Below are 223,763 nucleotides of genomic sequence, written 5' to 3'. Positions count from 1 at the left end.
TCCTGGCGCTCATCCTCGATCCGGTTGCCGCCACCGACTTCAAGGGCATCGGCGCCGTGGCATTCGCGTCGGTCTGGGCGATTTCCTCGAAATACATCCTGGCCGTCGGCAGGAAACATCTGTTCAATCCGGCCGCGCTGGGCGTTGCTTTGACCGCGCTCTTGCTCGATCGACCGGCCACATGGTGGGTCGGAGGCAATGCCTGGCTGCTTCCCTTTGTGCTCGTGGGCGGCGTTCTCCTGGTGCGCAAGCTACGCCGGCTCGATCTCGTGGCCGCATTCTTTGGGGTGGCGCTGGTCACGATACTGGCCACGACCGGCCCGTCCCAGTATGGCAGCGCTCTTCGGGAGACTTTCAGCTCGTCGCCGCTGCTGTTCTTCGCCTTCGTGATGCTGACGGAACCACTGACGGCTCCGACAACACGCTGGCCGCGTATCGCGTTTGCCGCCATCGTCGGCTTTCTGTTCGCACCCAACATCCATATCGGCTCGTTTTATTTCACGCCCGAGCTCGCACTTCTGGCGGGCAATCTCTTCGCCTACGCCGTGGGCCCGAAGGGCCGGTTCGTGCTGACTTTGGAACGCATCGAGCAAACGGCCGTCGATAGCTACGACTTCATCTTCAGGTCGCAGCGAAAGCTCGCCTTCCGGGCGGGCCAGTACCTTGAGTGGACGCTTGGCCTCGACAGGTCCGACAACCGCGGCAACCGGCGCTATTTCACGGTGGCTTCATCCCCTACCGAGCAATCGGTACGGCTGGGCGTCAAATTCTATCCGCGGTCAAGCGCCTTCAAGCAGGCGCTGGGCACCATGAAGCTGGGCGGCACGATCCACGCCTCGCAGTTGGCCGGCGATTTCACGCTGCCGTCCGATCCCGGCATCAAGATCGCATTCCTCGCCGGCGGCATCGGCATCACGCCATTCCGCTCGATGCTGCGCTATCTCATCGATCGCAAGGAAGCGCGACCCATCGTCGTTCTCTATGGGACGGAGAGCCAGGAGGACATCGCCTATCGGGAAGTGCTCGGCGAGGCGAGGCGCGAGCTGGGCATAAGGACGTTCCACGCCGTGGCCAAGGGCGCGCTGCGCGGCCAGTATCCCGGTTATATCGACGCCCGCCTGGTGCGCCTCACCATGCCCGACTATCTCGAACGCACCTTCTACATCTCCGGCCCGCAGGCCATGGTCAAGGCTCTGCGGCAGAAGCTCCTGGCCATGGGCGTTCGCCGCTCCAGAATCAAGGTCGACTACTTCCCGGGATTTGCCTGACCGCCGCTCAACCATGCCGAGGCAGGTAAATGGTCACCGCCAGACCAGCGTTGGCATTAGCCATTTCGAGGCGGCCTCCATAGGCTTCGACGATATCCGAAACGATCGCCAGGCCGAGGCCGCTGCCGCCGCCCTTGCTGTCGAGCTGAACGCCACGCAACAAGGCGGCATGCCGGGCGGCCTCGGGGATACCCGGCCCATCATCGACCACGGTGATTATGACCTCGCCCGCTCTTGCGGACGCGCTCACATGAACCAGGGATTTCGCGAAACGCGTCGCGTTTTCCACCAGATTGCCGAGAATCTCCGACAGGTCGCCTTCGTCGACCGGCGCCACGAAATCCTCAGCGGCATCGACCACGAATGAGAGCTGCTTGCCCCTTGGCGTGCGTTTGACGACGGCAATCACGCCGGCCGCCACCTCCCGGACAAGGCACGCGGCCTTGCCGGAAACACCAGGCGCCAGACGGGCGCGTGCCAGCTCCCGCTCGACGTGGCGGCGAATTGCGCCCGCGCTCTTCTCGATTTCGTCGGCAAGCCCGGTCTCGCCCTTTTTGCGTAAAGTCCGGATATCGGCGGACAGGACCTGCAGGGGTGTCTTGAGGCCATGCGCGAGATCGGTGGCGCGCGAGCGGGCGCGAGCGAGAGCTTTCTCCTGGGCGTCGAGCAGGCGGTTGATTTCATCGGCCAATGGCTGGACTTCGCTCGGCGCGGCCACGTCAAGCCGCGCCGTCCGCTGCGCAATCACCTTTTTGACGGCAACCCTCAGGCTTTCCAGCGGCGCCAAACCAACGGTGATCTGGATGAAGAACGCTCCCATCAGCGCGAAGGCGAGCATCGTGAGCGCTGGCGCGAGATCGCGGACATACTCGCCCACCGACACTTCGACGTTGCGATGGTCTTCCGCCACGATGGCGCGAAAGGCCCGCCCGTCGGCATCGGTGATCGTGCGCACGACGGCGACGGTGAGCTCTCCGCCGGGCCCCTTGAGCTCTTCCTTTCTCAGCTCGCCATTGGCCACCTTTTCCGGCAAGGTCAGCGTCGCATCCCACAGGGAGCGCGATCGCACGAGGCTATGCGTGGCCAGATCTTCCACCTGCCAGTAGTGGCCGGACAACGGGCTGGCAAAACGCTGGTCGGCCAGCGCCGCTTCGACCGACAGCCGGCCGTCGGCTGCGAAACTCGTCGCGCCGATCAGTTCATTGAGGTCGACGGTCAGCTCACTGACGACCCGCCGCTCGACGTTCAGTTCAAACAGATAACGCAGGCCAACGCCGGCGATGGCCAGAGCAATGATAATCGATACGGCCGCCGCCGACCAAAGTCTGAAACGGATCGAATTGCCCATCAGCCAGGCCCGTCAGGCACGAGATATCCGAACCCGCGTCGCGTCTCGATGATGTCATTACCGAGTTTGCGCCGCAGACGCGCGACGATGACCTCGATCGTGTTCGGATCGCGTTCATTGCCTGAACTATACAGATGTTCCGCAAGTTCGGTTGGCGGGACCACGCGGCCGGCATGATGCATCAGAAACGCCAGCAAGCGGTATTCCAGCGGCGAAAGTGCCACTGGAGCGCCGCGGAGCGAAATGCGCATCTGGCGCGTGTCGAGCAGCAAGGGGCCCGATTGCAGGACAGGCGCCGCCTGCCCGCTTGAACGGCGCAGAATGGCGCGCAGCCGCGCCAGCAGTTCCTCCATTTCAAAGGGCTTCGGAAGGTAGTCGTCGGCGCCGGCGTTGATGCCTTCGACACGCTCGGTCCACAGGCCCCTCGCCGTCAGGATCAGAACTGGAAAGCGGCGGCCATTGGCGCGCCAGCGCTTCAGCACCGTGAGACCGTCGAGTTTCGGCAATCCCAGATCGAGGATCGCTGCATCATAGCTCTCGACATCGCCTGCAAACCAGGCCGCTTCGCCATCACCCACAATATCGACGGCCATGCCCGACGCCTTCAAGACCGCCGCGATGTCGGTCGCAATGCGTGGTTCGTCTTCGGCCACCAGGATTTTCATCTGTCGTCGCCTTCACCGCCCACAACGGCGCCGGCCCTGGCGTCGACGTCGACGATCCTGCGGCGACCGTCGGCAGCGACCACCTGAACCCGATAGACCCACTTGCCTCCTGAGCGAATGAGATCGACGGCGACAATCTCACCGGGAGCCTTGGCTCGGACGATGCTCAGAATACCGGCAAGGCCCTCGATCTCGCCGCGTTCATATAGATCGCGTGCCCGATCGTGGTCGTCGTCGTCGTCTTGCGCCCGAACGGCAAATGGCGCGGCCAGGACAAGTCCGGCCACGCTCAGAGCTGCCAAGCGCATCAGTGCGATTTTCATGGAAGCGAGCTGTCGCATGCGGAAGCTGTCAAACCGCTGTCAATCATCGTCAGCCGGCGGCAAGGACCGGGTCTCTATCAAAGGGCATCGCGCTCGATCGTGGGCGCGCAGAGAAGGATCCGAAACCATGCGCAATGTCCCTGTTTTGCTTGTCGCCCTTGCAGGCCTCACCGCTTTTGTCATACCCGCCGCCGCTGAATCCAATCACGGGTCATGTGCACCCTCCTCCACAGCTTTCGGCCCAATCGACCTTGAGGCGATCCCCATGATGAACACCATCGGTCCCAAGGCGGTCAAAGGCGTCGGCGACGACGAGTGTGACGGCGGCAAATCCGTATCCGGCGCCCGCGGCGGTCAGGAAGACGAAGAATTCGGCGACAGCGACGATTGACAGGCGATCGAGCGTCCAACGGCTGCCGCCCTCACTGTTTCTGGAGAAGAATTTCCGATGCCTGCAATTCAGCATGTCCATCCCATTCTGGTGCACTTCCCTATTGTGCTCATCTACACACTTGTGATCATCGATCTCGCCGCGCTTGCCGGAAGCAATGCCGTAACGATGCGTTCGGGCGTAGGGACGATTTCCACCTTTGTTGCCGTCACCGCGGGATTGTTCGCCGTCGTCACCTGGTTCTTCGGCGGCATGGCCCTTGACTACGCCGAGGCCGCCGGTTTCAGCAGCGAGGTCGCCGAGATCCATGAGAGCTTGGGCACGATCAGCGCCTTCACCTTTCTGGGCTGGGGCCTCATCCGACTCGTGCTGTGGGTGCGAAATCGCGAACTGGGGACGTTGACCCTCGCCATACCCGCTATTGAAATAGCCGGCGCGGCCCTTGTCACGGCAACAGGCTATTACGGCGGGCAGCTTGTCTACGACCTTGGCGTGAACGTCGCCAAGGCCGCGGTCGGAGGCTGACAATGGACCAACCGGCCTGGCGGGGTGGTGACCGTCATAGCGCACGGGCGGCGGCCCGTGCCCAGGCATGCAAGCCCCTTGCCGCCAGCCGGTCGAGCAGGCCTCGGCTCGGTTCCAAATCGCACGCCCTCTGCTCATGGAATGGTCTTTTGCATCGGTGCGGGCAGTCGCGCCCGGCTGGTTGGTCTGCAAGCCGCTTCCTCCCTCTCATCCAGAGGCGTGGGCCGATTTGCCTGTCGTTTGCCTCTCATGTTTGCCCGCCGTTCGTCTGCGTTTGCCTCGGCTGCCGTGCTCGAAAAGCCAGGTCTTGGTGACCTCCGACACGATGACGTACAGCGCCGTGATCGCGAGCAGCCCGGCCAGCACCGGTCCCGGCAGCGGGACGAACCCGAACCAATCGGCGAAGGGAGCGAACGGGATTGCGATGGCAATGGCGCCAATGCCCAGGGTGAGAACCGCAAGCAAACGGCTGGGACGGCTGCGCCATAGCCTCTTGTGCGTGCGCACGACGAGCACGATGGCGAGTTCCGTCAGCAGGGATTCAATGAACCAGGCAGTCTGAAACGTGGTCGCCGCGGCGCGTACGACAAGAAGAAGGAATGCGAAGGTCGCGAAGTCGAAAAACGAGCTCACCAGTCCGAAACTCACCATGAAGCGTCGGACGAAACGGATGTCCCAGCGCCGCGGCCTGCGTAACTGATCGGCATCGACGTTGTCGCTCGCGATGGCCAGGGCAGGAATGTCCGAAAGGAAGTTGTTCAGCAGGATCTGCTTGGCCAGCAGCGGCAGGAACGGCAGGTAGAGCGAAGCGGCGGCCATGCTGATCATGTTGCCGAAGTTGGCGCTGGTCGTGATCGAGATGTATTTCATCGTATTGGCGAAGGTCTTTCGGCCATCATCGACGCCCTGCACCAGCACGCCCAGATCGCGCTTGAGCAGGATGATGTCCGCGGCCTCCCGGGCCACATCGACAGCCGTATCGACCGAAATGCCTATGTCGGCTTCATGAAGCGCCGGCGCGTCATTGATGCCATCCCCAAGATAGCCGACGACGTGGCCGCTCCGGCGCAGCGCCTCGACAATGCGTTCTTTCTGGTTCGGATCGATCTCGACGAACAGATCGGTTCTGCGGACACTGGCCAGAAGCCCGTTCTTCGTCAGTCTCGACAGGTCGTCACCGGTCATGATCCTGTCGGCCCGCAGGCCCACGGCCTCGGCCAGATGCGCGGCGACATAGCGGTTGTCGCCTGAAATGACCTTTACTCCGATGCCGCGATAGGCAAGTGCCGAAAGCGTTTCCCGCACGCCCTCCTTTGGCGGGTCGAGAAAGAGCAGGAATCCCGCGAACGCCATTGCGGTTTCGTGGTCGCGGCTGAAGCTTGCATTGTTCTGAAATCGCCGGATCGCCACGCCGAGGACGCGATACCCTTGCGCGCTCCAATGCCTGAATTTCTCCTCGATGGCCTGGCGTTCCGCCGGGCCCAGGGATTTCGGGCCGTGCGGACCCTGCACGAAGGCGCACGCATCGAGAACGTTCTGTACGGCCCCCTTGGTGATAAGGATCTGTTCGCGCGCCCCCTGCTGCACGGCGACCGACAGCCGCTTGCGGACAAAATCGTATGGGATCTCGTCGATCTTGGTGAACCCGGACAGATCCTCCTGTCCGGGTTGCGTATTCGCTATTGCTTCGTCCAAGGGATTCTTCAGCCCGGTCTGCAAAGTGGCGTTCAGCAGCGCCCAAAGCAGAACATCCTTCGAGGCATTGCCCTCGACGTCGAACGATCCATCGAGGTGGATGACGCCCTCTGTCAGCGTTCCCGTCTTGTCGGTGCAGAGCAGGTCCATGCTGCCCAGGTTCTCGATCGCATCGAGACGACGCACGATGACACCGCCGGTGGCCATTGTCCGCGCGCCTTTGGCCAAGGTGACGCTGATGATCGCGGGCAGCAGTTCGGGCGTCAGGCCAACCGCCAGGGCAAGCGAAAACAGCAGCGATTCGATCAACGGCCGGTCGAGCATCACATTGGCGAAGAACACCAGGATGACGATCGCAAGCATGATCTCGGTCATCAGATACCCGAACATCCTGATGCCGTGAGCGAACTCGGTCTCCGGAATCTTTCGCTCCAAGGCTTCGGCGATCGATGCGAACTCGGTCTTCGTTCCCGTGGCGACCGCAAGCACCTTTGCCGTTCCGCTGCGAACAGAAGTGCCGGTGAAGACCGCATTGGTCCGCTCCGCGATACCGGCGTCCGGCGCGGAGCGGCCGGCCGACTTCACGACGGGAAAGGTCTCGCCTGTCAGAACGGACTCGCTGACATTGAAATCCCGCGATTCCAGGATCACGCCGTCGACTGGGATGAGATTGCCGGCTGACAGACGGACGACGTCGCCGGGAACGATGTCCTCGACGTCGATCGTGCGTTCGAAACCGTCCCTCAGGACGATTGCCCTGCGGGAGAAACGCTGCTGCAGCGCCTCCATAGCGCGAGAGGCGCCATATTCCTGGGTAAAGCTGAGGACGCAACTGGCAAGCACGATCGCGCCGATGATCGCTGCTTCATGGCCCTCGCCGACAAACACCGAAACGGCGGCGGCAAAGATGAGGATCAGGACCAGCGGACTGCGAAACTGGCGGGCGAAGACAGCCAATGCGGATCCGCCGGACCGCGGCACCAGCGCGTTTCGGCCGAATTTGGCGAGGCGGATCGCAGCGTCGACGCTCAAAAGACCGGAGGTCGAGGTCTCCAGTTGCCCGATCAACTGATCCGTTCCAAGGGACCAGTAGGCGTGCTCGGCGACAACCAAGGAATGCCCGATCGAGTTCGGCTCGCTTGCCGGCCGTTCGGGTTGATCGACTCTGCCGGTCGCCATCCCCGAGCCCTCAGCTAGACGGGAAGCGATTGACGCTGGCCTGACAGCCGAAAAGCTGGGGCGGTGCCGCCGCAATCTGCATGGCCGATGCCCGATCCGCGTCCACAGCCACTATGACGACCATCGTATTGCAGGACATGCGATCTCCTCGCGCAACAGCGAAACACCCTTGCAATTGCGCCCTTCCGGCGCGCGGTGCCTTGATGTCTATCAAACTCGTCTGTCAGCGCGCGCGGACGCATGTGGGCTAGACGTCGTCGTTGGCAGCCGCCAGGAACCTTCAGGGCGTTCGGTGGCGACCGGCTCTCTTCTTCGCGCCTGTTTGATGCGGATCAAGGATGCCCGCTCAGGCCGGTGCTTTGATGCCAGCCTCGATCGGCCGAGCATGAATTGGCGATGCGGGCGCGACGATCCGCGTCAAACGCGGAAATCGCGAAGCAATGGACCGGTTCAGCGAAGACGCCGTCGGGCGGGTCCGCTGGCCTCCGGCTCTGGCGCCTGTTGGGTACCCTAAGGCGGAAGAGCGGAGGCAGCGGCACTTGCTGATCAATCAATCTGTCTCATGGAGAGAACCATGGCTGAAGCCCCTACCAAACTGCCCGTGAAGTCCGAGAAGAATGCTCCCGCTCCTGCCCGGTCGGACAATTGGATGGGACCGTTCGAGAGCCTGCGTCGTGAAATCGACCGGCTCTTCGATGATTTCCATCCGTTCGACTTCCGCCTGCCCTCCACCCGTTCGCTGTTCGGCCGGGATTTGCCGGCGGTGAACAGCGCATGGTCGGTGGCGCCGGCGATGGATCTGGTGGAAAAGGCCAATGCGTACGAGATCACGGCCGAACTGCCGGGCATCGATGAGAAGAACATCGAGATCAAGCTCGCCAACCGGGTGCTGACGATCAAGGGCGAAAAGAACGAAGAGAAGGAGGAAAAGGAGAAGGACTACTACCTCTCGGAACGCCGCTACGGCTCCTTCCAGCGATCGTTCCAGTTGCCTGAGGGGGTCGACGCCGACAAGATCGACGCCAGCTTCGCCAAGGGCGTGCTGACGGTCAAGCTGCCCAAGACGGCAGAAGCCCGGAAGGCCGAGAAGAAGATCACCGTGAAGGCCGCATAACGGCTCGAACGATCACTTTCTCAGTGCGCCAGGCAGCGCACTGAGAAAGAACCTCTCCGCCTGCAGGCGTCGTTCGCTTACACCGATTGATCGTCGGCCCTGGAAGGAGCAGCCCGCTTCTGGTTGGTCTCTGCCTGGCGCTCTGCGATCTTGAGCTTCTCCTTTTCGCGCGCAAGCAGGCCTCGGATCATCATCCGCTTTTCCGGGTCGGTTTCCCGGGCAAGCAGATCTTCGAAATGAGCGATGTTGGCCAGAGCAATGAACCGATCCACGACAGTCCTCAATTGCCGACAAGACGCATTGCCATCAAGCTTATATCCAATAGCTTCGATATCCTACCCTGACTTGTTCACATTCGCTGCAACCGCCTTCCAAACTGCTGCGACCGGTTGAGTTCGGGCGCCGGCGAGGTCCGAAGCCTCTCCTTGACGATCCGCCAGTGGCCCAAGCATGAGCCGGATGGTCAAGGGCGCGCGCGAATTGATCAAACGCAATGCGCGCAGGTCTAAATGGCGGAGAAAGGGACAGGTCGAAGGGTCCCAACGATGGCGCACTCTGTCTCACACACTTCCATAGCGCATGCAGCCGAGCAGGCTCAGCAATGGGCGAACGAACTCGCCAAGGATCTGGATTGGAACGAACAGAGCGCTTTCCGGTTGTTGAGATCGGTGTTGCACACTTTGCGCGACTGGCTCTCGCCGGAGGAAATGGCCGATCTGTCAGCCCAGTTGCCGACTTTGGTCAGGGGCATTTACTTTGAAGGGTGGAGCCCTGCGAAACCGGCAAGCGAGCGAACGAAGCGCGACTTCGTCATCAGCGTCAGGAACAGCTTCGGCTACGAGGCGGAGGTCGACATCGACAAGGCGATCGCGGCGGTGTTCAAGCTCCTCGACCGCCATATCTCTCATGGCGAGATCGTCCAGGTCCGCAATTCGATGAAGAAGTCGCTTCGTCATTTATGGCCGGAGGAATGACCGATGTTTCGCGATCGCCAGGAGGCCGGACAGAAACTCGCTGCCGAGCTTGCCACGCTCGATCTGCGGGATCCGGTTGTTCTGGCCTTGCCGCGCGGCGGGGTTCCCGTCGCCGCTGAGGTGGCCAAGGTTCTCAAGGCGCCGCTGGACCTGGTCCTCGTCCGCAAGGTCGGGGCGCCGGGCAATGCGGAACTGGCCGTTGCCGCCATCGTGGATGGAGACCCGCCGGATGTCGTTCTCAACCGGGAGATCGTGGAAGCCTACGCTCTCGACGATGACGAGCTTCGTTTCCTGATCGCCAAGGAGCGTCCGGAGCTGGAGCGGCGGCGCGCGGCGTATCGCGGAAAGCGCGCCTCCCTGTCGGTTGACGGAAAGACGGCGATCATCGTCGATGACGGGGCGGCTACCGGAACCACGATGAAGGTTGCCATTCGCGCTCTGAAGCGACGCTCGCCTCGTCAAATCGTCGTCGCAATTCCAGTGGCGCCCGCGGACACCGCAGCCGAACTTGCGCGGGAGGCCGATTTGCTCATCTGTCTCAGCCAGCCGACCCGCTTCCCCGCGCTCAGCTATTACTACGTCAACTTCCCACAGCTCTCCGACAGTGAGGTCCTCGACATCATGGCTCTCGTTGCTCAGGCACGCCGTAACGCCAACGACAGAAGGCGGCCCGCGGCGCATGCCGCAAACAAATCATGACAACAAGCCGGCACCTAGGAGTCCACCGATGCAGATCCGCACACTTTCCACTCTGGAGTGCACGAAAATTCTGACGGCCAATCGCGTCGGTCACCTGGCCTGCACGAAAGACGGGCAACCCTATATCGTCCCGCTCTATTATGCCCACGCGGACAATCATCTTTATGCCTTTTCCATGCCCGGCAAGAAGATCGACTGGATGCGCTCCAATCCGCTGGTGTCGGTTCAGGTCGACGAACACGGCACGGATCGAGGTTGGAGAAGCGTGATCGCCTATGGCCGCTATGAGGAGCTTCCGGATCGGATCGGGCACAAGCTTCAGCGGGATCACGCGTGGTCCGTCTTGAGCAGACACTCCGATTGGTGGGAGCCAGGTGCGCTCAAGCCGGCCGCGTCCCCGGAATTGGAGCGTCTCCCCCCTGTGTTCTTCAGGATCTTCATCGCGGAAGTTTCAGGCCGCGAGGCGATAGAGAGTTGATCCTTGCCATGGCGACCCAAAGAGGAAGTCACGCGATGCCGACCGCTGATCGAAGCGGACGGCAGCATGCGCAGCCTTGAGGCACCTCATGATGGACTCGCTCATAGCCCGCCTTGCAGTGGCCCTGGCGATAGGATTGCTGGTCGGGTTGGAGCGAGGCTGGCGAGAGCGCGATGCCCCTGATCGTAGCCGCACGGCCGGCATCCGGACTTTCGGCATATCGGGCCTCCTCGGCGGTGTTTTTGCGGCTTTGGCCCAGGCGCTCACCGAAAATTCCGTATTGGTCGCCGGGTTCCTCGCCTTTGCTGGCATCTTCGCATGGTACAAGGCACGCGAAGCCTCACACGATGAGGATTTCAGCGTCACGACCGTCGTCGCGGGCCTTGCCGTCTTCGCCCTTGGGGCGCTCTGCGTGGCTGGCGATTTCCGGGTTGCGGCCGCAGGCGGCGCAGCCCTGGCGGCACTTCTTGCAAGCCGCGAGGTCTTGCATGGACTCTTGCAGCGCCTGACCTGGCTGGAGCTTCGCTCGGCATTGATACTCGCGGTGATGACCGCGGTCGTGCTGCCCCTGCTGCCGGACCGCACGCTGGATCCCTGGGGAGGCTTCAACCCGCGCGAGATTTGGCTCCTGACGGTGCTGATGGCCTCGATCTCGTTCGCCGGTTACGTCGCGGTGCGCATTCTCGGAAACGCTCGCGGGCTGATTGTGAGCGCGCTTGCCGGCGCTGTCGTCTCATCCACCGCCGTCACTTTGTCGCTGGCTCGCACCGCCAACACGGCGAGCAGTCCCTTGCCTTTTGCGGGCGCGGCTTCGCTGGCGGCAATGGTTTCGATCTTGCGTGTCTGCGTCGTGGTTCTGGCTCTGGCGCCGAGCGTGGCAGCATTCATCGCCGCGCCCGCGCTCGCTGCCGCACTGGCATTCGGCGCCTGCGGAACAATCGCATTGGTCATCCATGGCCAGAAGCCGGAGAACCCCGCCCCGACGCGCAATCCATTCGAATTGGCGCCTCTGCTGATCTTTGCGTTGCTGTTCGCATCGGCCTCGACGGCCAGTGCCGCGTTGGCTTCGCAGTTCGAAGAACGGGGCCTGCTGGCGAGCTCCGCGATCGCGGGCGCGTTCGATGTCGATGCTTCAGTGCTCAGCGCTCTGCGCCTGGTCAAGCATTCGATCTCGATCGAAACGGTAGGACACGCGGTGCTGACGGCGCTGATGGCCAACGCGGTCGGACGCCTTTCCCTGGCGGTATTTGCGGGTCCGGTGAGATTCTGGTTGCCCCTGGCCGGCATGACGTTAGCCGCCGCCGCTGCCGGCTACAGCGCCTTGCAGCTCCTGTAGATTACTGCGGCCGTCTCGACACGCCTGTCGGCGCAATGCCCAAATTTGACCGGCGTCAAGGCCGCCAGTTCTGTTTGCTGCGAAATCCTCCCACTGTTCGCAACGGGAGCGCATCATGTCCACGACAGAGGTCAATATCCCAATCCGGGAGGCCACGACCACCGCATCGACGAAGCTACGATTGGGATCGCTGACAGCGCTCGTGATCGGCTCGATGGTGGGCTCGGGCGTGTTCAGTCTGCCCCAGAACATGGCAGCCGGCGCCGGTCCTCTGGCGATCCTGATCGGTTGGACGATCACGGCGATCGGCATGCTCGCGCTGGTGTTCGTCTACCAGTCGTTGGCGGTGCGCCGACCCGATCTCGATGCGGGACCCTATGCTTATGCCAAGGCAGGGTTTGGGCCTTTCATAGGGTTCAACAGTGCCTGGGGCTATTGGATCAGCGCTTGGGTCGGCAACGTGTCCTACGCCGTGATCGTCTTCAGCGCGCTGTCCTATTTCTTCCCTGCCTTTGGTGACGGGAATACATGGCAGGCGGTGCTCGGCGCCTCGATCCTCTTGTGGCTCATCCACTTGCTGATCCTCGCGGGCATTCGCCAGGCCGCGGTCGTCAACACCATCGTGACCGTAGCCAAGATTGCTCCCGTTGTCCTTTTCGTCGGGATTGTCGCCGTCGCCTTCAAGCTCAACGTCTGGTCGCTCGACTTCACCGGGCTCGGCAATGCCTCTCTCGGTACCATCGCCGCTCAGGTGAAGAGCACCATGCTGGTGACGCTGTGGGTCTTCATCGGCATCGAAGGGGCCAGCGTGTTCTCCGCCCGGGCGGAGCGCCGCAAGGACATCGCGACCGCGACGGTGCTCGGTTTCTTCACCTGCCTCGCGCTCTATGCGCTGGTCTCGCTGCTTTCGCTCGGTATCCTGAGCCAACCCGAGCTTGCCGCCTTGAAGAACCCATCGATGGCGGGCGTGCTGGAGGCCGTCGTCGGACCCTGGGGCGCCGTGCTCATCAATCTTGCACTCGTCGTTTCGGTCGTCGGCGCCTTCTTGAGCTGGACCTTGCTCGCCGCCGAGATACCGCATGTCGCCGGCAAGGACGGGACGATGCCGAAATTCTTCGGCCGGGAAAGCGAACGCGGCGTGCCCTCGACGTCGCTGCTGATCACCAACCTGCTCGTTCAGGCCTTCCTGGTGATCACGCTCTTTGCGCAGAGCACCTATCAGGCGCTCTTCTACATCGCTTCGGCGGCCATCCTCGTGCCTTACATTTTCTCCGGAGCCTTCGCCGCCAAGCTGGCCCTGACTGGGGAAAGCTATGAGAGCGGCGAACAGCGCGCCGGGCCTCTCATCGCGGGGTTGCTGGCGACGGCTTACGGCCTGTGGCTCGTCTATGCGGCGGGACCGGCTTATCTGTTCATGTGCGCGATCCTCTATGCGCCGGGTATCATCTTCTATGTCTGGGCCCGTCGAGAAGGGAATCAGCGCGTCTTCCATCCCGTGGAAACCGTCATCGCGGTCGCACTCGTCGCAGTCGCAATCCTTGCCGTCTACGAAATGTGGACCGGCGCCGTCAGCCCGCTTTGAGAGTTCGTTCCCATGACAAATCTAGGGGTCCATTCGGAAGTCGGCCGCCTGCGCGAGGTGATGGTTCACAGGCCGGATCTCAGCCTGCGCAGGCTGACGCCGGAGAATTGCAAGGCGCTGCTGTTCGACGACGTGCTGTGGGTGAAACGAGCACGCCAGGAGCATGACGTTTTCGTCGATGCCTTGCGCGAACGCGGCGTGGTGGTCCATTCGTTCGGCGAGCTCCTGGCGCAGACCATGGGCATCGGCAAGGCGCGCGACTGGCTTCTCGATCGCCGCGTGCATGCGGGCGTCGTCGGCCTGGACATGGTCGACGAGATGCGGGGATGGCTGAACGAGATGCCTTCGGACCTGCTGGCAAGCTGTCTCGTCGGCGGCATTGCCCGCGCCGAACTTCCGTTCGAGCCCAAGGGACTGACCGGACGGACGCTCGCGCCGCAGGACTTCGTGCTGCCGCCGCTGCCGAACCAGCTCTTCACCCGCGACAGTTCCTGCTGGATCTATCGCGCTGTTTCCGTCAATGCCATGTATTGGCCCGCCAGGCGGCCCGAGGCGGCTAACGTCGAGGCTGTCTACCGCTTCCACCCGCGGTTTCGCGACAGCGGCATTCCATTCGTGTCTCCCGGAGCCGGAACAGGCATCAGCCTGGAAGGCGGGGACGTCATGCCCGTCGGCGGAGGCGTCGTCCTCGTCGGCATGGGCGAACGCACCACGCCGCAGGCGGTGGGCGACCTTGCCCGCAGCCTGTTCGCCGCCGGAGAGGCCACGCGCGTGATCGCGGCGCTGATGCCCCGCGACCGCTCCTTCATGCATCTCGACACCGTCTTCACCTTCTGCGACCGGGACCTTGCCACCATGTATCCGCCCGTGGTCGAGCGGCTGCGCTGCTTCTCGATCCGGCCCGGAGACGGCGATGCGGCGGTCGATGTCAGGGAAGAAAACGCCCCTTTCACGACGGTCGTGGCGGAGGCGCTTGGACTGAAATCACTCCGGATCATCACCACCGGCGGCGACCGTTACGAGGCTGAACGCGAGCAGTGGGACGACGGCAACAACGTCGTCGCGGTCGAGCCGGGTATCGTCATCGGCTACGATCGCAACGTCTATACGAACACGCTTCTGCGCCGCGCGGGGGTTGAGGTGATCACCGTCGAGGGCGCCGAGCTCAGCCGCGGCCGCGGCGGCGGCCATTGCATGACCTGCCCCATCGCCCGCGACCCGATCTGAAAGGACAGCAAATGTCGATCAACCTGCATGGCCGCTCGGTGCTCTCGCTGGACGACCTCTCGCCCGAGGAGATCCGCTTCCTCCTGAAGCTGGCCGCCGATCTCAAGGCCGCCAAGCAAGCCGGGCATGAGATACCGCGCCTTGTTCGCAAGAACATCGCGCTCATCTTCGAAAAAGACTCCACGCGCACGCGGACGGGGTTCGAGGTGGCCGCCTACGATCAGGGCGCCCACGTTACCTATTTCGGTCCCACCGGCAGCCATATCGGACACAAGGAGTCCATGAAGGACACCGCGCGCGTGCTCGGCCGGATGTATGACGCGATCGAATATCGCGGCTTTGCGCAGCATCAGGCCGAGTTGCTTGCCGCGCATGCCGGGGTGCCTGTCTACAACGGTCTGACGAACGAGGCGCATCCGACGCAGATCCTTGCCGATTTCATGACGATGCGCGAATTCACGCACAAGCATCTTTCCGACATGACCGTCGCCTTCGTTGGCGAGGGACGGGACAATGTCGCTCAGTCCCTGGCCGTGGGCGCCGCCAAGGTCGGCATCGACATGCGTATCGCTTCACCGAAGGAGCTCTGGCCGGACGAGGAATTCTGCGCCCATGTGAGGACTTTGGCGGAGCGCAACGGCGGCCGGTTCAGATTGGACGAAGACGTGAAGGCTTGTGTCGAAGCTGCCGACTTCATCTACACGGATGTGTGGGTTTCCATGGGGGAAGACAAGTCTGCCTGGCCGGAGCGCATTCGTCTCCTGACGCCCTACCGGGTAACGAGCGAAGTGATGTCGGCAAGCGGCAATCCGCACGTGAAATTCATGCATTGCCTGCCTGCGTTCCATGACACCGAGACTGAAGTCGGCGCCTACGTCGCGCGCGAATATGGGATCGACTGCATGGAAGTTTCCGACGAGGTATTCGAGTCGAGCGCGTCGATCGTCTTCGACCAGGCGGAAAACCGCATGCATACGATCAAGGCGCTGCTCGTCGCCACGATCGGCAACTGAGATGCTGATCGTCGCCGCGCTCGGCGGGAACGCGCTTTTGCGGCGCGGCGAGCCGATGACCGCCGAGAACCAGCGCAGCAATGTCAAGCGTGCCGCATCCGTGCTGGCGGCGCTGATCAGCGAAGGACACTCGGTCGTAATCACGCATGGCAACGGCCCCCAGGTGGGCCTGCTGGCGCTGCAGGCCGCCGCCGACCCGGAGCGTGAGGCGTTCCCATTGGATGTCCTCGGCGCCGAGAGCGCCGGCATGATCGGCTATGTCATCGAACAGGAGCTTGGCAACCTCCTCAAGGACAGGCTGTTCGCGACATTGCTGACGCAAGTGAAGGTGGACCCCCGCGATCCGGCCTTCGCCCATCCGACGAAACCGATAGGCCCCGTCTATGACGAAGCGACCGCGCGACGGTTTGCCGCGAACCGCGGCTGGAAAATTGCGCCCGATGGCGACAAGTGGCGCCGCGTCGTGCCCTCGCCGCGGCCACTCGAGATTCTGGAAGCATCGGTGATCTCGTTCCTTGTCGAGCGCGGCGTCATCGTCATTTGCACGGGCGGCGGCGGCGTCCCGGTCATAGCCAGGGACGACGGCAGCCTTTGCGGCGTAGAGGCCGTCATCGACAAGGACCTGGCGAGTTCGCTTCTCGCGCGTCAATTGAAGGCCGACATGCTGCTCATGCTGACCGACGTCGACGCGGTCTATCTCGATTACGGCACGCCCGCTGCCCGCGCGCTTCGTCGGGTCGTCGCGGCAGAGATATCCGCGCGGGAGTTTCCGGCCGGCTCGATGGGTCCCAAGGTCAGCGCCGCGATCGGGTTCGTCGAAGCTACCGGCAAGCCTGCCGCGATCGGCAAGCTCGACGACGCCCTGGCAATCGTCAAGGGCGAGCGCGGCACGACTATCACAACGGGACCCTGACCGCCCTCGCCTGAAGTCGTTCAAAGATGTGACGCGCTTTTGAGGGCCAATCTCGATGGACAGCGCCGTCGCCGGTTCGCTACGCTGAGCATGACCGATGTCGACCTGCCGAGGGGGTCATGGAACAGTTCGAGCAAACCACCCCCGTCCGCCTGAGGACCATCCCAGCGGAGATTTGGGCGCTGGGCTTCGTCTCGCTGCTGATGGACGTCTCGTCGGAGATGATCCACGCCTTGCTGCCGATCTATCTCGTCACCGTCATGGGCGCATCGATGGTGACCGTCGGCACCATCGAAGGCATTGCCGAAGCGACGGCCGCCATCACCAAGGTTTTTTCGGGCGCGCTGTCGGATTGGCTGGGAAAACGCAAGCTGCTGGCGGTGATCGGTTACGGCCTCGCCGCCCTCACCAAGCCGGTATTCCCGCTGGCTTCTTCGGTCGGCTGGCTTGTGGCGGCTCGCTTTGTCGACCGTGTCGGCAAGGGCATTCGCGGCGCCCCGCGCGATGCCCTGATTGCCGACATCGCCCCGGCTCATGCGCGCGGCGCCAGTTTCGGGCTTCGCCAAGCGCTCGACACGGTGGGCGCGTTTGTCGGACCGCTCCTGGCGATTGCCCTGATGTGGCTGACCGCCAATCAGTTTCGGACCGTGTTCTGGGTCGCGGTGGTTCCTGGCCTTCTGGCGGTCGTGCTGCTGGTCGCAGCCGTGCATGAGCCAGCTCGGCCCGCCGGCCTGCGTGAGGTGCGTGCTCCCTTGAGCATGTCCGAGCTCAGGCGCCTGGGGTCGCCCTTCTGGCTGGTTGTCTGCGTCGCCACCGTGTTCACATTGGCCAGGTTCAGCGAAGCGTTTCTCATACTGCGCGCGCAGGGGATGGGTTTGCCGATCGTGCTCGTCCCGCTGGTGCTCGTCGTCATGAACGTGGTCTACTCGCTTGCAGCCTATCCGGCCGGCGTGCTCTCCGATCGCGTCAATCGACTGACGATGCTCATTCTCGGCTTCCTGATCCTCATTGCCGCGGACATCGTGCTGGCGTTTCCCGGAAATCTGGCCGGCGTGGCGCTCGGCGTGGGCCTCTGGGGCCTGCATCTGGGGTTCACACAAGGACTTCTGGCAACGCTCGTCGCCGATACGGCCCCGCCGGAACTGAGAGGCACCGCCTTCGGGATGTTCAACCTGTCGAGCGGCCTCGCGCTGCTGGCCGCCAGCCTGCTGGCGGGCGCGCTCTGGGATCTTTTCGGACCGCTGATGACCTTCCTGGCGGGCGCCGGCTTCACGGCGCTGGCGCTCCTTGGCCTTGGCCTGGTCCGTTGGCTGATGCCGACCCTCGGGCGCAATGGGAAAGCGGAAGAAGGCGCGGTGTCCGGCTCCTGACGCTGATACTGAGCAACCGTGTCGCTGTCCGGGCTATCGGATCACGGTATCACGCCCGCTCCCTCCAAGAACACGCGGACTGCTTTGCGAACCTGCTGCGCCTGTCCGACCAAGAGATGTCCACCGGTGTCGTAGACGACCAGCTTTGCGCCGGGGATCCTACCCGCCGCGAATTCGGCTGCCGGCAGCGTGTTGAACAGGTCGTCGCGCGCGGAGATGATCATTGTCGGTGCAGTGATTTCTTCCAACGGTAGTTCATGCAGCTCGGGGGCGCTGTCGATATTGATTCCGGAAAAACGCAGCGACAACGGTTCGACGCTTCTGACGAAGCTCATGACGCGGTCCCTCTCGGCCTGGGGCGCGGCCGTTACCAGCGCCGGTCGAACGCCGAGAAACCGAATGAGTACCGACGGTGCGATAGTCTCGGCGGCCCACCAGGCGAAATCGCCGCCGGCGTTGACAGCCCAGAACGCGAACCTGTTGCCGCGGCCCACGTCGATCGAGACCGGACTGGTGGGCGAATAAAGGGCTGGGACGATCAGAATGAGAGCAGCGACCTTGTCAGGGTGCCGGAGTGTCAGCTCGACCGCTGAACGGGCGCCGGCCGAAACGCCGACAACAACCGCTTTGGGGACGTTCAGTCTGGAGAGCAACGCCGCGTGCGCATCGCCCTGCGCGGCTGGAGAGGGGTCTCGCGGAACGGGCGTGCGCAGATAGCCGAAGCGCGACGGCGCGATGACCCGAAAGCCCCCACCCGCTAGATCGGCAGCAAGGGCGAGGCCTTGGTCAAAGCCGCCGCCGGCGCCGTGGATCGACAGCAGCGGGCTGCCCGCGCCGCTGTCGGCGTATTCGATCGGCCCGATGTCGAGGTTGGCGACCAGGCTGCCTTGGCTGACGGCGTCGCGTAGACGACCAAGCTCGTTCCTGTAAAGGAAGAAAGCCACACTGGTCGTGGTCGCCATGGCGATCAGCGTGACCAGCAAGAAACCGCCAATTCGACTCATTGCGAAAGCTCCTCCAAGGGATGAGCGAAGATTGACCCGCATCACCTGGAAGCAAATGGATATCTCAATCCCTTGAGTGATCGCAACGCGTTGACCTGCGGGTGCTAAGCCACGGCGGCAACGCCAACGACATAGTTCTTGCCATAGGCCTTGGCGCATTTCGGGCATGTCGTATAGAAGAAATAGACGTCGCCCGGTTCCGATTTTCGGTTGCGTACGATCTGCCGCATCTCCTCGTGCCACTGCCTTGCCTGACTGTAGGGGCCTTCGAACACTTTCGTCAGAAAGTCGCCGCTCAGCGTCGTCATCTCTTCGCCGGCAACCGATTTCGTGACCGAGAACAGATGCTCGCCGCTCCAGAGCGAAATATCCCGGCTGAGCACGATGAACCGATCCGTGTCCGAGGCTTCCGCTTCGTCGATATGCTTGTTAACGCGGGCGAACACGTCACCCATGTTCAGCGGGATATGCATGACGGAGCGGGTGGTCGCTCTCAGAAAACGCTTGTCCTTGAAGTGCAGTTCCTGAGCGTCCCAGCCTTCGGGATTGAATTTGGGGCAGCAGCCGGTGGTGTTGACGCTGGCATCGTATCGGGGCGTTTCATTCGTCTGCATGATCGTTCCCTTGATCGGATCGGCACCATCCAGCAGGTGACGCGCCCGTCGTCATTGATCCTCGTCAACAAGGAACGCATTTGATGCGCATCAAGGCCGATCAAAGGGATGACTGTTAGCTGGAACGAGCCGGCAGACTTGGGAGATGGTCATGGCTCACAAACAGGTATTGTTCCGCTCGGCGGCGCGCGAAAAGATCCTCCGCGGCGCCACCCAGCTTGCCGACGCCGTGCGTGTGACGCTCGGTCCACGCTCGAAGTCGGTTCTGATCGAGAAGAAATGGGGCGCGCCTATCGTCTGCAACGACGGGGTCACGATCGCCAAGGAATTCGACCTGAAGGACCCGGAAGAAAATCTCGGCGCGCGGATGCTGAGACAGGCGGCCGAAAAGACGGGCGACATGGTGGGTGACGGAACGAGCACCGCGACCATCCTTGCCCATGCCATGTTCGCCGACGGCGTGCGCAATGTCGTCGCGGGCGCGAGCGCTATCGACATCAAGCGCGGTCTCGATCGTGCGACGAAGCGCGTCATCGAAACGCTCAAACAGATATCGCGGCCGGTCTCGACCCGGCGCGAGAAGGAACAGGTGGCGACGATCTCCGCCCACAACGATCCGCTGATCGGCGAACTGGTCGGCGAGGCCATGGAGAAGGTCGGTGGCGAAGGCGTCATCACGGTCGAGGAATCGAAGACCACCGAAACGGTCCTCGATGTGGTCGAAGGCATGCAGTTCGACCGCGGCTTCCTGTCCCCCTACTTCGTGACCGACACCGAAAAGATGGAGGCGGTGCTGGAAGACGCGCTCGTGCTCATCGTCGAAAAGAAGATCTCTTCGCTCAACGACCTGATCAAGCTGCTCGAGGCCGTGGCGAAATCAGGATCGCCACTGCTTGTGATCGCGGAGGATGTCGAGGGTGAGGCGCTGGCCACGCTGATCGTCAATCAGATCCGCGGCACGTTCAAGAACTGCGCCGTGAAGGCGCCGGGCTTCGGCGACCGTCGCAAGGCCATGCTGCAGGACATCGCCATCCTGACGGGCGGGCAGGTCATTTCAGAGGATATCGGCCTCAAGCTCGAAAACGTGACCATGGCGCAATTGGGACGCGCGAAGCGCGTGGTCGTCGACAAGGACAACACCACCATCATCGGCGGTGGCGGTGAGCAGAAGACCATCAAGGGCCGCGTCGAGCAAATACGGCGAGAGATCAGCGATACGACCAGCGACTACGACCGGGAGAAGCTTCAGGAGCGGCTGGCCAAGCTCGCCGGCGGCGTGGCCGTCATCAAGGTCGGCGCGCCGACCGAGGCCGAGATGAAATCCAAGAAGGAGGCGCTCGACGACGCCATCAGCGCCACCAAGGCCGCTGTCGCGGAGGGCATAGTGCCTGGCGGCGGACTGGCCCTGTTGCGCTGCATCGGTACGGTCACGGAGGAGGAAGCGCGTTGCGAAGGCGACGAACGCACCGGCGTCCAGATCCTCAAGCGCGCTCTCGAAGTGCCTGTGCGCCAGATCGCCGAGAATTCGGCTGTCGACGGCGGCGTGGTCGTCGCCAGGATGATCGAGGGCAAGGGTAATTTCGGCTTCGACGCCGGCCGCAAGGAATATGTCGACCTCGTCGAAGCTGGCATCATCGATCCTACCAAGGTGGTGCGGATCGCGCTCGAGAACGCCGCCTCCGTCGCCAGCGTCCTGCTCCTGACGGAAGCGACCATGACCGAGATTCCGGAGCCGGCAAAGGAGCGCCCGCTTGAACCGGAAATGTCGATGTAGCGACAAACCGGGAAGGTCCCGATATCGTTGCGGCAGTCGATATCGCGACACCGTGGCTTGGAATGTCTTACAGAATATAGCTGAAAGCCAAGGCGGTCAGCTCACGCGCTCAGCAGTCCTCGCGAGCGATATTTGAGAAATTCAAGCGAACAAACCAGACCAAGCCGGCCGCCAGCGCCAGACAAGGCATTCGGAACGTCCGGGATGTCGACGTTGATGACCGCGGCATCCAACGTGGCGCCGAGTTGCCTCGCCACCGCCACCGCGTTCGACGCAACCTTCGGCCCCTGCGGGTCCGGATAAGTCGGCAAGAACAGGGACGCCAACAACTGCATTTGCTTGTCTCCCTCAATGTTACGCCTACTGGCGACGCCGATATCGGTGCATCTCGCGACGCTTGGCTGTTGTCCTCGTTATCGCGTGCGGCGTCCAAGGCGCGCATCCGGTCAAGCCATCGCAGGCACTGCGCTCCGCTCACTGCATCCGCGTCCGAAAATCGATAGGCGCACCGGCTTCATGAGGTCCGTAAATCAGCACGATCGAGAGTTTCGTGCCTTGATGCGCGTCAAGATCGGTTCACTCGGGGCAAGACAGGCCGAGAGCATCAAGGCCCGCTTCGAGGTGATCGCCGAGAAGCGGGTTGCCGCAGAGATAGCCGGCCGTGTGTTTGTTGTGGGCGTAGGCGGCCTGCTGGCGGACCTCTTCCCAATCGGCCGCCTCACCGTCATCCCTGCCGAGCCACATCAACGCCACGAGGTCGATCTGCTCATCGATGGAGAGCTCCGAGATCAGCGAACCAAGCTCCTCACGCACAGGATCGTCATCATGATCCTGAAGCACTGCAATCTCATTGTCGTCCGTGGGATTGGACCCCGCGTCAGGCTCGGTAACGGCAACCTTGACGTCGAATTCATGTGCCTTGGCGACTATGAAGCAGACTTTCCGGACGGCAATTGCCAGTTCAGGCGTCTCGGCGTCCTCACTTCCGATTCCGCGTTTCATCCGACATCTCCTCTTCGTCCTCAGCGCTTCCCTCTCATGAAATGCAGGTCTGGATGGCCTTCATCATCGATCGAGGCTCCCGATGTAGGCGATGATGGCCTCGATCTGGTCGGGAGTTGCCACGAACTCGGGCATGTCCGGGTGGCCGGTGGAGATTCCCTCGGCCAGGGCTTCCTGCAAGTCTTCGATCGGGTAGCGGCGATGCAATGAACGAAACGGCGGTGCATCAGGGTGGGTGCTTGCGCCAGCCGCACCGACCGCGTGACAACGCGCGCAGTTTGCTTCGACCAGCCTCTTGCCATAGGCGATCTGCGAACTGTCGCCCGCCCAGGCAGGCAATGCGAAGGCGACTGCGAACGACAAGATCTGGAGCGCTATTCGACGTTTCATATGCGCAGAATACGCCGCGAACGGACGCTGAACCTTGACCTGGCTCAAACTGCCGAAACGCACTATCGTTCAAGGACATACGCACCGGGCGCCGCGCAAATCGCCTTCAAGTCGCCTGCGGCGCCGGACCGGTCGGCTGCAACCTCACGACCGGAGTGCCACGCCAGCCATTCCACCCAGGCCGGCCACCAGGAGCCATATGTCACGGTCGCGTTATTCGCCCATTCATCCGCGTCCGGACGGATATCCGCGTGGCGGCAACTGAGCCGCCGGTAGGAACGGCCCGGGTGGCCGAGCTCGGAAACGATGCCCGCATTGTGTCCACCGCTTGTCAGAACGAAGTCGATGTCGGTGTCGAGCAGGTAAGTCAGTTTGAATACCGAACGCCACGGCGCAACGTGATCCGTCTCGGTGCCGACCGCGAACACCGGCGATCGAATGTCTTCCAGATGGATGGGTCTGCCCCCGACACGAAAATGCCCCTCGACAAGATCGTTGTCCAGATAAAGCTGCCGCAAATATTCCGACTGCATACGGAACGGCATCCGGGTTGAATCGGCGTTCCAGGCCATGAGGTCGGTCATCGGAGCGCGTTGGCCGAGCAGGTATTCGCGCACGATGCGTGACCAGATCAGGTCCTGCGAGCGAAGCATTTGGAAAGCTCCAGCCATGCGGCGCTGATCGAGGGTGCCCTCGACCCACATCATGTCCTCGAGCAGGGTAATCTGGCTCTCGTCCATGAAAAGGCCGAGTTCGCCTGGTTCTTCGAAATCAACCTGCGCCGCGAAAAGCGACAGGCTGGCAAATCGGTGATCGCCGTCGCGCGCCATTGCCGACGCGGCAATCGACAGCAGCGTCCCGCCAAGGCAGTAGCCCACCCCGTGGATCCGGCTGCTCCCAGTCGCTTTTCCGACCTCATCCAAGGCCGCCATCACGCCGAGGCGGCGGTAGTCGTCCAGGGAGAGTCCACTCTGATCGCTGCTCGGATTACGCCAGGAGATGCAGAAAACGGTATAGCCGCTCTGCACAAGGTAGCGGACCAGCGAGTTCTGCGGCGAAAGATCGAGAATGTAGTATTTCATGATCCAGGCGGGGGTTATGAGGATCGGCTCCTCCTTCACCGTGCCCGTCATTGGGGCATAGCGGATCAACTCGATCAGCTCGTTTTTGAAGATCACCTCGCCTGGCGTGATGGCGACTTCGATGCCTGGCCGAAACCGTTCCGCGCCAGCCGGCGGTCTACCGTCGATCAGACGAAGCAGGTCGTCGGCGAGGTTGTTGGCGCCGCTTACGAAATTGGCGCCATTTTCCCTAAAGGTCTTGTCGATGACTTCCGGGTTGAGCGCAGGGAAATTCGAGGGCGAGACGGTGTCCAGGATTTGCCTGCTGTAGAACTCGACGAGGCGCTCATGCCTCCTCGTGACTCCTGGAAATCCTGTCGTCGCATTGTGCCACCATTGCTGGGACAGCAGGAAAGCTTGCTGCATGGCGTTGAAGGGGAACGCCTGCCACGCCTGGTGCTGGAACCTTCTGTCTTGCGGCAAGGGCACGATCGTCGGCGCCGCGGATCCCATTCCGAGCCCGCAGCGAAAAACAAAATCACTCAGCCTCGCAACCTTTTCGGCCGCTTTTACGAAGACCTCCCCCTGCTTGCCCGGTGATGAGGACAAGTGCAGCAGCCAGTCCTGCCAGGCTTGCAAGAGGCTGATCGGCGAAATGCCTGCAGTGAAGGCCGCCAGCAAGGCATGCGAGAGCCGATCGACATCGCGATAGATGCCCCCGGCTTCATCATCCGGCAGCGGCAGCGCCGAGGCGCCGGTCGCGGTCACCGCGCCATGCCCCGACTTTCGCCGCGCGCCCCGGTTCCCCGCCTCGTCGTAAACGCTCGGGACGGAGGACCGATCAGCAGGTTTCCGCCCCTTCTTCCTTGATCGCAACATTTCAGGTCGCGATGGTTGCTGCGGCCATGTCGTCGATCGTCGTTTCCGCCTCTTTGCGAACCCGCCCGGCTGTTTCCGAAGCAAGCTTGGCGCCGATGGAGGCGAATCTGCCGGCCTCGTTCGCATAGTCGGAGGTCGCGTTCTGGACGAAATTCACGTACACGTCGAAGGCATCGACGAATTCGTCACTGCCGGTCAATTTATCGAGGAGCTTGAGGTCATCCTCGAACCGCCGCTTGAGGAAGGACGCGCTTTCGATCTGGCAGCGCAGCCCTGCGCGGATCGCATGCGCCTGCAGGACCGCGGTGGCTCGCATGAACTTCTGTGCTGTCCGAACGAAGGGCAGCACGTCCGGCGCGCGAAACTCTTCTGCATTCCAGGTCATGATGATCTTTCCTTTCGCTCTTCGCTTCAATGTCTTGTCTTCGGCTGGCGGGACCGTGACCGGCGGCCGAAGGCCTAGCTTGCCGACGGGCGTTTGCTTCTGCTGAACGAAGCCAGTCCGGAATAGATCGCGGCTCCGGCGATAAAGGCCAAGCAGAGCACGGCGCCCCAGAGAAGGATGTCTTCGGCAGACATGGATGAGCCCTTGTTGGTTCAAAGGTCGCAGACTCCATTCAAGCCGGCATTGATCGTGATCAATCGGATTCACTTGCCATGCCGCTTCGAACCGCCCCCATCGCTGCGCCAAATCCCACGACCCCGGGTCTCAGCTTTGACCATGATCAAGGCGGAGGACGGCATTGGCGGCAACAGATTTACGCGAACAAGCCTGCGAATGCTTAGCGAGGGACGGAGATGAAGGAACTGCCGCTTGCCGACGTGTATCGATTGATCGAACCTGGTCCCGTCGTTCTGCTGTCGACCAGATCCGGCGGAGGCCGCGCCAACGTCATGACCATGTCATGGCACATGATGGTTGAGGTCGCGCCGCCGCGGATCGCCTGCATCGTGTCCAGCGGCGACCTGTCGTTCTTCACGTTGCGGAAAACAAAGGAATGCGTGATTGCGATCCCCGCCGTCGAGCTGGCGGAGAAGGTCGTCAAGGTCGGCAACTGCTCTGGTCGGGATACCGACAAGTTCGCGACCACCTGGCTGACGCCGCTGCGCGCCGAGCGGGTGTCGGCGCCCCTGATCGCCGAGTGCTTCGCCAACCTCGAATGCTGCGTCGTCGATACGAGACTGGTCAACAGATACAATCTGTTCGTCCTGGAAGTCCTCAAAGCCTGGATCGATCCGGCGCAGCCGAAGCCGAAGACAATCCATCACATCGGGAACGGCGGCTTCATCGTGGATGGGGAAGTGATCCATTTCGAGTCCCGCGTGCCCTGAAGGCCATACGGCATCACTTTGATCGGCATCAAGGCGAGTTCGTCTCGGCAAATTAGCTTCGGACATCGAACCACTCGAACCGAAAGCCATATCGATGAGCTACAAATCCATTCTCCTGAACCTGGGCATCGACGGTCCGATCGAACCGCTCGCTCTGGTCGGTATCGACCTTGCCAGGCGTTTTGACGCCCGCCTGATCGGATTCTGCGCCGCCGATGCTCCGTTGCCGGTGACGATGGCGCCGGAGGGAGCGGCAATTGCGGCCGAGCTCTGGGAGCAATCGCGGGATGAAATCCGGCAACGGCTGAAGGACCTGCGCGGCAAGTTCGAGAATCTCGTCGCCGGAGCAGTCGAGACGGACTGGCGCGGCACGGTCGAAAACCCGGATGCCGCCATGGCGAGGAGTTCTCGTCTCGCCGACCTCATCGTTACGGGTGCCGCCCAGGGCGCGTCCACGGGCGATTCCTACCGCGCGGCCGATCCGGGCAGTTTGGTGTTGCGCGCCGGCAGACCCGTGCTGGTCGCGGCAAACGGCTCGGCGAGTCTGCCGACAGGCAGGGTCGTGGTGGCTTGGAAGGACACGCGTGAAGCGAGGCGTGCCGTGGCGGACGCCGTGCCGCTGATGGCCATGGCCAGTGAAGTCACGATCGTCGCGGTCGATCGCAATCCGGATGATTGGATCAGGGACGGTGTCAAGGACGTCGCGCGTTTCCTCGACGGCCACGGCATCAAGGCGCGTACCGAAATCCTGAAGTCCGACGATGAAGGCAACCGCCTCGTCGATTTCCTCGCCTCGGTCCGTGCCGAACTGGTCGTCTCGGGCGCCTATGGACACAGCCGGTTGCGGGAATGGGTGTTCGGTGGGGTTACCCGCTCGCTGCTCGACGAGGTCTGGCTCAATCGGCTGATGTCGAGCTGATGCTGCGCCAGAAATCTCGCATAAGCAGTTCACCTGGTCGCTGGGCCGGTGCAGCGCCGCCAGGACGTTGAAAGGTGGGTGCTCGCCAAGAGGCGTGACCCGTCATACTGGCGCTTGGGCTTGATCGAATCGACGTTTTTTCTGGCGGGATTGACCGAGATCAAACCCGACCTGCCCAATCAGTCACTATGGTTTGCCATTTAGCATTCGGGTACCCCACTTAATGAGAAGCGCTGCTGCGAAGCTTGTCGATGTTTGCAATGCCCAAAGAAACAAGGGGGCGGACTTTCCAACGATCTGGAGGGACGTGCTGAAGACGCATCCGTGTGTGCGCGGACTGCCGATCCAAGACAGCCACGAAGACGGCCCGATCTTGAAGGTTCCCCTGATTACCGGCCAGTTTCTCGTGTTCCTCGATTCGCATTTTTCTCTTTTGTAGATTCTGCCCCATGCAGGCGGGTCCCATGTGGCCGCATTCGGTGCCCCGCTCCACAAGGCAAGGGGCACCGATCAAAGCAGTTCGTCGGTCAGACCATCAAAACGGCGTCCTTGATCGACTCGAGCGAATGTTTGACGAAGTCTTTGCCGATCTCGCCCGCGAGTTTCGCATTCAGTGAAGGCCGATAATGTTTTCGCATTTCGCCGAGCGTCCGGGGATCGGCGATCACCAGTATATGCTCGTACGATTCCTCGAGCGCCTGATGGTTGAGATAGTCTGCGACGGATCCGGCGAAATCATCTTCTCGTAGCCGTGACTCATCTGGATTGGCGGTGGAACTGCGATGCCTGCCGCCGGATCCGGTGTGAGCCACCTCGAGGACGGGATCCTCGATTTCGACCAAATCGAGATGAGGTTCGTGGCCTTTGGTGTGGAACAGCCGCAGCCTCTCGCCATCCGTGACCGCGACAAGGGTGGCATTGTTCAGGATCATTGTGTTTCTCCGCAAACGGATCAGCCGGGATTGGGCGCTGTCCGATGAATTCATTGCTGTCGCGAGCCAGAAGATTCCAGATCCGGTCGCCTCGCCTTGACTTTGATCAAAGGGACAAAGGCATGATCCGTTCACGACGCTGTCGGCAGCGAGCAGCGTTAACTCGGGCAGAAGGCGGAATGTAATGCCTCGATCACGGTGAGCACCTCCGGCCGCGTGATCCGATAGTAGACCGTCGTGCCCTCCCGGCGCGCCTCGACCAGCCCGTCCGCCCTCAACCGCATGAGCTGCTGCGACATCGGCACCTGATCGATGCCAAGCAGGTCGCGTAACTCCGCCACCGAGCGCTCCTCGTCTCCCAGGGCGCAAAGCACGAGCAGCCGCTGCGGATGGGACAGGCTCCTGAGCAGTTCAGCCGCCTCTCCCGAGGCCGGGATCATTTCTCTTACATTCATGTTCTTGAATTTATGATTTTTGAATGTTACATGCAACCCGTGGATCGAGCTCATTTCTGCCTGACCATACATTCGAGCCCGCCCATTGGGAATTGAGCCTGGTCCACTGTGTGGCTTGCTCACACAGTGGCGTGAGGATGAACTCCATGGGGAGGAAACCCATCATGTCTCACATCGTCGTTCTCGGAGCCGGCCTCGGCGGCACCATTATGGCCTATGAAATGCGCGACAAGCTACGCCGTGAGGACAGTTTGACCGTCGTCAACCTCGGCACGTCCTATTCCTTTGTGCCTTCCAACCCTTGGGTGGCCGTCGGCTGGCGGGAGCGCGATGACGTCACCGTCGACTTGGCGGATACCTTCAAACGGCGTGGCATGGCGCTGCGTCCCGAAGGCGCGGAGAAAGTGCATCCGAAGGAGAACCGCGTCGAGCTCAATGACGGTTCCTTCCTCGATTACGACTATCTCATCATCGCCACCGGCCCGGACCTCGCCTTCGACGAAGTGCCCGGTCTCGGGCCGTCCGGCCACACCCAGTCGATCTGCCACATCGACCACGCCGTAGCGACGAAGGACAAGTTCGACGAGTTGGTCCGCAAGCCGGGGCCTGTGATCATCGGCGCCGTCCAGGGTGCCTCCTGCTACGGGCCGGCCTACGAGTTCGCCTTCATCCTCGACACCGCGCTGCGCAAGGCCAGGGTACGCGACCAGGTGCCGATGACGTTCGTGACGCCCGAGCCCTATATCGGACATCTCGGCCTCGACGGCGTCGGCGACACCAAGGGGCTGCTCGAAAGCGCCATGCGCGAGCGCCACATCAAGTGGATCACCAACGCCAAGGTGGCCTCGGTCGAGGCCGGCACGATGCATGTCGAAGAGGTCAATGACGACGGCACGGTCAAGGCCAGGCACGACCTGCCTTTCGCCTTCTCGATGATGCTGCCGGCGTTCCGCGGGGTTTCCGCACTGACGGGGGTCGAAGGCCTGGTCAATCCGCGCGGCTTCGTCACCATCGACAGATATCAGCGCAACCAGGCGCACCCGAACGTCTTCGCGATCGGCGTCTGCGTCGCCATACCGCCGGTCGGCAAGACGCCGCTGCCGGTCGGCGTCCCCAAGACCGGCTTCATGATCGAATCCATGGTCACGGCCACCGCCGAGAACATCGGCGCGCTGCTGCGTGGCGAGCAGCCCAGGGCCGTCGCCACCTGGAACGCAGTCTGCCTCGCCGACTTCGGCGACGAAGGCATCGCCTTCGTGGCGCAGCCGCAGATCCCGCCGCGCAATGTCAACTGGTCCTCGCAGGGCAAATGGGTCCACGCTGCCAAGGTCGGCTTCGAGAAATATTTCCTGCACAAGGTCCGGCAGGGCAAGAGCGAGACCTTCTATGAAGGGCTGGCGCTCGACATGCTCGGCATCAAGAAGCTCAAGGCGATCCATACCGAGCCGGCCGAATAGGCAGGCTCACATCCAAGGAGACATGAAATGACCATCGACAAGGCCGTGCTGATGTTCGCCGGGTTCGTTGTGCTGATCTCGCTGGCGCTCGGCATCTACTATTCGCCGTACTGGTTCCTGCTGACCGCTTTCGCCGGACTGAACATGATCCAGGCCTCCGTGACCGGCTTCTGCCCGGCGGCGATCGTGTTCAAGAAGCTCGGCTGCAAGTCGGGCGTCGCGTTCAAGTAGCAGCCCGTCCTTTCAGGAACCGCCGCCACAAACCAGGGGGCGCATGATGCGCCTCCTGGACCATTTCAACCGACCGGAACAAGCGCAATGCGAAGCATGAGATCGGCTGTCGCCAACATTCTTCTGATCGGCACCGCGTGCCTTGCGGTATCGAATACGAAAGCCGCGGAATTCACCGTGAAGGCCACGACCGTCACCGAAATGAAGGCCGTCTACGGGCAGGTGGAAAGCCGCACCGTGGTGCCGGCGCGCGCGCGCATTTCCGGCACCATCAGCGAGGTCCGCGTCTCGGAAGGCCAGGAGGTGCGCCAGGGCGACCTGATCGCAATCGTGGTCGACGACAAGCTCGCGCTCCAGCTTCGCGCCGCCGACGCCAAGATCGCCGCGCTCAACTCGCAGCTCGACAATGCCCGCACCGACATGCAGCGCGCCCAGGACCTGCTGGCCAAGGGCGCGGCGGCGCAGAGCCGGGTCGACGCCGCGCGGCTGCAGCTCGACGTCACCACCAACCAGCTCGCGGCGGCCGTCGCGGACAAGGCGGTCATCGAACAGAGCTCCAGGGAGGGACAGACGCTCGCGCCCGCCAACGGACGGGTGCTCACCGTTCCGGTCACGGCCGGCTCGGTGGCCATGGCCGGCGAACCGATCGCCCGCATTGCGTCAGGCCGGTACTATCTGCGTCTGTCGCTGCCGGAGCGCCACGCCGCCGAGATCGCCGAAGGCGCCACGGTCGACATCGGCGAGCGCGGCACCGGATCGAACGCCGGCTTCGTCAAGGCCCGCGAGGGGCGCATCGCCAAAGTCTATCCCGAAATCGAAAGCGGGCGGGTGATCGCCGATGTCGAGGTGGCTGATATCGGCACCTATTTCGTCAACGAGCGCACGCTGGTGTCGATCCCGGTCGGCAGCCGCGCCATGCTCGGCGTTCCACCCCAGGCGGTGCGCACGATCCATGGCGTCGACTACGTCAGCGTCGAAACGGCGAACGGGCCGCTCGACGTGGCGGTGGTGCTCGGCGAGCGGTTCGAGGATGCCGGCGAGCAGCGCATCGAGGTGCTGACCGGCCTCGCCGAAGGCGACAAGGTCGTCATGCCATGAAGCTCGGTATTGCCGGCGGGCTCACCCGTTCCTTCATCGGCTCGCCGCTGACGCCGCTCTTCCTGCTGGCCGCGCTTGCCCTCGGCCTGGTGGCGCTGGTGACGCTGCCGCGCGAGGAGGAGCCGCAGATCTCCGTGCCGATGGTCGATATCCACGTCAGGGCTGACGGGCTCAGGGCCGAGGATGCGGTCAAGCTGGTCACCGAACCACTGGAGACGATCATCAAGAGCATCGATGGCGTCGAACACGTCTATTCGCAGACCGCGGATGACGGCGCGCTGGTCACGGCCCGCTTCAAGGTGGGCACCAGCTCGGACGCCGCCGTGCTGCGCGTGCACGACAAGGTGCGCGCCAACCTCGACCGGATTCCGGTCGGCATTCCCGAGCCGCTGATCGTCGGGCGCGGTATCGACGACGTCGCCATCGTGGTGGTGACGCTGACGCCGACGCCGGAGGCCGCCGGCCGCTATTCCTCGGCCGACCTGACGCGTCTGGCGCGCGAGCTTCAGGTCGAGGTCGCCAAGCTCCCCGACATCGGCCTGACCTACATCGTCGGCGAGCAGCCGGAGGAAATCCAGATCGAGCCCGATCCGGAGAAACTCTCGCTCTATGGGATCACGCTGCAGCAACTGACGGCCAAGATCGCAGGCGCCAACCGCTCCTTTCAGCTCGGCACGGTGCGCGAGCAGGGCGAGCAGCAGGTGCTGGTCGCCGGTCAGACACTGCAGGGGTTCTCCGACATAGGCAACCTGCTGCTCACCGCCCGCGATGGCCGGCCGGTCTATGTGCGCGACGTGGCCCGCATCGTGCTGACGACGGCGCCGGCGGAAAATCGTGTCATGAGCGTGACCAAGACCGCCGACGGGCTGCAGCGCGGTCCCGCCGTCTCGCTCGCCGTCGCCAAGCGGCCCGGCACCAACGCCGTCCTCATTGCCGATGCCATCGGCAAGCGGCTGGAGCAGACGCGCGGACAGATATTCCCCAAGGACGTCGGGATGACCGTCACCCGCGACTATGGCGAGACCGCCAACGAGAAGGCGAACGAGCTTCTCTTCCATCTCGGCCTGGCGACGATCTCGATCGTCGTGCTGGTCGCCGTCGCCATCGGCTGGCGCGAGGCGCTGGTGGTGGCGGTTGTCATCCCGACGACGATCCTGCTCACGCTCTTTGCCTCCCGCATCATGGGTTACACGCTGAACCGCGTCAGCCTGTTCGCGCTGATCTTCTCGATCGGCATCCTGGTCGACGACGCCATCGTCGTCATCGAGAACATTGCCCGCCACTGGGCCATGGATGACGGGCGTTCGCGGAGCGCCGCCGCCATCGACGCTGTCGCCGAGGTCGGCAACCCGACCATCGTCGCCACGCTGACCGTCGTCGCGGCGCTGCTCCCGATGCTTTTCGTGTCGGGCATGATGGGACCGTATATGAGCCCGATTCCGGCCAATGCCTCGGCCGCGATGCTGTTCTCCTTCTTCGTCGCCGTGATGCTGACACCCTGGCTGATGATGAAGCTTGGCCGCAGGCAAGACGCGGCGGATGGACGGACAGGCCATGGCGACGGACATATAGGAGCGCTCGGCCGCGCCTATGTCGCGGCCGCCCGGCCGATCCTGAAGTCGCGCCTGCGTGCCTGGATGTTCCTGCTCGTCGTCGGTGTCGCGACGCTGTCTTCCATGGCGCTGATCTACACCAGGCATGTGACGGTGAAGCTGCTTCCGTTCGACAACAAGACCGAGCTGCAGGTGGTCGCGGACCTGCCCAAGGGCTCGTCCGTCGAGGACACGAACCGGCTGCTGCAAGCAGCGGTCGACCGCCTGGCCGGCGTGCCGGAGGTCGTCTCCTTCCAGACTTATGCCGGCTCCGCCGCGCCCTTCAACTTCAACGGACTGGTGCGCCATTATTATCTGCGCTCCAGCCCCGAGCAGGGCGACGTGACTGTCAACCTAGTACCGAAGGGTGAGCGCGGCCGCGCCAGCCACGCCATCGCGCTCGACATACGCGAGCGCCTGAAAGGCATGGCCATGCCGGCGGGCACAGTCGTCAAGGTGGTCGAGCCGCCGCCCGGACCACCGGTGCTGGGCACGCTGCTGGCCGAAATCTACGGGCCGGACGCCGAGACCCGCCGCGCTGTCGCGGCCAAGGTGCGCGAGACCTTCTCGAGCGTCCCGTTCATCGTCGACGTCGACGACAGCTTCCACAAACAACCCGGACGGCAGCGGCTGGCGATCGACCAGGACAATCTCGAATATTACAAGGTCGAGCAGTCGGACGTTTACGACACGCTGAGCTATCTCTTCGGCGGCACCACTGTCGGCTATTCGCACCGCGGCGGCGGCCGTTATCCGATCCCGATCCGCATTGCCTTGTCAAAGGCCGGTGGCGTCGTCGACCAGCGCGCGCTGGCGACGCCGGTGCCGGCCAATGCCTTGCCGGGCGCTCGCGACGTGGTCGAGCTCGGCGACGTGGTGCGCCTTGCGGGCGAGCCCGCCTCGTACCCGATCTTCCGCCACAACGGCCGCCCCGCCGAAATGGTGATGGGCGAGTTGGCCGGCGCCTTCGAGGCGCCCGTCTACGGCATGCTCGCCGTCGACGACGCGATCGCCAAGGCGGACTGGAGGGCGCTGCCGAAGCCGGCGATCGCGCTGCATGGCCAGCCGGACGACGAATCGAAGCCGACGCTTCTGTGGGACGGCGAATGGGAGGTGACCTGGGTAACCTTCCGCGACATGGGCGCCGCCTTCATGGTGGCGATCCTCGGCATCTATATCCTGGTCGTCGCGCAGTTCGGCTCCTTCCGGCTGCCGCTGGTGATCCTCACCCCGATCCCGCTGACGCTGATCGGCATCATGCTCGGCCACTGGGCTTTCGCCGCGCCCTTCACGGCCACGTCGATGATCGGCTTCATCGCACTGGCCGGCATCATCGTGCGCAACTCGATCCTGCTGGTCGATTTCATCCGCCACTCCCGCGGCACCGACCGGCCATTGGTCGACATCCTGCTCAAGGCCGGCGCGATCCGCTTCAAGCCCATCCTGCTCACCGCGCTGGCCGCGATGATCGGCGCGGCGGTGATCCTGACGGACCCGATCTTCCAAGGTCTCGCCATCTCGCTGCTGTTCGGGCTTGCCTCTTCGACGCTGCTGACGGTGCTCGTCATTCCGGCGATCTATGTGGCGCTGCGGAGTTGATGGCTCCCGGGGCGGGATTGCCGGCTTGAGCCGTCTCGTCGGCGGACGGCTCAAAGCATGTCTCCCGAAAGTGGGACCCGGTTTCGGGAAAAAGACATGCGTAAAAACAAAAACCTAAAGCGCAGAAGCGATCTGAAAGATCGCGGCGCGCTTTAGGCGGTCTTCATCGCATTGCAGATTTCTTCGACCAGCAATGCGGCCGAAACCGAGCCGGGGTCCGGATGACCCAGCGAGCGCTCGCCGAGCCGCGCGGCGCGGCCGACGGTTGCGATCATATCGCGTGTCGCTTCCGCGCCCTGGCGGGCGGCGGCGGCTATGGCGTCGGCGCTCTGGCCATTGACGGCCGCATCCGCGGCTGGAGCCCAGGCATCGAGCATCGTCTTCTGCCCGGGTTCGGCCTTGCCGCGCTGGACGATGCCGTCGCGCATCGCCGCAATGACGGTCCGCAGTTCGCCGCTCGGCATCGACCCGCGCGGACCCGCGGCCTTGCCGGCGCGCAGAAGGGCGGTCGCGTAGAGAGGTCCGGAGGAGGCGCCGACAGCGTTGAGAAAGCCCTTGGCGGCGGCATTGAATACGTCCTGCAGCGTGCCCTCGGCAGCCTGGGCTGCATCGGCCGCGGCCTTCATGCCTTGTTCCATGGCGATGCCGTGATCGGCGTCCCCTATTACCCCGTCGAGCGCGCAGAGCCTGTCGCGCTCACTCGCCATCCGTGCGGAGAAGGCGCCGAAAAGGGCCTTCAAATCCCTGGTCGTAAACTCCATCTTGCTCAGCTCCGGAACATGGCGCAGTCGCAGGGATGGTCGATCATGCGCTGCAGTTCGTCATCGAGATGCATGATGGTGATCGAGGCGCCGGCCATGTCGAGCGACGTGCAGTAGGGGCCGACCAGCGTCTTGTGGACGACCAGCCCGGCAGCCTTCAGGCGTTCCGCGATCCGGGCGTTCAGGATGTAGAGTTCCATCAGCGGCGTCGCGCCGAGCGAATTGACCAGCACCGCGACACGATCGCCGGCCGGCGCTTTCATTTCCGCCAGGATCGCGTCCATGATTTCGTCGGCGACGTCGTTGGCCGGCCGCAATGGCCCGCGCCGCACGCCGGGCTCGCCATGGATGCCCATGCCGATCTCCATCTCGCCGGCGGGCAGATCGAAGCTCGGCCGCCGCGTCTGCGGCAGGGAACAGGACGAGAGCGCCACGCCCATGGTGAAGGTGCGGTCGTTGGCGTGCCGGGCGATCCGTTCCACCTCGTCCAGCGGCATCATCATGTCCGCGGCCGCGCCCGCGGCCTTGAAGATGAACACATTGCCGGCAACGCCGCGACGCTTTTGCCGCTGGTCGCGTGGCGCGGATGCGATGTCGTCGGTGGTCAGCACCGTGCGTGCCTCGATGCCTTCCATCTCCAGAAGCTCGGCGGCCATGTCGAAGTTCATCACGTCGCCGGCATAGTTGCCATACATGAACAGGACACCGGCATCGCCGCTCGCGGCCATCGCCGCGTCGACCGCCGGCTGCGGAGGGGGCGAAGCGAAGACGTTGCCGATCGCGGCGGCGTCCGCCAGCCCCTTGCCGACATAGCCCAGGAAGGTCGGCTCGTGGCCCGAGCCGCCGCCGATGATCAGCGCCACCTTGCCACTCCGCGGACCGTGTCTGGCGACGACCGCACGCGGCGCGTTGTCCGGGCGCCAAAGATGCTCGGGATGCGCGGCCATGATGCCTATCAGCATTTCGTCGACCGCCGCGTTGCCATCGTTGATCAGCTTCTGGCTCATGCTCATGCGTTTCTCCCCTGCACTATCGTCGGCGGCGAGACTAAAGCGTTTCCCGACCGCTTGGAACGTTCTGTTTTTCTTGGCGAGAAATGCAGCCGGAAGGTCGCGAGGCGCGGCACGGTGCATCGCGGAACCTCGGAACGGCACGGCGCTGTCAACCGCCGAGGCCGTCGCGGATGGCCGAGAAATAGCGGTCGGTCCCGACCTGCCCGCCCTTCAGCGCGACTTCCAGCCCGTCGACCGCCGCGATGCTGGAATGGGCGACGCACAGCGGCGAGCCGGGCGATGCCGGCAGCGGCCTGTTCAGCCCTGCGGCTGAACCTGCGGCAGCGCGGCGTCGAGCGACCGTTCGAACGCGTCAACCAGGGCATCGACCTCAGCCTCGGTGATGATCAGCGGCGGACAGAAGGCAATCGCATCGCCCATGTTGCGCGAGATCACGCCATTCTGCTGCAGGAAGCCGTTGACCAGCGCGCCGAGCGCGGCGGGCTTGCCCCACGGCGCCTTGCTGGCCTTGTCGGCGACCAGCTCGACGGCGGCGATGAGGCCGACGCCGCGCACCTCGCCCACCAGCGGATGGGAATCCAGCTTGCGCAGCCGTGCCTGCAGGCGCGCGCCGACCTTGCGCGCATTGCCGACGAGGTCGCGCTCCTCGATCAGCTTGATGTTTTCCAGCGCGACGGCAGCAGCCACCGGATGGCCGCCGCCGGTGAAGCCGTGGCCGAAAGTGCCGATGCGGTTGCTCTCGTCGGCGATCGGCTCGAATACCTTGTCGTTGATGAGCAGCGCCGAGATCGGCAGGTAGGACGACGAGATCTGCTTCGACAGTACCATGATGTCGGGCTTGATGCCGAAAGTCTGCGAGCCGAACATCTTGCCGGTGCGGCCGAAGCCGCAGATCACCTCGTCGGCCACCAGCAGGATGCCGTATTTCGACAGCACCGCCTGGATCTTTTCCCAATAGCCGGCTGGAGGAACGATGACGCCGCCGGCGCCCATGATCGGCTCGCCGATGAAGGCGGCGATCGTCTCCGGCCCCTCGGCAAGGATCAGCGTCTCGAGATCTTCGGCCAGCCAGCTGGAGAACTGCTCCTCGCTTTCGCCAGGCTCGGCGTCGCGCCAATGGTGCGGCGTCGAGGTGTGCAGGATATTGGCGATCGGCAGGTCGAAGGAGAGATGATTGTTCGGCAGGCCGGTCAGGCTGGCGGAAGCGACGGTGACGCCGTGATAGCCGCGCTTGCGGCTGATGATCTTCTTGCGCGCCGGCTGGCCAAGCGCGTTCGACCGGTACCAGATCATCTTGATCGCCGTGTCGTTGGCCTCGGAACCGGAATTGGTGAAATAGGCCTTGCTCATCGGCACCGGCGCCATCTGCACCAGCTTCTCGGCAAGGTCGATCAGCGGCGAATGCGCCTTCGAGCCGAAGTCATGGTAGAAAGGCAGCTTGGACATCTGTCTTGTGGCCGCCTCGACCAGCCGCTTTTCCGAAAAGCCGACCGCGACGCTCCACAAGCCCGCCATCGCCTCGATGTAGCGGTTGCCGGCGATGTCCTCGACATAGACGCCGTCGCCCTTTTCGATGACCAGCGGACCCGTTTCCTGGTGCTTGCGGGCGTTGGTGTAGCCATGCATGTGGTAGCGGATATCGCGGGCTTCAGGGGAATTCGGTCTGGCGTCCATGACGGCTCCTGTCTGCGGGCATGCAAGCGAAGATAGGACCGTCTCGCTTGTCGAGAAGTCTCTGGTTCCGTCCTCGCGTCGGCTGTTTGATGCATCACCGCGCAACCGGTCCGCAAGAGCCGCCGTGTCACGATCGATAGCGCCATGCGATCCGAACCCCGACCGCGACCGATCCCAACGTCGCGGCGCGGCACATAAACGCCGACACCGATGGACACGGGCGATATGATCCTTGAACTGTGGCGCGTCGCTGGCGTAACCGAATGGACTAAGCATGGAACAGGTCGACTGCATAATTGCCGGCGCCGGCGTGATCGGTCTTGCGATCGCGCGCGACATGGCGGCCCAAGGCCTCGACACGCTGATCCTCGAAGCGGCGGACGCCATCGGCACCGAGACGAGTTCGCGCAATTCGGAAGTCATCCACGCCGGCATCTATTACCCTGAAGGCTCGCTGAAGGCCCGGCTGTGTGTCGCCGGACGCGATACGCTCTATCGCTACGCGGCGGAACGCTCGATCCCGCACCGGCGGTCAGGCAAGCTGATCGTCGCCACCGTCGCAGCGCAGGAGCCGGTGCTTGCCGCCATCCGCGCCGGCGCCATCGCTTGCGGTGCCGGCGACCTGCGTTTCCTCTCAGCAGCCGAAGCGCAGGCGCTCGAGCCGGCGCTGCATTGCACGAAGGCGCTGCTCTCGCCTTCAACCGGCATCATCGACAGCCACGCCTTGATGCTGACGTTACTCGGCGACGCCGAGGAAAGCGGCGCGAAGCTCTCGCTCAACACCCGCATCGTTTCGGGCCGTATCGAGGCCAACCGCATCGTGCTTCAGACGACAGACACGGCGAGCGGCGAAGGCTTCGGCATCGCCACATCCCGTTTCGTCAACGCAGCCGGCCTCGGAGCGGTCGCGCTGGCTGGCTCGCTCGAAGGTTTCGACCGTCGGTACCTGCCGACGCTCCGCTGCGCCAAAGGCAACTACTTCTCGGTGGCGGGCCGGGCGCCCTTCTCGCGGCTCGTCTACCCCGTGCCGGAGCCGGGCGGGCTCGGTGTCCATCTGACGCTCGACCTTGGCGGCACTGCCCGGTTCGGACCTGACGTCGAATGGACCGAAGTGCTCGACTATCGCGTCGATCCGGCGCGCGGCGAGCGCTTTTATGCCGCGATCCGCAAATACTGGCCGCACCTTCCCGACGGCAGTCTGCAGCCGGCCTACAGCGGCATCCGGCCGAAACTCTCCGGCCCGGGCGAAGCCAACAGCGACTTCGTCATCCAGGGTGCCGCGACCCACGGCGTCGCGGGCCTTGTCAATCTGTTCGGCATCGAAAGCCCCGGGCTGACCTCCAGCCTGGCGATCGCCGATCATGTGACGCGCATGCTTGCGCCGGAAACGCGCTGATGAACGACCCCGACACTGAAGAATAGTAGATTGTCTTCGCCCCTAATGGACACAGGTGTCCATTCGAGCTAAGTTCGGGCTCCGCGATGATCGACGGCCTTCGTCAATCCGCAGCGAAACGGGATGGATCATGGACCTTCGAGAGCGGGGGCAAGTTGATTGCGCCAGTTTGGCGCCGGACCCCAACGCAGCGTTTCGATCCCCTTCGCACCGACGCAATCTCCATCACGCGATGATGCGGGCTTGAGTGCATGACAAGACACTATTCAGCGCTTTCGCTCTTCAAGGAAGGGATCGCCGGCCAGACCGGCTGGGAAAAGGCCTGGCGCTCGCCCGAGCCGAAGCCGCGCTATGACGCCATCATCATCGGCGGTGGCGGCCACGGCCTCGCCACGGCGTATTATCTCGCCAAGAACCACGGCGTCACCAACGTGGCATTGCTCGAGAAGGGCTGGATCGGCGGCGGCAACACCGGCCGCAACACCACCGTGGTGCGCTCCAACTACTTCTGTCCCGAAAGCGCGGCGATCTACGGGCTCGCCCACAGCCTCTACAAGACGCTCTCGAAGGACCTGAACTACAACGTGATGTTTTCGGCGCGCGGCATCCTCACCCTCGCGCACAGCGAAGCGGGCATGGAAACCGCCGCGCGGTCGGTCAACGCCATCCGGGTCAACGGCATCGATTGCGAGCTGTTCTCGGTCGAGGACGTGCGTCGCGTCGTGCCGATCTACAATTTCGGCCCGGATGCCCGCTACCCGGTCTATGGCGGCACCTGGCAGCCGAGCGGCGGCACCGCCCGTCACGATGCCGTCGCCTGGGGCTATGCGCGCGCGGCCAGCCGTCTCGGCGTCGACATCATCCAGAATTGCGAGATCACCGACTTCATCATCGAGAACGGACGCTGCCGTGGTGTCGTCACGTCGCGCGGCGCAATCCGGGCCGAGCGCACGGGAATGGCGGTGGCCGGCCATTCGTCGGTGCTGGCGGCGAAGGCGGGATTTCGGCTGCCAATCAACTCCTACGCGCTGCAGGCCTGTGTGTCCGAGCCGGTCAAGCCGATCCTCGATACAGTGGTGATCTCGCCGGACACGGGTGTGTACGTCAGCCAGTCGGACAAGGGCGAACTGGTGATCGGCGGCGCGCTCGACCGCATCCCGTCCTATGCCCAGCGCGGCAATCTGCCGGTGCTGGAGGGCGTGATCGCCGGCATGCTCGACATGTATCCGATCTTCGGCCAGTTGAAGATGATGCGGCAATGGGCCGGCATCGTCGATGTCGTCCCGGATTCCTCGCCCATCATCGGTGAATCGCCGCTGCCCGGCCTCTTCCTCAATTGCGGCTGGGGCACGGGCGGCTTCAAGGCTATCCCCGCCGGCGGCACGCTGCTTGCCCATCTGCTCGCCACCGGCACGCACCACGACATCAGCCGGCCTTTCGATCTCGACCGCTTCGCTCGCGGCCGGCTGATCGACGAGGCGGCCGGCTCCGGCATTGCCCATTGAAGGTGTAGAAAAAGATGCAGCTCTTTCCCTGCCCGTTCTGCGGGCCGCGCGAAGAAAGCGAATTTCACTTCGGCGGCGAGGCCGGCAATTTGAGGCCCGATGGCGGCGATGTGACGGCCGAGCGCTGGGCCGGCTATCTCCACATGCGCGACAATCCGAAGGGTCCAACCCGCGAGATCTGGATGCACCTGACCTGCGGCGAGTTCTTCGCGATGAGCCGCGACAGCGTCAATCACAAGGTGTCGGGCTCTTGCGCGCTCGGCGAAGCGGAGCACGGCGCATGAGTGCGTTCCGTCTCGCCAATGGCGGCAGCGACATCGATCGCGCCCGCCCGCTGGCCTTCACCTTCGACGGCAGGCGCGTCGAGGGTTTTGCTGGCGATACGATCGCCTCTGCCTTGCTCGCGAGCGGCCAGGCCATTGTCGGCCGCAGCTTCAAATATCACCGGCCGCGCGGCATCTGGGGCTCCGGTGTGGAGGAGCCCAACGCGCTGGTCGATATCGAAGGCGCCGACGGTCGCGTGCCGAATGCGCGGGCAACGACCGTGCCTGCGAGCGACGGCATCATAGTCAAGAGCGTCAACGCTTTGCCGACGGCGCTGGCCGACCGCAACGCGGTGCTCGACCGCTTCGCCCGCTTCCTGCCCGCCGCCTTCTACTACAAGACCTTCATGTGGCCGGACTGGCACCTGTTCGAGCCGCGCATCCGCGCCATGGCCGGACTTGGTGTCGTCGACCCTGACTGGAAGCCGCGCCCGGTCGCGGACCAGGTCAACCACGATTGCGACGTCCTGGTGGTAGGGGCCGGACCGGCGGGCCTCGCCGCGGCGGCCGGCGCAGCGGCGGCCGGGCACTCGGTCGTCCTTGTCGACGACAGGACGCACCCCGGCGGGTCGCTGCGCCACCGCGCGGGCGAGGTCGACGGTGTAGAGGGTGCGGAGTGGGCCGAGGCAGTCGTGGCCAAGTTGAAGAGCGGCGGCCAGCTCGTGCTGATGGAAACGACCGCCTTCGGCCTTTACGATCACAATCTGGTGGCGCTCAACCAGCGGCACAGCGACGGCCGGCCCGATACGTTGTGGCGGGTGCGGCCGCGCCGCATCGTGCTGGCGACGGGCGCGATCGAACGGCCCGTTCCGTTCGCCAACAACGATCTTCCCGGCATATTCTCCGCCGATGCCGCGCTCGCCTATCTGCGCCGGCATGGTGTGCTCGTGGGCCGACAGGTGGTCGTCGCGACCAACAACGACAGCGCCTACGAGCCGGCCTCGGCACTGGCTGCCGCCGGCGCCTCTGTGACCGTGGTCGATTGTCGGCGTGACGGCGGCACGCAAGCGACAACCGGTGTTCGCGCCCTTTCCGGGCGTACGGTCGCAGCGGCGCGCGGGCACAATCCCATCCAGGGTGTCCTGCTCGACGACGGCACGGCGCTCGCGGCCGATTGCGTGCTCGTCTCCGGCGGCTGGACGCCCACCGTGCACCTGTTCTCGCAGGCAAAGGGCAAGCTCGCCTGGAGCGATCAACTGGCGGCTTTCATTCCGGGAGAGTCTATCGACGGGATCGGCGTAGCCGGTGCCGTGGCCGGTACCGTCCCGCTTTCCGAGACCTTGGCCAGCGGCGCGGCGGCTCTCGGTCCGTTCGGCTCCTCGTCCTTGCCCGTGCCTCGCGGCACGGGAGCGGAGGCAACGCTTGGTGTCGTCAGCCTGTGGCCGAAGCCCAAGGCCAAGGGCCGCGTCTGGATCGACTATCAGAGCGACGTCACCGCCAAGGACGTCGAGCTTGCAGCGCGGGAGAACTTCGTCTCCGTCGAGCACCTGAAGCGCTACACGACGCTCGGCATGGCGACGGACCAGGGAAAGACGTCGAACCTGAACGGCCTGGCGCTGCTGGCCGATGTCACCGGCCGCGCCATCCCCGAGGTCGGCACCACGACCTACCGGCCGCCATTCACGCCTGTCCCGTTCGCCAGCTTGGCGGGCGCACGACGGGGAAGCATGCACGCCCCAATCCGCCGCCTGCCGCTGGAAGCAGACCATCGCGCGGCAAGAGGGGTGTTCCAGGAATATGGCGGCTGGTTGAGGCCGGCCTATTACGGAAACGGCGAAGCCGGGGCCGCAATCCAGGAGGAAGCGCGGCGCGCCCGGCAGTCCGTCGCGCTCTTCGACGGCTCGACGCTCGGCAAGATCGAGGTGATCGGTCCGCGCGCGGCCGAATTCGTCGACTTCATCTATTACAACACCATGTCGACCCTGAAGCCGGGTCATTGCCGCTACGGCTTCATGCTGTCGGAAAATGGCGTGGTCTTCGACGACGGCGTGCTGGTTCGCCTGGACGAGCATCGCTTCATCGTCTCCTGCTCGTCGTCGCATGTCGCAGCCGTCTATGCCAGGCTGGAAGAGTGGCGGCAGGATCGTTTCGGCCGCGATGCGGTCTATATCCACAACGCCACCGCGCAATACGCCATCTTGACCGTGTCGGGGCCGAGCGCGCGCGGGCTGGTGGAAGCGCTCGATCTGGGTGCTGCGCTGGACGATGTCAGCCTGCCGCACATGGCCGTCGCCGCCGGCCGCTTTGCCGGCGACGAGGTGCGTATGACCCGGGTCTCCTTCACCGGCGACCGAAGTTACGAGATCTCCATTCGCGCCGATCGGGCCGAGGCGCTGTGGGCAAGGATGCAGCAGGAGGGCCGCGCGTTCGACGCCGTTCTGCTCGGGCTCGAGTCCTTGATGATCCTGCGCGCCGAGAAAGGGTACATCGCCATCGGCAAGGACACCGACGGCAACGTCATGCCGCACGACCTTGGCGTGGCCGGGCCGCGCAGCAAACGTACGGGTGAATTCGTCGGCCGGCGCTCGCTTTTCACCGAAGCGGCGAACCGCTCCGATCGCAACCAGCTCGTCGGCCTGGCGGTCCGCGACGGCGAGGCGCCGCTGGCGACCGGCGCGCATGGCGTGGAGAAAAGCGGGGGCCGCCTCAGAAGCATCGGCTTCGTCACCTCCAGCTATCAAAGTCCGACCCTGGGGCGCCCGGTCGCCCTGGCGCTCATCGAACGGGGCGCCGCGCGGCATGGCGAAACGATCGACGTTCAACATCTCGGCGTCGTGCGGCAAGCAACCATAGTCCCGCCCTGCGCCTTCGATCCGGAAGGGAGGCGCCTGCATGCGTAACCTGGCCGACAAGTGGCCGGCGGCGCCCGACTGGACCGCTGCGGTGTTGAACAAGGGCGGCGTCAGCGTGCGCACGCTGGGCGGGCTGAACCAGCTCCTGGTCAGCGGCCACCTGGCGGCCTGGTCGAAAGGCTCGGGACTTGCAGGCGAGGGCGTGGGCGCCGGTGCAGTCGCGAGCGGCGACAACTACATGGTGCGGATCGCGCGCGATCGCATTCTTGCCGTTGGAGAACGGCCGTTTTCTATCGCGGCCGGCTGGCACGAAGCTGGTTTCGCGGTTTCCATCGTGGATGCCGGGTTGCATGTGTTCGAGGTCGAGGGGCCGGGTCTGGCCGGTCTGGTCGCAAGGGGCACGACGCTCGATCCGGACCAGACAAGCCGCTCGGCTTCGGTGCTTTTTGCCGGCGTCAATGTGCTCTTCTATCGTTTCGGCAACCCCAACCGGGCGCGTCTCCACGTCGACCGCGGTTTCGCGCCCTATCTTTGGGAATGGCTCGAACAATCGGCAGCGTTGTAGCGGTTCGCTTTCAGGTTTATCTAGCCGCGGTTAAGTTAAATGTTGCCTGGCTCGCTATGCTCTCCGATTCCAGTGTTGAAGACGTCGTGCGCCGGTCCGGTCTGACCGGCAACACCAAGGTGACGCGCGAGGACTGGATGAAGCTCGCGCTGGAGACGCTGATCTCAGAGGGCGTCGAGGCCGTGCGCGTGCTTGCGCTCGGGCAGAAACTGAACGTCTCCCGCTCCAGCTTCTACTGGTATTTCAAGAGCCGCCAGGACCTGCTGGATCAGCTTCTGGACCATTGGCGCAACAACAACACCCGTTTCATCGTCGAGCAGGCGGGCCGGCCCGCCGCGTCGATAACGCAGGCCGTGCTCAACGTCTTCGAGTGCTGGCTGGATGAGGCGCTGTTCAATCCGCGGCTGGATTTCGCCGTGCGCGCCTGGTCGCGCCAGTCCGCCGAAGTGCACCGGATCGTGACCGAGGAGGACGACGCGCGCGTCGATGCCATCCGCGCGATGTTTTCAAGGCACGGCTATGAAGCCACGGAAGCATTCGTGCGGGCGCGCGTGTTGTATTTCACGCAGATCGGCTACTACTCGCTCGAGATCGTCGAGCCGGTGAGCAACCGTCTGTCGCTCACACCGGCTTACCTGCTCACGCACACGGGCGAAGCACCTCGCAAAGGAGAGGTGGAAGCCTTTGCCGAAAAGGTGCGGCGGCGCACCGCGCAGGCGGGCAGACCCGACTGATCGACGCCGCGGAGCGCCGCGCACCACCCTCGCCTCAATTCAGATTGCGTGAAACTCCTTGGCGGCTCACCCGGCAGTCGACATAAAATCACGCGACAGGCTACTATTTTGCGCGGGCGCCTAAACAACTAATCCCCGCTGACGTCACGCTCGACTGGTTCGTCTCTGGCCGGTCCGCCGGCATCGCCGGTCGCGCTGCCACTTCACCGAGGTCGACATGCCCAACATGTCCGACAGCACATAGCTTTGCGGGGCAAGGGTCCGTCGGGATCGAGATCGCGGCTGTGCTCGCCCGTGCTCCAGGCGCGGCCGGTGATCTGCGGAACGATCGCTTTGGCGGCCGGCGATTTCAGTCTTCCATCATCGTAAGCCGCGCCCGCGGCACGACGTCGCCAGCGACGCGAATGCTGGCTTCGTACGCGTCGTTTCTCCCGGTCGACCACGATTATCCGCTTGGCAAGCCGCACCGCTCCGGGACAAACTGATCAATCTGCGTGCCAGCCTCGAGGAGGATCCGAATGAACGCCAATGTCTTTTCCGGCTGCATGCCGGCGCTGATGACGCCTTGCACGAATGATCGCCTCCCCGACTTCGACCCGCTCGTGCGCAAGGGACGCGAGCTGATCGCCGCCGGCATGTCGGCGGTCGTCTATTGCGGCTCCATGGGCGATTGGCCATTGCTGAGCGACGAGCAGCGCATGGAAGGCGTCGAGCGGCTGGTGAAAGCCGGCGTGCCGGTGATCGTCGGCACCGGAGCGGTCAACACCGCCAGTGCCGTAGCCCACGCCGCCCATGCCCAGAAGGTCGGCGCACGCGGCCTGATGGTGATCCCGCGCGTCCTGTCGCGCGGACCGTCGGTGACGGCGCAGCGCCACCACTTCAAGGCGATCCTCGCCGCCGCCCCCGACCTGCCGGCTGTCATCTACAACAGCCCTTATTACGGCTTTGCCACGCGCGCCGATCTGTTCTTCGCGCTGCGCGCCGAACATCCGAACCTGGTTGGCTTCAAGGAGTTCGGCGGACCGGCGGATTTGCGCTACGCGGCGGAAAACATCACCAGCCGCGATGATGAGGTTGCGCTGATGATCGGCGTCGACACCGCCGTCTTCCACGGTTTCGTCAATTGCGGCGCCTCCGGCGCCATCACCGGCATCGGCAACGTGCTGCCGAAGGAAGTGCTGCATCTCGTGGGTCTCAGCCGGGCGGCGGCGAAGGGCGACGCCGAAGCGCGCCGGCTGGCGCTGGAGCTGGACGCCGCGCTTGGCGTGCTCTCGTCCTTCGACGAGGGTCCGGACCTGGTGCTCTATTTCAAGCACATGATGGTGCTCAAGGGTAACCCCGAATACCGGCTTCACTTCAACGAGACGGACGCCCTGACCGACAGCCAGCGCGGCTATGCCGAGGCCCAGCTCAAGCTGTTCGACGCCTGGTATGCCCAGTGGTCGAGGCAGCCTGCTATGGCAAGATACGCTGCCTGACCGGCCTGCATGGCGGCGGGGAGTCACCTGAACCATCCGCGCTCCCTCCGCCATCGCTGCATGGCACATACGCGACGCGGATGAGGATAGGGAGGCGGTGGAGGCGATCTATGCCCATCACGTCCTCCACGGCCTGGCCACCTTCGAGACGATGCCGCCACAGGCAAGCGAGCTGGAAGCCAGGCGCGAGACGGTCGTTTTGGCCGGCACAGCTGGGCGCCAGACCGATCCGTCTCCGATCACCTGTGCACGGGTAGATGCGGAAGGTCCGTTGGGTAACAGTTTTTGGTGTCGCTCGCCTTTGTCCGGCATGCCGCGCCGGACCAATGATCAGCAGGCAACTGCTGGCACCCCGCAATGATCAATGTCGCAGCCAGCGTGATCAAAGCGGGCATGCTTCGCATCAGAGACCCTCCAACTGGCGGAGCTTTCTCATCCACAATGACAGCCGAAGTCTCCACGCTTTTTGTTTTCATCTTTTCTGTTCCCATAGTCTTTGGTTAAATTTGGATTGATCTGCAGCACCGCTCAGCAGTAAAGCGATATAGGGGTATCTTATGGGGATCGCCTTCGCCTTCTTTGAGCCAGATCAAATCTGCCTCCGCGAGCCGCTGTGTAGGATTTAGCTGATGCTTCTGGGAGAAGCGCCGAGACCTGTTGGAGCTGCTACCGCTCAACGAACTCCGACTTCGCCTTTCGTTTCCCGAACGACTTTGGAGTTGGCGGATGGTTCCCAATCTCGCCGCCAGGGGCTCCGGTGGGATCTGCCTGCTTGATCCAAGGACGGCAACCAACCCTGCAAGTCGGACACGACCACGGCGAGGATGCCGACCACGACGGCGTTCCAAGTAAGAATTGGGTCGCTGCTGCCTTCTCAGCCTACCAGCAAACCCTCGAAAGCTTTCTCGAACACCTTGGCCATTTCGGCGTAACCGTCATCGGACGGATGCAGGCCGTCGCCGCAATCGAAGGCGGCGAGCAGCCTGGACGGATTGGCAGGATCGGCCAGCGCGCGCTCGAAATCGACGACGACATCGGCTTCGCCGGATGTCCTGATCCAGGCGTTCACCGCCTGTCGGTCGCGCTCCTTGAACGCCGAGTAGAAGGTCTTTAGCGGCAGGCCCTCGAACGCGCCGCCGAAAGGCGGCAGCGTGCCGAGCAGCACCTTGATGCCGTTGAGGCGGGCGCGGGCGATGATCTGCCGGTAGGCCGCGATCAGGCTTTCGACAGCGACTGCCTCTTGGCTTCCGGCAAGCATGGTTTCCGGCCAGCCGATGTCGTTGATGCCTTCCAGCACCGAAATCCATTTGACGTTCGGAAAGCTCAGCACGTCGCGGTCGAAGCGGGCGAGCGCGTTAGCGCCGCGGGCACGGCTGGCGAGCACGCGGTTGCCGCCGATCCCCTGGTTGAGGACGCCGATGCCCGACAGCCGGCCGCTTTGGGCGAACCGCTCCGCCAGCCGGTCCGGCCAGCGCGCATTGCCGTCGATGCTCGAGCCGAAGCCGTCGGTGATGGAATCGCCGAGGCAAACCAGCGAGCCACTGCCCGGCCCGCTCTCGACCAGGACGGCGCTGAGGAAATAACGGCTGGTCGAGGTCTGCTGCACCGGCAATTCGGGCGCTTCGGCGAAATCGCCGAACTCGGAGATATAAGCGGTCTGTTGCGCCTCGTAGTGATAGGTCTCGATCGGCGCGAAGTCGGGGAAATAAAGGCTGATCGCAATCTGTCCGAGATCGGGAACCTTGAGCTCGATCGGGTCGCTGAGCAGCGGCGCGCCGGGCGCCAGATCGGCCTGCCTCTCGCCGCCGAATGTCACATGCCGGATCGTCGCGGCATCGACCGCGCCCTCCTTCGCGGCAAGGGCCACGGTAGCGGCGCCGATCCGGATCGGCGAGGCGCCATATTCGTTGGACAGCCTCAATCGCAACCTCTCGCCGCCCTTGCTGACGCGCAACACCTGGCGCACCGTCTGCTGGTGGAAGCCGTAGAGCACGGCGTCTCCGGGCCAGACATTCATCGGGCTGGCGCTCCAGGTTCCGATCCAGTGTTCCATCTTCTCCATCCCTTCGATTTTCGGCGTAGCCCGCGCGAACACAGATAGCCGCGGCGCGCGACGCAGGCTACCGGTTGCGCTTTCCGCGACACATACATTTTTGACTCGCCGCACCACGCACCTGCAGTCCAGCCCTTCGCTTTCCGGAATGATGGCGCAGCCGCAACATCGGTTTTCCCGAGCGGAATCAAAAAAGTACTAACACCTGCCCCGGAACGTGGTGGCTGGCCGGACAGCGCGCGCCTAGCCTGAAATCGACATCAGATCGCCGGGGGAGGAGACGTCCGGAAGATGTCCAGGGCTGCATGCCCCGTCGGGCGGCTTCGTGGAAAAGCCGCGCCGGCAATGGATTCCAACCATTTTCAGGGAGCGAGACATGGGTTCCGAAACCAAGAGCTTTATGATGAACCGCCGCACGCTTTTGCAGGGTGCGGCAGCCACCGCCGGCGGCCTGTTGCTGGCGAGTGGCGAGCGCGCTGCGGCGCAAGGCGCGGCCTCCAAAATTGTGGCCTGGGAGACCGGCTATCTCGGGTTCTTCTTCTTCGTCGTGCTGCAGGAGGCGCTGAAGCGCAAGGTCGAAAGCCTCGGCCTGGAGTTCGTCGGCAAGGACGCCAATGGCGATGCCAACGCGCAGGTCAACGACTGGAACAGCCTTCTGTTGCAGAAGCCGCGCTACCTCATTTCCGACGCACTGGACTCGGAACTGCTCATCCCGCTGGCCAAGAAGGCGACGTCGCTTGGCGTGCCGCTCGGCATGGTCGACACCGTGCTCACCGGCGGCGAGGTGGCCGCCTCCGTCACCTTCGACAACAAGCAGTCGGGCGTCATGGCGGCCGAGAAGACCGCTGAGCTTTTGACCAAGAAACATGGCTCGCCGAAGGGCAGCGTGCTCAACAATTACGGCTCGCTGACGGCGGTCGCGCTGCGCGACCGCAAGGACGGTTTCGAGGACACGCTGAAGAGCAAATACCCCAACATCGAGATCATCTCGCGGCCGCAGAACAACCAGCATGAGCAGGCGCTCGCCGTGGTCTCGGCGACGCTGCGCGAGCGGCCGGACCTCGACGCCATCCACATGCCGACCGACATCTTCGTCGTCGATGCGCGAAAGGCGCTCGAAACGCAGAAGCGGCTGTTCCCGGTCGGCCACGAGAAGCACATCATCCTGACCAGCATCGATGCCTCGCCGAACGCGCTGGAATGGGTGAAGGCCGGCGAGATCGACGCCGATATCGCGCAGGACCCGATCGCCTATGTCGAGATCGTCGTCGACCTGCTGGAAGAATACACGCTGAAGGGCAAACCGGTCCCGACCGGACCCTACGAGAACAAGAAGTATTTCTGGGAGAAGGGCACGATCGCCGACAGCCCGTGCGGCCCGCTGCTGACCATCCCGCCCTACTTCCTCACCAAGGAGAACGCCGACGACCCGCGCCACTGGGCCAATGTCGTGACCCAGGTGTGGAAGATGCAGCAGAACGCCGGCTGAGATCGCAGCCGACGAGACGGGTGGGAACGCGCCGTCGCGTTCTCACCCCATTTCGGAATTACCGGTTATCCAGATGAATGTCGCCGAAGGCACGATCGTGCCCGATAGTCTTGCGCCGGACAACGCCGGTGCTGTCCTGACCGTCGACAACGTCTTCAAGCGCTTCGGCCCGCTTGCGGTGTTGGACGGCGTCTCGCTGACCGTCTCGAAAGGGGCGATCCATGGCCTGCTCGGCAAGAATGGCGCCGGCAAGTCGACGCTGTCCAACATCATCGCCGGCCTCTTGCACCATGACGGCGGTTCGATCCTGTTGGCCGGCGAGGACGTATCGGCCCTGCCGCTGACGGCGCGCAGGAAGCGCGGGCTCCATCTTCTCTCCCAGCATTCGGAGATCTTCGAGGACCTTTCGATCGGCGAGAACCTTCTGCTGCCGGAATTGCCGAGGCGCTTCGGCCTGACCGACTGGGCAGCGCTTCATCGCCTGGCGGCGCGCCAGCTCGAAAGCCACGGCATGCCGGTCGACCCGCGGCGGCGCGCCGGCGACCTCGGCGCCAGCGACAGGCGCAGGCTCGCCATCATCAAGGCGGTCGCGGCCGAAGCCTCGCTGATCATCCTCGACGAGCCGACGGCGGGCCTGGCCGCGGCGGAACGGCTGCATCTTCTCGAATGGGTAGAAAGCCTCACCGAAAGAGGCACATCCTTCATCTACATCTCGCACCACAATGACGAGGTGCGGCAGCTTTGTTCGGAATACACGGTCCTGCGTGACGGCAAGGTCACCGCCAGCGGCAAGGCGGCAGAGCTTTCGGCCGACGCCATGGCGCGCGTCATCACCGGCGCCGATGTCGCCGAGTTCCACCGCAGCCGCGAGAACTACTCCGCCGCCATCGCGCTCCGCGGGCTTTCCTTTCCCGGCGGCGGACCGGTCGACCTGACGATCGGCCGTGGCGAGATCGTCGGCCTCGTCGGTCTGCTCGGCGAAGGGCCGCAGGAACTGATGCGGGCGCTCGGCGGTCTGCTTCCCATCGAAGCCGGCGCCGTCATCATCGATGGGCGGGAGGCGCGTCTCGGCTTGCCGGGGCAGAGTCTCGACTCGGGCATCGCCTATCTCACCCACGACCGCATCGGCGAAGGTCTGGTCGGCTCGATGTCGGTGACCGAGAATCTCAACCTCGGCAATTGGCCGCGGTCGCTCGGCTGGCTGGTCAGCGGCGCCGGTATGAGCCGCCGCATGCGCGAGGCGCGCGGCGCCATGGATATCGTCATGGGCAGCGGCGGCCAGGAGATCGGCGAACTGTCCGGCGGCAACCAGCAGAAGGTGCTGCTCGGCCGGCTGCTGGAACGCAAGCCAAGGCTGCTTCTGCTCGACGAGCCGACCGTCGGCGTCGATGTCGCCGCCAAGGAACAGATCCACCGCCTGATCGACGATGCGACGAAGAAGGGCGTCAGCGTGCTGCTGCTCGCCCAGGACCCGGAAGAGATGCAGCGCCTCGTCGACCGCGTGGTGATCTTCTCCAGGGGTCGTATCGCGCGCACGCTGCAGGGCGCCGAGATAACCATCGACGCGATCGCCGAAGCGAGAACGGCGCGATGAAAGTTTTGAGGTAAGGCTCCGAAATGGCCAGCAAGAAATTCCTTCTCGACAATGTGGTCTGGATCCTGATCGTCGTGTTCAGCATCCTTGCCGGTTTCCTCAATCCGTTCTTCCTCTCGGAAGGCAATCTGCAGAACGTGCTGGTGCAGGCGACCACGCTGGGCGTCCTTGTGCTTGCGGTTTCCTTCACGCTTCTGATCGGCGAGATCGACCTGTCCGTGGTCGGCAATCTCGTCTTCTCGAGCATGGTCGGCGCCTATGCCATGCAGCAGTTCGGCGTCCACTGGACGCTTGCCGTCCTCATCACCATCGCCGCCGGCGTGTTTGTCGGCCTGCTCAACGGCTACTTCGTCGCTTATCTGCGCATGAACTCGCTGATCGCGACGCTGGCGATGGGGCTTTTCCTGCAAGGGGCGGTGCTCGGCGCCACGCAGGCGCGCACCATGGTCGTCACCGACGAAGGCTACAGCTACATAGGCAGCGCCACCATCGGCAACTGGCCGGTGATGCCGATCGCGCTGTTCGTCGCCTATCTCCTGGCCCATGTCGTGCTTGCCTATTCGGCCTGGGGGCGGAACCTCTACGCCACCGGCGGCAACCGCCGGGCGGCCAACGCCGCCGGCATCAACGTCAAGCGCGCAAGGCTCGGCGCCTTCACCGCCTCGGGCTTCCTCGCGGGGCTCGCCGGCTTCCTCTACACCTCCTATCTTGGCGGCGTTAGCGTCACCGTCGGCAGCACGACGCTGCTCTATGCCGTGGCGGCACCCGTCATCGGCGGCGTCTCGCTGTTCGGCGGGCGCGGCCGCGTCATCGGCATGCTCGGCGGCACGCTGCTCATCACCGTCATCCAGACCGGCCTGCAGCTCATCAATGTCTCGGCCTATTATATCCAGATGATCGGCGGAGCGATGATCCTGCTCGCGATCGCCGTCGACGCCTTCCGCATCAGAAGCGAGGAGCGCGGCGTCGTTTGAAGGCGGCGTCGGCTTTGTGGAGGAGGCTCAGGATAGTCAAAAAAGTACTAATGGTCGGACGGGAACATAGTGGCGCCGGTTTTGTCGGCTCAGTAGTCTGGCCGGTATGAGACCGATGGGAGGTGGCGCGTCGACGAGGCGATCGCGCTCAGGGTTTCGATTCGGGAGGAACAGCGATGAAACCTGATCTCGAGGTTGTGCAGATCAGGCCGGGCGAGTCGTTCACCGCCTGGTCGCACGGCTATCCGTTCCGCACCGTGCGCTGGCATTTCCATCCGGAATATGAGCTGCATCTCATCGTCGCCACCCGCGGCCGTTATTTCGTCGGCGACTTCATCGGCGAGTTCGAGCCGTTCAATCTGGTGCTGACCGGCCCCAACCTGCCGCACAACTGGGTGAGCGATGTGCCGAAGGACGCGACGGTGCCGCTGCGCTGCCGCATCATCCAATTCAACGAGGGCTTCATCGACGGCGCCATCAACACCTTCCCCGAGCTTGGTGCACTGACGCCGGTGCTGGAGGCCTCGCGCCGCGGCGTCCTGTTCAGCCGGCAGACCAGCCGGCAGCTCGCCCCGCTGATGGAAGAGATCATGAATTCGCAAGGTGTGCGCCGCATCGAGCTGTTCATGATGATGATGGGCCTGCTCAGCCGCGCGGAGGGCGCGCGGATGCTCGCCAGCGCAAGCTACCTGCCCGACCCGTCGGGCTATATGTCGGCCGGCATCAACAAGGCGCTTGCCTATCTGCGCGAGAACCTGACCCAGCCCTTCAGCGAGACGGATCTGGCCGCCATCGCCGGCCAGTCGCCCAGCGTCTTTTCACGCTCCTTCCGCCAGCATACCGGGATGACGCTGGTGCAATATGTGAAGCGGCTGCGCATCAATCTGGCCTGCCAGATGCTGATGAGCGACGAGCAGGCCTCGATCACCAATATCTGCTTCGAGGTCGGCTACAACACCCTTTCCAACTTCAACCGGCAGTTCCTCGCCGAGAAAGGCATGACGCCTTCGCATTTCCGGCGGCTGACACTGCACAATATCAACCTGGCGAAAGCGGCCTAGCCAGCCGGCACGACAGACAGCGGAAGACGGTAGCCGGGAGCAAGCCGACCCCGGCGAGGCGAAGCGTTGCCTGCGTGCGGACTGGAACGGCAAGACGGAACATGAGGACCCCATGGCTCAGAAACTGATCGACAAGGTCGCCGCGGTCACTGGAGCCGCCTCCGGCATCGGACTCGAATGCGCCCGCATGATGGTCTCGGAAGGCGCGCGCGTGGTGCTGGTCGACCGCGACGGAGAGGCGCTGCGCGCCGTCTGCGAGGAACTTGGCCCGGCGGCGATCCCGTTGCGGGTCGATCTGACGGATACCGCCGATGCAGCCCGCATGATGCCCGGGATCCTCGACCGTGCCGGCCGGCTCGATATCTTCCACGCCAATGCCGGCGCCTATATCGGCGGCGAGGTGGTGAGTGGCGACCCCGATGCCTGGGACCGCATGCTGAACCTCAACATCAACGCCGCCTTCCGCTCCATCCGGGCCGTGCTGCCGCATATGGTCGAACGCAAGACGGGCGACATCGTCATGACCAGCTCGATCGCCGGCCTGGTGCCCGTCGTGTGGGAGCCGATCTACACCGCTTCCAAGCACGCCGTGCAGGCCTTCGTGCACACAGTCCGGCGGCAGGTCGCCAGATACGGCCTGCGCGTCGGCGCCGTCGCACCCGGTCCGGTTGTCACCGCGCTCATCAAGGATTGGCCGAAGGACAAGCTCGAGCAGGAGCTTGCCGCCGGCGGGCTGATGCAGCCGATCGAAGTGGCGGAAGCCGTCATGTTCATGCTGACCCGGCCGCGCACCGTCACCATTCGCGATCTTGTCATCCTGCCGCAAAGCAATGACCTATAGAAACCGTTTGGACCGGCGAAGGATCTGAAGTCATGAGCAGCCATTTCATCGGCATCGACATCGGCACCGGCAGTGCCCGCGCGGGCATCTTTGACGAACAAGGTGTGCTGCTCGCCTCCGCCAAGGCCGACATCGCCATCTGGCACGCCGAAGGCCACATCGTCGAGCAGTCGAGCAACGACATCTGGCGCGCCGTCGCGGCCACCGTCCGCGAGGCCGTGTCGCTAGCCGGCATTTCAGCGCAATCGGTGCATGGCATCGGCTTCGATGCGACCTGCTCGCTTGTCGTTCTCGGGCCGGGCGGCGCGCCGCTGACGGTCAGCCCGTCGGGCGATCCGGAGCGCAACATCATCGTCTGGATGGATCACCGCGCCACCGATCAGGCGCGCCGGATCAACGACACCGGCGAGGACGTGCTGCGCTTTGTCGGCGGCACCATCTCGCCGGAGATGGAAACGCCGAAACTCCTGTGGCTCGCCGAGAACATGCCCGGGACCTTTTCGGCGGCATGGCAGTTCATGGACCTCGCCGATTTCCTCACCTGGCGGGCAACCGGCAGCCTGGCGCGCTCGACCTGCACCGTGACCTGCAAATGGACCTATCTCGCGCACGAGGCGCGCTGGGACGACGCCTATTTCCGCAAGGTCGGGCTGGGCGCGCTTGCGGATGAGAAATTCACGCGGATCGGCACCGAGATCGTGGCGCCCGGAAGCGCGCTCTCCAACGGCTTGACGGACGAGGCGGCGGCCGAGCTCGGCCTGTTGCCTGGAACGCCGGTCGCTGCCGGCATGATCGATGCCCATGCCGGCGGCATCGGCTCGGTCGGCGCGCGCGGCGGCGCCGGCGACGTGACGACGCGCATGGCCTATGTCTTCGGTACTTCCGCCTGCACCATGACGACGACCGAGCAGGCGGCCTTCGTGCCTGGCGTGTGGGGGCCTTACTTCTCCGCCATGGTGCCGGGCCTGTGGCTGAACGAAGGCGGCCAATCGGCGGCGGGCGCCGCCATCGATCGTCTCGTCGGCATGCACCCCGCCGCCGTCGAGCTTGCCGGCATCGCGGCGCGCAGCGGCCAGAGCCTCAGCCAATGGCTGGCGCAGGAAGCCGAACGGCACGGCGGCGCGGCCAGGGCCGATAGGCTTATCGGCAGCCTGCACGTCGTTCCCGAATTTCTCGGCAACCGCGCGCCTTTGGCCAACCCCGAAGCGCGCGGGCTGATTGCCGGGCTGGACATGGCGACCGGCGCCGACAGCCTCGTCGCGCTCTATCTCGCCGGCCTGTGCGGCCTCGGTTATGGCGCGCGCCAGATCCTGGCGGCCATGCATGGCCGCGGCATCGAGATCGATACGATCGCCATCAGCGGCGGCGCGGGACAAAGCCCGCTCGTGCGGCAGCTCATCGCCGACGCCACCGGCAAGGTGGTCTACGCGCCGACGTCCCCCGAGCCGGTGCTGCTCGGCTCGGCGATGCTCGGCGCCGTGGCCGCCGGCCGCCACCCCGACCTTCCTGCGGCCATGGCGGCGATGTCGGAGGTGGGCGAGGTCTATTCGCCGAATTCTTCGCTCGCCGCCTGGCACGACAGGCGCTTTGCCGCGTTCGAACGCCTGCAGGCCGCCGCGCTGTCGGTGCTGGCCGTGTGAGATCTCCAGCCGCCTCCCGCCGACGTTCACCGTCACTTGCACTCTTCGCCCGGAACCATCGCCGGGCGGAGGGGTTGTGTCGTCAGACTTCGAGAGACGGAAGGAAAGACGATGCGGACGTTGACGATGATGCTCGCTCTTTCGACCTTTGCCCTGGCGCAGCCGGTGTCGGCTCAACGCGCCGATCCGCAACCGCCCCAGGCTCTGCCGCCGGCTGAACAGCCTCTGCCCGACCAGGTGCAACCCGATCCGGGAAATTCCGGCCAGAGCGTTACCAATGTTGTGGTGGTGGCGATGGAGGACTTGCCCGCGGAGATCAAGGCCCAAGCCGAAGCCGTGGTCACCAGGACGACCGCCAAGGACCTGGCCAAGCTGCAGAAATCGATCGATGCCTCACCCGAGGCGGTATCGGTGCTGCATGCAAACGGGCTGAATTCCTCGCAGGTCGTTGCGGCCAACATCGACGGCGACGGCACGCTGACGCTGATCATCCAGACCACGACGTGACCGGCGTCGTCAGACGCGGCTGACCCGACCGTCACGGCCAACAAGACCAGATTCCGCGGAGGGGCCGCCATGGCCGAAACCGCCGTCCGCAATTTCACCCTCAACTTCGGACCGCAGCATCCGTCGGCGCATGGCGTGCTCAGGCTGGTGCTGGAGCTGGACGGGGAGATCGTCGACCGCGCCGATCCGCATATCGGCCTGCTGCACCGCGGCACGGAAAAGCTGATCGAATACAAGAACTATCTGCAGGCCCTGCCGTACTTCGACCGGCTCGACTATGTGGCGCCGATGAACCAGGAGCATGCCTTCTGCCTCGCCGCCGAGAAGCTGCTCGAAATATCGGTTCCCCGGCGCGGGCAGCTCATCCGCGTCCTGTTTTGCGAGATCGGCCGGCTCTTGTCGCATCTGCTCAACGTCACCACGCAGGCCATGGATATCGGCGCGCTGACGCCGCCGCTCTGGGGCTTCGTCGAGCGCGAGAAGCTGATGGTGTTCTATGAGCGTGCGTCCGGCGCGCGCATGCACGCCAATTACTTTCGGGTCGGCGGCGTGCACCAGGATCTGCCGGGGCAGTTGCTCGACGACATCTGGGATTTCTGCGATCCGTTCCTGAAGGTCTGCGACAACCTCGAGGAACTCCTCACCGACAATCGCATCTTCAAGCAGCGCAACGTCGACATCGGCGCGATCTCTCTCGACGACGCCTGGGCCTGGGGTTTTTCCGGCCCGATGGTGCGCGGCTCGGGCGCGGCCTGGGATTTGCGCAAGGCGCAGCCTTACGAGTGCTACCCCGAGATGGAATTCGACATTCCGGTCGGCAAGCACGGCGACTGCTACGACCGCTATCTCGTGCGCATGGAGGAGATGCGGCAGTCGGTGCGGATCATGAGGCAGTGCCTGGAAAAACTGCGCTCGACCGATGGCCAGGGGCCGGTCGCCGTGCCCAACCAGAAGATCACCCCGCCGCCGCGCGCCACCATGAAGCGCTCGATGGAGGCGACGATCCACCATTTCAAGCTCTATACCGAGGGCCATCGCGTGCCGCCCGGCGAGGTCTACGCCGCGGTGGAAGCCCCGAAAGGGGAATTCGGCGTCTATCTGGTCTCGGACGGCAGCAATGTTCCGTACCGCTGCAAGATACGCGCGCCGTCTTTCGCCCATCTCCAGGCGATGGACTATCTGTCGCGCGGGCACATGATCGCCGACGTCGCGGCAATCATCGGCTCGCTGGACATCGTGTTTGGCGAGATCGATCGCTGACTGATGACGTGGAGTGCCAGGCGTCGCTACGATGGAGCGGCGGGAGAGTATGCAACTCCCCCGCCGCTTCGGGTCCGGTATTGAGCCTTCCGCGCGGTTCCGCGAACCGCGGCCATTGCTCAGTACGTGAACAGGCCTCTCAGCCAGGCAAGAATGCCTGAGCCCGGCGAGATGGCCGCACGGACACGGGACGCCGCCCAGCGTGCCGGCAGGTTGGCGCCGACATGGCAATGGCAGACGACCTCGTGCAGCTGCCAGTCGCTAAGCTCGAAGAAGCGCTTCGCTTCGCCGTAACTGTCGTCCTGCAAACCTTGAGCACGAAAGATCGGGTCTTCGAAAGCGACAGTGATCGGCGATCCGGCCGCACGCATTCTTTCGCGCACTTCTGGAGTGGCATATTCGGTGCCCGCAAGCGCCATGAGGCGCCGGCCGGGGTCTTGCTCGAGAAGTTGCGCCCAGCGTTCGAGGCGCTGGCCTCGACTGGCGATGAGAACCGCTGCTTCAGCATGAACGTCGGCAACGGCATTGAGTTGGTCTACGGTTTGGTGCTTCAAGGCCGCCTCCTATGTCGGCAGATGATCACCCGCCCCACTACGGAACTAAGGCGCTGCATGGCGCCGGCAAGAGCCGAAACGGGTTATGAGAATCATTTGATCGGCATTCGTGTCCCGCGCCGCCGGATTGCGACGGATTCGCGTTGGAACCATCCGCGGGCGTGACCGTTCTGCCAGCGTCAGCCGCCCCCCGGACGCTCGATGAGCGCCAGGGAATGCGGTGATCAATCCATCATGTTCTGGTCGAGCGGATGTCCGGTTGCCGGAAACCCCATCACGCCGACGGCCCGCCAGCGCAACGAGGGAACCACTTTATGGCCATTCTCCCCAACCCCGACCCGACGCCGACGCCAGTGCCCACGCCGCCGCCGTTCCCCGACCCGAAGCCGATGCGCGAGCCGGATCCGGAGCGGCTGCCGGACGAGACCCCTGTCCCCAATCCGGATGAGAACGACGTGCCACCCAAGCATTCGGCGAAGCTCGGCGGCGCCAGTCGGCGTGAGCAGTCTTCTCCCAGCGCTCCTTCGTCGACTCGATCGTACGTTCCGCAATCCAGGTAACTCATAGAAACGCTTACTGTGCCGCGTTTGGCACTTACGCCCGCCATCGGCGTGGCCGCAATGTTCATACCCTGATGCCGCGCAGGTAGTGCAGGCCGAGCCAATTGAGCGGACCGCCTTCGATGCGCTCGAATCCGGTTGCCGCCAGCGGTTGGCGAAGACCGTGCAGGTCGAACTGGCCATGCAGGCCGTGCTTTGCCGACATGTGTCCGCGTTCACTGACGGGGCCTGCATAGTCGATCAGCAACAGCCGTCCGCCCGGAGGCAGAACGCGTGCCGCCTCGCGCAGGCAAAGGCTGCGTCTTGCTTCCGGCACCATGTGCAGCACCGTCGTGAAAGTGACTGCATCGAAGCGTCCGTCCTCGAACGGCAATTCGGCCGCATCGGCATGGTGAAAGGCGATGTCGAGGCCCGCCCGGCCGGCCTTGCGGCGAGCCGCGGCAAGCATCTTTTCGGAAACGTCGACGCCGACCACCGATCCGCCGGGCTGCACGCGGCGCCATGCGGAAATCGCCTGCGTGCCGGTGCCGCATCCGACCTCCAGCAGTTGGAAGCCCGGCGCCAGACCGGCCAGATCGAGCAGCGCCTCGCGATAGGCCCGGTCGCGCCCGCGGGTCAGGACAAGGACCAGCAGGTCGTAGAGGCGCGGAAAGCCGATGCCCTTGTTGGCGTCGGGGCTCATTACGGCTCCAGCGACGCGCGCTTGGCTTCGCATATGGTGCATGTTCATCACGTCCTTCCTTCAACAGGCAGTTCAAGAACCCGCGAATGCCGGGAAAAGCGGCCGACGACTGGCGAAGCTTCGAAACAGTCCGTATGATAATGAACACTCTGTCCGGAATTTTCGACGGACGATGCAGGCGGAACGTCCGTTAGTGGACAATTCCGCGCCCGCCGTCCTGGAAAAGGCGGGCCAGGAAAGACGCTCCGTGGACCGGCGAAGGAGAAGTGATCCATGTCGCGCCAGATCGATCGGCGAGCGGCCCGCACGCGCAAAGCCCTTCACCAGGCGCTGCTGACGCTTATGCTGCGCAAGGGTTACGAGGCTCTCTCGGTGCAGGACATCATCGATGAAGCCGACATTGGCCGCTCGACATTCTACGCCCACTATACCGGCAAGGAGGATCTGCTGCGCAGCGGCTTCCAGATGCTTCGGGAGGAGCTCAAGGAGGCGCAATCGATGGTGCGCGTGGGAGCCGAGGCCTCGCACGACGACCCGCTCGGCTTCAGCACGGCCATGTTCAAGCATGCCGCCCGGTATGCCGATCACTACAGGACGATGATCGGCGGGCGCGGCGGCGCCGTGACGGAGAATGAAATCCGCCTGATCCTGTCAGAGATGGTACGGCAGGAACTGCCCCCTACCCTCCATGGCGATATGATGCCGCGCGACTTCGTCGTGCAATTCATCGTCGGCGCTTTCCTTACGACTCTGAACTGGTGGTTCGAGCGGAAGCCGAAACTGTCGCCGGCCCAGGTCGACGCCATGTTCCGGAGCCTGGTGCTCGATGGGCTTTCACCCTTGGTAGGCGGCAAGCGACGGCCGGCGGATCACCCCGCTGCACATCGCGATGCGGATTGATCGGTCTCAACGATGGGGTCCCGTCGACTGAGCCGATCAGAGAGGGTGGGCCTCATCGACATTCGGCAATTCAAGTGCAGAGCGGAGCAAGCCGCGACCTCGTCGATAAAGGGTCGAATACGCAACCGGCGCCAATAGGTCGGCGTGAGGCTGGAAATCCGCAATGCGCTTGTTGAAACGTATTGTCCCGCAGCCGGGAACCAGGCAATCCCGATTTCCCTTCGGACATTTGCTGAAAGAGCAAAGCCGGCCAAGGTAACGGTCGCTGTCGGGTTCGAACAGGAACACGTCGAGTTGATGGCTGACGAAGCTGATGCCGACGCCTGTCTCGAATGCCTGCCGCAGCGCGGCGGCGCCTGCGCGACGCAGTTCGCCGAGCCGGTGCTGCGAATTGATCCATAGGGCCAGGTCGAGGTCGCCGCATTCATGCCAGACCTCGATGCGTGCCCGGCGGAACTCGCTGAACCTGGGAATCTCCTTCCAGAGCGGTTTCGCCACCGAGCCAATAACGGCGATCGCCTCGATTTCGGAGAACGTCATCCAGGCCCGCGTGACGACATCGGCCGCTATGCGGAACTGGCGCTGTCGTTCCAGAAGGTACCGGTTCTGGCTTTCGATCTCTGACCGCTTCATGGACTCATCCGATAAGCTTCATCAAATTGCGTTTGCGGCCAAAGCGGAGCTTGAGTTCGGCAATATGAGCGGCCTGTTCCTTTGGAGAACGCAGCCCTGCCATGCGGAGCAGCAACTTCATCACCTCCTCATAGGCGGGAGCCCCACCGACTTCAGCCAGTTCATCTATGCGCGTCGCATAGGTCTCGATCGCCTCGCCGGGATGTGTCGCCTCGCTCGCCGCGGCGAGGGTTTCACGCAAGCTTGACGACACACCATACTTGCGGACCGTCGCCCAAGCATCGTCGAACGCCCGGTCATGGATCATGATGCGGACGAGCAGGTCTGCGGGGAATCCCCATCGCGTCGGCGCTTTGCCTGCGAGTTGCGATCGTAGGAACTTCGTCGCGGCTTCGCCCGCGCCGCTGCCCCCAATCCGGCACAGTTCCTCGTACAGTTGAAGGCTGGGTGCCTTTTCGAACGCTCGTTGCAGCAGCTTTTCGGCCTCTTTGCACCGGCCGGCACGCGAAAGAAGCTCGACCGTGAGCAGCACGAGCCGCTCGTCCAAACGGTCGTCCTCAAATACCCACAGCCCCTCTTCAGCGCGGCGAAGAGCCTCGTCCGCTCGACCATGTGCGAGGCAGAACTCCGCAAGCTGTAAGTAGCGCCAGGGTGACGACAGCTCTTTCGCCCGCAAGCCTATGCGGGCATCGAGGTCGCCATCGCTTTCGGCGAACCCGTCCAGGACATGCATCAGCAAATCATAATTCGCGTCAGCATCCGTGGTGGACGAAAGACGTCCCGCCTGTGGGCCGACCTTCGGCGGCAGCTTTTCCCACGCCTCCGCCGCCAGGCGGCGATACTCGGCAAGTCCCAGCGCGCCCAACACGTCGGCATAGATTGTCGAAGCGCCGTCGAACGCGTCATATTCGCCCTTCATCTCGCGAGCGAACAGCGTCCTGGCAAATAATACAGGTTCAGGTCCCGCGGCGCGGGCAGCGCTCAAGTGAATATCCTGCGCTCGGCACAGCAGGCCGCCGCAATGACCGTCGGAGTCGTCGATTGACCCGATCGCCCTTTCGATCCGGTCGAAGGCATGCTCCGCCAAGCGCAAAGCGAGGACCGAACGCCCGGACGGCACAAGGTCGGCGACGACGTCAAGCACCTCATCCACGCCCGCGGCCCATCCAGGTACCGCGCGGTATTCGACGTAGCCTCTCGTCCTTGTCTCGTCATCTATGGCCTTGCGCAAACGCGCTTCGAGCGTCTTGTCGTCAGCGCTCATTGTCGACGCGGCCATGTCGAGCTTGCGAAACAGCGTCGGATCGCCATCGATGAACCCGACAATCATTTCGATCAGGGCGTCGATGCTTTTCGCGCGCAGGTATTCCCGGATGCGGGCGAGCGCGCCGACGTCTTCCGGCTCCGCGTCCGCAGCATTCGTCGCCAGCGCGACCGCGACCATGTGCTTGCAAAAACCCCTATCGTCGAAAGCCGGACAGGAACAGCTTCCTCCGATCTCGGAACCCCGGCCGGTGACCTCTGCGCGGTAGTCCTCCGTGCCGGCGACCTGAGCGCGCACGCGCCGCGCATCCGTGGTGAGTATATCAACCTGGCCTTGGGAGCAGTAGGCTTCGCCACGCGCAAACACCTTGTCGCCCGCAAGCTCGCGCAAGGTTGCGACGTCAAAGCGGGTCCGGCTCTCGGTCATATGTGGTTGGACCCCAACTCCATTCGATCACATGCAGAACCTTGCCCGATCGACCAAAAATGTCACTGAACCGGACGCGAAGGTGGCGGGTTGGATCGCCGCTTAACAGCATCAAGACAGCGACGAATCGATCGTAGTGGCTCTCCCGAGATCGTCAAGAACGTGGCCATTTCGCATCACGAAAACCGCGCCGGCGTCCACGCTCCGCCCGCCGCGTTCGACTCCACCGCCGCCGCCACGAACTTCACGCCGCGCGCGCCGTCGACCACGTCCGGTACCTGCGCCGCGCGCGCCGCATCGACAGCCCCGCCCACTCGGTGCGCGCGGATGATGTCGGCGGCGTCGCGGTAGAAATTGGCGAAGGCCTCGATATAGCCTTCCGGATGGGCGGCCGGCATGCGCGAGACGCGCCGCGCTTCCGTGGTCGAGCCGTGGCCGCCGCGCACCAGCGTGCGGGTTTCCTCGCCATAGGGCGAGAAGCGCAGCTCCTCCGGCCGCGTGCCCAACCATTCGAGCCCGGCCTTGTCGCCATAGATGCGCACCGAGAGGTCGTTGTAGTGGCCGGGCGAGGTCTGGCTGGCGAGGATCGTGCCGCGCGCTCCGCCTGTCCAGCGCACCAGGACATGCGCATTGTCGTCGAGCCGTCGTCCGGGCACGGCGGTGAACAGGTCCGCCGAGACCGCCTCCGCCTCGAAGCCCGAGATGAAGCTCGCCAGGTTGAAGGCGTGCACGCCGATGTCGGCGAGCACCGCCGACTGTCCGGCGCGCGCCGGATCGGTGCGCCATTCGGCCTGCTTCTGGCCTTGCGCGTCGATCGGCTGCGTCAGCCAGTCCTGGATATAGGCGCCATGCACGGAAACGATGCGGCCGAGCGCGCCGGCCGCCACCATCTCGCGCGCCTGCCGCACCATGGCATAGCCGGTGTTGTTGAGCGTGACGACGAAGCGGCGCTTCCTCGCTTTTGTCAGCGCCACCAGGGCTTCGGCCTCGGCTAGCGTGGTGGACAGCGGCTTGTCGCAGATGACGTCGATGCCGGCCTCGAGGAAGGCGGTAGCGATCGGCGCATGCAGGTGGTTGGGCGTGACGACGACCACCGCCTCGATGCCATCCGGCCGCGCCGCTTCGGCTTTCGCCATGGCATGATAGTCGGCATAGCTGCGCTCCGGCGCTATGCCGATCTCGGCGGCCGATGCCGCCGCGTTCTCCGGATCCGAGGAAAGCGCACCCGCCACGAGGGCGATCTGGTCGTCGAGCCGCATGGCGAGGCGATGCACCGCGCCGATGAAGGCGTTGCGGCCGCCGCCGACCATGCCGACCGTCAGGCGTTTGCGCGAGGTTCCGTCAGCGGTTGCATGGACCATGTTTGCGATTATCCTCCCTGAAATGGCGATCCGTTGTCGGCGACGCCTGCCGCAATTTTTCGAATGATATTTCTATTTTTCGTTTTGTAAAACTCCCGTGCCGCGATAGCGTTTCTCTTGGCCCAACCGATGGGCCGCATCCGGAGGAGGGTTCGGATGTTCCAAGCCGTCAACGGGTACCTCGTATGAGCAGCCGCAAACCGACAGACGAGCCGTCTCCGCACGGCCTGGAGACGGCAGCGGGAAAACGCAGCCGTTCGCTGGCGGCACTTGGCTACACCAAACCGCAAACCTATGAGGAACTGCGCGCCGTGCTCTCTTCCGGCACCGTGCATTTCCCGAAGCGGCTGCGCCAGGTTGCCATCTTCCTGTGGCAGCATCCGAGCGACGTGGCGCTCGGCACCATCGCGCAGGTGGCCGACCAGGCCGGCGTGCAGCCCTCGACGCTGGTGCGCTTCGCGCAGATCTTCGGCTATGCCGGGTTTTCCGATTTCCAGGGCCTGTTCAAGGACCACATGAAAGGCTCATGGCCGGAGGGTCGCAGCCACGAGCCCACGGCCGAACCCAACGCCAACCTGCATTTCCTCAACGGCATGGTCGGCGCCTCGCAAGCCTCACTCGGCCGCATCGGCAACGGCTTCGACATCGACAGCTTCGAGAAGATGGTCGAACTGCTGGCCAGCGCGGAACTGATCTATGTCATCGGCAGCAAGCGCGCCTTCCCCGTCACCACCTATCTGTCGCTGACGCTGTCGCAGCAGGGGGTGCGCAACGTGCTGGTCGACAATGTCGGCTCGACCGCGCTCGACCAGGTCGGCTGCATAACGCCGCGCGACGCGGTGCTCGCAGTCTCCTTCAGCCCCTATAATTCGATCACGCCCGACCTCGTCGCCGTCGCGCATGAGCGCAAGGCGCGCATCGTCGCCATCACCGACAGCACCTTCTCGCCGCTGGTGAGACTCTCCGACGCCTGGCTGGAGGTGGTAGAGTCGGATTTCGCCGGCTTCCGCTCGCTCGCCGCATCGCTCGCCGTCGGCATGGCTTTGGTCCACGGCGTCGTTGCGCGCCGGACAGGCTGACCGTGGCGGTTGACTATCGGGAACTTTTGTTCCATTTTAAAAAAATAGAAACTTTGTTCCGGGAGGAGGAATGGAGGTTCGGCTCGACAACAAGGTGGTGCTGGTCACCGGCGCGACGCAGGGCATTGGCCGCGCGATCGCCGAGACCGCCGCGCGCTCCGGCGCCGAAGGCCTTGTGATCACCGGCCGCGACCGCAAACGCGGCGACGCTGTCGCCGCCGAACTTTCCGCCATGGGCACCCCGACCGCCTTTGCCGCCGCCGACCTCGGCGATCCCGAGGCTCCGGCAATGCTCGCCCGGACCTGCATCGAGCGCTTCGGCCGCATCGACGCACTCGTGAATGCCGCGGGCCTTACCGACCGCGCCTCCTTCGTCGATGCCAGCCTCGAAGACTGGGCATCGCTGTTCGCCGTCAATGCGCGCGCGCCCTTCTTCCTGATGCAGGCGGTCATCGCCGACATGACGAAGCGCGGCGGGGGCGGCGCCATCGTCAACATCCTGTCGATCAACGCGCATTGCGGCTCGCCCGAGCTTGCCGTCTATTCCGCCACCAAGGGCGCGCTGGCGACGCTGACCAAGAATGCCGCCAATGCCCACCGCTTCGACCGCATCCGCGTCAACGGCATCAATGTCGGCTGGACCGACACGCCGGCCGAGCGCGTCATGCAGGCCGATACGCTTGGCCATGGGCCGGGCTGGCTCGATGCGGCCAATGCGGCCCAGCCCTTCGGCCGGCTGTTCTCGGTGGGCGACATCGCCAACCTCGCCGTCTTCCTGCTCTCCGACGCTGCCGGGCCGATGACCGGCGCGCTGATCGACCAGGAGCAATGGGTGATCGGAGCGAACCGGTGAGCGCGGTGCGCGCCGAAAGCCTCGGCCCTGCCCTGCTCAGTTGCTTGCCGTCCGAGGTCCGCAAGCCGGCTTACGATCGCGCAGCAATGAGACCGGGTATCGCGCATATCGGTGTCGGCGCCTTCCACCGCTGCCACCAGGCCGAATATACCGACGATCTCCTGGCGAACCATTTCGACCGCTGGGGACTGGTCGGCATCAACATCCGCCCGCCTCTTCTCGCCGAAACGCTCGGCCGGCAGCACGGCCTCTACACGCGGCTGATCCGCCAGAATGACGAGGTCGAAGCGCGCATCATCGGCAGCATCATCCGCGTCATCGACAGTCAGGGCAGCGCCAGGCCGGCGCTCGAAGTGCTCGCCTCGTCCGACATCGAGATGGTCACCATGACGGTGACCGAGAAAGGCTATTGCCACGTTCCGTCGAACGGCGCGCTCGACCTCGACCATCCCGACATCGTGCACGACCTCGCCAACCCACAAGCGCCGCGCAGCGTGCCCGGCATCCTGGCGAGGGCGCTGGAGCTGCGCACGGGCTCGCATGGCCGGCCGGTGACGCTGCTGTCCTGCGACAACATCCCGACCAACGGCATCATCCTCGGCAATGTCGTGCGGGCGTTCGCCGAACGGCGCGGCAATGGGCTGGTGGATTGGATCGCGAGCAATGTCACCTTCCCTTCCGCCATGGTCGACCGCATCGCGCCGGCAACGACGGAGGTTGATATCGCTGCGGTGGAAAAGCGCTTCGGCTACCGCGACAGCGCCGTCGTCGTCGGCGAGCGCTTCCGCCAATGGGTGATCGAGGACCGTTTCGCCGGCCGCGTGCCGCGCTGGGACCTCGTCGGAGCGACCTTCGTAAACGACGTCACGCCGTTCGAGCACCTCAAGATGCGGGTGCTGAACGGCGCCCAGACCACGCTCTCCTATCTCGGCGTTCTCGGCGGCTTCGAACACACATCGGACGCCATGGCCGACCCGCTGCTGGCAGGCTTCGCCCGCCGCATGCTGATGGAAGAGACGCTGCCGACGCTGATGCCGGTGCCCGGCATCTCGCCGGCCGCCTATGTCGAGCAGAGCCTGGCTCGCCTCACCAACACGGCAATCCGCCATCGCAATCACCAGATCGCCACCGATGGCTCGCAGAAGATCGTCCAGCGCCTGCTCAACCCGATCCGCGACCGCCTGGCGAAAGGCGACAACATCACGCTGCTGTCGGTCCCGGTCGCCGGCTGGATGGCCTATCTGATCAAGGCATCGGCACGCTTCGGCCGGGCCTGGCAGGTGTCCGATCCCTTCGCCGAAAAGATCGCGGAGATTGCCGACCGCGTGGGTGCCGACAGCAAGGAATTGGCCAATGCAATCCTTGCGATCAATGCCATCTTCGATCGTTCACTCGCCGCCAGCGACATGTTCCGCGCAAATGTCGTCGCCGGCCTCGATGGACTGCTCTCAGACGATCCGATGGCCTTTGTCAGACATGTCCGCGCTGACCCAATAGATGCGCGGTTGAAGCGACCAGCGCGATCTGCATAGTAAAAGAGGGAGGCATCATGAAGCTTGGACTGCTCACGGCACCATTTCCCGATACTTCGCTTAGCGAAGTCGCCGACTGGGCGCGCTCGGTCGGCTTCGAAGCGCTGGAGATTGCCTGCTGGCCGAAGGCATCGGGCGCCAGCCGACGCTATGCCGGCACCAGCCATATCGACGCCGCCGGCATCTCGGCCTCGGAAGCCAAGGACATCGCAGCCTCGCTTGCCGGCAAGGGCCTGACGATCTCCGGCCTCGGCTTCTATCCCAATCCCCTGCATCCCGATGAGAAGCATCGCGAGGCCGTTATCGACCACCTGAAGAAGGTGATCGTGCTGGCGAGCCGCATGGGCGTTTCGCTGGTCAACACCTTCTGCGGCGGCGATGCCTCGAAGACTGTCGACGCCAATTGGGAAGATGCGCAAAAGGTCTGGCCCGCGATCATCGCCCATGCGCGCGATCATGGCGTAAAACTCGCCTTCGAGAACTGCCCGATGATCTTCAGCTATGACGAATGGCCGGGCGGGCACAACATCGCCTATTCACCCTATGTCTGGCGCCGCATCCTCGAAGCCTGGAGCGGTGACGTCGGCATGAATTTCGACCCTTCGCATCTCGTCTGGCAGATGATCGACAAGGAGCGCTTCATCCGCGAGTTCGGCCCGCACATGCTGCATGTGCATGCCAAGGACCTGATGATTGATCATGATGGTTTGTACGAGCGCGGAATTCTTTCCGCCGGCATAGGCTGGCAGGTGCCGCGCATGCCGGGGCTGGGCGACATCAACTGGAGCACCATCTTTTCGGGCCTCTACCGGGCCGGATATGACGGACCGGTCATCATCGAGCATGAGGACCGCCGGTTCGAGGGGAGCGACGACAAGGTGAAGCGCGGTTTCCTGCTTGCCCGCGACGTGCTGCGCCCCTTCGTCAAATGACGAAAGGCTTGGCTCCAATCGCATCGGAGCCCTGGAACTGCAACTGACAGTCAATGTGGAGGAGTACTGAAATGAAGACATACCTGACCATGGCCCCGCTACTGGCAGGTGCCGCCTTGCTTGCCTGGGTGGGCGTCTCGTCCGCCGAAGGCAAATACACGATTGGCATTTCCAACACCGTGCAGGGCAATGGCTGGCGCGAGGAGATGATCTGCGCCATGAAGGCGCAGGCGCTCGCTTCCGGCGAGGTGGCGAAGCTCAACATCGCCCACCGCAACACCGACGCCGCCGGCCAGCTCGAGGACATCCGCAACCTGATCAGCGCCAAGGTCAACGCCATCGTCGTCAATCCGGCCGATCCGGCCGGCATCAAGGCCGGTCTGGAAGAAGCGACCAAGGCCGGCATCGTCGTCGTCGCCGTCGACCAGGCGGTAACCGAGCCGTCTGCCTACATCATCTCCAACAACCAGGAGCAGTACGCCTATCTCGGCGCCAAGTGGCTGTTCCAGCAGATGGGCGGCAAGGGCGATGTGCTCTATATGCGCGGCGCCGCCGGCGCCTCCGCCGACAGCGACCGCGACAAAGGCTTCAAGAAAGCGCTCGCCGAATTTCCCGACGTGAAGGTCGCGCAGGAAGTCTTCACCGGCTGGCAGCAGGACCAGGGCAAGCAGCAGATCCTCTCCTTCCTCGCCACGGGAGCGCCGATCAACGGCATCTGGACCTCCGGCATCGACAACGTCATCGTCGACGCGCTGGTCGAGCAGCAGGCGCCGATGGTGCCGGTTGTCGGCGCCGACAACGCCGGCTTCGTCGGCCAGTTGAACTCGGTCAAGGATCTGGTTGGCGCCGCCGTCACCAACCCCGGCTCGATCGGCGGCGCCGGCGTCACGCTGGCGCTGCAGATCCTCGACGGCAAGAAGCCGGCGCAGCAGACCGTTCTGGTCGAGCCGCAACTCTGGGAAAACGCCACCGATGAGGGCAAGGCCAAGCTGAAATCGGCCGCCGATCCGTCGCTGAGCCCCGAGTGGCCGGTCTCGATCTCGATTCCGGACTGGACCACCTACACCAAGGACCAGATCGTCGCCTGCAAGGGCCCGGGCGAGTAAGCTGGGCTTCTTCCTTCCCCCTTGTGGGGGAAGGTGGATCGGCGCGCAGCGCCGAGACGGATGAGGGGTGCTGGAAGGAATGAGGCGTTGGTGTTTTCTGGAACACCCCTCATCCGACCTCGCTTCGCGAGGCCACCTTCTCCCACAACAAGGGGAGAAGGGAAAGTCGCCGCTCCGCAGTACGCCGCGCGCAAGCGTGGCGTGCTGTTAAAACAGGCTACACATGATCGAGACCCGCACGATTTGACCACCAATCCTCTCCTCAATGCCACCGGCGTGGCGAAGAATTACGGCGCGGTCGCAGCACTCCGCAACGCCTCGCTCTCGGTGCTGCCGGGCGAGGTCCATGCGCTGATGGGCGCCAATGGCGCCGGCAAGTCGACACTGGTGAAGATCCTGACCGGCGCCATCCAGGCGGACGCCGGCCGCATCCTGATCCGCGGCGAGGCCCGCGATGTCCGCTCGCCCGCCGCCGCGCGCCGCGCCGGCCTGTTGCCGGTCTACCAGGAGCCGGCGCTGATCCCCGATCTTGATGTCCTTTCCAATTTGCGGCTGACCGGCACGCCTGTCGAGCCGTTCCGCGCCTGGGTGCGCGAGCTCGGCATCCCCAATCTCGATATACGCGAGACCGCGCGTGACATTCCGCTCGCCGTGCTGCGCGTGCTGGACCTTGCACGCGCGCTCGCCGTCGAACCCGACGTGCTGCTGCTTGACGAGATGACCGCTGCGCTGCCCGCCAACCTCGCCGAGAAAGTGCTGGAAGTCGTGCGCCGCCAGGGCGACAGCGGCCGCTCGGTCATCTTCATCTCGCACCGTTTCGTCGAAATCTCCGCGCTCTGCGACCGCGCCACGGTGCTGCGCGACGGCGCCACCGTCGGCGTCGTCGACATCGAGCCGGGCGTCGAGGAAAAGATCGTCGAGATGATGCTCGGCGCCCGCATCGAGAAGGTCAGCGTCGCCGCCGCGCGCACCGCAAGCGAGGCGCCGGCCGTGAGGGACAGCCACCCTCGGCTGTCGGTGCGCAACCTGCAGCTCGGCACCAAGCTGCACGATGTCTCCTTCGATCTCGCCAATGGCGAGGTGGCCGGCGTCGTCGCGCTCGAGGGCCAGGGCCAGGACGAGCTCTTTGCCGCGCTTGCCGGCTCCATCCGGCCGGCCGGCGGCACAATCGCCGTCGACGGCGCGCCGGTAAGACTCTCGCATCCGAGCGATGCCATCCAGGCCGGCATCGCCTATGTGCCCGGCGACCGTACCGAAGCGCTCGCCATGCAGCGCTCGGTGCGCGAGAACATCGCGCTTCCTTTCAGCGCAGCGCTCCGCAAATGGGGGCCGATCCGGGTGCGCAGAGAGCACATGGTCGTCTCCAGCGCCATCGCCCGGCTGCAGATCGACACTCGCGCGCAAGGCGAGGTGCAGCGCCTTTCCGGCGGCAACCAGCAGAAGGTGACCATCGCCCGCTGGATCGCGGCCGACGCCCGCACCATCCTCTGCTTCGACCCGACGCGCGGCATCGATGTCGGCACCAAGCAGGAGATCTACAAATTGCTGCGCGAGCTCGCAGGCCTCGGCAAGTCGGTTCTGTTCTACACATCCGAGCTGGAGGAGGTGCAGCGTGTCTGCGACCGCGTCATCGTCATCTTCGGCGGCCGTGTCGTCGACACGTTCCCGGTCGAGCTGGCCGACGAGCCGGCGCTGATGCGGGCCGCCTACGGCCTGCCGCGCGGCGCCAGGGAGGATGTCGGCATCCTCGCCGATGTCAGGCCTGCCTCCGATGCGGAGGCCGCGCCATGATGCGCTTCCTGCGCCGCCAGGGCTGGGTCGCCGGCCTGCTCGCTTTGCTGGTATTCCTGTTCGTCGTCACCAAGCTGATCCAGCCGGGTTATGGCAGCGGCGACTTCGGCTCGCTCGCGCGGGCAGTTTTGCCTTATGCCTTCGCCGTCGCCGCCCAGACCGTCGTCGTCATTGCCGGTGGCATCGACCTCTCGGTTGCCGCCATGATGGCGCTGACCAGCGTCACCGCCGCATCGATGATGAACGGCGCCAGCGAGGAATATGCGTACTTCGTGGTGCCTTTCGTGCTTGCCATGGGGTTGGCGCTCGGGGCGCTGAACGGGCTCCTCATCGTCGTCACCCGCGTTCCGGATATCGTCGTCACCTTGGCCACTTTGTTCGTGCTGCAGGGCGCTGCGCTTCTGGTGCTCGAGGCGCCCGGCGGCGCCGCCGCCGAATGGCTGAAGGCAAGCATTATCGGCACCATGCCGATACCCAACCTTCCGGATTGGGCCGATGCCTGGGTTCCGAAGGCGTTGGTGCTGCTCGTCGTCTGCCTAGGCATTGTCTGGATCCCGCTCAGGCGCTCGCGCCTCGGACTTTCCATCTACGCCATCGGCAGCGACGAGCTCGCCGCCTTCCGCAGCGGCGTGCCGGTGGCGCGCACCAGGATCGTCGCCTATGCGCTTTCCGGCCTGTTCGCGGCGCTCGGCGGGCTCTCGCTCACCATCAGCACCGGCATCGGCGCACCGATCCCCGGTCCCTATCTGCTCGCCAGCGTCGCAGCGGTGGTGCTGGGCGGCGTCGCGCTCGGTGGCGGCAAGGGCGGGCTGCTCGGGCCGATCATTGCCGTCTTCGTGCTGCGGCTGGTGCGTACCGACCTCACGCTGCTGGCCATCGATCCCAATGTCACCGCCATCGTCGAGGGGGCGATCATGGTCGCCGTCGTGATGTTCGGCGCCTTCATCACCATCCGGGGCCGCCCGGCGGGAGCAACGCCATGACAAGCAGCGCGACCATGCCTCAACCGGTCTCCTTCGGCCGCCGCCTCAAACGCTTCATGGCGGACCGGCCGCTCATTCCGCTGATCATCCTGCTCGTCATCCTGGTGGTGATCCTGCAGATCCTTCGCCCCGGCATCTTCAACGAGCGCTGGATCGCCAACACGGCCAAATTCGCCATTCCACTGGCGATCCTCGCCGGCTGCCAGACCATGACTATGCTCACCGGCGGCATCGACCTTTCCGTCGGCACGGTGGCAACGATGAGCGCCTTCATCATGGCGACCCAGATCGTCAATCAGGATCCGACGGTGGTCTTCATCCTCGCCATGCTGCCGGCGGTGCTGATCGGCCTCGTCAACGGCATCGGCGTCGGCGTCTTTCGCGTCCATCCGCTGATCATGACGCTCGGCACCAGCCTGATCGGCACCGGCTTCCTGCAGGTCTACCAGCGCACCGTCATCGCCTCCGGCGCCAGGATCCCGGATTTCCTCAACTGGCTGGGCACCGGCCTCACCTACGGCTTCCCCAACGCGCTGTTCCTGTTCGTGCCGGTGGCGGCGCTGATCGTCTTCACGCTCAACCGCACCGGCTTCGGCCGCCTGCTCTTCGCCGTCGGCGACAATGAGCGCGCGGCGCGTCTGTCCGGCGTCCGCTACTGGCAGGTGATCACCGCGCTCTATGTCATCTCCAGCCTGCTCGCCGGCATCACCGGCCTGCTCTATATCGGCCTGATCAAGGCGCCTTCGCTGTCGCTCGCCGAGCCGCTGGTGCTGCCTTCGGTGGCCGCCGCCGTCATTGGCGGCACCTCGATCTTCGGCGGCCGCGGCGGCTACACCGGCACCATCATCGGCGCTCTGATCCTCACCGTGCTGACCACGCTGCTCACCATCCTGCACATGCCCGAGGGCGGCCGCCGCATCCTCTTCGGCTTCATCGTGCTGTTCGTGACCGCGGCTTATCTGAGGATCATCGAGGATCGCTGAGAAATCGGCTACCCGGCCAGATCGACGTGATGAGCGCCGTGCGTCAGCGGAATGCGGCCGATCCGTTCCAGCGATGGTCGCTCGCCGCTGGCCGCATCGCCCTTGACGACACGGAAGACTTCCAGCCCAGCGCCGGTTTCCGGTCCGGCGTCCGCATGGCCCTGGAACACGGTGGCAAGGAAATGGTCTCCGGTCCTGTCGAAACTGCCTCCCTCCGGCAACGAGCCTTCGAAGGGATAATCGGCGATCTTGACGATACCGCCGGTCGCCGGATCGAAGCTTAGCAGCGTTACGGTGGCGTGGCGCTGGAAGCGCGCGGACGCCGGCGGGAAGGCGGTCCCGCGCATGTTGACGGTCGCCACCAGCCTTCCATCCGGGCTGATCGCGATGCCCTCGGCCGACAGATCGGTCTCGGTCCGGGCGACAAGCCGATGGCGGGCGGCGTCGGCCGGTGCCTCAGGAGCGGCAAGCTGCACGACGCTGACCGTCGATGGCGTCTCGGGGATGCGCCCCTCGAGATCGGCGGCAACGAAGTTCCGGCCCCAGTTGGAGGTCAAGTAATGGCGTCCGTCCGGTGTGAAACGGCCAACGAAGGGATCGGCGCCGACCTCCACGCTGTTGCCCCAGGGGCGCAGGTCCGGCGCGCCGTTCGCGTCACTGACCTCAAAGAAGGCGACCCGGTTCTGGCTGTTGATGTTGACTGCGATGAAGCGGCCGTTCGGATGCCAATGGACGTTGGTCGCGGTCACACCGCCGCGAGGCGTGGAAGCAGGTCCGGTGATCCCCAGATCGGCAAGGTTGAATCGGGTGACGGAGCCGAAACGACCTTCGGCATAGCCGATGATCTGAACGAAGCTCGCCTCCGGCGTGTTGGACACCACGGCGACGTGGCGTCCGTCGGGCGAGACCGACAGGGCTTCTGGGAAGGCGGCGATCTCGGCAGTATCCGCCAGCCGAGGCGCTGCGCCGTCGGAGAGGTCGATCCCGAACAGGCGCTTTCCCGGAGGCAGGTCGCGGACAGTATCGCCTTCGTCCGATCGTTCGCCCAGCCTTTCGGTGACGAAGGCGGTCTGCCCATCTGCGGTAAATTGCAGGATTTCCGGAGCGGCGGTTACGGAATTGGAGACCGGCACGGTGCCGGTGACGACCTTGCCGTCGACGATGGAAACGATCGTGAGCATATCGCGAAAACCCGCCTCGCGGGGCGCAAGCTGGCCCGTGGCATAGGTCTGGGCGACGAAGTCGCCGTCGGAGATCACGGCGATCCGGCTCGCCGAGATACGGCCGGCAAGATCAAGCGACTGCGCTGCCACGACTGGCGGCACGAAGGCGCTTAGCACGGCAGCAAGTGCGAAGCGGCGGAAAGTTGAACTGATCACAATGCTGTTCCTTTTGCTGGTTCCACTGAAACCCCTCGTCTTGTTCGAAAATATCTCTGGCGCTGATTGCCTTCCAATTGGAATATCTTCGTCTGTGATAGAGGATCTGCATAAGGAGCGACCTTGGATATCCGCACCCTGGCCTGCTTCATCGCCGTCGCCGAAGATCTGCATTTTCGCCGCGCCGCCGATCGGCTGAACCTGACCCAGCCGTCGCTCAGCCAACGCATTCGTGCCCTGGAGACAGAGATCGGTGCCGAGCTGTTCGAACGGGACCGTCGAGGAGTGACGTTGACGCCGGCCGGGGCCGCCTTCCTCGGCCCCGCCCGAAAGGCTGTCGAGCATGCCAATGCCGCCAGGACGCAGGCGCTCAGAGCCATTCGCGGCGAGGTCGGGCGCTTGCGTCTCGGCTTCACCGTCATTGCCTTTTACGGAGTTCTGCCGGAGGCGGTACGCGCGTTTCGCGCCCGCTATCCAGATGTCGAGGTGGATCTGATCGAAATGAACTCGCCGCTGCTGGAGGCGGCACTTTCGGCCGGCGAGATCGACCTCGGCGTGCTGCATCCTCCGCTGTCGACGCCGGACCTGATTGTCCATGCCCTGCCGGACGAGCCGCTCGTGCTGGCGCTTCCATCCGCGCACCAGCTTGCCGGGCAGACCGCCATCCGTGTGGCCGACCTCGACGGCGAGCCCTTTCTGCTGGCGCCCCGCGCCATCGGCCCAAGCATCTACGACCGCGTGATCGCTTTGTTCCAGGCCGAAGGCCTGAGCCCAAGGATCGTCCAAGAGGTGACGCCGATGACGACCCTGGCCGGCCTCGTCGCGGCCGGTGCCGGCCTGGGGTTCGTCACGGCGGGCATCGCGAGGGCGGCGCTGCCGGGCGTGGCTTATCGCCCGGTCATCCCGTCGCCGCCGTCCTTGCCCATGGCAGCCGCCTGGCGCGTGCCGACGCTGTCTGCCTGCGGCCAACAGTTTCTCGAAATGGTCAAGACGCTGGTTGCAGCATCCAGACATTGACGTCGCGACGATTGCATTCGTAGCGGACGCTGGCAGCGGCGCAGCCACCTCCTTCGGAGGCGGTAAGGAAAGAGGGGCCTTCAGGAAGGCACGGGCTGCGACGCTATCGCCCCCCGCCACGCATTGCTGGCGCACGACGGGAACACTATAGGTGTTCCATCGTGCGCGAAGATATTCACACGACAGGCATTCCGGTTCTCTGCGTTTCATGCGAGGCGCGGCATCGCGGCATCTGCGGCGCGCTCGGCCCCGACCAGCTCCTGGCCCTTTCCAAATCGACGATGCGGCACAAGGCCGACGCCGGCAAGGAACTGGTGAGCGATTCCAGAAGCGTCGAGCGCTTCTCCAACGTGCTCTTGGGCGTCGTGAAGCTTACCAAGACGCTTTCCGACGGCCGCCAGCAGATCGTCGGCCTGCAGTTCGCCCCGGATTTCCTCGGCAGGCCGTTCCAGGCCGAGAGCTCGCTGACCGCCGAGGCCGCGACCGAGGTCGAGCTGTGCTCGTTCCCGCGCCAGGCGCTGGAGCGATTGATGAAGGAGCAGCCGGATCTCGAGCATCGCCTGCTCGAGCAGAAGCTGCGTGAGCTCGATCAGGCGCGCGACTGGATGGTGGCGCTCGGCCGCAAGACCGCAGCCGAGAAGATCGCGAGCTTCCTTTTGATGATCGCGCGCAACATCGATCCCGGAGCCGGACCGGAGCGCCGGCGCGCCGCTTTCGAACTGCCGCTGTCGCGCGCCGAGATCGCGGATTTTCTTGGCCTTACCATTGAGACGGTAAGTCGGCAGATCACGCGCCTGCGCGGCGAGAACGTGATCCGGATCGAGAACAACCGTCACGTCATCGTCGACGACATTGGGCGACTGGCCGCACGGGCCGGAGACTGATCTCCGGCTGCTTGTCCCGGGCAAATCGGTACGGGACGCGCTACGAATTCTTGCCGGAACCGCTGCCACGAGCGCTGACAACCTCTGGCAGCACATGGTCGCGCTCGAAGGCGATGTGGCGGCGTGTCGATTCGAAAAACGCGCGCAGCATATAGCCGAAGGCTTCGGGGTTCTCGATGAGCCGGCCATGGCCGTAGGCAAGCAGCGCCTCGCTGAGGTCCATCGCCGCGCTCTCGTCCTCCAGATGCTCGAGCTTGAGCCTCGCCACGATCTCGTCCCCGCCTGTCCGCCGCGCGAAAGTGGGGAAGACGACCTCTTCCTCGAAGCGGTGGCACTCGCGCAGCAGCGGCAAGAGGTCGGCCGCCACGGCGAGGCACTGGAGCCGGTCGACGCGCGACGGCAAATCGTCGGCGATGCCTTCAAGCATGTGGCAGAGCGCCAGCATCTGCAAATGCGCCCGCTTCATGTCCGCCGGGCTGCTGAACGGCTCGTGGTTTGCACCCGTCATGATGGCTCCTCCGCCAAGGCCGGGCTCACGGGGTGGGCAAGGCAACGGTGCCTTCGACGGGCTCTTCGCGAACGGTGCGCGGCTTGCTCCGCAACGCGAATTGCGGCCGGGACAAGTCAACGAGCAGAACGTCGGGCATGGCAAGTATCCTTTTGGATATGTTTCATAACGCCGTGACGATCGTCGTGAGTTGACGTGGATCAACCCGTTCCGTAGCGACGCGTGCCAACAAGTGGGGCATGAAAAAGCTGTCTGCCCCGGCTCAAGGTCCCGATCCCGCCGCATCGCCCGGCTTCCAGGCGCTGACTGCCGCTGAGCGGTTGGCAAAACCCGGATTGCGCGACCTGCTCATCTGGCAGATTGCTCGCACCGCACTGCGGCTCGGCTTCGCCGCGACGGCGGCGATGCTCGCGGGGCGGCTCGTGATGGGCGAGTCGATAGATCCGTGGCTCGCTACAGCGGCGATTGTGCTTTTGGCGGCCTCCTGCGTCGCCGGCCTTGCCGCCGATAGGGTGCAGGCTTCCGCGGAAAACGCTGTATCGACCGGCCTGCGCGAGCTGGCGGGCGAGCGGCTGAACGAAATGCCGGCGAGGCTTCTGCAATCGCTCCCGGTCGGCAGCGTCATCGTCTCCATTCAGCGTCATCCGGAGCAGGTGGCGGCGCTTGTCGTGGGCCACCGTGCCGCCACGGCCATGATGGCGGCAGGCCCGCTGCTGGCGGCGGCAACGCTTGGCTTCGTCTCCTGGCAGGCGGCGCTGCTGGTCGCCGGCCTGACGCCGGTCATGATCCTGTTCTTCGCGCTGGTGGGCAAGGCCATCCGCCGGCGCGCCGACGCGCAGGAACACGCCTTCGGACGGCTGGCCGACCAGTTCGCCGACCGTATCCGCACGTTGCCCACGATCCTGGCGAACCACGCAACGGCAGGGGAAGCGGCGAAGCTTGCCCGGCGTCTCGAGACCTATGCCGGCAAGACGATCGGCCTGCTGCGTATCGCCTTCGTGAATGCCGGTATCATCGATTTCTTCGCCTCGCTGTCGATCGCCGTACTGGCCGTCTTCCTCGGTCTCGGACATCTGAAGCTCGCGACAATCCCGGGCTTTTCCAATCTCGAGCTCTGGCAGAGCCTGTTCATCCTGATGATCGCGCCGGAATTTTTCGCGCCGTTCAGGCGCTTTTCCGAGCAGTACCACGCCAAAGCGGAAGGGCTGGCGGCGGCCGCGGCGCTCGACCGCCTGCTCGGCGCCGAACCGGTCGCGGCGAAGACCTTGCCGGCGCTCGAGCGCCTGCACCTGACGCTGCCTGCAAAAGGCCTTGTCGCCATTGTCGGCCCAAGCGGATCGGGCAAGTCGACATTGCTGCGCCGTCTCGCCGGCCTGGAACATGGCGGAATGCAGGGCACCCAACCCCTCGCCGGCGCCGAGATCGCCTGGGTTTCGACCGACAGCTACGTGCCCGAAGGAACGCTCGGTGAGGCCATCGCCTGGAATGCCGGCGCCGTGACCCGGGACCGGCTGGAAGACGCCGCCTGCGTGATCGGGCTGCTCGACGACGCGCTCTTGCCGGGCGGCCTCGATGCCAGGCTCGACAAGGGCGGGGCCAACCTTTCGGGAGGCCAGCGGCTTCGCATCGCAGTCGCCCGCGCAACACTCGCCGGACGCGCCGCGCTGGCCGACGAGCCGACGGCGAAGCTCGACCGTGAGACGGCCGAAGCCGTGCGCAGAACGCTGCTTGCGATTTCACGGTCGCGACTGGTCGTCTTGGCCACCCATGACCGCGATTTGGCCGCCGTCGCGGATATTACGGTCGATCTCACCCAAAACGACGCCGTCGAGGTGGCGGCATGAACATCTCATTCCAATCCTCCCAATCCTCAAGCCGGACGTCGTGGCGACTGGCGACCGGCTTCGCGTTTGCGGCGCTGGCCTGCGCCATATTGCTGGGCGGTGTTTCCGCATGGCTGCTGGGCTCGGTGGCGATCGCCGGCCTCTCGGCCGCAGCCTTGACCTTCAACTTTCACATGCCGGCGGCCTTCATCAGGCTGTTCGCTATCGGCCGCACCGCCGCCCGCTACGGCGAGCGTCTGACGGGTCACCGGGCGGCGCTTGCGGACCAGGTTGCGCATCGCGTCGAGCTCTTCGCCGCGATGGCGTCGGCGCCCGCCGTGCGCCGGGCAGGATGGCAGCTCGGCGATGACGCCCGTCTTGCCGACTATCTCGACGACGTCGAGGACCTGGACTACGCCCGGCTGCGCGCCGGACTGCCGGCGCTGACGCTCGCATGCGGCCTCGCCGCCCTGATTGCCGGGTCGGCGATGCTCGCGCCGCTGTCTCTCTTGCCGATCATCCTCTTGCTGGTCGCCATCCTGTTCGCAGGGAATCGGATGGCCAAGGCTGGCGCCATGGGATGGGACCGCGCCAGGTCGCTGCGCCGCGGGGGCGCAAGCCGGCTTGGAGCGACCATGGCGTCAGCCGTTCCGCTCAAGGCTGAGTGCGCGTGGAACCGCGAGTGCGCTGCCGCCCTCGCCGCGCTCTCCAGCGCCGACGGCGAATTGCTTGCGCTCCGTCGGCTTCAGGCCCGGCTGGACATGATCGGCGCGACCTTCGGCCCGGTCGCAGGCATCAGCGTCATGGCTGCGGCCTGGCATGCAGGGCGGCAAGGCTCGGAGCTGCTGATGCCCATGCTGCTTGCCTTCTCCTGGCTGGCGCTGGGCGAAGCCGTGAACGGCGCGTCGCGCATGCTGGTCGCCGTGATGCGCCGCAACGCGGCACGGGCCGAGATCGATCGGTGGACGAGAGACGCTTCGGATGGCAGGCGTGTGTCCACGCTGCGGCCGCTCGAGCCGCGCCTGCTGCTCCACGGCGGGTTGCAGCGCCGCGCGCCCGACGGACGGGCGATTGGAACGCTGGTCGCTCTGCTCTTCGAAAGGGGGCGGCCGACGATGCTTGTCGGGGCAAGCGGTTCGGGCAAGACCAGCCTGCTCAAGCAGATCGCAGGCTGGATCGGCGAGGATGGTTTTGCCGCGGACGACCGCATCCTGTCCGCAAGCGAGCGGCGGGCGCTTTCAGCGCTCGTCCTGCACGACGCGGTCATCCTGGAAGACACCGTCCGCGCCAACCTCTTTGCCGCCGACGCTGCGGATGCCGCGCTCTGGCGCGCGCTCGAAGCTGTCGAGATGGACGGCCGCATCCGCGAGGCCGGCGGGCTTGATGCCTGGATCAGGCAGGACAGGTTCTCGCTGGGCGAGGTGCAGCGCATCAACCTCGCGCGCGCCTGGCTGTCGTCACGGCCGCTCGTGCTGCTCGACGAGCCGACGGAGCATCTCGACGACGCGCAGGGTGAGCGCATTCTTGAGCGGCTGCTCGCCCACCTCGATGACCGGATCGTCGTCGTCTCCACCCATCGCACGCCGCTTCGCGACGCCCGCATCATCGAGTTGCAGACATGAATGCCATGCCGAGGGCGCCAGTCTATCGAAGCCTAGATCGATTCAACCTCGGTTCGTCACGCGGCTGAACTGTCCTGCTCTCCAGCATTCGGATCGCCCGGCGCTGTTGCCCAGGCGAGCTCGACCAGCGTCACCGTGCGACGGCCCGCACCGTCGACCTGGCAGACGATGAGGCCTTGCTCCTCGATGTAGTCGAGCAGCCGCCGCGCACGACGCAAGGAGTGGGAACCATAGGCGCGGGCGATCGCCGCGTCGCTCGGGCAGGGCCAGCCTTCCTTTGCCGCCCTCGCGATCATCATGAACACGCCCTGCATGTCCTCGGGCAGAAGCGAAGCGCGCACCGAAACGTCCCGCCACGCATCGTCCTCGGCCATGTCCGAGCCGACGCCGGCGCGGGCGCGCGTCAGCATGCGGCGGAATTCCGAAAGGTCGGGCACGACCGAGGCGAGCCCCTCGATCCGGCAGCGGACCACGAACTCCTGGTAGAGCACGCCGATGACGCGGAACCCCGCGTCGGGTTCGGCCAGGATGGCGCGCAGGATGCGGTCCATCCGCTCGCGCCGCTCGGCGAGATCCTCGGCGCTCGGCTGCGGTTCGGCCGGTTCTGGACGGATGTCCAGCGGAGCCGCCTTGGCCGCCATCAATTGGTCGAGCAGGTCCGGCGAAGGCCGGCGCTGTGGCCGCACAGTCTCCGGCGGCGGCGCGGCCAGGATGATCGAGCGCGCATCCTCCAGCATCGCTTCCGGCAGCGGCATCAGCCGCGGCGTGCCGTTGCGTGGGCTCGTTTCGGTCGAACCGATCCGTACGCTCAGCGGACGGCGCGACAATGCCGGTCCGAGCGCCATGAAATGCCCGCGCTCAAGGTCGCGAAAAGCCTCCGCCTGCCGCCGCTCCATGCCGAGCAGGTCGGCGGCGCGCGCCATGTCGATGTCGAGGAAAGTCCGGCCCATGAGGAAGTTGGAGGCCTCGGCGGCGACGTTTTTGGCGAGCTTCGCCAGCCGCTGTGTGGCGATGATGCCGGCAAGTCCGCGCTTGCGGCCGCGGCACATCAAATTGGTCATGGCGCCAAGCGAAAGCTTGCGCGCCTCGTCGGAAACCTCGCCGGCGGCGGCCGGCGCGAAGAGTTGCGCCTCGTCCACCACCACCAGCATAGGGTACCAATGGTCGCGCGCGACTTCGAACAGGCCGCCGAGGAAGGCGGCGGCGCGCCGCATCTGGTTCTCGGCATCGAGCCCTTCGAGGTTGAGCACCGTCGAGACGCGGTGGATGCGCGCCCGCTCGCCGGCCGCCTGCAGGCCGCGCTCGGTATGGTCCTCCGCATCGATCACCAGATGGCCGTAGCGCTCGCCGAGCGAGACGAAGTCGCCTTCCGGGTCGATGATGGTCTGCTGCACCCAGGGCGCGCTCTGCTCCAGCAGCCGGCGCAGAAGATGCGACTTGCCCGAGCCCGAATTGCCCTGCACCAGCAGGCGGGTCGCCAGCAATTCCTCAAGGTCGAGGGTCGCCGGCGCGCCCGCCGTCGTCTGCCCCATCTCGATCGCAACCGTCATATCTCGACTCGACTGGTCTCCCTGCGCGAGAGGGACTTAGCAACCCGAGCGCGATGCGTCGAGCGCGCGGCGTGGCCGCCAGCCCGGTGTTCCACACCTAAGGCATGTCGCCCGAAAAGTGCGCGGCGGTTTTGGGAAAGCGACATGCGTAAATACAAAGACTTGAAGCGCGTCGCCTGAATCCGTTTCAGCGCGACGCGCTTTAAAGGAACAATGGCGGTAGCTTGTCGCCAGCCGCACTGGTCGGACCACCATTTCGCTGGCGCAATCCAACCATTGGCGTATCATCCTTTCAGGGAGGGTTCATGGCAGGAGGAGGCCAATGAACGTCGCTGCGGAGGTGCCCGTCATGGACCCGACGGTGCAAGATCTTGTTTTGTCCGCACTTTCGAAATTTCGCGCCGGCGACACCATCTCGACCCGGGCGATGCTCGACGTCATCCGCCAAGGTGACCCCACCTGCGAGGACAGCGACGACCATCTGGTCGAACTGATCGTCATGGCCGCGGTTGGTAAGACCATGGGGGTCGTGTTCGACCACCGCTCGCCGGACGAACGGTTGCCGCGCCTGGCTTAGGATGCCCTCCGGAGGCGATTGCCTGCTGGCCTTTGGCTCCCCGTCTAAAGCGCGTCGCGCTGAAATGAATTCAGGCGACGCGCTTTAAGTCTTTGTTTTGATGCATGTCGTTCTCCCAAAACCGCTGCGCACTTTTGGGCGACATGCATTAGCTCCCCAGCGGATGCGGCAGATAGCCGACGAAGCCGGCGATCTTCCAGCGACCGCCGACCTTGCGGCAGAAGTAGAGCGTCTGCCATTTGAGCCTGTCGACGCCACCGTCCGCCTTGGCCACGGAACCATCGAATTTCTTGTGCAGCACCGCGCGGTCGCCGTCGACGTCGATGTCGCGCATGTTGGTCACACGGAACAGCGCCTCGCGCAGCGGCTCGGCGAATTTCGTCGCCGCAGTTTCCTTGGCCTGCCGCAGCCATTCGTCGCGATAGACGTCCAGCCTCGGGAACTGCAGGCGCCAGGCATCGGCATTAGCAAGGAAATGCGCATGCATGCCGAAGAAGCTCTCGGCGACGAAGTCGTCCTCGACCATCGACCAGTCCTGGCCGAGGAAGGCATCGATGTCGCGCCGCACCAGCATTTCCCAAAGCGCGTGGCGGTCGGCATCGCCTTCCGGAAACGGATTCTTGTCGAAGGTCATCGGATCCCCCTCTCTCATGCATACCGCTGGCGGCTACGAGTTGCCGATCGGCTTTGACGCGCAAGATGCTCAGGCTTCTGTAATAAAGCAACATGGATTTTGAAAAAATGTTGCTTTCCGACATCGGCCCTATGAGGATCACGCCGACAGGCGTAGACGGCTATAAGAACCCCATCCAGTCGATAAAGGAGGCTCACTTGCCCAAGCAGTGCTTTGGAAAATCGCATGTCCCGCTCTCGCCCGCCGTGCGGGCCGGCGATTTCGTCTATATCTCCGGCCAGGTACCGGTGGGCAGCGACGGGCTGGTGGTCAAGGGCGGGATTGCAGAGCACGCCGAGCAGGTGCTGCAGAACGTCAAGGCTGCGCTGGCGCTTGCCGGCTGCACCATGGACGATGTGGTGAAGACCACCGTCTGGCTGGAGGATGCCCGCGACTTCGGCACCTTCAACACGGTCTACGCAAAACATTTCCCGAAGGACCCGCCGGCACGCACCACCGTCGAATCCCGCCTGATGATCGACATCAAGATCGAGATCGAAGCGGTCGCCTATAGGCCGGTCTAATCGCAACGAAACAGCAACGGAGGCGTCGATGCAGTTCGATCTGCTGATCAAGGGCGGCCGAGTGATCGACCCGGCGTCTAACCTCGATGCGCCGCGCGACGTTGCCATCGCCGATGGCCGCGTCGCCGCGATCGACGCCGCCATCGATGCCGGGACCGCCCGTGAGGTCGTCGACGCGAGGGACTGCATCGTCACCCCTGGCCTCGTCGACCTGCACAGCCATGTCTATTGGGGCGGAACTTCGCTCGGCGTCGACGCCGACAGGCTTGCGGCCAAGAGCGGCACCACCACCTTCATCGACGCCGGCAGTGCCGGCGCCGGCAATTTCCTGGGCTTTCGCCGCCATGTCATCGAGCGCTCGAAGGTCCGCATCCTGGCTTATGTCAACATCTCCTTCGCCGGCATATTCGGCTTCGCCAAGACCGTGTCCGTCGGCGAATGCAGTGACCTCAGGCTCTGCGAGCCACGCGACACCGTGGCGGCGGTGCGCGAGCACGCCGACGTCGTCGTCGGCGTCAAGGTCCGCTCGGGCCGCCACGCCAGCGGCACCAGCGGCATCGCACCGGTCGACCTCGCGCTCGAAGCCGCCGACAAGGTCGGCCTGCCGCTGATGGCGCATATCGACGAGCCGCCGCCAGGCCGCTCGGAAGTGCTGCCCAGGCTGCGCCGGGGCGACATCCTCACCCACTGCTTCCGCCCGTTTCCCAACGCGCCGGTCTTCGCTTCCGGCGCGGTGCGGCCGGACATGCGCTTGGCGCGCGAGCGCGGCGTCATCTTCGACATCGGCCACGGCATGGGCTCCTTCGACTTCGAAGTCGCCAAGGCCATGCTCGCCGAAGGCCTGGCGCCGGACGTCATCTCGAGCGACGTGCACCTCTACTGCGTCGATGGCCCCGCCTTCGACATTCTTGTCTGCATGTCGAAGCTCATGGCGCTCGGCATGCCGCTGGTCGAGGTGCTGCGCGCGGCGACTGTGCGTCCGGCCGAGGCGGTCGCCAAGGCAGAGCTCGGCGTGCTGAAAGTCGGCGGCATCGGCGATATCGCGGTACTTAGGTTGCTGCCCGGCCGCTTCACCTTCGTCGACGCGGTCGGCGCCTCACTGGTCGCGGATCGGCGACTGGTCTCCAACGGCATCGTCATCGGCGGCAAATGGTGGCCGAACGAGGCGTCCAACCACGATGAGACCGAACGCTTCGAGGCGCATGCGCAACACATGCATGTCGAGGTTGCGGCCAGGCATTTTGGGCGGGGGTGAATCTCCCCCCCTCGAGGGGGAGATGTCGCCGAAGGCGACAGAGGGGGTCGCCGCGCGTGAAGCGCCAACCCTTATCTGTTGCAGGATGGCGAGCCCAGTCGGACCGACCCCCTCTGCCCTGCCGGGCATCTACCCCTCAAGGGGGGAGATCGCAACGTCACCGCCGCGAATTGCTCGGCTCGCCGTAAACCGGCGTGGCGATCCCTTCCATGCGCGCCTTGAGCTGCAGCGCCACGAATTTCGAGTAGAAGCGCGACAGCGCGAGGTTGCCGCCGTGGAACCACAGCGCTTCCTGCGCCGTAGGCTTCCACATGTTGCGCAATTCGCCCTGCCACGGGCCGGGATCGCCCTTGACGCCGGAGCCGAGGCCCCAGCATGGCCCGACCTTGTCGGCGACCTCGCGCGAGACGATCCCCGCAACCGTCTCGTTCATCGACTGAAAGCCGGTGCAGCAGACGATCGCATCGACCGCAAGCTCGCTGCCGTCCTCGAACAGGATGCCGTTCGGCGTCAGCGATTTGATGCCGACGCCGCTCTTCACCGCGATCTCGCCGTTCAGGATCAGCTCGCAGGCGCCGACATCGATGTAAAAGCCCGAACCAGTGCGATAGGCCTTCATCAAAAGCCCGGTCTCGTCCTCGCCGAAGTCGATGGCGAAGCCGCTGTCGCCGAGCCGCTCGTAGAAATCCGCGTCGCGCTCGCGGATGACGTTATAGAGCGCCCGCTGGCCTTTCGGCACCAGCGCGAACGGCGTCGAGGCGACGATCATGTCCGCCTTGTCAGTGGTGATGCCGCGCGCCAGCGCCTTTTCGGAAAAGATCTCAAAGCCGACCTCCATCAGCGTGTCGGACTTCACCACCGTCGTCGGCGAACGCTGGACCATCGTGACCTTGGCGCCGGCCTCCCAGAGATCGACGCTGACGTCGTGGCCCGAGCTTGCCGCGCCGATCACCGCGACGCGTTTGCCGCGGAACTTCTCGCCGGTCGAATACTGGCTGGAATGCAGGAGCTCGCCCTTGAAGCTGCCGGCGCCGGGCAATTCGATCTGCCGCGGCGGCCCATAGGCGCCGGTGGCGAAGACGATGTGCTTCGGCTTCAGCGTGATGCGCTGGCCGACACGGTCGACCACCACCGTCCAGACCTTTTCAACCTCGTCATAGGCGGCGCTGATGCATCTGGTGGCGACCCAGTAGTTCAGCTCCATGACGCGGGCATACATTTCCAGCCAGTCGCCCATCTTGTCCTTGGGCGTGAAGACCGGCCAGTTCTCCGGGAACGGAATGTAAGGCAGATGGTCATACCAGACCGGATCGTGCAGCACGAGCGAGCGATAGCGGTTGCGCCAGGAATCGCCGGCGCGCGCGTTCTTCTCGATGATAAGCGCGGGAACGCCGAGCTGCCGCAGCCGGGCGCCGAGCATGATGCCTCCCTGGCCGCCGCCGATCACCAGGCAATAGGGCTGCTCGTGCACGCCGAGGTCGCGCGCCTCACGTGCCCTTTTCTCCGCCCAGGTCTCGCGCCCGGGATCGGCCTTGTGGCGGATGCCGAGCGGCCGGTCCGGACCTTTCTGCTCCTCGAAACCTTTAAGCTCGCTCATCGCGGTGAACAGCGTCCGGCAGCGGCCGTCCTTGAGCCGCAGGATGCCCTCGCCCCGCGCCACGGCCGTCTCGAATGTGAACCAGGCCTCGATCGTGCCTTCGTCCGAGCTCGCCTCGCCCGACAGGCGCCAGTGAGACGGTTTCGCCGATGACAGCATCGCCTTCAGCATCTCGCGGATCGCCGCCTGGCCCTCCATGGTCTTGATATTCCATGTGAAGGTCAGCAGATCGCGCCAGTAGCCGTCGTCCACGAAAAGGTTGGTCGCCGCCTCGATGTCGCCGGCCTCGAGCGCCCGGCCGAAGGAGCCGAGCCATGTGCCCGCCTGCTGCGATGGTGCGATGTCGAGCATTCTTCTTCGTTCCCTTTTGCAGTTCGAATTCCTCGGCGAAGCCGGCGGCGGCGCCTTCTCCTTCTCCCCTTGTGGGAGAAGGGATGGCCGCTAATCTCCCAATGGCTCCATCTCCTTCCCGGTCCGATGGATCTGGGCGTTGTACTTGATGCGGCGCACCGTCTCGCGCGCCGGGCCGTCGAGCTTGTAGGCGGACGCCACCGCCAGAAGGTCGATGGCCGCGAGGAAGGCGTAGCGCGAAGCGGTCGGCTTCAGCGTGTCGGGATATTCGGGAACCGCCATCGTCAGCCGCACGTCGCAAACGCGCGACAGCTCGGTGTCCGGCGCCGTCACGCAGATCGCATCGGCGCGGTAATGCTTGGCCAGCTCCACCGCCTCGATCACTTCTCGGGTGCGGCCGGTGGCCGAGATCGCGATCACCAGGTCGCCCGGCTTCAGCGTCGAAGCCGTCATGCGCATCAGGTACGGATCGCATTGCGCGCTGATCGTGATGCCATAGCGGAACAGGCGGTATTGCGTCTCCTGCGCCAGGGCCGACGAACTGCCGCCGAGGCCGAACACCGTCACCTGCCGCGCCTTGGCGATCAGCTCCGCCGCCTTCTGCAATTGCCCCGGATCGATCTGCCGCTCCGCCTCCTGCAGCGCGCGCCGCGCCTCGCCGAACACGGCGTTCCAGAATGGCATGCCGCTGTCGCTGTTCACGGGTTGCGGCCTGGTGCTGAGATAGAGCGCGCCGACGACGAGGCTCTGCGCCAGCTTCAGCTTGAAATCGCGCACGCCCTCGCAGCCGATGGCGCGGCAGAAACGGGTGACCGTCGGCTCGCTGACCTGCGCGCGCTGCGCAAGCGCGGCATTCGACGCGCCGACCGCATATTTGACGTCGTCGAGCACGACATCGGCGACGCGGCGTTCGGCCGGACGCAAATCCGCGTAACTGTCCTTCACCTGCGAAATAATGTCCGGGAAGCGTCTGACATGATCGTGCCTGTCGCCTTCCTCGCTCGGAATACGCAGCGCCTGGCTGTCAGCTTCGGTCATTGCTCAGCCCTTCCTGCCCGTTTCTGGGACCACCATATTTGCGATTATCCGCCCGCAGGCCACAGGCAATCAAACAAGATGAGTATGTAAGAAACTAACACGCATGGCAATTGCGGATAAAATCCTATTAAATCAAATAGTTAACTGCAATGCATTTAGGCGGGATCGCACCCGCGCTCAGTCGCCGCTGGCGGAAAAGTAGGATAGTTACAGGTCGATTTTGCCGCACTGTCAAACCAAAGGGCGACCCGCCAAAACCACTATAAAATTCCTATATCTTTCCTTCCCGCCTCGTCTCGAACCTTTATGGCGATCGGGTCCATATTTCCTTTCAAAAGAACGCTTTGATCGCCGTCACCGCCAAGGTGACGCGCCGTCGCGTGCAGTTCTGAGCCCGCCCGCACGGGCTGCGAACACAAGTCGAAAGCAAGGAATGCCTGAAATGGACCTAATTGTTCTCGGGATCGGGATTTTATTCTTCGCCCTGTCCTTAGCCTACGTCAAAGCCTGCGACGGAATCTGAGCGGAAGGACAGAACCATGATCCTCGATTTCATCCTCGGCGGTGCGGTGACTTTGTTCCTGCTCGCCTATCTCACCTATGCGCTCATCCGCCCTGAGCGCTTTTGATCGTACAGACCCACGGGAAGCCATGTCATGACAATATACGGCTGGATACAGATCCTTCTCTACTGTGGGATCCTGGTTTTGCTTGTGAAGCCCCTCGGCGGCTATATGTTCCGGGTCTTCAACGGCGACCGGACCTTGCTTTCGCCGGTGCTCGTCCCGATCGAGCGTGGCCTCTATCGCCTCGCCGGAACGAGCGACAGGGAAGAACAGCACTGGGCCGTCTACACGACGGGCATGCTGCTCTTCAATCTCGCCGGCTTCCTCGTTCTTTACGCCCTGCAGCGGCTGCAGGGCACCCTGCCCTACAATCCGGCGGGCATGACCGCGGTTGAGCCTGGCCTTGCCTTCAACACCGCCGCAAGCTTCGTCACAAACACCAACTGGCAGAATTACGGCGGCGAGAGCACGATGTCCTATCTCGTGCAGATGGCCGGCCTCACCGTGCAGAACTTCGTTTCGGCCGCCACCGGTATCGCCATTGCGGTTGCCTTGATCAGCGGCTTTGCCCGCGCTTCCGGCAAGTCGATCGGCAATTTCTGGGTCGATCTTACCCGCTGCACGCTCTACGTGCTCCTGCCGGCCTGCATCGTGCTCACGCTCGTCTATGTCTGGCTGGGCATCCCGCAGACGCTCGGGCCTTATGTCGACGCCGCCACGCTGGAAGGCGCCAAGCAGACGATCGCGCTCGGCCCGGTCGCATCGCAGATCGCTATCAAGATGCTGGGCACCAATGGCGGCGGCTTCTTCAACGCCAACGCCGCGCATCCTTTCGAGAATCCGGACGCGATCTCCAACCTCATTCAGATGCTGACGATCTTCGCGCTCGGCGCCGGTCTCACCAACGTCTTCGGCCGCATGGTCGGCAGTGAGCGCCAGGGCTGGGCGATCCTTGCCTCGATGGGCGTGCTGTTCCTCGCCGGCGTCATCGTCTGCTACTGGGCCGAGGCCGCCGGCAACCCGCTGGTCCATGCGCTCGGCATCGACGGCGGCAATATGGAAGGCAAGGAGACGCGCTTCGGCATCGCGCTCTCGGCGCTGTTCGCGGTCATCACCACCGCTGCCTCCTGCGGCGCCGTCAACGCCATGCATGACTCTTTCACCGCGCTCGGCGGCATGATCCCGATCATCAACATGCAGCTCGGCGAAGTCATCGTCGGCGGTGTCGGCGCCGGCTTCTACGGCATCCTGATGTTCGTCGTCATCGCCGTCTTCGTCGCCGGCCTGATGGTCGGCCGCACGCCGGAGTATCTCGGCAAGAAGATCGAGGCCAAGGAGGTAAAGATGGCGATGCTCGCCATTCTGTGCCTGCCGCTGGCGATGCTGATCTTCACCGCCATCGCGGTGGTCTTGCCGAGCGCCGTGGCCTCGATGGCCAATGGCGGCCCGCACGGCTTCTCCGAGGTGCTCTACGCCTACACCTCGTCGGCAGCGAACAACGGCTCGGCCTTTGCCGGACTCACCGGCAACACGCCCTGGTTCAACCTTACGGGTGCCATCGGCATGCTGATGGGCCGCTTCCTGGTCATCATCCCGGCTCTCGCCATCGCCGGCTCGCTGGCGGCGAAAAAGACCGTGCCCGCTTCGGCCGGCACCTTCCCGACGGACGGCACGCTGTTCGTCGGCCTGCTGGTCGGCGTCATCATCATCGTCGGCGGCCTCACCTTCTTCCCGTCGCTCGCCGTCGGTCCGATCGTCGAACACCTGGCGATGATCCATGGACAGACTTTCTGAGATGACCATGCCCTGGTTCATCCACATACGCCGGGACGACCGTCACCAGGCCGGTGGCGGAAGGCCCGACGACGGAAGGGACGAGAGGCCTCGTCCTTTCCCGACGCTTTCCACCTTCCTTGGCATGGCAGCCGTGCTGTTCGTGCTGTGGCTGCTGGCGACCGGTCTTCCGCGCCTGTTTCCGAAGACCGAGCACCCGGCGCCGTCCAACATCACCGATACTGGAGCCTCGAAATGAGCCAGTCCAAATCCGCGAGCATTCTGGATGCCCGCATCCTGGTGCCCGCCATCGGCGGCGCCTTCCGCAAGCTCGATCCGCGCACGCTGGTCCGTAATCCGGTGATGTTCGTCGTCGCGGTCGTCTCGCTGCTCACCACCGTGCTTTTCGTTCGCGACCTGATCGCCGGCGGCGGCAATCTCGGCTTCACCCTGCAGATCATCATCTGGCTGTGGTTCACCGTGCTGTTCGCCAACTTCGCCGAGGCCGTGGCCGAAGGCCGCGGCAAGGCGCAGGCCGACTCGCTGCGCAAGGCGCGCACCGAGACCCAGGCTAAGCTGCTCGTCAACGGCGAGGATCGTTCGAAGTTCAAGCTCGTGCCCGGCACCAGCCTGAAGGTGGGCGATGTCGTGCTGGTCGAAGCCGGCGACATTATCCCCTCGGACGGCGAGGTGATCGAAGGCGTGGCCTCCGTCAACGAAGCCGCGATCACGGGTGAATCCGCGCCCGTCATCCGCGAATCCGGCGGCGACCGGTCGGCCGTCACCGGCGGCACGCAAGTGCTGTCCGACTGGATCCGCGTGCGCATCAGCGCCGCCTCCGGCCACACCTTCCTCGATCGCATGATCTCGCTGGTCGAGGGCGCCGAGCGCCAGAAGACGCCGAACGAGATCGCGCTCAACATCCTTCTCGTCGGCATGACGCTGATCTTCGTTCTGGCCACCGCGACCATCCCGAGCTTCGCCTCCTATTCGGGCGGCTATATCCCGGTGACGATCCTCGTCGCTCTCTTCGTGACGCTGATCCCGACCACGATCGGCGCGCTGCTCTCGGCCATCGGCATCGCCGGCATGGACCGCCTGGTGCGCTTCAACGTGCTCGCCATGTCCGGCCGCGCCGTCGAGGCCGCCGGCGACGTCGACACGCTGCTCCTGGACAAGACCGGCACCATCACGCTCGGCAACCGTCAGGCGACCGAGTTCCGTCCGGTCAAGGGCGTCACCGAACAGGAGCTGGCGGATGCGGCGCAGCTTGCTTCGCTGGCGGATGAGACGCCGGAAGGCCGCTCGATCGTCGTGCTCGCCAAGGAAAAATACGGCATCCGCGCCCGCGACATGGCCACATTGCATGCGACCTTCGTGCCCTTCACCGCGCAGACCCGCATGAGCGGCGTCGACCTCGACGGCTCGTCGGTGCGCAAGGGCGCGGTCGATGCGGTGCTGGCTCATGTCAGCCAGGCGGCGGCCACGTCCCATGGCGCGCGTCCGACAAGCGACACGATCCGCGATCTGCAGGCCATCGCCGACGAGATCGGAAAGGCCGGCGGCACACCGCTTGCGGTCGAACGCGACGGTCGCCTGCTCGGCATCGTCCACCTCAAGGACATCGTCAAGGGCGGCATCCGCGAGCGTTTCGCGGAGCTTCGCAAGATGGGTATCCGCACGGTGATGATCACCGGCGACAATCCGTTGACGGCGGCGGCTATCGCGGCCGAGGCCGGCGTCGACGACTTCCTCGCCCAGGCAACGCCCGAGAACAAGCTGTCGCTGATCCGCGAGGAGCAGGCCAAGGGCAAGCTGGTCGCCATGTGCGGCGACGGCACCAACGATGCGCCGGCGCTCGCTCAGGCCGATGTCGGCGTCGCCATGAACACCGGCACGGTCGCCGCGCGCGAAGCCGGCAACATGGTCGATCTCGACAGCGACCCCACGAAGCTGATCGAGATCGTCGAGATCGGCAAGGCGCTGCTGATGACGCGCGGCTCGCTGACGACGTTCTCGATCGCCAACGACGTGGCCAAGTATTTCGCCATCATCCCGGCGATGTTCGCGGTCTTTTATGTCGCGCCCGGCCAATCCGCCGGCCCGCTGCAGGCGCTCAACGTCATGCATCTGGCGACGCCGCAAAGCGCCATCCTGTCGGCCATCATTTTCAACGCGCTGATCATCATCGCGCTGATCCCGTTGTCGCTGAAGGGCGTGAAATACCGCGCCATCGGCGCCGGCGCGCTGCTCACCCGCAACCTGCTCGTCTACGGCCTCGGCGGCATCGTCGTGCCGTTCGTCGGCATCAAGGCGATCGACATGATCGTCACGGCCCTCGGCCTCGCATAAGGATCACTCCGATGCTCAAGCAACTCAGACCCGCGATCGTCATGATCGTCTTCTTCACGGTTCTCACCGGCCTCATCTACCCGATCGGCATGACCGGTATTGCCCAGGCGCTGTTTCCCAAACAGGCCAATGGCAGCCTCATCGAAAAAGATGGCAAGGTCATTGGCTCCGAATTGATCGGCCAGGCCTTCGCCAGCGATCGTTACTTCCATGGCAGGCCGTCGGCCGCCGGCGACGGCTACAACGCGGCCGCCTCCAGCGGCTCGAATCTCGGGCCGACCAATGCGAAGCTGATCGAGCGCATCAAGGGCGACGCCGAGAAGCTGAAGGCTGAGAACCCGAACGCGCCGGTGCCGATGGACCTCGTCACGACGTCCGGCAGCGGCCTCGATCCTGACATCAGCCCCGAGGCCGCCTATTTCCAGGTTCCGCGGGTTGCCAAGTCGCGCGGCATCGATGAAGCCAAGGTGAAAGCGCTGGTTGACAGCCATGTCGAGGACCGCGAGCTTGGTTTCATGGGTGAGCCGGTGGTCAATGTGCTCGCCCTCAACCTGGCGCTGGACGACCTGAAGTGATCAGCACCGCGTCGGGGATCGACACGACCCCCGGCGCAATTCATGATTGGACCTGATGCCGGACGACAGGACCAACCTCGAGAACAGACCATCCCCCGACGCGCTGCTGGAGCATGCAGAGCGGGAGGGCCGCGGCCGTTTGCGCCTATTCCTCGGCGCGGCGCCAGGTGTCGGCAAGACCTATGAGATGCTGATGGCGGGCCGCGCCCGCCTCGCCGACGGCATCGACGTTGTGGTTGGCGTCGTCGAAACGCACGGCCGCAAGGAAACCCAGGCGCTGCTCGACGGCTACGAGGTGACGCCCCGCCGGCAGGTGGAATACCGGGGGCACACCCTCGACGAGATGGATATCGATGCCATCCTGAAAAGGCGACCGGAACTGGTTCTGGTCGACGAGCTCGCCCACACCAACGCACCCGGCAGCCGCCATCCCAAGCGCTATCTCGATGTGCAGGAAATCCTGGCGCAAGGCATCGACGTCTACACGACGCTCAACATCCAGCATGTCGAAAGCCTGAACGATGTCGTGGCGCAGATCACGCGCGTCCGGGTGCGCGAGACCGTCCCCGATTCCATCATCGACGAGGCCGACGATATCGAGGTCATCGACCTCACCCCCGACGACCTGATCAAGCGACTGCATGAAGGCAAGGTCTATTTCCCCAACACCGCCCAACGTGCGATCGAGAACTATTTTTCGCCGGGCAACCTGACCGCCCTCCGGGAACTGGCGCTGAGGCGCACCGCCCAGCGCGTCGACGAGCAGTTGCTCAATCACATGCAGTCCCATGCCATTCCGGGGCCGTGGGCTGCCGGCGAGCGGGTTCTTGTCTGCGTCGATCAGCGTCCCGGCGGAGCCGCCCGCATCCGTTACGCGCGCCGGCTTGCCGATCGGCTCCGCGCTCCCTGGACGGCGCTTCATGTCGACACGCCTCGCCTGGCCGGCATGTCGGAAGAGGAGAAGGACCGGCTGGCGGCGAACCTGCGACTTGCCGAGCAGCTCGGCGCCGAGGTGAGCACGATTCCGGGCCAGAACATCGCCCAGGACATCGTGCGCCACGCGACGGCAAACAACTTCACCCATATCGTCATCGGCAGGCCGACCCGCTCGCGCTGGCGGGAACTGATCGAGGGCTCGCTGACCTATGATCTGATCCGCAATGCCGGCGACATCAGCGTCCATGTCATTTCGCGGACCGAGCGCGACACCGATGCCGCCTCGACGAGGGTCAAGGCCGCTGCGGAACAGAGACCGTTCCAGGTCTGGCCCTACCTTGTCACCACCGTCTTTGTCACGGGCGCGCTGGCTGCCAGCAGCGTTCTCGACCAGTTCTTCGACGTTCGCAATCTGGCAAGCGTCCTGCTCCTGGCCGTGCTGACATCGGCGGTGACGTTCGGGCTCTGGCCGGCGCTTTACGCCTGTTTTGTGAGTGCCCTTGCTTTCAACTTTTTCTTCCTCGAGCCGCGCTACACGCTGACGATCAGGGACCCGGAGAGCATCGTCGCCTTTGCCGCCTTCCTCGTCGTCGCCGTCATCGCCAGCAATCTGACGGCGCGCGTGCAGCGCCAGGCGGCCGCCGCCCGTTCGCGCGCACGGGCAACCGAGGACATCTATTCCTTCTCGAAGAAGCTCGCCGGCGCCGGCACGCTCGACGACGTGCTGTGGGCCACCGCGTTCCAGATCGCCTCGATGCTGAAAGTGCGCGTGGTGCTGCTGCTGCCGGAAAACGGCACGATCACCGTCAAGGCCGGCTACCCGCCGGACGACACGCTGGCCGAGGCCGACATCGCGGCGGCCCGCTGGGCCTGGGAGCACGACCGCCCGGCCGGCCGCGGCGCCGACACGCTGCCCGGCGCGAAGCGCCTATACCTGCCCTTGCGGACGGGCCGCACGGCTGTCGGTGTCGTCGGGCTCGACAACGACAAGCAAGGCCCGCTGCTCACGCCAGAGCAGCAACGTCTCCTCGACGCGCTTGCCGACCAGGCGGCGGTCGCCATCGAGCGCATCCAGCTCGTCGCCGATGTCGACCGCGCCAAGCTCGCTGCCGAGGCGGACCGGCTGCGCTCGGCGCTGCTCACCTCCATCTCCCATGACCTGAAGACGCCGCTTGCCGCCATCATGGGCGCGGCAGGCACCTTGCGGGAGTTCGCGCCGGCACTGCCGGAGAAGGACCGGGCGGATCTCCTGGCGACGGTGCTGAATGAATCGGAACGGCTGAACCGCTTCATCGCCAACCTGCTCGACATGACCAAGATCGAATCCGGCGCGATGGAGCCGAACTATGCGTTCCACTACGTCGGCGACATTGTCGGATCGGCGCTCAATCGTGCCAGCAAGATCACCGGCGAGCACAGGATCGAGACCGATATTCCACCGGATTTGCCGATGCTGCGGCTCGATCCCGTGCTGTTCGAGCAGGCGCTGTTCAACCTTCTCGACAATGCCGCGAAATATGCGCCGCCTGGCTCGATTATCCGCCTGCAAGGCTGGGTCGACAATGGGTCCGTCATCCTGCAGGTCATGGATGAGGGGCCGGGCATCCCGCCGGGCGACGTCGAACGGATCTTCGATACCTTCTACCGCGTGCGCAAGCGCGACCAGGTCCGTGCCGGAACGGGGCTTGGCCTGTCGATCAGCCGCGGCTTCATCGAGGCCATGGGCGGCACGATTTCGGCGGCGAACCGCACCGACAGGCCGGGCGCGATCTTCATCATCCGCATGCCGGTGCCGGAAGAAATTCCGGACCTGGCCGTCGCCAAAACGGATGACGCTGCATGACCAATCAGAACGTCAGCATCCTGGTCGTCGACGACGAGCCGCCGATCCTCAAGCTGCTTCGCGTCGGCCTTGGCAGCCAGGGCTATTCGGTCTCCGAGGCGCCGAACGCCAGGGCCGCGATCGAGTTCATGCAGATGCAACGGCCCGACCTGATCCTGCTCGACCTCGGCCTGCCCGGCATGACCGGCCTCGAGCTGCTCGGCAAATGGCGCAACGACGGGCTCGACATTCCCGTTGTCATCCTTTCAAGCCGCACCGACGAGGCCGGCATCGTCTCGGCGCTCGAGCTCGGCGCCGACGACTACGTGACGAAACCCTTCGGCATGAACGAGCTGGTCGCCCGCATCCGTGTGGCGCTGCGCCACAAGTTCCAGCAGCAGGGCGAGAAGCCGGTATTCCAGACCGGAGACCTGTCGGTCGACCTGGTGAAGCGCATCGTCAAGGTCGAGGGCAAGGAGGTGAAGCTGTCACCCAAGGAATACGACATCCTGCGCATCCTCGTGCAGTATGCCGGCAAGGTGCTCACCCACCAGTTCCTGATGAAGCAGCTCTGGAACGATTCGACCGACGTGCAATACCTCAGGGTCTACGTCCGCCAGCTGAGGCAGAAGATCGAGAAGACGCCGGACCAGCCGCGCTACATCATCACCGAGACCGGCGTCGGCTATCGTTTGCGCGAGGTCGACTGAACCATGGTACATCCAGACAAGCACCCTATATTACGGCCAGGTTCAGATTTTCATGCGGGAAGGAAGCGATGTCGCATCCTCGCTTTTTGGTGGTCTTGACATCGCTGTCTCTGGCGACCGCCGCCCTTTTGGGCGCAGCTTTAGATGCCTCGGCCCAGGTCGTCATCCCGACGAACCGTAATGGCCTGATCCAGCAGAACGAACTGCAGACGCTCCGCAACCAGTTGCAGCGGCAGCAGTTCCAGCAACAGCAGCAGCTCTATCGCGAGCAGGACCGGCAGATCGTGCCGAAGCCTCGCCCTGAAGTGCCGATCGTCAAGCAGAATTGCCAGTCGCAGGTGATCGGCACCACGATTTCGCGGGTTTGCCGCTGACATTTAGCCTTTTTCGGTTTATTTAGCCGACTTACTTGCTGGCGAGAGCCGGAATTGCAAGGGGACGGTTTTAGAGCAATTCCAGGAAAAGTGTATAACGGTTTTCTGTCCGGAATTGCGTAAAAACAAATAGTTAGTTCAGCGTTTCCGTGAAACGATGAACTGCTCTAGGGTTTGCAGGGGCGGGATTTTGCCGTGTGCGGACAGCGCGCGGCGCGGACGCTGCTCTCATCGGATTTTGGAATGGCAACTGCCAAGAAGAATGCAGTGCGCAAGGCAAAGAAAGGAGAGCGGATCCGTCAGGTGGCGGCCATCCCCTTTCGTTTGAGCGAGGGCGGCAATCTCGAAATATTGTTGGTCACCTCACGCACGACCAGGCGCTTCATCGTACCCAAGGGCTGGCCGATGAAGGGCAAGAGCGGGCGCAAGGCGGCCGCGATCGAGGCCCAGGAGGAGGCAGGCGTGCTCGGCAAGGCGCTGAAGCAGCCCGCCGGCACCTATTCTTATTGGAAACGCATGGCCAGCCGCTTCGTCCGTGTCGACGTGGTCGTCTACCTGCTCGAAGTCGCCGAGGAGATGGCCGACTGGCGGGAGGCCGCGAACCGGCAACGCGCCTGGCTGCCGGTGGCCGACGCGGCCCTGCTCATCGATGAGCCGGAGCTTTCGACTCTTCTGAGGGGTTTGACGGTCCCTGCGGCCGAGCCGGCCTGAGACGGTCTTCTACTCGGAGTCGCCGGGAAAGGGGCGTGCCGGCGTGCCGGTATAGGCCCACAGCCATTCGCGGGGCAGCGGCCCCTTGTTGCGGTCGCTTTCCTGCGACTGCTCCCAGGCATGCGCCAGGATGCCGACCGAGCGCGACAGGACGAACAGGCCGCGCGTCAGCGCCGGCGGAAAGCCAAGCTCGCCATAGATGACGGCGGTGGCGCCGTCGATGTTGAGCGGGATCGTCTTGCCCTTGCGCTTTGCCATTTCCGCCTCGACCGCTTCGGCAATGTCGGCGAAGCGGCCGCTGACGACGCCGCGCACGGCGAAGTCACGCGTCAGTTCGATGAGGCGCGGCGCCCGAGGGTCGACCGGGTGAAAGCGATGGCCGAGACCCGGCACATAGCCTTCTTCCTCGGCAAAGAAGCGGTCGAGCCGCGCCGATACGGCCTCGCCGAGCGTCAGCCCCCGGTCCAGCGCCTCTGCGATATCGCCGTAGAAGGACAGCGCCTGCTCGCCAGCGCCGCCGTGCACGTCGCCAAGCACATTGATGGCCGAGGCCATGGCATTGTTGATGCCGACGCCGCAGGTGGCCGCCATGCGGGCGATCGCGATCGACGGCGCCTGCGGGCCATGGTCGACGGCGGCTCCCAACGCGATGCCGAGCAGCGCCGCCTGCTCCTCGCTCGGCAGTTCGCCGCGCAGCATCAGCCAGATCATCGCCGGAAAGCTGATGCGCCCGATCAGGTCCTGGATCTCATAGCCGCGCAGCCGGATCATGCCGGGCCGCATCTCTATGATGCCGGTCTGCCACCATTGCTCGCCGCGCTCGCGGCCGGTCTTTTTCTCCGCGCTCATGTCCGGGCTCTCATCTTGTCGCGTTCCGGCAACGCCGCGAACACTTCGTCCATATGCTCGCCAAGCCGCGGCGGCGGCCCGGCCGGCGCGGGCGCCGCGCCGTCGACCATGAAGCCGCCGCGCACCACCGTCAGCGGCTTTTCCATGCCAGGCACATGCCGGAAGCGGGTCGCCATGCCACGCTCCGTCACCTGGCGTTCCTCCAGCACTTGCGGGATCGTCAGCACACGTCCCGCCGGCACGCCGGCCCGGTTGAGCTTTTCTTCCCAGCCCGCGGCCGGGGCGCCGGCAAGCGCTTCCTCGATCAGCGTCTTCAACGCGGCCCGGTTCTCCTTGCGCGTCTCGCGTTCCGCGAAGCGCGGATCCGACGCCAGTTCAGGGCGTCCAATCAGCCCGCAAAGGGTGACGAACTGCTCCTGCTTGTTGGCGGCGATGTTGAGCAGCCCTTCGCCGGTGCGGAACGTACCGGACGGGGCCGCCGTCATGTTCTCATTGCCCATGGGCTGGGGCTCGACGCCCGCCGTCAGATAATTCGACACCGGCCAGCCCAGCGCCGACAGCGTGCATTCGAGCATCGAGACGTCGAGGAAAGCCCCCTCGCCGCTCGTCTTCTGCCTGACAAGCGCCGCGGCGATCGCGAAGGCCCCGACCAATCCGCCCAGCGTATCAGCGACGGGATAGCCGACGCGCAGCGGCGCGGTCTCCGGCGTGCCGGTTATGCTCATGATCCCCGAAAGCCCCTGGATGATCTGGTCGTAGGCTGGGTTGCCGCGCATCGGTCCGGTCTGGCCGAAACCGGATATCGCGCAATAGACGAGGCTCGGCCGGACTTCCTTCAGCCTCTCATGCCCGAGGCCAAGCCGATCCATCACGCCCGGCCGGAAATTCTCGACCAGCGCGTCCGACGTGGCGACCAGATCGAGGAAACGCTCGCGGTCGGCCTCCTTCTTCAGGTCGAGCACGACAGATCGTTTGCCGGCGTTCTGCGCCAGGAAGGACGCGCCCATCCCGGCTCTGTTGAGTTCCGGCGAGGCGCCGAGCTGGCGCGCGAGATCGCCGCCCGGCGGCGCCTCGACCTTGATGACGTCGGCGCCGAGCAGCGCAAGCTGGTAGGCGCAGTACGGGCCTGCCAGCACGTTGGTGAGATCGAGAACGCGGACACCGGAAAGCAGGTCTGTCATGATGCTCCAAATCGATCAGGCATCGCCCGGCACATGTTCCGGCCCGCGTGTCCGCCGATGTTCGATCCAGGCCCAGATATGCGGGCCGACAAGGCCGATGAAGGCCAGCGTGAGAAGCGTCAGCGACAGCGGATGCCTGTAGAACACCGTCCAGTCGCCATTGGCGATCGTCATCGCCCGGCGGAACTGCGTCTCGGCGAGCGGTCCGAGGATCATACCGATGATGACGGGCGCCGTCGGGAAGTCGAAGCGGCGCATCAGGAAGCCGGCGGCCCCCAGCAGATAGAGGATGACGAGGTCGGTCGGCGACTGCGAGATGCCGTAGGTGCCGACGGTGGCGAACACCAGGATGCCGGCATAGAGCTGCGGCGCCGGGATCTTCAGCAACCGCACCCAGAGGCCGATCAGCGGCAGGTTGAGGATGACCAGGATGACGTTGGCGATGAACAGGCTGGCGATCAGGCCCCAGACGAGGTTGGCCTGCGTCGTCAACAGCAGCGGACCGGGATTGATGCCGTAACTCTGGAAGGCCGACAGCATGATCGCGGCGGTCGCCGAGGTCGGCAGACCGAGCGTCAGCATCGGCACCAGCACGCCGGCCGCGGACGCATTGTTGGCGGCCTCCGGCCCGGCGACGCCCTCGATGGCGCCGACGGTGCCGAACTCCTCCCTGTGCTTGGAGAGCTTCTTCTCGATGGCATAGGACAGGAAGGTCGGGATTTCGGCGCCGCCGGCGGGCATGGCGCCGATCGGAAAGCCGATCGCGGCGCCGCGCAGCCATGGCTTCCACGAGCGCGCCCATTCGGCGGCCGTCATGTAGAGCGAGCCCTTCAGCGGCACGATCTCATCCTTGCCGGCATAGCGGCGCGAGGCCATGTAGAGTGTCTCGCCGACCGCGAAGAGGCCGACCGCGACGACGATGACGTCGACGCCGTCGAGCAGTTCGCCCATGCCGAAGGTAAAGCGCGGTTGCCCGGTCTGCAGGTCGACGCCGATCATGCCGATGACGAAGCCGACGAACAGGCTGGTCAGCCCGCGCACCGAGGATGAGCCGAGCACCGCCGAAACGGTGATGAAGGCGAGCACCATCAGCGAAAAATACTCGGCCGGCCCGAAGGCCAGCGCGAACTTGACCACGATCGGCGCCAGGAAGGCGACGCCCAGCGTGCCGAGCGTGCCGGCGACGAAAGAGCCGATCGCCGAGGTCGCGAGTGCAGCGCCGCCACGCCCCGAGCGCGCCATCCGGTTGCCTTCCAGCGCGGTGACGATGGTGGCGCTTTCGCCTGGCGTGTTGAGCAGGATCGACGTCGTCGAGCCGCCATACATGGCGCCGTAGTAGATGCCGGCGAACAGGATGAAGGAGGCTTCCGGCGCCACCTGGTAGGTGATCGGCAAAAGCAGCGCGATGGTCAGCGCCGGCCCGAGGCCTGGCAGCACGCCGATCGCTGTTCCGAGCGTCGTGCCGACCAGGCACCACAACAGATTGGTCGGCGTGAAGGCGACTGCAAATCCGTGCGCGAGATAACCGAGCGTGTCCATCGTCTCAGCCTTTCCCGATGCCGAAGACGGCATTGATCAGCACATTGAGCTGGTCCTCGATCAGCCCGGCGCCGATGTTGACGCCGAGCGCCCTGGCAAAGCCGAAATAGGCCGCCAGCGCCAGCACCAGGCCAAGCAGCGCGTCGCGCAGCGGGTGCCGGCTGCCGAAGCCGAAGCAGACCAGCACGAACATGATCACCGAGGCGGCGGTGAACCCGAGCGGCTGGATCAGAAGCAGATTGGCGACCAGGCCCGCGACCACGAAACCCATCGACGTCCAGTCGGTCGGCGTCTCCTTCTCCTCCTCCGGCTGCCAGCCGCCCCGCAGGGCGGCTAGGATGAGCAGCAGGGAAAGCAGGATCATCCCGGCCATGGTGATATAGGGAAAGACGGTCGGGCCGACCTTGGAATAGAGCGGAGACACCGGGATCGCCAGGGTCTGCCAGGCAACGGCGCCGGCGCAGGCCAGAAGCCCGATGCCGATCAGCAATTCGGGTACGGCAAGGCGCGGCGGTGACGCCTGCTGGTCGCTGGTGCTCATGAACTCCTCCCCGGATGGCCGGCATTCAACCGCCGGTATCGCCGCAATTTCAATGCTGCTCGATCACCTGTCCATGCTGCTCCGAAGGGGAGCCAGGCCCCTTCGGAACACTGGGCGGTCCGGAGCTCAGGCGAGGCCGAGATCCTTGAGGATCGCGCCGATGCGGGCGGTGTCGTCGGCGACGAACTTGGCGTAGTCGTCGCCGGTCAGCAGGATCGACGTCCAGTTGCGGTTCTTGCACTCGGTTGCCCAGGCATCGCTCTTGGCCATGGTCTCGACCAGCTTGATCATCGCCGCCTTGTCCTCATCGGAAACGCCGGGCGGGGCGAAGACGCCACGCCAGTTGAACAATTCGACGTCGATGCCGGCCTCCTTGAGCGTCGGCGCGTCGATGCCTTCCTGGCGTTTGTCGGCCGAGATCGCCAGCAGCCTGAGCGCCCCCGCCTTGATCTGCTCGGAGAACTCGCCATAGCCGGAAATGCCGGCCGCGACCTGGTTGCCGAGCAGCGCCGACAGCGCCTCGCCGCCGCCGGCGAACGGCACGTAGGACAGGTTGGCGGCAGGCACGCCGGCCGTCTTGGCGATCAGGCCGAACAGGATGTGGTCGGAACCGCCGGCCGAACCGCCGGCCACCGGAACCTTCGTGGGATCCTCCTTCAGCGCCGCGACGAAATCGGCGGCCGTCTTGAACGGCGAGGCAGCCGGCACCACCAGCGCCTCGAACTCGCCGGTGAGGCGCGCGATCGGCGTCACTTCGGTCAGGTTATTGGCCGACTTGTTGGCGATAATGGCGCCGACCATGACCATGCCGGCGACCATCAGCGAATTGCCCTTGCCCTTCCACTGGTTGACGAATTGCGGCAGGCCGACCGTGCCGCCGGCGCCGCCGACATTGGTGATCTGCGAACCCGAGATCAATTTCTCGGAGCGCAGCACCTGGTCGATCGTGCGCGCGGTCTGGTCCCAGCCGCCGCCGGGTGCCGCCGGCACGAAAATCTGGATCTGCGGGGTGTCCTGCGCAAAGGCGGGTACGAAATGCAAAGCCGCGAAGCCGGCGGCGGTGCTCGTCAAGAATCTGCGTCTGTTCAGCATGGGATTCCTCCAAATCACGACACCTCCTCCGGTGCCTGCCAAGACGTGGCCTGAATTAAGACCCGCATTCGAGTTCAAGCATTTGTGACAGCGTTCTGTCAACGGGAATGCCATTCTGCTGGACAGAACGCATCGGACCGGACTAAATCCGCATGTCCGGGACCATTCCCGGATGGGCGACCACGATGAAATCGTCACCGGAATGACAGACATACCTCCCAGCCCAGCCCAGGCCGACGGCGTTGCCGCGCTCGATCGCGCAATCGCCATCCTGGACGCATTCACCATTGCCGACCGGTCGCTCGGGCTCGCCGAGATCGCTGCCCGCACCGGCCTCTACAAGAGCACCATTCTGAGGCTGGCCAATTCGCTGATGCGCGGACAATTGCTGGAGCGCCTGGAAGACGGGCGCTACCGCATCGGACCGGCCACCTTCAGGCTTGGCGCGCTCTACCAGCGCTCGGTCGTGGCGATGGATATCCTGTTGCCGATCATGCGCGACCTCTCCGAGCGGAGCTGGGAGAGCGTTGCCTTCTACGTCCGCTCGGGCGACGTGCGCACCTGTCTCTACCGGGTCGAGTCCAAGCACCCGATCCGCTACACGATCCGGGAAGGCGACGTCCTGCCTTTGCTGGTGGGCTCCGGCGGCCGCGTGCTCGCCGCCTTTTCCGGCCAGCAGGGCGAGCCCTACGAGACGATCCGCAGAACCTATAGCTGCATTTCGATCGGCGATTGCGACCCGCAGACCGCAGGCATATCCGCGCCCGTGTTCGGGCCGGGGCGGACATTGGTCGGCGCGCTGACGCTGGCCGGCCCAGGCACCCGCGTCGACGCCGCCTTCCTCAAGCGCATGAAGCGCCCGCTGCTCGAGGCCGCCGCCCGCGCCACGCGCGCCTTCGGCGAGGACGCATCCATGCTGGATGAGGCAAGCCTCGACGTGGACGCTGCAGTCTGAGCATTCCCCCAGATCCCCTGCTTGACTCACATATAGCTCAATGGTTATAGGTCAATCAATAGCCATTGGGTTATTGATCCAGATGTCGACCGCGCACGATGTGCTCTTCCGGACGCTTGCCGATCCGACAAGACGCGCCATTTTTGAACGTCTGTGCCATCAAGGCGAGCAGACGGTTGGAGCATTGACAGCGCAGGCCGGCGTCTCGCAGCCGGCGGTGTCGAAGCATCTTGGCGTGCTCAAGGAAGCCGGGCTGGTGCGCGACCGACACGAGGGCCGGCAGACTCACTATAGCGCGCAGGTCGGCGCGCTGGCGCCGCTGATGGACTGGACAAGGCAAATGGCCGGGTTCTGGGAGAGCCGGTTCGACGATCTCGAGGATCTGCTGAAGAGGATGGATCAATGAACGATATGCCGGCCGGAACGCGCTCCGTCGTTGTCGAGCGCGAGATTCCCTATCCGCCGGAAAAGATCTGGCGCGCGCTGACCGTACCGCATCTTATCGAGGAGTGGCTGATGAAGAACGACTTCAAGCCGGTCGTGGACCATCGTTTCGAACTCAGCGCGGACTGGGGAGGCGTCGAGTGTCAGGTCCAGACCGTCGAGCCCAACAAGACGCTGTCCTACACCTGGGACACCAAGGACCTGGAAAGCGTCGTCACCTGGACGCTCACCCCGACGGGCTCAGGCACTCGTCTGCGCATGGAGCAGACGGGCTTCCGGCTGGATCAGGAGCCGTATTTCCGGGGTGCCACTGTCGGCTGGCCGAGATTCCTCACAGCCCTGGAAGAGGTTCTGGCGCGGATCGAAGACTGAAGTCCCGCCGAAGCGCTCAAAAAAGCAGGCATCGTTTGGCGGGTGGCAAACCGCGAGCGAAAGCAATGGAGAAACGCAATGAAGATCAAGCTGACCAGCGTCTATGTCGACGACCAGGAGAAGGCTCTCGGCTTCTATACCGACGTGCTGGGCTTCAACAAGAAAGCCGATTTCACCAATGGACCGTTTCGCTGGCTGACCGTCGCCTCGCCTGACGACCCGGACGGCACCGAACTACAGCTCGCGTTGAATGACAATCCGGCGGCCAGGACCTATCAGCAGGCTATCTTCAAGCAGGGCCAGCCGGCGCTCATGCTGTTCACCGACGACATCAAGGGCGACCACGAGCGCATCACGGCAAATGGCGGCAGCTTCGCCATGGCGCCGACCGAGGTGACCGGTTCGACCATCGCGCAGATCGACGACACCTGCGGGAATCTCATCCAGATCACGCAGCTGGCGCGCTGGTAAGTCCGCCGTTTCATTGGTTTTTTCAGAGGAGGCAGCATTGGAATGGAGCAAGTGGATCAGGCAGTTGCATCGCTGGCTGTCGATCATTTTTACCGTGACCGTCATCGCCAACTTCGTCGCCATGGCATTGGGCGAGCCCCCCGCCTGGGTGGTCTATTCGCCGCTCCTGCCGCTTTTCCTGCTGCTGTTCAGCGGCCTCTATATGTTCGTGCTGCCCTATGCCGTCAGATGGCGCGGTGAGCAAGCAAGCGAGCGCATAGGACCGGCCTGATGGCGAAGGCGAAATCGCCGAAGCCTGCCGCCAAGCCCCCGGGCGCGAAGTCCGTCCTGCTTTCAGGCGGCAATCCGCAGATCGCCAAGGGCTACGGCGACGCTCCCGTGCAGGCCTATATCGCGGCGATGCCGGGTTGGAAGAGCGAGGTCGGCCGCCGGCTCGACCAGCTCATCATGCAGGCCGTCCCCCACGTGCAGAAGGCCGTGAAATGGAACTCGCCGTTTTACGGGATGGAAGGTGAAGGCTGGTTTCTCGGCATCCATTGTTTCACCAGGTACATCAAGGTGGCCTTCTTTCGCGGCATGTCGCTCGAGCCCGTGCCGCCCGGCGAATCCAAGAGCAAGGACACGCGCTATTTCCACATCCACGAGGCCGACCAGCTCGATGAAGCGCAATTCGTCTCCTGGGTGAAACAGGCAAGCCGATTGCCTGGTGAACGAATGTAGGCGCACTATTGATCAAGCGCGGCCCTCCCGGGAGCGTACCGTGGCGATCCACTATCCAGCATTGAAGGAGAACAGACATGGAGAAAAGCGGATCGCCGGGAAGCAAATCTCCGTCCGAGCTGATCGATGGACGTATCGAGGAATTGGGCGACTGGCGGGGTGAGATGCTTGGCCGCCTCCGTGCCCTGATCAAGGAGGCCGATCCAGACGTCACCGAGGAATGGAAGTGGCGCGGGGTGCCGGTTTGGGAGGACGCCGGAATGATCTGCACCGGCGAGACCTACAAGGCTGTCGTCAAGCTGACCTTCGCCAAGGGCGCGGCGCTGCCCGATCCCGCAGGCCTCTTCAACTCCAGCCTCGAGGGCAACACAAGGCGCGCCATCGATTTTCGCGAGGGCGAGGAGATCGACGGGGAAGCGCTCAAGGCTCTGGTTCGTGCTGCAGCGGCGCTGAACAAGTTCAAAGCCAAACGCTGATCGGCGGAGCCTGCTGGGCGCGCCATTCACCTTTATTCAGGCGAGCGGGACTCGGAGGGCTATACTAGGCTGGAAATATCCACAGGACGCGGCGCAAGCCGCGGACTGTTTTGTCGAAGACTTTCGAAAACAAATACTGCGCGAATTTATCGGCTGTTAAGCCAGACACGCTATCTGGATTGTCGTCGCCGATTGCCGGCAGACATGAGGGGAACAACATCGTCTCAACCGACGGATGAACCGGTCGGACAGACGTCGACGGGGTCAAGGCAGGCTCCATGGGAATGCGATGAAGCTCTCATCGACGGATGCCAGCCCGCGCCTCATCGGGCTGGTCTGGCCTTTCATTGCGGTCGTCCTGATCCAGGCACTGGTGGCCAGCCTCAGCCTCTACACGCTGTCGGCCGTTCGCGCCTATGTCGGCGGCGAAAGCCAGTGGTCGAAAGGGCAGAAGCAGGCCATCTACTTCCTCAGCCTCTATGCCGATACCGGCAGGCCGGAATATTTCAGCGAATACCGCCAGGCCATTGCCGTGCCGCTCGCCGATCGCTCGGCCAGGCTAGCGCTCGAACAGGCTGAGCCTGATACCGATGCCGCGCGACAGGGTTTCCTCAGCGGCAACAACCATGCCGACGACATTGCCGGCCTGATCTGGCTGTTCCAGAATTTCCGCCGCGTGAGCTACCTCGACACCGCCATCCGTCACTGGACGGAAGCCGACGAGATGATCCTCGCCATCGAGAGGCTCGGCGACGACATGCACAGAAGGCTCGAACAGGGGTCCGCGTCGCAGGCTGAGATCAGCGCCTGGAAAGCCGATATCCATCAGCTCGACCACCGCATCGGACCACTGTCCAAGGCCTTCTCCGACAGCCTCGGCGAGGGCTCGCGCTTCATCAAGATGGCGCTCACGGCCGCCAACCTCGTCACCGCGGCGCTGCTTATCTTGCTGGCGGTGTGGCGCACACGAAAGCTGATGGCTCAGCGGCAGGCCTTCCGAAGCGCCTTGAATGCCGAGCGCGAACGCGCGCAGATCACGCTGGCCTCGATCGGCCAAGCCGTCGTCAGCACCGATGCGGTTGGGCGGCTCGACTACATGAATGCCGTCGCCGAACGCTTGCTCGCCAGCCCCCTTGGCGCCGCGAGGGGCAAGCCTGTGGCCTCGCTGTTCCGGCTGATCGACAAGGATAGCGGTGTCGAGGAAACCGACCTGATCCCGCGCTTGCTGGCCGGCGAGCCCCGCCGCTCCAACGTGCGGCCACAGCTCCTGGAGCGCCCCGACCGCTCCGTCGTGCCGGTCGCGCTCAACGGCGCGCCGCTCAGCGTCTCCGGCAAGATCGTCGGCGCCGTTCTTGCTCTGCACGACATGACCCGCGAGCAGGACTTCATCGAGCGCCTGTCGTGGCAGGCATCGCACGATGCGCTCACCGGTCTCGTCAACCGCCGAGACTTCGAGAGCCGGCTGGCAGGCGCGATTTCTCAGCCGCCGGAAAAGCCGCGCGTGCATGCGCTGATGTATCTCGACCTCGACCAGTTCAAGCTGGTCAACGACACTTGCGGCCATGCGGCGGGCGACCAGCTTCTGCGCCAGATCTCGGTGTTGCTGCTCAACGAATTGCCCACCGGCGACATCCTGGCCAGGCTGGGCGGCGACGAGTTCGGCGTGCTGCTGTTCGATTGCGACACCGGCTCCGCCATCGCCACGGCGGAGCGGCTGCGCGCCACCGTCCAGGATCTGCATTTTTCCTGGGAAGGCAGGCCCTTCAACATCAGCGTCAGCATCGGCATGGTCGAGATTGCCGATTGCGGGATGTCGCTGGAGGAGGTGCTGCGCGCCGCCGATGTCGCCTGCTACATGGCGAAGGAAAAGGGACGCAACCGCATTCAGCTCCACAGCGACAGCGATACGGCGCTGCGCGAACGTTTCGGCGAGATGGCCTGGGTCCAGCGCCTGCATGCCGCGCTCGACGAGAACCGCTTCAGGCTGCATGCGCAGGAGATCTCGCCGCTCAATGAGAATGTCGCCGAGGCCGGCGCGCATATCGAGATCCTGCTCAGGCTGACCGACGAGGACGGCAACTTCGTCACGCCGCAAAGCTTCATCCCGGCGGCCGAGCGCTACGGACTTATGCCGGCGATCGACCGCTGGGTGGTTCGCAACACTTTCCAAATTCTCGCGGCCAGGCTTGCCGATCCGCGCGCCACGCCGATATCCACCTGCGCGATCAATCTTTCCGGCGCCAGCTTCGGCGACGAGACTTTCCTCGGCTTCATGCGCGAGCAATTCGCGGCCCATGGCATTGCGCCCCAGACGATCTGCCTGGAGATCACCGAGACAAGCGCCATTGCCAACCTGACGGAAGCCATGCGCTTCATCGCCGACCTGCGCGGCCTGGGCTGCCGCTTCGCGCTCGACGATTTCGGCTCCGGCATGTCGTCTTTCGCCTATCTGAAGCACCTGCCGGTCGACTACCTCAAGATCGACGGCAGCTTCGTCAAGGACATGCTGGACGACCGCATCGACCGCGCCATGGTCGAGATGATCCATCACATCGGCAAGGTGACGGGAAAACGCACCATCGCCGAATTCGTCGAGAGCGACGGCATCATCGAGGCCTTGCGCAAGATCGGCGTCGACCACGCGCAGGGCTATGCCATCGCCAGACCGCAGCCATTCGACGCGACGACGGTTTTCCGCGGCGGCCGGATCGACCGGGGTGCGACCGTCGATGCCTGGGAGGGTTTGGCGCAGACGTTACGCCGCAAGGCCGGCTGACGCGGTTCCGCGATCCCCATTGCAGCTACCACCTGCACCTAAGCTGTCGCCCCTCCAGCCCGCCGCTCCAGCAGGATCGTCGGCTTGTCGTGATAGGTGGTGCGCAGGATTTCGCGATAGCCGTTCCTTTCAGCCACTTTAAGCGAGGCACCATTTTCAGGATCGATGATGCAGACGGTCCTTGCCCGCCCGAACACCGCGTCGCCCCAGGCGACGATGCGCCCGACGACCTCGCTCGCAAGTCCCTGGCCATGCGCCACCGAAGCCAGCGCCCAGCCGGCTTCCGGCACGCCTTCGATCGACGGCTCGATCTCGCGCTTGAGATCATGGAACCCTGCCTCGCCGATGAAGCGGCCCGTCGCCTTGTCCTCGATCGCCCAGAAACCATAGCCAAGCAGCGACCAGAGCCCGGCATGACGCAGGAAGCGCAACCAGCTTTCCTCGCGGGTGCGCGGCTTGCCGCCGATGAAACGGGTGACCCCGGGGTCAGCCCACATGGCGACATAGGTCTCGAAATCGTCGAGCCTGTGCGGCCGCAGCACGGTCCGCGCCGTCTCCAGGATCGGCACACCGGCTTCCTTTGCAATGCTCATGGCATTCACCTCTGTTGAAGCGGCAGCGCTTAGCAAACCATCGCGTTCGAACAAGGGCCAGGATGACCGGAGCCATCTTCCAGAGGCAAGCAGGGTGACAGGCAGGCAAAACTGGACGGCCGGATTCAGCCGCGCCAGACCATGTTCATATAGACACCACCGAGCGCCAGTTCGTCGAGCATCTGGTCGAGCCGCTTCTGCCTCGTTTCCGGGCGTTTGGCGCGGGCGATCCAGCCGAGATAGTCGTTCCGCTGATAGTCCGGCCGCGCGTCATAGGCGGCCGTCAGTCCCCGCTCCGCAAGTACGGCTCGAACGTCTTCGGGCATCGGATTGAGGGCACGCTTCAGTCGGCTCATGGTTCCAAGCAATAGACTGTCGGCTGGTGGCGTCAACGACGCTTATGGTTAGCTTGCACATATGGGATTTGCCTCGCGATGCTACTCTGCAACCATTGAAAACTGATTCAACATTCGCGCTCTTCGATCGAGGAAGAACCATGGACACCACCGACCTTCTGCTGGCCATCCTCCATCACCTTCTGGTTTTCTCGTTGGCCGGCATCATCGGCGCCGAGGTCGTGCTGGTGCGCGGCGATTTGCCGGCGGCGACGCTCAAGCGCCTTGTCGGCATCGACCGCCACTACGGCATCATCGCCGCGCTGATCGTCATCGTCGGCGTCTGTCGGGTGTTCTTCGGGCTGAAGGGCTGGGAATTCTATGTCTACAACTGGGTGTTCTGGGCGAAGATGGCGGCCTTCATCATCGTCGGCCTGCTGTCGGTCATCCCGACCATGCGCTTCATCTCCTGGAACAGGCAGGCGGGCGGCGATCCATCCTTCTTGGTGCCGGCGGCCGAACTTGCCTCTGTGAAGAATTACGTCCGCGCCGAGGGCTTCATCTTCCTGCTCATCCCCGTCTTTGCCGCGGCGATGGCGCGCGGCTACGGCTACTAAACCTCCGCGGGAAAAGCCTCCTTCAACGGCGCGATCGGCACCAGCGGCGCCGGCACGTCGGTGGTCTTCTCCTTGGATTTGCAGATGTCGGCGATCACGCAGGCCGGGCAGTCGGGCTTGCGCGCCTTGCAGACATAGCGGCCGTGCAGGATCAGCCAATGATGGGCATGGCGCATATATTCGGCCGGGATGACCTTCAAGAGTTCCTGCTCGACCTGTTCCGGCGTCTTGCCGGGCGCCAGGCCGATCCGGTTGCCGATGCGGAAGATGTGCGTGTCGACCGCCATCGTATGCTGGCCGAAGGCGACATTGAGCACGACATTGGCGGTCTTGCGCCCGACGCCGGGCAGTTTGACCAGTTCGTCGCGGTCCTGCGGCACCTTGCCGGCATAGTCGTCGATCAGCGCCTTCGAAAGCGCGATCACGTTCTTGGCCTTGTTGCGCCAGAGCCCGATGGTGCGGATATAGTCGCCGATCTTGGCCTCGCCGAGCGCCAGCATCTTTTGCGGCGTGTCGGCTGCCGAAAACAGCGGCTTCGTCGCCTTGTTGACGCCGGCGTCGGTCGCCTGCGCCGACAGCACCACCGCGATCAGCAGCGTGAAGGCGTTGATATAGTCGAGCTCGCCTTTCGGCTCCGGCCGTTGCACACAAAAGCGCCGGAAGATCTCATGCACCTCGGCGGGCGTGTAGAGCGGGCGCGGTCCGCCCTTTCGGTACGGCGCCTTTGCTTTCGCGCCACCGCCTGGGGCGGAGGCTGATGGCTTTTTGACGGGTAAGGAATTTTTGGACTTGGGAGGCGCCATTCCCTTCCTATAATATTACCTCATGAGCGACACAAACGCCTCGTTCGAAGCCGATGAGCCATTCTTCCAGGCCCTGCTGACGCCGCATCGTTCCCTCGGCCGCACCGGCTTTCTGATATTGATGGGCGCGCTGCTGTTCGGCTGGGCGGTTACCGGCGCGATCTTCCTGGCGCATGGCGCATGGCCGGTTTTCGGCTTCTTCGGGCTCGACGTGATCGCCGTCTACATCGCCTTCCGCGTCAACTATCGTGCCGCGCGCGCCCGTGAGGAAATCTCGGTCTCGCGCACCAGCCTCGATATCCGCAAGACGGCGCCGTCGGGCCGCTTCGAGGACCATCGCTTCAACCCGTTCTGGGCGCGGTTTTCGATCGCCCGCCATGCCGAGATCGGCATCACCAACATGGCAGTGGAGGCGCAAGGCAGGAGTGTTTCGATCGGCGGCTTCCTCAACCCGGATGACCGCGAAAGTTTTGCGACGGCCTTTTCGCGCGCGCTGGCGACCGCCAAGGCGCGCTGAGTTCGAACCCTTCAAAACCGATATCGCAACAGCCTGCCGATGTTGCGCAGGGCGGGAACGTATTTCCAAAGGCGAACGAACAGTCTCGCTCGCCAGCCCATGCGAACCGCGTGTTCCGCCTTGTAGGCCGGGATCTCCTCGACGAACCGCAGCTTCGGGACGGCTCGCTCCAGCTCGTGAGGGTCCTCGATAGCCCAGTGGACCTCGGCGCCCGTCGCCTTGATGGCTGGATTGAGGCGCATCAGCTTCAGGCCGAAACGGTTGTAGGCATCGAACACGAGTTCGCCGCCGGCAAGATGCCAGACAAGCCGCGCAAACAGGCGCTGCCCCTCGTCGGGGGCAAGATAGGGGGTCAACCCTTCCGCCACCACGATCGCGAGGCGGTTGCGGGGCACATCGACCAGCCAATCCGGTTCGGTCACCGACGAGGCGACCAGGTGGCAATTCTCACGAGACGGATAGAGCTTGCGCCTGAGCGCGACGACCTCCGGATAATCGACGTCGAACCAGTCCACGTCTTGCGGCGGGTCGACGCGAAAAAAGCGCGTATCGAGCCCGCATCCCAGATGCAGTACGATGGCGTTGGGATTTCTGGCGAGAAAGTCCTGGACGCCGACGTCCAGTGTCTTGGCCCTGATGGCAAAGCCGATGCCGAGATTGTCGTCGACCTTGAGCCTGGAAAAATCATAATCGATCTTGCGTACCGCCTCGTCGGCGAAGCGATCCTTGAGCAGCGAATGCGGCAGACGGCTCTCCATCGCCTTGCCGTAGAGCGTCATCAGCAAGGTTTCCCTGGCCCCGCTCAGATTTACCTTTTCGCCGGTCACGATCGTCCTCCCTCGAAGCCGACTCTATCTGGGTATGGGCGGCGGGAAGGCAAGTTTCGGGTGGTGGCAAAGCGTGGGAAGAACGATATTCGCGGTCAAGGAGATATTGCCATGGGAGATATTGCCATGAACGCTCAGATGACCATGAATGCCCGGATGAAACCGTCAGCGATCCTTCAGAACGACATCACCCCTGAGGGCAGCGACTACGAGGTCGTGCGCCGCGCCATCGAGAAGATCAGCCTCGACTACCGCGACCAGCCCTCGCTGGAGGTTCTGGCAGAAGCGGTCGGCGAAACGCCGACGGGCTTGCAGAAACTGTTCACGCGTTGGGCGGGTCTGTCGCCCAAGGCCTTCCTGCAGGCAGTGACGCTCGATCATGCGCGTAGGCTGCTCGATTCGGGCATGCCGCTGCTGGAGACCTCGTTCGAGCTCGGCATGTCGGGTCCAGGCCGGCTGCACGACCTCTTCGTCACCCACGAGGCGATGTCGCCCGGCGACTACAAGACCCGCGGCGCCGGCCTCACCATCCGCTACGGCTACCACATCTCGCCCTTCGGCATTGCGCTCATCATGGTCACCGACCGCGGTCTGGCCGGCCTCGCCTTCTGCGATGCCGGCGGCGAGCGGGCCGCCTTCGCCGACATGTCCGGCCGCTGGCCGAACGCGACTTACGTCGAGGACATGTCGGCCACCCAGCCCTACGCCGCGCGCGTCTTCGATCCGACGAACTGGCGCGCCGACCAGCCGCTCCGCGTGGTGATGATCGGCACCGATTTCCAGCTCCGCGTCTGGGAGGCGCTGCTGCGCATCCCGATGGGCAAGGCCTGCACCTATTCCTCGATCGCGGCCAGCATCGGCGCGCCGAGCGCAAGCCGGGCTGTCGGTGCGGCGGTCGGCGCCAACCCGATGTCCTTCGTGGTTCCTTGCCACCGGGCGCTGGGCAAGTCCGGCGCTCTCACCGGCTACCACTGGGGCCTGACGCGCAAGCGCGCCATCCTCGGCTGGGAAGCGGGCCAGGTGGCGTCCTGAAATCTCGATTTTTCCGCACGCTGTTGCGAAAAACCGTGGATTAAAATATAAGTAAGTATAATTGAACAAATTAAACCGATTGTCTGCGCAATACAACCGGCAGCAACCTCTGGTTTTGCCGGTTGTATTGTAAGTTGCTTGGCGATGTTGCTTAACTTAACCCTAAATTAACCACGATAAAGAGATGATGCCTCTACATTGAGCCGACCATTCGGCTTGAAAGAGGTGTCTCGATGAAATTCCTTCGCGCCGCGGCCGCAGGCTTGCTGGCTGCTTGTGCCGGCCAGCCAGCATCGGCCGCCACCGGAAATGTGCTGTTCAACGGCACCATCACCGCCACCTGCACGATCACGATCAACTCCAACGGCACAATGACCGTCAGCAGCGATCTTCAGTCGCTGAGCTCCCACAATGCCGGCGGTTCGGCCGGCAGCGCCCAGGTCGACACCACGGGCGGCGTCACGCTCAGCGTCGACCCGGTCACGTCCACCACCGTGCCGGCTAGCGACGTTACCGCTACCACCTGGACTCCGACCTTCGCCACCACCGGCGCGCAGACGATTTCGGAAACGGGCACCGCGACCGCGCTGACGGCGCCCGGCACGTCGACGGTTGCCGTCAACCTTGCCGGCACCAAGAGCGGCTCGAACCGCTTCTCCGCCGGCAACTACCAGGCAACCGTTACACTGCGCTGCGAATAGCCCTCTCGCGAAAGGAGCGGCCTTTGAGAACGATTGGAATACTGGCGGCACTGGCCGCCGTGCTGTCCCCCATTGCGGCGACGAGCCAGTCGATGACACCGATGCGGGGCGAGGTGAGATCCTTCACGGATGCCTTCGCGGTGCGCGTCTTCCCCGGCAATCCGTACGACCAGCGCATTCGCGTCGAGGTCCATGTCTATGACCAGGATTTCCAGCCGGTCGATGCCAAGGTCACGCCCAGCGCCTTCCTTCTGGCGGGCCAGGCGTCGCGTCCGGTTCTGGTGGTCGTGCCCTTCGACGGCGCGACCGAGCGTAAAGTGCGTATCTGTACCGAGAGTATCCCCTTTCCAAGCGAGCAGACGCAGATAAGGGCGCAGATATGCGGAAAGTTCTTCGGACATCGCAGGTCCTGACCCTCTCCCTGCTGCCCGCCTTGGCGGTCGTGAGCGAGGGGTTTGCCGAGGATATCCTGAACCTGAACCAGAACCAGACGGGTTTCACCTTGCCAGGTGTCAGCCTGCCCCAGGGCCAGGACGAGGTCCATGCCAGCGACGGCACGACCTGCCGCTCAGCCGTTTCCGGCAGCGGCGCCTATCTGGACCTCGGCGTCATCCGAGGCAACAACAACAGCCAGTCGAACAGCGACGTCGCCACATACGGCCGTGTGGTGATCCCGATCGGCCGCACGCCGAAGCGCGTCGATTGCAGCCGCCTTTACGAGCTCGAGGTCGAGCGCCTGCAGCTTGAATTGAAGCTTCTCAAGATGGGCGTAGGCGCCGACGGCCAGACGGGGAGCGTGGCTGCTCCCGCTCCCGCGACCGCCTCCGCTGCCGCATCGACTGGGTGGGCCAATGAAGGCTGGAGTATCAGAGGCACAAACGGCAATGAGAAGAAAAAGCGGAAGAAATAGCCGCGCGCTTCTTGCGATGGCGGTACTTGCCTGCTTCGGGCCACCGGCTCAGGCGGCGATCATCGGCACCTGCACGATCGTGATCGGCGTCTCGGGAACGATGAAATCGAACCCCTCCATCAACATCTTCGGTTCCAAGCAGGCGGGCGGGTCGAGCGCCGGCGCCACCATCACCGCGAGTTCGACGCTGTGCTCGATCCTAAACCTGCTCGACTGTTATTCCGTGTCGGCGCCAGCGCCGATCGCCTTCACCTCCGCGCCAAGCGGCGGCGATACCAACGTCGCTTTTGACACCGTCTTCCGCCTTGATGGCTCAGGCGTGGACATCCCAGGCAGTTCGCCGCAGCGAGTGACCAACGGCACTCACACCATCCAGGTCGATCTCACGGCCACGAAATCGTCCGGCATCTTCCCGGCTGGCAACTATCAAGGCACGGTCACGGTGCGCTGCGAATGATGCTGTGGGCCACGCCACATGTGCAACCGACATGATCTGGCAACCGGCGATCTTTGCGGCTAGCCTCCAACGCAATCAATTGTGTAAAAGCAAAGACTTGGAGCGGCTCGGCCTTCGTTCGAACGCCGCACCGCTTCGGCAGGAGGCGTTTCTTGATCATCATTGTCGGCTCGATCAACCTCGACCTGATCGCCAATGTCGACCGCTTGCCGGAACCTGGCGAAACGGTCCGTGGCTCCGGCTTCGCCACCGCTCCCGGCGGCAAGGGCGCCAACCAGGCGCTGGCGGCCGCCCGCGCCGGCGCCAAGGTGCGCATGGTGGGCGCCGTCGGCAGGGATAGCTTTGCCGCCGAAGCGCTTGCCTTGCTGAAAGCCGGCAATGTCGATCTCTCCGGCGTCGGTGAGAGCTTCGCCTCGACCGGCACGGCGCTGATCCTGGTCGGCGCCGACGGCGAGAACGTGATCGCAGTCGTGCCGGGCGCTAATGACGCAGTGCTGCCGGCGGACGTCGCCAAGGCCTTCCTGAAAAAGGGCGACGTCGTGCTGCTGCAGCACGAGATCCCGTTGCAGACGGTGGAAGCAGCGCTCGACGCGGCGCGCGCGGCGGATGCCGTCAGCGTGCTCAACACCGCGCCTTTCCGCACCGAGGCTTCCCGTTTCCTCGGCAAGGCCGACTACGCGGTCGCCAACGAGACCGAATTCGACCTCTATGGCGAAGCGCTGGCGCTCTCCGGGCGCGACCGGCAGGCGCGGATGCGCGACTATGCCCAAAAGACCGGCAGAACGATCGTCGTCACGCTCGGCGGCGACGGGGTGCTGGCGGCGACACCGGACAGCTTTCTGACCGTTCCGGCGCTGAAGATCACCCCGGTCGACACGGTCGGCGCCGGCGACACCTTTTGCGGCTATTTCGGCGCCGGCTTGTCGTCCGGCCTCTCGCTCGAACAGGCGCTCACGCGCGCCGCGGCGGCCGGCTCGCTCGCCTGCCTGAAGCCGGGCGCGCAGCCGGCGATCCCGCTGGCGAAGGATGTCGACGCGGCTTTGGCCGCGCGGTGACGGCGATGCGTCCCGTAACCAAGCACGCCGTGCCGCCGGCCGGCGACATCTGCCGCCTGTCGGCGATCGATCTTGCCCAAGCCATCCGGCAGCGGCATCTGTCGGTGCGCGAGGTGGTCGGCGCCTTCCTGGACCGTATCGAAGCGGTGAACCCGCTCGTCAACGCCGTCGTGTCGCTGCGCGAGCGCGCCGACATCCTCACCGAGGCCGACAGGGCCGATGCCCATCTGGCGCAGGGCGGCGCGGCCGGATCGCTGTTCGGCCTGCCGATCGCCATCAAGGACCTGGCTTTGACCAAGGGCCTGAGGACAACTTTCGGCTCGCCGATCTTCGCCGATTTCGTCCCGCAAGAAGACGACTTCTTCGTCGAGCGCCTCCGCAAGGCCGGCGCCATCACCATCGGCAAGACCAACGTTCCGGAATTCGGGCTGGGCTCCAACACCTACAATCCGGTCTTCGGACCGACGCTCAACGCCTTCGACCCGGCACTCACCGCCGGCGGATCGAGCGGCGGCGCCGCCGTGGCGTTGGCGCTCGACATGGTGCCTGTCGCCGACGGCAGCGACTTCGGCGGCTCGCTACGCAATCCGGCCGCCTACAACAACGTCTATGGCTTCCGCCCCTCGCAGGGGCTTGTGCCGGCCGGCCCCGACATCGATGTCTTCCATTCGCAAATGGGCGTCGAAGGGCCGATGGGCCGGAACGTGCGCGACATCGCGCTGCTGCTCGACGAGCAGGCCGGCTACCACCCGCGTGCGCCGCTCTCGCATGACAAGCAGGGCTCGTTCCTCGAAGGTTTGGGGACGAAGGCCACCGGCGGCCGGATTGCGTGGCTCGGCGATCTCGGCGGCCACCTGCCGATGGAGCCTGGGATCCTCGAGCTTTGCGAAAGCGCGCTGGCCCGCTTCGCCAATGCATCCTTCGTCAGCGAAGCGTTGGTGCCGGATGTCGATTTCGAAGCGCTGTGGCAGGCCTTCGTGACGCTGCGCCAGGCGAGCAGCGGTTGCGGGCTGAAAGCTCACTATGACGATCCGGCGAAACGCAGGCTGCTGAAGCCGGAAGCGGTTTGGGAAATCGAACAGGCGATCCGCCTCACCGCGCCGCAGGTCCACGCCGCCACTGTCCGGCGCTCCTCATGGCACCGGACGTTGCTGTCGCTGTTCGAACGCTTCGACCTCATCGTCCTGCCAACGGCGCAGGTCTTCCCCTTCGACGTCGCCACCCATTGGCCGCGCGAGGTCGCCGGGCGGTCGATGGACAGCTATCACCGTTGGATGCAGGTCTCCGCCTTTGCCACTTTGGGCGGATGCCCGGCACTCAACGTCCCGGTCGGCTTCGACGAGAAGGGCCGGCCGATGGGCATGCAACTGATCGGCCGGCCGCGCGGCGACCTCGCCGTGCTCCAAGCCGGCGCCGCCTATGAGGCGACGCTGCCCTGGCCGTCGGGTGCTGCCTGACGGGCTGCCCCGCCTGGCTTGCACCGGCGCCAACTCCATGCATTGATCGCGCTCCGCCGCGTCGGCGCCATCCTGTTCGAGGGAAGATCATGTCGCTGGAACTCTACGCCACCTATGTCGTCGCCTGCATCGTCATCGTCCTGGTGCCTGGCCCGACGGTCACGCTGATCATCGCCAACAGCATGCGCCACGGCTCGCGCGCCGGGCTTGCCAATGTCGCGGGCACCCAGGCCGGCCTTGCGATCATGATCGCCATCGTCGGCATCGGCCTCAACACGCTGATCGCCGGCATGGGCCACTGGTTCGAATGGGTGCGGCTGATCGGCGCCGCCTACCTGATCTGGATGGGCGTGCAGATGTTTCGCGCCAAAGGCACCCTGAACCCCGACGGGTCGGCCAGAAAACCGCGCGGCGGCTTCTTCCTGCAGGGTTTCCTAGTGGCGATCTCCAATCCGAAGACGCTTGTCTTCTTCGGCGCCTTCTTCCCGCAGTTCATCGCCCCGCAGGGCAATTACACGCTGCAGATCGTGGTCATGGGCCTCACCGCCATGGTCTTCGCCGCCATGTCGGATTCGACCTACGCGCTCGCCGCCGGCCGCGCCGGACGACTGCTGTCCGCCAGCCGCGTCAAGTTGATGTCCAAGATCAGCGGCAGCTTCCTGGTCGGCGGCGGGCTTTGGCTGGCGTTCTCGAAGGCGAAGTGAAGCGCCCCCTCCTCCTTCTCCCCTTGGTGGGAGAAGGTGGCGGCGAAGCGGCCGGATGAGGGGTGCTGGACGGAGTGAGGCGTTGAGTTTCTTCCAACACCCCTCATCCGTCTCGGCGCTTCGCGCCGATCCACCTTCCCCCCACAAGGGGGGAAGGAAAAGGCGCTACAGCCGCCCCAACCTCTCCACCAGCAGCGCGAAGAAGGCGTCGTGGTCAATGTCACGCATCACCATGGCGTTCTTCTCCCGCTTGCTGACGTCCCACCAGTCGATCACCGTCATGCCCATGGTGAGCTCGGAGGTCGTTTCGACGCTGACGTTGCAGCGGCGGCCTTTGAACAGCTCGGGCTTGACGAGATAGGCGATCACGCACGGGTCGTGCAGCGGCCCGCCGTCGGTGCCATATTTCTCCTCGTCGAAACGCTCGAAGAACTCCAGCATCTCGGCGGTCGCGGTGCCAACCTTGGTTCCGAGTTGCCGGAAGGCCTGCGTGCGCTTGGCCGTGGTCAGCGCCTTGTGGGTGACGTCGAGCGGCATCATCACGATCGGAATGCCCGACTTGAACACCACGTCGGCCGCCTGCGGGTCGACATAGATGTTGAATTCGGCGGCGGGCGTGACGTTGCCGCCCTCGAAGAAACCGCCGCCCATCAGCACGATCTCCTTGATGCGCGGCGCGATGCGCGGCTCGCGGATCAGCGCCAGGGCGATATTGGTGAGCGGCCCGAGCGGACAGAGCGTGATCGTGCCGCTTTCCTCGCGCATCAGCGTCTCGACGATGAAATCGACCGCATACTTTTCCTGCAGCGGCATCGTCGGTTCCGGCAATTGCGGCCCGTTGAGGCCGGTCTTGCCATGCACTTCCTCGGCGGTGACGAGCGCGCGCGCCAGCGGACGGATGGCGCCGGCATAGACCTTGACGTCGGGTCGGCCGGCGAGCTCGCAGATCTTGCGGGCATTTTTCTCGGTGAGCTTCAGCGGCACGTTGCCGGCAACGGCGGTGATGCCGACGACCTCCAGCTCGGAGCTGCCAAGCGCCAGCAATATGGCGACGGCATCGTCCTGGCCGGGATCCGTGTCGATGATGATCTTTCGTGACTGGGGCATTTCAATTCCTTTTTGGGGAGTCTTTTTGGGCGGGGTTTTGATGGCTTGAACTTGTTCGCGCGGCGGACCATATCAAGACCACCGGGAAAAATGCCATCTGGGTTTTTCCAGTTTGTGTCGCTCTTGAGAGGACAGTGTAACAATGAGTCGAATGACGCCCTTCTCCAGCCCGCTTCTTCTGGGCTTCGACGCCATGGAAAAGACGCTCGAGCGTCTGGCGAAGTCGGGCGACAGCTATCCCCCGTATAATATCGAGCGCCTGGGCGCCGCGGACGGCAAGGCCGAAAGGCTGCGCATTACGCTCGCCGTGGCGGGCTTCGCCGAAGGCGACCTCGATGTCACCACGGAGGAAAACCAGCTGATCGTGCGCGGCCGCCAGACCGACGATACCGAGCGCGAATTCCTCCACCGCGGCATCGCCGCGCGCCAGTTCCAGCGCTGCTTCGTGCTGGCCGACGGCATGCGGGTGATCGGCGCGGAGCTGAAGAACGGTCTCCTGTCGGTCGACCTCGACCGGCCCGAGGCCGAACGGCTGGTACGGAAAATAAACATATCGGTGAAAGACTGATCTTCGCCGATGGCTCTATGCGGGAACGGCCTGACTGGCGTTCTCGCGGCAAGGAGGCTTGAAATGACCAGAACTGACGAAACTGCGACCATGACCAGCGGCGAATTCGCTCATTTGGGCGAAGGTTCGGTCGCTTACCTGAGGAAAGTATCGAGCGACGATCTGCGCGGCCGCTTCCCTGGCCTCGACGAAATCGCGCCCGGTCTGGAGTTGTGGGCGCTGTTTGCCGCCAACGGCCAGCCGATCCTGCTTTCCGATGCCCGTGACCGGGCGCTGGCGGGTGCGCTGGAGAACGATCTGACCACGGTCGCCATTCACTGACCCTGGTCCTTGCCTGGATTGAACAGGGCCGCTCTCGGCGGCCTTCCAAGGTTTGGATCCCAAAAAGCTGGGTTTAGCTAAGAAAGCTGGGCTTTACCTCGAAGCTTCAGGCCGCGTGCGAGGCCTGCGTATCCGACAGAAGCGCGTGGATTGCCACGGCGTCGCGCGTTCCCCTGATCTTGGCTACCGTATCGGCGTCGCGCAGCACGCGCGCGATGCGCGACAGCGCCTTGAGATGGTCGGCGCCGGCGCCTTCGGGCGCAAGCAGCAGAAACACCAGATCGACCGGCTGATCGTCGAGCGCCTCGAAATCCACCGGCGTCTCCAGCCGGGCGAAGACGCCGGCGATCCGCTTGACCCCTGCGAGCTTGCCATGCGGAATGGCAATGCCGTTGCCGACACCGGTTGAACCCAGCCGCTCGCGCTGCAGGATCGTGTCGAACACCTCCCGCTCCGGAATCCCTGAAATCGCCGCCGCCCTCTCCGACAGCAATTGCAGAAGTTGTTTTTTGGAATTCGCCTTCAACGCCGGCATGATAGCCGAGACGCTGATGAGATCGCTGAGATCCATGCTTGAAAAATCCCTTGCTCGCCTGCCGCGCCAGTCGTCCCCCTCGCGCGGCCGGCTTTCTTAACCCTGCGCGACTTTGGTCGTCGACGGATCGATCCAGCCGATGTTTCCATCCGGCCGGCGGTAGACGATATTGACATGGTCGTTTCCGGCGTTGCGGAAAACGAAAACCGGGCTGTCCTTGGTATCGAGCTCGATGACGGCTGACGCCACCGACATGGTGCGGAGAGTCACCGTCGATTCGGCGACGATGGCCGGAGCGAAGTCTTCCGGGATTTCCTCATCGTCGTCGGCGAGCGGCTCCATCACGGTGTAGGCGATATCGGTGGATTCGCCATTGCCATTGCTGGAACTGTGCGACTTCAGCCGGCGCTTGTAGCGCCTGAGCCGTGTTTCGAGGCGATCGGCGGCCGCCTCGAAGGCAAGCGTGGGATCCTGGGCGTCGCCGGTCGCCTGCAGCGAGGCACCGGAATCGAGACGGATCATGCAGTCGGCCGAGAAGCGCGACCCCGCCTTGATGACCGTTACATGTCCTGAAAAACCCCGATCGAAATATTTTTCGATCGCTTCGTTGACACGATCGTTGATGCGCGTGCGGAACGCATCGCCGATGTCCATGTGTTTTCCCGAAATGCGCAGATTCATCTGAAAACTGACCTTCCTTGCTCAGGCTTCAAACTGTCCCGAGTTTATACCCGTGGTGCGCGCGCACAAGCTTTGCGGCGGCACGCGCGCCGATTTTAGACCCGAACTTTCCGGTTGATCACAAGTCGCCTTCTGGCCGTCCGAGGCCTTCGCTTTGACGGACCCATCCGCGAGCGGGCATCACGGCCCGGCTCATGCGGGCGGGCTTCTAGACACTTCATTGCAGCTTGTCAATGAAGCATGAAAACTGTGGAAATCCGCCCGTTCCCCAAGCTCAGCACCAATTAGGTCAGGCCGGCTGAGTGTCAACTGCCCCTAGCGCCCGGCGTTGGCCAGCGCCCGCTTTTCCCGGCGGCGCTGCACCGAGGAAGGGATGTTCATGCCCTCCCGGTACTTGGCGACGGTGCGGCGGGCGATGTCGACGCCGCTTTCCCTCAGCATGTCGACGATGGCGTCGTCGGACAGCACGTCGGCGGGCTTTTCCTCGTCGATCAGCTGCTTGATGCGGTCGCGCACGGCTTCCGAGGAATGGGCTTCGCCGCCCTCCGCGGAGGCGATCGAAGCGGTGAAGAAATAGCGCAGTTCGAAGACGCCGCGCGGCGTCAGCATATATTTGTTGGCGGTGACGCGGCTGACCGTCGATTCATGCATGCCGATCGCGTCGGCCACGGTGCGCAGGTTAAGCGGCTTGAGATGCCGCACGCCATGGACAAGGAACGCGTCCTGTTGGCGCACGATTTCCGAGGCCACCTTGAGAATGGTCTTCGCCCGCTGGTCGAGGCTGCGCGTCAGCCAGTTGGCGTTCTGCAAGCATTCGGCCAGAAACTCCTTTTCCGCCTGGTCCCTGGCGTGGCTGGAAACCCGAGCGAAATAGACGTGGTCGACCAGAACGCGCGGCAGCGTGTCGGGATTGAGCTCCACCGCCCAGCTCCCGTCGGCAGCCGCCCGCACCTCGACATCGGCGACGATGGCGTCGCTCGCGCCGCCCGAAAAGGCGGTACCGGGCCGCGGATCGAGCGCTCGGATCTCGGCCAGCATGTCGAGAAGATCCTCCTCGTCGACGCCGCAGATACGCTTCAGCGTCTGGAAGTCCCGTCGCGCGAGCAGCTCCAGATTGGCGACCAGCGCCTTCATCGCCGGATCGAGCCGGTCGCGCACGGCAAGCTGCAGCGACAGGCATTCGGCCAGGTCGCGGGCAAACAGGCCGGCGGGCTCGAAAGTCTGGCAGACCGTGAGCACGCGTGAAACCGCCGCCTCGTCCGCGCCAAGCCGCGCGGCGATTTCGTCCAGGTCGGCGCGCAGATAGCCGGCCTCGTCGAGGCTGTCGGCAAGCTCGCCCGCAATCAGGCGTTCGGCAGGGTTGGGGAAGGCAAGCGCGATCTGCTCGCCGACATGCTCGCGCAGCGTCACGACGGTCGCGGCCATCTCGCCGACATCGAAACCCTCCGACGAGGCGCCGCCGGCACTGCCCCCCGAAGCCGACTTCCATTGCGCCGAAAGGTCCGGCCCCAGCTTTTCGCTTGTTCCGGGATCGTCGGGAAACAGGTTCTCCAGCGAAGAGTCGAGCTTTTCCGAGATCGCCTCGGCGCTCCATTCCGTCTCGCCTTCGAACCAGTCGTCCCCGGCAGCGGGTTCCGGAGCGGTCTCGCTCTTCTGCGGCAGGTCGCCGCCCGTTTCATCCTGCGGCTCGGCCCGCTCCAGCAATGGATTGCGCTCGATCTCCTCGTCGATGAAGCGTTCGAGCTCGACATGGGTGAGCTGCAGCAGCCGGATCGACTGCATCAGCTGGGGCGTCATCACCAGCGACTGGGACTGTCTGAGCTGCAGTTTGGCCGCCAGCGCCATGGTTGGATTCAAACGCCTCGTCTACGCTTCGAACTATGGTTTTTCGGTCGGCCATAGAAACTGGCCCGGCTTTTGCTTGTCAAGGCAAACGCTAGCATCCCCGGCTTACCGGAGCGTTATCCGGTGCCGGAACCGTCAAGAATCTCGAAAAACGGACGAAAATCCCGCCGAACGGGAGATTTTCGTGCTTAGAGGGTAAAGCCCTCGCCGAGATAGAGACGCCGCACATCGGCGTTGGCGACGATTTCGTCGGCCCTGCCATGCGTCAGCACCTGGCCGGCATGGATGATATAGGCGCGGTCGATCAGCCCGAGCGTCTCGCGCACATTGTGATCGGTGATCAGCACGCCGATGCCGCGCGCGGTGAGATGGCGAACGAGCTGCTGGATGTCGGCGACCGCGATCGGATCGATACCGGCGAAAGGCTCGTCCAGCAGCATGTAGGCCGGCCGCGTCGCCAGCGCCCGCGCGATCTCGAGACGCCGCCGTTCACCGCCAGACAGCGACATCGACGGCGCCTTGCGCAGATGGCTGATGTGGAATTCCTCGAGCAGCTCGTCGAGCGTGCGTTCGCGTTCCTTGCGGCTCTTTTCCACCACCTCCAGAACGGCGCGGATGTTCTGCTCGACGTTGAGGCCCCTAAAGATCGACGCTTCCTGCGGCAGATAACCGATGCCGAGGCGGGCGCGGCGGTACATCGGCATCGAGGTGACGTCGAAGCCGTCGATCTCGATCGTGCCTTCGTCGACCGGCACGAGACCGGTGACCATGTAGAAGCAGGTGGTCTTGCCGGCGCCATTGGGGCCGAGCAGGCCGACGGCCTCGCCGGCGCGCACGCCGAGCGTCACGCCGCTCACCACCTTGCGGCCCTTGTAGCTCTTGGTCAGGCCCTTGGCGATCAGGGTGCCCTTGAACTTTGCCTTGTCGGCGCCGACCGTTGCCGGCGCAGCCGGCTTTGCGGCCGCCCGTCCCGGAAGACGGGCAAGCAGCGAGGATACGCCGGTCATTAGTCCTGCTGCGCTCCCTGCTGCTGCGCTCCCTGCTTCTGGGGCTTGAACGACATGATGACGCGAGGACAACCTTCGACATTGCCGAGGCCGCTTTTCATCTGCACGGTGAGCTTGCAGCCCTTGAGCACGTTATCGCCCTGCGACAGCACCACTTCCTTGCCTTGAAGCACCAGCACCTGCGTCTTCATGTCGAAGGTGCCCTTGTCGCCGGTGGCGATCTGGTCGTTCGACTTGATGTAGACTTTGTTCTCGACCACCAGATGGTCGATGTTGGCCGCACCCGTCATCGCCGACGCGCCGGCCGCCGCGCCCTTGGGGGCATTGGCATCCTTGACGTAGTAGACCGTCATCTTGCCGGCCTTGAGCAGCGTCGGCCCTTGATTGACGGTCACGTTGCCGTTGAACACCGCCACGCTGTCGACCTGCCGGACCTCGAGCTTGTCGCTTTCGATCTGGATCGGCTGATCGCCCGACAGCTTCAGTCCGGGGATCTGGCTGCTCGCGCTCGACTGCGCAAACGAATTCGCCGTTCCCAGCAACAGCAGTGCAGAGGCTGCGCCCAGAAGCCACGCGGATTTACTGCGACGCATTCTCTTCTCCACTCTTAATCCCCGCCGCCTTCAGAGCGGCCGGATCGATGTTGACGCGCACTCGGCTCTCGAAAACCACCACCTTGCCGTTCTCTTCCACTGACATCGAGTCGGCGGTGATGCGCGACCCGCCGCGACTGACATCGACCGGATTGCTCGTCTTCATAGAGCCTTTGCCCATGTCTAGGAAGACCGATTTGAACTTGGCCACCATGCCGTCGGTGGTGGTCACCGAGACATCGCTGGTCAGGTCCATTGTGTTAGCGCCGCGATCGTAGATGCCGTGCGCGGCATCGACCGCCACCACATTGTCGCTGGCGACAGGCAATTTGGCGTTGATGCCTTCGAGGTCGATGACGTCCTGCTTGCCGACATCCTGCGTCGCCCTGGTCGCTGTCAGCGAATAAGGCAGTTTCTGCTTGGTGAAGCCGTTGAGCTTGGGATTGGCCATCACCAGCTTGCCGTCCGAAAAGGCGGCTCCATCGGCCTGCACCGAGACCGAAACCGGCGCGGCGAGGTAGGAATAGACTGGAAAGGCGATTGCAATAGCCGCCGCCAGCAGCGGCACGGCGAACTTCAGCACGCGCACGCGGCGCGAATGCCGCTCCGCACGGTCGAACGCGTCGCCGCGCGCGCCGCTTTCGCCAGCGGCAGCCGACACCATTTCGGCATCGCTCGTATCGTCAGATCGCGCCAACATGACTGTTTTCTAATGAGCCCTTGCCCGCCAAACACCGCCTATAGGTGGTATGCCGGCCCCCGCAAGCAAGCACAAGCGGAGGAAAACTGCAAAAATGTGACGGCTACTACCGCAGGACTAAGACGAATTCGGCTGAACTGCCAGCCCTTCATAGCAGATAGGGGCCGGCTGCGTTAATTTTTCGTGAGGTCGTCGTGACAGCTGCGTTGGCGCCGGAAGCTGTCAGGAAACGGTAGCCCCGCGCGGATGCTTGCTTTAAAAGCGTCCTCTCCCACCGATTGTGAGGCTGATATGGCTATGAGAGCCGACGACCTGATCGACCGCCGCCGCTTGCGCCGCAAGCTGACGTTCTGGCGCGTCGCCACGTTTGTTGTTCTGGCGGCGGCGCTGATCGCCTTTTCGGCCTGGATCTACAGTGACGATTTCACCGGCCAGGCGGTCGACCACATTGCCAAGGTCAAGATCGAAGGCACCATCACCGAGGACGAGGAGCTGATCAAACGGCTGGAGTCGATCCGCAAGTCCGCGACGGTGAAGGGCGTCATCCTCTCGATCGATTCGCCCGGAGGCACCACGGTCGGCGGCGAGTCGATCTATGAGGAAGTACGCAAGCTTGCCGGCGACAAGCCGGTGGTGGCGGAGGTCGGCACGCTGGCGGCGTCCGCCGGCTACATGATCGCAAGCGCGGCCGACCATATCGTGGCCCGCAAAACCTCGATCGTCGGCTCTATCGGCGTGCTGATCCAGTATCCCGACGTCAGCGGCCTGATGGACAAGCTCGGCATCAAGCTCGAGGAAGTGAAATCCTCGCCGCTCAAGGCCTCGCCCTCGCCCTTCAAGCCGACCAACGACGACGAGCGCGCCATGGTGCGCAAGCTCATCCTCGACAGCTATGACTGGTTCGTCGGCATCGTCGCCGAGCGGCGCAAAATGACGCATGAGCAGGCGCAGGCGCTGGCCGACGGTTCGATCTTCACCGGCCGCCAGGCGCTCGGCAACCACCTTGTCGACGCGGTCGGCGGCGAGACCGAGGCGATCGACTGGCTGGCGACCAAGGGCGTCGACAGCAAGCTCAAGGTCGTCGAGTGGAAGAACACGGAGGGCCGCAGCTACCTGTTTCCGAGGAGCATGACCAAAGCCGTCGCCAACGCGCTGGGCCTGCCGGACGCCGGCGGCGATGTCATTCACGAGCTCGGCGCAGACCGCTTGTTCCTTGACGGTCTCGTTTCGGTCTGGCACCCTTGACAAGCTGTCGGGAAGAACCAAAAAAGCAATAAAATCATCCTGATAATTTGACCGCTGTGTGGTTTACGGGGAACGTTCTCATGATCAAATCCGAACTTGTGCAGATCATTGCCGCGCGCAACCCTCATCTTTTCCTGCGCGACGTCGAAAACATCGTCGGCGCGATCTTTGACGAGATCACCGACGCGCTTGCCGAAGGCAACAGGGTCGAACTGCGCGGCTTCGGCGCCTTCTCGGTGAAAAACCGCCCCGCCCGCACCGGCCGCAACCCGCGCACCGGCGAGTCCGTCGAGGTCGAGGAGAAGTGGGTGCCGTTCTTCAAGACCGGCAAGGAGTTGCGCGAGAGGCTGAACGGCGGCAAATAGGCGCCGCGCCGGATCGCAGCGACGTTCCGGCGCTTGGAGCATGTCTCCCGAAAGTGGAGACCGGCTTCGGGACAAAGACATGCGCGCTTTAAGATGCTTCTCCACGGAGACCTGATGTTCAATCGCTTCATGCTCGTCGTGGTCTTCGTGCCGCTGGCCATCATCCTGATCGCGCTTGCCGTGGCCAACCGCGGACCGGTCGCCTTCACGCTTGACCCGTTCCACCCCGGCAATCCGGCGCTGACGCTGAACCTGCCGCTCTTCATCTTCCTGTTCCTGGCTTTAGCCGTCGGCATGGTCGTCGGCAGCATGGCGACCTGGGTGAAGCAGGGCCGCTACCGCAAGCTCGCGCGCCAGCGGGGCCTGGAGGCCGAGAACCTGCGCCAGGCGGTGAGCCGTGCTCCCGCGGCGCCGAAAGGACCGCCGCTGCCCAAGCCGACAAACTGAGCAGCAACTCGCTTTCACGGAGCTTTTTATGCTGACCATCTCGGCCACCGAGGTCGATCGCGCGCTCACCTTTCCCGGGCTGGTAGAGACGCTGCGCACGGCCTTCCGCGACGGCGCCGTGCAGCCGGTTCGCCATCACCACGCGATCGAGCGGCCGGATGGCGCCGCATCGACGCTGCTGTTGATGCCGGCCTGGACCGACTTCAACGCCGCCGGCACCTCGGCGGGAGGCCATATCGGCGTCAAGATCGTCACCGTTTCCCCCGACAACAACGCCATCGGCAAGCCGGCGGTGATGGGCCTCTATCTGCTGCTTGACGGCGTGACCGGCGAACCGCAAGCGCTGATCGACGGCCAGCGGCTGACGCAATGGCGCACCGCCTGCGCCTCGGCGCTCGCCGCATCTTATCTCGCCCGCAAGGACGCCTCGCAGCTGCTGGTGGTCGGCGCTGGCGCGCTGTCATCCTTCCTCGCCAAGGCGCACTCGGCGGTGAGACCCATCAAATCCATCCGCATCTGGAACCGCACGCCGGCCAACGCCGAGAAGGTCACGGCGGCGCTCCGCGCCGAAGGCCTTCCGGCCGAGGCCGCCGGAAACCTCGAAGCCGAGCTTGGCGAAGCCGACATCGTCTCGTCGGCGACGATCTCGACAACGCCGCTGGTCAAGGGCGCGCTGCTGAAGCCGGGCGCTCATGTCGACCTGGTCGGCGGCTTCACGCCGACGATGCGCGAAAGCGACGACGACGCCATTTCGCGCGCCCGCGTCTATGTCGACACCCGCGCCGGCGCCACCAAGGAGGCCGGCGACATCGTCCAGCCACTGGCTTCCGGCGTGCTGAAGCCGGAAGCAATCGTTGCCGATCTGCACGAGCTGGCGCGCGGCGAGAAACAAGGCCGCCAGGCGGACGACGAGATCACGCTGTTCAAATCGGTCGGCGCCGCGCTCGAGGACCTCGCCGCCGGCATCGCCGTCTACAAGGCGCTCAAATAGCCGAAGCCGCGAGTATGGCGTCCATCGCCTCGCCGATCAGGCGAAAGTCGTGCTCGCCGATCTCGAACAGCCCGAAGCGAAGCTGATAGCCCCAGTTGGGCCTGCCGGCGGTGAAGTCCAGCCGGTCGAGCAGCGGCTTGATCGGCGCCTCCTTGGCGTCCGACCAATCGACATCGCGCCGCGCTGGCGTGAAGCCGCCGCCCATGATGCCCTGATAGACCTCGCCCTCACGGACCGTGCCGAGAGCGGTGAAGGACTGCAGCCCGTCTTTCTCGCCGAGCACGGTGCTCGGCGAGTAATAGACGATGCCGTCGCCCGGCTTGATGCGGCGAAGCGGCGCCGCCTTGCCGTGGTTCACCTGCATGAAGCCGCCCTGGCGGCCGATCCGCACATGCTCGGCCGATGCGACGGCGATCCAATAGGCGCTCATGCCTGTGCTCCCTCGTTCGGCCAGTAGACGCGCAGACGGTGATTGTCTGGGTCGAGCGCAACGAAGGTGCGGCCGAAATCCATGTCGGTCGGCGCCTGCAGGATCTTCAGACCGCGCTTGGCCCAGTCGGAATGCGTGGCGTCGACCGCAGCCGCATCCTCGACCGCAAGCACCAGCTCGCCACCTCCGCCCGCGGCGGCCGCTGCCGGCTCCACAGTGTGGCGCGACCAGAGGCCGAGCTTGAAGCCTTTGTCGAGCACGAACATGGCAAAGGTCGGCGAGGCCTCGACGGGCGCGCGTCCGAGCAGCGAGGCATAGAACGCACCGCTCCGCTCGGGGCTGTCGACATAGAGGATGACGAAATTGGGCGTGGACATGTCTGATCTCCAAGGTGTTTTGAACCTTGAGGACGGTACGCGATACCGCTGTCAGATTCTGGCAGCAGTCATCAGTCAACCGAGTTTTTTGGACCCGGCGTGTCCAGCGTCGCCCGCCATTCCTTGAGCATCGCCTGACGGCGGCGCGGATAGCGGATGTCCGTGGCGGTGAGGCGGGACATGCGATCGGTGCGGAAATGCCGGAAATCCTGGCGCATCTCGCACCACGCCACCATCACCCTCACCTTGTCGAAGAAGCCGAGCGCGAACGGCCAGACCATGCGCTCCGACGCGGCGCCCCCGGCATCGCGATAGAGGAAGCCGAGCTTGCGCTCCTCGCGGATCGCCTGCCGCACCACGCCGAGATCGATCGCCTCGACGCTCGCTGAACTTGGCCCGACGAGCAGCGTCGTGGCGTCGAGGTCCTCGCGCAGATCGTCCGGCAGCACCGCCGCGATCTTGGACAGCGCATCCGTGGCGGCCGCGGCCAGCCGCTTGTCCGGCTGTTTTGCCACCCAGCGCGAGCCGAGCACGATTGCCTCGATCTCCTCGTCGGTGAACATCAGCGGCGGCAGCATGAAGCCTGGCTTCAGCACATAGCCCAATCCCGCCTCGCCTTCGATCGGCGCGCCCTGCCCCTGCAGCGTCGCGATGTCACGGTAGAGCGTGCGGATCGAGACGCCCATCTCTCCGGCAAGCGTGCGGCCGCTCACCGGCCGGCGATGGCGGCGCAGGATCTGGATCAGGTCGAGCAGACGTTCGGCACGGGACATCGGTTTGCCATCCGGGATTGGGCGGACGATAGGGCTGGGGCGCTCATCGCGGCAAGCTATTTGCCGATATGGAACACTCGCATGCCGTCCCCGTTCTTCCCAATGGAGATGCGCGGATTCCTGGTGTTCTGGTCGGTGCTTGTCACCACGGTCGCGGCGCTCAGCCTCGCAAGGGCGCATGGTTTGTTGCGCCGACCGGCATAGCTGTGGCAGAAGCGAGCCGAACCGCCGGAGATGCTTGTTCTTGAAATCCTTTCGCGACAAACGCCGCGACAGCCGCCCGCACCCGGCCCGATCGGAACCGGCGCGCCAACGCGACACGTTCGCGCCTGCACGGCCGCAGTCGACGACCGGCGAACGCACCGAAACGAAATCCGCGGATCGACAGGAAGCAAAACCGGCGCGGCGCGTGCTTGCGCGCCGCGACGGTGTGCTGCCCGCCGAGCGGCTGCCGCTGATCCTCGAAGTCGCGCCCAACGCCGACTACGCGCTGCTGGACAGCGGCGCCGGCGAAAAACTGGAGCAGTATGGGCCGTACCGCATCGTGCGCCCTGAGGGCCAGGCGATCTGGCAGCGGGCGCTTCCCGCAAAGGAATGGGAGCGCGCCGACGCGATCTTCACCGGCGACACCGACGAGGAAGGCATCGGCCGCTGGCGTTTTCCAAAAACACCGCTCGGCGAGACCTGGCCGATGAAGCATGACGGCATCGACTATCTCGGCCGCTTCACCTCGTTCCGTCATGTCGGCGTCTTTCCCGAGCAGGCCTCGCACTGGGACCACATGGCCGGGCTGATCGTCGCGGCCAAACGCCCGGTCAAGGTGCTGAACCTCTTCGGCTATACCGGGCTTGCCTCGCTGGTGGCCGCACGCGCCGGCGCCGAGGTCACCCATGTCGATGCCTCGAAGAAGGCGATCGGCTGGGCGCGCGAAAACCAGGAGATGGCCGGCCTTGCCGACAAGCCGATCCGCTGGATCGTCGAGGACGCGGTGAAATTCGCCGAGCGGGAAGAGCGTCGCGGCAGCCGCTACGACATCGTGCTCTTCGACCCGCCCGCTTATGGCCGCGGCCCGAAGGGCGAAGTCTGGCAATTGTTCGAGGACCTGCCGGGGCTCACTGACCTTTGCCGCTCGATCCTGACGCCAAAGCCGCTGGCCGTGGTTCTCACAGCCTATTCGATTCGCGCCTCCTTCTTCGCCATCCATGCCCTGATGCGCGACACTTTCGCCGGCATGGGCGGCACGGTCGAATCCGGCGAATTGATCATCCGCGAGAAGTCCGTCGGCCGCGCGCTCTCGACCTCGCTGTTCTCGCGCTGGGTGGCTTGAAATGGTCGCGTATGACGGACACCGGCCGGTCGGCCAGGTCAAGGAAGTCACCAGCCTCGCCAACCCGCTGGTCAAGGACATCAAGGCGCTGGCGCTGAAGAAGTTCCGCGACCAGCAGAACGCCTTCATGGCCGAGGGGCTGAAGCTGGTCATCGACGCGCTCGACCTCGGCTGGTCGATCAGGACGCTGGTCTTCGCCAAGGCCGGGCGCGGCAACGCGGCGGTCGAAAAGGTCGCGGCGCGCACGGTCGCCGCCGGCGGCACCGTGCTCGAAGTCTCGGAAAAGGTGCTCACGGCCATCACCCGCCGCGAAAACCCGCAAATGGTCGTCGGCGTCTTCGCGCAGCGGACGCTGCCGCTGAAGGACATCCGCGCCACGGACGGCGACGTCTGGGTCGCGCTCGACCGCGTGCGCGACCCCGGCAATCTCGGCACCGTCATCCGCACCGTTGATGCCGTCGGCGCCAGGGGCGTCATCCTGGTCGGCGATGCCACCGATCCGTTCTCGCTGGAGACGGTGCGCGCCACCATGGGCTCGATTTTCGCCGTGCCGGTCGCCAAGGCGACTGAAGAGGCCTTCCTTGCCTGGCGGCGCGACTTTCCCGGCCTCGTCGCCGGAACGCATCTGAAGGGCGCGGTCGACTACCGCTCGGTCGACTTCTCGAGAGGCCCTGTCTTGCTCTTGATGGGCAACGAGCAGCAGGGCCTGCCCGACAGCCTCGCTGAAAGCTGCGACCGGCTGCTCAGGATCCCGCAGGCTGGTCGAGCCGATTCCCTCAACCTGGCGGTCGCTACCGGCGTGATGCTGTTCGAGATCCGTCGCGGCGCGTTGAAGCTCGACCCCGCCACCGACATGCGATGAGGACTGCCAAGTGAAATCCTGGTCCCCTTACGCCCTGCTGGTCGTTGCCGCAATCGCGCTCGATCAGTGGATAAAGCAGATGGTGGAGAATGGCCTCGCCTTTCAGGAAAAGGTCGATTTCCTGCCTTTCCTGGCGCTGTTCCGCACCTACAACACCGGCATCGCCTTCTCGATGTTTTCGTCCTTCGGCGATACCGGCCTGGTGATCATCGCGGTGCTCGTGGTCGCCTTCGTGCTCTATCTGGCCGTGCGCACGCCCGCCGGTCACATCCTTGCCCGCATCGGCTTTGCCCTGATCGTCGGCGGCGCGCTCGGCAACCTGATCGACCGCGCCGTTTTCGGCCACGTCATCGATTATATTCTGTTCCATACCCCGGTCTGGTCCTTCGCGGTATTCAACCTCGCCGACGCCTTCATTTCCGTGGGCGCGGCACTGGTTGTCTTCGATGAGCTGATCGGCTGGCGGCGGGAAACCAAGCCTCAGGAGCCGGGCAATTGACCTCGCGCGGCCATCGCCTCAAAGTCGGCCCCTGAAGCAATTCCAGGAAACTGACGCGATTGCGGGAAAGCATGCAGCGGTTTTCCGTCCGCAAGGAAACGCCCGAACCGAGGAGACAAAAATGTCCGATACCTTCAAAGCCATCCTCGTTTCGCGCGATGCCGAGAAGAAGCAGTCGGTCGAAATCGTCGACCTCACCGAAGTCGACCTGATGGAAGGCGATGTCACCGTCGCCGTCGAGGCGACCACGGTGAACTACAAGGACGGGCTGGCCATCACCGGCAAGGCGCCGGTCGTGCGCCGCTGGCCGCTGGTGCCCGGCATCGATTTCGCCGGCACCGTTGTTTCCTCTTCCCATGCCGACTGGCGCAAGGGTGACAAGGTGATCCTCAATGGCTGGGGAGTCGGCGAGACGCATTACGGCGCCTATGCCGGGCGCGCCCGCGTCAAGGGCGACTGGCTGGTGCCGTTGCCGGACGGCATGAGCCCGCATGATGCGATGGCCGTCGGCACGGCCGGCTATACGGCGATGCTTGCCGTCATGGCGCTGGAGCGGCATGGCATCGTGCCGGATCGCGGGCCGGTGGTGGTGACGGGGGCTGCCGGCGGCGTCGGCTCGGTCGCCATCTCGATCCTCTCCACCCTCGGTTACCATGTCATTGCTTCCACCGGGCGCAATGCCGAAAGTCCCTACCTGATCGACCTCGGCGCGGCCGAGGTGATCTCGCGGGAGGAACTCAGCCAGCCGGCAAAGCCGCTCGCCAAGGAACGCTGGGCGGGTGGCATCGATTCGGTCGGCACCCACACGCTGGCCAACGTGCTTTCGATGACGTCCTACGGCGGCGCGATCGCCGCTTGCGGCCTGGCCGGCGGCATGGACCTGCCCACCAGCGTCGCTCCCTTCATCCTGCGCGGCGTCTCGCTGCTCGGCATCGATTCCGTCATGGCGCCGAAACCGGTTCGCCTCGAGGCGTGGCGCCGCATCGCCACCGATCTCGACCTCAAGAAGCTGTCGACCCTGTCGCGGTCGATCGGCTTCGACGGCATCATCGACGCCGCGCGTGACATTATCGACGGCAAGATCAGGGGCCGCGTGGTCGTCGATATGTAGCCGGAAACGGCGAAAATCCCGCGATCGCTAAAATTCGAACGATCCGTCGCAGCCTTCCATAATTTCTGTCTGGCAAGCTTTGCGCATGATCGCGGACTCCGGCATCGAGCAGGATGGCAAGGTCGCGAGCGGTGACGAGCCGAGCTCGGAGGCGCCGCCGCGGCGGATGCTTGCCGCGCCGCCGCCGCTGGCTCCCGAACTGCCGCCGGCCAGCCGCGAAGGCCTACCCTTCCTGACGATTGTCGCCATCGGCGTGCTGGCCGGGCTGGCGCATCTCACCGGCGCGCCGACCTTCATCACCATTGGCCTCCTTGTGACGGGTCTCGGCGGGCTCGCCATGCATCTGCGCAACAGGACGATCGAGCGCCGCACCGCGGCTCTTCTCGACGAGACCGCCGCCCGCAGCCGCGCCGAGATCGAGACGCTCGCCGACCGAATGTGGGAGATGCAGGAGAGCGAGGAGCGCTTTCGCGGCCTGATCGACGCGCTAGGCGATCTCGTCGTCCATCGCGACCGCGACGGCCATATCGTCTACGCCAACAAGGTCTTTGCCTCCCTAGTCGACGTCGACCAGCGCAATCTTGCCGGCAAGACGCTTTCCGAGCTCGGCATTGACGTCGGCATCGTGCCCGACGCCGCCTTCTCGGACCACGAGTGCCTGAGCTCCACCGATGTCGCCATCCGCACGCCGAACGGGCCGCGCTGGTTCTCATGGATCGAGCTGTCGGTGCGCGACAGGGATACGGGTGCTGTCTCGCATCGCGCGATCGCCCGCGACATCACGGCCCGCAAGCGCGCTGAATCGTCGCTGATCACTGCCCGCGAGCGGGCCGAATATGCGAGCCAAGCCAAGTCGCGCTTCCTCGCCACCGTCAGCCACGAGATCCGCACCCCGATGAACGGCATCATGGGAATGGCGAAGCTGCTTGCCGATACCGACCTTTCGCCGGAGCAGCGCACCTATGTCGGCGCCGTCTCGACATCGGCGAGCGCGCTGCTCGCCCTGATCGAGGACCTGCTCGACTATTCCAAGATCGAGGCCGGCCGCTTCGACCCCGAGCCGCAGCCGACGTCGCTGCGCGAGATCGCCGACAACATCATCGAGCTCATGGCGGCGAAGGCATTCTCCAAGAACATCGGCCTCGGCTGTCATGTCGAGCCCGACGTGCCGCAGATGATCACCGCCGATCCCGGCCGCGTGCGCCAGGTGTTGCTCAACCTCATCGGCAATGCCGTCAAGTTCACCGATGCCGGCGGCGTGCTGCTCACCGTCGCGCGCGCCCGCACCGAGAGCACGGACCGCATCTGCTTCACCATCGCCGACACCGGCCCGGGGCTGCGCGAAGAGGACATGGAGCGCATCTTCGAGGAGTTCGAGCAATCCGACGGCACTTCGACCCGGGTGCATGGCGGCGCGGGTCTCGGCCTTGCCATCTCCAAGCGGCTGGTGAACGCCATGGGCGGCACGATTTCGGTTTCGAGCCGGCTCGGCGAAGGATCCGAATTCGTCTTCGATATCCCTGCGACCGCGGCAACGGAGCCGCCGCAATATCGCCAGAGCATCCTCTCGGACCGGCGCGCGGTCATCGTATCGAAGAACGCTGTCGAGGCCGATGCCATCGCCCGCACAATCCGCGCCCATGGCGGCGCCGTCGAGATCGCCGCGACGCCGGAGCAGGCCGCGTCATTCGCCGCAAGCTGCAACGTGCTTCTGGTCGACGCCGCGCTCGAAAACAGCGACGGTCGCCTGCTCAAGCGCCTGCGCCAGAGCGGCTTTGCCGATTGCGAAGCCATCACCCTGATTGCGCCTACCGACCGCGGCATGCTTGGCGAATTCCGCGCCAGCGGTTACGCGACGTTCCTCGCCCGGCCGGTGCGCGGCGAAACACTGCTGCGCGTGCTGTTGACCAGCCATGTGCCCGCGCCCGCCGAGCCGCATCCGGAGCCGCGCGGCGCCACGTCCGTCCGCCGTCGTGACCAGAGCCTGTCCGTGCTGATCGCAGAGGATAATGACATCAACGCAATGCTCGCCCGCGCCACGCTGCTCAAGGCCGGACATCGCGTCAAGATCGTCGGCAACGGCAAGGCCGCGGTCGAAGCCGTCACCGACGCCGGTCTCAAGCACCGCTTCGACGTGGTTCTGATGGACCTGCACATGCCGGTGATGGACGGTCTGGACGCGATCGCCGCCATCCGCCGCCATGAGGAGGCAATGGCCGTGCCGCCGATCCCGATCATGGTTCTTTCCGCCGACAGCCAGGAAAAGACCCGCCACAGCGTGCTGGCCCATGGCGCCAGCGGCTTCGTCACCAAGCCCCTCGACCCCGATGCGCTCGTCCAGGCCGTCGAGGGCCAGGTTGCGGCATAACGATTTTTTTTAGGGCTTCTCGAACGCCTTGGATTGCCTGGCTTTCACATCCATAAGATAGCCGGTTGAGGGTATTGTCCAGCCGACGAAGTATTGCCGGCCCCGCCATATCACGGTACTGTCACAATCCTGTTGCACCTACACCGTATCCCCGTGCCAAGAGGGATGGCTCGAAGGAGAATCACTCGTGCATACAGTCATGCCTGAATGCGATACTCGGCCGAACGCCAGCGCCCTGCTCGGCGCGCGTACCGCCGATGCCGTCGCAAGCGGCGCTCCGCTGGGCCGTATCGGCAACCTCGAGGTGCGGCTCGCCCGCAACGAGGCCGAGATCGCCGCCGCTCAGGAAGTGCGCTACCGGGTATTCTATGACGAGCTTGGCGCGAGGAAGGATCTGTTCCAGGCGCAGAGCCGGCGCGACGCCGATCGTTTCGACCCGCTTTGCGACCATCTCCTGGTTCTCGACACGTCGCTTCCCGGCCCCGAGCACCGCCGTATCGTCGGCACCTACCGCCTTTTGCGGCAGGAGATCGCCACGGCCGCCGGCGGCTTCTATTCCGAGGGCGAGTTCGAGCTGACCAAGCTGGTCGCGCGCCATCCGGGCCAGCGCTTCCTTGAGCTCGGCCGTTCCTGCGTGCTTCCGGAATATCGGTCCAAGCGCACCATCGAGGCGCTCTGGCAAGGCATCTGGGCCTACATCAACCACTACGACATCGGCGTGATGACCGGCTGTGCCTCCTTCCATGGCATCGTGCCGGCGGCGCATGCCGAGGCGCTCACCTATCTCGCCCATCATTGCCGCACCGATCAGGCCTGGGATGTGCGGGCGGTGGCCAGCCGTTACTGCTCCATGGACCTGATGCCGATCGAGGCGGTGAACGCCAAGGCCGCGATCGCCGCGATGCCGCCGCTGGTCAAAGGCTATCTGCGCGTCGGCGCCCGCATCGGCGACGGCTGCGTCATCGACCACGAGTTCTCGACGGTCGACGTTTTCGTCGTCATGCCGGTCAAGGAGATCGGCGCCCGCTACGTCAACTATTATGGCGGTGAAGGCCAGCGCTTCGCGGCATAGCGAATAGCGAATAGCGAATAGCGAATAGCGAATAGCGAATAGAAGTAAACGATGTTGGGTTGGTCGTAACAACCCTATTCGCTACTCCCTATTCGCTATTCGCTCTTCTACGGAATATCTTCCGGCCTCCGCCCAGGCCGGCTCTTATAGGCCGGAAACGACCAGCCGAATTTGAGCGCCCCGCCGCGCACCAGGAAGGCGGCTGCGAAGCCGAGCAGGCTGGATGGCAGCGCCGGCATGCCGACCAGGTCGCAGAGCGTGAAGAGCGCTGCCCCGGCAAGCGCCGCCGTGACATAGATCTCGGGTCTCAGCAGCACGGAAGGCTCGCCGGCGAGCAGGTCGCGCAATATGCCGCCAAAGGTCGCGGTGAGCACCCCGGTGACGACGGACACGACCGGCGAGCCGGTGATCGCCAGGCCCTTTGCGGCTCCCATCACCGCGAAGGCGGCCAGTCCGATGGCATCGAGCCAGAGCAAGAGCTTGTAGCGGGATTCGACGCGATAGGCGCTAAAGAAAACGAGCACCGCCACGACGGCGCAAATCAGCACATAACCGCTGTTTGCGACCCAGAACACCGGCAGGTTCAGGATGACGTCGCGCAGCGTCCCGCCGCCGATGCCGGTGACGCTGGCCAGGAACAGGAAGCCGATGATGTCGAGCTCTTTGCGCGACGCGGCGAGCGCGCCGGTCGCCGCGAAGACGGCAACGCCGGCATAGTCGAGCAGTTCGATGGGATTCATGGGTGAGCGAATAGTGAGTAGCGAATAGCGCGTAGTAGTGAATACCACGAAGCTGTGCGGTTGGTAGCCAGCTTCGCTATTCGCTATTCGCTACTCACTATTCGCTATCAAGCATCCTTCTCGGCCTGCTCGTTCACCGGGCCTGGTTCGACCGGCGCCTCGGCGGCCGCCTTTGGACCACCCTTGGAAACGCCGACCATCGCTGGCCTCAGCACGCGATCGCCGATCGAATAGCCGGGTTGCACGACCTGGACGACGGTGCCGGCCGGAACGTCTGTGTTGGGCACCTCGAACATCGCCTGATGGAAGTTGGGGTCGAACTTCTCGCCTTCGGGCGCGAGCTTCTTCACGCCGTGCCGCTCGAGCGCCGACAGCATTGCGCGCTCGGTGAGGTCGACGCCCTCGATGAGCGCCTTGAAGCCGGCATCGCCGGAGGCCTTGGCCTCGGCCGGGATGGCATCCAGCGCGCGGCGCAGATTGTCTGACACCGACAGCATGTCGCGGGCGAAGTTGGCCACCGCGTAAGCGCGCGCGTCATGCACGTCGCGCGCGGTGCGGCGACGCAAATTCTCCATTTCGGCAGCTATGCGAAGCGCGCGGTCCTTCAGTTCCTCGTTTTCCTTCAGCAGCCGCACAAGCGCTTCGTAGTCGCCGTCGACGCCGCCTTCCGCGCGTTCGCCGGAAGCCTGGGCGCCGGAAGCCTGGGTGGCTTCGATTTCCTCGGGCGCGCGTTCGTCTTTTGCCTGGTCGCTCATCGCCGTTTCCCGTCATTCGGATTGGTTTGGATTTGCGCCCGATATCGAGGTTTGAAGGCCAAAAATCAAGGGGCAAGCCCCGGCGGCGCCATCTCCCGGTCGTTCCAGATTAATTCAAACTTTACCGTACCGAACGGCTTTGCTTGCCTGCAAGGGTCGATGCGGGAACCATTGCCGGGCGCGGGAGTTTCGAAGTCGACACAGGATTTTGGGACATGAACGGCAACGACAGCAATAGGCGCGCCAAACTTGCCGCCGATATAAGGCGGCGCGTCGGCACCGAAGCGACGAAACGCTTCCTGCGCACGCTGCCGGCATTTCGCCTGGAAAAAGAAGTGCCAAAGCGGCTCACGGACCTGCTCGACCGCCTCGACGAGGCAGAAGGGGGCGAAGTGGGCGGCGAACGGCATCCATAGCCTGCCGCCCTATGAAACTCGCCTACATGGGAAGCTAGCGGGGCGAGGCGCGGAAGGCGTCAGGCTGCCCTGCGCTCGTCGCGCATAAGCGCTTCACCATGACGGATTTCGGTGCCGAGCACCTTCAGGCATTCCCGCATGAAAGCGGCAAGCCCGGGCCATCCCTTGGCCGACACCAGATTGCCGTCGACATGCGCGCCGGTCGGCGCAACGTCGACATAGGTGCCGCCGGCGAGCGTCACTTCGGGCTCGCAATAATGCAGCGCCGCTACTTGCCTGCCGCGCACGACGCCATCGACAGCGATCAGGATCTGGACGCCGTGGCAAATGGTGAAGATCGGTTTGCCGGTCTCATGGAAGTGCCTGACCAGCGCCTGCACGCGCTTGTCGATGCGAATGTACTCCGGACCGCGCCCGCCGGCGGCGTAGACGGCGTCGTAGTCAGCCGGATTCACCTCGGCGAAGGTCTTGTTGAGGATGTAGTCGTGACCGAGCTTTTCGGTATAGGTCTGATGGCCCTCGAAGTCGTGCAATGAGGTCTTGAGCACGTCGCCGGCCTTCTTGTCGGGGCACACGACATGGACGGTGTGGCCGACCGCATGCATGGCCTGCTCAAAGACGAAAATCTCATATTCCTCGCTGAACTCGCCAACGAGCATCAAAATCCTTTTGCCTGCCATGCCGGTTCCTCCCTTTGCTGGCTATTTATTTCGGGGTGCGAAATAATAACCCTATCCTAAGGTCAAGACGACGTAAGGGGAAGTGCAAATCGCATAAGTGGTCTGACCAGATAGACTCGATCCTGTCAGCAAGCCGGCAATGCTGGCCAGGCTGAGGGAAAATCGATCACCCTGGTCTGACCAAGAGGCCGCGATCAGGCGGCCGCGCGGATCATGTCCGCGGCCTTCTCCGCGATCATGATCGTGGGCGCGTTGGTGTTGCCGCCGGACCAGGGTCGGCATCACCGAGGCATCGACCACACGCAGCCCTTCCAGCCCGCGAACCCTGAGCATCGGGTCGACCACGGCCATGTCGTCGACGCCCATCTTGCAGGTGCCGGCGGGGTGATAGATCGTATCGGCGCGCGCCCTGATATGCGCCATCAGCTCGGCATCGCTGGCGGCGCCGGCCGTATAGATCTCCTTCTTGCGATACTTCGCCAGCGCCGGCGCCTCCAATATGGCGCGCGTCATCCGAACACCTTTGAGCAGAAGGTCGGCATCGCGCTCGTCCTGGAGGAAGCGCGGGTCGATGCGCGGCGGCGCCAGCGGATCCGCGCTCATCAGCCCCACCTCCCCGCGCGAATACGGTCGAAGCACGCAGACATGGCAGGAAAAGCCATAGCCCATATGCAGCTTGCGGCCATGGTCGTCGACGATGGCGATGCAGAAATGCAATTGCAGATCGGGACGCTCGATGGCCGGATCGGATTTGAGGAAGGCGCCGGCTTCCGCATAGGGCGTGGCAATCATGCCGGTGCCATCCTTGCGCCAGCGCAGCATATGCTTGATCAGGCCCGGCATGCCGGTGAGGCCGATGCCCATCAAATCCGTCTCCCGCGACTTCCAGGCCAGGATGAAGTCGAGATGGTCCTGCAGGTTCCTGCCGACGCCAGGCAATTCGTGGACGAGCGGGATGCCGTGCGCCGCGAGTTCAACCGCCGGACCGATGCCCGACAGAAGAAGCAGTTGCGGCGAGCCGAACGCCCCGCCGCAAAGGATGACCTCGCGTCGCGCTTCCGCTACCGCTTCGCCTCTGCCGATGCGATACCGCACGCCCTTGGCGCGCTTGCCGTCGAGCCAGACGCCTGTCGCATGCGCGCCGGTGACGACGGTGAGATTCGGCCTTCCGAACGCCGGATGCAGATAGGCGGCGGCTGCAGAGCAGCGCTCGCCATTGCGACGCTCACCCCAGAACTGCGTGACTTGGTAGAGCCCCGCCCCTTCCTGCTCCGGCCCGTTGAAGTCCTCGTTGCGCCTGATCTGGTTTTCTCCGCAAGCCTCGACAAAGGCTTTTGCGATCGGGCGCGGCTCCTGCTGCTCCGCCACCCGGAGCGGCCCGTCGCCGCCATGCAGCGCATCAGTGCCGCGCTGGTTGCCCTCGGCGCGCCGGAAGTAAGGCAGCACCTCGTCCCACGACCAGCCGTCGCAGCCGAGGTCGGCCCATTCGTCATAGTCGCGGCGGTTGCCCCGCGTGTAGAGCATGGCGTTGATGGCGCTGGAACCGCCCAATGCCTTGCCGCGCGGCTGGTAGCCCCTGCGGCCGCCCAGCCCTTCCTGCGGCACCGTCTCGAAACCCCAGTTGTTGATCTTCGGCCGGCCCGGCAGCAGCGCGATGATGCCGGCCGGCGCGCGGATCAGCAGATCCTTGCCGTCGCCTCCTGCTTCCAGCAGGCAAACCTTCTTCGATGGGTCTTCGGAAAGCCTGGCGGCAAGCGTCGAGCCGGCGGAGCCGCCGCCGGCGATGACATAGTCGTAACGCATGGTGTCCTCCCCGGCGGATATTTCCGTCCGTTCCTGGAGAGAAGACCCGGTCGTTGGTCTTGTAAAGATGCCGCAGCGTCAGTCCGGTCGCTTGCGCCGCCAGGAATATTTGGGGTCCTTGGCTTCCGGCTCCACGGCCGGCTGGTAGTAGACCGGCAGGCCGCCGGTGCGCCCTTCCTCCAGCCGCTTCAGCAGCACCGGGTTGGAGACCTCGAATTCGTCGAAGCCGAGCCTCAGCATATGCGGCAGTTGGTCGACCAGCACCTGGCCGGTGGCGCGGACCGCGCCGGTGAAATGATGCCGGGCGCGCAGCAGCTCGCCCTTGGAGAAGGAGCGGCCATCGTTGAACGCCGGAAAGGCCAGCGCCACCAGCGAAAGCTGGTCGAGCAGGCCGACGATCTTGTCGAGTTCGTCGCCGGGCTGCAGCAGCACCCCGATGCGCTCCCTGGCCGACTTGCGGACTTCATCATCGAGCCCGAGGAAGGCCTGCAGCGGCAGGATGAAGCGGCCATTTCCGGCAAGCGCCTCGGCGCTTTCGGCGTGGGTCCAGTCGTCCTCGCGAAAACCCTTTGGGGTCCAGAGGCGAGTCCCTGGTGTCGTCGATTCAGTCATCAAAAATCCTAAAGTCCAAAGAGTCCCAAGCGAGCCGGCAGACGGCCAGCAGCCGTGACTTTGGGAGCCGACATCACGCGAATAGCGATATACCCTAAAGTGATGCGTCGGTCAGCGACTTCTCCAGCCCCGACAAATGGATGCCGCACTCGGTCTTGGCGTGCCCTGCCCAGCGGCCGCTACGCGCATCCTCGCCAGGCTGTACCGGTTGCGTGCAGGGGAAGCAGCCGATCGAGAGATAGCCGTAGGCGACCAGCGGATTTTCGCGCAGCGCATGCGCGCGCATGTAGTCAGCCTGGTCCGACGTCGTCCAATGCGCGAGCGGATTGATGCGGATGCGCGAGCCGACCGCCTCGAAGACGGGCAGAGCCGCCCGCGTCGACGCCTGGAAACGCTTGCGCCCGGTGAACCACGCGCGGAACGGCTCGACGCCGCGCGCCAGCGGCTCGACCTTGCGCACGTTGCAGCAGGAATCAGTGTCGGTCTCGTGCAGCCTGCCGGTCGGGTCGATGCGTTCGAGCGCCGCTTCGTCCGGCTTGATCACCCTGACATCGGTCAGGCCGAAATCGGCGATCAGGGCGTCGCGGTAGCCCAGCGTTTCCTCGAAATGCTTGCCGGTGTCGAGGAAGATCACCGGCAGCGAGCGGTCGACCTTGGCGATCATGTGGAGCAGCACCGCCGAATCCGCCCCGAAGGACGACACGGCGGCGACCTCGCCGCGGAAGAATTCGCGCGCCGACCGCTCGATGATCTCGATCGGCTTCAGATGGCCGAGCAACGCGTCGAGCCCCGCCGCTTCAGCGGCAATGCCGGCCTCGACGCCGCCGGTCCGGTCAAGCGGCCTTGGTTTCGCCAGCATAGAGCGCCTCCTTGAACGGCGCGGGACCGACACGGCGGTAAGCGTCGATAAAACGTTCATCAGGATTGAGCCGAAGGCCGAGATAGGTTTCGACGATCTGCTCGATGGCATCGGTGATCTCTTCCGAGGAGAAGCCGCGGCCGATGATCTCGCCCACGGACGTGTTCTCGTCGGCCGAGCCGCCAAGCGTCACCTGGTAGAGTTCGGACCCCTTCTTCTCGACGCCGAGAATGCCGATATGGCCGACATGGTGATGGCCGCAGGCATTGATGCAGCCGGAGATCTTCAGCTTCAGTTCGCCGATCTCGCGCTGCCGCTCAAGCGAGGCGAAGCGGCGCGAGATTTCCTGCGCCACCGGGATGGAGCGCGCCGTGGCCAGCGCGCAGTAGTCGAGGCCGGGGCAGGAGATGATGTCGCTGATCAGGTTGGAATTGGCCGTCGCCAGGCCGATCTCGACCAGCGCGTCATAGACCGCCTTGAGGTCGGCGCGCGCCACATGCGGCAGGATCAGGTTCTGCTCGTGGCTGACGCGCAGCTCATCGAAAGCGTATTTCTCGGCGATGTCGGCGACCGCTTCCATCTGGCTGTCGGTCGCGTCGCCGGGCACCTCGCCGATGCCCTTGAGCGAGATGGTCACCGCTGCATAGTCGGGATGGCGATGGGTCACGACGTTCTGGTCGAGCCACTCCGAGAAACTCCTGGAATCGAGCCGGGCCTGCTTCATGGCGGCATCGCCTTCCGGCCGGTCCGCCAGCGCCGGCGGCGCGAAATAGGCGTTGATCGCCTGGATGTCGGCTTCCGGCAGCTTCAGCTCGGCGTCCTTCAGCTCCTGCCATTCGGCCTCGATCTGGCGCGTGATTTCCTCGACGCCGGTCTCGTGGACCAGGATCTTGATGCGCGCCTTGTACTTGTTGTCGCGGCGGCCATAGAGGTTGTAAACACGCAGGATCGCCGTGCAGTAGGACAGAAGATCGGCTTCCGGCAGGAAGTCGCGGATCTTCCTGGCCACCATCGGCGTGCGGCCCTGGCCGCCGCCGACATAGACGGCAAAGCCAAGCTCGCCGGCCGCGTTCTTCTTGAGATGCAGACCGATGTCATGCGTCTGGATGGCGGCGCGGTCGCGTTCGGCGCCGGTCACCGCGATCTTGAACTTGCGCGGCAGGAACGAGAATTCCGGATGCACCGACGACCACTGGCGCAGGATTTCCGCATAGGGGCGCGGGTCGGCGACCTCGTCAGCGGCGGCTCCGGCGAAATGGTCAGCGGTGACGTTGCGGATGCAGTTCCCGCTGGTCTGGATGGCGTGCATCTCGACGCTCGCCAGGTCGGCGAGGATCGCCGGAATGTCGGACAGCGCCGGCCAGTTGAACTGGATGTTCTGGCGCGTGGTGAAGTGGCCATAGCCCTTGTCGTATTTGCGCGCGATATGGCCGAGCATGCGCAATTGCCTGCTGTTCAGCGTGCCGTAGGGCACGGCGATGCGCAGCATATAGGCATGCAATTGCAGATAGACGCCGTTCATCAGCCTGAGCGGCCGGAACTGGTCCTCGGTGATCTCGCCGGCAAGCCGGCGCTGCACCTGGTCGCTGAACTCGGCGACCCGGGCCTCTACGAAATCTTGGTCGAACTCGTCGTAACGGTACATGCTTCGTCTTTCAGGGCGCGTCCGCCCGCTTTTTCAATTCTTTGTTGGAGCATGATCTTCTCCGAAAACCGGGTCCCACTTTTCGGGATCATGCTCAAAACCTATGCCGCCCGCGCCGCTTCCGGGTTTGCCTGCTTGCCGATATCGGTGCGGATGGTGGGGCCTGCGGCGCGGATCTTCTCGCGCAGCCGCACCGGCTCGACCACACCGTTGATCACGGTCACGTCGATCAGGTTGACGTCGACCACTTCATTGTTGGCGGCGGCGGCGGCGCCGATCGCTTCCAGCCGGTCCTCAGCCACCTTGTCATGGGCGATATCGGCATGGCCGACGGCCTCCGACCAGCCGCCATCGGCGTACCACACGGCGATACCGTCGGAGAGCCTGTTCGCGGTCAGAACCTTCATTCCCGTACTCCTTCGGCCACCGTGCTGGCGGCTTCTTCATGCCCTGTGTCTTCGTGCTTGTGTGCCGCGAGCGGCTCGGACCGTTCGAAATTGGCGCCGGCAACCGCGTCGCCGATGATCGTCATGACCGGGCCGGTGAGGTCGGCGCGCGCTTCCAGCGACGGCAGGTCGGCGAGCGTGCCATGGAAGCGGCGGCGGTTGCCCAGGCTGGCATTCTCGACGACTGCGACGGCGGTATCCGGCGACAGCCCGGCCTCGATCAGCCGGCCGGCGACCTCGGCCGCCACCGAGCGGCCCATATAGACGGCGACGGTCGCGCCGGAGATGGCGAGCTTCGCCCAATCGGGCAGCGAGTTGCCCTTGAGGTCGTGGCCGGTGGTGAAGACCATCGAGGAGGTCACGCCGCGCAGCGTCAGCGGCAGCTCGAAATCGGCGGCGGCGGCGAAGGCCGCGGTGACGCCCGGGACCACCTCATAGGCGACACCGGCCTCGCGAAGCGCGGCCATCTCCTCGCCAGCCCGGCCGAACACCAGCGGATCGCCGGACTTCAGCCGCACCACGCGCTTGCCGGCGCGGCCAAGCTCGATAAGCAGCGCGTTGATCTCTTCCTGGCTCTTGGAATGGCAGCCCTTGCGCTTGCCGACGGGCAGGCGCTCGGCATCGCGGCGGCCCATGGCGACGATCGCCTCCGGCACCAGCGCGTCATAGACGATCGCGTCGGCTTCCATCAGCAGGCGGTGAGCGCGCAGCGTCAAAAGGTCTTCAGCGCCCGGACCAGCGCCGACCAGCGCGATATGGCCTGCCGCCAACGCGTTCGAAGCCAGAAGATCGAGCGCGGCATCATGCGCCCTGGCGAACTCGCCGGCTTCGACCGCCCTGGCCGGAGCGCCGGCGAAGAAATCGCTCCAGAAGCGGCGGCGGCGATTGCCCTTCGGCAGCCGCTCGGCCGCGGCGCGGAACGAGGCTGCCAAGGCCGCCAGCCGGCCGAGAGACGGCGACAGCATGCGGTCGATGCGCGCGCGCAGCATCTGCGCGAGCACCGGCCCGGCGCCCTCGGTGCCGATGGCGATGGCGACCGGCGCCCGGTTGACCAGCGCGGGCGTGAAGAAATCGCAGAGCTCCGGGCGGTCCACGACATTGACCGGGATGCCCAGCCGGCGCGCATCCTCGGCGACGCGGCGATCGAGCGCCTCGTCGCCGCTGGCAGCAAACACCAGGGCCGCGCCTTCGAGATGGGCGACATCATAGGCAGCATCGACATGGACAGCGTCGACGGATGAGATGAATGCAAGCAGCTCCGCATCGGCATCGGCGGCGATGATGCGCAGCGCCGCGCTCGACTGAGCAAGCAGCCGTGCCTTGGCAAGCGCCTCCTCGCCATTGCCGACGATGGCCACGGCTTCGCCGTCGACCCGCACGAAGACGGGGAAGGTGTTGAGCTTGGCGTTGGCTGGCGACATGGCGATAAGCAAATACGATAACAGTCTGGCAGTTTTATGCGAGCACGCCGAAAACCAGAAGGCACGCACTCGCGCATGCCTTCAAAGCAGGCAATCGCTTTTTCGCAACCGCGAAAGGCGGGAGAAAAAAATTCTACTCTGGTGCTGTGAGCGGACGGAGCGGTTGGCATCGCCCCTTGATCCGTCGCATTTTTAGCGCCCAAGCCTTTGAGCGGCAAAATAGATTTTTCTAAATTCTACTAACTTAGTAGATTAAAGGCGCCTCTCGCCAACCCACCGTTTGAAGAGCCTTTCGGGCGGCGGACGAGCCGTCCCGATAAGTCCGGAACAATCAAGCTTCGCAGCACGTTTGGCTAGCGGATCCATCCGGCCGATCCAGGATCGGTCGGCACCCCGGGAAACAAGGAGGAACGCCCTATGAGCATCAATCTGAAACGTGGTCTTTGGGTCATCGTGGCCGACGGCGAAAAAGCGCTCTTCCTCCGCAACGAAGGTGACAGCAAATTTCCGAACCTGGAGGTTGTCCAGGAGATGGAGCAGGAGAACCCTGCCACCCGTGAGCAGGGCAGCGACAGGCCGGGCCGCTACAGCGACGGGCCCACGGTTCATCGCAGCGCGGTTGAAGACACCGATTGGCACCGCCTCGGCAAGGAACGCTTCGCCGACAACATCGCGGGGCGGCTCTACAAGCTTGCGCACCGCGGCGAGTTCGACGAGATCGTGCTGATCGCCCCGCCCCAGGTGTTGGGCGAGATGCGGCAGAAGCTGCACAAGGAGGTCAGCGAGAAGGTGAAGGCGGAGATACCGAAAACGCTGACGAACCACACGATCTCCGAGATCGAGAGCCTGCTTCAGGCGGCTTGAGCGACGGACATCACGAGACCTTAGAACGCCGTGAGCGGATGCCGCGCGGCTGGCCATGACGGCAGCGCGCGGCTTTTCTCGTCCGGCGCGTGTCCATGGCGCCGATTTCAGAGCGGCGGTGGTTGCATGACCGCCGCTCTGCCCACCATATTGCGAAAGGCGACGGCCTCGGGCGGCGCTTGTCCGACATCGCGATTTCTGAAAGGCGCTCCATAGACAATGCCGCATGACACGCCCCTTATCGCCACCATCGTCGCCGGTTTGGGGTTTGCTTTCGTCTTTGGAGCACTGGCCAACCGTTTCCGCGTCCCGCCGCTCGTCGGCTATCTGGTGGCCGGCGTGCTCGTCGGGCCGAACACGCCGGGCTTTGTCGCCGACGCCAGCCTCGCCAACGAACTCGCCGAGATCGGCGTCATCCTGCTGATGTTCGGCGTCGGCCTGCATTTTTCGCTGAAGGACCTTCTGTCGGTCCGTGCGATTGCCGTGCCTGGCGCCATCGTGCAGATCGCTTTTGCCACGCTGCTGGGCGCCGGGCTGGCCTGGCTGCTCGGCTGGTCCTTGGGCGCCGGTCTGGTCTTCGGCCTCGCTCTGTCCGTCGCCTCGACCGTCGTGCTGCTGCGCGCCATGCAGGAGCGGCGGCTGATCGAGACCGAGCGCGGCCGCATTGCAGTCGGCTGGCTGATCGTCGAGGATCTGGCCATGGTGCTGGCGCTGGTGCTTTTGCCGGCGCTCGCCGGCGTGCTGGGCGGCCAGCCGCAGGCCGACGACCACTCGAGCCTGCTCTCGCTGCCCGCCAGCTACGGCATATGGGGCGTGGTCGGCATGACGCTGGCCAAGGTCGTCACCTTCGTCGTCGTCATGCTGGTCGTCGGCCGCCGGGTTATCCCGTGGATCCTGCACTATGTCGCGCATACCGGCTCGCGCGAACTATTCCGGCTCTCGGTGCTGGCCATTGCGCTCGGCGTCGCCTTCGGCGCGGCGAAACTGTTCGGCGTCTCTCTGGCGCTCGGCGCCTTTTTCGCCGGCATGATCATGAGCGAATCCGAGCTCAGCCATCGCGCGGCCGAGGAATCGCTGCCGCTGCGCGACGCCTTTTCCGTGCTGTTTTTCGTCTCGGTCGGCATGCTGTTCGACCCGCTCAGCCTGATCAGCAACGGGCTGCCAATCCTGGCCACTTTAGCCATCATCGTCATCGGCAAATCGCTTGCCGCCTTCGTCATCGTCATCGCCTTCCGCTATCCGGTCGCGACGGCGCTGATGATTTCGGCCAGCCTCGCCCAGATCGGTGAATTCTCCTTCATCCTGGCCGAGCTCGGCGTCGGGCTGAAGCTGTTGCCCGAACAGGGCCGCGACCTGATCCTTGCCGGCGCTATCCTGTCGATCCTGCTCAACCCGCTGATGTTCCTCCTCGTCGACTGGATGAAGCCGTGGCTGGAGAAGCGCGCCGGCAAGGCCCCCGAGGAAACAAAGTCTATCGGCCCGGCGACCGAGCCCGGTCAGTTGGCTTCGGTGGCGACAGCTTGGGAGAAGGAGGATGGCGCGCCGCCGCGAACCGCGCTTGCTGGCCATTCCATCCTGGTCGGCTATGGCCGTGTCGGCAGCCTCGTCGGAGCTGGCCTGAAAGAAGCCGCCCTGCCCTTCCTGGTCATCGAGGATGCCGACAAGACGCTGGCGAAGCTCAAGGCCGACGGCATCGAAACCGTCGCCGGCAATGCCGCCATCGCGGAGGTCTTTTCAGCCGCCAATCCGGAAGGCGCGAAGCGGCTGATCCTTGCCATTCCCAATGCCTTCGAGGCGGGGCAGATCGTGCTTCGGGCCCGCGCCGCCAATCCGGCGATAAACGTCATCGCCCGCGCTCATTCCGATGCCGAAGTCGAGCACCTCAAGGGCCTCGGCGCCGATACGGTGATCATGGGCGAACGCGAGATCGCGCGCGGCATCGTCGAGGTGGTGATCGGCAAGACCACCGATCCGGCCGGGCCCGCCTTCGAGGTCAGATCGCAGCCTGCTTGATCCGTATCAGGCCACGAATGCGGAACCACCGTCCTGCGCGATATCGCTGAGGTATCTTGCCGGTGGCTTGCCCAGCGCCTTCTTGAACATGGTGATGAAGGCGGTGACGGATTCGTAGCCGAGATCGCCTGACACCTGCTGCACGCTGGCACCGGAGGAGAGCTCCCTCAGCGCCACGATCAAGTGCAATTGCTGGCGCCAGCGGCCGAAGGTCAGCCCTGTTTCCTTCACCACGAGGCGCGCCAGGCTGCTCTCGCTGAGCGCGACATGGTTTGCCCATTCCGCCAAAGTTCTGCGGTCGGCGGGATCGTCCGCCAGCGCTTCGGCGATCCGCCGCAGCCGCGGCTCGGCCGAGATCGGCAGGTGCAATTGCTGAACAGTCATCAGCGGCAGTTCGGCGAGCAGGACCCTTCCCAGGAAATCGCACCGCGCATCGTCCGGCGCGCAGTCCGACAGTTCGATGATGAGCTCGCGCAGCAGCGGCGAGATCGAGAGCGTGCAGCACCGGTCCGGCAGTTCGGCCGCATCCGGCTCGATGTAGACGAAGAATATCCGCGCGTTGGCCGTCGCGATGTTGCTGTGCTCCATGCCGCTTGGAATCCACACGCCGCAATGCGGCGGCACCATCCACAGGCCACTGGGAACGCGGCAGGTGACGCCGCCGCCCAGCGCGAAGACAAGTTGTCCCTTGCGATGCCAGTGCTCGCGCACCTCGGCCTTGGTCTCGGTGACGTCGACGCGCACCGCAATCGCCGGCGCGAGCACATTGTCGACGTCGAAATCGGGCCATGGCCAGCGAAGAGGTTGCCTCACGATTGACGCCTTTTAGCGATTAGATGCCATAATAGCTAAATTCTTCAAACAAGGAAGTCGATAGGCTCCGGTTTGCGCATGGCGGACAACAGTTGATCGCGTTGACGCTGCACAAACCAACGAGGAGATCGACCCATGCTCGCCTTGATCACGTCTCCCGACAGCGCCACCGGGCTGAAGCTCGCCAAGGTCGAGGACCCTCGGCCCCTCGCCAACGAGGCGCTTGTCTCGGCCCAAGCAACCTCGTTGAACCGCGGCGAACTGCGCCTGCTCGCCATCCGACCGAACGGATTCATACCCGGCCAGGACGTCGTTGGCATCGTCGAACAGGCGGCGGCCGATGGCTCCGGGCCCGCCGTGGGCACCCGGGTTGCGGCTTTGGTCGACCAGGCCGGCTGGGCCGAACGTGTCGCCGTTCCGACCGACCGGCTCGCCGTCCTGCCGGACGAAGTCAGCTTCGCCTCCGCAGCCACGCTTCCGGTTGCTGGCACGACGGCGCTGAGGACGTTGCGCCATGGCGGCGGCCTGGCCGGCCAGCGGGTTCTGATCACCGGCGCAAGCGGCGCGGTCGGTCGTTTCCAGATCCAGATCGCCCGCGAGCAGGGCGCGCACGTGACCACGGTCGCCGCCTCCCGGCACGACGAGGATCTGCGTCGGCTGGGAGCCGGGCAGGTTGTCGAACAGATCGAGCTGGCCGAGGGGCCGTTTTCGCTGATCACCGAGTCGGTCGGCGGCGAAAGCCTCGCGCACGCGATAGAACGCGTCGCGCCTGGCGGGGTGATCGTCATGTTCGGTTCGAGCAGCGGCGAACTCACGCCCGTCGGGTTCCGTCAGTTCGTTCCGGGTCACGAGGGAGCGAGGCTGCAGACTTTCGCCTACTACACTTCCGGCTCCGGCATTGGCGCCGACATCGCCTGGCTGCTTGGCTTAGTCGCGGCTGGCCGGCTGGAAACCCGCGTGGCCTTGACGGTGCCGTGGACGGAAATCGCCCAGGCCCTGGACTCGCTCAGACAGCGCAGCATCAGCGGCAAGGCTGTTCTCACCATAAGTGGATGAGCAGCCCTTAGCTTGAAGTCAGCCGCTCAAACGTGCTGGCCACCGTTGATATGGATTTCGGAGCCGGTCACGTAGGACGCCTGCGCGGTGCACAGGAAGAAGATGATGTCGGCCACTTCCGACGTGGCGCCGAGCCGTCTCAGAGGAATCGTCTCGACGATCTTGTCGGTGCCCGGCGACAGGATCGCCGTGTCGATCTCGCCCGGCGCGATCGCGTTGACGCGGATGCCGTGCGGGCCGAAGTCGTGCGCCATCTCGCGCGTCAGCGAGCCGAGCGCCGCTTTCGATGTCGCGTAGGCCGTGCCGGCGAACGGGTGCACCCGGGTGCCGGCGATCGAGGTGACGTTGACGATCGATCCCTTGGCCGCGGCGAGTTCCTTGAACAGCCCCCTCGCCAGCATGATCGGCGCGAAGAAGTTGACCTGGAACACGTCGCGCCAGACATGCATCGGCGTGTCGATCGAATTCATCCGGCTGCCGTCCTTCAGCTTCGGCGAGATGCCGGCATTGTTGACCAGCGCGTGCAGTTGCCCGCCATGCGCCTCCAGCCGGTGCCGGATTTCCGAGACGGCGATGCCAACATCCTCCTGGTCGGCGAGATCGACCTTGATGTGGTCCTCAGGCCCGGCTGGCCAAGGACAATCCTCGGCGAAAGCCTGGCGCGAGCAGGTGATGACGCGCCAGCCCTCGCGCGAAAAACGCTTCACCGTCGCATGGCCGATGCCACGGCTGGCGCCGGTGAGCACGATGGTTTTTCTAGGGTCGGTCTCGGCCATGGCTTGATCTCCGGCCGGACATGTAGCCGAACGCGCTCGCCATTGCGAGAGGCGAGTTTGCCGCTCAACCGCCGCCGAGGATGTCGAGGATCGACGTCTGCCGCCGTTTCTTCGGGCCGCCGACGTCGCCGGGCGGCACCGGATGCCCGACCGACGCGGTGGTGCCGCCGTCGCTGGGCATGTCGAAACCGTCGGCGTCGACGGTTTGAGCGGGACGCGCCTGGCGTGCCGGCGCCTGGGCGACAGGCTGCGATTGGCCGACCGGCGCCTGCGGCACCGGCGCCGGCTGCGAAGCATCCGCCGACGGAATCTCGTCCGGCACGACCGTATCGGACGGCGTCGACTTCCATGTTCCGGGCAGCGGCCTGACCGGAACGCCTTCATGCGCGGCGACCATGAATTCGTGCCAGGCCTGCGCCGGCAGCGCGCCGCCGGTCACCTTCTTCATCGCGCTGCCGTCGTCATTGCCGAACCACACGCCGGTGGTGAGGTTGGCGGTGTAGCCGACGAACCAGGCGTCGCGCGAATTCTGGCTGGTGCCGGTCTTGCCGGCCGAGGGCCAGTTGAAGGCGGCCTTCTTGGCGGTGCCGATCTCGACGGTTCCCGTCATCATCGAGTTCATCATGCCGACGATATCGGCCTTGATCACGCGCGCCGCGCTGCCGCCATTGTTCTCGTAAAGCACCTTGCCGCTGGCTGTGGTGACGCGGCGGATGAAGTGGATATCCGGCTTGTAGCCGCCATTGGCGAAAGGCACATAGGCCGCGGTCAGTTCCAGCGGCGTCACTTCCGAGGTGCCGAGCGCGATCGAGGTGTTCGACTGCAGGTCGGACTGGATGCCCATGCGATGCGCCGCCTCGACCACCGCGTCGGGCCCGACTTCCATGGTGAGCTGCGCCGCCACCGAGTTCAGCGACTTGGCCAGCGCCGTCGCCAGCGTCACCTTGCCATAGTACTTGCCGCCATAGTTATCCGGCGTCCATTTGCCGATCTTGATCGGAGCGTCGTTGCGCACGCTGTCCGGCGTGCGGCCGGCTTCGAGCGCCGCCATATAGACGAAGGGCTTGAAGGCCGATCCCGGCTGCCGCCGCGCCTCCGAGGCGCGGTCGAACTGGCTGGTCGAATAGTCGTAGCCGCCGACCATGGCGCGCACGGCGCCGGAATCGTCGATCGACACCAGCGCGCCCTGCGTGACGTTGAGCTTCTTGCCGCTTTCGTCGATCAGCCGGCGGATCGACTGCTCGGCAAGCTTCTGCAGCGTCAGGTCCACGGTGGTGTCGATGACGATGTCGCCGCGCACATCGCCGATCAGGTCGGGCAGCTCCTCCATGACCGTATCGGCGACGTAGTTCTCCGAGCCGGTCCAATAGGAGGGCGAGCGCGTCGCCGGCGCGCTCAGCGCCACCTTGTATTCCTTGTCGCTGATCTTGCCTTCCTCGCGCATGGCGGCGAGCACGAGCTGCGCGCGTTCTTCAGCCGCCTTCGGATCGCGCGCCGGCGACAGCCGCGATGGCGCCTTCAAGAGGCCGGCGAGAAGCGCTGCCTCCGAGAGCGAGACATCGCGCGCGCTCTTGCCGAAATAACGCCGCGAGGCGGCTTCCACGCCATAGGCGCCGGACCCGAAATAGACCCGGTTGAGGTACATTTCGAGGATCTGGTCCTTGCTGTGCTTGTGCTCCAGCCAAAGCGCGAGCAGCACTTCCTGCACCTTGCGCTCCAGCGTGCGATCGGGTGTCAGGAACAGGTTCTTGGCAAGCTGCTGCGTCAGCGTCGAGCCGCCCTGCGAGAAGTGGCCGCCGAGAACGTTGGTGACCATGGCGCGCGTCAGCCCGATCGGGTCGATGCCGAAATGCGAATAGAAGCGCCGGTCCTCGATGGCGACGACGGCCTCGGGGATATAGGGCGACATTTCGTGCAGGCCGACGGCCTCGCCGCCGCTCATGCCGCGATTGGCGATGAGCTGGTCGTCGACCGAGACGATCTTGATGTTGGGCGCGCGGTCGGGGATCGACCAAGTCGTCGCCGCCGGCATCTTGGCGCCGTAATAGACGACGACGCCGGCCATCGCGATGCCGCCCCAGATGCAGAGCACGAAGCACCAGTAGAGCAGCCGGCCGAAGACGGAAACCAGCCCGCGCCGGTTGCGGTCGCGACCGCGACGCGAGGATTTCGCCTTGGCGGATTTGCGTTTTGCTGCGGATTTGCGATTTGCCGGCACGACGCGATCCTCCTCGCTGACCGAGAAGCCATCGGAGGATTTCGCCTGCGGCGAGCCCTCGAAGCTCGGTTCGATGCGACTGTCTCTGCGGTTCGCCATGCGCTGCGCTTGCTGTCCCCGGTGCCGATGGCGCTCGGGTTGCAGAGTAGATGCGGCGGTTTAAAGGCGCGTTAAATTAGCGGCTGACCAGCCGTTTGAAATTCCTTGCGAATTTCTTAATCCGTTACCGCGCGTTACCGCTCTGTTCGCGGCGCTTAAAGCCGAGCCTCGGCGAAGCGATCGGCGGCTTCCAAAACGGCGCGATCATGCTTCTCTGCCGTCTTGGTCCTGGTGTGCCCAGCGACCTTGCTGGATTGGTCCAGCCTAGCGCCCGACGCCCTGCCTTTCCGTGACACCAGACGCGCGCAGATCGCGAGCCCACAAGGTCACCGGCAGGGCTCGCAGCGTTCAGCGCGCTGGCATCGAGGATGCTTGGCCTTCAGGCTGCGCCGGTGCGTCAGCGAAAGTCGCGTGGGGTAGGTCTGGCGAAACCAGTCCGTACGCATCAAAATGGGCAATGCCCAGCGCATCGGCCTTGTCGGTTACTGTGACAAGACGAACAGGATATAAAGCTGTCTGGCAGCGGCTGGTCGAGGTAAGCTTGCCGTCATGAAACCGATGAACGAAGAGCACCTTGCGGTTCTACGCAGGCACATGGTTGAGATGATTGCGATCCATGCCGACCTTGCAAGCGAAGAACTCGGCAAGGCAACGCTCGATGAGCGGGTGATGGCATCGATGCAGCGGATCCCGCGACATCTCTTCGTGCCAGCTGCGGTCGCGCCTTATGCCTATCAGGACATGCCGTTGCCGATCGGCTTCGATAAGACCGTCTCGCAGCCCTTCATCGTCGCTCTGATGACCGATCTCCTTGCTCCCCAACCGCACGAGGCAGTGCTCGAGATCGGGACTGGCCTAGGCTATCAATCCGCGATCCTGGCGGAACTCGCAGGACAGGTTTGGAGCGTCGAAATCATCGAGGAATTTGCAAGCCATGCCGAAGCTCTGCTGCAGGGCCTTGGCTTCTCGAATGTCGCTATTCGCGTCGGAGACGGGTCTCGCGGCTGGCCCGAGCACGCCCCGTACGACAAGATCCTGGTTAGCGTGGCGGCTGAGCGGACGCCGCCGGCTTTGCTGAAACAGCTCAAGCCAGGGGGACGCCTTGTTCTGCCTTTGGCGTCTGAAGAGGCACAGTTTCTGACCGTCATCGACAAGAATGCGGCAGGGCAACTCGAGACTCGGAAAGTCATCCCGGTTCGGTTCAGCCGGCTAGAAACTGTCTAATGAGGCGCACGACTGGTGCGACTTCACTTTTGTGACCATCAGCCGGGTGCAAGCAGCTCCGCGCTCTTCTCGTCGCAGTCCTCCGACTGTCAACCCCGATCCTCGTAGAACTCAATGGGGAGACCGTCGGGGTCTGCCACGAAAGTAAACGAACGTCCCGTGTGTGGGTCTACGCGGATAGGCTCAACGTCGACGCCTCGTGCCCGAAGCAACCGGGCTGTCGCCTCTACTGAGTCCACCGAGAATGCTACGTGTCGTAGTCCGCATGCCTCAGGCCTGGTCGGCCGGCTGGGTGGCATGGGAAAACTGAACAATTCGATCTGGACAGGACCATGCCGCAAGTCGCACTTCCAAGATTGTTTTTCGGCGCGCCAATTTTCGTCGATGATGACGAAATCGAGTTTATTGTAGAACTGCTTCGACAGCTCGTAGTCGCTGCAGATGATTGCAATATGATGGATTCCTAGAAGCAACGAACTAACCCCACATGAGCATGGACAAGCCTGACGCCGCAAATGGTAGCAGGCTTGAAGCGCAAAATGGGCCGGTACTGCCGGCCCATCCTCAATCAATCCTCCTCAACGGGTTCCGGGATCACATCCGGTTGGTCTTGCCGTCCAACCCGGTCGGCGACGAGCATCGAAAGCATCATCTCGACAAGGCCATTGGCGGCCCCCTTCTCGCCGCCGGTAGTGCCGATCTGGATCTGCGGCACGAGCGGCAGCCTGCCATTCTCGATCGCCTCGGCGAAGCGCATGAGAACCTGCGAGTTGAGCTGATAGTCCGGGCCGCCGAAGGCCGCGACCTTCTTCTCGGTGGCCTCGGCCTCCGCCAGACCGATGGCGCGCACCTTCTCGGCCTCGGCAAAACCGGTCGCCTTGATGCGCTCGGCATCGGCAAGCGCGACAGCCTTGATCATGTCGGCCTCGCCCTGGCCGGCGAGGCGCACCTTCTCCGCCTCTGCCTTGGCAGTGACCTGAATGGTTTCCGCCTCCTGACGGGTGCGGGCGAGTTGCGCCTTGCCCTCGTTCTCACTGATCTCGATGGTAAGTGCCGACGTCGTGATCTTGGCTTGCTGTTCGGCGAGCGCCTCCTTCTCACGCAACGTGCGTTCCTGAGTGGCCGCCCTCTCCTGCAATTTATAGGTCTCGACCTTTTCGACTGCAATCTGGCGCTCGCGCAGCTGGATCAGGATCTGCTCTATGCTGTTCTGGCCATTGGCGGCACGGGGCGTACCAATCAACACTTCCTGCAGCTCGAGGCTGTAGGAATTGAATTTTTCGCGCATCTCCTCGCCCGATTTGCGCTGGATATCGCTACGCTCCTGCAAGAGCTGGATCAGCGTCTTTGTCTGGGCGATATTCTTGAAGTAAGCAGAAACCATCGGATCGAGCGTTTGTTCGACCAGCCGCTTGATGTCACCGAAACGCTGCACCACGAGCGGCGCCTTCATATAGTCGATATGCACGACGACTGAGAGCGGCAGCACAGGCTCGAACGCATCCTTGGTGATCAACGACACTTCAGACAGGTTCTCGTCCAGCCTGTGTTCGCCAAACTGCTCCTTCGTCCATTTGAGCACGAAGTTGGTGGTCGGCACGGTGATGATATTGCCGGCATAGGTGTTGAACGCATACTTGCCCGGCAGCAGCGGCGTTGACCAGACACCGCGTGCGCCGATTTCGACCAGCTCGCCGTGACGGTATGCCTGCCCGGATATATCCGCGCCGTGGCGGCCGTTATAGGAGACGACGACACCCACCGTGCCAACGTCAATGATCGTCTTCTCGACCAGTTCGACGGTCGCGAAAATGCGATTGAGGAAGTAGCTACCGTCGGCCAGCACCTGGAGCTGCCGGCCACGGTAGCCACCGGCATTGAGAAACTTCTCCGGGTCCTGAAAATTGTTGTGGAAGTTCGGGTCGTTCGGATCGTTGGCGACGGTCGGTGCGATGATCTCGCCGTCCGGTAGGGCGGGACCGTCATGGATGGTGACGATACCGATCATGTCCTCGGCATTATGGATGACGACTGGCTCAAAGCCGCCCCGCTCCGAGATCATGCTGGACATATTGGTAAAAAGGTTTTGTTCCGACGAGCTCAAATTAACGGCATAGATCGACTGGGCGGTGAGCACGACGAATTGTGCGAGATTGATGGCATAGGTGCCTTCACGCAAGATCTTGCGTTGCGGTCCTTTCTGTCCGCCTTTTTCGAGAAAGGCGCGCACATCCTGGAAATCATCGGCATCGGTGTTGGAAGCAAGTGTTTGCGTCGGAGGCAGCGGCTTGCCATCACGGGCAAAGACATAGCCGATCTGACCCTGCGGGATGGTGACAAGATTGGCGCGATGCATCGAATATTGGAACGGCATGAAGAAATGCAGGCCACCGCGCACGACTTCCGGCTGGTAGCCTGCCTCGCGGTTGAGCGCTATGAAGCCGTTGCTAACGGAGCCGCGAAAACTCCATAGTTTTTCTAAGATGCCGAGCCTGTCGTTTGGGATGTAGCGAACCACGCCACTCCACCAGAACAGGATTGCCAGCACGATGACTGGCACGGCTACCTCGATCGCCATCCATTTCATTGCGTCGAGATATTGTAGGGCTTCCATCTCTTCTCTCCTAAGGCGCGCGCGGGTTCGTCCACCCGACGGCCACCCGGCTGGTGTTGATTGAAAAAGCGGGGAGATTGCGCACCCAAACGTTCGACGCACTAAGGGCGTGTCGAACGTTTGGGCTGCTCATTGTATGGGAAAATGACCGCGCATCCCGAGTCCCCCGTGAAGAGAGGCGTGGCCGTGAGAGATCTCACATCGGTGTTGCCTTGATAGACATAACGACAAATGACGTAGGAATCGCGCCTACAGGTTTAAAGATATTCCGCGCGGAAATCTAATAAGTATTTCCAACGCTTTTGCTATTTCGAAAGCGCGGTGGTTGGCTTTTACAAATTGGCAAGAGCGCGAAATGGCGCTCTTGACGGGTTAGAACCGTCGGCCCGCTCCTGCTCTGCAGATTGAGGTCACCGACCAGTAACGGTCAACAACAAAACAATCACTTACCTTTAAAGGCGCGTTAAGTCGGGAAAATCGAAGCGCTTGAAAATCAAATGCTTGATGATCGCACGATGCGGCCGATTTCACGGTCGCATCATGGTGAGGCCTCAGTTCTGCTGGATCGAAATGCCCTTGTCGTCGATCTTGAGTTCCACGCCTTTCGGCCTGGTCTGCTCGCGATAGATGTAGACGCCAAGGGCGATGACCACGACGGCCAGCGCGCCGATGATGAGATAGAGCAGGTTCTGTTTCATGGCCCGCCCTTGATGCACACACCGAGCATCAAGCCTGCTTCACCAGTTTGATCAGCACCAGCAGGATCACCGCGCCGATGGTGGAGTGGATGATCGCGGCAAAAATGCCGCCGCCGATGGTGAACCCCAGCCTTGGGAAGAGCCAGCCGGCGATCAAGGCGCCAACGATCCCGACGACGATATTGCCGACCAGTCCAAAGCCGAAACCCTTGACGATGAGGCCGGCGAGCCAGCCGGCTATCGCGCCGATGATGATGAAGACGAGCAGGCTTTCAATTCCCATTGCCAATCCCTCCTTGAGCGGAGGACCAACGGAGCAACAAGCCCCGAATCGGCCTCCGATTGCGACGGTTCGAACCTATTGGAAAGCAGCCGGCCTCGCCAGCGCCAGCTTCATTCGTCGTCATCGCCCGATGCGGGCCGCCAGCTCGTCGGATCGACCTTCTTTTGCGTGTTGCTGTCGGTATAGACCCACCAGCCGCCGTCGCGATATTGGCCGACGGATTCGTTGATCACGCCGTCGCCGTCCTTCCACATGACAGTGACTTTCGAGCCGTCTTTCGGCGCGCTCGCGATCGGTTTGCGCTCTGCCATTTCATTCCCTCCGCATCTCGCTCCGACAATGGACCGGCAGGAACGTGCTTCAACGCGCCGGGTTCCATCAGCTATGCGCGAAGATATCTTCCTCCGCCCAGCCCATCAGGTCGAGCCTGGCGCGCGTCGGCAGGAAGCGGAAGCAGGCCTCGGCCTCCTTGGTGCGGCCCTCGCGCGCCAGCCGCGCGGCCAGCACCTCGCGCAGCCGGTGCAGGTAGAGCACGTCGGAGGCGGCATATTCGAGCTGCTCGGGCGACAGCGTCTCCGCCGCCCAGTCCGAGGATTGCTGCGCCTTCGACAGGCCGATGCCGAGCAGCTCGTTGCAGAGGTCCTTCAGCCCGTGGCGGTCGGTGTAGGTGCGGGTCAGCCGCGAGGCGATCTTGGTGCAGAACACCGGCTCGGCCATGACGCCGAAGGCTTTGTAGAGCACGGCGATGTCGAAGCGGCCGTAGTGGAACAGCTTGGTGATGGCACGGTTCCTGAGCAGGCTGACGAGGTTCGGCGCCTTCCTCTGGCCGGGAGCGATCTGGATGACGTCGGCGCTGCCGTCGCCAGGCGAAATCTGCACCACGCAGAGCCTGTCGCGATGCGGATTGAGCCCCAGCGTTTCCGTGTCGATGGCCACGGCCCCGACATTGTAGCGGGACAGGTCCGGCAGATCGTTCTTGTGGAAACGGACGTCGGTCATTCTCTTCTCCGGATCGCGGCCTGCGGCGCCGCGCGTCCTTTGGGATGCGCAAGGGACGCGCTGCACCTTGTGCTAGATGGTCCGTCCTCGCCGCGATCCGGGGAAAAATCAACAAAAACTTGATTTGCACGTCGTTCGTGATTTTCGCTCAACGCGTCAGCGCATCGAGAATGCGCGCCCAGGAACGCTGCCCCTTGTGAAAGGAGGTGAGCTCGTATTTTTCGTTCGGCGAATGGATGCGGTCGTCATCGAGGCCGAAGCCGACCAGCAGCGATTCCATGCCGAGATAGGTCTGGAAGTCGCCGACCACGGGAATAGAGCCGCCGCCGCCGGTGGTGACGGCCTGCTTCTCCCATTCGTCGGAGAGCGCATCCTTGGCCTTGGTCAGGAAAGGCGAGTCGTAAGAGAGCTGGATCGCCGGCGAGCCGCCATGCGGATGGAATTCGACCGAGCAGTCGGCCGGGATGCGTTCGCGCACGAAGCCCTGGAAGGCGGCGCGGATCTTTTTCGGATCCTGCTTGTGGACGAGCCGGAACGACACCTTGGCCGAGGCTTCCGCCGCGATCACCGTCTTGAACCCCTTGCCGGTATAGCCGCCGATGATGCCGTTGAATTCGGCCGTCGGCCGCGCCCAGGTGAGCTCGAGCACGGAACGGCCCTTTTCGCCGGCGGGAATGGAGAGGCCGACCGGACCGAGGAATGTCTCGGCGGTCTCGCCAAGCCCCTCCCAGGACTTCAGCACCTGTGAGGGCGTCTCCTCGACGCCGTCATAGAAGCCTGGGATGGTGACACGGCCGTTTTGATCGTGAACGTCGGCGAGGACCTTGGCCAGGATGCGGATCGGATTGGCGGCCGGGCCTCCATAGAGACCTGAATGCAGGTCGCGGCTTGCTGCCTTGACGATGACCTCCTCGCCGACCATGCCGCGCAGCGACACGCAGATCGACGGCGTCTCGCGGTTCCACATGCTGGTGTCGCAGACCAAAGCGAAATCCGCCTTGAGCTCGGCCGCGTTCGCCTCGAGGAACGGCTTCAGCGACGGCGAGCCGGACTCTTCCTCGCCCTCGAACAGGATGGTGACGCGGCAGGGCAGATTGCCATGCACCTGCTTCCAGGCGCGGCATGCCTCGACGAAGGTCATCAGCTGGCCCTTGTCGTCGGCCGAGCCGCGCCCGGCGATCACCTTGCGGCCGGGCTCGATCTCCTTGATCGACGGCGCGAAGGGGTCGGTCTCCCAAAGCTCGATCGGATCGACCGGCTGCACATCGTAATGGCCGTAGAACAGCAGATGCGGCGCGCCGGCCGGCCCCTCGTGATGCGCCACCACCATCGGATGTCCGGGCGTGTCGCGCACGCTGGCATCGAAGCCGATCAGCTTGAGCTCGGCCACCAGCCACTCGGCGCCCTTGCGGCAGTCGGCTGCATAGGCGGGATCGGTCGAGATCGACCTGATGCCGAGCAGGCCGAAAAGCCGCTCCAGGCTTTGGTCGAGGTTCTGGTCGAGACGATCGAGGACGGGAGAAATTCTGGACATGCTTTTGCCTTTCGATTTTTGCGCCGACCCTAAAGGGCCGGGCCGAAAACGAAAAGCCGTGATCATTGGACCAAGGATCGGAGGCTTGTCGAAAGGCAAAAAAGAACCGCCGTGGTGGAGGGGGAACCACGGCGGTCTTTACTCGAAACGTTGCGGCAGCCCGGAGAGGGGGGATAGGCTGCCGCAGTTTGCCCGGGATAGGCGGGGGACGGGCCTTACTCCGGACTTCGGCGAAAAATGCCGATGACAGCTATTTGGGTCTGGGAACATGGCGATTCAAGGGCACGAAGATTACACTTTTGTAACATACCCGTGAGCGGTCGGATGAGCAGCCAGAATCGGGGCGGAATCGGCACTTGTCAGGGTGTTGCCGGAACCGGTGGGTTGCGCAGCCTTTGGCATGGACCGCGAAGCTTCGCCGCGCTATCCCTGCCGGCATGAAAAAAGGCGATCACCTCTTCCTTGTCGACGGCTCCGGCTACATTTTCCGCGCCTATCACGCGCTGCCGCCGCTCAACCGCAAATCCGACGGCCTGCCGACCAGCGCCGTGCTCGGCTTCTGCAACATGGTGTGGAAACTGATGCAGGACGCCCGCAACACCAATGTGGGTATCGTGCCGTCGCATTTCGCCGTCATCTTCGACTATTCGTCGAAAACCTTCCGCAGCGATCTTTATCCCGAATACAAGGCCAACCGATCGGCGCCGCCGGAAGACCTCATCCCGCAATTCGGCCTGATCCGCCAGGCGACCGTGGCGTTCAACCTGCCCTGCATCGAGATGGAAGGTTTTGAGGCCGACGACATCATCGCCACTTATTGCCGGCTGGCCTGCGAGGTCGGCGCCGACACCACCATCATTTCCTCCGACAAGGACCTGATGCAGCTCGTCGGCCCTACGGTCGGCATGTACGATCCGATGAAGGACCGCCAGATCGGCATCCCGGAGGTGATCGAGAAATGGGGCGTGCCGCCGGAAAAGATGATCGACCTCCAGGCGTTGACCGGCGACTCCGTCGACAACGTGCCGGGCGTGCCCGGCATCGGACCGAAGACCGCGGCGCAGCTTCTGGAGCAGTTCGGCGACCTCGACGGGTTGCTCGCCCGCGCCTCCGAGATCAAGCAGGACAAGCGGCGCGAAACCATCATCGCCAATGCCGACAAGGCGCGCATCTCGCGTGAGCTGGTGACGCTGAAGAACGACGTGCCGCTGAAGGAGGGGCTGGACGATCTGGTGCTGCATGCGCCGGACGGGCCGAAGCTGATCGGCTTCCTGAAGACGATGGAATTCACCACCCTGACCCGCCGCGTCGCGGAGGCGACCGCAACCGAGATCGGCGACGTCCAGGCTTCCGCCGTCATCATCGAGCGTACCGATACGGCGCACGGCCCCGATGTCGGCGCCGGCGCGCCGCCGGTCGCAGCCGCAAAGCCTGCCCAGCCGCCCGTCAGGGCGGAAGACGCCCCGCCTCAGGGCGACACCCCTTCCCTGCTCTCGGCGCTGCGACTGGAGCAGGCGACGGCGCGCAAGATCGACCCTTCGGCCTATACGGCAATCCGCGATACGGCCACGCTCAAATCCTGGATCGCCGAGGTGAAGGAAGCCGGTATCCTTGCCTTCGACGCCGAGACCACATCGCTCGACCCGATGCAGGCCGAGCTGATCGGCCTCTCCATGGCAGTTGCGCCAGGCCGCGCCGTCTATGTGCCGCTCGCCCACGCGAGCGGCAATGGCGACCTGCTTGGCGGCGGCCTGCTGGCGGACCAGGTCCCGGTCCGCGAAGCGCTGGCGCTGCTGAAGCCGCTGCTGGAGGACCGGTCGGTTCTCAAGATCGTGCAGGACATGAAATACGACATCGTCGTCATGAGCAGGCACGGCATCGAGGTCGGACCGTTCGACGACACGATGCTGATCTCCTATGTGCTCGACGCCGGCACATCCGGCGGCCACGATCTCGCCTCGCTGTCTGAGAAGTGGCTCGGCCATGCGCCGGCCTCGAAGAAGGAGCTTGCCGGCTCGGGCAAGAGCGCCGTCGGCTTCGACCAGATCGATATCGGGCGGGCGACCGCCTATGCCGGCGAGCAGGCCGATCTGGCGCTGCGGCTCTGGCAGTTGCTGAAGCCCCGGCTCGCCGCCAAGGGCCTCGTTTCCGTCTATGAGCGGCTGGAGCGGCCGCTGGTGCCCGTGCTCGCCCGCATGGAGCAGCGCGGCATCTCGGTCGACCGCCAGATCCTGTCAAGGCTGTCGGGCGAGCTTGCGCAAGGGGCAGCCCGCGTCGAGGAAGAGATCTACGGGATCGTCGGCGAGCGCATCAACATCGGGTCGCCGAAACAGCTCGGCGACATATTGTTCGGCAAAATGGGTCTGCCGGGCGGCTCCAAGACCAAGACCGGCCAATGGTCGACCTCGGCGCAGCTTCTGGAGGACCTTGCCGCCGAAGGTCACGAGCTGCCGCGCAAGATCGTCGACTGGCGCCAGCTCACCAAGCTGAAATCGACCTATACCGACGCCCTGCCGGGCTTCATCAACCCCGGCACCAATCGCGTCCACACCTCATACGCGTTGGCCGCGACGACCACCGGGCGATTGTCGTCTTCCGATCCCAATCTGCAGAACATCCCCGTGCGCACGGCGGAAGGCCGCAAGATCAGGACCGCCTTCATCGCCGAGAAGGGCCACAAGCTGGTCTCGGCCGACTACAGCCAGATCGAATTGCGCGTGCTCGCCCATGTCGCCGAGATCCCGCAGCTCAAGCAGGCTTTCGCCGACGGCGCCGACATCCATGCCATCACGGCGTCCGAAATGTTCAACGTGCCGGTCGAAGGCATGCCCTCGGAAGTGCGCCGGCGCGCCAAGGCGATCAATTTCGGCATCATCTACGGCATCTCGGCCTTCGGCCTCGCCAACCAGCTGTCGATCCCGCGCGAGGAGGCAAGCGCCTACATCAAGCGCTATTTCGAGCGGTTCCCGGGCATCCGCGACTATATCGAGGAGACCAAGGCCTATGCGCGCGAATACGGCTTCGTCGAGACCATTTTCGGCCGGCGCATCCACTACCCGGAGATAAGGGCCTCCAACCCTTCGGTCCGCGCCTTCAACGAGCGCGCCTCGATCAACGCCAGGCTCCAGGGCACCGCGGCCGACATCATCCGCCGCGCCATGGTGCACATGGAAGAAGCCTTGGAGAAGGCAAAGCTGTCGGCCCGCATGCTCTTGCAGGTGCATGACGAGCTGATCTTCGAGACGGTTGATGCGGAAGTCGAAGCGACGATCCCCGTGGTGCGCCGCGTGATGGAGAACGCGCCGATGCCGGCCGTCTCGATGTCGGTGCCGCTGCATGTCGACGCGCGGGCTGCGGATAATTGGGACGAGGCGCATTGATGCATATCACTCTAACGTACAAGGGACCCGTACAGGGCAATGCAAGAAAGCAAAGCGATGTCTGGCGACTCAGAAAATCGTTTCACAAACAGCTATATAAATTGAGCCTGACCAATGAATTTGAATATGTTGAGAAGTATGCCAACCAGGATACAGAAAAGTCACATCCAAATATTGGAATAGACGTCGCGAATTCACGCTATGTTCCGTTTATAACTTCTAAGATGAAAACGCGATGCTCGCTTTACGTTCGAGTTTTTAGGGGCGTCAGGCAATACAACCCTGTGCTTGGAAACGTCGATTTGGATAACAGAGTAAAAACTCTAATCGACGCGCTACGAGCTCCTCAACAAATTAGCGAGACAAAAGAGTCGGACGGGACGGTTAGATACGTCCTCTTGGAAGATGACTCGCTAATTGACGGAATAACCGTGAAGTCCGACCATTATTTGGATGAGGAAGACGAAGGCGTCGTTCTGGCAATTATAACCGCCAATATCCATCTCGCGCATGCGACTTGGGCGAATATGCACCTAGGCTATCCATCCGCTCCATTTTGACTCTCGCTGCGGCGGGTCAAAGTGCCTGGAAAATGCCTTTTCAAGCCGCCTCAGCCCGGCACTTGGCGCACACGCCCCGAAACTCGATCACCGCCTTCTTCGCGGCAAATCCCGTCGAGCGCACCCATTCGTCCAGCCGGTGGTCGACATCGTGATCGGACATCTCGGTCACCTGGCCGCAACTGTCGCAGATGGCGAAGGCGGTCATCGAATGGCTGTGGTCATGCGGCTCGGCGCAGGCGACGAAGGAGTTGAGGCTTTCGAGCCGGTGCACGAAGCCCGACTTCACCAGCGTGTCTAAAGCGCGATAGACCTGCAGCGGTGCCCTAAAGCCGCGCTCGCGGAGCTGGTCGAGCAGCATATAGGCGCTGAGCGGTCCGCTGGCGGCCTCGAGCTTCTCGAGCACGCACAACTGGTTCTTGGTCAGCGTATCCCTTGCCGTCATCTTGTCCGTCCGGTCGTCGCGTCGTTTTCGCGTGCCGATTGTGCGCGCGAACGCTCTCTGCTCCATGAAATAGCGACGAAAGCGCATCTTTGCCACTGTTTCCGCAGCGGGCATCACCTGGCGGAAAGCCACGGCCGAGAACTCGCCAGCCAATCGCTACTTGCGCGGCGGTCCCTTGCGCTCGGCGGATGCCGCCCACAGGTTGATGTCGGCCTCGCGCGCATAGGTATCGATCTCGGCGAGTTCGGCATCGCTGAAGTCGAGCGCCTTGAGCGCGCCGACGCAATCCTCGACCTGCTCCGGCCGGCTGGCCCCGATCAGTGCCGTCGTCACGCGGCCCTTGCGCAGCACCCAGGCCAGCGCCATCTGCGCCAGCGTCTGCCCGCGTCGGCCGGCGATGGCGTTGAGCGCCTTGATGTTGGCGATCGACTTGTCGTTGATGAAGGCCGGCCTGAGCGACTTGCCCTGGGATGCACGGCTGCCCTCGGGGATGCCGCCGAGATATTTATCGGTCAGCATGCCCTGTGCCAGCGGTGAGAACACGATCGAGCCGATGCCCAAGCCCTCCAGCGTGTCGAGCAGCCCGTCCTCCTCGACCCAGCGGTTGAGCATGGAATAGCTCGGCTGGTGGATGAGGCAGGGCGTGCCGAGCTGCCTCAGGATGTCGGCCGCCTCTCGCGTGCGCTGCGAGTTGTAGGAGGAGATGCCGGCATAGAGCGCCTTGCCTGAGCGCACGGCATGGTCGAGCGCGCCCATCGTCTCTTCCAGCGGCGTCTCGGGATCGAAGCGGTGCGAATAGAAGATGTCGACATAGTCGAGCCCCATCCGCTTCAGGCTCTGGTCGAGGCTGGCCAGCACATATTTGCGGCTGCCCCACTCGCCATAGGGACCCGCCCACATCTCGTAACCCGCCTTTGTCGAGATGATCAGCTCGTCGCGATAGGCGGCGAAATCGCTGCGCAGGATTTCGCCGAAGGCGGTCTCGGCCGAACCTGGCGGCGGGCCGTAATTGTTGGCGAGGTCGAAATGCGTGATGCCGAGGTCGAAGGCCTTGCGCACGATCGCCTGCTTGGTCCTGTGCGGCGTGTCGTTGCCGAAATTGTGCCACAGGCCGAGCGAGATGGCCGGCAGCTTGAGGCCGGACCGTCCGCAACGGTTGTAGATCATCTTCTCGTAGCGGTTCTCGGCGGCGACATAGGGCATGGGGAATCCTCGGGATCGAAGCGGCGCGGCGATCGCCGCCAACGTGAATTGAATCGATGCTTGCCCCAACCCTTACCCTCTCCCGGCCGAAACGGGGAGAGGGTATCGCCACCTACTTTTTCTTTGCCAGCAGCGCCTTCGCCTCCTTGATGCCGAGCGCCGCCGGCCGCTCGCAGGTCGTCTGCATGGCGACGAACTTGCCGCTTTCGCCCGAGCGCAGGATGCCGGTCATGACATCGACGGCGTGCAGCGCCAATTCCATCGAGCAGCGGTGCGGCCGCCCTTCGGCGATTGCGATCGCCATGTCGGCGAGGCCGGCGGTGCGGTAGTTGGCCATCATGCCTTGGCCGTGCATCTCGTTGGGCACGCCGAAGGGATGATCCCACTTCGGCAGCTTCTTCACCGGCTTGGTGGCGTCGGTGAAGCGGACCTCGCCGCCGAAGAAATTCGGGTCCGGCACGAAGACGGTGCCCGCCTCGCCATAGAGCTCCATCGGCGCATGGCCGTGGCTCCAGACGTCCCAACTGGTGTTGAGCGTCACCACGGCGCCGTTTTCGAATTCCAGCAGCGCATGGATGGTGGTCGGCGTATTCACCGGGATCTTCTCGCCCGCGCGCGGCTTGGAGCTGATGGTGCGCTCCTTGGCCGGCATCGACGCGAAGGCCGCGACTTGGCTGACCGGCCCGATCAGCTGGATCAGGTTGGTGACGTAGTACGGACCGATGTCGAGCACCGGGCCGGCGCCCGGCTGGAAGAAGAAGTCGGGGTTGGGGTGCCAGTGCTCCATGCCGTGGCCCATGACATGGCAGGTGCCGCTGGTGATCTTGCCGAGCTTGCCGCTGTCGATCAGCTCGCGCACCAGCTGATGCGCGCCGCCGAAGAAAGTGTCCGGCGCCGAACCGATGCGCAGGCCCTTCTTCTCGGCCCGCTTCTTCAGGTCGAGCCCTTCCTTGATGGAAAGCACGAAGGGCTTTTCCGAATAGACGTGCTTGCCGGCGTCGAGCACCCGCTTCGACACGTCATAGTGCACTGCTGGAATCGTGAGGTTGACGACGATATCGATGTCGTCGGCTTCGAGCAGTTCGTCGACCGTTTGCGCGCGCAGCTTGAACTCTTTCGCCCGCGCCTTTGCGGCGTCCATGTTGATGTCCGCACAGGCCCTCATCTCGATGCCGCGAAACAGCGGCGCCAGCGAGAAATACGCCTTCGAGATGTTGCCGCAGCCGATGACGCCTACGCCAAGTTTGCTTGCCATTTTTATTTGCTCCTACCAGCTCTTGGCTGCCGCGATCGAGCGACGGGCAAAGCGCTCGATGTCGTTGGGGTTATCCTGTTCCATGACGAAATACTGCGCCGCGCTTCCAGCGCGCAACGCCTTGATCAGGCCGGGCCAGTCGATGGTGCCGTGGCCGACATCCGACCAGCCGTCCTCGTCCAGCCCCTCGCCGGGCTTCGCCATGTCCTTGACGTGGACGGCATTGATGCGACTGCCTTGCTTCTCGATCCAGGGCAGCGGATCGGCGCCGCCGCGCACCACCCAGGCGACGTCCATCTCCCAGCCGATATCGGGCGCGGCCGACAGGATATGATCCTGCGGCAGCGAACCGTCGGCGAGCGCCTTGAATTCGAAATCGTGGTTGTGCCAGGCAAAGCCGTAGCCGCCCTTCTTCGCGGCCTCGCCCACCTTGGCGAGACGCTCGCCGAACCCTCGCCAGCCGGCGGCATCGCCCGGGCGCTGATCGGGCATCAGGTAGGGGCAGATCAGCAGCGATACGCCAAGTGTGTCGGCGATTTTGCGCACGCCGTCGAAATCCTTCTCCAGCGCATCGATCGAGAAATGCCCGGTCGGCATGGCAAGCCCGTTCTTGTCGAGCTCGGCACGGAACGCCTTCGGATCGTCATAGACGCCGCCGAAGCCTTCGACTTGCCTGTAGCCGAGCTCGCCGAGCATTTTCAGCACGCCCTCCCATGGCTGGAAATTGCGGGCGCTATAAAGTTGAAATGACCAGTTCATCTGTCTGTCCGTTCTGCTGATGGTTCCGGGAGGTTGTGGTCTGGGAGGTTAAAGGCGACTGTCGGTCTCGGCGTCGAACAGCGAGGCGCGCGCCGGATCGAAGCCGATGCGGATCGCATCGCCGTTGCGCAGCGTCTTGTCCGCTTCGACGCGGAAGGAGAGGATCTGGCCGCCGAGCTTGGTCCACACCAGCGTGTCGGAGCCCATCGGATCGACGATCTCGACCGTCGACTCGGCGGTGAATGGCATGGCCCGCGCCGCTTCGCCAAAAGCGATGTGCTCGGGCCTGATACCGAACACGCAAGGTTTGGCGGCACGGCCGCCGTCGCCCTCGAACTGATAGCGGCCAAGCGGCACCGACACGCCGTCGGCCTTGAACGTGGGAGCATCGCCCGCCTGCAACTCCCCTTTGATGAAATTCATCGCCGGCGAGCCGAGGAAGCCGGCGACGAAACGGTTGACCGGCCGGTTGTAGATCGTTTGCGGCGCATCGAGCTGCTGGATGACCCCGCCCCTCATGACGGCGATGCGGTCGGCGAGCGTCATCGCCTCGATCTGGTCGTGGGTGACGTAGATCATGGTATTCTCGAGCTTGCGGTGCAGCAGCTTGATCTCGACGCGCAGTTCCGAGCGCAGCTTGGCGTCGAGATTGGACAGCGGCTCATCGAACAGGAACACGTCGACGTCGCGCACCAGAGCGCGCCCGATCGCCACGCGCTGGCGCTGGCCGCCGGAGAGCGCCGAGGGCTTCCTCTGCAAGAGCGGCTCGATCTGCAGGATTTCGGCCGCGCGCGCGATGCGTTTGGCGATTTCGTCCTTGGGCACGCCGGCGACGCGCAGGCCGAAGGAGAGGTTTCTCTCGACCGTCATCTGCGGGTAGAGCGCATAGGACTGGAACACCATGCCGATGCCGCGGTCCTTCGGCTCCTCCCAGGTGACGTTCTTGCCCTTGATGAAGATGCGGCCTTCGGAGATGTCGAGCAGGCCGGCGATGCAGTTGAGCAAGGTCGACTTGCCGCAGCCCGACGGTCCAAGCAGCACGATGAACTCGCCTTCGGCGACGTCGAGATTGAGCGTCTGCAGAACCGAGACCGAGCCGAAATTCAGCGACAGGTCCTGGATCGAAACGCTGGGATCGGCGATTGCTGCTGCCATCATCATCCTTTCACCGCGCCGGCCGCGATGCCGCGCACGAAGAGCTTGCCGGAAACGAAATAGACGATGAGCGGCACGAGGCCGGTCAGGATGGTAGCGGCCATGTTGACGTTGTATTCCTTCACGCCCTGCACCGAGTTGACGATGTTGTTGAGCTGCACCGTCATCGGATAGGTGTCTGGGCGGGTGTAGACGACGCCGAACAGGAAGTCGTTCCAGATGCCGGTCACCTGCAGGATGATGGCGACGACGAAGATCGGCAGCGACATCGGCAGCATGATGCGCAGATAGATGCCCCAGAAGCCGGCGCCGTCGACGCGCGCCGCCCGAAACAGTTCCTCCGGCATCGACGTGAAATAGTTGCGGAACAAAAGCGTCAGGATCGGCATGCCGAAGATCGAATGCACGATCACCAAGCCGGTCAGCGTTCCGTAGATGCCGATCTCGCGCAGGATGATGACGATCGGATAGATCATCACCTGATAGGGGATGAAGGCGCCGACGATCAGGATGATGAAGAAGCTGTCGGCGCCCTTGAAGCGCCAGTTGGCCAAAGCGTAGCCGTTCACCGAGGCGATCGCGATCGACAGCAGCACCGACGGCACCGTTATGCGCACCGAATTCCAGAAGCCGCGTGAAAGCCCGTCGCAATTCAGCCCCGTGCAGGCGGTTGCCCACGCCTTCACCCAGGGCTCGAAGGTGATCTCCAGCGGCGGCGAGAAGATGTTGCCGAGGCGGATTTCAGGCATGCCCTTCAGCGACGTGACGATCATCACGTAGAGCGGCAGCAGATAGTAGAGCGCCACGACGATCAGCGTGCCGTAAAGGAAGATGTTGCGGCGCGACAGCACATGCCGCGGCTTCGGTCCGGCAGGCCCGGCGGCTTCGCTTGGGAGGGCACCGGCGTTGGGAAGGGAGGCTGCGACGTCAGCCACGTTTCTTGCCTCCAAATTCGAGATAGGCCCATGGCACGATGACGATAACGACGGAGAGCAGCATCATGGTCGAGGCGGCAAAGCCCTGGCCGAGGTTCTGGGCGAAGAACATGTAGTCGTAGACGTACTTTGCCGGCACTTCGGAGGCGATGCCCGGGCCGCCGCTGGTCTGCGCCACCACAAGGTCATAGACCTTGACGATGCCGGCCGCGATGATGACGAGTGTGGTGATGAAGACCGGCCGCATCATTGGGATGACGATGAAGAAATAGGTCTTCCACATCGGTATCCCGTCGACCCGCGCGGCCTTCCAAATGTCTTCATCGATGCCGCGCAGGCCGGCGAGCATCAGGCACATGATCAGCCCGGTGCCCTGCCAGAGCGCCGCGATCGAAATGCCGTAGATGACGATGCTGGAATTATAGAGCGGGTCGAAGCTGAAGCTCGTCCAGCCGAGATCGCGCACGACGCGCTGGACGCCGAAATCCGGATTGAGCAGCCACTGCCAGACGAGACCGGTGACGATGAAGGAGAGCGCGAAGGGATAGAGGAAGATGGTGCGGAACGTGTCCTCGAAGCGGATCTTCTGATCGAGCAGCGCCGCGAGGATGAAGCCGACGACCAGCGAGAAAACCAGCGAGATGACGCCGTAGATCAAAAGGTTCTCGATCGAGACCAGCCAGCGCGGCGTCGCCCACAGCCGGTAATACTGGTCGACCCCGACGAAGTTCAGCCGCGGCAACAGCTTCGAATTGGTGAAGGAATAGAGCACCGTCCAGGCCGTGCCGCCGACGAAGACCACCAGCGCGGTCAGGATCATCGGGATCGAGGCGACCTTGGCATTGAGATTGCGGAAAAGCTGGTTGGGGCGTTCGCTGTTGCTCATCTCGGCAGCCGCGCTGGGACAATGAGGACATCATGCTCCCGACCCCGAATGGGCAGGGGCCGGGAGCTGGCGGGGGCGCCGTCGATCAGTCGGCCGAAGCGATGATGTCGGCGAAGCGCTTCTGGGCCTCTTCGAGGCTCATGTCGGGCTTGGCGAAGAATTCGGAGAACAGATCCTCCTTCTGCTTCTGGCTGTCCTGCGAGAGCAGCTGGTCCGTCCACGGGATGACAGCGCCCTTGGCAAGGATGGCAAGGCCCTTCTTCATGCAGTCGTTCGCCGCGTTGAGGTCGACGTCGCCGCGCACCGGCAGTGAGCCCTTCTTGAGGTTGAAGGCGACCTGCGTCTTCGGATCGAGCAGCGTCTCGGCGAGAACCTCCTGCGCCTTGGACTTGTCGGCGTCCTTCAGCAGCGGGAAGTAGAAGGCGTCGCCACCGGTGGCGATGACCTCGTTCAGGCCCAGGCCGGGCAGGCAGGTATAGTCCTTGCCGGCGGTCTTGCCGGCGACCTGGAACTCGCCTTGCGCCCAGTCGCCCATGATCTGGCCACCGGCCTTGCCGGTGATGACGAGGTTGGTCGCCTGGTTCCAGTCCTGCACATTGGTGTTCTTGGCCATCTTGCGGGCGTCGTCGGCTGCCTTGAACACCTTGGCGATCTCGGGGCCGCCGGCGAACTTGGCGTCCTTTTCCTTGTAGACCTTGAGGAAGGCGTCGGTGCCGCCGACAGCGGCGAGCAGCACGTCGAAGGCGCCCGATGCCTGCCAGGGCTGCCCGCCGACGGCGAGCGGGATGATACCGGCCTTTTCCAGCGCCGGAGCGGCGGCCACGAATTCATTCCAGTCCTTCGGCATCGGCACGCCTGCCTTCTGGAAGGCCTCGCTCGACAGCCAGAGCCACTGCCAGGAGTGGATATTGACCGGCACGCAATAGATCTTGCCGTCGATGGTGCACGAGTCGAGCAGGCTCTTCGGCCGCACGACCTCCGTCCACTTGCCCTTTGTCGCGATGTCGGTGAGGTCGCGCATCAGACCGGCCTGGACGAGCTCTTCCGCCTGGCGGCCGTGGTTGAACTGGGTGGCGCCCATCGGATCGCCGCCGGTGATGCGGCTGATCATGATCGGCCGCGCCGTGCCGCCGGAACCGGCGATGGCGCCGTCGACCCAGTGATTGCCGGTCGCGTCGAAGGCCTTGGCGAGTTCCGCCACCGCCGCCGCCTCACCGCCCGAAGTCCACCAATGGGTGACTTCGAGGTCGGTCGCGGCCGCCGGCCCGGCGAAATTCAGCGCGACCGTGGCGGCGAACGCGGCGGTCAGGAATTTATATCGCATTTCGGTTCCTCCCAGAATCTGAAACGTTACAGATTTTCGATACGGCAAATGCCCGGCATAGGCAACCCCTCGAATGAACGCGGTGCAAAATTTTTTCGAGACGCGAACAAAATGCCCTTCTCAAGAGGGTTCAGCAGCGCCAAGCTTGGTCAATTGCTGCCAAAAACCGCTGCAAATTGAGATTTCTTTGTGATTCCAGTGGCTTTGGCTCCATCGCGTCAGCGCTGACTGCGATCATCCCGATCAACCGGCCGATCACGGACGTTGGCAATCTGTAACGTTTCAGTATATTGAACCGCGTCACGGGCTGAAAGCCGCGCAAATGTCAACGCGCACGATTGCCGGTCGGCCCTGCGGCTGCTATGCGCCTGATGGGCGGGACGAATGGATAGACGAACCAAGGACAAGGACGGCGACACGTCGGCCAAGGAACGGCCGACGCTGAAGACGCTCGCATTCATGACCGGGCTCGGCGTCACGACCGTCTCGCGCGCGCTGAAGGATGCGCCCGAGATCGGCGCCGAGACCAGGCGGCGCGTCCAGCTCGTCGCCAAGCAGATCGGCTACCGGCCGAACCGCGCCGGCGTGAGGCTGAGGACCGGCAAGACCAACGTCATCAGCCTGGTGCTCAACACAGAGCACGAGCTGATGAGCTTCGTCTCCGACATCATCTATGGCGTCACCGAAGTGATCGCCGACACGCCCTATCACCTGATCGTCACGCCCTATTCGCGCTCGCAGGATCCGCTGGATCCGGTCCGCTACCTGGTCGAGACGGGCTCCGCCGACGGCGTCATCATTTCACGCACGCAGCCCAACGATCCACGCGCCCGCTATATGCTGGAGCGTGGCATTCCCTTTGCCACGCACGGCCGCACCGACATGGGGCTGGTGCATCCCTATCACGACTTCGACAATTACGCTTTCGCCGGCGAGGCGGTGCGCCACCTAGCCGGGATGGGCCGCAGCCGGCTCGCCCTGGTGACGCCGCCCGTCGGCCTCACCTATTACGGTCATACGGTGAATGGCTTTGCCGATGCGCTGAGCGAGGTCGGCGCCAGCGAGGTGCCGTTCAACACCGTCTCCATCGACCACACCATCGAGCAGATCAGGATGCGGACCGCGCAGCTCATGCGTCGCGACAACCGTCCGGACGGCATCGTCAGCAGCGCCGCCGCCGCGACACTCGCCGTCGTCGCCGGCATCGAGGACGCCGGCTTGAAGCTCGGCCGCGACGTCGATGTGGTGTCGAAACAGTCGTCGGAACTGCTGCATCTGTTCCGGCGGGAACTGCTGGTCGTCAACGAGAACTTCCGGCTCGCCGGGTCCGAGCTCGCCCGCGCCGTGCTCGGCTGGATCGGCGGCGCCGACCCCGGCTCGCTGCAGTCACTCAGCAAGCCGAGCGAGGTCCAAGCCTACCGGCATTCGGGAGACCAGTGACGCTGCGTCTTTTGCGACGGCAATCATCAAGCAAAAGGGTTCAGCTCGGGCTTCGCGGTCATCAAGGCGACAATGAGCGCGAAGAGCATGATCATGGTCAGGCGTCCAAACAGCGCGCGTTTGTCGCCAGCAAATGCTTTGATCTCTTTGCCCGAGATGGCGCCGCGGAGCGCCGTCTGGGCCTGCGTCGCCCAGGGGCGTACGAGCTTGTGCTCGACCGCCATCAAGGCGGCGACAAGCGCAAGCGACACCACCAGCCACGGTGTCAACAGGGACCAGCCGCCAAGAAAGACAAGGACGATGCCGGCAAGCACACCGGCGCCCACCAGAAGCCCTGCAAAGCGACTGGCGAAGAAGGCCAGTCTGGCCGGCCCTTGCTGCCCTCGCCGGGCAGGGATTAACAGAAGTTCGTTCGCCACGAACGATAGCAAAGCGGCGCACATGGCGTACGCATGGATTCCTAAAACAGTTCCATAGAGCATCTGTCATCATCCAAATCGTTGGGGGAACGTCGGGTAGACATAATGCGAGCGATAGCTCACAATTGTCTACTCGCATCGGGACCGACAGGAACATGGCACCTAAGCCGCTCACGAACCCAAGGAAGAACGCCTCTCAGGAGAGGTCGCGCGCGACGGTGGACGCGCTTGTCGAAGCGACCGCTCGCATTTTGGTCCGGGACGGTTTCGACAAGACGAGCACCAACCGGATCGCCGAAGAGGCCGGCGTGAGCATCGGCTCGCTTTACCAGTATTACCCGGGCAAGGAAGCGCTTGTTGCCGCCGTCATCGATCGTCACAACCAGGAGGTCATGCAGGTCGTGCGGAGGATGTTTGCGGAGGTCGCCTCGCAGCCGGTCGAGATGGCAGTGCGCCGGCTTGTTGCCGTCGCGATCGAGGCGCATCGCATCGACCCCAGGCTGCATCGTGTCCTTGCCGAGCAGATTCCGCGCACGGGACGCCTCGAAAACGTGGAAGCCTTCAATCGCGAAGCCCACGCTCTCTTCAAGAGCTATCTCGAAAGCCACGGCGACGAGCTACGCGTGGCCGATATTGGACTTGCCGCCTTCGTGTGCGTGACTTCGATCGAAGCGCTGTCCCATACTGCGGTACTGCACAGCTCCGAGAGGCTGTCGAATAAAGCGGCCGAAACGCTCATCGATGAGGCCACTCGGCTCGTGGTCGGATATCTGAAATAGACGTTCCGCGAGAGCGGCGGCTCGTCTTACCCGCTCGCCCCGCTGCCCCAGGGGCCATGGAACGCGCCCTGCTCGCCGATGCGCTCGAAGCCATGCGCGCCGAAGAAATCGCGCTGCGCCTGGATCAGGTTCGAAGTGCCGCGGCCCTGGCGGTAGCTGTCGAAATAGGCGAGCGCCGAGGACAGCGCCGGCACCGGCGAGCCGGCCTCCGAAGCTCTCGCAACGATCCGCCTGAGCGACGGGTGCGCCTCCTTCATCATGGCGATGAAGGCCGGCGCCATCAGCAGGTTGGTGGCAGCGCCGCCCGAGCCGAATGCTTCCGCCATCGTGTCCAGCATCTGCGAGCGGATGATGCAGCCGGCCCGCCAGATCTTGGCGATGGTCGGCATCGGCAGGTTCCAGTTGAACTCTCTTGAAGCCCCGCTCATCACCGCAAAGCCCTGCGCGTAGGCGGCGATCTTGCCGGCGAACAGCGCGAGCTCGAGGTCCTTCAGCAGAGCCGCCTTGTCGCCGGCAATCTTTTCGACGCCGATATTGCCATAGGCCTTTTCCGCCGCCTGCCGTTCATCCTTGATCGAGGACAGCACGCGCGCAGCGACAGCAGCCTCGATTGCGGTTGCCAGAATGCCGAGCTGCTGCGCTTCGATCACCGACCATTTACCGGTGCCTTTCTGGCCGGCGCGGTCGAGGATGATGTCGACCACCGGCTTGCCGGTCATGGGATCGTCGGCGGCCAGAACCTTGGCGGTGATCTCGATCAGGTATGAGTTGAGCCGACCCTTGTTCCAGCCGTCGAAGACCTTGCCGATCTCTTTCGGCCCCATGCCGAGACCGTCGCGCAGGATGCCGTAGATCTCGGCGATCATCTGCATGTCGGCATATTCGATGCCGTTGTGGATAGTCTTGACGAAATGGCCGGCGCCGTCGGTGCCCAGCCAGGCGGCGCAGGGCTCGTCCTTGAACTTGGCCGAGATCGCGGTCAGCACCTTCTCGACACGCTTCCAGGAGTCTTCCGTGCCGCCGACCATGATCGAGGGCCCATGGCGGGCGCCTTCCTCGCCGCCCGACACGCCCATGCCGATGAAAGTAAGGCCTGAGCCCGACAGCTCCGAGAAGCGCCGCATCGTGTCGCGGAAATTGGCGTTGCCGGCATCGATGACGATGTCGTTGTCGGAGAGCACGCCGCGAAGTGCCGCGATCTGCTCGTCGACCGGCTTGCCCGCCAGCACCATGATGATGATCGGTCGGGGCGGCCGGATCGCGGCGGCGAGCTCGTCGAGGCTGTAGCACGGGACAACCATGTCCTTCAGTGATCCAGCGCTCTCGACGAAGGCATCGGTGCGCGAGAGCGTGCGGTTGAAGACAGCGATGCTGTGCCCATGCTCGGCGATGTTGAGCGCCAGGTTGGAGCCCATCGTGCCAAGGCCGATCAGGCCGATTTCGGCTTTTTCCATCGTTTCTTCCCTGCTTTCGGATCTTCTGTTGAGGTCGTGTTTGGCACGGATGATTGACGGGCCTTCGCGACGGCGTCAACCGCCTCGCCGAATTGTGTCGCGGTCCAGGTCAGTCGGCTCTGATATCGATTGGCGCTTCAATCTTCACCATCTCGAAATCCGAAACGAGGATATCCAGCCGGGCGTTCCAGCGGCCGGGCAGCGGGATGACGAGATTGTCGACTCGCCAGGTGCCGTCGCCGGGTTTCGTTGCCGGCCGCCTGATCGGCTCGATGCCGGAATCCGGCTTCGACAGCACCAGCGTCACCTGCTTGGCGTCGAGCGGGCCGAAATCGCCGGTCATGATCACCATCGAAGCGGCGACCTGCCCGGCATGGCCGGGGGTGATGCTGAGATCGGCCATAGCCTGCAGCGTGTGGATATGGATCGACACCGGCTGCGCGGCGGCGATCGCCAGCGCCCGCGGCGGCGGCGTGAAGCGCCAGCCGGCGGCGACGCCGAAGACGGCGAGCACGATCAGCGTCTCGATGCCGATCGAACGCACCAGCCGCCGCTGCACCTCCGTGTCGCCCGCCTCGGCCGGCGCGGTCAGCGTCCAGCGGTTCACGGAGGCGAGCGTGAACAGGAACAGCAGCAAGGCCAGCTTCAACAGCAGCAGGCGGCCATAGGCGGTGTTGATCAATGCAGCCGGGGTCTGCACCTGGATGATCGCCAGTACGATGCCGCTCGCGGCGAGCACGGCAACGACAGGCAGGATCGCCCGCGAGAACCGGCGCAGGAAAACCTTCGCCTCCGCCGGCTGGTACCGCAATGCAAGGCCGAGCGGCGCCAGCGCGCCGGCCCAAAAGGCGATGGCCGTACCGTGCAGGAACACCAGCGGCCGCGTGAGCCATTGCGGCTCGGCGGCGCTCGCATGGCCGCTGGCGGCAAGCGCCGCGCCCACGCCGACGAGCCCGGCGAGCGCAAGCAGCTTGCGCGAAGCGCGCGGTCCGGCGAGCGACAGCAAAGCAAGCCCGAGCGCGGCCAGGGCGACAAGCACCGTCCAACCGATGCTCGTCTCGAGCGCGGTCTTCCAGACGACCGGCGCAGTGAACCGGGCAAGCGGCGCGCCGAGCGCGTCCAGTCCCTGAAAGCCGAGCGAAAATGGTGCGGCGACCAGTCCGCAGAGCAGGGCAGCAATGACGAAACGCCGGCCGCACCGCCGGTCTTCGGCGAGCCAGGCGAGCGAGAACGCGCCGCCGACGCCGAGAAAGAGGCCGGCATAGAGAAGGAGCTTTCCAACCCAGATCGCTGTGCGCGGCGACCAGTCGACCGTTTCAGCAGCGAAAGGCGCGACACTTGGCGCACCGATTGAAAACAGCGCCGAGCCGCCGACCGGATGGCCGTCCTCCGAAATCACCCGCCAGCTCAGCACATGCGTGCCGGATTTGAGTGTTTCGGGATTGTCGATCGCAAGCGTCAGGCCGTCGAGGCGAGAGGAGGTCAGCGGCAGTTGTGTTCCGTCCGGACGCACGAGCGTGAGCACCAGCGGCGAAACCGGCTCGCTGAAGGTCAGCGAGAACTGGGAAGGGCCCTGCACCAGCACCGCGCCATCGGCCGGATCGGTGGCGACCAGCGCCGCATGCGCGAAGGCGCGGCCAGGCAGCACCAGCAGCGCCATGAGCATGAAAGCGGCGAGCAGGCCGCTGGTGAGAGGCCTGATGCGGAGTCCGTTCAGGCAGGCTGGGAAGGTTGCTGCGTTCATGCCGTCTTTGCGAGAAGCGGTGGCGCGCCCGAATGGGACGCGCCATCAAGAGATCATTTCTTCGGCAGCAATTTGATGCCGGGCGCGGGATTTTTCAGCGCATTCGTGTCCTGGCCCGCCCCAGGAATGTCGATCACTCGGCGTGATCTTCCATGCCGCCCATCTCGCCCATGCCTTCGACCGCGAACTCGACCGCGACGCTGCCTGCCTTCTCGAAGGTGAGCGTCGCCGGAAATTTCTCGCCCTGCTTGGGCTGCCGCTTGAGGCCGACGAACATCAGGTGGTAGCCGCCCGGCTTCAGCGCGACCTTGCCGCCGGCCGGGATTTCCAGCCCGCCGCTCACCGGCCGCATGGTCATCACGCCGTCCTTGACGCCCATTTCATGCAGCTCGGCCTTGTCGGAGATGTCGGAGGAGATCGACAGCAGGCGGTCGGGCGAGCCGCCCTTGTTGGTCACGGTGAAATAGCCGCCGGCCACCTTGGCGCCGGGCGGCGTCGCGCGCGACCAGGGATGGCCGATCTCCAGATCGCCAACCTTGAATTCATGCGCGAAGGCGCCGGAAACGCAGGCAAGCGGAAAAACAAGGACGAACGCCGCACCGGCTCTGGAAATGAAACTGGACATGGTTGCTCCATGAATATGGGATCGCGCCGTCATCCGGTCGCGAGCAGTCTGATCTTGGATGAATATTCCCGCGAAAGGTTGCGGGCCGTGCCGTCAGACCGTTGCCGGCGGCGCTCGAGGATTGGCTGGAGAGCGGTCGCGGGCGAAATCGAGATGCCGGAAGGATGGAGGCGGGAAAGCGACCGCTTCGAACGCTAGCGCTCTGGCAAGCGCGCCGGTCTCCGGCGGCGGCAGATGCGCCGGCGAAACCATGTTGCAGCCAAGCAAACAGCAAGCCGGCATGTGTTGCTGATGCGGATCGCCGCCTGGAAGCTTGGCCGCCCCTTCATGCGTGCAGATGACGTTGCCGAAGGCGTCGATCTGTGAGGATCCGCCAAAGGCGAAGGCGCCGAGCGCCGACTGCAACAACAGCAGCAGCGCCGCGACAAAGGCGGCCGGCATGCTCCATCGTCTCAGCCGGATATCCAACGGACTGCCTCTTCTCCCACCTGCCCATCGACCCTAGCACGGGCCCCGCGGCCGGAAAATCGGCAAAACCGGGCTGCGGCAACGCGGCGCGATGCGCTCGATCAGGCGGGCTGTACCTGCCGCCCTTCCGGGATGGAGCTCAGCAGCGTCTGGCGCGCCGACTTCAGGTGCTTGCGGCAGGCGACGTCCACCTTGGCGGGGTCGCGCGATTTCAGCGCCGCGATATAGGCCAGATGCTCCTGGATCGCGACCTCGTTGCGCTGGCGCTCCTCAGCCTTGTTCCACTGGTAGTGGTAGTGGAAAATCATCGCGATCACATCATAGAAATCGACGATGAAGCGGTTGTGCGAGGCGCGGTGGATCAGCCGATGAAAGCGCTCGTCGAGCTCGGAGAATTCGTTGAAGCGCGTGGCGATCTCGCTGGCGAGCTCGCGATGTTCGATCTCCAACCTGTCGAGATCGACCCATACCCCGCTGTCCTCCGGCAACGCGGCGAAGGCGCTGGCCGAGCGCAGTTCGAACATCTCGCGGATCTCCGTCAGCTCCAGCGCGAAGGCGCGGGTGAAGCCCTTCAGCACCCAGTGGCTGTTGCGCCGCTTCTCGATCAGGCCGAAGCGCGAGAAGCGGATCAGGAATTCGCGCACGCTGGTGGTGCCGACGCCGATCTCGCGCGCCAGCTCCAGCTCGTTGATCTGCATGCCGGCCTCGGCGCCCTCGGCAAGCAGCCGGCGCATGAAGGAGCGCTCGATGATCTCAGCCAGCGAATCGGTTTCTTCTTCCGGGAAGAAGTCTTCCGCCCGCGGCGATCTCAGCACCGTCTTGTTGCGCTTGTTCCAAGCGATCAGCCCGGTCTCTTCCATGCGCGAAAGGATGCTGCGCACCGTGGTGCGGCTGACGCCGAGCGACGCTCCAAGCTCAGGCTCCGACGGCAGGCTCTTGGTCTCGTCGAGCAGCCGCAGGCAGCGATTGAAGGCGTCCTTGTAGACGTTGTTGCTCTTCGACATGCCCCGTATCCCCAACGCTTGCGGCGACCCGCCGGAAGCGCGATATGATCGGTGTTCCTAGCGCAAGCCTCCGAAATGCGGAATGCTCCTGACCGGCTTGCCAAACCGGCAATCGCGCCGCCTCTGAGCGGCGCGCCGCCAGCGCTGAAAAAACAATTGACGCAAAAATGTTTTTTCACGATAAAAGACATTATCTTCAAATGGGAGGAAGTCAATCCGCCCGCACTCCCAGGATTACCCCAGGACAGCCGCCCGTGAACGCCGCAAACACCATTCTTCTCTCCCCCGCCGACAATGTCGCGGTTGCCAATGGCCGTATCGAGATCGGCGCGGCCTTGCCCGGCGGCGCGGTCGCGGCGGCGGCGATCGACCCCGGGCACAAGGTGGCGATCAAGCCGATCGCGGCCGGCGAAGCGGTGGTGAAATATGCGCAGGCGATCGGCCGCGCCACTCAAGCCATCGCGCCAGGCGAACACGTCCATTCGCACAATCTGGTGTTCGAGAGCGGACGCCTGCCCGTGGTGCCGCCAAGCGAGGCCGTGCACGCGACGGAGGCAGATCGCGCCCGCACCTTCATGGGCTACCGCCGCGCCGACGGCCGCGCCGGCACCCGCAACTTCATCGGCATCATTGCCAGCGTCAATTGCTCGGCCACCGTCTGCCACGCCATTGCCGACCAGGCGAACCGCACGCTGTTGCCGAAATATCCCGGCATCGACGGCTTCGTGCCGATCGTTCACGGCCAAGGCTGCGGCATGAGCGCGACCGGCGACGGCATGATGGTCCTTCACCGGACGCTCGCCGGCTATGCGCGCCACCCGAATTTCGGCGGCGTGCTGATGGTGGGGCTCGGTTGCGAGGTCAACCAGCTCACGCTTTACGGCCAAAAGGGCGTCGCCGCCGGCAAGCGCCATTTCAACATCCAGGAGGCTGGCGGCTCGCGCAAATCGGTCGAGAAGGCGATGGGCGTGCTGGCCGAGATCGCCGAGGAAGTCGGCCAGTTGCAGCGCGAGCCGATCCCTGTCAGCGACATCGTCGTCGGCCTGCAATGCGGCGGCTCGGACGGCATGTCCGGCATCACCGCCAACCCGGCGCTGGGCGCGGCCGTCGATATCCTCGCCGGCGTCGGCGGAATCGGCATCCTGTCGGAAACGACCGAAATCTACGGCGCCGAGCACCTGCTGGCCTATCGCGCTGCCTCGCCCGAGATCGCCGCCAAGCTCGACAGCTATGTGAAATGGTGGGAAGACCATACCGCCAAGCATGGCGCCTCGATCGACAACAACCCCTCGCCCGGCAACAAGCGCGGCGGCCTGACCACCATCCTGGAGAAGTCGCTGGGCGCCGTCGCCAAGGGCGGCCAGACCCCGCTCAACGGCGTCTTCGGCTACGCCGAGAAGGTCAGCGGCAGCGGGTTGGTGTTCATGGACACGCCCGGCTACGATCCTGTCTCGGCCACCGGTCAGGTCGCCGGCGGCGCCAACGTCATCGTCTTCACCACGGGCCGCGGTTCCTGCTTCGGCTGCCGGCCGACGCCGTCGATCAAGGTCGCCACCAACTCGACCATGTACCACCAGATGGAGGAGGACATGGACGTCAATTGCGGCGTCATCGCCTCCGGCGAGAAGACCATCGCCGGCATGGGCCGCGAGATCTTCGAGCTGATCGTCGAGACGGCGTCCGGCCGCAAGACCAAGAGCGAGGCGTTCGGCTACGGCGACAACGAGTTTGTCCCCTGGCATCTCGGCGCGACGCTCTAAGTGCTGTCAAAAATAACGGCCGGTCGAACGGCAAAGGGGAGGCTTTGATGAACAAACGCCGGATCGGCACGACTGCGCTCGAAGTGACCGAGATCAGCTTCGGCGGCGCCGCGATCGGCGGCCTCTACCGGGCCTGTCCGCGCGAGCCCGCGATGGAAACGCTGCAGACGGCCTGGGACAGCGGCTTGCGCTATTTCGACACCGCGCCCTTTTACGGCTTTGGCCTGTCCGAGCGGCGGACCGGTGACTTCCTGCGCGAGAAGCCGCGCTCGTCCTATGTGCTGTCGACCAAGGTCGGGCGCCTGTTCCGCCCGGTGCCGGAGGACCAGGTTCCCGATCACTCCTATGTCGATCCGCTGCCCTTCGCGCTCGACTACGACTATTCCTATGATGGGATCATGCGCTCGGTGGATTTCTCCTACGCGCGGCTCGGCCTCAACAGAATTGACATCCTGTTCGTCCACGACATCGGTGTCTACACGCACGGCGTCGAGAAGACGAAGCTGCATTTCCGCCAATTGATGGACGGCGGGCTGAAGGCGCTGGAAGAGCTGAAATCGTCCGGCACGATCTCCGCCTATGGCCTCGGCGTCAACGAAGTCCAGATCTGCCTCGACGTGCTGAGACGGGCGCCGCTCGACTGCATCCTCCTCGCCAGCCGCTATTCGCTGCTCGACCGCAGCGCCGAGGCCGAATTGCTGCCGCTCTGCCGCGAACGGCAGACTTCGCTGATCGTCGGCGGCGTCTTCAACTCCGGCATATTGGCGACGGGTCCGGTGCACGGCGCGCATTTCGACTATCTGCCGGCGAGCAAGGATATTCTCGACCGGGTCGATGCGATGGAGAGGATCGCTGGAGAAGGCGGGTACCCGCTGGCCGCGGCCGCGTTCCAGTTTCCGCTGCATGAGCCGGTCGTCGCCTCGGTGCTGACCGGCACGGCCAAGCCCGCCAATCTGACGCGCAATCTCGAACTGCTGGACATCAAGGTGCCTTCGGCGGAGTTCGCCAAATACGATCCCTACACGATCGTCCAGCAACTCGGTTGACATCACGCAATCGGCACCAACACCCGCTTGCATTGGTCAGACCGATGCACTATCAAAATACAGCAAATGTTTTTTATTGATAAAGTTCGTTTGGACCGCGCCTATCCAGATGGACCTTCCGCAACCTTCAACAGGCGACCTTAGGGAGGAACCTAATGAAATTCGTGACCAGCCTTCTCAACCGCCGCGCCTTCGTGGCTCTCGCCGCCGCTTCGATGCTCGCCGGCGCGATGCATTCGGCACCCGCCTCGGCGGCCGACGTGACCATCCCGATCATCGTCAAGGACACCACCTCCTTCTACTGGCAGATCGTGCTGGCCGGCGCCCGCAAGGCCGGCAAGGACCTCGGTATCAACGTGCCGGAACTCGGCGCCCAGGCCGAGACCGATGTCAACGGCCAGATCTCGATCCTCGAGAACGCCGTCGCCGGCAATCCGGCAGCGGTCGTGATCGCGCCGACCGAAGCCAAGGCGCTCGGCAAGCCGATCGACGAGGCGGCGACCAAGGTCAAGGTCATCGGCATCGACTCCAGCGCCGAATCCAAGGCTTTCACCTCCTTCCTGACCACCGACAACGTCCAGGGCGGCCGCGTCGCGGCTGACGGTCTCGCCGCAGCGATCGCCGCCGCCAATGGCGGCAAGGTCGAAGGCAAGGTCGCGCTGATCACCGCGCTTCCTGGCGCCGGCTCGCTCGAGCAGCGCGCGCAAGGGTTCAAGGAACAGCTCAAGGCGAAATATCCCGGCCTTGAGCTCGTCGCCGACAAATATGCCGACGGCCAGGCCACGACCGGCCTCAACATCGCGACCGACCTGATCACCGCCAATCCCGACCTCAAGGGTATCTTCGCCTCGAACCTGATCATGGCGCAGGGCGTCGGCCAGGCGATCGCCGAGAATAACCTTGCCGGCAAGGTTGGGCTGATCGGCTTCGACAGCGACGAGAAGCTGATCAAGTTCTTGAACGACGGCGTCATCTCCGGCCTCGTCGTCCAGGATCCGTACCGGATGGGTTACGACGGCATCAAGACCGCTTTAGCCGCCTCGAAGGGCGAGAAGGTCGAGGCCAATGTCGACACCGGCGCCAACCTCGTCACCAAGGACAACATGAAGGATCCGAAGATCGACGCGCTGCTCAACCCGAAGCTCAAGTAAGCGCTGCCATGAGTGTCGTTTCCGGGGCCATTGCGCCCCGGAAACATCCGCTGCGGGCGGCTTGGCAATTCCCCCGCTTGCTTTAGGCTCAAGATGCGCGCTCAAGACGCATCGCTGCGTACCCAAACGGTTGAGGCCAATCTGGGAGGATTGTCATGACATCGACGGCGCAGGAACTGCATCCCGCACCCACGTTGGAACCGGGCAGGACGATCCTTGAGCTGAAAGGTCTCGAAAAACGCTATCCCGGCACGCATGCGCTGAAGCCGGTGGACCTTGCCTTCAAGTCGGGCGAGATCCACGCCATCGTCGGCGAGAACGGCGCCGGCAAGTCGACGCTGATCAAGCTGCTTACCGGCGTCATGCCGCGTACCTCAGGCGAAGTGATATGGGAAGGCAAGCCGGAAGCGCTCGCCACCCCGCATGAGGCGATGGCGCTCGGCATCAATGCCGTCCACCAGGAGGTCGTGCTCTGCCGCCACCTTACCGTCGCAGCGAACATGTTCCTCGGCGAGGAGAATTCACGCTTCGGCCTGTTGCAGCAGCGCGCCATGGTCAAGGAAGCGCAGAAGATCATCGACGGCCTCGGCTTCGACCTGCCGGCGCATGTCATGCTCGGCGACCTCACCATCGGCCAGCAGCAGCTGATCGCCGCAGCGCGCGCCACCGTGCGCGGCACGAAATTCCTGATCTTCGACGAGCCGACCGCCTATCTCACCCGCAAGGAAGCCGACCAGCTTTTCAAGCTGATCCGCCGGCTGAAGGGCGAAGGTGTCACCATCATCTATATCAGCCACCGCATGGAGGAGGTGTTCGAGCTCGCCGACCGCGTCTCGGTGCTGCGCGACGGCACCCTCGTCGGCACCCGCACCATCGCCGAGACCAGCGAGCCGGAACTGGTCAAGCTGATGATCAACCGCTCGATCGAGCAGATCTACCACAAGGAGCATTTCACGCCGGGCGCGACGATCGTCGAGACGCGGAACCTCTCCGGCAAGGGCTTTGAGAACGTTTCGATGACCGTCCGCGCCAGCGAGATCGTCGGCCTTTACGGCCTGATCGGCGCCGGCCGCAGCGAATTCGTCACCACGCTCTATGGCCGCCACAAAAAGTCGACCGGACAGATCCTCTGGCAAGGCAAGGAGGTCCAGGTCAACTCCGAGCATGACGCGATAAGGCTCGGCATGGCATTGGCGCCGGAAAGCCGCCGCGACCAGGGCCTCTGCCTCAACCTGCCGGTCGGCATGAACCTCAACTTGCCGATCTACAAGCGCATCTCGAACAATCTTCTGATCTCCGGCTCGCGCGAGAAGGCCGAGGCCGACCGCCAGATCGCCGACCTGCGCATCAAGACGCCGACCCGCCATGCGCTCGCCTCCAGCCTGTCGGGCGGCAACCAGCAGAAGATCGTCATCGGCAAGTGGCTGGCGCATGGCGCCAAGCTGTTCATCTTCGACGAGCCTACGGTCGGCGTCGATGTCGGCACCAAGGCCGAGATCTACCGCCTGTTCTCGACGCTGCTGTCCAAGGGCGCCGGCATCATCCTGATCTCGTCCTATCTGCCCGAGGTCTACGAGCTCGCCGACACGCTGCATGTGTTCCGCCGCGGCAAGCTGGTCGCCACGCATGGCTTCCACACCGCCAGCCACGAGGACATTTTGAGCCAGGCGCTGGCCGAGAAACAAGAAAAGACGGGAGGACAAAAATGAGCACCGAGGCGATCCCCGCCGAAAAACCCAAGCGCAATTTCAATGCCCTGTTCGGGCTGACACTGCTTGGCCTGTTGCTCTTGATGTGGATCGTGCTGGCTGTCGCCACGCCTTCCTTCGCCACAGCGCTCAACATCACCAACCTTTTGCGCCAGGGCTCGCTGATCGCCATCCTCGCCGTCGGCCAGACCTTCGTGATCATCACCGGCGGCATCGACCTGTCGGTCGGCGCCGTGGTCGGCTTCACCACCGTCGTCGTCGCGCTGCTGATCAATGCCGGCTGGCCGATCTGGGCAGCCGTTCTGATCACCCTGCTGGTCGGCGTCGCCATCGGCCTGTTCCACGGCTTCGGCATCGTCAAGATGAGCCTGCCGCCCTTCATCATCACTTTGGCCACCATGACGTCGCTGCGCGGCATCGGCTTGCTTATGACCAACGGCAACTCGATCTCGATCAACAGCGATCCGTTCCAGGCCTTCTCGCGCGGCTCGCTGCTCGGCATCCCCTATCTGTTCTGGATGGTTATCCTGGTCGCGATACCGGCCTATGTCTTCCTGCACCACACGCGCTGGGGCCGCTACTTGTTCTCGGTCGGCTCCAATGCGGAGGCCGCGCGCCTTTCGGGCGTGAACGTGCCGCGCACGATCTTCATGGCCTATATCCTGTCCGGCCTGCTCGCCGCCTTCGTCGGCGTGCTGCTTGCCTCGCGCATCGGCATCGGCAACCCGACGCAGGGCGACACTTATGAACTGCAGGCCATCGCCTCGTCGGTGATCGGCGGCACCTCGCTGTTCGGCGCCATCGGCTCGGTGCACGGGCCGCTGATCGGCTCCTTCATCCTTTCAACGATCAACAACGGCGCCAACCTGCTCAACGTCAACACCTTCTGGCAGCGCGTCATCACCGGCGTGCTGATCATCGTCATCGTCTACTTCGACGGCCTGCGCCGTCGCGGCAAATAACCGTCCCTGAAATGACGCGCCGGCCCACCAAATTGATGGGCCGGCGCTGTCGCAAATACTGGATCAGCGCATGAAAGCCGTCGTCTGCCGCTCGCCCGGCGATCTTGTCCTCGAAGACCGCGCATCGCCGGGCGCGCCGCCACCCGGTTGGGCGCGGGTCGCCGTCAGCCATGTCGGCATCTGCGGTACCGACTACCACATCTTCGAAGGCAAGCACCCTTTCCTCGCCTATCCGCGCATCATGGGCCACGAGGTCTCGGGCACGATCGCCGAGAGAGGCGAAGGCGTTGGCCTGGCGATCGGCGAAGCGGTGATCGTCAATCCCTACCTCGCCTGCGGCAAATGCATCGCCTGCCGGCACGGCAAGCCGAACTGCTGCTTGAAGATCGAAGTGCTGGGTGTGCATCGTGACGGCGCCATGTGCGACGAGATCCTGGTGCCGGCGCAGAACCTTTATCCGGCAAATGGTCTGTCACTGGCCGACGCGGCAGCGGTCGAATTCCTGGCGATCGGCGCGCATGCCGTGCGGCGCTCGCTTGGCGCTCCCGGCCAGTGCACGCTGGTCATCGGGGCCGGCCCGATCGGCCTCGGCACGGCGCTCTTCGCCCGCATCGCCGGGCTGGACGTCAGCCTGCTCGACATGAGCACCGAGCGGCTCGGTTTCGCCGAAAGCGAGCTCGGATTTGCAGCACTCGACGGCTCGAAAGCGCCGGCGACAGATCTGGTGCGCCAGGCCACCGGCGGCGAAGGCTTCGACCTGGTGTTCGACGCCACCGGCAACACGCAGTCGGTGCAGTCCGCCTTCGCCCATGTCGCGCATGGCGGCACGCTGGTGCTGGTCAGCGTCGTCAAGGACGACATCGCCTTCTCCGACCCCGAGTTCCACAAACGCGAGATGACTCTGGTCGGCAGCCGCAACGCGTTGCGCGCCGATTTCGACCATGTCGCCGCCTCGATCCGCAACGGCGCTGTGCCGCTCGCCAAACTGGTCACCCACCGCACGACGCTTGCCGGCACGCCGCGCGATCTCGCCAGATGGGCGCATGAGAAAACCGGCCTGATCAAGGCGGTTATCGAGGTCGGGTAACAACGACGCCGCGCAGGTCGACCCCCACTCCGTCTCGGCTTCGCCGAGCCACCTCTCCCCCGATCGACGGGGGAGAGGAAGGGTGCGAGCCTATTGCAGCCAACGCTCCTCAACCAGACTCCCTCCTTCTCCCGTCGCCAGCGGGCTCCTTTCCTCTCCCTCCGGAGGGGGGAGAGGTGGCTCGGCGAAGCCGAGACGGAGTGGGGGAAGGCGGTCCTCAAACGCCAAGCCGCTGATAGGTAAGCGCGACCGCGCCGGATGGACGCATGAGAAGTCGGGGCTGATCAAGGCTGTTATCGAGGTGACTGATCCCATCCCTTCGTCATCCACGGGCGGAGCAAGGAGCGTAGCGACGCAGCGCAGACCCGAGGATCCATTCCGTGACGTCGACGCGTTGCAACGATCCAGAACTCTGCTCCGCCGCACTTTACGATCAAGGTAACGGAATGGATCCTCGGGTCTGCGCTCCGCTTCGCGTCGCTCCGCCCGCGGATGGCGACCTCTGAGGTTATCGCCCTGGATGACGACGTCGGAGGCTAATCGCCGGCCGACAACCTCAGTTCCACCCGCTCCGCCGGAAAGCGCGATTCCGCGAACTGGATCGGCCGACCGTCGAGCGTGACGTTCACCGCGACAGTGACCAGCACGATGGCGCCCGGCTGCAGATCGAGATCGGCAAGATCATCGGCGTCGGCGTGGCGCGCCGACAGCACCGTCGAGTGCCTCAGATAGTCGTTGATGCCGAAGCGCTTGAGCGAGGCGGTGACCGATCCCGTCTCGGCCATCGCGGCCTCGATGCCGGCGAAGCGCTTGGCATCGAACCAGGTCGAGGCGCGCGACACCGGATGCCCGTCGGCCTCGCCGCGTGTTTCCAGACGGATCACGGCCGCCCCTCTGGCGATGCCGAGCGCTTCGGCGATGCGCCGGTTGGCCGGCTCGGTCGATGACGACAGCAGCGCGATGTGGCGCTCGGTCGTCTGCCCTTGCAACCCGGTCGAAAACCGCGTGCGCGCGCCGATCGGATAGGACAGGCGCTTGCGCGACAACACGAAGGTGCCGCGCCCCTGCTCGGCTCTCAGCACGCCTTCCTGCACCAGCGCGGCAATGGCGCTGCGCACCGTGTGACGGTTGACGCCATAGCGTTCCGCCAGCGCGACCTCGGGCGGCAGCGCCGCGTTCTCGGCGAAATCGCCATTCGCGATCCCCTCCAGGATCCTGTCGGCGATCTGCCGCCACAGCGACACGCCGCTGCGCCTTTCGATGCTGCTTGCCAGCCCGGTCATTTCCCCGCCCCCAACGCCTTCCCCCTAACTTTTACGCCTCTTGTCATCCACTCGTCATGGACTCTCGTTAGGTGATGAGTATAATTTGTATAGTTGTCTATATCAATAGACAAATTAGCCGCTATGCAAGGAGGCGAGCCATGCGGGGACAGGAAGCACGCGAGCAGGCCGAGCGGAGAACCGTGATGGCGACGCTGGCGCACGCAGCGCCTGATGAGATCGCGCGCCTATGGGCGGGCTCCGGCCTGCCCTCGGAGGCGGAGCTGCTGCGCGGCCCCGAAACCGGATTGGTAACGGTGCGCGGGCGGATCGGCGGCGGCGGCGCGCCGTTCAATGTCGGCGAGGCGACCATCACCCGCGCCACCGTGCGGCTGCCCACCGGACAGGTCGGCCATTCCTATTCGCTCGGCCGCGACAAGGGCAAAGCCAAGCTCGCGGCCATCGCCGACGCGCTCTGGCAGGACCCGGCCCACCGCGAAACGGTCGAAACCAAGCTGGTCGCGCCCTTGCGTGGGGCACTCGACGCGGCGCGCGAAAAGCGGCGTGTCGAGACAGCGGCCACGAAAGTGGATTTCTTCACCATGGTGCGCGGAGAGGACTGATGGATATCGCGACGCAATCGATCGAAGGCGGCTTCGCCGATCCGGTGTTCAACGCGCAGGTCGTGTTCCGCGCCATCATGGACGCAATGGCGCGCCCCGGCAATATTCAGGCCCTGCCGCCGCTCGCCCATCCGCCGGCGCCGCTGTCGGCGACCGCCGCAGCCGCGGCGCTTTCGCTCTGCGACAACGACACGGCGATCTGGCTCGATCCGCGGCTGCAGGCGGAGCCCGCGGTCAAGGCCTGGCTCGGCTTTCACACCGGCGCACCCTTGGCCAACACGCCGGCCGACGCGCATTTCGCTTTGGTAGCCAACCCGGCGGAGATGGCTGCGCTCGACGGCTTTTCGCAAGGCACGCAGGAATATCCCGACCGCTCGACGACGCTGATCCTGTTGGTCGACGATCTCGCTTCCGGTCCGTCGCTACTGCTCGAAGGCCCGGGCGTCGAGAAGACCGCGATGATCGCGCCGACAGGCATGCCGCGCTATTTCGTCGAGCAATGGAAGCAGAACAATCAGCGTTTCCCGCGCGGCGTCGACATCATCCTGGCGGCGCCCAGCAGCCTCGCCTGCCTGCCGCGCACCACCCGCATCAAGACGATGGAGGCATGACATGTATGTCGCGGTGAAAGGCGGCGAAGCCGCAATTGCCAATGCGCACCGCCTGCTTGCCGATCGCCGGCGCGGCGACCGCTCCGTGCCGGCCCTGCGCCTCGACCAGATCGCCGAGCAGTTGGCGCTCGGTGTCGACCGGGTGATGAGCGAAGGCTCGCTCTACGATCGCGAGCTTGCGGCTTTAGCCGTCGTCCAGGCGCGCGGCGACATGATCGAGGCAATCTTCCTGGTGCGCGCCTATCGCACGACGCTGCCGCGCTTCGGCTACACCAACCCGGCCGACACCGGCGCCATGCAGGTCGAGCGGCGCGTGTCGGCCACCTACAAGGACCTGCCCGGCGGCCAAGTGCTCGGCCCGACCTTCGACTACACCCACCGGCTGCTCGATCCGGAGCTTGCCGCAGGCGTCGATGTCGAGACGCCCACGCAGCGTCCGGCCGAAGCCGAAGCGATGCCGCGTGTCTCCTCGATTCTCGCCCATGAAGGCCTGATCGAAGCCGACGGCGACATGCCGCTTGACCACATCCCCGGCGACATCACCCGTGAGCCGCTGCAATTCCCGATGGCGCGCGACATCCGCCTGCAGGCGCTGTCGCGCGGCGACGAAGGCTTTTTGCTGGCGCTCGGCTATTCGACGCAACGCGGCTATGCCCGCAACCATCCTTTCGTCGGCGAGATCCGCATCGGCGAGGTCGAGTTGGAACTCGACGTGCCGGAACTGCCTTTCGCCGTGCCGCTCGGCTCCATCCGCGTCACCGAATGCCAGATGGTGAACCAGTTCAAGGGTTCGGCCAAGGCGCCGCCGCAATTCACCCGCGGCTACGGCCTGGTCTTCGGGCAGAGCGAGCGCAAGGCGATGGCGATGGCGCTCTGCGACCGGGCGCTGCGCGCGAGCGAGCTCGGCGAGGATGTGATTGCCGCCGCACAGGACGAGGAGTTCGTCATCTCGCACTCCGACAATGTGCAGGCGACCGGCTTCGTCGAGCATCTGAAGCTGCCGCACTATGTCGACTTCCAGGCCGAGCTTGACCTGGTCCGCCGCATGCGCGCCGAATACGAGGCGCGGGAAAACGAGGGCAAGGCCGAGGAGAAGAGGGAGGCGGCAGAATGACTTTATTGTCCGCTACCGGAATGCCCGCTGCCGGCATCGAACGAGCCACCGCCACCATAGCCACTGGCACCGGCAACAGTCTCGCCATGCGGAGGCTCCTTTGGCGCAGGAAGAAACATCTTCCGCAGCGCAAAGCCGGCAACAACGGCGAACACCAGCAAAAGCACTCCAAGATGCATCCAACCGGTAGAGTCCATTCGGGCGCCCTCCCGCGTCTTGAGCGCCAATTCCATAGCACAGAGCGGACGTGATCGTCATGACCGACATCGCCACCTACAACTTCGCCTATCTCGACGAGCAGACCAAAAGGATGATCCGCCGTGCCATCCTGAAAGGCATCGCCATTCCCGGCTACCAGGTGCCCTTCGCCTCGCGAGAGATGCCGATGCCTTACGGCTGGGGCACCGGCGGCGTGCAGGTCACCGCTTCGATCATCGGCCCGGATGACGTGCTCAAGGTCATCGACCAGGGCGCCGACGACACCACCAACGCCGTCTCGATCCGTGCCTTCTTCAAGAAGGTCGCCAATGTCGCCGTCACCACCGAGACGGCGAAGGCGACCATCATCCAGACCCGCCACCGTATCCCGGAGCATCCGCTGACGGCGGGCCAGGTGCTGGTCTTCCAGGTGCCGATCCCCGAGCCGCTGCGCTTCCTCGAGCCGCGCGAGACCGAAACGCGAAAAATGCATGCGCTGGAGGAATACGGCCTCATGCATGTGAAGCTCTATGAGGACATCGCCAGGCACGGCCGCATCGCCACCACCTACGCTTATCCGGTCAAGGTCGAGGGCCGCTATGTGATGGACCCGTCGCCGACCCCGAAATTCGACAATCCGAAGATGCATCGCTCGCCGGCCTTGCAGCTCTTCGGCGCCGGCCGCGAGAAGCGCATCTACGCGGTGCCGCCCTTCACCGACGTCGTCAGCCTCGATTTCGAGGACCACCCGTTCGAGGTGCAGACCTTCGACCAGCCCTGCGCGCTGTGCGGCGCCGAGAACGTCTATCTCGACGAGGTCATCCTCGACGACCATGGCGGCCACATGTTCGTCTGCTCGGACACCGACCACTGCGAGAAGCGCCGCAGCGACCCTACCTCCCCCTTGTGGGGAGGTCGCGCCGAAGGCGCGGGTGACTTGGCGACAACCCCCGCAACCCTCACCCCGGCGCTGCGCGCCGACCCTCCCCACAAGGGGGAGGGTAAGGAGGCCGAATGACCGACGAACCGCTGCTGCGCGTCTCCGCACTTTCCAAATTCTACGGCTCGCGCGTCGGCTGCGAGAACATCTCCTTCGACCTCTGGCCGGGCGAGGTTCTGGCGGTGGTCGGCGAATCCGGCTCGGGCAAGACGACGCTGCTCAACTGCCTGTCGACCCGGCTGTTGCCTTCTTCCGGCACGGCAAGCTACCGCATGCGCGATGGCCAATGGCGCGAGCTCTACCGCATGAGCGAGGCCGAGCGCCGCTTCCTGATGCGCACCGACTGGGGCTTTGTCCACCAGAACCCGGCGGACGGCCTGCGCATGACGGTGTCGGCCGGCGCCAATGTCGGCGAGCGGCTGATGGCCGTGGGCGACCGCCACTACGGCAGGATCCGCGCCACCGCTGTCGACTGGCTCTCCCGCGTCGAGATCGACGAGGACCGCATCGACGACGAGCCCCGCGCCTTTTCCGGCGGCATGCGCCAGCGCCTCCAGATCGCCCGCAACCTGGTGACCGGACCGCGGCTGGTGTTCATGGACGAGCCGACCGGCGGTCTCGACGTTTCGGTGCAGGCGCGCCTGCTCGACCTGTTGCGCGGCCTGGTCACCGACCTTGGCCTGGCGGCGATCGTCGTCACCCACGACCTCGCCGTGGCGCGGCTTCTCTCGCAGCGCATGATGGTGATGAAGGATGGCCGTGTCGTCGAAAGCGGACTCACCGACCGCGTGCTCGACGACCCGCGCGCGCCGTACACGCAGTTGCTCGTGTCTTCGATTTTACAGGTGTGATGATGGAACACATTTCCCCCGCACCTACCCCCACCCCGCTGCTTCGCAGCGACCCTCCCCACAAGGGGAGGGTAAAGCGCCGGCGCCCTACCTCCCCCTTGTGGGGAGGTCGGACCGAAGGTCCGGGCGGGGGTACTTCAGCCACCACGCAAACAGCGAAAGGAGCACTTTCTAATGCCCACCCCTCTCGTCGTTTCCGATGTCGCGAAAAGCTTCACCATGCACCTGCGCGACGGCGTCAGGCTGCCGGTGGTGGCGGGCGTCTCCTTCTCGATCCGTGCCGGCGAATGCGCGGTGCTTGGCGGCCCGTCGGGCGCCGGAAAAAGCTCGATCCTGAAGATGCTCTACGGCAATTACGCCGTCGATGAAGGCCAGATCATCGTCCAGCATGGAGACGGCCTGATCGACCTCGCCTCCGCCAGTCCGCGCACCGTGCTTGCCGTGCGCCGCCACACCATCGGCTATGTCAGCCAGTTCCTGCGCACCGTGCCGCGCGTCTCGGCGCTCGATGTCGTCGCCGAGCCGCTGGTCGAGCGCGGTGAGGACAGGGAAGGCGCGCGGGCGAAGGCTCGTTTCCTGTTGGCGCAGCTCAACCTCCCGGAAAAACTCTGGGCGCTGCCGCCGGCGACCTTCTCCGGTGGCGAGCAGCAGCGCGTCAACATCGCGCGCGGCTTCATCACCGAGCATCCTATCCTGCTGCTCGACGAGCCGACAGCTTCGCTCGACGCCAAAAACCGCGACGTCGTGGTCGAACTCGTCGCCGCCAAGAAGGCGGCGGGCGTCGCCCTGCTCGGCATCTTCCACGACCTGGATGTGCGCGACGCGGTGGCCGACCGCGTCATCGACGTCACCGCCTTCGCCGCCGGAAAGATCGCCGCATGAGAAAGCTTTCGGAGACGCCGCTGGTCCACGAGACGGCGCAAGTCGAGAACTCGAAGCTCGGCCGCTGGACCGAGATCGCCGAGCGCAGCCGTGTCTCTGAAAGCGAGCTCGGCGACTACTCCTACATGATGCAGGACTGCGCTGTCTGGTGCGCAACCATCGGCAAGTTTTCGAACATCGCGGCAAGCGTTCGCCTCAACGCCACCAATCATCCGACTTGGCGGCCGACGCTGCACCACTTCACCTACCGTGCCTCGGACTATTGGGACGACGCCGAGCATGAGAGCGAGTTCTTTGCCCAGCGCCGCGCCAAGCGCGTCACCATCGGCCACGACACCTGGCTCGGCCATGGCTCGACCGTGCTGCCCGGCGTGACCGTCGGCGATGGCGCGGCGGTCGGCGCCGGTGCCGTGGTGTCGAAGGATGTCGCGCCCTACACGATCGTCGCCGGCGTGCCGGCAAAACCGATCCGCGAGCGTTTCGACCGCCGCACCGCCGAGCGCTACCAGGCGCTCGCCTGGTGGGATTGGGACCATGCCCGGCTGCGCGCCGCGCTCGACGATTTTCGCGAGTTGGAGGCCGAGGCTTTCCTGGAAAAGTATGGCGGCTGAATCTCGTGAATGGTCAATAGTGAATGGCGGACAACAAGGTTCGGGCTGGGGAAGCCTTCACCATTCACATCCTTGACACACGACTCGGGCAGAGGCGATCTCCCCCAGGGAGATCGCCATGCTCGACAAAGTCAGACCCTCGCTTGCCTCCTTCTTCGAAGGCACCAACCCGATGCCGCCGATGCATCTCGGCACCCGCTATGACACATCGGGCAATTTCCTTTTCGAGCCGGGCAACACCGTTGTCAGCCACCTCGTCGAGGGCTCGCCATCCGAAGCCGCAATCATCGCGGTGCGCGAGCGTATCCTCTCCATGCCCGACGCCGATCGCCTCGCCTTCACGCCGATCTCCAGCCTGCATATGACCCTGTTCCAGGGCATCATAGAATACCGGCGCCGCCTTCCCTACTGGCCTTCCGATGTGCCGTTGAACACCAGCATCGACGACATCACTCGCCTCTATCTGGAGCGGCTGCAGGGCTTCGAGGGCAACGGTGCATTCAGGATCAAGGCCATCGGCGTCACGCCAAACGGCCTGACGGTCGCCGGTGCCACGGAAGAGGACCGTGCTATCCTCAAGGCATGGCGTGACGCGCTGTCGGTGCCGTTCGGCTATCGTCACCCCGACCACGACAGCTACATCTTCCACATCACCTTCGCTTACCAGATCCGCCGCCTCGCCGACGAACGAGTGTCAGCCTGGCAGGACCTGTTCGACGACTGCCTGTCGTTCCTCGACCGCGAGGCTCCAGTGATCGAATTGCGCCCGCCGGCCTTCTGCAGCTTCAAGGACATGAAGCACTTCGAGGAATTGCTGGTCCTTGGATGAGCCCGTGCATGTCGCCCAAAGGTGCCCAGCGGTTTTGGGACAACGACGTGCATAAACGACGATTCCTGCCTGTGGGTCGTAACAAAACTGACATCAATCCGACACCCCAGCTTCATGGGGCTGCGCTAGCGAAGGTTAACGGACCTTCAAAACTGCGACGTACCGGAGTCTTGCCATGTCAGCATCATCGGCCACGTTGGAAATCCGCGGCGTAACCCGACGATTTGGCAAGAACACCGCGGTCAGCGACATCAACGTATCGATCCCGCAGGGCCAGATGGTCGGCATCATCGGCCGTTCCGGCGCCGGCAAGTCGACGTTATTGCGCATGATCAACCGTCTCATCGATCCCAGCCAGGGATCGATTTTTTTTGACGGCTCCGACGTTTCCCGCCTGCAGGGCTCGCCGCTGCGCCGCTGGCAGCGCGACTGCGCCATGATCTTCCAGCAGTTCAACCTCGTGCCGCGCCTCGACGTCCTGACCAACGTTCTGCTCGGCCGCCTCAACCATCGCTCGACGCTTTCCAACCTGCTCGGCATGTTCTCGCGCACCGAATGCGCGGAGGCGGTGGCGGCTCTCGAGCGCCTCGACATCGCCCGCACCGCGCTGCAGCCGGCCGGCACGCTTTCCGGCGGCCAGCAGCAGCGCGTGGCGATCGCGCGCGCCATGATGCAGCAGCCGAAGGTGCTTCTGGCCGACGAGCCGATCGCCTCGCTCGACCCGCTCAACGCCAAGGTGGTCATGGATTCGCTGCGCGACATCAACCTGCGCGAAGGCATCACCGTCGTCACCAACCTGCATACGCTGGACACCGCCCGCGCCTACTGCACCCGCATCATCGGCATGGCCGCCGGCAAGGTCGTGTTCGACGGCGCGCCCGAGGATCTCGACCGCGACGCCGTGCGCACCGTCTATGGCGCCGATGCCAACGGCGTCGAGATCTCCGAGGCGATCACGTCGACCAGCGTCACCGTCAAGCCGAAGATCACCGCATCCGCCGGACCGCTCGAACCGGCCTTCCCTGGCTACTGAGTCCATTGCCCGGGCTGTAGCCGCTCCGGGCAAATCGTGGATTTCGGCAAAGAGCAACCCGGATCGCCCGTCCGCGTCAAAGGCAAAACTCAAAAATTCGAACGTCACCGGCGCGCAGCCGGAGCAACAGGAGAGAGATCAAAATGTTCAGGAAAATGGTTTTTGGCGCCGTATCGATGCTGGCCATGGCGGCAAGCGCCGCTCACGCCGCCGACATCAAGGAGTTCCGCGTCGGCATCCTCGGCGGTGAGAACGAGACCGACCGCCTGCGCAACTACCAGTGCCTTGCCGACCACCTCAAGGCCGAATTCGGCTTCGAGAAGGTGTCGCTGTTCCCGGCCGCCGACTATGACGGCGTCATCCAGGGTCTGCTCGGCGGCACGCTCGACTTCGCCGAGCTCGGCGCGTCCGGCTATGCCAGCGTCTACCTCAAGGACCCGAACGCGGTCACCCCGATCCTCACCACCAAGCAGACCGATGGCTCGACCGGCTACTATTCGATCGGCCTGGCGCTGAAGACTTCCGGCATCACCGACATCAAGTCGGCCAAGGGCAAGAAGCTCGGCTATGCCGATCCGGATTCGACTTCGGGCTATCTGATCCCGCTGACCCAGATTCCGAAGGACACCGGCGCCTCCAACGAGACCTATTTCGCCTCGACCCAGTTCAATGGCGGCCATGAGAACAACGTTCTGGCCGTTCGCGACGGCAAGGTCGACGTGGCGGTGGACGATTCCTCCGGCATCGGCGACTTCAAGAACGGCTACACCTCCGGCACCTTCCACAAGGAAGTCGCCAAGGGCGCCGTCGACCCGAACGACTTCGTCGAAGTCTGGCGCTCGGGCCTGATCCCGAACGGCCCGCTGGTTGTCCGCACAGCGATCGGCGCCGACATGACTGCCAAGCTCACCGACTTCTTCACCGCCCTCCCGGGCAAGGACAAGCCCTGCTTCGAGGGCGTCGAGGGCGGCGATTTCACCGGCTATGTCCCGGTGAAGCCGGACTTCTACAAAGTCATCGTCGAGGCCCGCAAAGCCGCGATCGGCGGCTGACGGCATCAGGAAGAAAGGGCGGCGTTTTGAAACGCCGCCCTTTTTGCATGCTCCGATCATGACAGCCTCAGCGACAATCCACTCCGAAGCAACCCGGCAGCAGGCGGACGCCTGGCGGCGCCAGACCTCGCTTCGCCGCTTCTACACCGCGCTAGGCGCCGGCCTGCTGCTTGTCGCCATGTTCGCGACGATGTGGTTCGCCGACGAGGCCAATGCCGGCCATTTCTTCGACCGGCTGCCGCATATCCTGGATTTCCTGAGCTGGCTGATCCCGAAGGACTGGAACGACGTCTGGCGGGCGCTGTTCGACATCGCCTCGCCGCATGACAAGGGCACGCAGGAATTCAACTTCCCGCTCGGCCGCGTCTACATCTGGGGCGGCATCTACATCCCCGAATATTTCGAGCTGATGCTGACCACCGTCAACGTGGCGCTGGTCTCGACCTTTATCGGCTTCGTCTTTGCCGTTCCCTTCTCCTTCATCGCCGCGCGCAACCTGACGCCGAGCCCGATCCTGCGGCTCGTCGTCAAGCGTTTCATGGAACTGCTGCGCGCTTTCCCGGAGATCGTCATCGCCGGGCTGTTCGCAGCCATCGTCTCGATCGGTCCGGTCGCCGCCATCATCGCCATCGGCCTGCATTCGATCGGCGCGCTGGGCAAGCTGTTCTACGAGATCAACGAGAACATCGACATGCGTCCCGAGGAGGGTCTGCGCGCGGTCGGCGCCAACTGGATCGAGCGCGTGCGCTTCGCCGACCTGCCGCAGGTGCTGCCCAATTTCATGTCCTACACGCTGCTCAGGATCGAGATCAACGTGCGCATCTCGACCATCATGGGCGCCGTCGGCGGCGGTGGCATCGGCGAGGAGCTGAAGCTTTCGATCTCGCGCGGCTTCGGCGCCAAGACGTTGGCGCTGGTGCTGCTGCTCTTTGTCACCATCTTCCTCGTCGACCAGTTCTCCGCCTGGCTGCGCCGCAAACTGGTCGGCGAGCAGGCCTTCCTGATGAGCGCTGCTTGACCATGGCTATGACAGTCGACGAAATCAGGGCCATCGAGGAACGCCACCCGCAGATATTCCAGCGGCCGGCCTACAGGCGCTTCTGGCCGCTGCTGCTGATCGCGGGCACGGTGCTCTATCTCGCCTATGCCTTGTGGTTCTTCAGCCTGCCGCAGGTGCTGAAAGAATCGCATTGGGAGCGCCTGCCGCTCTTCCTGTCGCAATGGATCAGCTACGACCTGCAGCCGGAATTCCGCCTCGACCAGCCACAGATCACGCCGAAGTATCCGCGCTTTTCCGCGCTTGGCGAGAACCCCAATCCGGACTGGGTGATCAGGAATCCCGACGGCACCTTCACCGTGCAGATCGACGGCAATGCAAAGTCCGTCATCTTCGACAAGACCAGGGCGACAATCGTCGCCAATGGCCAGAGGGTGCCTGTGTCGCTCACCAGCGGCAAGCCGCAGGTGTCCGGCCCGGTGCCGGACTGGGTGACCGTGCATGATGACGAGGTCGTCGCCAAGATGGGCTTTGCCGGCGAGGTGCGCATCACCGTCGACCGCGTCAAGGTGCGCAAGCGCTTCCTTGGCTGGGCGAATTTCGTCTTCGACACCCGCTCGCCCTTCTTCGGCAAGTCGGCCGGCGAGGTGTTTTCGCTGATCCTTTCGGGGCCTGAGCTCAAGCCCGGCACGTCGAACCTGGCTTTAGCCGCCGACAACATCTGGAACAACGCGCAGTGGCAGCATGGCGACGTCTGGACGAAGCTCTTGCAGACCATCGTCATGGCGTTCCTCGGCACGCTGCTCGGCGGCATCGTCGCCTTCCCGCTGGCCTTCTTCGCCGCCCGCAACATCACGCCGAGCGGCCTGCTCAGCCAGGTCCTGAAGCGCTTCTTCGATTTCATGCGCTCGGTCGACATGCTGATCTGGGCGCTGTTCTTCACCCGCGCCTTCGGCCCCGGCCCGCTCGCCGGCAGCGCCGCCATCTTCTTCACCGAGATCGGCACGCTCGGCAAAACCTATTCCGAGGCGCTGGAGAACATCGACGACAAGCCGCGCGAAGGCGTGCTGTCGACCGGCGCCAACGGCCTGCTCGTGCAGCGCTACGGCGTGCTGCCGGAGGTGGTGCCGATCTTCATCAGCCAGACACTCTACCAGTGGGAATCGAACACCCGCGGCGCGACCATCATCGGCGCCGTCGGCGCCGGCGGCATCGGCTTGAAGCTTTGGGAAGCGATGCGCACCAATTCTAACTGGGCGAACGTCTTCTACATGGTGCTGTTGACGCTGCTCGTCGTCTTCATCTTCGACAACATCTCGAACTTCCTGCGCAGGCGGCTGAGCCGCACGCTGCATGACTACAACCGGCTGCAGGCCGCGCAGGGATAACCTTGTGAACCATAGGCGCAGGCATCGTGCAGCGCCGAGCCAAGGGTCGACCCCCACTCCGTCGAGCTGCGCTCGACACCTCTCCCCCGATCGACGGGGTAGAGGAAAGGCGCCAGGCTGTCCGAGCCGACGCCTGTCCTCCTAGAGCATGATCCCGAAAAGTGGGAACCGGTTTTCGGAGAAAGATCATGCTCCAACAAAGATTTAGATTGTGGTGGCGATTCAACGAAACGCCATCACGGTCTAGGCCGAGGCTTTCTTCCTCTCCCGAGCCACGAGGCTCCCTTTCCTCTCCCTCCGGAGGGGGGAGAGGTGGCTCGGCGAAGCCGAGACGGAGTGGGGGAACCACCTGGCAACCGTTGCGAACGCAAATAGAAGTTGGACTAGGCGCAGGGCCTCTAAGCCGCCTTCCTCCACCCATCCCTGATATGCCTATACCCTTCGCGGTACACCGCCTCGGGGCTCTCGGCGAAATCGCGCCACACCTTCGTCGCCGCTGCCAAGTCCTTCAGCGAGCGTCCAAACGATTCAATCGTCAGCCAGTCGTCATAGCCGCTCTTGCGGATGGCTGAAAAAGTCTCCTTCCAGGGGACGTGGCCGCGCCCCGGCACGCCGCGGTCATTCTCCGAAATATGGATATGAACAATGTTCCTGCGATTGCGCGTATAGGCGCCGATCGGATCGGCTTCCTCGATATTGGCGTGGAAGGTGTCGTACATCGCCTTGACGTGAGGCCGGTCGATCGCGTCGATATGCTCCGACAGATCGTCCATCGTGTTCACCAGGTAGCATTCGAAGCGGTTGAGCGCTTCCAGCCCAACGGTGACGCCCTTCTTGCCGGCATGGTCGCCGATGGCGCGCTGCGAGGCGATCGAACGCTGCTTCTCGGCCGCTGTCGGCCCGCTGCCGGAGAAGGCGCCCAGCGTCGAGTGCAGCGGGCCGCTCAGCCGGTTCGCGCCAAGCGCCGCGCTGCAGTCGATCGCCCATTTCATGTAGTCGATACCGGCCTTGCGCGTCGCGGCATCGGGCGAGATCAGGTTCATCGCCGGATCGCCCATGGCCGAGACCGCGGTGCGTTCCAGGCCGATGCGGTCGAGCATCTCGCCGAGCTTTTTGTAGTCGTCAGGCCCGCCCGCGAAGACCGGGATCTCGACGCCGTCGAAGCCGGTTGCTTTGATGTCCTTCAGCAGCGCCTCATGCTTCGTCGAGACGCTGGTGGTCCACAGGAACATGCACATGCCGATCTTCATCGACATCCCCTCTCCCTCATCACCTTCGAACGAGGGGTGATGAGATTCAGGTCAGGCCGAGCCGAAAATGGCGGATTCCGAGAACCGGAGCGGAGCGTACTTGAAGTACGTGAGCACCGGAAGCGCAGGAAGCCGCCGTTTGCAGGCCGGCCTCACCTGAATATCGTCACCCCTAGAGCTTCGTCCACGCCCCATTCTTCTTCGACGACTTCACACAGGCCTCGATGAAGGCCATGCCTTCGACGCCGTCCGCGATCGTCGGGAAGACGACATCCTTGGCCAGCTTGCCGCCTTTGCGCCGTGCTGCCCGGATCGCCCGCGCGGCCTCCTGGTAGATGTTGGCGAAGCCTTCGAGATAGCCTTCCGGATGGCCGGACGGCACGCGCGTTACACGCGCCGCCACGGGCATCGCGCCGGCGCCGGCACGGGTCAGCAACTGCTTCGGCTGGCCGAACGGCGTGTACCACAGATAGTTCGGGTCGGCCTGCACCCATTCGAGCCCGCCCTTCGAGCCGTAGATGCGCAGCTTCAGCCCGTTCTCGTGGCCGGGCGCCACTTGGCTGGCCCAGATCATGCCCTTGGCGGGATGCTTGTTGCCGACCGGCTTGAAGCGCAGCATGACGTTGACATTGTCGTCGAGCTGCCGGCCCGGCACGAAGGCATCGAGATCGGCCGACAGCGAATCGAGCTCCAGGCCGGAAACGAAACGCGCAAGATTATAGGCATGCGTGCCGATGTCGCCGAGCGCGCCGCCGGCGCCGGCCTGCTTGGGGTCCGAGCGCCACGAGGCCTGCTTCTGGCCGGTAGCGGCAAGGTCCTCGGTCAACCAGTCCTGCGGATATTCCGACTGCACGATGCGAATGTCGCCAAGCTGGCCCTTGGCCACCATCTCACGCGCCTGGCGGATCATCGGATAGGCGGTGTAGTTGTGGGTGAGCACGAACACCTTGCCGGTCTTTTCCACCAGCGTCGCGAGCTTCTTCGCTTCGGCGAGCGAAGTCGCCAGCGGCTTGTCGCAGATGACGTGGATGCCTGCCTCGAGAAAGGCCTTGGCCGCCGGCACATGCACGTTGTTGGGCGTGACGATCGCCACCGCTTCGATGCCGTCCGGCCGCTTGGCCTCGGCCTTGGCCATCTCGGCGTAGGAGCCGTAGCTGCGCGACGGATCGAGCCCGAGTTCTTCGGCCGAAGCCTTTGCCCGTTCCGGATTCGACGACAGCGCGCCGGCCACCAGCACGAAGTCATTGTCCATGCGCGCCGCGATCCGGTGCACCGCGCCGATGAAGGCGCCCTGCCCGCCGCCGACCATGCCGTAGCGGATCGGGCCGCCTCCCGTTTCCGACTTCGATGCGCCGACCATGCTTTTGTCCCTCCATTGTTGGTTTCCTCCCCTTGAGGGGAGGTCGATCCGCGCAGCGGATCGGGTGGGGTCGCCCGGCGTGGAGCTCGGCATGAACCGACCCCACCCGGCCCTTCGGGCCACCCTCCCCTCGTGGGGGAGGGAAAGCGGTGCTAAATCCCCATCATCGCGCGCAGCAGCTTCTTGTCGCTGGTGCCGCCGGCGAAATCGTCGAAAGCCCTCTCCGTGACCCGGATGATGTGATGCTGGATGAAGGGCGCGCCTTCGGCCGCACCGTCTTCCGGATGCTTGAGGCAGCATTCCCATTCCAGCACCGCCCAGGAATCGTAATTGTACTGGGTGAGCTTGGAGAAGATGCCACTGAAATCCACCTGCCCGTCGCCGAGCGAACGGAAACGTCCTGCCCGGTTCACCCAGCCCTGATAGCCGGAATAGACGCCCTGCCGTCCCGTCGGGTTGAACTCGGCGTCCTTGACATGAAATGCCTTGATCCGCTCGTGGTAGATGTCGATGAATTCGAGATAATCGAGCTGCTGCAGCAAGAAATGCGACGGGTCGTAGTTGATGTTGCAGCGCTTGTGGCCGCCGACCGCGTCGAGGAACATTTCGAAGGTCGCGCCGTCGAACACATCCTCGCCCGGGTGAATCTCGTAGCCGACATCGACGCCGTTCTCGTCATACACGTCGAGGATCGGCTTCCAGCGCTTGCCGAGTTCGGCGAAGGCTTCTTCGATCAGGCCTGGTGGCCGCTGCGGCCACGGATAAAGGTAGGGAAAGGCAAGCGCGCCGCTGAAGCTCACCGAGGCCTTCAAGGCCAGATTCTTCGACGCCTTGGCGCCGAACTCCATCTGCTCGACCGCCCATTTCTGACGCGCCTTCGGATTGTTGTGCACCTCGGCCGGCGCGAAGCCGTCGAACTGCGCGTCATAGGCCGGGTGCACCGCGACGAGCTGACCCTGCAGATGCGTCGACAATTCGGTGATCTCGACGCCTGCATCCGCGCAGATGCCCTTCACCTCGTCGCAATAGGTTTTCGACGACGCCGCCATCTTCAGATCGAACAAGCGGCCGTCCCAGGTTGGGATCTGCACGCCCTTGTAGCCCAGGCCGGCCGCCCATTTGGTGATCGAGGCCAGCGAATTGAACGGTGCGGCATCGCCCGCGAACTGCGCCAGAAACAGGCCGGGACCCTTCATCGTCGTCGGCATCGGCATCCTCCCTCTCGTTTTTCACGGACCAAGCATAGCGCCGATTGGAGTGAGGGCTAGCCTGTTTGGTCGTTCGGTATCGGCACCGAAGCATGGTGCCATTCTGGTATTACCAAATCCGGAAATTTGGTCAAGCGGCCGGAAACAGCGGAAGAGCAGCAAGAGCGATTGCAGAAGATAGGCTAAATCCATTTAAATCAACAAATTACGCGAAGGTCGAGGCCCTGTTCGCGGTCTTCTTGCCGTTCATGCGAATTTGCTGTAGAGGTCCTGTTAGACCCAATTGGTAGAACCAGTTTCGAGAAAAATCGCTGGAACGCCCTGGGGAGGAATCGTGCGGCGCGCTCCTTGGGAGACGTCGTGGGCAAACGTGACAGGCGAATTCTGGGAAGGATAGATCATGCATCTTTCGACGCACAACTGGATGCGGGCGGAGCCGCTGGAGGTGACGCTCAAGCGGATCAAGAAACTCGGCTATGAGTCGATCGAAATTTCCGGCGAGCCCGCTCAATACAAGATCAAGGAAACGCGTGCGCTGTTGAAGGAGCACGGCATCCGCTGCTGGGGCTCGGTGACGCTGATGCTGGGCGAACGCAACCTCGCCGCCAAGAACCAAGGCCAGCGCGAGCGCTCGGTGCAATATGTCAAGGACGTGCTGACCATGGTGAGCGAGCTCGACGGCGAGATCATCACGCTGGTTCCCGCCACCGTCGGCAAGGTGGTGCCGGACGGCACCGAGGCGGAAGAGTGGGGCTGGGTGGTGGACGCCACGCGCGAATGCTTCGCCCATGCCAAGAAGGTCGGCGTCAGGATCGCTATCGAGCCGCTCAACCGCTTCGAGACCTATCTCTTCAACCGTGGCGCCCAGGCGCTCGCGCTCGCCGACGCGGTCAGCCCGGAATGCGGCGTGTGCCTCGACGCCTATCACATCCACATGGAGGAATTTAACGTCTATGACGCTATCCGCCAGGTCGGAAAGCGCCTGTTCGATTTCCATGTCGCCGACAACAACCGCTTCGCCGCGGGCCTCGGCCAGATCGACTGGCCGAAGATCGTCGGCACGCTGAAGGAGATCGGCTATGACGGCGCGCTGACCAATGAGTTCGTCGCGCCGGTCGACCGCACACCGGCCGCGCCCTATCCGGAAATGGTGGAGCGCAACCCTGTCGATATCTCGCCCGAGCAGCTCAAATTCATCCAGGACCACGGCTCCAGCCTGCTCACCGAGAAATTCTACACCGACCAGATGCGTATCACGGCCGAAACGCTGCTGCCGCTGATCAAGTAGCCGGTCCGATTGATGCCCTTCCGCCCGACCGGGCGGCGGGGCCGGGGATGAAGATGCGTATCAGAGACGTCCAGGCCTGGTGGGTTCGCGTACCGATCGAAGTCGCAAAGCAGCATCGCAGCGACTTCGGTCAGGTCACGACGTTCGATGCCGCCATTTTGCGCATCGAGACCGATGACGGCCTGGTCGGCTGGGGCGAAGGCAAGAACGCCGCCGGCAGCGCCGGCAGCTATGGCGCGCTGGTCCACATGCTGAACCACGAGATCGCGCCGCAGCTCATCGGCCGCGACCCGGCCGACATCGGCATCATCTGGGAAATGCTTTACAACGGCGTGCGTCACAACACGGCCGCCCATGCCGGCCACGCCATGCCGCAGCTGGCGCGGCGCGGCATGAGCGTGGCGGCGATCAGCGCTGTCGACATCGCGCTCTGGGACATCCTCGGCAAGTCGCTGGGGCAGCCGGTCTGGCGGCTCCTCGGCGGTCGCAAGGTCGAGCGCATGCAGGCCTATGCGTCGGGAGGCTGGGCCGGCGCCGATGCGATCGGCGACCAGCTCAAATCCTACATCGCCAAGGGCGGCTTCAAAGCGCTGAAGATGCGCATCGGCGCCATGGACGGCGCGCCGCATATTTCGGCCGCGCGCGTGCGCGCCGCGAGGGAAGCGGTCGGTCCGGATATCGAGCTGATGGTCGACGCGCACGGCACCTATACCGTCGCCGAGGCGAAGCGCTTCATCAGCCTCACCGCCGACCTCGACCTCGCCTGGTTCGAAGAGCCGGTGATCGCCGACGACAAGCCCGGCATGGCCGAGGTGCGCGCCTCGGGTTCGACCCCGATCGCCACTGGCGAGAGCGAGGCGACGCGCTTCGCCTTCCGCGATCTTGCCTTGCTGAAATCGGCCGATATCTTCCAGCCGGACCCCGCCTTCTGCGGCGGCATCAGCGAGGCGATGAAGATCGGCACCATCGCCAGCGCCTTCAACCTGCGCTTTGCGCCGCATCTTTGGGCCGGGGCGCCCTGCTTCTTTGCCGGGCTGCATGTCTGCGCGGCTTCGCCCGCCAGCTTCATCGTCGAATATTCGCTTGGCGCCAATCCGATGATCCATGATCTCGTCGAAGAGACTGTCGAAGCGAAAGACGGTATGATAGCGATCCCTGAAAAGCCCGGACTGGGTTTCACCATTTCGGAGCGGTTCCTGGAGGCGCACGCGCAACGCATTTGACGATGAAAGAGAAGAACCTCCTCGCGGAACTCGCCGCCTATCTGTTCTCCAACTCGGACAAGGAGTCGGGCCGCACGCCGTCGGAGCGCGAACTGGCGGAGCATTTCGGCGTCAGCCGTGGCCAGATCCGCGAAGCGCTGGCGATTTTGGAAGCCATGCGCATCGTCGAGCGCCGCGCCAAATCAGGCATCTACATCGACACCAAGCAGGCAAGCGTAGAAGCGTTAGCGCTTTTCGCCCGCGCGGGCCTGCCGCTCGATCCGGTGCAGATCTACGAGACCGTCGAGCTGCGCAAGATCCATGAGATCAAGGCGGCCGAGCTTGCCTGCTCGCGCGCCACCGAGGAAAATTTCGAGCGGCTGCGCGAGATCCTGAAGGCTTCCGAAGAGCGCATCGCCGCCGGCGAAGGCCTCGCCAAGGAAGACCGCGAGTTCCATCTCGAGATCGTGCGGGCGACCAAGAACGGCGTCTTCCACAACATCTGCAGCGTCTATTACCTGATGGGCGAGCAGCGCCTGCCGATCTATTTCAACGACCCCGAGCGCAGCGTGCGTTCGCATGCCGAGCACATCCAGATCTACGAGGCGCTGCTGCGCCGCGACGGCAATCTCGCCCAGGCGCTGATGAGCGCGCACCTGCAAGGGGCCGAGAGCTACTGGAAGGGGATCATCGAAGGTCGCTTGACGGAGCCGAAAAACATGGCGCTCGAAAAGGCCTGAACCTGACGATGCCGAAAATCCTGTCGACGCATCCACTGCACCCGCGCGCCACGGCCATGCTGGCGGGGGCAGGCAAGCTGGCAATCGCTTCCGCCCTCGATGCCAAGACCCTGGTCGCCGAGGCCCGCGACGCCGACATCGTCATCGTGCGCGCGCCGCTGCCGCCGGAGCTGTTCGATGGCGCAGACAATTTGCGCGCCGCGATCCGCCATGGCGCGGGGCTAGACATGATCCCGGTCGAGGCCGCCACCGCTGCCGGCGTGCTGGTGGCGAACGTGCCGGCCGTGAATGCCCGCTCGGTCGCCGAACATGTGATGTTCGTGGCGCTCGCGCTCTTGCGGCGCTTCCGCGTGATGGATCGCGACCTGCGTGCCAAGGGCTGGCTCGCCGGGCGCGAACACGCCAATTCCACCAGCGAACTTGCCGGCAAGACGGTCGGCATTGTCGGCCTCGGCGCGGTCGGCCAGGCCGTCGGCCATATCGCCGCGCACGGCTTCGACCTCAATGTCGTGGCGACGACGCGCAGCCTGCGCCCGGCGCCCGAGCGCGTCGGCTTCCTGTCGATCGACGCGCTGGTCGAGCAGAGCGACATCATCGTCCTCTGCTGCCCGCTGACCGAAGAGACGCGCGGCCTGATCAGCCGCGAGCGCATCGCCCGCATGAAGCCCAATGCGCTTTTGATCAATGTCTCGCGCGGACCGGTGATCGATCACGAGGCGTTGATCGAAGCCCTGCGAAAGGGCCGCATCGGCGGAGCTGCGCTCGACGTCTTCGCGACCCAGCCGCTGCCGCCGAACCATCCTTATTTCGGCTTCGACAACGTCATCGTCACCCCGCATATGGCAGGCATCACCGAGGAATCGATGATGCGCATGGGTGTTGGCGCGGCGAACGAGGCGTTGCTGGTGCTTGCCGACAAATTGCCGGTCAACCTGCGCAACCCGGAAGTGATCGACCATTACCGGCGCCGCTTCCCGACCGACTGACGTCTGGCGGACGCCTCAATTTTCCCGGATTTGACGACGACCTTCTTGCCATGACCAAGAGCGTCGCGCCAGCCCTTCTGATCACTGCCCTCTGCCTGTCCGCGGCCGAAGCCGGCGCCGGCGGACAGGGCAGCTACGTGCCCTGCGACAACGGCCTGCGCTGCGTGATGGCGCCCTGCCCCTCGAACAGCGCGCTTGACCTCGCCTCAGGCAAGATCATCAAGGGTGTCTCGATCGACATCGGCGGCCTGCCGCAACAGGACAAGGCGCTCGATCTCCAGGACAAGCTCTATGCCGGCAAGGTCGTCGTTGCCGGCACGATCGAGAACCGCCCGCATACCTTCAATGGCAAGCAATACAGCCTGCCGACGCTGGTAGCGACAGGCATCGAGAGGGCAGCGAAGGACAGCGAGCGCGGCCACTGCTCGGTACGCTGAGCCCTCAACCTCTCAGCAAAGCCTCCACAGCCGCGGCGATGCCGAGAAGACGTCGGTCGTGACCGTTGCGCGCCACCAGCATCAGCCCGGCCGGCAGCCTCATGCCAGGCAAGGGCAGCGAGATCGCACACAGGTCGAACTGGTTGGCGACCTGGGTGTTGCGCAGCAACAGACCTTCCGTTCGGTCTCGCAGCGCTTCATCGCCGGCCATAGCCGCAATGGACGGCGCAACCATCGGCACGGTCGGCAGGGCAAGCACATCGATCGCTTGCAGCCGTTCCTCGATGGCCGCAACCAGTTCTGTCCGGCGGCGGATTGTCCTGATGTAGGCGGAAGCGGGAACCGTCAGCGCGCGCGACAAAGGCCCGCTGACATGCGGATCGACCGGCACCGACGCGCCGGCAGCCAGCCAATCGGCATGCACTTCCGCACCTTCCATCGACGCGATCGAAGCCCTTTTTGTCGCTGCGCGCATCTCGGCGATGAGATCGTCGATCGGCAAGTCGGCGACGCGTCCGCCGACTTGTCCGATCTTGCCGATGCACTGCTCGAAGGCTGCGGCGACCTCGGCTTGCGTCTCGTCGAAGAGCACGCCGCGCGGGATGCCGACACGCAGGCCGGCGAGCGGGATGGGCTGGAGAGAAGTCGGCTCCTCGCCCGCCATGATCGCGTCGGCAGCCATGCAATCGGCTACGCTGCGGGCGAGCGGCCCGATCGAATCCAGTGTCGCCGACAAGCGAAAGGCGCCGGCTAAAGGCACGCGCCGCGCCGTCGGCTTGAAGCCGACGACGCCGTTGAGCGAGGCCGGAATGCGCACCGAGCCGCCGGTGTCCGAGCCGATCGAGATATCGCTGCTGCCCTCGCCGACGGCGACCGCGGCTCCGGACGAGGAGCCGCCCGGAATCAGGCTGGCATCGGCGGCGTTGCCCGGCGTGCCGTAATGCAGATTGTCGCCGATCGCGGTGAAGGCGAATTCGGTCATGTTGGTCTTGCCGAGGATCACGGCGCCGGCCTGGCGCAGCCTGCGCGCGATCGCCGCGTCCCGCGCGGCAGGCTGGGCACTGGCGAACATCAGCGAACCCGCCCGGGTCGGCTCGCCGGCGACGTCGAACAAGTCCTTGATCGAGACGATCGTGCCGTCGAGCGGGCCGAGGCTTACGCCGGCCTTATGGCGGGCGTCGGCCCCGGTGGCTGCTGCCCGCGCGGCCTCGACATAGAGCTTTGTGTACACCTTCTCGTCCGCGGCGCGATTGGCAAGACGTGACAGGATGATTTCGAGGCGGTCGCGAACGGATTGCATGTCGATGTCGGACTCCGCAAGGATGCAACGTCTTTAAAGCAATTCCAGGAAAAGTGTGTAGCGGTTTTCCGTCCGGAATTGCGTGAAAACAAAGACTTGATGCGGTCGGCTAGGCCAGCGCAAGGGATAACCCGGCAAGCGTGCCTGTGCACCTGCCAGCGATAGGAAAAGACTGATGCTGTACAAAGGCAGTTGCCACTGCGGCAAGGTGGCGTTCGAGGTCGAAGGCGAGCTTGGCGGCGCCGTGCGCTGCAACTGCTCGATCTGCGGCCGCAAGGGCGCGTTGCTTTGGGCCGTGCCGCACGAAAGCATGCGCCTGGTCGCCTGGGGAGACGATCTCGGCAAATACACCTTTGGCAGGGGTGCGATCGCGCATCGTTTCTGCCGGACCTGCGGCATCCATCCCTTCGCCGAGGATGTCGGCCAGGGCAGCGAGCGCAGCGCCTACATCAACTTCAACTGCCTCGAGGGCGTCAACCTACCCGCAGTGCAGGTCTTCGAGTTCGACGGCCGCGCCGCCTGATGCATGTCGCCCAAAAGTGCGCAGCGGTTTTGGGACAACGACATGCATCAAACAAGATTTAAAGCGCGTCGCCTGAATTCGTTTCAGCGTGACGCGCTTTAGCAGCGCCAGAACGCCAAGCCCGAGCAAGCAAAGGCGACCATTGCCCCACGCCGGCATGGTCGACCAACGGGGCCTTGATTGAGATCAAGGGCGATTCTCGGACCGGCACTATCTTGCCTGCGAGCTTATTCGAGAGGGCGCGATGAACAGGCGAACGATGCTCGTGGGCGCAGGCGCGGCGCTTGTCGCGGCGGGCGCCGGTGTCGCCGCTTGGCGATCGGCGGTCGGGTCGATGGTCCAGTATCAGGCCTTCGCCGCCGGATTGCGCGACCGGCTGACGCCCGATCTTGAAGCCGTGATCCGTTACGCAACCCTGGCGGCCAACAGTCACAATACGCAGCCCTGGCAATTCCGGCTTGAAGGGCAGGCAATCGAGATCCGGCCTGACTTCCGGCGACGAACTCCCGTCGTCGATCCTGACGACCATCATCTCTATGTCAGCCTGGGATGCGCCGCGGCCAACCTCGCGCTCGCAGCGGCGGCGACTGGCCGTTCCGGCGAGGCCTCGCTCACGGCGGATGGTAACGGAGTCCGTTACGACTATGTCATGGGCGCGCCGAAGGCGGACCCTCTTGTCGATGCCATTTCGAAACGCCAATCGACGCGTGCCGAATACGACGGTCGCGCCATCCCTCCGGCGGATCTCGTTGAACTTGAGCGGACAGCGGCGATGCCGGGCGTGAGCCTGGCGCTCGTTACGGACCAGGAGCGGATGAAGCAGGTGCGGGATCTTGCCCTTGCCGGCAACGAGGATCAGATGAACGACCCCGCGTTCATGCATGAGTTGAAACAGTGGATACGATTCAACCCGCGCAGCGCGATGGCAAGCGGCGATGGGCTCTTCTCCGCCTCGAGCGGCAACCCGGCGTTGCCGACCGGCTTGGGTTGGGTCGCGTTCGACCAGCTATTCAACGTCGCGCAAGAAAATCAGAACTACGCCCGTCAAATCGACTCATCCGCCGGGGTCGCGATCTTTTTTGGCGAGCGACCGGACCATGATCACTGGATCAGGGTCGGCCAGGCATGCCAGCGCTTCGCTTTGGCAGCGACCAAGTTGGGGCTCAAGACCGCCTTTATCAATCAGCCCGTCGAGGTCGCGCGTCTGCGCGCCGACCTGGCGGCGATCATCGGCGAGACCCGCAGACCTGATCTTGTAATGCGGTTCGGCTATGGACCGACCTTGCCGTTTTCGCCAAGAAGGCCGGTGGCTTCGGTGATCGCATGATGGTGTCGAGCCTGAGTGCCGCCGGCGGCAGCTTCTCCGTTGGCCAAATCATCGACTTTTCGCAGCGGCCATCATGACGGCATCGGCCCGAAGCTCTGGAGGCTCCGGGCCGACACGAGAGAGATCATAGCGACCAGACTACTCAGCCTGTCTCGGCCCCATCGCGAACGTTACCAGAGCCGCGAGCAGCGTCGCCACGGCACCATAGGCGAAGGCGCTCGCCACGCCGGCGTGGTCGACCAGCAGGCCGCCGAACACCGCACCCAGCGCGATCGCCACCTGGAACGTCGCGACCATCAGGCCGCCGGCGCTCTCGGCCTGGTCGGGCGCGGCACGCACCAGCCAGGTCTGCAGCCCGACCGGCACCGCGCCGAAGGCAAAGCCCCAGGCGGCAACCGCGATGGCCGCGATCACCGGCGCGGCGCCGAGCGCGAGCATGGCGAGCGCCGACAGCGCGATCAGAAGCGGCGCCAGCCCGACGGCAAGTTTCAGGTTGCGCTCGGCCAGGAAGGCGCCGGCGAAATTGCCGAAGAAGCCGCCGATGCCGTAGGCGAGCAGCACCAGCGAGATCGTCTCGATCGGCATCACCGGCACAGTCTCGAGGAACGGCCGCACATAGGTGAAGCCGGCAAACTGCCCGGAGGCGACGAGCAGCACGACCAGCAGGGCGACGCGGATCGTCGGCCGCTTCAGCACCTCGATCAGGGTCCGGAAGCTTGCCACGGCCGTCGGCGGCAGACTGGGAATGGTGGCAAGCTGCACCAGCAAGGTCAGCGCGCCGACGACGGCCGCGATCATGAAGGCCGTGCGCCAGCCCCAGATGTCGCCGACATAGGCGCCCACGGGCGCAGCGGTGACGGTCGCCACCGAAACGCCGGTCAGGATGATCGACATGGCGCGCGGCATCAGCCGCATCGGCACCAGCCGCATCGCCATGGCGGCCGACATCGACCAGAAACCGCCAAGCGCTACGCCCAGAACCACGCGGGCCAGAAGCAGCATCGTGAGCGAGGATGCGAAGGCGGCGAGCAGGTTGGAGACGATGAGAAGCACCGTGAGCATCCACATGACCAGCCTGCGGTCGAGCCGCTTGGTTACAATGGCCATGGTGGGTGCTGCGATCGCGCCGACGACGGCCGTCGCCGTCACCGCCTGGCCGGCGGCGCCTTCGCTGACGCCGAGATCCTGCGCCAGCCGCGTCAGCAGGCTGGCGGGCAGGAATTCCGCGGTCACCAGGCCGAACACGCCGAGCGCCAGCGAAACCACCGCGCCCCACACAGGCTCGGTTCGCTCCTCGGGTTCGGTCCTGTCGAGAACGGCGGCGTCGATGACGCCCGTGGCGGGTTCGGTCATGGGAAATCCCCGGAAAGGTTGCGCCGCAACATTTGGCTGCAGTGCAACATAGGGAGTGACTGGCTGGAGTTTCCATGCTAGAAACGCCGAAATGAATTACAATTCGTCCAAAACCACATTGCCTGCGTCCGGCGATCCGCTGACCGACATGCTGCGTGGATTGCGGCTCGACGGTGTCGATTACGGCCGCTGCGTGCTGGGCGAACCCTGGGCTGTTTCCTTCCCCGCGCAGAAGGCGGCGCGCTTCCATTTCATCGGCCAACAGGGCTGCTGGCTGCTGTCGCCGGCCAGGGAATGGATCGAGCTCTCGGTGGGCGATGCGCTGCTGATCCCGCGCGGCGACGAGCATGTGCTGGCCAGCGCGCCGGGCGTGCCGCCCGTGCCGATCGGCCGCTACACCATCGAGCCAGTGTGCGAGAACATCTACGACGTCTCCAACGGCTGCGACGGCTGCAAGACCTTGCTGTTTTGCGGCAGCATGCATTTCAACCTCGACGGCTCGCATCCGCTGCTCGACATGATGCCCGACCTGATGCAGGCGCATAAGCTGATGGCGAACGCGCCGGGCATCCAGCATCTGCTCGATGTGATGGCCGGCGAGGTGACGATGGACCGCGTCGGTTCCGGTGGCATTCTTGCCCGGCTGGCCGACGTGCTCGCCGCCACCATCATCCGTTCCTGGGTGGAGAATGGCTGCGGCGACGCCACCGGATGGATCGCCGCCGTCCGCAATCCGGACGTCGGCAAGGTGCTCGCCGCCATTCATCTGCAGCCCGATCGCGACTGGACGGTGGCGGCGCTGGCGCGATTGATGGGAGCGTCGCGCTCCGCCTTTGCGCAGCGTTTCGCCACCGTGGTCGGCGAGACGCCGGCTAAATATGTGTTGCGCGTGCGCATGCATCAGGCGCGGCAATGGCTGGCTCGCGACGGGATGCGCGTTTCGGTGGCCGCGAGCAAGCTCGGCTATGATTCGGAAGCTTCCTTCAGCCGCGCCTTCAAGCGGGTGATGGGCGTCGCGCCGAGCCATCTGCGCAACACCGCGGACGGCGAGGACAGACCGGGCGCTTGAATCCTGTCCGGTTCCCCCTGGAGGAATTGCCAAGTCTTTTGGACGACACGCCATTCTCCGTCGGCAGGGACCGCATAAGCTCGCCGGCGGAGGAAACCGCTATGGCCAATCACCTTGCATCGCTTGCGCTTGCCGCGCTTGCCATCCTTCCGGGACGGGCATTCGCGCTCGAAGACAGCTACCTGCCCGCCGACAAGATCCCTTACGTCGTCGAGGCACCGGATCAGCCGCAGCGCCTCGGTCCGCTATGGGGCGAGCGGGCCAAGGGTCCGGCCGGCACGCTGCTGAAAGTTCCCGGCAACTGGCACGCGCCCGTCCACGCCCACACCGCCGACTACCGCGCGGTGGTGATAAAGGGGCTCTGGGCCCATTGGCAAATGCAGGGCGGCGAAGCGACCAAGGTGGAACTGCCGCCGGGCTCCTACTGGACCCAGAAGGCCGACGAGATGCATGACGATGCCTGCCTCTCGGACACCGAATGCGTGATCCTGCTGATCAACGACACGCCCTACGAGACGTATCTGCCGAAGTAACCGAGCAATGGCCCGCGGAGTCTCCGCGGGCGAAAAGGCAGGCTCGTCAGCCAGCTTGATTGGATGGTTGGATCCAAGCAGAAACGCCGGGCTGCCCTGATCATCGGCGCTTCATCGCCTGCAGCAAGGTGCGCATGCTTGCCACGCAGGCCGAAGATCAGGCAGCCCTTCGTCGCCGCGACCGACAGCGATCGACGGCACTTCCGCTATCCGTCTACACCTCATTTGCGAGACGCAGCCGATCCATGGTCTTCACCTTCAGCCTGATGATGCCCCCCACCTTCGGAGGCTTCGGTGATCTTCTCGTATTCGGCTAGCGACATCTTCGGAAGATGGCGAACAAAGGCCACCATCGCCCATAGCTCTTCCTGGTTATGCGTTGGACCAAACGCAGGCATCCCGGTCATCTTAATGCCGTTTTGGAGAACCCAATACAGCTCAGCATCATTCAAGGTGGTTGCTGCTCTTTTAAGGTCCGGCGGTTGGGGTTGCATGTTCCTGGCGAACTCCGCCGAAATTCCGGCCTCAGGCAGCGGAGTGGGGGGGGGGGGGGGGGGGGGGGGGGGGGGGGGGCGACCAACGGATCACGTTAGCGTCCTGCTCGCTGGCAGCAACATTGTAGAATCCGAAATAGGCGTAACTTGCCAGTCCGACGATTATTGCAGACAGGACAACAGCGATCGCAGCCAAGGTTCGCACGGGTTAGCTCCGTGGCGGCAGGCGTCATCGCGTATGCCCACCGTCTGCCAAGTTAACGACTGGAGCCGCCAAATTATTCCGCGGCTTATCGACATCACGAGCCGCGCGATCGAGACCAACGCGGTGGTAGTCCGGCTGGTGTGTCAATCAGAGCATCGAATCGGTTTCCCCTATTGGGTGCCCCCGGCCTGGATAGATCGTGTGAGGAAGCGCTGAGTGGCTCTGGCCGAACACCACGACGTGTCGCGCAACCTGATAGGAGGCGCGGCGAAGCTGCCGGCCAACATAATCCCACTCCGCATAATTCGGCTTATGTCGGGTTCAACATAGGTCGAAACCGTTCCGGTTTTCGGGCCATGCCCTATCCGGCGTGGCGCAAGCTCACCCCGCTGCCCTTGTCGAACATCACCACCTTGTCCGGATTCCAGGCGAAGCGCACCGGCTGCTCGATCTCGACGGCGGTCCTGGCCGGCACGGTGGCTCTCAGCATCGTGTCGCCGACCCTCAGCGTCACGATCTTCTCGACGCCGTGGTTTTCGACGTCGTGGACCTGCGCCTCGACCGGCGCGCCGCCTTCCAGATAGACGTCTTCCGGACGGATGCCGAAGACGAGCGGGCGACCGTCGGTCGCTCCGCCCGTCCTGGCTCCCCCAGTAACCGGCAATTCGAAATTCATCGGCGCCATCACCGCGCGGTTCTCGACCAGCTTGCCGTCGATGAGGTTCATCGGCGGCGAGCCGACGAAGCTGGCGACATAGGTGTCGCGCGGATTGTTGTAGATCTCATGCGGCGTGCCGGTCTGGACGATGCGGCCATGGTTGAGCACGCCGACCTTGTCGCCCATCGACATCGCCTCGATCTGATCGTGGGTGACGAACAGGAAGGTGGCGCCGAGTTGCATCTGCAGGTTCTTGAGTTCAGTTCGCAGCGCCTCGCGCAGCTTGGCATCGAGCGCCGAAAGCGGCTCGTCCATGAGGAACACGCGTGGCTTGCGCACGATCGCCCGGCCGATCGACACGCGCTGCATCTCGCCGCCGGAAAGCCGGTCGGTCTTGCGGTCGAGCAGGTGCTCGATCCTGAGCGTGCGGGCCGCGCGCGCGACGCGGTCCTTGATCTCGGCATCCGGCAACCGCCGGATCTTCGGCTTCAGCGGGAATTCGAGGTTCTCGCGCACCGTATAACGCGGATAGAGCGAATACTGCTGCAGCACCAGCGCCACATCGCGCTCGGCCGCACCCCATCCTGCAACGTCGACCCCGTCGATAAAGACCTGTCCTTCGGTCGGCTTCTCCAGCCCGGCGATCAGGCGCAGCGTCGTCGTCTTACCGGCGCCGGTCTCGCCCAGCAGCACGAAGAATTCGCCATCGGCGATCTCGAGATTGAGGCCGGTCAGCGCGGTGTGAGTGCCGAACTTCTTGGTGATGTTCTTCAGCTCGATATGGGCCATGTCTACCGTCTCAATTTCGTTTCGAGGGCGACCTGCCCTCCGCTATGGCTTCGGGCGTTCGATTGTTCGAAAGGCCAAATCGTTGGCCTCTCGTGTCCTTCGGCCATCACAATCTCACTCCCAGCGACTTGCCGCTTGCCGTGTCGAAGAAATGCGCCTGCTCCGGATCGATGCGGGCATGAACTTTCTCGCCCGGACCCGAGACGTAGCCGGCCTTGGTGCGGGCGCGCAGCATCTTGGAGCCGACCTGAAGATCGACGATGTCGAAGGAGCCGAGCGGCTCGATGATGTGCGCCTCGACAGGTAGATAGCCGGGCGCGGCATCGTGCCGGACCAGCACGCCCTCCGGACGGATACCGAGCGTCAGACCGCCATTGGCGGCGTGGCCGTTGAGCTTGGCGAGAAGCTCACGCGGGAACTCGAAACCTTTGGGCGCGCCGCCGACCGCAACGGTGGCCGCCCCGGCCTCGTCGGCCACGCTGGCCTCGGCGATGTTCATCACCGGGCTGCCGACGAATTGCGCCACGAACAGGTTGGCCGGATGCGAGTAGACCTCGTCAGGCGTGCCGACCTGCTGGATGAAGCCCTCATGCATGATGACGATGCGGTCGGCCAGGCTCATCGCCTCGATCTGGTCGTGGGTGACGTAGATCGTGGTCGATCCCTGCTTGACGTGCAGTCGCTTGATCTCGGCCCGCATCTCCTCGCGCAGCTTGGCGTCCAGCGCGCCGATCGGCTCGTCCATCAGCATCGCCTTCGGGCGCCGCACCAACGCTCGGCCGATCGCTACGCGCTGCATGTCGCCGCCGGAGAGCGCCGACGGCCTCTTGTCGAGCAGGTCGGTGATGCGCAACACCCTTGCTATCTCGCGCACCGAGGTGTCGACCTCGCTGCTGCTCATACGCGTGGCGCGCAGCGGAAAGGCGATGTTCTCGAACACCGTCATATGCGGGTAGAGCGAGAAGGACTGGAATACCATGGCGATGTCGCGGTCGGCAGCCTTGAGGTGCTGGACCGCCTTGCCGTCGATCAGGATGTCGCCCTGGTCGATCGTCTCCAGCCCTGCTATCGCGCGCAGCGTCGTGGTCTTGCCGCAGCCCGACTGTCCGAGCAGCACGATGAACTCGTTGTCGGCGATGGCGAGGTTGAGATTGTGGATGACCTGGACGGCACCGAAGAATTTCTCGATGCCGCGAAGTTCGATCTGCGTCACTGTCCGGCCCCCTCATGCGTCGCTGCGCCGGTTTCCTCGGTCTGCTCCGGCGCAATCTTGGACGTAATGTTGAAGCCGATCAGGCCGATTAGGATGATCGTCACACCATAGGAATGCAGGCTGAGGCTCCATGGCTGGCAGAGCGCAATGATGCCCAGCACCATCAGGACCTGCGATGCCGGCAAAAGGTACTTCTCGTTGACGGCGCGAAAACTCATTTGCGGATCGCTCCGAACGTCACGCCGCGAAGCAGGTGGTTGCGCAGCAGGAAGGTGAAGATCGCCACCGGCAGCAGGAACAGGAACGTGCCCGCCGCGATCGTGGTCCAGTCCGGCAGGCCGGAACCGATCTGGCTGGGGATGAAGGGCGGCGCCGTCTGGGCGCGCCGGTTGGTCATGATCAGCGCGAAGGCGTACTCGTTCCAGGCGGTGATGAAGCAGAACACGGCGGTGGCGGCGATGCCGGTCGCCGCTTCCGGCAGCACGATCTTGAAGAAGGCCTGCATGCGCGTATAGCCGTCGACGAGCGCCGCCTCCTCATACTCCTTCGGGATCTCGTCCATGAAGCCCTTCATCAGCCAGACCGAGAAGGACAGGTTGAAGGCGACGTAGAGGATGATCAGGCCGATATGCGAATCGTTGAGGCCGACCGCCCGGTACATCAGGAACATCGGGATCGCGACCACCACCGGCGGCAGCATGCGCGTGGACAGGATGAAGAACAGGAGATCCGCCTCGCCGGCGATCTTGAAGCGCGAGAAGCCATAGGCGGTAAAGGTTCCCATGCCCACCGCGAGCACGGTGCTGATCACGGCCACGATAAGGCTGTTCATGAAGCGGTCGGGATATTGCGAAAGCTGCACGTCCTTGCCGACCTTCAACACCCGCTCGCCGCCGTCATAGATGCGCTTTTCCCACCAGGGCGCGGCTTCGTAGACTTGCGGGTCGACGGTCTTCTGCATCTGCACGCGCTTGGTGAAGAGCCGCACGAACGGCGTCACCTCGGGCTCGAACAGCACGGTCGGCGGCACGCTGACGGCGAGTTCCTTCGGCTTGAAGGCCGTGGAGGCGATCCAGTAGATCGGCGCCAGGAAGATCAAGGTGGCGATCAGCACCGCGACGATGGCGATGCGATTGAGCGCGACTTCGGAAGAAGTGCGGACGGCAGCCATCTCAGCGCTCCTTCACCTTGTTGAGATACTTCACGTAGAGGTTGGTGATGGCCAGCACCATGATCAGCACGATGTAGGCCAGCGCGCAGGACTTGCCTGTGTCCCACTGCTGGAAAGCCTGCTTGTAGAGCCGGATCGCGATCAGTTCGGCGGTCGGCTGGGTCGTCATCGTGTAGGCGATGTCGAAGGTCTTGAAGGCCTCCATGGTGCGGAAGATCAGCGCGATCAGAAGGATCGGCGAGACCAGCGGCAAGGTGATGCGGGTGAAAGTGTACCACCAGCTGGCGCGGTCGATCGCGGCGGCCTCGTAGAGATGCTGCGGCACGGCCGAGAGGCCCGCGAGCGAGAGCAGCATGACGAAGGGCGACCACATCCAGATGTCGGTGATCGCGACCGCGTAAAGCGCGCTGTCGGGATTGGAGAGCCAGGCGAAGTCGCCCAGGCCGAAGACGTAGTTGATCGGGCCCCAGGACGGGCTGTAGAGCAGCTGCCAGAACAGGCCGACGACCGCCGCCGACATCATCATCGGCAACAGCAAAAGCGTGGTGATCAGGCCCTTCATCGGAAAGCTGCGGTTGAGCAGCAGCGCAAGGCCGAAGCCCACGATCATCTGGCCCGCCACCGAAACGATCACGTATTTGGCGGTGATGACGAAGTTCGACCAGATGTGGTCGTCGGTGAGCAGCTCGCGATAATTCTGCAAGCCCACGAACTGCCAGGGCTCGCTGCGGTTCGCGGCGAAGTTGGTGAAGGAATAGCCCAGCGAATAGATCAGCGGAAAAATATTGAAGACGATCAGGAAAACCAGCGTCGGGATGATGAACATGTTGCGGATGGTCAGATCCGACCAGCCGCGCGCGGCGGCCCTGGAGGCGGGATCAAGATGTGTGAGGGCTACCGAAGCCAACGGTCGTTCTCCCTGAAACAGGAATGCCGGAGGGGAAGCCCTCCTCCGGCATTCTGACTGTGATGCTTACTTGTAGCGATTGTACTTGGTGAACGTCGCCTTCCAGTCGGAGGCGGTCTTGTCGAGCGCTTCCTGGGCGGTGCCCTTCCCGCCGACCACGAACGGATAGATGTTCTGGTTCAGCTGATCGAGCACTTCGGCATATTCAGGCGTTGCCCAAAAATCCTTGACCATGAAC

223 protein-coding genes and 2 pseudogenes (2 of these 225 only partly in view) are annotated in these 223,763 nt (G+C 64.3%); 129 read left to right on the top strand and 96 right to left on the bottom strand.

Features of this window, described 5'->3' with window-relative positions:
- Window positions 1-1,268 carry the 3' portion of an RnfABCDGE type electron transport complex subunit D gene (locus tag EJ070_RS14915; RefSeq protein WP_126092047.1) on the top strand. Its footprint begins 244 nt before the window's first position, so only the last 1,268 of its 1,512 coding nucleotides appear in the window; the start codon falls outside the window, past its left edge; it ends in the stop codon at window positions 1,266-1,268.
- Between the two features lie 7 nt (window positions 1,269-1,275).
- Here the strand turns inward: EJ070_RS14915 and EJ070_RS14910 are convergent, their stop codons facing one another.
- The 3 genes from EJ070_RS14910 to EJ070_RS14900 are packed head-to-tail and all read right to left on the bottom strand — an operon-like array spanning window position 1,276 to window position 3,622.
- The gene (locus EJ070_RS14910) at window positions 1,276-2,616 is read right to left on the bottom strand and encodes a HAMP domain-containing sensor histidine kinase (protein ID WP_126092046.1); all 1,341 of its coding nucleotides are present in this window, start codon (window positions 2,614-2,616) and stop codon (window positions 1,276-1,278) included.
- Window positions 2,616-3,281 carry a response regulator transcription factor gene (locus EJ070_RS14905; protein ID WP_126092045.1) on the bottom strand — a complete coding sequence of 222 codons (666 nt, stop codon included), beginning with the start codon at window positions 3,279-3,281 and terminating at the stop codon, window positions 2,616-2,618. The genes EJ070_RS14910 and EJ070_RS14905 overlap by 1 nt, the downstream gene beginning before the upstream one ends.
- Window positions 3,278-3,622: a PepSY domain-containing protein gene (locus EJ070_RS14900; protein ID WP_245464885.1), complete on the bottom strand. Its 345-nt coding sequence runs from the start codon at window positions 3,620-3,622 to the stop codon at window positions 3,278-3,280. Before EJ070_RS14900 ends, EJ070_RS14905 begins: the two co-directional genes overlap by 4 nt.
- Window positions 3,623-3,731: 109 nt before the next feature.
- Between EJ070_RS14900 and EJ070_RS36270 the strand changes: the two genes are divergently transcribed.
- Both EJ070_RS36270 and EJ070_RS14895 read left to right on the top strand, forming a co-directional pair.
- Window positions 3,732-3,995, top strand: a complete 264-nt coding sequence (locus EJ070_RS36270; RefSeq protein ID WP_127299322.1) for a hypothetical protein — start codon at window positions 3,732-3,734, stop codon at window positions 3,993-3,995.
- Between the two features lie 57 nt (window positions 3,996-4,052).
- Window positions 4,053-4,520, top strand: a complete 468-nt coding sequence (locus EJ070_RS14895; RefSeq protein ID WP_126092044.1) for a DUF2231 domain-containing protein — start codon at window positions 4,053-4,055, stop codon at window positions 4,518-4,520.
- Between the two features lie 207 nt (window positions 4,521-4,727).
- On the opposite strand, the gene mgtA is transcribed toward EJ070_RS14895, so the two are convergent.
- Entirely contained in the window at window positions 4,728-7,394 is a 2,667-nt protein-coding gene (mgtA, locus tag EJ070_RS14890) for a magnesium-translocating P-type ATPase (RefSeq protein WP_126092043.1), read from the bottom strand.
- A 574-nt stretch (window positions 7,395-7,968) separates the two neighbouring features.
- Between mgtA and EJ070_RS14885 the strand changes: the two genes are divergently transcribed.
- Window positions 7,969-8,508, top strand: a complete 540-nt coding sequence (locus EJ070_RS14885; protein ID WP_126092042.1) for an Hsp20/alpha crystallin family protein — start codon at window positions 7,969-7,971, stop codon at window positions 8,506-8,508.
- 77 nt (window positions 8,509-8,585) lie between these two features.
- On the opposite strand, the gene EJ070_RS14880 is transcribed toward EJ070_RS14885, so the two are convergent.
- A complete protein-coding gene (locus EJ070_RS14880) occupies window positions 8,586-8,780 on the bottom strand; it encodes a hypothetical protein (RefSeq protein ID WP_126092041.1) in 195 nt (64 codons plus the stop codon).
- Window positions 8,781-9,053: 273 nt separating this feature from the next.
- On the opposite strand from EJ070_RS14880, the gene EJ070_RS14875 reads away from it, so the two are divergent.
- From EJ070_RS14875 to EJ070_RS14835, 9 genes are all read left to right on the top strand, one after another.
- Window positions 9,054-9,482, top strand: a complete 429-nt coding sequence (locus EJ070_RS14875; RefSeq protein ID WP_126095761.1) for a DUF2267 domain-containing protein — start codon at window positions 9,054-9,056, stop codon at window positions 9,480-9,482.
- A gap of 3 nt (window positions 9,483-9,485) precedes the next feature.
- Window positions 9,486-10,181, top strand: coding sequence for a phosphoribosyltransferase (locus tag EJ070_RS14870; protein WP_126092040.1), 696 nt, complete (start codon window positions 9,486-9,488; stop codon window positions 10,179-10,181).
- Between the two features lie 28 nt (window positions 10,182-10,209).
- Window positions 10,210-10,659 (top strand): pyridoxamine 5'-phosphate oxidase family protein, encoded by a 450-nt coding sequence (locus tag EJ070_RS14865; RefSeq protein WP_126092039.1) that lies wholly within the window; start codon window positions 10,210-10,212, stop codon window positions 10,657-10,659.
- A 91-nt stretch (window positions 10,660-10,750) separates the two neighbouring features.
- Complete coding sequence (locus EJ070_RS14860; RefSeq protein WP_126095760.1) at window positions 10,751-11,995, top strand: MgtC/SapB family protein; 1,245 nt, start codon at window positions 10,751-10,753, stop codon at window positions 11,993-11,995.
- A 115-nt stretch (window positions 11,996-12,110) separates the two neighbouring features.
- Entirely contained in the window at window positions 12,111-13,577 is a 1,467-nt protein-coding gene (arcD, locus tag EJ070_RS14855) for an arginine-ornithine antiporter (protein WP_126092038.1), read from the top strand.
- 12 nt (window positions 13,578-13,589) lie between these two features.
- Window positions 13,590-14,804, top strand: coding sequence for an arginine deiminase (locus EJ070_RS14850; protein ID WP_126092037.1), 1,215 nt, complete (start codon window positions 13,590-13,592; stop codon window positions 14,802-14,804).
- An 11-nt stretch (window positions 14,805-14,815) separates the two neighbouring features.
- Complete coding sequence (gene argF / locus EJ070_RS14845) at window positions 14,816-15,817, top strand: ornithine carbamoyltransferase (protein WP_126092036.1); 1,002 nt, start codon at window positions 14,816-14,818, stop codon at window positions 15,815-15,817.
- Window position 15,818: 1 nt separating this feature from the next.
- The gene (gene arcC, locus EJ070_RS14840; RefSeq protein WP_126092035.1) at window positions 15,819-16,730 is read left to right on the top strand and encodes a carbamate kinase; all 912 of its coding nucleotides are present in this window, start codon (window positions 15,819-15,821) and stop codon (window positions 16,728-16,730) included.
- A 119-nt stretch (window positions 16,731-16,849) separates the two neighbouring features.
- The gene (locus EJ070_RS14835; RefSeq protein WP_126092034.1) at window positions 16,850-18,100 is read left to right on the top strand and encodes an MFS transporter; all 1,251 of its coding nucleotides are present in this window, start codon (window positions 16,850-16,852) and stop codon (window positions 18,098-18,100) included.
- Window positions 18,101-18,141: 41 nt separating this feature from the next.
- Here the strand turns inward: EJ070_RS14835 and EJ070_RS14830 are convergent, their stop codons facing one another.
- Window positions 18,142-19,062 (bottom strand): alpha/beta hydrolase, encoded by a 921-nt coding sequence (locus tag EJ070_RS14830; RefSeq protein WP_245464945.1) that lies wholly within the window; start codon window positions 19,060-19,062, stop codon window positions 18,142-18,144.
- A 146-nt stretch (window positions 19,063-19,208) separates the two neighbouring features.
- Window positions 19,209-19,718: a hydrolase gene (locus tag EJ070_RS14825; RefSeq protein ID WP_126092032.1), complete on the bottom strand. Its 510-nt coding sequence runs from the start codon at window positions 19,716-19,718 to the stop codon at window positions 19,209-19,211.
- 151 nt (window positions 19,719-19,869) lie between these two features.
- Between EJ070_RS14825 and groL the strand changes: the two genes are divergently transcribed.
- A complete protein-coding gene (groL, locus tag EJ070_RS14820; RefSeq protein WP_126092031.1) occupies window positions 19,870-21,492 on the top strand; it encodes a chaperonin GroEL in 1,623 nt (540 codons plus the stop codon).
- A gap of 101 nt (window positions 21,493-21,593) precedes the next feature.
- Here the strand turns inward: groL and EJ070_RS14815 are convergent, their stop codons facing one another.
- The 5 genes from EJ070_RS14815 to EJ070_RS37055 form a co-directional block, all read right to left on the bottom strand.
- The gene (locus EJ070_RS14815; protein WP_189350537.1) at window positions 21,594-21,827 is read right to left on the bottom strand and encodes a hypothetical protein; all 234 of its coding nucleotides are present in this window, start codon (window positions 21,825-21,827) and stop codon (window positions 21,594-21,596) included.
- A gap of 241 nt (window positions 21,828-22,068) precedes the next feature.
- Window positions 22,069-22,494 (bottom strand): DUF3775 domain-containing protein, encoded by a 426-nt coding sequence (locus EJ070_RS14810; RefSeq protein ID WP_126092030.1) that lies wholly within the window; start codon window positions 22,492-22,494, stop codon window positions 22,069-22,071.
- A gap of 63 nt (window positions 22,495-22,557) precedes the next feature.
- Complete coding sequence (locus EJ070_RS14805; RefSeq protein ID WP_126095759.1) at window positions 22,558-22,884, bottom strand: cytochrome c; 327 nt, start codon at window positions 22,882-22,884, stop codon at window positions 22,558-22,560.
- Between the two features lie 62 nt (window positions 22,885-22,946).
- Window positions 22,947-24,713, bottom strand: a complete 1,767-nt coding sequence (locus tag EJ070_RS14800; protein ID WP_245464884.1) for an alpha/beta fold hydrolase — start codon at window positions 24,711-24,713, stop codon at window positions 22,947-22,949.
- Between the two features lie 112 nt (window positions 24,714-24,825).
- Window positions 24,826-25,476 carry a hypothetical protein gene (locus EJ070_RS37055; protein ID WP_245464883.1) on the bottom strand — a complete coding sequence of 217 codons (651 nt, stop codon included), beginning with the start codon at window positions 25,474-25,476 and terminating at the stop codon, window positions 24,826-24,828.
- Window positions 25,477-25,622: 146 nt separating this feature from the next.
- On the opposite strand from EJ070_RS37055, the gene EJ070_RS14790 reads away from it, so the two are divergent.
- Window positions 25,623-26,156 carry a flavin reductase family protein gene (locus EJ070_RS14790; protein WP_126092028.1) on the top strand — a complete coding sequence of 178 codons (534 nt, stop codon included), beginning with the start codon at window positions 25,623-25,625 and terminating at the stop codon, window positions 26,154-26,156.
- A 94-nt stretch (window positions 26,157-26,250) separates the two neighbouring features.
- Window positions 26,251-27,075, top strand: a complete 825-nt coding sequence (locus EJ070_RS14785) for a universal stress protein (RefSeq protein ID WP_126092027.1) — start codon at window positions 26,251-26,253, stop codon at window positions 27,073-27,075.
- Window positions 27,076-27,602: 527 nt separating this feature from the next.
- Here EJ070_RS14785 and EJ070_RS14780 read toward each other — a convergent pair.
- On the bottom strand, window positions 27,603-28,007 hold the full coding sequence (locus tag EJ070_RS14780; protein ID WP_126092026.1) for a host attachment protein: 405 nt from the start codon (window positions 28,005-28,007) through the stop codon (window positions 27,603-27,605).
- A 158-nt stretch (window positions 28,008-28,165) separates the two neighbouring features.
- Complete coding sequence (locus tag EJ070_RS14775) at window positions 28,166-28,462, bottom strand: metalloregulator ArsR/SmtB family transcription factor (protein ID WP_126092025.1); 297 nt, start codon at window positions 28,460-28,462, stop codon at window positions 28,166-28,168.
- A 164-nt stretch (window positions 28,463-28,626) separates the two neighbouring features.
- Between EJ070_RS14775 and EJ070_RS14770 the strand changes: the two genes are divergently transcribed.
- The 4 genes from EJ070_RS14770 (at window position 28,627) to EJ070_RS14755 (ending at window position 34,439) form a co-directional block, all read left to right on the top strand.
- Window positions 28,627-29,919, top strand: coding sequence for an FAD/NAD(P)-binding oxidoreductase (locus tag EJ070_RS14770; protein ID WP_126092024.1), 1,293 nt, complete (start codon window positions 28,627-28,629; stop codon window positions 29,917-29,919).
- A 27-nt stretch (window positions 29,920-29,946) separates the two neighbouring features.
- A complete protein-coding gene (locus tag EJ070_RS14765) occupies window positions 29,947-30,150 on the top strand; it encodes a DUF2892 domain-containing protein (RefSeq protein ID WP_126092023.1) in 204 nt (67 codons plus the stop codon).
- Between the two features lie 96 nt (window positions 30,151-30,246).
- Window positions 30,247-31,248 (top strand): efflux RND transporter periplasmic adaptor subunit, encoded by a 1,002-nt coding sequence (locus EJ070_RS14760; protein ID WP_126095757.1) that lies wholly within the window; start codon window positions 30,247-30,249, stop codon window positions 31,246-31,248.
- A complete protein-coding gene (locus EJ070_RS14755) occupies window positions 31,245-34,439 on the top strand; it encodes an efflux RND transporter permease subunit (protein WP_126092022.1) in 3,195 nt (1,064 codons plus the stop codon). The genes EJ070_RS14760 and EJ070_RS14755 overlap by 4 nt, the downstream gene beginning before the upstream one ends.
- Before the next feature lie 152 nt (window positions 34,440-34,591).
- Here EJ070_RS14755 and dhaL read toward each other — a convergent pair whose 3' ends face one another.
- The 4 genes and pseudogenes from dhaL to EJ070_RS14735 all read right to left on the bottom strand — a co-directional run bounded on the left by dhaL (window position 34,592) and on the right by EJ070_RS14735 (window position 37,887).
- Window positions 34,592-35,200, bottom strand: coding sequence for a dihydroxyacetone kinase subunit DhaL (gene dhaL, locus EJ070_RS14750; protein ID WP_126092021.1), 609 nt, complete (start codon window positions 35,198-35,200; stop codon window positions 34,592-34,594).
- Window positions 35,201-35,205: 5 nt separating this feature from the next.
- Window positions 35,206-36,207 carry a dihydroxyacetone kinase subunit DhaK gene (locus EJ070_RS14745; protein ID WP_126095756.1) on the bottom strand — a complete coding sequence of 334 codons (1,002 nt, stop codon included), beginning with the start codon at window positions 36,205-36,207 and terminating at the stop codon, window positions 35,206-35,208.
- Between the two features lie 154 nt (window positions 36,208-36,361).
- A pseudogene (locus EJ070_RS37050) lies at window positions 36,362-36,505 on the bottom strand (four-carbon acid sugar kinase family protein); the annotation flags it as partial.
- Window positions 36,506-36,510: 5 nt separating this feature from the next.
- Window positions 36,511-37,887 carry an aspartate aminotransferase family protein gene (locus EJ070_RS14735; RefSeq protein WP_126092020.1) on the bottom strand — a complete coding sequence of 459 codons (1,377 nt, stop codon included), beginning with the start codon at window positions 37,885-37,887 and terminating at the stop codon, window positions 36,511-36,513.
- A gap of 274 nt (window positions 37,888-38,161) precedes the next feature.
- Between EJ070_RS14735 and EJ070_RS14730 the strand changes: the two genes are divergently transcribed.
- From EJ070_RS14730 to EJ070_RS14690, 8 genes are all read left to right on the top strand, one after another.
- Entirely contained in the window at window positions 38,162-39,283 is a 1,122-nt protein-coding gene (locus tag EJ070_RS14730) for an NAD(P)/FAD-dependent oxidoreductase (protein ID WP_126092019.1), read from the top strand.
- Between the two features lie 251 nt (window positions 39,284-39,534).
- Entirely contained in the window at window positions 39,535-40,788 is a 1,254-nt protein-coding gene (locus EJ070_RS14725; protein ID WP_126092018.1) for a sarcosine oxidase subunit beta family protein, read from the top strand.
- Window positions 40,789-40,802: 14 nt separating this feature from the next.
- On the top strand, window positions 40,803-41,072 hold the full coding sequence (locus tag EJ070_RS14720) for a sarcosine oxidase subunit delta (protein ID WP_126092017.1): 270 nt from the start codon (window positions 40,803-40,805) through the stop codon (window positions 41,070-41,072).
- Complete coding sequence (locus tag EJ070_RS14715; RefSeq protein ID WP_126092016.1) at window positions 41,069-43,951, top strand: sarcosine oxidase subunit alpha family protein; 2,883 nt, start codon at window positions 41,069-41,071, stop codon at window positions 43,949-43,951. Before EJ070_RS14720 ends, EJ070_RS14715 begins: the two co-directional genes overlap by 4 nt.
- A complete protein-coding gene (locus EJ070_RS14710) occupies window positions 43,944-44,468 on the top strand; it encodes a hypothetical protein (protein ID WP_126092015.1) in 525 nt (174 codons plus the stop codon). Before EJ070_RS14715 ends, EJ070_RS14710 begins: the two co-directional genes overlap by 8 nt.
- Window positions 44,469-44,524: 56 nt before the next feature.
- Window positions 44,525-45,202, top strand: coding sequence for a TetR/AcrR family transcriptional regulator (locus EJ070_RS14705; protein WP_126092014.1), 678 nt, complete (start codon window positions 44,525-44,527; stop codon window positions 45,200-45,202).
- A gap of 518 nt (window positions 45,203-45,720) precedes the next feature.
- Window positions 45,721-46,680 carry a dihydrodipicolinate synthase family protein gene (locus EJ070_RS14695; protein ID WP_126092013.1) on the top strand — a complete coding sequence of 320 codons (960 nt, stop codon included), beginning with the start codon at window positions 45,721-45,723 and terminating at the stop codon, window positions 46,678-46,680.
- 97 nt (window positions 46,681-46,777) lie between these two features.
- Complete coding sequence (locus tag EJ070_RS14690) at window positions 46,778-47,041, top strand: hypothetical protein (protein ID WP_126092012.1); 264 nt, start codon at window positions 46,778-46,780, stop codon at window positions 47,039-47,041.
- 513 nt (window positions 47,042-47,554) lie between these two features.
- On the opposite strand, the gene EJ070_RS14685 is transcribed toward EJ070_RS14690, so the two are convergent.
- Window positions 47,555-48,733: an SGNH/GDSL hydrolase family protein gene (locus tag EJ070_RS14685; protein WP_189350535.1), complete on the bottom strand. Its 1,179-nt coding sequence runs from the start codon at window positions 48,731-48,733 to the stop codon at window positions 47,555-47,557.
- Window positions 48,734-49,109: 376 nt separating this feature from the next.
- On the opposite strand from EJ070_RS14685, the gene EJ070_RS14680 reads away from it, so the two are divergent.
- The 8 genes from EJ070_RS14680 to EJ070_RS14645 all read left to right on the top strand — a co-directional run bounded on the left by EJ070_RS14680 (window position 49,110) and on the right by EJ070_RS14645 (window position 58,099).
- Complete coding sequence (locus tag EJ070_RS14680) at window positions 49,110-50,222, top strand: sugar ABC transporter substrate-binding protein (protein WP_126092010.1); 1,113 nt, start codon at window positions 49,110-49,112, stop codon at window positions 50,220-50,222.
- 73 nt (window positions 50,223-50,295) lie between these two features.
- On the top strand, window positions 50,296-51,816 hold the full coding sequence (locus tag EJ070_RS14675) for a sugar ABC transporter ATP-binding protein (RefSeq protein ID WP_126092009.1): 1,521 nt from the start codon (window positions 50,296-50,298) through the stop codon (window positions 51,814-51,816).
- 23 nt (window positions 51,817-51,839) lie between these two features.
- Window positions 51,840-52,790: an ABC transporter permease gene (locus EJ070_RS14670; RefSeq protein ID WP_126092008.1), complete on the top strand. Its 951-nt coding sequence runs from the start codon at window positions 51,840-51,842 to the stop codon at window positions 52,788-52,790.
- Between the two features lie 176 nt (window positions 52,791-52,966).
- Window positions 52,967-53,851, top strand: coding sequence for an AraC family transcriptional regulator (locus EJ070_RS14665; protein WP_126092007.1), 885 nt, complete (start codon window positions 52,967-52,969; stop codon window positions 53,849-53,851).
- A gap of 112 nt (window positions 53,852-53,963) precedes the next feature.
- Window positions 53,964-54,692 carry an SDR family oxidoreductase gene (locus EJ070_RS14660; protein WP_126092006.1) on the top strand — a complete coding sequence of 243 codons (729 nt, stop codon included), beginning with the start codon at window positions 53,964-53,966 and terminating at the stop codon, window positions 54,690-54,692.
- A 32-nt stretch (window positions 54,693-54,724) separates the two neighbouring features.
- Complete coding sequence (locus EJ070_RS14655) at window positions 54,725-56,332, top strand: FGGY-family carbohydrate kinase (RefSeq protein ID WP_126092005.1); 1,608 nt, start codon at window positions 54,725-54,727, stop codon at window positions 56,330-56,332.
- A 111-nt stretch (window positions 56,333-56,443) separates the two neighbouring features.
- Complete coding sequence (locus EJ070_RS14650) at window positions 56,444-56,839, top strand: hypothetical protein (RefSeq protein ID WP_126092004.1); 396 nt, start codon at window positions 56,444-56,446, stop codon at window positions 56,837-56,839.
- A 69-nt stretch (window positions 56,840-56,908) separates the two neighbouring features.
- The gene (locus EJ070_RS14645; protein WP_126092003.1) at window positions 56,909-58,099 is read left to right on the top strand and encodes an NADH-quinone oxidoreductase subunit D; all 1,191 of its coding nucleotides are present in this window, start codon (window positions 56,909-56,911) and stop codon (window positions 58,097-58,099) included.
- Window positions 58,100-58,218: 119 nt separating this feature from the next.
- Here EJ070_RS14645 and EJ070_RS14640 read toward each other — a convergent pair whose 3' ends face one another.
- Window positions 58,219-58,653, bottom strand: coding sequence for a hypothetical protein (locus EJ070_RS14640; protein ID WP_126092002.1), 435 nt, complete (start codon window positions 58,651-58,653; stop codon window positions 58,219-58,221).
- 314 nt (window positions 58,654-58,967) lie between these two features.
- On the opposite strand from EJ070_RS14640, the gene EJ070_RS14635 reads away from it, so the two are divergent.
- The gene (locus EJ070_RS14635; RefSeq protein ID WP_126092001.1) at window positions 58,968-59,213 is read left to right on the top strand and encodes a hypothetical protein; all 246 of its coding nucleotides are present in this window, start codon (window positions 58,968-58,970) and stop codon (window positions 59,211-59,213) included.
- A 64-nt stretch (window positions 59,214-59,277) separates the two neighbouring features.
- Here EJ070_RS14635 and EJ070_RS14630 read toward each other — a convergent pair whose 3' ends face one another.
- Window positions 59,278-59,895 carry a methyltransferase domain-containing protein gene (locus EJ070_RS14630; RefSeq protein WP_189350533.1) on the bottom strand — a complete coding sequence of 206 codons (618 nt, stop codon included), beginning with the start codon at window positions 59,893-59,895 and terminating at the stop codon, window positions 59,278-59,280.
- 273 nt (window positions 59,896-60,168) lie between these two features.
- Here EJ070_RS14630 and EJ070_RS14625 point away from each other — a divergent pair, with 273 nt between their 5' ends.
- Entirely contained in the window at window positions 60,169-60,795 is a 627-nt protein-coding gene (locus EJ070_RS14625; RefSeq protein WP_126091999.1) for a TetR/AcrR family transcriptional regulator, read from the top strand.
- A gap of 36 nt (window positions 60,796-60,831) precedes the next feature.
- Here EJ070_RS14625 and EJ070_RS14620 read toward each other — a convergent pair whose 3' ends face one another.
- From EJ070_RS14620 to EJ070_RS14610, 3 genes are all read right to left on the bottom strand, one after another.
- Window positions 60,832-61,428 (bottom strand): hypothetical protein, encoded by a 597-nt coding sequence (locus EJ070_RS14620; protein WP_126091998.1) that lies wholly within the window; start codon window positions 61,426-61,428, stop codon window positions 60,832-60,834.
- Window positions 61,429-61,432: 4 nt separating this feature from the next.
- Window positions 61,433-63,118 (bottom strand): DUF6880 family protein, encoded by a 1,686-nt coding sequence (locus tag EJ070_RS14615; protein WP_245464882.1) that lies wholly within the window; start codon window positions 63,116-63,118, stop codon window positions 61,433-61,435.
- Window positions 63,119-63,294: 176 nt separating this feature from the next.
- On the bottom strand, window positions 63,295-64,479 hold the full coding sequence (locus EJ070_RS14610; protein WP_126091997.1) for a Gfo/Idh/MocA family oxidoreductase: 1,185 nt from the start codon (window positions 64,477-64,479) through the stop codon (window positions 63,295-63,297).
- A gap of 185 nt (window positions 64,480-64,664) precedes the next feature.
- On the opposite strand from EJ070_RS14610, the gene EJ070_RS14605 reads away from it, so the two are divergent.
- From EJ070_RS14605 to EJ070_RS14570, 8 genes are all read left to right on the top strand, one after another.
- The gene (locus EJ070_RS14605) at window positions 64,665-65,558 is read left to right on the top strand and encodes a MurR/RpiR family transcriptional regulator (RefSeq protein WP_126091996.1); all 894 of its coding nucleotides are present in this window, start codon (window positions 64,665-64,667) and stop codon (window positions 65,556-65,558) included.
- A gap of 70 nt (window positions 65,559-65,628) precedes the next feature.
- Window positions 65,629-66,411: an SDR family oxidoreductase gene (locus EJ070_RS14600; protein WP_126091995.1), complete on the top strand. Its 783-nt coding sequence runs from the start codon at window positions 65,629-65,631 to the stop codon at window positions 66,409-66,411.
- Complete coding sequence (locus EJ070_RS14595; RefSeq protein WP_245464881.1) at window positions 66,408-67,943, top strand: mannitol dehydrogenase family protein; 1,536 nt, start codon at window positions 66,408-66,410, stop codon at window positions 67,941-67,943. Before EJ070_RS14600 ends, EJ070_RS14595 begins: the two co-directional genes overlap by 4 nt.
- 17 nt (window positions 67,944-67,960) lie before the next feature.
- The gene (locus EJ070_RS14590) at window positions 67,961-68,875 is read left to right on the top strand and encodes a sugar phosphate isomerase/epimerase (protein ID WP_126091993.1); all 915 of its coding nucleotides are present in this window, start codon (window positions 67,961-67,963) and stop codon (window positions 68,873-68,875) included.
- 71 nt (window positions 68,876-68,946) lie between these two features.
- The gene (locus EJ070_RS14585) at window positions 68,947-69,981 is read left to right on the top strand and encodes an ABC transporter substrate-binding protein (protein ID WP_126091992.1); all 1,035 of its coding nucleotides are present in this window, start codon (window positions 68,947-68,949) and stop codon (window positions 69,979-69,981) included.
- Window positions 69,982-70,224: 243 nt separating this feature from the next.
- The gene (locus tag EJ070_RS14580; protein ID WP_126091991.1) at window positions 70,225-71,772 is read left to right on the top strand and encodes a sugar ABC transporter ATP-binding protein; all 1,548 of its coding nucleotides are present in this window, start codon (window positions 70,225-70,227) and stop codon (window positions 71,770-71,772) included.
- Window positions 71,769-72,755 carry an ABC transporter permease gene (locus tag EJ070_RS14575; protein ID WP_126091990.1) on the top strand — a complete coding sequence of 329 codons (987 nt, stop codon included), beginning with the start codon at window positions 71,769-71,771 and terminating at the stop codon, window positions 72,753-72,755. Before EJ070_RS14580 ends, EJ070_RS14575 begins: the two co-directional genes overlap by 4 nt.
- The gene (locus EJ070_RS14570; RefSeq protein WP_126091989.1) at window positions 72,752-73,738 is read left to right on the top strand and encodes an ABC transporter permease; all 987 of its coding nucleotides are present in this window, start codon (window positions 72,752-72,754) and stop codon (window positions 73,736-73,738) included. The genes EJ070_RS14575 and EJ070_RS14570 overlap by 4 nt, the downstream gene beginning before the upstream one ends.
- An 8-nt stretch (window positions 73,739-73,746) precedes the next feature.
- On the opposite strand, the gene EJ070_RS14565 is transcribed toward EJ070_RS14570, so the two are convergent.
- Entirely contained in the window at window positions 73,747-75,117 is a 1,371-nt protein-coding gene (locus tag EJ070_RS14565) for a lactonase family protein (protein WP_245464880.1), read from the bottom strand.
- Window positions 75,118-75,240: 123 nt separating this feature from the next.
- Between EJ070_RS14565 and EJ070_RS14560 the strand changes: the two genes are divergently transcribed.
- Window positions 75,241-76,134, top strand: a complete 894-nt coding sequence (locus tag EJ070_RS14560) for a LysR family transcriptional regulator (protein WP_126091988.1) — start codon at window positions 75,241-75,243, stop codon at window positions 76,132-76,134.
- A 161-nt stretch (window positions 76,135-76,295) separates the two neighbouring features.
- Window positions 76,296-77,018: a Crp/Fnr family transcriptional regulator gene (locus EJ070_RS14555; RefSeq protein WP_348627524.1), complete on the top strand. Its 723-nt coding sequence runs from the start codon at window positions 76,296-76,298 to the stop codon at window positions 77,016-77,018.
- A gap of 40 nt (window positions 77,019-77,058) precedes the next feature.
- On the opposite strand, the gene EJ070_RS14550 is transcribed toward EJ070_RS14555, so the two are convergent.
- The gene (locus tag EJ070_RS14550; RefSeq protein WP_245464879.1) at window positions 77,059-77,526 is read right to left on the bottom strand and encodes a hemerythrin domain-containing protein; all 468 of its coding nucleotides are present in this window, start codon (window positions 77,524-77,526) and stop codon (window positions 77,059-77,061) included.
- Between the two features lie 239 nt (window positions 77,527-77,765).
- Between EJ070_RS14550 and EJ070_RS14545 the strand changes: the two genes are divergently transcribed.
- Both EJ070_RS14545 and EJ070_RS14540 read left to right on the top strand, forming a co-directional pair.
- A complete protein-coding gene (locus EJ070_RS14545) occupies window positions 77,766-79,370 on the top strand; it encodes an ATP-binding cassette domain-containing protein (RefSeq protein ID WP_126091986.1) in 1,605 nt (534 codons plus the stop codon).
- On the top strand, window positions 79,367-80,971 hold the full coding sequence (locus EJ070_RS14540; protein ID WP_126091985.1) for an ATP-binding cassette domain-containing protein: 1,605 nt from the start codon (window positions 79,367-79,369) through the stop codon (window positions 80,969-80,971). The genes EJ070_RS14545 and EJ070_RS14540 overlap by 4 nt, the downstream gene beginning before the upstream one ends.
- Before the next feature lie 56 nt (window positions 80,972-81,027).
- On the opposite strand, the gene EJ070_RS14535 is transcribed toward EJ070_RS14540, so the two are convergent.
- A complete protein-coding gene (locus EJ070_RS14535) occupies window positions 81,028-82,521 on the bottom strand; it encodes an ATP-binding protein (RefSeq protein ID WP_126091984.1) in 1,494 nt (497 codons plus the stop codon).
- Between the two features lie 322 nt (window positions 82,522-82,843).
- On the opposite strand from EJ070_RS14535, the gene EJ070_RS14530 reads away from it, so the two are divergent.
- Window positions 82,844-83,098 carry a hypothetical protein gene (locus tag EJ070_RS14530; protein WP_126091983.1) on the top strand — a complete coding sequence of 85 codons (255 nt, stop codon included), beginning with the start codon at window positions 82,844-82,846 and terminating at the stop codon, window positions 83,096-83,098.
- Between the two features lie 148 nt (window positions 83,099-83,246).
- Here EJ070_RS14530 and EJ070_RS14525 read toward each other — a convergent pair whose 3' ends face one another.
- Window positions 83,247-83,732, bottom strand: a complete 486-nt coding sequence (locus EJ070_RS14525; protein ID WP_126091982.1) for a hypothetical protein — start codon at window positions 83,730-83,732, stop codon at window positions 83,247-83,249.
- Window positions 83,733-83,929: 197 nt separating this feature from the next.
- On the opposite strand from EJ070_RS14525, the gene EJ070_RS14520 reads away from it, so the two are divergent.
- Both EJ070_RS14520 and EJ070_RS14515 read left to right on the top strand, forming a co-directional pair.
- Window positions 83,930-84,295, top strand: a complete 366-nt coding sequence (locus EJ070_RS14520; RefSeq protein ID WP_126095752.1) for a RidA family protein — start codon at window positions 83,930-83,932, stop codon at window positions 84,293-84,295.
- 28 nt (window positions 84,296-84,323) lie between these two features.
- Entirely contained in the window at window positions 84,324-85,550 is a 1,227-nt protein-coding gene (locus EJ070_RS14515) for an amidohydrolase/deacetylase family metallohydrolase (protein ID WP_126091981.1), read from the top strand.
- 157 nt (window positions 85,551-85,707) lie between these two features.
- Here EJ070_RS14515 and EJ070_RS14510 read toward each other — a convergent pair whose 3' ends face one another.
- Window positions 85,708-87,498 carry an NAD(P)/FAD-dependent oxidoreductase gene (locus EJ070_RS14510; protein WP_126091980.1) on the bottom strand — a complete coding sequence of 597 codons (1,791 nt, stop codon included), beginning with the start codon at window positions 87,496-87,498 and terminating at the stop codon, window positions 85,708-85,710.
- A gap of 90 nt (window positions 87,499-87,588) precedes the next feature.
- Entirely contained in the window at window positions 87,589-88,536 is a 948-nt protein-coding gene (locus EJ070_RS14505) for a MurR/RpiR family transcriptional regulator (RefSeq protein WP_126091979.1), read from the bottom strand.
- 539 nt (window positions 88,537-89,075) lie between these two features.
- Here EJ070_RS14505 and EJ070_RS14500 point away from each other — a divergent pair.
- The 9 genes from EJ070_RS14500 to EJ070_RS14460 all read left to right on the top strand — a co-directional run bounded on the left by EJ070_RS14500 (window position 89,076) and on the right by EJ070_RS14460 (window position 98,355).
- Window positions 89,076-89,165 (top strand): K(+)-transporting ATPase subunit F, encoded by a 90-nt coding sequence (locus EJ070_RS14500; RefSeq protein WP_126091978.1) that lies wholly within the window; start codon window positions 89,076-89,078, stop codon window positions 89,163-89,165.
- A 27-nt stretch (window positions 89,166-89,192) separates the two neighbouring features.
- A complete protein-coding gene (gene kdpA / locus EJ070_RS14495) occupies window positions 89,193-90,896 on the top strand; it encodes a potassium-transporting ATPase subunit KdpA (protein ID WP_126091977.1) in 1,704 nt (567 codons plus the stop codon).
- Window positions 90,880-91,134 carry a hypothetical protein gene (locus tag EJ070_RS14490; protein WP_245464878.1) on the top strand — a complete coding sequence of 85 codons (255 nt, stop codon included), beginning with the start codon at window positions 90,880-90,882 and terminating at the stop codon, window positions 91,132-91,134. The genes kdpA and EJ070_RS14490 overlap by 17 nt, the downstream gene beginning before the upstream one ends.
- On the top strand, window positions 91,131-93,227 hold the full coding sequence (gene kdpB, locus EJ070_RS14485; RefSeq protein WP_126091976.1) for a potassium-transporting ATPase subunit KdpB: 2,097 nt from the start codon (window positions 91,131-91,133) through the stop codon (window positions 93,225-93,227). The genes EJ070_RS14490 and kdpB overlap by 4 nt, the downstream gene beginning before the upstream one ends.
- A gap of 11 nt (window positions 93,228-93,238) precedes the next feature.
- On the top strand, window positions 93,239-93,802 hold the full coding sequence (gene kdpC, locus EJ070_RS14480; protein ID WP_126091975.1) for a potassium-transporting ATPase subunit KdpC: 564 nt from the start codon (window positions 93,239-93,241) through the stop codon (window positions 93,800-93,802).
- A gap of 55 nt (window positions 93,803-93,857) precedes the next feature.
- On the top strand, window positions 93,858-96,581 hold the full coding sequence (locus EJ070_RS14475; RefSeq protein ID WP_126091974.1) for a sensor histidine kinase KdpD: 2,724 nt from the start codon (window positions 93,858-93,860) through the stop codon (window positions 96,579-96,581).
- On the top strand, window positions 96,578-97,270 hold the full coding sequence (locus EJ070_RS14470) for a response regulator transcription factor (protein WP_126091973.1): 693 nt from the start codon (window positions 96,578-96,580) through the stop codon (window positions 97,268-97,270). The genes EJ070_RS14475 and EJ070_RS14470 overlap by 4 nt, the downstream gene beginning before the upstream one ends.
- Before the next feature lie 68 nt (window positions 97,271-97,338).
- On the top strand, window positions 97,339-97,644 hold the full coding sequence (locus tag EJ070_RS14465; protein ID WP_126091972.1) for a hypothetical protein: 306 nt from the start codon (window positions 97,339-97,341) through the stop codon (window positions 97,642-97,644).
- A gap of 243 nt (window positions 97,645-97,887) precedes the next feature.
- A complete protein-coding gene (locus EJ070_RS14460; protein WP_126091971.1) occupies window positions 97,888-98,355 on the top strand; it encodes an NUDIX hydrolase in 468 nt (155 codons plus the stop codon).
- Between the two features lie 9 nt (window positions 98,356-98,364).
- Here EJ070_RS14460 and EJ070_RS14455 read toward each other — a convergent pair whose 3' ends face one another.
- From EJ070_RS14455 to EJ070_RS14435, 5 genes are all read right to left on the bottom strand, one after another.
- On the bottom strand, window positions 98,365-99,204 hold the full coding sequence (locus EJ070_RS14455; protein ID WP_126091970.1) for a citryl-CoA lyase: 840 nt from the start codon (window positions 99,202-99,204) through the stop codon (window positions 98,365-98,367).
- Window positions 99,201-100,385 carry a CoA transferase gene (locus EJ070_RS14450; RefSeq protein ID WP_126091969.1) on the bottom strand — a complete coding sequence of 395 codons (1,185 nt, stop codon included), beginning with the start codon at window positions 100,383-100,385 and terminating at the stop codon, window positions 99,201-99,203. Before EJ070_RS14450 ends, EJ070_RS14455 begins: the two co-directional genes overlap by 4 nt.
- A gap of 15 nt (window positions 100,386-100,400) precedes the next feature.
- Window positions 100,401-101,924 (bottom strand): tripartite tricarboxylate transporter permease, encoded by a 1,524-nt coding sequence (locus EJ070_RS14445; protein ID WP_126091968.1) that lies wholly within the window; start codon window positions 101,922-101,924, stop codon window positions 100,401-100,403.
- 4 nt (window positions 101,925-101,928) lie between these two features.
- Window positions 101,929-102,465 (bottom strand): tripartite tricarboxylate transporter TctB family protein, encoded by a 537-nt coding sequence (locus EJ070_RS14440; protein WP_126091967.1) that lies wholly within the window; start codon window positions 102,463-102,465, stop codon window positions 101,929-101,931.
- A gap of 126 nt (window positions 102,466-102,591) precedes the next feature.
- The gene (locus EJ070_RS14435) at window positions 102,592-103,557 is read right to left on the bottom strand and encodes a tripartite tricarboxylate transporter substrate-binding protein (protein WP_126091966.1); all 966 of its coding nucleotides are present in this window, start codon (window positions 103,555-103,557) and stop codon (window positions 102,592-102,594) included.
- Window positions 103,558-103,759: 202 nt separating this feature from the next.
- On the opposite strand from EJ070_RS14435, the gene EJ070_RS14430 reads away from it, so the two are divergent.
- The 8 genes from EJ070_RS14430 to EJ070_RS14395 all read left to right on the top strand — a co-directional run bounded on the left by EJ070_RS14430 (window position 103,760) and on the right by EJ070_RS14395 (window position 109,771).
- Window positions 103,760-104,512, top strand: a complete 753-nt coding sequence (locus EJ070_RS14430) for an IclR family transcriptional regulator (protein WP_126095750.1) — start codon at window positions 103,760-103,762, stop codon at window positions 104,510-104,512.
- 82 nt (window positions 104,513-104,594) lie between these two features.
- The gene (locus EJ070_RS14425) at window positions 104,595-104,918 is read left to right on the top strand and encodes a metalloregulator ArsR/SmtB family transcription factor (RefSeq protein WP_126091965.1); all 324 of its coding nucleotides are present in this window, start codon (window positions 104,595-104,597) and stop codon (window positions 104,916-104,918) included.
- Window positions 104,915-105,328 carry an SRPBCC domain-containing protein gene (locus EJ070_RS14420; RefSeq protein ID WP_126091964.1) on the top strand — a complete coding sequence of 138 codons (414 nt, stop codon included), beginning with the start codon at window positions 104,915-104,917 and terminating at the stop codon, window positions 105,326-105,328. The genes EJ070_RS14425 and EJ070_RS14420 overlap by 4 nt, the downstream gene beginning before the upstream one ends.
- A 78-nt stretch (window positions 105,329-105,406) precedes the next feature.
- Window positions 105,407-105,799 (top strand): VOC family protein, encoded by a 393-nt coding sequence (locus tag EJ070_RS14415; RefSeq protein ID WP_126091963.1) that lies wholly within the window; start codon window positions 105,407-105,409, stop codon window positions 105,797-105,799.
- A 37-nt stretch (window positions 105,800-105,836) separates the two neighbouring features.
- Window positions 105,837-106,070, top strand: coding sequence for a hypothetical protein (locus tag EJ070_RS14410; protein WP_126091962.1), 234 nt, complete (start codon window positions 105,837-105,839; stop codon window positions 106,068-106,070).
- Window positions 106,070-106,519, top strand: a complete 450-nt coding sequence (locus EJ070_RS14405; protein ID WP_126091961.1) for a DUF1801 domain-containing protein — start codon at window positions 106,070-106,072, stop codon at window positions 106,517-106,519. Before EJ070_RS14410 ends, EJ070_RS14405 begins: the two co-directional genes overlap by 1 nt.
- Window positions 106,520-106,596: 77 nt before the next feature.
- Complete coding sequence (locus tag EJ070_RS14400) at window positions 106,597-106,995, top strand: DUF1801 domain-containing protein (RefSeq protein WP_126091960.1); 399 nt, start codon at window positions 106,597-106,599, stop codon at window positions 106,993-106,995.
- A gap of 289 nt (window positions 106,996-107,284) precedes the next feature.
- Window positions 107,285-109,771: an EAL domain-containing protein gene (locus tag EJ070_RS14395; protein WP_126091959.1), complete on the top strand. Its 2,487-nt coding sequence runs from the start codon at window positions 107,285-107,287 to the stop codon at window positions 109,769-109,771.
- A 38-nt stretch (window positions 109,772-109,809) separates the two neighbouring features.
- On the opposite strand, the gene EJ070_RS14390 is transcribed toward EJ070_RS14395, so the two are convergent.
- Entirely contained in the window at window positions 109,810-110,364 is a 555-nt protein-coding gene (locus tag EJ070_RS14390) for a GNAT family N-acetyltransferase (RefSeq protein WP_126091958.1), read from the bottom strand.
- 125 nt (window positions 110,365-110,489) lie between these two features.
- Window positions 110,490-110,720, bottom strand: coding sequence for a YdeI/OmpD-associated family protein (locus EJ070_RS14385; protein WP_126091957.1), 231 nt, complete (start codon window positions 110,718-110,720; stop codon window positions 110,490-110,492).
- 140 nt (window positions 110,721-110,860) lie between these two features.
- On the opposite strand from EJ070_RS14385, the gene EJ070_RS14380 reads away from it, so the two are divergent.
- On the top strand, window positions 110,861-111,316 hold the full coding sequence (locus tag EJ070_RS14380) for a DUF2214 family protein (RefSeq protein WP_126091956.1): 456 nt from the start codon (window positions 110,861-110,863) through the stop codon (window positions 111,314-111,316).
- Here the strand turns inward: EJ070_RS14380 and nth are convergent.
- Window positions 111,313-112,119: an endonuclease III gene (gene nth, locus EJ070_RS14375; RefSeq protein WP_126091955.1), complete on the bottom strand. Its 807-nt coding sequence runs from the start codon at window positions 112,117-112,119 to the stop codon at window positions 111,313-111,315. The genes EJ070_RS14380 and nth overlap by 4 nt on opposite strands.
- Window positions 112,120-112,141: 22 nt before the next feature.
- Between nth and EJ070_RS14370 the strand changes: the two genes are divergently transcribed.
- Window positions 112,142-112,636, top strand: a complete 495-nt coding sequence (locus tag EJ070_RS14370; RefSeq protein WP_126091954.1) for a DUF2244 domain-containing protein — start codon at window positions 112,142-112,144, stop codon at window positions 112,634-112,636.
- 11 nt (window positions 112,637-112,647) lie between these two features.
- Here the strand turns inward: EJ070_RS14370 and EJ070_RS14365 are convergent, their stop codons facing one another.
- Window positions 112,648-113,463, bottom strand: a complete 816-nt coding sequence (locus tag EJ070_RS14365) for a class I SAM-dependent methyltransferase (protein WP_126091953.1) — start codon at window positions 113,461-113,463, stop codon at window positions 112,648-112,650.
- A gap of 126 nt (window positions 113,464-113,589) precedes the next feature.
- Here EJ070_RS14365 and EJ070_RS14360 point away from each other — a divergent pair, with 126 nt between their 5' ends.
- From EJ070_RS14360 to EJ070_RS14325, 8 genes are all read left to right on the top strand, one after another.
- The gene (locus tag EJ070_RS14360) at window positions 113,590-114,495 is read left to right on the top strand and encodes a methylated-DNA--[protein]-cysteine S-methyltransferase (RefSeq protein WP_126091952.1); all 906 of its coding nucleotides are present in this window, start codon (window positions 113,590-113,592) and stop codon (window positions 114,493-114,495) included.
- A 233-nt stretch (window positions 114,496-114,728) separates the two neighbouring features.
- Window positions 114,729-115,196: a hypothetical protein gene (locus EJ070_RS14355; RefSeq protein ID WP_126091951.1), complete on the top strand. Its 468-nt coding sequence runs from the start codon at window positions 114,729-114,731 to the stop codon at window positions 115,194-115,196.
- A 23-nt stretch (window positions 115,197-115,219) separates the two neighbouring features.
- On the top strand, window positions 115,220-115,609 hold the full coding sequence (locus EJ070_RS14350) for a hypothetical protein (protein ID WP_126091950.1): 390 nt from the start codon (window positions 115,220-115,222) through the stop codon (window positions 115,607-115,609).
- Complete coding sequence (locus EJ070_RS14345; RefSeq protein WP_126091949.1) at window positions 115,576-116,106, top strand: hypothetical protein; 531 nt, start codon at window positions 115,576-115,578, stop codon at window positions 116,104-116,106. The genes EJ070_RS14350 and EJ070_RS14345 overlap by 34 nt, the downstream gene beginning before the upstream one ends.
- Window positions 116,081-116,563 carry a hypothetical protein gene (locus EJ070_RS14340; RefSeq protein WP_189350531.1) on the top strand — a complete coding sequence of 161 codons (483 nt, stop codon included), beginning with the start codon at window positions 116,081-116,083 and terminating at the stop codon, window positions 116,561-116,563. Before EJ070_RS14345 ends, EJ070_RS14340 begins: the two co-directional genes overlap by 26 nt.
- A 152-nt stretch (window positions 116,564-116,715) precedes the next feature.
- Complete coding sequence (locus tag EJ070_RS14335) at window positions 116,716-117,618, top strand: ribokinase (protein WP_126091947.1); 903 nt, start codon at window positions 116,716-116,718, stop codon at window positions 117,616-117,618.
- 5 nt (window positions 117,619-117,623) lie between these two features.
- A complete protein-coding gene (locus EJ070_RS14330) occupies window positions 117,624-119,075 on the top strand; it encodes an amidase (protein ID WP_126091946.1) in 1,452 nt (483 codons plus the stop codon).
- An 89-nt stretch (window positions 119,076-119,164) separates the two neighbouring features.
- Window positions 119,165-119,779: a LysE family translocator gene (locus EJ070_RS14325; protein WP_126091945.1), complete on the top strand. Its 615-nt coding sequence runs from the start codon at window positions 119,165-119,167 to the stop codon at window positions 119,777-119,779.
- Window positions 119,780-119,944: 165 nt separating this feature from the next.
- On the opposite strand, the gene EJ070_RS14320 is transcribed toward EJ070_RS14325, so the two are convergent.
- Window positions 119,945-120,886 (bottom strand): nucleoside hydrolase, encoded by a 942-nt coding sequence (locus EJ070_RS14320; RefSeq protein WP_126091944.1) that lies wholly within the window; start codon window positions 120,884-120,886, stop codon window positions 119,945-119,947.
- 142 nt (window positions 120,887-121,028) lie between these two features.
- Here EJ070_RS14320 and EJ070_RS14315 point away from each other — a divergent pair, with 142 nt between their 5' ends.
- Entirely contained in the window at window positions 121,029-121,454 is a 426-nt protein-coding gene (locus EJ070_RS14315) for an Hsp20 family protein (protein ID WP_126091943.1), read from the top strand.
- Window positions 121,455-121,517: 63 nt separating this feature from the next.
- Entirely contained in the window at window positions 121,518-121,775 is a 258-nt protein-coding gene (locus tag EJ070_RS14310) for a DUF1150 family protein (RefSeq protein WP_126091942.1), read from the top strand.
- Between the two features lie 106 nt (window positions 121,776-121,881).
- On the opposite strand, the gene ptsN is transcribed toward EJ070_RS14310, so the two are convergent.
- From ptsN to lptC, 6 genes are all read right to left on the bottom strand, one after another.
- Entirely contained in the window at window positions 121,882-122,346 is a 465-nt protein-coding gene (gene ptsN, locus EJ070_RS14305) for a PTS IIA-like nitrogen regulatory protein PtsN (RefSeq protein WP_027165361.1), read from the bottom strand.
- 60 nt (window positions 122,347-122,406) lie between these two features.
- Window positions 122,407-122,991, bottom strand: a complete 585-nt coding sequence (gene raiA, locus EJ070_RS14300; RefSeq protein ID WP_126091941.1) for a ribosome-associated translation inhibitor RaiA — start codon at window positions 122,989-122,991, stop codon at window positions 122,407-122,409.
- A 315-nt stretch (window positions 122,992-123,306) separates the two neighbouring features.
- On the bottom strand, window positions 123,307-124,836 hold the full coding sequence (gene rpoN, locus EJ070_RS14295; RefSeq protein ID WP_126091940.1) for an RNA polymerase factor sigma-54: 1,530 nt from the start codon (window positions 124,834-124,836) through the stop codon (window positions 123,307-123,309).
- A 188-nt stretch (window positions 124,837-125,024) separates the two neighbouring features.
- A complete protein-coding gene (lptB, locus tag EJ070_RS14290; RefSeq protein WP_126091939.1) occupies window positions 125,025-125,843 on the bottom strand; it encodes an LPS export ABC transporter ATP-binding protein in 819 nt (272 codons plus the stop codon).
- On the bottom strand, window positions 125,843-126,436 hold the full coding sequence (locus EJ070_RS14285) for an LptA/OstA family protein (protein ID WP_126091938.1): 594 nt from the start codon (window positions 126,434-126,436) through the stop codon (window positions 125,843-125,845). The genes lptB and EJ070_RS14285 overlap by 1 nt, the downstream gene beginning before the upstream one ends.
- A complete protein-coding gene (lptC, locus tag EJ070_RS14280) occupies window positions 126,423-127,136 on the bottom strand; it encodes an LPS export ABC transporter periplasmic protein LptC (RefSeq protein ID WP_126091937.1) in 714 nt (237 codons plus the stop codon). Before lptC ends, EJ070_RS14285 begins: the two co-directional genes overlap by 14 nt.
- 291 nt (window positions 127,137-127,427) lie before the next feature.
- Here lptC and sppA point away from each other — a divergent pair, with 291 nt between their 5' ends.
- The 4 genes from sppA to EJ070_RS14260 all read left to right on the top strand — a co-directional run bounded on the left by sppA (window position 127,428) and on the right by EJ070_RS14260 (window position 130,184).
- The gene (sppA, locus tag EJ070_RS14275) at window positions 127,428-128,381 is read left to right on the top strand and encodes a signal peptide peptidase SppA (RefSeq protein ID WP_126091936.1); all 954 of its coding nucleotides are present in this window, start codon (window positions 127,428-127,430) and stop codon (window positions 128,379-128,381) included.
- 80 nt (window positions 128,382-128,461) lie between these two features.
- Window positions 128,462-128,746: an integration host factor subunit beta gene (locus EJ070_RS14270; RefSeq protein WP_027165368.1), complete on the top strand. Its 285-nt coding sequence runs from the start codon at window positions 128,462-128,464 to the stop codon at window positions 128,744-128,746.
- A 114-nt stretch (window positions 128,747-128,860) separates the two neighbouring features.
- A complete protein-coding gene (locus EJ070_RS14265; protein ID WP_126091935.1) occupies window positions 128,861-129,193 on the top strand; it encodes a DUF1049 domain-containing protein in 333 nt (110 codons plus the stop codon).
- Window positions 129,194-129,221: 28 nt separating this feature from the next.
- Window positions 129,222-130,184: an ornithine cyclodeaminase family protein gene (locus tag EJ070_RS14260; RefSeq protein WP_126091934.1), complete on the top strand. Its 963-nt coding sequence runs from the start codon at window positions 129,222-129,224 to the stop codon at window positions 130,182-130,184.
- On the opposite strand, the gene EJ070_RS14255 is transcribed toward EJ070_RS14260, so the two are convergent.
- From EJ070_RS14255 to EJ070_RS14245, 3 genes are all read right to left on the bottom strand, one after another.
- A complete protein-coding gene (locus EJ070_RS14255; RefSeq protein ID WP_126091933.1) occupies window positions 130,177-130,614 on the bottom strand; it encodes an EVE domain-containing protein in 438 nt (145 codons plus the stop codon). The two genes, EJ070_RS14260 and EJ070_RS14255, sit on opposite strands and share 8 nt — an antisense overlap.
- Window positions 130,611-130,991 (bottom strand): VOC family protein, encoded by a 381-nt coding sequence (locus EJ070_RS14250; protein WP_126091932.1) that lies wholly within the window; start codon window positions 130,989-130,991, stop codon window positions 130,611-130,613. The genes EJ070_RS14255 and EJ070_RS14250 overlap by 4 nt, the downstream gene beginning before the upstream one ends.
- Before the next feature lie 71 nt (window positions 130,992-131,062).
- On the bottom strand, window positions 131,063-131,764 hold the full coding sequence (locus tag EJ070_RS14245; protein ID WP_126091931.1) for a YafY family protein: 702 nt from the start codon (window positions 131,762-131,764) through the stop codon (window positions 131,063-131,065).
- Between the two features lie 81 nt (window positions 131,765-131,845).
- Here EJ070_RS14245 and EJ070_RS37450 point away from each other — a divergent pair, with 81 nt between their 5' ends.
- From EJ070_RS37450 to EJ070_RS14215, 7 genes are all read left to right on the top strand, one after another.
- The gene (locus EJ070_RS37450; RefSeq protein WP_281059651.1) at window positions 131,846-131,968 is read left to right on the top strand and encodes a hypothetical protein; all 123 of its coding nucleotides are present in this window, start codon (window positions 131,846-131,848) and stop codon (window positions 131,966-131,968) included.
- A 40-nt stretch (window positions 131,969-132,008) separates the two neighbouring features.
- Entirely contained in the window at window positions 132,009-133,091 is a 1,083-nt protein-coding gene (locus tag EJ070_RS14240; RefSeq protein ID WP_126091930.1) for a class I SAM-dependent rRNA methyltransferase, read from the top strand.
- Between the two features lies 1 nt (window position 133,092).
- A complete protein-coding gene (locus EJ070_RS14235; RefSeq protein WP_126091929.1) occupies window positions 133,093-133,953 on the top strand; it encodes an RNA methyltransferase in 861 nt (286 codons plus the stop codon).
- 10 nt (window positions 133,954-133,963) lie between these two features.
- Window positions 133,964-134,452, top strand: coding sequence for a signal peptidase II (gene lspA, locus EJ070_RS14230; protein WP_126091928.1), 489 nt, complete (start codon window positions 133,964-133,966; stop codon window positions 134,450-134,452).
- Between the two features lie 121 nt (window positions 134,453-134,573).
- Window positions 134,574-135,563, top strand: coding sequence for an MDR family oxidoreductase (locus EJ070_RS14225; protein ID WP_126091927.1), 990 nt, complete (start codon window positions 134,574-134,576; stop codon window positions 135,561-135,563).
- 85 nt (window positions 135,564-135,648) lie between these two features.
- Complete coding sequence (locus EJ070_RS14220; protein WP_126091926.1) at window positions 135,649-137,931, top strand: PAS domain-containing sensor histidine kinase; 2,283 nt, start codon at window positions 135,649-135,651, stop codon at window positions 137,929-137,931.
- 187 nt (window positions 137,932-138,118) lie between these two features.
- Window positions 138,119-139,003: a GNAT family N-acetyltransferase gene (locus tag EJ070_RS14215; protein ID WP_126091925.1), complete on the top strand. Its 885-nt coding sequence runs from the start codon at window positions 138,119-138,121 to the stop codon at window positions 139,001-139,003.
- 107 nt (window positions 139,004-139,110) lie between these two features.
- Here EJ070_RS14215 and EJ070_RS14210 read toward each other — a convergent pair whose 3' ends face one another.
- Together EJ070_RS14210 and grpE are read right to left on the bottom strand one after the other, a co-directional pair.
- Window positions 139,111-139,743 (bottom strand): trimeric intracellular cation channel family protein, encoded by a 633-nt coding sequence (locus tag EJ070_RS14210; protein WP_126091924.1) that lies wholly within the window; start codon window positions 139,741-139,743, stop codon window positions 139,111-139,113.
- A gap of 107 nt (window positions 139,744-139,850) precedes the next feature.
- On the bottom strand, window positions 139,851-140,498 hold the full coding sequence (gene grpE, locus EJ070_RS14205) for a nucleotide exchange factor GrpE (RefSeq protein WP_126091923.1): 648 nt from the start codon (window positions 140,496-140,498) through the stop codon (window positions 139,851-139,853).
- Window positions 140,499-140,713: 215 nt separating this feature from the next.
- Here grpE and EJ070_RS14200 point away from each other — a divergent pair, with 215 nt between their 5' ends.
- On the top strand, window positions 140,714-140,914 hold the full coding sequence (locus EJ070_RS14200; protein WP_126091922.1) for a hypothetical protein: 201 nt from the start codon (window positions 140,714-140,716) through the stop codon (window positions 140,912-140,914).
- A 59-nt stretch (window positions 140,915-140,973) separates the two neighbouring features.
- Here the strand turns inward: EJ070_RS14200 and EJ070_RS14195 are convergent, their stop codons facing one another.
- The 7 genes and pseudogenes from EJ070_RS14195 to cysG all read right to left on the bottom strand — a co-directional run bounded on the left by EJ070_RS14195 (window position 140,974) and on the right by cysG (window position 148,380).
- Window positions 140,974-141,594, bottom strand: coding sequence for a DJ-1/PfpI family protein (locus EJ070_RS14195; protein ID WP_126091921.1), 621 nt, complete (start codon window positions 141,592-141,594; stop codon window positions 140,974-140,976).
- 194 nt (window positions 141,595-141,788) lie between these two features.
- Window positions 141,789-143,397: pseudogene (locus EJ070_RS14190) on the bottom strand (GMC family oxidoreductase N-terminal domain-containing protein).
- Window positions 143,398-143,475: 78 nt separating this feature from the next.
- Window positions 143,476-144,009 carry a DUF934 domain-containing protein gene (locus EJ070_RS14185; protein ID WP_126091920.1) on the bottom strand — a complete coding sequence of 178 codons (534 nt, stop codon included), beginning with the start codon at window positions 144,007-144,009 and terminating at the stop codon, window positions 143,476-143,478.
- Window positions 144,010-144,103: 94 nt separating this feature from the next.
- Window positions 144,104-144,868 carry a phosphoadenylyl-sulfate reductase gene (locus tag EJ070_RS14180; protein WP_126091919.1) on the bottom strand — a complete coding sequence of 255 codons (765 nt, stop codon included), beginning with the start codon at window positions 144,866-144,868 and terminating at the stop codon, window positions 144,104-144,106.
- Window positions 144,843-146,513, bottom strand: coding sequence for a nitrite/sulfite reductase (locus EJ070_RS14175; RefSeq protein ID WP_126091918.1), 1,671 nt, complete (start codon window positions 146,511-146,513; stop codon window positions 144,843-144,845). Before EJ070_RS14175 ends, EJ070_RS14180 begins: the two co-directional genes overlap by 26 nt.
- Window positions 146,514-146,614: 101 nt before the next feature.
- Complete coding sequence (locus EJ070_RS14170; protein WP_126091917.1) at window positions 146,615-146,920, bottom strand: DUF2849 domain-containing protein; 306 nt, start codon at window positions 146,918-146,920, stop codon at window positions 146,615-146,617.
- A complete protein-coding gene (gene cysG, locus EJ070_RS14165) occupies window positions 146,917-148,380 on the bottom strand; it encodes a siroheme synthase CysG (protein WP_126091916.1) in 1,464 nt (487 codons plus the stop codon). The genes EJ070_RS14170 and cysG overlap by 4 nt, the downstream gene beginning before the upstream one ends.
- Before the next feature lie 417 nt (window positions 148,381-148,797).
- Here cysG and EJ070_RS14160 point away from each other — a divergent pair, with 417 nt between their 5' ends.
- Together EJ070_RS14160 and ybaL are read left to right on the top strand one after the other, a co-directional pair.
- Window positions 148,798-149,244: a host attachment family protein gene (locus EJ070_RS14160; RefSeq protein ID WP_126091915.1), complete on the top strand. Its 447-nt coding sequence runs from the start codon at window positions 148,798-148,800 to the stop codon at window positions 149,242-149,244.
- Window positions 149,245-149,463: 219 nt separating this feature from the next.
- Window positions 149,464-151,257 (top strand): YbaL family putative K(+) efflux transporter, encoded by a 1,794-nt coding sequence (ybaL, locus tag EJ070_RS14155; protein ID WP_126091914.1) that lies wholly within the window; start codon window positions 149,464-149,466, stop codon window positions 151,255-151,257.
- Between the two features lie 6 nt (window positions 151,258-151,263).
- On the opposite strand, the gene EJ070_RS14150 is transcribed toward ybaL, so the two are convergent.
- Window positions 151,264-152,070 carry a helix-turn-helix transcriptional regulator gene (locus EJ070_RS14150; protein ID WP_126091913.1) on the bottom strand — a complete coding sequence of 269 codons (807 nt, stop codon included), beginning with the start codon at window positions 152,068-152,070 and terminating at the stop codon, window positions 151,264-151,266.
- A 135-nt stretch (window positions 152,071-152,205) separates the two neighbouring features.
- Here EJ070_RS14150 and EJ070_RS14145 point away from each other — a divergent pair, with 135 nt between their 5' ends.
- Window positions 152,206-153,126, top strand: coding sequence for a zinc-binding dehydrogenase (locus EJ070_RS14145; RefSeq protein ID WP_126091912.1), 921 nt, complete (start codon window positions 152,206-152,208; stop codon window positions 153,124-153,126).
- A 26-nt stretch (window positions 153,127-153,152) separates the two neighbouring features.
- Here the strand turns inward: EJ070_RS14145 and EJ070_RS14140 are convergent, their stop codons facing one another.
- Together EJ070_RS14140 and EJ070_RS14135 are read right to left on the bottom strand one after the other, a co-directional pair.
- Complete coding sequence (locus EJ070_RS14140) at window positions 153,153-153,902, bottom strand: SDR family oxidoreductase (protein ID WP_126091911.1); 750 nt, start codon at window positions 153,900-153,902, stop codon at window positions 153,153-153,155.
- Window positions 153,903-153,966: 64 nt separating this feature from the next.
- Complete coding sequence (locus EJ070_RS14135; RefSeq protein ID WP_126091910.1) at window positions 153,967-156,219, bottom strand: transglycosylase domain-containing protein; 2,253 nt, start codon at window positions 156,217-156,219, stop codon at window positions 153,967-153,969.
- A 549-nt stretch (window positions 156,220-156,768) separates the two neighbouring features.
- Here EJ070_RS14135 and EJ070_RS14130 point away from each other — a divergent pair.
- Window positions 156,769-157,443 carry a protein-L-isoaspartate(D-aspartate) O-methyltransferase gene (locus EJ070_RS14130; RefSeq protein ID WP_126091909.1) on the top strand — a complete coding sequence of 225 codons (675 nt, stop codon included), beginning with the start codon at window positions 156,769-156,771 and terminating at the stop codon, window positions 157,441-157,443.
- Window positions 157,444-157,532: 89 nt separating this feature from the next.
- On the opposite strand, the gene EJ070_RS14125 is transcribed toward EJ070_RS14130, so the two are convergent.
- The 7 genes from EJ070_RS14125 to EJ070_RS14095 all read right to left on the bottom strand — a co-directional run bounded on the left by EJ070_RS14125 (window position 157,533) and on the right by EJ070_RS14095 (window position 163,571).
- A complete protein-coding gene (locus EJ070_RS14125) occupies window positions 157,533-157,916 on the bottom strand; it encodes a VOC family protein (RefSeq protein WP_126091908.1) in 384 nt (127 codons plus the stop codon).
- A 95-nt stretch (window positions 157,917-158,011) separates the two neighbouring features.
- A complete protein-coding gene (locus EJ070_RS14120) occupies window positions 158,012-160,057 on the bottom strand; it encodes a flotillin family protein (RefSeq protein ID WP_126091907.1) in 2,046 nt (681 codons plus the stop codon).
- Between the two features lie 551 nt (window positions 160,058-160,608).
- A complete protein-coding gene (locus tag EJ070_RS14115) occupies window positions 160,609-160,755 on the bottom strand; it encodes a hypothetical protein (protein ID WP_126091906.1) in 147 nt (48 codons plus the stop codon).
- A gap of 28 nt (window positions 160,756-160,783) precedes the next feature.
- A complete protein-coding gene (locus EJ070_RS14110) occupies window positions 160,784-161,038 on the bottom strand; it encodes a GlsB/YeaQ/YmgE family stress response membrane protein (protein ID WP_126091905.1) in 255 nt (84 codons plus the stop codon).
- A 110-nt stretch (window positions 161,039-161,148) separates the two neighbouring features.
- Window positions 161,149-161,349 carry a hypothetical protein gene (locus tag EJ070_RS14105; RefSeq protein ID WP_126091904.1) on the bottom strand — a complete coding sequence of 67 codons (201 nt, stop codon included), beginning with the start codon at window positions 161,347-161,349 and terminating at the stop codon, window positions 161,149-161,151.
- 67 nt (window positions 161,350-161,416) lie between these two features.
- The gene (locus EJ070_RS14100) at window positions 161,417-162,037 is read right to left on the bottom strand and encodes a ribonuclease D (RefSeq protein ID WP_126091903.1); all 621 of its coding nucleotides are present in this window, start codon (window positions 162,035-162,037) and stop codon (window positions 161,417-161,419) included.
- 148 nt (window positions 162,038-162,185) lie between these two features.
- Window positions 162,186-163,571: a M20/M25/M40 family metallo-hydrolase gene (locus tag EJ070_RS14095; RefSeq protein ID WP_126091902.1), complete on the bottom strand. Its 1,386-nt coding sequence runs from the start codon at window positions 163,569-163,571 to the stop codon at window positions 162,186-162,188.
- Between the two features lie 437 nt (window positions 163,572-164,008).
- On the opposite strand from EJ070_RS14095, the gene polA reads away from it, so the two are divergent.
- Both polA and EJ070_RS14085 read left to right on the top strand, forming a co-directional pair.
- Complete coding sequence (polA, locus tag EJ070_RS14090; RefSeq protein ID WP_189350640.1) at window positions 164,009-166,951, top strand: DNA polymerase I; 2,943 nt, start codon at window positions 164,009-164,011, stop codon at window positions 166,949-166,951.
- Window positions 166,951-167,511, top strand: a complete 561-nt coding sequence (locus EJ070_RS14085) for a hypothetical protein (protein ID WP_126091900.1) — start codon at window positions 166,951-166,953, stop codon at window positions 167,509-167,511. Before polA ends, EJ070_RS14085 begins: the two co-directional genes overlap by 1 nt.
- Before the next feature lie 40 nt (window positions 167,512-167,551).
- Here EJ070_RS14085 and EJ070_RS14080 read toward each other — a convergent pair whose 3' ends face one another.
- The 8 genes from EJ070_RS14080 to EJ070_RS14045 all read right to left on the bottom strand — a co-directional run bounded on the left by EJ070_RS14080 (window position 167,552) and on the right by EJ070_RS14045 (window position 175,473).
- Window positions 167,552-167,956, bottom strand: coding sequence for a Fur family transcriptional regulator (locus EJ070_RS14080; RefSeq protein ID WP_040972454.1), 405 nt, complete (start codon window positions 167,954-167,956; stop codon window positions 167,552-167,554).
- Window positions 167,957-168,112: 156 nt separating this feature from the next.
- A complete protein-coding gene (mgrA, locus tag EJ070_RS14075) occupies window positions 168,113-169,159 on the bottom strand; it encodes an L-glyceraldehyde 3-phosphate reductase (RefSeq protein WP_126091899.1) in 1,047 nt (348 codons plus the stop codon).
- Between the two features lie 112 nt (window positions 169,160-169,271).
- On the bottom strand, window positions 169,272-170,414 hold the full coding sequence (locus tag EJ070_RS14070) for a Gfo/Idh/MocA family oxidoreductase (protein ID WP_126091898.1): 1,143 nt from the start codon (window positions 170,412-170,414) through the stop codon (window positions 169,272-169,274).
- Window positions 170,415-170,426: 12 nt separating this feature from the next.
- On the bottom strand, window positions 170,427-171,173 hold the full coding sequence (locus EJ070_RS14065; RefSeq protein WP_126091897.1) for a sugar phosphate isomerase/epimerase: 747 nt from the start codon (window positions 171,171-171,173) through the stop codon (window positions 170,427-170,429).
- Between the two features lie 48 nt (window positions 171,174-171,221).
- Window positions 171,222-172,331, bottom strand: coding sequence for an ABC transporter ATP-binding protein (locus tag EJ070_RS14060; protein ID WP_189350529.1), 1,110 nt, complete (start codon window positions 172,329-172,331; stop codon window positions 171,222-171,224).
- Window positions 172,331-173,263, bottom strand: a complete 933-nt coding sequence (locus tag EJ070_RS14055; RefSeq protein ID WP_126091896.1) for a carbohydrate ABC transporter permease — start codon at window positions 173,261-173,263, stop codon at window positions 172,331-172,333. The genes EJ070_RS14060 and EJ070_RS14055 overlap by 1 nt, the downstream gene beginning before the upstream one ends.
- Window positions 173,256-174,149 carry a sugar ABC transporter permease gene (locus EJ070_RS14050; RefSeq protein WP_126091895.1) on the bottom strand — a complete coding sequence of 298 codons (894 nt, stop codon included), beginning with the start codon at window positions 174,147-174,149 and terminating at the stop codon, window positions 173,256-173,258. The genes EJ070_RS14055 and EJ070_RS14050 overlap by 8 nt, the downstream gene beginning before the upstream one ends.
- Window positions 174,150-174,234: 85 nt before the next feature.
- Window positions 174,235-175,473 carry an ABC transporter substrate-binding protein gene (locus EJ070_RS14045; RefSeq protein WP_126091894.1) on the bottom strand — a complete coding sequence of 413 codons (1,239 nt, stop codon included), beginning with the start codon at window positions 175,471-175,473 and terminating at the stop codon, window positions 174,235-174,237.
- Window positions 175,474-175,857: 384 nt separating this feature from the next.
- Between EJ070_RS14045 and EJ070_RS14040 the strand changes: the two genes are divergently transcribed.
- The gene (locus tag EJ070_RS14040; RefSeq protein WP_126091893.1) at window positions 175,858-176,913 is read left to right on the top strand and encodes a LacI family transcriptional regulator; all 1,056 of its coding nucleotides are present in this window, start codon (window positions 175,858-175,860) and stop codon (window positions 176,911-176,913) included.
- A 26-nt stretch (window positions 176,914-176,939) separates the two neighbouring features.
- Here the strand turns inward: EJ070_RS14040 and EJ070_RS14035 are convergent, their stop codons facing one another.
- Window positions 176,940-177,395 carry a DUF2269 family protein gene (locus tag EJ070_RS14035; protein WP_126091892.1) on the bottom strand — a complete coding sequence of 152 codons (456 nt, stop codon included), beginning with the start codon at window positions 177,393-177,395 and terminating at the stop codon, window positions 176,940-176,942.
- A gap of 155 nt (window positions 177,396-177,550) precedes the next feature.
- Here EJ070_RS14035 and EJ070_RS14030 point away from each other — a divergent pair, with 155 nt between their 5' ends.
- A complete protein-coding gene (locus EJ070_RS14030; RefSeq protein ID WP_245464877.1) occupies window positions 177,551-178,111 on the top strand; it encodes a TetR/AcrR family transcriptional regulator in 561 nt (186 codons plus the stop codon).
- A 26-nt stretch (window positions 178,112-178,137) separates the two neighbouring features.
- Here the strand turns inward: EJ070_RS14030 and gndA are convergent, their stop codons facing one another.
- The 5 genes from gndA to EJ070_RS14005 form a co-directional block, all read right to left on the bottom strand.
- Window positions 178,138-179,565, bottom strand: coding sequence for an NADP-dependent phosphogluconate dehydrogenase (gndA, locus tag EJ070_RS14025; RefSeq protein WP_126091890.1), 1,428 nt, complete (start codon window positions 179,563-179,565; stop codon window positions 178,138-178,140).
- 109 nt (window positions 179,566-179,674) lie between these two features.
- Window positions 179,675-181,309 (bottom strand): copper resistance CopC/CopD family protein, encoded by a 1,635-nt coding sequence (locus EJ070_RS14020; protein WP_126091889.1) that lies wholly within the window; start codon window positions 181,307-181,309, stop codon window positions 179,675-179,677.
- A gap of 133 nt (window positions 181,310-181,442) precedes the next feature.
- On the bottom strand, window positions 181,443-181,934 hold the full coding sequence (locus tag EJ070_RS14015) for a copper chaperone PCu(A)C (protein ID WP_245464876.1): 492 nt from the start codon (window positions 181,932-181,934) through the stop codon (window positions 181,443-181,445).
- 93 nt (window positions 181,935-182,027) lie between these two features.
- Window positions 182,028-182,375, bottom strand: a complete 348-nt coding sequence (locus EJ070_RS14010; protein WP_126091887.1) for a hypothetical protein — start codon at window positions 182,373-182,375, stop codon at window positions 182,028-182,030.
- Between the two features lie 128 nt (window positions 182,376-182,503).
- Window positions 182,504-183,406, bottom strand: a complete 903-nt coding sequence (locus EJ070_RS14005) for a GntR family transcriptional regulator (RefSeq protein WP_126091886.1) — start codon at window positions 183,404-183,406, stop codon at window positions 182,504-182,506.
- Window positions 183,407-183,660: 254 nt separating this feature from the next.
- Here EJ070_RS14005 and EJ070_RS14000 point away from each other — a divergent pair, with 254 nt between their 5' ends.
- The 6 genes from EJ070_RS14000 to EJ070_RS13975 all read left to right on the top strand — a co-directional run bounded on the left by EJ070_RS14000 (window position 183,661) and on the right by EJ070_RS13975 (window position 191,121).
- Window positions 183,661-185,166 (top strand): altronate dehydratase family protein, encoded by a 1,506-nt coding sequence (locus tag EJ070_RS14000; protein WP_126091885.1) that lies wholly within the window; start codon window positions 183,661-183,663, stop codon window positions 185,164-185,166.
- A 47-nt stretch (window positions 185,167-185,213) separates the two neighbouring features.
- Complete coding sequence (locus EJ070_RS13995; protein ID WP_126091884.1) at window positions 185,214-186,212, top strand: aldo/keto reductase; 999 nt, start codon at window positions 185,214-185,216, stop codon at window positions 186,210-186,212.
- A 155-nt stretch (window positions 186,213-186,367) separates the two neighbouring features.
- Window positions 186,368-187,363 carry an ABC transporter substrate-binding protein gene (locus tag EJ070_RS13990; protein ID WP_126091883.1) on the top strand — a complete coding sequence of 332 codons (996 nt, stop codon included), beginning with the start codon at window positions 186,368-186,370 and terminating at the stop codon, window positions 187,361-187,363.
- Window positions 187,364-187,518: 155 nt separating this feature from the next.
- Window positions 187,519-189,072 (top strand): sugar ABC transporter ATP-binding protein, encoded by a 1,554-nt coding sequence (locus EJ070_RS13985; RefSeq protein WP_126091882.1) that lies wholly within the window; start codon window positions 187,519-187,521, stop codon window positions 189,070-189,072.
- Complete coding sequence (locus EJ070_RS13980; protein ID WP_126091881.1) at window positions 189,069-190,034, top strand: ABC transporter permease; 966 nt, start codon at window positions 189,069-189,071, stop codon at window positions 190,032-190,034. Before EJ070_RS13985 ends, EJ070_RS13980 begins: the two co-directional genes overlap by 4 nt.
- A 70-nt stretch (window positions 190,035-190,104) precedes the next feature.
- Entirely contained in the window at window positions 190,105-191,121 is a 1,017-nt protein-coding gene (locus EJ070_RS13975) for a zinc-binding alcohol dehydrogenase family protein (RefSeq protein WP_126091880.1), read from the top strand.
- A gap of 536 nt (window positions 191,122-191,657) precedes the next feature.
- Here the strand turns inward: EJ070_RS13975 and phnF are convergent.
- Window positions 191,658-192,404, bottom strand: a complete 747-nt coding sequence (phnF, locus tag EJ070_RS13965; protein WP_126091879.1) for a phosphonate metabolism transcriptional regulator PhnF — start codon at window positions 192,402-192,404, stop codon at window positions 191,658-191,660.
- A 140-nt stretch (window positions 192,405-192,544) separates the two neighbouring features.
- Between phnF and phnG the strand changes: the two genes are divergently transcribed.
- The 3 genes from phnG to EJ070_RS13950 are packed head-to-tail and all read left to right on the top strand — an operon-like array spanning window position 192,545 to window position 194,731.
- The gene (phnG, locus tag EJ070_RS13960; RefSeq protein ID WP_126091878.1) at window positions 192,545-193,006 is read left to right on the top strand and encodes a phosphonate C-P lyase system protein PhnG; all 462 of its coding nucleotides are present in this window, start codon (window positions 192,545-192,547) and stop codon (window positions 193,004-193,006) included.
- Entirely contained in the window at window positions 193,006-193,617 is a 612-nt protein-coding gene (gene phnH / locus EJ070_RS13955; RefSeq protein WP_126091877.1) for a phosphonate C-P lyase system protein PhnH, read from the top strand. The genes phnG and phnH overlap by 1 nt, the downstream gene beginning before the upstream one ends.
- Before the next feature lies 1 nt (window position 193,618).
- Window positions 193,619-194,731: a carbon-phosphorus lyase complex subunit PhnI gene (locus EJ070_RS13950; protein WP_126091876.1), complete on the top strand. Its 1,113-nt coding sequence runs from the start codon at window positions 193,619-193,621 to the stop codon at window positions 194,729-194,731.
- Window positions 194,732-194,733: 2 nt separating this feature from the next.
- On the opposite strand, the gene EJ070_RS13945 is transcribed toward EJ070_RS13950, so the two are convergent.
- Window positions 194,734-194,928, bottom strand: a complete 195-nt coding sequence (locus EJ070_RS13945) for a hypothetical protein (RefSeq protein ID WP_126091875.1) — start codon at window positions 194,926-194,928, stop codon at window positions 194,734-194,736.
- 59 nt (window positions 194,929-194,987) lie between these two features.
- Here EJ070_RS13945 and EJ070_RS13940 point away from each other — a divergent pair, with 59 nt between their 5' ends.
- From EJ070_RS13940 to phnE (EJ070_RS13900), 9 genes are all read left to right on the top strand, one after another.
- Window positions 194,988-195,947 carry an alpha-D-ribose 1-methylphosphonate 5-phosphate C-P-lyase PhnJ gene (locus EJ070_RS13940; RefSeq protein ID WP_245464875.1) on the top strand — a complete coding sequence of 320 codons (960 nt, stop codon included), beginning with the start codon at window positions 194,988-194,990 and terminating at the stop codon, window positions 195,945-195,947.
- Window positions 195,944-196,720, top strand: coding sequence for a phosphonate C-P lyase system protein PhnK (phnK, locus tag EJ070_RS13935; RefSeq protein ID WP_040973772.1), 777 nt, complete (start codon window positions 195,944-195,946; stop codon window positions 196,718-196,720). The genes EJ070_RS13940 and phnK overlap by 4 nt, the downstream gene beginning before the upstream one ends.
- 174 nt (window positions 196,721-196,894) lie before the next feature.
- Complete coding sequence (gene phnL, locus EJ070_RS13930) at window positions 196,895-197,602, top strand: phosphonate C-P lyase system protein PhnL (RefSeq protein WP_126091874.1); 708 nt, start codon at window positions 196,895-196,897, stop codon at window positions 197,600-197,602.
- Window positions 197,599-198,213, top strand: coding sequence for a DapH/DapD/GlmU-related protein (locus EJ070_RS13925; protein ID WP_126091873.1), 615 nt, complete (start codon window positions 197,599-197,601; stop codon window positions 198,211-198,213). The genes phnL and EJ070_RS13925 overlap by 4 nt, the downstream gene beginning before the upstream one ends.
- A 118-nt stretch (window positions 198,214-198,331) precedes the next feature.
- The gene (locus tag EJ070_RS13920; protein WP_126091872.1) at window positions 198,332-199,042 is read left to right on the top strand and encodes a DUF1868 domain-containing protein; all 711 of its coding nucleotides are present in this window, start codon (window positions 198,332-198,334) and stop codon (window positions 199,040-199,042) included.
- 175 nt (window positions 199,043-199,217) lie between these two features.
- Window positions 199,218-200,075: a phosphonate ABC transporter ATP-binding protein gene (gene phnC, locus EJ070_RS13915; protein ID WP_126091871.1), complete on the top strand. Its 858-nt coding sequence runs from the start codon at window positions 199,218-199,220 to the stop codon at window positions 200,073-200,075.
- A 143-nt stretch (window positions 200,076-200,218) separates the two neighbouring features.
- Window positions 200,219-201,127 (top strand): phosphonate ABC transporter substrate-binding protein, encoded by a 909-nt coding sequence (gene phnD / locus EJ070_RS13910; RefSeq protein ID WP_126091870.1) that lies wholly within the window; start codon window positions 200,219-200,221, stop codon window positions 201,125-201,127.
- A gap of 58 nt (window positions 201,128-201,185) precedes the next feature.
- The gene (gene phnE / locus EJ070_RS13905) at window positions 201,186-202,145 is read left to right on the top strand and encodes a phosphonate ABC transporter, permease protein PhnE (RefSeq protein ID WP_126091869.1); all 960 of its coding nucleotides are present in this window, start codon (window positions 201,186-201,188) and stop codon (window positions 202,143-202,145) included.
- Between the two features lie 8 nt (window positions 202,146-202,153).
- Complete coding sequence (phnE, locus tag EJ070_RS13900) at window positions 202,154-203,512, top strand: phosphonate ABC transporter, permease protein PhnE (RefSeq protein ID WP_189350638.1); 1,359 nt, start codon at window positions 202,154-202,156, stop codon at window positions 203,510-203,512.
- 398 nt (window positions 203,513-203,910) lie between these two features.
- Here phnE (EJ070_RS13900) and EJ070_RS13895 read toward each other — a convergent pair whose 3' ends face one another.
- The 3 genes from EJ070_RS13895 to EJ070_RS13885 form a co-directional block, all read right to left on the bottom strand.
- Window positions 203,911-204,762: a sugar phosphate isomerase/epimerase gene (locus tag EJ070_RS13895; protein ID WP_126095748.1), complete on the bottom strand. Its 852-nt coding sequence runs from the start codon at window positions 204,760-204,762 to the stop codon at window positions 203,911-203,913.
- Between the two features lie 172 nt (window positions 204,763-204,934).
- Window positions 204,935-206,122, bottom strand: a complete 1,188-nt coding sequence (locus tag EJ070_RS13890; RefSeq protein WP_126091867.1) for a Gfo/Idh/MocA family oxidoreductase — start codon at window positions 206,120-206,122, stop codon at window positions 204,935-204,937.
- Window positions 206,123-206,274: 152 nt separating this feature from the next.
- The gene (locus tag EJ070_RS13885) at window positions 206,275-207,330 is read right to left on the bottom strand and encodes a sugar phosphate isomerase/epimerase (protein ID WP_126091866.1); all 1,056 of its coding nucleotides are present in this window, start codon (window positions 207,328-207,330) and stop codon (window positions 206,275-206,277) included.
- Window positions 207,331-207,730: 400 nt separating this feature from the next.
- On the opposite strand from EJ070_RS13885, the gene EJ070_RS13880 reads away from it, so the two are divergent.
- The 5 genes from EJ070_RS13880 to EJ070_RS13860 are packed head-to-tail and all read left to right on the top strand — an operon-like array spanning window position 207,731 to window position 211,983.
- On the top strand, window positions 207,731-208,618 hold the full coding sequence (locus EJ070_RS13880; RefSeq protein WP_126091865.1) for a sugar phosphate isomerase/epimerase: 888 nt from the start codon (window positions 207,731-207,733) through the stop codon (window positions 208,616-208,618).
- 53 nt (window positions 208,619-208,671) lie between these two features.
- On the top strand, window positions 208,672-209,841 hold the full coding sequence (locus tag EJ070_RS13875; protein ID WP_126091864.1) for a mandelate racemase/muconate lactonizing enzyme family protein: 1,170 nt from the start codon (window positions 208,672-208,674) through the stop codon (window positions 209,839-209,841).
- A 2-nt stretch (window positions 209,842-209,843) separates the two neighbouring features.
- Window positions 209,844-210,560 carry a FadR/GntR family transcriptional regulator gene (locus EJ070_RS13870; RefSeq protein ID WP_126091863.1) on the top strand — a complete coding sequence of 239 codons (717 nt, stop codon included), beginning with the start codon at window positions 209,844-209,846 and terminating at the stop codon, window positions 210,558-210,560.
- A gap of 8 nt (window positions 210,561-210,568) precedes the next feature.
- The gene (locus EJ070_RS13865; RefSeq protein WP_126091862.1) at window positions 210,569-211,546 is read left to right on the top strand and encodes a hydroxyacid dehydrogenase; all 978 of its coding nucleotides are present in this window, start codon (window positions 210,569-210,571) and stop codon (window positions 211,544-211,546) included.
- A gap of 50 nt (window positions 211,547-211,596) precedes the next feature.
- On the top strand, window positions 211,597-211,983 hold the full coding sequence (locus EJ070_RS13860) for a hypothetical protein (RefSeq protein WP_189350527.1): 387 nt from the start codon (window positions 211,597-211,599) through the stop codon (window positions 211,981-211,983).
- A 4-nt stretch (window positions 211,984-211,987) separates the two neighbouring features.
- Here the strand turns inward: EJ070_RS13860 and EJ070_RS13855 are convergent, their stop codons facing one another.
- Window positions 211,988-213,283 (bottom strand): amidase, encoded by a 1,296-nt coding sequence (locus EJ070_RS13855; RefSeq protein ID WP_126091861.1) that lies wholly within the window; start codon window positions 213,281-213,283, stop codon window positions 211,988-211,990.
- 175 nt (window positions 213,284-213,458) lie between these two features.
- On the opposite strand from EJ070_RS13855, the gene EJ070_RS13850 reads away from it, so the two are divergent.
- Window positions 213,459-213,806: a GFA family protein gene (locus EJ070_RS13850; protein WP_126091860.1), complete on the top strand. Its 348-nt coding sequence runs from the start codon at window positions 213,459-213,461 to the stop codon at window positions 213,804-213,806.
- Between the two features lie 244 nt (window positions 213,807-214,050).
- Complete coding sequence (locus EJ070_RS13845; protein ID WP_126091859.1) at window positions 214,051-215,133, top strand: nitroreductase family protein; 1,083 nt, start codon at window positions 214,051-214,053, stop codon at window positions 215,131-215,133.
- Window positions 215,134-215,271: 138 nt separating this feature from the next.
- On the opposite strand, the gene EJ070_RS13840 is transcribed toward EJ070_RS13845, so the two are convergent.
- Complete coding sequence (locus EJ070_RS13840) at window positions 215,272-216,486, bottom strand: MFS transporter (protein ID WP_126091858.1); 1,215 nt, start codon at window positions 216,484-216,486, stop codon at window positions 215,272-215,274.
- Window positions 216,487-216,577: 91 nt separating this feature from the next.
- Between EJ070_RS13840 and EJ070_RS13835 the strand changes: the two genes are divergently transcribed.
- Both EJ070_RS13835 and EJ070_RS13830 read left to right on the top strand, forming a co-directional pair.
- Window positions 216,578-217,555 (top strand): AraC family transcriptional regulator, encoded by a 978-nt coding sequence (locus tag EJ070_RS13835; protein WP_126091857.1) that lies wholly within the window; start codon window positions 216,578-216,580, stop codon window positions 217,553-217,555.
- Between the two features lie 101 nt (window positions 217,556-217,656).
- A complete protein-coding gene (locus tag EJ070_RS13830) occupies window positions 217,657-218,088 on the top strand; it encodes a DUF4437 domain-containing protein (protein WP_126091856.1) in 432 nt (143 codons plus the stop codon).
- Between the two features lie 221 nt (window positions 218,089-218,309).
- Here the strand turns inward: EJ070_RS13830 and EJ070_RS13825 are convergent, their stop codons facing one another.
- The 7 genes from EJ070_RS13825 to EJ070_RS13795 form a co-directional block, all read right to left on the bottom strand.
- Window positions 218,310-218,582, bottom strand: coding sequence for a cytochrome c (locus EJ070_RS13825; RefSeq protein WP_126091855.1), 273 nt, complete (start codon window positions 218,580-218,582; stop codon window positions 218,310-218,312).
- A gap of 566 nt (window positions 218,583-219,148) precedes the next feature.
- Entirely contained in the window at window positions 219,149-220,234 is a 1,086-nt protein-coding gene (locus EJ070_RS13820; protein ID WP_126091854.1) for an ABC transporter ATP-binding protein, read from the bottom strand.
- Between the two features lie 106 nt (window positions 220,235-220,340).
- Window positions 220,341-221,447, bottom strand: coding sequence for an ABC transporter ATP-binding protein (locus EJ070_RS13815; protein WP_126091853.1), 1,107 nt, complete (start codon window positions 221,445-221,447; stop codon window positions 220,341-220,343).
- The gene (locus EJ070_RS13810) at window positions 221,444-221,665 is read right to left on the bottom strand and encodes a hypothetical protein (RefSeq protein WP_126091852.1); all 222 of its coding nucleotides are present in this window, start codon (window positions 221,663-221,665) and stop codon (window positions 221,444-221,446) included. Before EJ070_RS13810 ends, EJ070_RS13815 begins: the two co-directional genes overlap by 4 nt.
- Entirely contained in the window at window positions 221,662-222,618 is a 957-nt protein-coding gene (locus tag EJ070_RS13805) for a carbohydrate ABC transporter permease (protein ID WP_126091851.1), read from the bottom strand. The genes EJ070_RS13810 and EJ070_RS13805 overlap by 4 nt, the downstream gene beginning before the upstream one ends.
- A 1-nt stretch (window position 222,619) precedes the next feature.
- Window positions 222,620-223,525, bottom strand: a complete 906-nt coding sequence (locus tag EJ070_RS13800; protein ID WP_126091850.1) for a sugar ABC transporter permease — start codon at window positions 223,523-223,525, stop codon at window positions 222,620-222,622.
- Window positions 223,526-223,591: 66 nt separating this feature from the next.
- Window positions 223,592-223,763, bottom strand: partial view of an extracellular solute-binding protein gene (locus EJ070_RS13795; protein ID WP_126091849.1) — the 3' portion only. The gene runs 1,145 nt beyond the window's last position; the window shows 172 of its 1,317 coding nt (coding positions 1,146-1,317); its start codon lies off the right edge, out of view — the gene reads right to left on this strand; the stop codon is at window positions 223,592-223,594.

Source organism: Mesorhizobium sp. M1E.F.Ca.ET.045.02.1.1 (genome assembly GCF_003952485.1).
Taxonomy (GTDB): Bacteria; Pseudomonadota; Alphaproteobacteria; order Rhizobiales; family Rhizobiaceae; genus Mesorhizobium.
The sequence above is the reverse complement of the archived record's forward strand: the minus strand, read 5'-3'. Positions and strand labels throughout refer to the sequence as shown.

Excerpts from the sequence above, each read along its gene's own strand:
- EJ070_RS14910 (WP_126092046.1), bottom strand. The coding sequence starts at position 2,616 with ATGGGCAATTCGATCCGTTTCAGACTTTGGTCGGCGGCGGCCGTATCG.
- EJ070_RS14905 (WP_126092045.1), bottom strand. The coding sequence starts at position 3,281 with ATGAAAATCCTGGTGGCCGAAGACGAACCACGCATTGCGACCGACATC.
- EJ070_RS14900 (WP_245464885.1), bottom strand. The coding sequence starts at position 3,622 with ATGCGACAGCTCGCTTCCATGAAAATCGCACTGATGCGCTTGGCAGCT.
- EJ070_RS36270 (WP_127299322.1), top strand. The coding sequence starts at position 3,732 with ATGCGCAATGTCCCTGTTTTGCTTGTCGCCCTTGCAGGCCTCACCGCT.
- EJ070_RS14895 (WP_126092044.1), top strand. The coding sequence starts at position 4,053 with ATGCCTGCAATTCAGCATGTCCATCCCATTCTGGTGCACTTCCCTATT.
- mgtA (WP_126092043.1), bottom strand. The coding sequence starts at position 7,394 with ATGGCGACCGGCAGAGTCGATCAACCCGAACGGCCGGCAAGCGAGCCG.
- EJ070_RS14885 (WP_126092042.1), top strand. The coding sequence starts at position 7,969 with ATGGCTGAAGCCCCTACCAAACTGCCCGTGAAGTCCGAGAAGAATGCT.
- EJ070_RS14875 (WP_126095761.1), top strand. The coding sequence starts at position 9,054 with ATGGCGCACTCTGTCTCACACACTTCCATAGCGCATGCAGCCGAGCAG.
- EJ070_RS14870 (WP_126092040.1), top strand. The coding sequence starts at position 9,486 with ATGTTTCGCGATCGCCAGGAGGCCGGACAGAAACTCGCTGCCGAGCTT.
- EJ070_RS14865 (WP_126092039.1), top strand. The coding sequence starts at position 10,210 with ATGCAGATCCGCACACTTTCCACTCTGGAGTGCACGAAAATTCTGACG.
- EJ070_RS14860 (WP_126095760.1), top strand. The coding sequence starts at position 10,751 with ATGGACTCGCTCATAGCCCGCCTTGCAGTGGCCCTGGCGATAGGATTG.
- arcD (WP_126092038.1), top strand. The coding sequence starts at position 12,111 with ATGTCCACGACAGAGGTCAATATCCCAATCCGGGAGGCCACGACCACC.
- EJ070_RS14850 (WP_126092037.1), top strand. The coding sequence starts at position 13,590 with ATGACAAATCTAGGGGTCCATTCGGAAGTCGGCCGCCTGCGCGAGGTG.
- argF (WP_126092036.1), top strand. The coding sequence starts at position 14,816 with ATGTCGATCAACCTGCATGGCCGCTCGGTGCTCTCGCTGGACGACCTC.
- arcC (WP_126092035.1), top strand. The coding sequence starts at position 15,819 with ATGCTGATCGTCGCCGCGCTCGGCGGGAACGCGCTTTTGCGGCGCGGC.
- EJ070_RS14835 (WP_126092034.1), top strand. The coding sequence starts at position 16,850 with ATGGAACAGTTCGAGCAAACCACCCCCGTCCGCCTGAGGACCATCCCA.
- EJ070_RS14830 (WP_245464945.1), bottom strand. The coding sequence starts at position 19,062 with ATGGCGACCACGACCAGTGTGGCTTTCTTCCTTTACAGGAACGAGCTT.
- EJ070_RS14825 (WP_126092032.1), bottom strand. The coding sequence starts at position 19,718 with ATGCAGACGAATGAAACGCCCCGATACGATGCCAGCGTCAACACCACC.
- groL (WP_126092031.1), top strand. The coding sequence starts at position 19,870 with ATGGCTCACAAACAGGTATTGTTCCGCTCGGCGGCGCGCGAAAAGATC.
- EJ070_RS14815 (WP_189350537.1), bottom strand. The coding sequence starts at position 21,827 with ATGCAGTTGTTGGCGTCCCTGTTCTTGCCGACTTATCCGGACCCGCAG.
- EJ070_RS14810 (WP_126092030.1), bottom strand. The coding sequence starts at position 22,494 with ATGAAACGCGGAATCGGAAGTGAGGACGCCGAGACGCCTGAACTGGCA.
- EJ070_RS14805 (WP_126095759.1), bottom strand. The coding sequence starts at position 22,884 with ATGAAACGTCGAATAGCGCTCCAGATCTTGTCGTTCGCAGTCGCCTTC.
- EJ070_RS14790 (WP_126092028.1), top strand. The coding sequence starts at position 25,623 with ATGAAGGAACTGCCGCTTGCCGACGTGTATCGATTGATCGAACCTGGT.
- EJ070_RS14785 (WP_126092027.1), top strand. The coding sequence starts at position 26,251 with ATGAGCTACAAATCCATTCTCCTGAACCTGGGCATCGACGGTCCGATC.
- EJ070_RS14780 (WP_126092026.1), bottom strand. The coding sequence starts at position 28,007 with ATGATCCTGAACAATGCCACCCTTGTCGCGGTCACGGATGGCGAGAGG.
- EJ070_RS14775 (WP_126092025.1), bottom strand. The coding sequence starts at position 28,462 with ATGAATGTAAGAGAAATGATCCCGGCCTCGGGAGAGGCGGCTGAACTG.
- EJ070_RS14770 (WP_126092024.1), top strand. The coding sequence starts at position 28,627 with ATGTCTCACATCGTCGTTCTCGGAGCCGGCCTCGGCGGCACCATTATG.
- EJ070_RS14765 (WP_126092023.1), top strand. The coding sequence starts at position 29,947 with ATGACCATCGACAAGGCCGTGCTGATGTTCGCCGGGTTCGTTGTGCTG.
- EJ070_RS14760 (WP_126095757.1), top strand. The coding sequence starts at position 30,247 with ATGAGATCGGCTGTCGCCAACATTCTTCTGATCGGCACCGCGTGCCTT.
- EJ070_RS14755 (WP_126092022.1), top strand. The coding sequence starts at position 31,245 with ATGAAGCTCGGTATTGCCGGCGGGCTCACCCGTTCCTTCATCGGCTCG.
- dhaL (WP_126092021.1), bottom strand. The coding sequence starts at position 35,200 with ATGGAGTTTACGACCAGGGATTTGAAGGCCCTTTTCGGCGCCTTCTCC.
- EJ070_RS14745 (WP_126095756.1), bottom strand. The coding sequence starts at position 36,207 with ATGAGCCAGAAGCTGATCAACGATGGCAACGCGGCGGTCGACGAAATG.
- EJ070_RS14735 (WP_126092020.1), bottom strand. The coding sequence starts at position 37,887 with ATGGACGCCAGACCGAATTCCCCTGAAGCCCGCGATATCCGCTACCAC.
- EJ070_RS14730 (WP_126092019.1), top strand. The coding sequence starts at position 38,162 with ATGGAACAGGTCGACTGCATAATTGCCGGCGCCGGCGTGATCGGTCTT.
- EJ070_RS14725 (WP_126092018.1), top strand. The coding sequence starts at position 39,535 with ATGACAAGACACTATTCAGCGCTTTCGCTCTTCAAGGAAGGGATCGCC.
- EJ070_RS14720 (WP_126092017.1), top strand. The coding sequence starts at position 40,803 with ATGCAGCTCTTTCCCTGCCCGTTCTGCGGGCCGCGCGAAGAAAGCGAA.
- EJ070_RS14715 (WP_126092016.1), top strand. The coding sequence starts at position 41,069 with ATGAGTGCGTTCCGTCTCGCCAATGGCGGCAGCGACATCGATCGCGCC.
- EJ070_RS14710 (WP_126092015.1), top strand. The coding sequence starts at position 43,944 with ATGCGTAACCTGGCCGACAAGTGGCCGGCGGCGCCCGACTGGACCGCT.
- EJ070_RS14705 (WP_126092014.1), top strand. The coding sequence starts at position 44,525 with ATGCTCTCCGATTCCAGTGTTGAAGACGTCGTGCGCCGGTCCGGTCTG.
- EJ070_RS14695 (WP_126092013.1), top strand. The coding sequence starts at position 45,721 with ATGAACGCCAATGTCTTTTCCGGCTGCATGCCGGCGCTGATGACGCCT.
- EJ070_RS14685 (WP_189350535.1), bottom strand. The coding sequence starts at position 48,733 with ATGGAACACTGGATCGGAACCTGGAGCGCCAGCCCGATGAATGTCTGG.
- EJ070_RS14680 (WP_126092010.1), top strand. The coding sequence starts at position 49,110 with ATGGGTTCCGAAACCAAGAGCTTTATGATGAACCGCCGCACGCTTTTG.
- EJ070_RS14675 (WP_126092009.1), top strand. The coding sequence starts at position 50,296 with ATGAATGTCGCCGAAGGCACGATCGTGCCCGATAGTCTTGCGCCGGAC.
- EJ070_RS14670 (WP_126092008.1), top strand. The coding sequence starts at position 51,840 with ATGGCCAGCAAGAAATTCCTTCTCGACAATGTGGTCTGGATCCTGATC.
- EJ070_RS14665 (WP_126092007.1), top strand. The coding sequence starts at position 52,967 with ATGAAACCTGATCTCGAGGTTGTGCAGATCAGGCCGGGCGAGTCGTTC.
- EJ070_RS14660 (WP_126092006.1), top strand. The coding sequence starts at position 53,964 with ATGGCTCAGAAACTGATCGACAAGGTCGCCGCGGTCACTGGAGCCGCC.
- EJ070_RS14655 (WP_126092005.1), top strand. The coding sequence starts at position 54,725 with ATGAGCAGCCATTTCATCGGCATCGACATCGGCACCGGCAGTGCCCGC.
- EJ070_RS14650 (WP_126092004.1), top strand. The coding sequence starts at position 56,444 with ATGCGGACGTTGACGATGATGCTCGCTCTTTCGACCTTTGCCCTGGCG.
- EJ070_RS14645 (WP_126092003.1), top strand. The coding sequence starts at position 56,909 with ATGGCCGAAACCGCCGTCCGCAATTTCACCCTCAACTTCGGACCGCAG.
- EJ070_RS14635 (WP_126092001.1), top strand. The coding sequence starts at position 58,968 with ATGGCCATTCTCCCCAACCCCGACCCGACGCCGACGCCAGTGCCCACG.
- EJ070_RS14630 (WP_189350533.1), bottom strand. The coding sequence starts at position 59,895 with ATGAGCCCCGACGCCAACAAGGGCATCGGCTTTCCGCGCCTCTACGAC.
- EJ070_RS14625 (WP_126091999.1), top strand. The coding sequence starts at position 60,169 with ATGTCGCGCCAGATCGATCGGCGAGCGGCCCGCACGCGCAAAGCCCTT.
- EJ070_RS14620 (WP_126091998.1), bottom strand. The coding sequence starts at position 61,428 with ATGAAGCGGTCAGAGATCGAAAGCCAGAACCGGTACCTTCTGGAACGA.
- EJ070_RS14615 (WP_245464882.1), bottom strand. The coding sequence starts at position 63,118 with ATGACCGAGAGCCGGACCCGCTTTGACGTCGCAACCTTGCGCGAGCTT.
- EJ070_RS14610 (WP_126091997.1), bottom strand. The coding sequence starts at position 64,479 with ATGGTCCATGCAACCGCTGACGGAACCTCGCGCAAACGCCTGACGGTC.
- EJ070_RS14605 (WP_126091996.1), top strand. The coding sequence starts at position 64,665 with ATGAGCAGCCGCAAACCGACAGACGAGCCGTCTCCGCACGGCCTGGAG.
- EJ070_RS14600 (WP_126091995.1), top strand. The coding sequence starts at position 65,629 with ATGGAGGTTCGGCTCGACAACAAGGTGGTGCTGGTCACCGGCGCGACG.
- EJ070_RS14590 (WP_126091993.1), top strand. The coding sequence starts at position 67,961 with ATGAAGCTTGGACTGCTCACGGCACCATTTCCCGATACTTCGCTTAGC.
- EJ070_RS14585 (WP_126091992.1), top strand. The coding sequence starts at position 68,947 with ATGAAGACATACCTGACCATGGCCCCGCTACTGGCAGGTGCCGCCTTG.
- EJ070_RS14575 (WP_126091990.1), top strand. The coding sequence starts at position 71,769 with ATGATGCGCTTCCTGCGCCGCCAGGGCTGGGTCGCCGGCCTGCTCGCT.
- EJ070_RS14570 (WP_126091989.1), top strand. The coding sequence starts at position 72,752 with ATGACAAGCAGCGCGACCATGCCTCAACCGGTCTCCTTCGGCCGCCGC.
- EJ070_RS14550 (WP_245464879.1), bottom strand. The coding sequence starts at position 77,526 with ATGACGGGTGCAAACCACGAGCCGTTCAGCAGCCCGGCGGACATGAAG.
- EJ070_RS14545 (WP_126091986.1), top strand. The coding sequence starts at position 77,766 with ATGAAAAAGCTGTCTGCCCCGGCTCAAGGTCCCGATCCCGCCGCATCG.
- EJ070_RS14540 (WP_126091985.1), top strand. The coding sequence starts at position 79,367 with ATGAACATCTCATTCCAATCCTCCCAATCCTCAAGCCGGACGTCGTGG.
- EJ070_RS14535 (WP_126091984.1), bottom strand. The coding sequence starts at position 82,521 with ATGACGGTTGCGATCGAGATGGGGCAGACGACGGCGGGCGCGCCGGCG.
- EJ070_RS14530 (WP_126091983.1), top strand. The coding sequence starts at position 82,844 with ATGAACGTCGCTGCGGAGGTGCCCGTCATGGACCCGACGGTGCAAGAT.
- EJ070_RS14525 (WP_126091982.1), bottom strand. The coding sequence starts at position 83,732 with ATGACCTTCGACAAGAATCCGTTTCCGGAAGGCGATGCCGACCGCCAC.
- EJ070_RS14515 (WP_126091981.1), top strand. The coding sequence starts at position 84,324 with ATGCAGTTCGATCTGCTGATCAAGGGCGGCCGAGTGATCGACCCGGCG.
- EJ070_RS14510 (WP_126091980.1), bottom strand. The coding sequence starts at position 87,498 with ATGCTCGACATCGCACCATCGCAGCAGGCGGGCACATGGCTCGGCTCC.
- EJ070_RS14505 (WP_126091979.1), bottom strand. The coding sequence starts at position 88,536 with ATGACCGAAGCTGACAGCCAGGCGCTGCGTATTCCGAGCGAGGAAGGC.
- EJ070_RS14500 (WP_126091978.1), top strand. The coding sequence starts at position 89,076 with ATGATCCTCGATTTCATCCTCGGCGGTGCGGTGACTTTGTTCCTGCTC.
- kdpA (WP_126091977.1), top strand. The coding sequence starts at position 89,193 with ATGACAATATACGGCTGGATACAGATCCTTCTCTACTGTGGGATCCTG.
- EJ070_RS14490 (WP_245464878.1), top strand. The coding sequence starts at position 90,880 with ATGGACAGACTTTCTGAGATGACCATGCCCTGGTTCATCCACATACGC.
- kdpB (WP_126091976.1), top strand. The coding sequence starts at position 91,131 with ATGAGCCAGTCCAAATCCGCGAGCATTCTGGATGCCCGCATCCTGGTG.
- kdpC (WP_126091975.1), top strand. The coding sequence starts at position 93,239 with ATGCTCAAGCAACTCAGACCCGCGATCGTCATGATCGTCTTCTTCACG.
- EJ070_RS14475 (WP_126091974.1), top strand. The coding sequence starts at position 93,858 with ATGCCGGACGACAGGACCAACCTCGAGAACAGACCATCCCCCGACGCG.
- EJ070_RS14470 (WP_126091973.1), top strand. The coding sequence starts at position 96,578 with ATGACCAATCAGAACGTCAGCATCCTGGTCGTCGACGACGAGCCGCCG.
- EJ070_RS14465 (WP_126091972.1), top strand. The coding sequence starts at position 97,339 with ATGTCGCATCCTCGCTTTTTGGTGGTCTTGACATCGCTGTCTCTGGCG.
- EJ070_RS14460 (WP_126091971.1), top strand. The coding sequence starts at position 97,888 with ATGGCAACTGCCAAGAAGAATGCAGTGCGCAAGGCAAAGAAAGGAGAG.
- EJ070_RS14455 (WP_126091970.1), bottom strand. The coding sequence starts at position 99,204 with ATGAGCGCGGAGAAAAAGACCGGCCGCGAGCGCGGCGAGCAATGGTGG.
- EJ070_RS14450 (WP_126091969.1), bottom strand. The coding sequence starts at position 100,385 with ATGACAGACCTGCTTTCCGGTGTCCGCGTTCTCGATCTCACCAACGTG.
- EJ070_RS14445 (WP_126091968.1), bottom strand. The coding sequence starts at position 101,924 with ATGGACACGCTCGGTTATCTCGCGCACGGATTTGCAGTCGCCTTCACG.
- EJ070_RS14440 (WP_126091967.1), bottom strand. The coding sequence starts at position 102,465 with ATGAGCACCAGCGACCAGCAGGCGTCACCGCCGCGCCTTGCCGTACCC.
- EJ070_RS14435 (WP_126091966.1), bottom strand. The coding sequence starts at position 103,557 with ATGCTGAACAGACGCAGATTCTTGACGAGCACCGCCGCCGGCTTCGCG.
- EJ070_RS14430 (WP_126095750.1), top strand. The coding sequence starts at position 103,760 with ATGACAGACATACCTCCCAGCCCAGCCCAGGCCGACGGCGTTGCCGCG.
- EJ070_RS14425 (WP_126091965.1), top strand. The coding sequence starts at position 104,595 with ATGTCGACCGCGCACGATGTGCTCTTCCGGACGCTTGCCGATCCGACA.
- EJ070_RS14420 (WP_126091964.1), top strand. The coding sequence starts at position 104,915 with ATGAACGATATGCCGGCCGGAACGCGCTCCGTCGTTGTCGAGCGCGAG.
- EJ070_RS14415 (WP_126091963.1), top strand. The coding sequence starts at position 105,407 with ATGAAGATCAAGCTGACCAGCGTCTATGTCGACGACCAGGAGAAGGCT.
- EJ070_RS14405 (WP_126091961.1), top strand. The coding sequence starts at position 106,070 with ATGGCGAAGGCGAAATCGCCGAAGCCTGCCGCCAAGCCCCCGGGCGCG.
- EJ070_RS14400 (WP_126091960.1), top strand. The coding sequence starts at position 106,597 with ATGGAGAAAAGCGGATCGCCGGGAAGCAAATCTCCGTCCGAGCTGATC.
- EJ070_RS14395 (WP_126091959.1), top strand. The coding sequence starts at position 107,285 with ATGAAGCTCTCATCGACGGATGCCAGCCCGCGCCTCATCGGGCTGGTC.
- EJ070_RS14390 (WP_126091958.1), bottom strand. The coding sequence starts at position 110,364 with ATGAGCATTGCAAAGGAAGCCGGTGTGCCGATCCTGGAGACGGCGCGG.
- EJ070_RS14385 (WP_126091957.1), bottom strand. The coding sequence starts at position 110,720 with ATGAGCCGACTGAAGCGTGCCCTCAATCCGATGCCCGAAGACGTTCGA.
- EJ070_RS14380 (WP_126091956.1), top strand. The coding sequence starts at position 110,861 with ATGGACACCACCGACCTTCTGCTGGCCATCCTCCATCACCTTCTGGTT.
- nth (WP_126091955.1), bottom strand. The coding sequence starts at position 112,119 with ATGGCGCCTCCCAAGTCCAAAAATTCCTTACCCGTCAAAAAGCCATCA.
- EJ070_RS14370 (WP_126091954.1), top strand. The coding sequence starts at position 112,142 with ATGAGCGACACAAACGCCTCGTTCGAAGCCGATGAGCCATTCTTCCAG.
- EJ070_RS14360 (WP_126091952.1), top strand. The coding sequence starts at position 113,590 with ATGAACGCTCAGATGACCATGAATGCCCGGATGAAACCGTCAGCGATC.
- EJ070_RS14355 (WP_126091951.1), top strand. The coding sequence starts at position 114,729 with ATGAAATTCCTTCGCGCCGCGGCCGCAGGCTTGCTGGCTGCTTGTGCC.
- EJ070_RS14345 (WP_126091949.1), top strand. The coding sequence starts at position 115,576 with ATGCGGAAAGTTCTTCGGACATCGCAGGTCCTGACCCTCTCCCTGCTG.
- EJ070_RS14340 (WP_189350531.1), top strand. The coding sequence starts at position 116,081 with ATGAGAAGAAAAAGCGGAAGAAATAGCCGCGCGCTTCTTGCGATGGCG.
- EJ070_RS14330 (WP_126091946.1), top strand. The coding sequence starts at position 117,624 with ATGCGTCCCGTAACCAAGCACGCCGTGCCGCCGGCCGGCGACATCTGC.
- EJ070_RS14325 (WP_126091945.1), top strand. The coding sequence starts at position 119,165 with ATGTCGCTGGAACTCTACGCCACCTATGTCGTCGCCTGCATCGTCATC.
- EJ070_RS14320 (WP_126091944.1), bottom strand. The coding sequence starts at position 120,886 with ATGCCCCAGTCACGAAAGATCATCATCGACACGGATCCCGGCCAGGAC.
- EJ070_RS14315 (WP_126091943.1), top strand. The coding sequence starts at position 121,029 with ATGAGTCGAATGACGCCCTTCTCCAGCCCGCTTCTTCTGGGCTTCGAC.
- EJ070_RS14310 (WP_126091942.1), top strand. The coding sequence starts at position 121,518 with ATGACCAGAACTGACGAAACTGCGACCATGACCAGCGGCGAATTCGCT.
- ptsN (WP_027165361.1), bottom strand. The coding sequence starts at position 122,346 with ATGGATCTCAGCGATCTCATCAGCGTCTCGGCTATCATGCCGGCGTTG.
- raiA (WP_126091941.1), bottom strand. The coding sequence starts at position 122,991 with ATGAATCTGCGCATTTCGGGAAAACACATGGACATCGGCGATGCGTTC.
- rpoN (WP_126091940.1), bottom strand. The coding sequence starts at position 124,836 with ATGGCGCTGGCGGCCAAACTGCAGCTCAGACAGTCCCAGTCGCTGGTG.
- lptB (WP_126091939.1), bottom strand. The coding sequence starts at position 125,843 with ATGACCGGCGTATCCTCGCTGCTTGCCCGTCTTCCGGGACGGGCGGCC.
- EJ070_RS14285 (WP_126091938.1), bottom strand. The coding sequence starts at position 126,436 with ATGCGTCGCAGTAAATCCGCGTGGCTTCTGGGCGCAGCCTCTGCACTG.
- lptC (WP_126091937.1), bottom strand. The coding sequence starts at position 127,136 with ATGTTGGCGCGATCTGACGATACGAGCGATGCCGAAATGGTGTCGGCT.
- sppA (WP_126091936.1), top strand. The coding sequence starts at position 127,428 with ATGGCTATGAGAGCCGACGACCTGATCGACCGCCGCCGCTTGCGCCGC.
- EJ070_RS14270 (WP_027165368.1), top strand. The coding sequence starts at position 128,462 with ATGATCAAATCCGAACTTGTGCAGATCATTGCCGCGCGCAACCCTCAT.
- EJ070_RS14265 (WP_126091935.1), top strand. The coding sequence starts at position 128,861 with ATGTTCAATCGCTTCATGCTCGTCGTGGTCTTCGTGCCGCTGGCCATC.
- EJ070_RS14260 (WP_126091934.1), top strand. The coding sequence starts at position 129,222 with ATGCTGACCATCTCGGCCACCGAGGTCGATCGCGCGCTCACCTTTCCC.
- EJ070_RS14255 (WP_126091933.1), bottom strand. The coding sequence starts at position 130,614 with ATGAGCGCCTATTGGATCGCCGTCGCATCGGCCGAGCATGTGCGGATC.
- EJ070_RS14250 (WP_126091932.1), bottom strand. The coding sequence starts at position 130,991 with ATGTCCACGCCCAATTTCGTCATCCTCTATGTCGACAGCCCCGAGCGG.
- EJ070_RS14245 (WP_126091931.1), bottom strand. The coding sequence starts at position 131,764 with ATGTCCCGTGCCGAACGTCTGCTCGACCTGATCCAGATCCTGCGCCGC.
- EJ070_RS37450 (WP_281059651.1), top strand. The coding sequence starts at position 131,846 with ATGCCGTCCCCGTTCTTCCCAATGGAGATGCGCGGATTCCTGGTGTTC.
- EJ070_RS14235 (WP_126091929.1), top strand. The coding sequence starts at position 133,093 with ATGGTCGCGTATGACGGACACCGGCCGGTCGGCCAGGTCAAGGAAGTC.
- EJ070_RS14225 (WP_126091927.1), top strand. The coding sequence starts at position 134,574 with ATGTCCGATACCTTCAAAGCCATCCTCGTTTCGCGCGATGCCGAGAAG.
- EJ070_RS14220 (WP_126091926.1), top strand. The coding sequence starts at position 135,649 with ATGATCGCGGACTCCGGCATCGAGCAGGATGGCAAGGTCGCGAGCGGT.
- EJ070_RS14210 (WP_126091924.1), bottom strand. The coding sequence starts at position 139,743 with ATGAATCCCATCGAACTGCTCGACTATGCCGGCGTTGCCGTCTTCGCG.
- grpE (WP_126091923.1), bottom strand. The coding sequence starts at position 140,498 with ATGAGCGACCAGGCAAAAGACGAACGCGCGCCCGAGGAAATCGAAGCC.
- EJ070_RS14200 (WP_126091922.1), top strand. The coding sequence starts at position 140,714 with ATGAACGGCAACGACAGCAATAGGCGCGCCAAACTTGCCGCCGATATA.
- EJ070_RS14195 (WP_126091921.1), bottom strand. The coding sequence starts at position 141,594 with ATGGCAGGCAAAAGGATTTTGATGCTCGTTGGCGAGTTCAGCGAGGAA.
- EJ070_RS14185 (WP_126091920.1), bottom strand. The coding sequence starts at position 144,009 with ATGACTGAATCGACGACACCAGGGACTCGCCTCTGGACCCCAAAGGGT.
- EJ070_RS14180 (WP_126091919.1), bottom strand. The coding sequence starts at position 144,868 with ATGCTGGCGAAACCAAGGCCGCTTGACCGGACCGGCGGCGTCGAGGCC.
- EJ070_RS14175 (WP_126091918.1), bottom strand. The coding sequence starts at position 146,513 with ATGTACCGTTACGACGAGTTCGACCAAGATTTCGTAGAGGCCCGGGTC.
- EJ070_RS14170 (WP_126091917.1), bottom strand. The coding sequence starts at position 146,920 with ATGAAGGTTCTGACCGCGAACAGGCTCTCCGACGGTATCGCCGTGTGG.
- cysG (WP_126091916.1), bottom strand. The coding sequence starts at position 148,380 with ATGTCGCCAGCCAACGCCAAGCTCAACACCTTCCCCGTCTTCGTGCGG.
- EJ070_RS14160 (WP_126091915.1), top strand. The coding sequence starts at position 148,798 with ATGAGCATCAATCTGAAACGTGGTCTTTGGGTCATCGTGGCCGACGGC.
- ybaL (WP_126091914.1), top strand. The coding sequence starts at position 149,464 with ATGCCGCATGACACGCCCCTTATCGCCACCATCGTCGCCGGTTTGGGG.
- EJ070_RS14145 (WP_126091912.1), top strand. The coding sequence starts at position 152,206 with ATGCTCGCCTTGATCACGTCTCCCGACAGCGCCACCGGGCTGAAGCTC.
- EJ070_RS14140 (WP_126091911.1), bottom strand. The coding sequence starts at position 153,902 with ATGGCCGAGACCGACCCTAGAAAAACCATCGTGCTCACCGGCGCCAGC.
- EJ070_RS14135 (WP_126091910.1), bottom strand. The coding sequence starts at position 156,219 with ATGGCGAACCGCAGAGACAGTCGCATCGAACCGAGCTTCGAGGGCTCG.
- EJ070_RS14130 (WP_126091909.1), top strand. The coding sequence starts at position 156,769 with ATGAAACCGATGAACGAAGAGCACCTTGCGGTTCTACGCAGGCACATG.
- EJ070_RS14120 (WP_126091907.1), bottom strand. The coding sequence starts at position 160,057 with ATGGAAGCCCTACAATATCTCGACGCAATGAAATGGATGGCGATCGAG.
- EJ070_RS14115 (WP_126091906.1), bottom strand. The coding sequence starts at position 160,755 with ATGAAACAGAACCTGCTCTATCTCATCATCGGCGCGCTGGCCGTCGTG.
- EJ070_RS14110 (WP_126091905.1), bottom strand. The coding sequence starts at position 161,038 with ATGGGAATTGAAAGCCTGCTCGTCTTCATCATCATCGGCGCGATAGCC.
- EJ070_RS14105 (WP_126091904.1), bottom strand. The coding sequence starts at position 161,349 with ATGGCAGAGCGCAAACCGATCGCGAGCGCGCCGAAAGACGGCTCGAAA.
- EJ070_RS14100 (WP_126091903.1), bottom strand. The coding sequence starts at position 162,037 with ATGACCGACGTCCGTTTCCACAAGAACGATCTGCCGGACCTGTCCCGC.
- EJ070_RS14095 (WP_126091902.1), bottom strand. The coding sequence starts at position 163,571 with ATGTCCAGAATTTCTCCCGTCCTCGATCGTCTCGACCAGAACCTCGAC.
- polA (WP_189350640.1), top strand. The coding sequence starts at position 164,009 with ATGAAAAAAGGCGATCACCTCTTCCTTGTCGACGGCTCCGGCTACATT.
- EJ070_RS14085 (WP_126091900.1), top strand. The coding sequence starts at position 166,951 with ATGCATATCACTCTAACGTACAAGGGACCCGTACAGGGCAATGCAAGA.
- EJ070_RS14080 (WP_040972454.1), bottom strand. The coding sequence starts at position 167,956 with ATGACGGCAAGGGATACGCTGACCAAGAACCAGTTGTGCGTGCTCGAG.
- mgrA (WP_126091899.1), bottom strand. The coding sequence starts at position 169,159 with ATGCCCTATGTCGCCGCCGAGAACCGCTACGAGAAGATGATCTACAAC.
- EJ070_RS14070 (WP_126091898.1), bottom strand. The coding sequence starts at position 170,414 with ATGGCAAGCAAACTTGGCGTAGGCGTCATCGGCTGCGGCAACATCTCG.
- EJ070_RS14065 (WP_126091897.1), bottom strand. The coding sequence starts at position 171,173 with ATGAACTGGTCATTTCAACTTTATAGCGCCCGCAATTTCCAGCCATGG.
- EJ070_RS14060 (WP_189350529.1), bottom strand. The coding sequence starts at position 172,331 with ATGATGGCAGCAGCAATCGCCGATCCCAGCGTTTCGATCCAGGACCTG.
- EJ070_RS14050 (WP_126091895.1), bottom strand. The coding sequence starts at position 174,149 with ATGAGCAACAGCGAACGCCCCAACCAGCTTTTCCGCAATCTCAATGCC.
- EJ070_RS14045 (WP_126091894.1), bottom strand. The coding sequence starts at position 175,473 with ATGCGATATAAATTCCTGACCGCCGCGTTCGCCGCCACGGTCGCGCTG.
- EJ070_RS14040 (WP_126091893.1), top strand. The coding sequence starts at position 175,858 with ATGGATAGACGAACCAAGGACAAGGACGGCGACACGTCGGCCAAGGAA.
- EJ070_RS14035 (WP_126091892.1), bottom strand. The coding sequence starts at position 177,395 with ATGCTCTATGGAACTGTTTTAGGAATCCATGCGTACGCCATGTGCGCC.
- gndA (WP_126091890.1), bottom strand. The coding sequence starts at position 179,565 with ATGGAAAAAGCCGAAATCGGCCTGATCGGCCTTGGCACGATGGGCTCC.
- EJ070_RS14020 (WP_126091889.1), bottom strand. The coding sequence starts at position 181,309 with ATGAACGCAGCAACCTTCCCAGCCTGCCTGAACGGACTCCGCATCAGG.
- EJ070_RS14015 (WP_245464876.1), bottom strand. The coding sequence starts at position 181,934 with ATGTCCAGTTTCATTTCCAGAGCCGGTGCGGCGTTCGTCCTTGTTTTT.
- EJ070_RS14010 (WP_126091887.1), bottom strand. The coding sequence starts at position 182,375 with ATGCCGGCCGCCTTTGTCGCGGCGCTGCTGCTGTTGTTGCAGTCGGCG.
- EJ070_RS14005 (WP_126091886.1), bottom strand. The coding sequence starts at position 183,406 with ATGTCGAAGAGCAACAACGTCTACAAGGACGCCTTCAATCGCTGCCTG.
- EJ070_RS13995 (WP_126091884.1), top strand. The coding sequence starts at position 185,214 with ATGAACAAACGCCGGATCGGCACGACTGCGCTCGAAGTGACCGAGATC.
- EJ070_RS13990 (WP_126091883.1), top strand. The coding sequence starts at position 186,368 with ATGAAATTCGTGACCAGCCTTCTCAACCGCCGCGCCTTCGTGGCTCTC.
- EJ070_RS13985 (WP_126091882.1), top strand. The coding sequence starts at position 187,519 with ATGACATCGACGGCGCAGGAACTGCATCCCGCACCCACGTTGGAACCG.
- EJ070_RS13980 (WP_126091881.1), top strand. The coding sequence starts at position 189,069 with ATGAGCACCGAGGCGATCCCCGCCGAAAAACCCAAGCGCAATTTCAAT.
- EJ070_RS13975 (WP_126091880.1), top strand. The coding sequence starts at position 190,105 with ATGAAAGCCGTCGTCTGCCGCTCGCCCGGCGATCTTGTCCTCGAAGAC.
- phnF (WP_126091879.1), bottom strand. The coding sequence starts at position 192,404 with ATGACCGGGCTGGCAAGCAGCATCGAAAGGCGCAGCGGCGTGTCGCTG.
- phnG (WP_126091878.1), top strand. The coding sequence starts at position 192,545 with ATGCGGGGACAGGAAGCACGCGAGCAGGCCGAGCGGAGAACCGTGATG.
- phnH (WP_126091877.1), top strand. The coding sequence starts at position 193,006 with ATGGATATCGCGACGCAATCGATCGAAGGCGGCTTCGCCGATCCGGTG.
- EJ070_RS13950 (WP_126091876.1), top strand. The coding sequence starts at position 193,619 with ATGTATGTCGCGGTGAAAGGCGGCGAAGCCGCAATTGCCAATGCGCAC.
- EJ070_RS13945 (WP_126091875.1), bottom strand. The coding sequence starts at position 194,928 with ATGGACTCTACCGGTTGGATGCATCTTGGAGTGCTTTTGCTGGTGTTC.
- EJ070_RS13940 (WP_245464875.1), top strand. The coding sequence starts at position 194,988 with ATGACCGACATCGCCACCTACAACTTCGCCTATCTCGACGAGCAGACC.
- phnK (WP_040973772.1), top strand. The coding sequence starts at position 195,944 with ATGACCGACGAACCGCTGCTGCGCGTCTCCGCACTTTCCAAATTCTAC.
- phnL (WP_126091874.1), top strand. The coding sequence starts at position 196,895 with ATGCCCACCCCTCTCGTCGTTTCCGATGTCGCGAAAAGCTTCACCATG.
- EJ070_RS13925 (WP_126091873.1), top strand. The coding sequence starts at position 197,599 with ATGAGAAAGCTTTCGGAGACGCCGCTGGTCCACGAGACGGCGCAAGTC.
- EJ070_RS13920 (WP_126091872.1), top strand. The coding sequence starts at position 198,332 with ATGCTCGACAAAGTCAGACCCTCGCTTGCCTCCTTCTTCGAAGGCACC.
- phnC (WP_126091871.1), top strand. The coding sequence starts at position 199,218 with ATGTCAGCATCATCGGCCACGTTGGAAATCCGCGGCGTAACCCGACGA.
- phnD (WP_126091870.1), top strand. The coding sequence starts at position 200,219 with ATGTTCAGGAAAATGGTTTTTGGCGCCGTATCGATGCTGGCCATGGCG.
- phnE (WP_126091869.1), top strand. The coding sequence starts at position 201,186 with ATGACAGCCTCAGCGACAATCCACTCCGAAGCAACCCGGCAGCAGGCG.
- phnE (WP_189350638.1), top strand. The coding sequence starts at position 202,154 with ATGACAGTCGACGAAATCAGGGCCATCGAGGAACGCCACCCGCAGATA.
- EJ070_RS13895 (WP_126095748.1), bottom strand. The coding sequence starts at position 204,762 with ATGAAGATCGGCATGTGCATGTTCCTGTGGACCACCAGCGTCTCGACG.
- EJ070_RS13890 (WP_126091867.1), bottom strand. The coding sequence starts at position 206,122 with ATGGTCGGCGCATCGAAGTCGGAAACGGGAGGCGGCCCGATCCGCTAC.
- EJ070_RS13885 (WP_126091866.1), bottom strand. The coding sequence starts at position 207,330 with ATGCCGACGACGATGAAGGGTCCCGGCCTGTTTCTGGCGCAGTTCGCG.
- EJ070_RS13880 (WP_126091865.1), top strand. The coding sequence starts at position 207,731 with ATGCATCTTTCGACGCACAACTGGATGCGGGCGGAGCCGCTGGAGGTG.
- EJ070_RS13875 (WP_126091864.1), top strand. The coding sequence starts at position 208,672 with ATGCGTATCAGAGACGTCCAGGCCTGGTGGGTTCGCGTACCGATCGAA.
- EJ070_RS13870 (WP_126091863.1), top strand. The coding sequence starts at position 209,844 with ATGAAAGAGAAGAACCTCCTCGCGGAACTCGCCGCCTATCTGTTCTCC.
- EJ070_RS13865 (WP_126091862.1), top strand. The coding sequence starts at position 210,569 with ATGCCGAAAATCCTGTCGACGCATCCACTGCACCCGCGCGCCACGGCC.
- EJ070_RS13860 (WP_189350527.1), top strand. The coding sequence starts at position 211,597 with ATGACCAAGAGCGTCGCGCCAGCCCTTCTGATCACTGCCCTCTGCCTG.
- EJ070_RS13855 (WP_126091861.1), bottom strand. The coding sequence starts at position 213,283 with ATGCAATCCGTTCGCGACCGCCTCGAAATCATCCTGTCACGTCTTGCC.
- EJ070_RS13850 (WP_126091860.1), top strand. The coding sequence starts at position 213,459 with ATGCTGTACAAAGGCAGTTGCCACTGCGGCAAGGTGGCGTTCGAGGTC.
- EJ070_RS13845 (WP_126091859.1), top strand. The coding sequence starts at position 214,051 with ATGAACAGGCGAACGATGCTCGTGGGCGCAGGCGCGGCGCTTGTCGCG.
- EJ070_RS13840 (WP_126091858.1), bottom strand. The coding sequence starts at position 216,486 with ATGACCGAACCCGCCACGGGCGTCATCGACGCCGCCGTTCTCGACAGG.
- EJ070_RS13835 (WP_126091857.1), top strand. The coding sequence starts at position 216,578 with ATGAATTACAATTCGTCCAAAACCACATTGCCTGCGTCCGGCGATCCG.
- EJ070_RS13830 (WP_126091856.1), top strand. The coding sequence starts at position 217,657 with ATGGCCAATCACCTTGCATCGCTTGCGCTTGCCGCGCTTGCCATCCTT.
- EJ070_RS13825 (WP_126091855.1), bottom strand. The coding sequence starts at position 218,582 with ATGCAACCCCAACCGCCGGACCTTAAAAGAGCAGCAACCACCTTGAAT.
- EJ070_RS13820 (WP_126091854.1), bottom strand. The coding sequence starts at position 220,234 with ATGGCCCATATCGAGCTGAAGAACATCACCAAGAAGTTCGGCACTCAC.
- EJ070_RS13810 (WP_126091852.1), bottom strand. The coding sequence starts at position 221,665 with ATGAGTTTTCGCGCCGTCAACGAGAAGTACCTTTTGCCGGCATCGCAG.
- EJ070_RS13805 (WP_126091851.1), bottom strand. The coding sequence starts at position 222,618 with ATGGCTGCCGTCCGCACTTCTTCCGAAGTCGCGCTCAATCGCATCGCC.